The 227,977-nt window shown below is 71.9% G+C and carries 207 protein-coding genes, 1 tRNA gene and 1 riboswitch (1 of these 209 cut by a window edge); of the genes, 102 read left to right on the top strand and 106 right to left on the bottom strand.

The features are described 5' to 3' along the window. A protein-coding gene (locus tag FB382_RS04890; RefSeq protein ID WP_182537281.1) for an ABC transporter substrate-binding protein crosses the window boundary here: on the top strand, positions 1-786 show its 3' portion. 270 nt of this gene lie to the left of the window's left edge; 786 of the gene's 1,056 nt are visible here — the last part of the coding sequence; its start codon lies beyond the left edge, outside the window; it ends in the stop codon at positions 784-786. A gap of 76 nt (positions 787-862) precedes the next feature. Here FB382_RS04890 and glgP read toward each other — a convergent pair whose 3' ends face one another. After that, positions 863-3,442 carry an alpha-glucan family phosphorylase gene (gene glgP, locus FB382_RS04885; protein ID WP_182537279.1) on the bottom strand — a complete coding sequence of 860 codons (2,580 nt, stop codon included), beginning with the start codon at positions 3,440-3,442 and terminating at the stop codon, positions 863-865. A gap of 113 nt (positions 3,443-3,555) precedes the next feature. Here glgP and FB382_RS04880 point away from each other — a divergent pair, with 113 nt between their 5' ends. From FB382_RS04880 to FB382_RS04840, 9 genes are all read left to right on the top strand, one after another. Further along, complete coding sequence (locus FB382_RS04880) at positions 3,556-6,987, top strand: M36 family metallopeptidase (protein ID WP_182537277.1); 3,432 nt, start codon at positions 3,556-3,558, stop codon at positions 6,985-6,987. 197 nt (positions 6,988-7,184) lie between these two features. Then, entirely contained in the window at positions 7,185-9,158 is a 1,974-nt protein-coding gene (locus FB382_RS04875) for an alpha-1,4-glucan--maltose-1-phosphate maltosyltransferase (protein ID WP_182537275.1), read from the top strand. Further along, positions 9,155-10,873 carry a maltose alpha-D-glucosyltransferase gene (gene treS, locus FB382_RS04870; protein WP_125035404.1) on the top strand — a complete coding sequence of 573 codons (1,719 nt, stop codon included), beginning with the start codon at positions 9,155-9,157 and terminating at the stop codon, positions 10,871-10,873. The genes FB382_RS04875 and treS overlap by 4 nt, the downstream gene beginning before the upstream one ends. Further along, positions 10,870-12,282 carry a maltokinase N-terminal cap-like domain-containing protein gene (locus tag FB382_RS04865; RefSeq protein WP_182537273.1) on the top strand — a complete coding sequence of 471 codons (1,413 nt, stop codon included), beginning with the start codon at positions 10,870-10,872 and terminating at the stop codon, positions 12,280-12,282. Before treS ends, FB382_RS04865 begins: the two co-directional genes overlap by 4 nt. Further along, the gene (gene glgB / locus FB382_RS04860; RefSeq protein ID WP_182537271.1) at positions 12,279-14,459 is read left to right on the top strand and encodes a 1,4-alpha-glucan branching protein GlgB; all 2,181 of its coding nucleotides are present in this window, start codon (positions 12,279-12,281) and stop codon (positions 14,457-14,459) included. The genes FB382_RS04865 and glgB overlap by 4 nt, the downstream gene beginning before the upstream one ends. A 232-nt stretch (positions 14,460-14,691) precedes the next feature. Next, a complete protein-coding gene (locus tag FB382_RS04855) occupies positions 14,692-15,633 on the top strand; it encodes a type IV toxin-antitoxin system AbiEi family antitoxin domain-containing protein (RefSeq protein WP_182537269.1) in 942 nt (313 codons plus the stop codon). Between the two features lie 161 nt (positions 15,634-15,794). Continuing rightward, entirely contained in the window at positions 15,795-16,550 is a 756-nt protein-coding gene (locus FB382_RS22025; protein ID WP_182537267.1) for an NUDIX domain-containing protein, read from the top strand. 41 nt (positions 16,551-16,591) lie between these two features. Further along, positions 16,592-19,252 carry a pyruvate, phosphate dikinase gene (ppdK, locus tag FB382_RS04845; RefSeq protein ID WP_182537265.1) on the top strand — a complete coding sequence of 887 codons (2,661 nt, stop codon included), beginning with the start codon at positions 16,592-16,594 and terminating at the stop codon, positions 19,250-19,252. An 8-nt stretch (positions 19,253-19,260) separates the two neighbouring features. After that, positions 19,261-20,259, top strand: coding sequence for an SAM-dependent methyltransferase (locus tag FB382_RS04840; RefSeq protein WP_182537263.1), 999 nt, complete (start codon positions 19,261-19,263; stop codon positions 20,257-20,259). A 9-nt stretch (positions 20,260-20,268) separates the two neighbouring features. Here the strand turns inward: FB382_RS04840 and FB382_RS04835 are convergent, their stop codons facing one another. The 6 genes from FB382_RS04835 to FB382_RS04805 all read right to left on the bottom strand — a co-directional run bounded on the left by FB382_RS04835 (position 20,269) and on the right by FB382_RS04805 (position 24,463). Then, entirely contained in the window at positions 20,269-21,216 is a 948-nt protein-coding gene (locus tag FB382_RS04835; protein WP_182537261.1) for a co-chaperone YbbN, read from the bottom strand. A 25-nt stretch (positions 21,217-21,241) separates the two neighbouring features. Continuing rightward, the gene (locus FB382_RS22020) at positions 21,242-21,790 is read right to left on the bottom strand and encodes an MmcQ/YjbR family DNA-binding protein (RefSeq protein WP_246377088.1); all 549 of its coding nucleotides are present in this window, start codon (positions 21,788-21,790) and stop codon (positions 21,242-21,244) included. A 10-nt stretch (positions 21,791-21,800) separates the two neighbouring features. Then, positions 21,801-22,289 (bottom strand): MarR family winged helix-turn-helix transcriptional regulator, encoded by a 489-nt coding sequence (locus FB382_RS04820; RefSeq protein WP_182537259.1) that lies wholly within the window; start codon positions 22,287-22,289, stop codon positions 21,801-21,803. An 11-nt stretch (positions 22,290-22,300) separates the two neighbouring features. Continuing rightward, entirely contained in the window at positions 22,301-22,822 is a 522-nt protein-coding gene (locus FB382_RS04815) for a PH domain-containing protein (protein ID WP_182537257.1), read from the bottom strand. Between the two features lie 26 nt (positions 22,823-22,848). Further along, complete coding sequence (locus FB382_RS04810) at positions 22,849-23,016, bottom strand: hypothetical protein (RefSeq protein ID WP_182537255.1); 168 nt, start codon at positions 23,014-23,016, stop codon at positions 22,849-22,851. Positions 23,017-23,134: 118 nt separating this feature from the next. Then, entirely contained in the window at positions 23,135-24,463 is a 1,329-nt protein-coding gene (locus FB382_RS04805) for a UDP-glucose dehydrogenase family protein (RefSeq protein ID WP_182537253.1), read from the bottom strand. Between the two features lie 157 nt (positions 24,464-24,620). Between FB382_RS04805 and mptB the strand changes: the two genes are divergently transcribed. Beyond that, entirely contained in the window at positions 24,621-26,045 is a 1,425-nt protein-coding gene (mptB, locus tag FB382_RS04800) for a polyprenol phosphomannose-dependent alpha 1,6 mannosyltransferase MptB (RefSeq protein WP_182537250.1), read from the top strand. Here the strand turns inward: mptB and FB382_RS04795 are convergent. Genes FB382_RS04795 through FB382_RS04780 form a run of 4 tightly spaced genes read right to left on the bottom strand, consistent with a single transcriptional unit; the run spans position 25,987 to position 30,460 of the window. Further along, positions 25,987-27,135, bottom strand: coding sequence for a glycosyltransferase (locus FB382_RS04795; RefSeq protein ID WP_343055488.1), 1,149 nt, complete (start codon positions 27,133-27,135; stop codon positions 25,987-25,989). The genes mptB and FB382_RS04795 overlap by 59 nt on opposite strands. A gap of 3 nt (positions 27,136-27,138) precedes the next feature. Next, positions 27,139-28,260 (bottom strand): glycosyltransferase family 4 protein, encoded by a 1,122-nt coding sequence (locus FB382_RS04790; RefSeq protein ID WP_182537248.1) that lies wholly within the window; start codon positions 28,258-28,260, stop codon positions 27,139-27,141. Positions 28,261-28,320: 60 nt separating this feature from the next. Beyond that, positions 28,321-29,286 (bottom strand): methylmalonyl Co-A mutase-associated GTPase MeaB, encoded by a 966-nt coding sequence (gene meaB, locus FB382_RS04785; RefSeq protein WP_182537246.1) that lies wholly within the window; start codon positions 29,284-29,286, stop codon positions 28,321-28,323. Then, complete coding sequence (locus FB382_RS04780; RefSeq protein WP_182537244.1) at positions 29,270-30,460, bottom strand: acetyl-CoA C-acetyltransferase; 1,191 nt, start codon at positions 30,458-30,460, stop codon at positions 29,270-29,272. The genes meaB and FB382_RS04780 overlap by 17 nt, the downstream gene beginning before the upstream one ends. A gap of 168 nt (positions 30,461-30,628) precedes the next feature. On the opposite strand from FB382_RS04780, the gene mce reads away from it, so the two are divergent. The 4 genes from mce to FB382_RS04760 all read left to right on the top strand — a co-directional run bounded on the left by mce (position 30,629) and on the right by FB382_RS04760 (position 35,133). Beyond that, positions 30,629-31,084, top strand: a complete 456-nt coding sequence (mce, locus tag FB382_RS04775) for a methylmalonyl-CoA epimerase (RefSeq protein WP_182537242.1) — start codon at positions 30,629-30,631, stop codon at positions 31,082-31,084. Positions 31,085-31,156: 72 nt separating this feature from the next. Next, on the top strand, positions 31,157-32,497 hold the full coding sequence (gene ccrA, locus FB382_RS04770; protein ID WP_182537240.1) for a crotonyl-CoA carboxylase/reductase: 1,341 nt from the start codon (positions 31,157-31,159) through the stop codon (positions 32,495-32,497). 126 nt (positions 32,498-32,623) lie between these two features. Continuing rightward, positions 32,624-33,904 carry a DivIVA domain-containing protein gene (locus FB382_RS04765; RefSeq protein WP_182537238.1) on the top strand — a complete coding sequence of 427 codons (1,281 nt, stop codon included), beginning with the start codon at positions 32,624-32,626 and terminating at the stop codon, positions 33,902-33,904. Then, the gene (locus FB382_RS04760; protein WP_343055487.1) at positions 33,901-35,133 is read left to right on the top strand and encodes an AI-2E family transporter; all 1,233 of its coding nucleotides are present in this window, start codon (positions 33,901-33,903) and stop codon (positions 35,131-35,133) included. The genes FB382_RS04765 and FB382_RS04760 overlap by 4 nt, the downstream gene beginning before the upstream one ends. 7 nt (positions 35,134-35,140) lie before the next feature. On the opposite strand, the gene FB382_RS04755 is transcribed toward FB382_RS04760, so the two are convergent. Continuing rightward, positions 35,141-36,121, bottom strand: coding sequence for a hypothetical protein (locus FB382_RS04755; protein WP_182537236.1), 981 nt, complete (start codon positions 36,119-36,121; stop codon positions 35,141-35,143). A gap of 8 nt (positions 36,122-36,129) precedes the next feature. Then, positions 36,130-37,095, bottom strand: coding sequence for an EamA family transporter (locus tag FB382_RS04750; RefSeq protein ID WP_182537234.1), 966 nt, complete (start codon positions 37,093-37,095; stop codon positions 36,130-36,132). Positions 37,096-37,223: 128 nt separating this feature from the next. Here FB382_RS04750 and FB382_RS04745 point away from each other — a divergent pair, with 128 nt between their 5' ends. Both FB382_RS04745 and FB382_RS04740 read left to right on the top strand, forming a co-directional pair. Then, a complete protein-coding gene (locus FB382_RS04745) occupies positions 37,224-39,449 on the top strand; it encodes an MMPL family transporter (protein WP_182537232.1) in 2,226 nt (741 codons plus the stop codon). A 72-nt stretch (positions 39,450-39,521) separates the two neighbouring features. Next, positions 39,522-39,935 carry a hypothetical protein gene (locus tag FB382_RS04740; RefSeq protein ID WP_182537230.1) on the top strand — a complete coding sequence of 138 codons (414 nt, stop codon included), beginning with the start codon at positions 39,522-39,524 and terminating at the stop codon, positions 39,933-39,935. Between the two features lie 3 nt (positions 39,936-39,938). On the opposite strand, the gene FB382_RS22785 is transcribed toward FB382_RS04740, so the two are convergent. The 3 genes from FB382_RS22785 to FB382_RS04725 are packed head-to-tail and all read right to left on the bottom strand — an operon-like array spanning position 39,939 to position 44,155. Then, a complete protein-coding gene (locus FB382_RS22785; protein WP_182537228.1) occupies positions 39,939-42,701 on the bottom strand; it encodes an AAA family ATPase in 2,763 nt (920 codons plus the stop codon). Between the two features lie 33 nt (positions 42,702-42,734). Continuing rightward, on the bottom strand, positions 42,735-43,460 hold the full coding sequence (locus FB382_RS04730; protein ID WP_182537226.1) for an ABC transporter permease: 726 nt from the start codon (positions 43,458-43,460) through the stop codon (positions 42,735-42,737). Next, positions 43,457-44,155, bottom strand: coding sequence for an ABC transporter ATP-binding protein (locus FB382_RS04725; RefSeq protein ID WP_343055486.1), 699 nt, complete (start codon positions 44,153-44,155; stop codon positions 43,457-43,459). The genes FB382_RS04730 and FB382_RS04725 overlap by 4 nt, the downstream gene beginning before the upstream one ends. Positions 44,156-44,465: 310 nt before the next feature. Between FB382_RS04725 and FB382_RS04720 the strand changes: the two genes are divergently transcribed. Then, positions 44,466-45,767 carry an HNH endonuclease signature motif containing protein gene (locus tag FB382_RS04720; RefSeq protein WP_182537222.1) on the top strand — a complete coding sequence of 434 codons (1,302 nt, stop codon included), beginning with the start codon at positions 44,466-44,468 and terminating at the stop codon, positions 45,765-45,767. 349 nt (positions 45,768-46,116) lie between these two features. Here FB382_RS04720 and FB382_RS04715 read toward each other — a convergent pair whose 3' ends face one another. Both FB382_RS04715 and FB382_RS04710 read right to left on the bottom strand, forming a co-directional pair. Further along, complete coding sequence (locus FB382_RS04715) at positions 46,117-46,959, bottom strand: alpha/beta fold hydrolase (RefSeq protein ID WP_182537220.1); 843 nt, start codon at positions 46,957-46,959, stop codon at positions 46,117-46,119. Then, positions 46,956-47,747 carry an alpha/beta fold hydrolase gene (locus tag FB382_RS04710; protein ID WP_182537218.1) on the bottom strand — a complete coding sequence of 264 codons (792 nt, stop codon included), beginning with the start codon at positions 47,745-47,747 and terminating at the stop codon, positions 46,956-46,958. The genes FB382_RS04715 and FB382_RS04710 overlap by 4 nt, the downstream gene beginning before the upstream one ends. Positions 47,748-47,832: 85 nt before the next feature. On the opposite strand from FB382_RS04710, the gene FB382_RS04705 reads away from it, so the two are divergent. Then, entirely contained in the window at positions 47,833-49,689 is a 1,857-nt protein-coding gene (locus FB382_RS04705) for a S8 family peptidase (protein WP_182537216.1), read from the top strand. Between the two features lie 5 nt (positions 49,690-49,694). Here FB382_RS04705 and FB382_RS04700 read toward each other — a convergent pair whose 3' ends face one another. From FB382_RS04700 to FB382_RS04685, 4 genes are all read right to left on the bottom strand, one after another. After that, positions 49,695-50,468: a hypothetical protein gene (locus FB382_RS04700; protein ID WP_182537214.1), complete on the bottom strand. Its 774-nt coding sequence runs from the start codon at positions 50,466-50,468 to the stop codon at positions 49,695-49,697. 52 nt (positions 50,469-50,520) lie between these two features. Further along, complete coding sequence (locus tag FB382_RS04695; RefSeq protein WP_182537212.1) at positions 50,521-51,999, bottom strand: MFS transporter; 1,479 nt, start codon at positions 51,997-51,999, stop codon at positions 50,521-50,523. Between the two features lie 92 nt (positions 52,000-52,091). Continuing rightward, on the bottom strand, positions 52,092-53,909 hold the full coding sequence (locus FB382_RS04690; RefSeq protein ID WP_246377087.1) for a 3-hydroxyacyl-CoA dehydrogenase family protein: 1,818 nt from the start codon (positions 53,907-53,909) through the stop codon (positions 52,092-52,094). Between the two features lie 60 nt (positions 53,910-53,969). Next, positions 53,970-54,521, bottom strand: coding sequence for a GNAT family N-acetyltransferase (locus tag FB382_RS04685; protein ID WP_182537210.1), 552 nt, complete (start codon positions 54,519-54,521; stop codon positions 53,970-53,972). Between the two features lie 25 nt (positions 54,522-54,546). Here FB382_RS04685 and nucS point away from each other — a divergent pair, with 25 nt between their 5' ends. Together nucS and FB382_RS04675 are read left to right on the top strand one after the other, a co-directional pair. Continuing rightward, a complete protein-coding gene (nucS, locus tag FB382_RS04680) occupies positions 54,547-55,230 on the top strand; it encodes an endonuclease NucS (protein ID WP_182537208.1) in 684 nt (227 codons plus the stop codon). After that, positions 55,230-55,553 carry a DUF952 domain-containing protein gene (locus FB382_RS04675; protein ID WP_182537206.1) on the top strand — a complete coding sequence of 108 codons (324 nt, stop codon included), beginning with the start codon at positions 55,230-55,232 and terminating at the stop codon, positions 55,551-55,553. Before nucS ends, FB382_RS04675 begins: the two co-directional genes overlap by 1 nt. Here FB382_RS04675 and FB382_RS04670 read toward each other — a convergent pair. Continuing rightward, positions 55,496-56,131: a TetR/AcrR family transcriptional regulator gene (locus FB382_RS04670; RefSeq protein WP_220481258.1), complete on the bottom strand. Its 636-nt coding sequence runs from the start codon at positions 56,129-56,131 to the stop codon at positions 55,496-55,498. The genes FB382_RS04675 and FB382_RS04670 overlap by 58 nt on opposite strands. 91 nt (positions 56,132-56,222) lie before the next feature. Here FB382_RS04670 and FB382_RS04665 point away from each other — a divergent pair, with 91 nt between their 5' ends. After that, positions 56,223-56,738 carry a cupin domain-containing protein gene (locus tag FB382_RS04665; protein ID WP_182537202.1) on the top strand — a complete coding sequence of 172 codons (516 nt, stop codon included), beginning with the start codon at positions 56,223-56,225 and terminating at the stop codon, positions 56,736-56,738. Positions 56,739-56,814: 76 nt separating this feature from the next. Then, a complete protein-coding gene (locus FB382_RS04660) occupies positions 56,815-56,970 on the top strand; it encodes a hypothetical protein (protein ID WP_182537200.1) in 156 nt (51 codons plus the stop codon). A 12-nt stretch (positions 56,971-56,982) separates the two neighbouring features. Here FB382_RS04660 and FB382_RS04655 read toward each other — a convergent pair whose 3' ends face one another. Beyond that, the gene (locus FB382_RS04655; RefSeq protein WP_343055485.1) at positions 56,983-57,237 is read right to left on the bottom strand and encodes a hypothetical protein; all 255 of its coding nucleotides are present in this window, start codon (positions 57,235-57,237) and stop codon (positions 56,983-56,985) included. Positions 57,238-57,467: 230 nt separating this feature from the next. Between FB382_RS04655 and FB382_RS04650 the strand changes: the two genes are divergently transcribed. After that, positions 57,468-58,361, top strand: a complete 894-nt coding sequence (locus FB382_RS04650; protein ID WP_182537197.1) for a hypothetical protein — start codon at positions 57,468-57,470, stop codon at positions 58,359-58,361. 23 nt (positions 58,362-58,384) lie between these two features. Here FB382_RS04650 and FB382_RS04645 read toward each other — a convergent pair whose 3' ends face one another. Beyond that, positions 58,385-59,302: an FAD-dependent oxidoreductase gene (locus FB382_RS04645; protein ID WP_182537195.1), complete on the bottom strand. Its 918-nt coding sequence runs from the start codon at positions 59,300-59,302 to the stop codon at positions 58,385-58,387. Between the two features lie 74 nt (positions 59,303-59,376). On the opposite strand from FB382_RS04645, the gene FB382_RS04640 reads away from it, so the two are divergent. From FB382_RS04640 to FB382_RS04630, 3 genes are all read left to right on the top strand, one after another. Beyond that, complete coding sequence (locus FB382_RS04640) at positions 59,377-61,218, top strand: right-handed parallel beta-helix repeat-containing protein (protein ID WP_182537193.1); 1,842 nt, start codon at positions 59,377-59,379, stop codon at positions 61,216-61,218. Beyond that, positions 61,208-61,762 carry a hypothetical protein gene (locus FB382_RS04635; protein ID WP_182537191.1) on the top strand — a complete coding sequence of 185 codons (555 nt, stop codon included), beginning with the start codon at positions 61,208-61,210 and terminating at the stop codon, positions 61,760-61,762. The genes FB382_RS04640 and FB382_RS04635 overlap by 11 nt, the downstream gene beginning before the upstream one ends. Positions 61,763-61,869: 107 nt before the next feature. Further along, positions 61,870-62,919: an alpha/beta hydrolase gene (locus tag FB382_RS04630; protein WP_182537189.1), complete on the top strand. Its 1,050-nt coding sequence runs from the start codon at positions 61,870-61,872 to the stop codon at positions 62,917-62,919. On the opposite strand, the gene FB382_RS04625 is transcribed toward FB382_RS04630, so the two are convergent. From FB382_RS04625 to FB382_RS04615, 3 genes are read right to left on the bottom strand one after another with little or no spacing between them, the layout of a single operon-like run. After that, positions 62,888-63,502, bottom strand: coding sequence for a histidine phosphatase family protein (locus FB382_RS04625; RefSeq protein WP_182537187.1), 615 nt, complete (start codon positions 63,500-63,502; stop codon positions 62,888-62,890). The genes FB382_RS04630 and FB382_RS04625 overlap by 32 nt on opposite strands. Positions 63,503-63,512: 10 nt before the next feature. Continuing rightward, positions 63,513-65,579 carry a protein meaA gene (locus FB382_RS04620; RefSeq protein WP_343055484.1) on the bottom strand — a complete coding sequence of 689 codons (2,067 nt, stop codon included), beginning with the start codon at positions 65,577-65,579 and terminating at the stop codon, positions 63,513-63,515. A 19-nt stretch (positions 65,580-65,598) separates the two neighbouring features. Continuing rightward, complete coding sequence (locus FB382_RS04615; protein ID WP_125035367.1) at positions 65,599-65,907, bottom strand: STAS domain-containing protein; 309 nt, start codon at positions 65,905-65,907, stop codon at positions 65,599-65,601. A gap of 178 nt (positions 65,908-66,085) precedes the next feature. Here FB382_RS04615 and FB382_RS04610 point away from each other — a divergent pair, with 178 nt between their 5' ends. After that, complete coding sequence (locus FB382_RS04610; RefSeq protein WP_182537183.1) at positions 66,086-66,670, top strand: cob(I)yrinic acid a,c-diamide adenosyltransferase; 585 nt, start codon at positions 66,086-66,088, stop codon at positions 66,668-66,670. Here FB382_RS04610 and FB382_RS04605 read toward each other — a convergent pair. The 27 genes from FB382_RS04605 to argS all read right to left on the bottom strand — a co-directional run bounded on the left by FB382_RS04605 (position 66,591) and on the right by argS (position 93,682). Further along, complete coding sequence (locus FB382_RS04605; RefSeq protein WP_343055483.1) at positions 66,591-67,808, bottom strand: MFS transporter; 1,218 nt, start codon at positions 67,806-67,808, stop codon at positions 66,591-66,593. The two genes, FB382_RS04610 and FB382_RS04605, sit on opposite strands and share 80 nt — an antisense overlap. Beyond that, on the bottom strand, positions 67,784-68,239 hold the full coding sequence (locus FB382_RS04600; protein WP_125035364.1) for a DUF2550 domain-containing protein: 456 nt from the start codon (positions 68,237-68,239) through the stop codon (positions 67,784-67,786). Before FB382_RS04600 ends, FB382_RS04605 begins: the two co-directional genes overlap by 25 nt. Before the next feature lie 97 nt (positions 68,240-68,336). Further along, on the bottom strand, positions 68,337-68,735 hold the full coding sequence (locus FB382_RS04595) for a F0F1 ATP synthase subunit epsilon (RefSeq protein WP_125035363.1): 399 nt from the start codon (positions 68,733-68,735) through the stop codon (positions 68,337-68,339). Further along, entirely contained in the window at positions 68,735-70,189 is a 1,455-nt protein-coding gene (gene atpD, locus FB382_RS04590) for a F0F1 ATP synthase subunit beta (RefSeq protein ID WP_125035362.1), read from the bottom strand. The genes FB382_RS04595 and atpD overlap by 1 nt, the downstream gene beginning before the upstream one ends. A 5-nt stretch (positions 70,190-70,194) precedes the next feature. Next, entirely contained in the window at positions 70,195-71,109 is a 915-nt protein-coding gene (locus tag FB382_RS04585) for a F0F1 ATP synthase subunit gamma (RefSeq protein WP_182537181.1), read from the bottom strand. Between the two features lie 3 nt (positions 71,110-71,112). Then, positions 71,113-72,750 carry a F0F1 ATP synthase subunit alpha gene (gene atpA / locus FB382_RS04580; RefSeq protein WP_125035360.1) on the bottom strand — a complete coding sequence of 546 codons (1,638 nt, stop codon included), beginning with the start codon at positions 72,748-72,750 and terminating at the stop codon, positions 71,113-71,115. 73 nt (positions 72,751-72,823) lie between these two features. Beyond that, positions 72,824-73,633, bottom strand: a complete 810-nt coding sequence (locus tag FB382_RS04575) for a F0F1 ATP synthase subunit delta (RefSeq protein ID WP_182537179.1) — start codon at positions 73,631-73,633, stop codon at positions 72,824-72,826. Then, positions 73,633-74,163 (bottom strand): F0F1 ATP synthase subunit B, encoded by a 531-nt coding sequence (locus tag FB382_RS04570; RefSeq protein ID WP_125035358.1) that lies wholly within the window; start codon positions 74,161-74,163, stop codon positions 73,633-73,635. The genes FB382_RS04575 and FB382_RS04570 overlap by 1 nt, the downstream gene beginning before the upstream one ends. A gap of 68 nt (positions 74,164-74,231) precedes the next feature. Beyond that, a complete protein-coding gene (locus FB382_RS04565; protein ID WP_373994680.1) occupies positions 74,232-74,492 on the bottom strand; it encodes a F0F1 ATP synthase subunit C in 261 nt (86 codons plus the stop codon). A gap of 73 nt (positions 74,493-74,565) precedes the next feature. Beyond that, positions 74,566-75,348 (bottom strand): F0F1 ATP synthase subunit A, encoded by a 783-nt coding sequence (gene atpB, locus FB382_RS04560; RefSeq protein ID WP_182537177.1) that lies wholly within the window; start codon positions 75,346-75,348, stop codon positions 74,566-74,568. Then, positions 75,345-75,806 carry an ATP synthase subunit I gene (locus FB382_RS04555; RefSeq protein WP_182537175.1) on the bottom strand — a complete coding sequence of 154 codons (462 nt, stop codon included), beginning with the start codon at positions 75,804-75,806 and terminating at the stop codon, positions 75,345-75,347. Before FB382_RS04555 ends, atpB begins: the two co-directional genes overlap by 4 nt. Positions 75,807-75,815: 9 nt before the next feature. Further along, complete coding sequence (locus tag FB382_RS04550; protein WP_182537173.1) at positions 75,816-76,034, bottom strand: AtpZ/AtpI family protein; 219 nt, start codon at positions 76,032-76,034, stop codon at positions 75,816-75,818. A gap of 284 nt (positions 76,035-76,318) precedes the next feature. Continuing rightward, entirely contained in the window at positions 76,319-77,479 is a 1,161-nt protein-coding gene (locus tag FB382_RS04545; RefSeq protein WP_182537171.1) for a glycosyltransferase family 4 protein, read from the bottom strand. 4 nt (positions 77,480-77,483) lie between these two features. Beyond that, positions 77,484-78,143 (bottom strand): L-threonylcarbamoyladenylate synthase, encoded by a 660-nt coding sequence (locus FB382_RS04540; protein ID WP_125035353.1) that lies wholly within the window; start codon positions 78,141-78,143, stop codon positions 77,484-77,486. A 36-nt stretch (positions 78,144-78,179) separates the two neighbouring features. Then, complete coding sequence (gene prmC, locus FB382_RS04535) at positions 78,180-79,037, bottom strand: peptide chain release factor N(5)-glutamine methyltransferase (protein WP_182537169.1); 858 nt, start codon at positions 79,035-79,037, stop codon at positions 78,180-78,182. Beyond that, positions 79,034-80,107, bottom strand: coding sequence for a peptide chain release factor 1 (gene prfA / locus FB382_RS04530; protein ID WP_182537167.1), 1,074 nt, complete (start codon positions 80,105-80,107; stop codon positions 79,034-79,036). The genes prmC and prfA overlap by 4 nt, the downstream gene beginning before the upstream one ends. Positions 80,108-80,198: 91 nt before the next feature. Continuing rightward, positions 80,199-80,414 carry a 50S ribosomal protein L31 gene (gene rpmE, locus FB382_RS04525; RefSeq protein WP_125035350.1) on the bottom strand — a complete coding sequence of 72 codons (216 nt, stop codon included), beginning with the start codon at positions 80,412-80,414 and terminating at the stop codon, positions 80,199-80,201. 103 nt (positions 80,415-80,517) lie between these two features. After that, positions 80,518-82,086, bottom strand: coding sequence for a sensor histidine kinase (locus tag FB382_RS04520; protein ID WP_182537165.1), 1,569 nt, complete (start codon positions 82,084-82,086; stop codon positions 80,518-80,520). Further along, on the bottom strand, positions 82,083-83,561 hold the full coding sequence (locus FB382_RS04515; protein WP_182537163.1) for a glycosyltransferase family 2 protein: 1,479 nt from the start codon (positions 83,559-83,561) through the stop codon (positions 82,083-82,085). The genes FB382_RS04520 and FB382_RS04515 overlap by 4 nt, the downstream gene beginning before the upstream one ends. Then, positions 83,558-84,625, bottom strand: coding sequence for a HEAT repeat domain-containing protein (locus tag FB382_RS04510; RefSeq protein ID WP_182537161.1), 1,068 nt, complete (start codon positions 84,623-84,625; stop codon positions 83,558-83,560). Before FB382_RS04510 ends, FB382_RS04515 begins: the two co-directional genes overlap by 4 nt. A gap of 14 nt (positions 84,626-84,639) precedes the next feature. Then, on the bottom strand, positions 84,640-85,011 hold the full coding sequence (locus FB382_RS04505; RefSeq protein WP_182537160.1) for a response regulator: 372 nt from the start codon (positions 85,009-85,011) through the stop codon (positions 84,640-84,642). A gap of 132 nt (positions 85,012-85,143) precedes the next feature. Beyond that, the gene (gene rho / locus FB382_RS04500) at positions 85,144-86,985 is read right to left on the bottom strand and encodes a transcription termination factor Rho (protein WP_343055482.1); all 1,842 of its coding nucleotides are present in this window, start codon (positions 86,983-86,985) and stop codon (positions 85,144-85,146) included. Positions 86,986-87,276: 291 nt separating this feature from the next. Continuing rightward, a complete protein-coding gene (gene thrB / locus FB382_RS04495; RefSeq protein ID WP_182537158.1) occupies positions 87,277-88,188 on the bottom strand; it encodes a homoserine kinase in 912 nt (303 codons plus the stop codon). A gap of 4 nt (positions 88,189-88,192) precedes the next feature. Beyond that, positions 88,193-89,275 carry a threonine synthase gene (gene thrC, locus FB382_RS04490; RefSeq protein ID WP_343055481.1) on the bottom strand — a complete coding sequence of 361 codons (1,083 nt, stop codon included), beginning with the start codon at positions 89,273-89,275 and terminating at the stop codon, positions 88,193-88,195. Positions 89,276-89,325: 50 nt separating this feature from the next. Beyond that, entirely contained in the window at positions 89,326-90,621 is a 1,296-nt protein-coding gene (locus FB382_RS04485; protein ID WP_125035343.1) for a homoserine dehydrogenase, read from the bottom strand. After that, a complete protein-coding gene (gene lysA / locus FB382_RS04480) occupies positions 90,618-92,018 on the bottom strand; it encodes a diaminopimelate decarboxylase (protein WP_182537154.1) in 1,401 nt (466 codons plus the stop codon). The genes FB382_RS04485 and lysA overlap by 4 nt, the downstream gene beginning before the upstream one ends. Beyond that, positions 92,015-93,682, bottom strand: coding sequence for an arginine--tRNA ligase (gene argS, locus FB382_RS04475; RefSeq protein ID WP_182537152.1), 1,668 nt, complete (start codon positions 93,680-93,682; stop codon positions 92,015-92,017). The genes lysA and argS overlap by 4 nt, the downstream gene beginning before the upstream one ends. A 149-nt stretch (positions 93,683-93,831) precedes the next feature. Between argS and FB382_RS04470 the strand changes: the two genes are divergently transcribed. The 3 genes from FB382_RS04470 to FB382_RS04460 all read left to right on the top strand — a co-directional run bounded on the left by FB382_RS04470 (position 93,832) and on the right by FB382_RS04460 (position 97,076). Next, positions 93,832-93,904: transfer RNA gene (locus FB382_RS04470), tRNA-Arg, on the top strand. Positions 93,905-94,053: 149 nt separating this feature from the next. Then, entirely contained in the window at positions 94,054-95,433 is a 1,380-nt protein-coding gene (locus FB382_RS22780) for a choice-of-anchor P family protein (protein ID WP_182537150.1), read from the top strand. A 248-nt stretch (positions 95,434-95,681) separates the two neighbouring features. After that, positions 95,682-97,076 carry a hypothetical protein gene (locus FB382_RS04460; RefSeq protein WP_182537148.1) on the top strand — a complete coding sequence of 465 codons (1,395 nt, stop codon included), beginning with the start codon at positions 95,682-95,684 and terminating at the stop codon, positions 97,074-97,076. 81 nt (positions 97,077-97,157) lie between these two features. Here the strand turns inward: FB382_RS04460 and FB382_RS04455 are convergent, their stop codons facing one another. Then, positions 97,158-98,075 (bottom strand): LCP family protein, encoded by a 918-nt coding sequence (locus FB382_RS04455; RefSeq protein WP_182537146.1) that lies wholly within the window; start codon positions 98,073-98,075, stop codon positions 97,158-97,160. Continuing rightward, entirely contained in the window at positions 98,072-98,668 is a 597-nt protein-coding gene (locus FB382_RS04450; protein ID WP_182537144.1) for a hypothetical protein, read from the bottom strand. The genes FB382_RS04455 and FB382_RS04450 overlap by 4 nt, the downstream gene beginning before the upstream one ends. Before the next feature lie 146 nt (positions 98,669-98,814). Between FB382_RS04450 and FB382_RS04445 the strand changes: the two genes are divergently transcribed. The 3 genes from FB382_RS04445 to FB382_RS04435 are packed head-to-tail and all read left to right on the top strand — an operon-like array spanning position 98,815 to position 103,350. Beyond that, positions 98,815-102,558 carry a multifunctional oxoglutarate decarboxylase/oxoglutarate dehydrogenase thiamine pyrophosphate-binding subunit/dihydrolipoyllysine-residue succinyltransferase subunit gene (locus FB382_RS04445; protein ID WP_182537142.1) on the top strand — a complete coding sequence of 1,248 codons (3,744 nt, stop codon included), beginning with the start codon at positions 98,815-98,817 and terminating at the stop codon, positions 102,556-102,558. Between the two features lie 4 nt (positions 102,559-102,562). After that, complete coding sequence (locus FB382_RS04440) at positions 102,563-102,739, top strand: DUF6104 family protein (RefSeq protein ID WP_181407740.1); 177 nt, start codon at positions 102,563-102,565, stop codon at positions 102,737-102,739. 2 nt (positions 102,740-102,741) lie between these two features. Next, positions 102,742-103,350, top strand: coding sequence for an acetoacetate decarboxylase family protein (locus tag FB382_RS04435; RefSeq protein ID WP_182537140.1), 609 nt, complete (start codon positions 102,742-102,744; stop codon positions 103,348-103,350). 9 nt (positions 103,351-103,359) lie between these two features. On the opposite strand, the gene FB382_RS04430 is transcribed toward FB382_RS04435, so the two are convergent. The 4 genes from FB382_RS04430 to FB382_RS04415 all read right to left on the bottom strand — a co-directional run bounded on the left by FB382_RS04430 (position 103,360) and on the right by FB382_RS04415 (position 106,186). Continuing rightward, complete coding sequence (locus FB382_RS04430) at positions 103,360-103,617, bottom strand: hypothetical protein (RefSeq protein WP_182537137.1); 258 nt, start codon at positions 103,615-103,617, stop codon at positions 103,360-103,362. Between the two features lie 100 nt (positions 103,618-103,717). Next, positions 103,718-103,933 carry a hypothetical protein gene (locus tag FB382_RS04425; protein WP_125035334.1) on the bottom strand — a complete coding sequence of 72 codons (216 nt, stop codon included), beginning with the start codon at positions 103,931-103,933 and terminating at the stop codon, positions 103,718-103,720. A gap of 10 nt (positions 103,934-103,943) precedes the next feature. Next, on the bottom strand, positions 103,944-105,092 hold the full coding sequence (locus FB382_RS04420; RefSeq protein ID WP_182537135.1) for a fatty acid desaturase family protein: 1,149 nt from the start codon (positions 105,090-105,092) through the stop codon (positions 103,944-103,946). An 11-nt stretch (positions 105,093-105,103) separates the two neighbouring features. Further along, positions 105,104-106,186 carry a ferredoxin reductase gene (locus tag FB382_RS04415; RefSeq protein WP_182537133.1) on the bottom strand — a complete coding sequence of 361 codons (1,083 nt, stop codon included), beginning with the start codon at positions 106,184-106,186 and terminating at the stop codon, positions 105,104-105,106. A 147-nt stretch (positions 106,187-106,333) separates the two neighbouring features. Between FB382_RS04415 and FB382_RS04410 the strand changes: the two genes are divergently transcribed. Together FB382_RS04410 and FB382_RS04405 are read left to right on the top strand one after the other, a co-directional pair. Then, complete coding sequence (locus FB382_RS04410) at positions 106,334-106,954, top strand: TetR family transcriptional regulator (protein ID WP_182537131.1); 621 nt, start codon at positions 106,334-106,336, stop codon at positions 106,952-106,954. Between the two features lie 27 nt (positions 106,955-106,981). Continuing rightward, positions 106,982-107,509: a nitroreductase family deazaflavin-dependent oxidoreductase gene (locus FB382_RS04405; protein ID WP_182537129.1), complete on the top strand. Its 528-nt coding sequence runs from the start codon at positions 106,982-106,984 to the stop codon at positions 107,507-107,509. On the opposite strand, the gene FB382_RS04400 is transcribed toward FB382_RS04405, so the two are convergent. The 4 genes from FB382_RS04400 to FB382_RS04385 form a co-directional block, all read right to left on the bottom strand. After that, positions 107,496-108,173 (bottom strand): SDR family oxidoreductase, encoded by a 678-nt coding sequence (locus tag FB382_RS04400; RefSeq protein WP_182537127.1) that lies wholly within the window; start codon positions 108,171-108,173, stop codon positions 107,496-107,498. The genes FB382_RS04405 and FB382_RS04400 overlap by 14 nt on opposite strands. Further along, complete coding sequence (locus FB382_RS04395) at positions 108,170-109,138, bottom strand: zinc-binding dehydrogenase (RefSeq protein WP_182537125.1); 969 nt, start codon at positions 109,136-109,138, stop codon at positions 108,170-108,172. Before FB382_RS04395 ends, FB382_RS04400 begins: the two co-directional genes overlap by 4 nt. 31 nt (positions 109,139-109,169) lie before the next feature. Beyond that, entirely contained in the window at positions 109,170-110,390 is a 1,221-nt protein-coding gene (locus FB382_RS04390) for an NAD(P)-dependent malic enzyme (RefSeq protein ID WP_182537124.1), read from the bottom strand. A gap of 107 nt (positions 110,391-110,497) precedes the next feature. After that, positions 110,498-110,893 (bottom strand): S24 family peptidase, encoded by a 396-nt coding sequence (locus FB382_RS04385; RefSeq protein ID WP_182537122.1) that lies wholly within the window; start codon positions 110,891-110,893, stop codon positions 110,498-110,500. Between the two features lie 52 nt (positions 110,894-110,945). Between FB382_RS04385 and sodN the strand changes: the two genes are divergently transcribed. From sodN to FB382_RS04370, 3 genes are all read left to right on the top strand, one after another. Further along, a complete protein-coding gene (sodN, locus tag FB382_RS04380) occupies positions 110,946-111,347 on the top strand; it encodes a superoxide dismutase, Ni (protein ID WP_125035326.1) in 402 nt (133 codons plus the stop codon). Positions 111,348-111,579: 232 nt separating this feature from the next. Next, entirely contained in the window at positions 111,580-111,981 is a 402-nt protein-coding gene (locus FB382_RS04375; RefSeq protein WP_125035325.1) for an ATP-binding protein, read from the top strand. Between the two features lie 12 nt (positions 111,982-111,993). Continuing rightward, positions 111,994-112,821, top strand: a complete 828-nt coding sequence (locus tag FB382_RS04370; RefSeq protein ID WP_182537119.1) for an RNA polymerase sigma factor SigF — start codon at positions 111,994-111,996, stop codon at positions 112,819-112,821. On the opposite strand, the gene FB382_RS04365 is transcribed toward FB382_RS04370, so the two are convergent. Next, positions 112,818-113,195 (bottom strand): hypothetical protein, encoded by a 378-nt coding sequence (locus FB382_RS04365; RefSeq protein WP_182537117.1) that lies wholly within the window; start codon positions 113,193-113,195, stop codon positions 112,818-112,820. The two genes, FB382_RS04370 and FB382_RS04365, sit on opposite strands and share 4 nt — an antisense overlap. Positions 113,196-113,430: 235 nt before the next feature. On the opposite strand from FB382_RS04365, the gene FB382_RS04360 reads away from it, so the two are divergent. Next, entirely contained in the window at positions 113,431-113,682 is a 252-nt protein-coding gene (locus FB382_RS04360) for a WhiB family transcriptional regulator (RefSeq protein WP_011755173.1), read from the top strand. A gap of 19 nt (positions 113,683-113,701) precedes the next feature. On the opposite strand, the gene FB382_RS04355 is transcribed toward FB382_RS04360, so the two are convergent. Further along, positions 113,702-115,189, bottom strand: coding sequence for a histidine kinase N-terminal domain-containing protein (locus FB382_RS04355; protein ID WP_182537115.1), 1,488 nt, complete (start codon positions 115,187-115,189; stop codon positions 113,702-113,704). 66 nt (positions 115,190-115,255) lie between these two features. Here FB382_RS04355 and FB382_RS04350 point away from each other — a divergent pair, with 66 nt between their 5' ends. The 5 genes from FB382_RS04350 to FB382_RS23065 all read left to right on the top strand — a co-directional run bounded on the left by FB382_RS04350 (position 115,256) and on the right by FB382_RS23065 (position 118,851). After that, a complete protein-coding gene (locus FB382_RS04350) occupies positions 115,256-116,107 on the top strand; it encodes a DUF2785 domain-containing protein (protein ID WP_182537113.1) in 852 nt (283 codons plus the stop codon). Positions 116,108-116,149: 42 nt separating this feature from the next. Continuing rightward, complete coding sequence (locus FB382_RS04345; protein ID WP_182537111.1) at positions 116,150-117,805, top strand: acetolactate synthase; 1,656 nt, start codon at positions 116,150-116,152, stop codon at positions 117,803-117,805. Between the two features lie 7 nt (positions 117,806-117,812). Beyond that, positions 117,813-118,325 (top strand): GNAT family N-acetyltransferase, encoded by a 513-nt coding sequence (locus FB382_RS04340; RefSeq protein WP_182537109.1) that lies wholly within the window; start codon positions 117,813-117,815, stop codon positions 118,323-118,325. Next, the gene (locus FB382_RS04335) at positions 118,325-118,693 is read left to right on the top strand and encodes a thioesterase family protein (protein WP_182537107.1); all 369 of its coding nucleotides are present in this window, start codon (positions 118,325-118,327) and stop codon (positions 118,691-118,693) included. Before FB382_RS04340 ends, FB382_RS04335 begins: the two co-directional genes overlap by 1 nt. An 83-nt stretch (positions 118,694-118,776) precedes the next feature. Further along, the gene (locus tag FB382_RS23065) at positions 118,777-118,851 is read left to right on the top strand and encodes a 50S ribosomal protein bL37 (RefSeq protein ID WP_369759046.1); all 75 of its coding nucleotides are present in this window, start codon (positions 118,777-118,779) and stop codon (positions 118,849-118,851) included. A 95-nt stretch (positions 118,852-118,946) separates the two neighbouring features. Here the strand turns inward: FB382_RS23065 and rsrA are convergent, their stop codons facing one another. The 5 genes from rsrA to FB382_RS04310 all read right to left on the bottom strand — a co-directional run bounded on the left by rsrA (position 118,947) and on the right by FB382_RS04310 (position 122,024). Next, positions 118,947-119,228, bottom strand: a complete 282-nt coding sequence (gene rsrA, locus FB382_RS04330; protein ID WP_182537105.1) for a mycothiol system anti-sigma-R factor — start codon at positions 119,226-119,228, stop codon at positions 118,947-118,949. Continuing rightward, positions 119,225-119,869 (bottom strand): sigma-70 family RNA polymerase sigma factor, encoded by a 645-nt coding sequence (locus tag FB382_RS04325; protein WP_125035316.1) that lies wholly within the window; start codon positions 119,867-119,869, stop codon positions 119,225-119,227. Before FB382_RS04325 ends, rsrA begins: the two co-directional genes overlap by 4 nt. 90 nt (positions 119,870-119,959) lie before the next feature. Further along, a complete protein-coding gene (locus FB382_RS04320; RefSeq protein WP_182537103.1) occupies positions 119,960-120,622 on the bottom strand; it encodes an alpha/beta family hydrolase in 663 nt (220 codons plus the stop codon). Continuing rightward, the gene (locus FB382_RS04315) at positions 120,619-121,383 is read right to left on the bottom strand and encodes an SOS response-associated peptidase (protein WP_182537101.1); all 765 of its coding nucleotides are present in this window, start codon (positions 121,381-121,383) and stop codon (positions 120,619-120,621) included. The genes FB382_RS04320 and FB382_RS04315 overlap by 4 nt, the downstream gene beginning before the upstream one ends. A 50-nt stretch (positions 121,384-121,433) precedes the next feature. After that, complete coding sequence (locus tag FB382_RS04310) at positions 121,434-122,024, bottom strand: nucleotidyl cyclase domain-containing protein (protein ID WP_182537099.1); 591 nt, start codon at positions 122,022-122,024, stop codon at positions 121,434-121,436. Positions 122,025-122,314: 290 nt separating this feature from the next. Between FB382_RS04310 and FB382_RS04305 the strand changes: the two genes are divergently transcribed. From FB382_RS04305 to rsgA, 4 genes are read left to right on the top strand one after another with little or no spacing between them, the layout of a single operon-like run. Continuing rightward, entirely contained in the window at positions 122,315-123,997 is a 1,683-nt protein-coding gene (locus tag FB382_RS04305; RefSeq protein ID WP_182537098.1) for a sigma-70 family RNA polymerase sigma factor, read from the top strand. A 39-nt stretch (positions 123,998-124,036) separates the two neighbouring features. Further along, positions 124,037-124,567 carry a DoxX family membrane protein gene (locus FB382_RS04300; RefSeq protein WP_182537096.1) on the top strand — a complete coding sequence of 177 codons (531 nt, stop codon included), beginning with the start codon at positions 124,037-124,039 and terminating at the stop codon, positions 124,565-124,567. A 36-nt stretch (positions 124,568-124,603) separates the two neighbouring features. Then, the gene (aroA, locus tag FB382_RS04295; RefSeq protein ID WP_182537094.1) at positions 124,604-125,893 is read left to right on the top strand and encodes a 3-phosphoshikimate 1-carboxyvinyltransferase; all 1,290 of its coding nucleotides are present in this window, start codon (positions 124,604-124,606) and stop codon (positions 125,891-125,893) included. A 16-nt stretch (positions 125,894-125,909) separates the two neighbouring features. Next, positions 125,910-126,911 carry a ribosome small subunit-dependent GTPase A gene (gene rsgA, locus FB382_RS04290; protein WP_182537092.1) on the top strand — a complete coding sequence of 334 codons (1,002 nt, stop codon included), beginning with the start codon at positions 125,910-125,912 and terminating at the stop codon, positions 126,909-126,911. Between the two features lie 3 nt (positions 126,912-126,914). Here the strand turns inward: rsgA and FB382_RS04285 are convergent, their stop codons facing one another. Continuing rightward, positions 126,915-127,352 (bottom strand): DUF2231 domain-containing protein, encoded by a 438-nt coding sequence (locus FB382_RS04285; protein ID WP_182537090.1) that lies wholly within the window; start codon positions 127,350-127,352, stop codon positions 126,915-126,917. Between the two features lie 41 nt (positions 127,353-127,393). On the opposite strand from FB382_RS04285, the gene hisN reads away from it, so the two are divergent. Beyond that, on the top strand, positions 127,394-128,284 hold the full coding sequence (gene hisN / locus FB382_RS04280) for a histidinol-phosphatase (protein ID WP_182537089.1): 891 nt from the start codon (positions 127,394-127,396) through the stop codon (positions 128,282-128,284). Between the two features lie 99 nt (positions 128,285-128,383). Further along, entirely contained in the window at positions 128,384-128,815 is a 432-nt protein-coding gene (locus tag FB382_RS04275) for a CBS domain-containing protein (protein ID WP_182537087.1), read from the top strand. Between the two features lie 6 nt (positions 128,816-128,821). Here FB382_RS04275 and FB382_RS22775 read toward each other — a convergent pair whose 3' ends face one another. Further along, positions 128,822-129,874: a SpoIIE family protein phosphatase gene (locus tag FB382_RS22775; protein ID WP_182537085.1), complete on the bottom strand. Its 1,053-nt coding sequence runs from the start codon at positions 129,872-129,874 to the stop codon at positions 128,822-128,824. Between the two features lie 73 nt (positions 129,875-129,947). Here FB382_RS22775 and FB382_RS04265 point away from each other — a divergent pair, with 73 nt between their 5' ends. Then, positions 129,948-130,316: an FKBP-type peptidyl-prolyl cis-trans isomerase gene (locus tag FB382_RS04265; protein ID WP_125035304.1), complete on the top strand. Its 369-nt coding sequence runs from the start codon at positions 129,948-129,950 to the stop codon at positions 130,314-130,316. 9 nt (positions 130,317-130,325) lie between these two features. Here FB382_RS04265 and FB382_RS04260 read toward each other — a convergent pair whose 3' ends face one another. Continuing rightward, positions 130,326-130,586 (bottom strand): RNA-binding S4 domain-containing protein, encoded by a 261-nt coding sequence (locus FB382_RS04260; RefSeq protein ID WP_281379830.1) that lies wholly within the window; start codon positions 130,584-130,586, stop codon positions 130,326-130,328. Continuing rightward, on the bottom strand, positions 130,586-131,869 hold the full coding sequence (locus FB382_RS04255; protein ID WP_182537083.1) for a DUF445 domain-containing protein: 1,284 nt from the start codon (positions 131,867-131,869) through the stop codon (positions 130,586-130,588). Before FB382_RS04255 ends, FB382_RS04260 begins: the two co-directional genes overlap by 1 nt. A gap of 84 nt (positions 131,870-131,953) precedes the next feature. Here FB382_RS04255 and FB382_RS04250 point away from each other — a divergent pair, with 84 nt between their 5' ends. The 3 genes from FB382_RS04250 (at position 131,954) to FB382_RS04240 (ending at position 135,407) form a co-directional block, all read left to right on the top strand. After that, entirely contained in the window at positions 131,954-132,352 is a 399-nt protein-coding gene (locus tag FB382_RS04250; RefSeq protein ID WP_125035301.1) for an FAD synthase family protein, read from the top strand. Between the two features lie 128 nt (positions 132,353-132,480). Further along, complete coding sequence (locus FB382_RS04245) at positions 132,481-134,031, top strand: MXAN_6640 family putative metalloprotease (protein WP_182537081.1); 1,551 nt, start codon at positions 132,481-132,483, stop codon at positions 134,029-134,031. A gap of 80 nt (positions 134,032-134,111) precedes the next feature. Further along, positions 134,112-135,407: an amino acid permease gene (locus FB382_RS04240; RefSeq protein WP_182537079.1), complete on the top strand. Its 1,296-nt coding sequence runs from the start codon at positions 134,112-134,114 to the stop codon at positions 135,405-135,407. On the opposite strand, the gene FB382_RS04235 is transcribed toward FB382_RS04240, so the two are convergent. Beyond that, positions 135,343-136,203 carry a sterol desaturase family protein gene (locus tag FB382_RS04235; protein WP_182537077.1) on the bottom strand — a complete coding sequence of 287 codons (861 nt, stop codon included), beginning with the start codon at positions 136,201-136,203 and terminating at the stop codon, positions 135,343-135,345. The genes FB382_RS04240 and FB382_RS04235 overlap by 65 nt on opposite strands. 35 nt (positions 136,204-136,238) lie before the next feature. Continuing rightward, positions 136,239-137,657: a MocR-like pyridoxine biosynthesis transcription factor PdxR gene (gene pdxR, locus FB382_RS04230; RefSeq protein WP_182537076.1), complete on the bottom strand. Its 1,419-nt coding sequence runs from the start codon at positions 137,655-137,657 to the stop codon at positions 136,239-136,241. A 70-nt stretch (positions 137,658-137,727) separates the two neighbouring features. Between pdxR and FB382_RS04225 the strand changes: the two genes are divergently transcribed. After that, positions 137,728-137,988 (top strand): hypothetical protein, encoded by a 261-nt coding sequence (locus FB382_RS04225; RefSeq protein ID WP_182537073.1) that lies wholly within the window; start codon positions 137,728-137,730, stop codon positions 137,986-137,988. A 48-nt stretch (positions 137,989-138,036) separates the two neighbouring features. Beyond that, positions 138,037-138,921 (top strand): ZIP family metal transporter, encoded by an 885-nt coding sequence (locus tag FB382_RS22770; RefSeq protein ID WP_182537071.1) that lies wholly within the window; start codon positions 138,037-138,039, stop codon positions 138,919-138,921. A 28-nt stretch (positions 138,922-138,949) separates the two neighbouring features. Here the strand turns inward: FB382_RS22770 and FB382_RS04215 are convergent, their stop codons facing one another. After that, complete coding sequence (locus FB382_RS04215) at positions 138,950-139,984, bottom strand: phosphatase PAP2 family protein (RefSeq protein WP_182537068.1); 1,035 nt, start codon at positions 139,982-139,984, stop codon at positions 138,950-138,952. Positions 139,985-140,105: 121 nt separating this feature from the next. Between FB382_RS04215 and FB382_RS04210 the strand changes: the two genes are divergently transcribed. The 4 genes from FB382_RS04210 (at position 140,106) to FB382_RS04195 (ending at position 147,487) form a co-directional block, all read left to right on the top strand. Continuing rightward, positions 140,106-141,950, top strand: a complete 1,845-nt coding sequence (locus tag FB382_RS04210; RefSeq protein ID WP_220481257.1) for an MFS transporter — start codon at positions 140,106-140,108, stop codon at positions 141,948-141,950. Between the two features lie 67 nt (positions 141,951-142,017). Then, a complete protein-coding gene (locus tag FB382_RS04205) occupies positions 142,018-143,634 on the top strand; it encodes a DUF1254 domain-containing protein (protein WP_182537066.1) in 1,617 nt (538 codons plus the stop codon). A gap of 59 nt (positions 143,635-143,693) precedes the next feature. Then, a riboswitch (cobalamin riboswitch) is annotated at positions 143,694-143,923 on the top strand. 130 nt (positions 143,924-144,053) lie between these two features. Next, on the top strand, positions 144,054-146,438 hold the full coding sequence (locus tag FB382_RS04200) for a ribonucleoside-diphosphate reductase subunit alpha (RefSeq protein ID WP_182537064.1): 2,385 nt from the start codon (positions 144,054-144,056) through the stop codon (positions 146,436-146,438). After that, positions 146,435-147,487 carry a ribonucleotide-diphosphate reductase subunit beta gene (locus FB382_RS04195; RefSeq protein ID WP_220481256.1) on the top strand — a complete coding sequence of 351 codons (1,053 nt, stop codon included), beginning with the start codon at positions 146,435-146,437 and terminating at the stop codon, positions 147,485-147,487. The genes FB382_RS04200 and FB382_RS04195 overlap by 4 nt, the downstream gene beginning before the upstream one ends. Positions 147,488-147,512: 25 nt before the next feature. Here FB382_RS04195 and FB382_RS04190 read toward each other — a convergent pair whose 3' ends face one another. From FB382_RS04190 to FB382_RS04175, 4 genes are read right to left on the bottom strand one after another with little or no spacing between them, the layout of a single operon-like run. Then, entirely contained in the window at positions 147,513-147,965 is a 453-nt protein-coding gene (locus tag FB382_RS04190; RefSeq protein WP_182537062.1) for a Rieske (2Fe-2S) protein, read from the bottom strand. Between the two features lie 49 nt (positions 147,966-148,014). Further along, positions 148,015-148,701: an anti-sigma factor family protein gene (locus FB382_RS04185; RefSeq protein ID WP_182537060.1), complete on the bottom strand. Its 687-nt coding sequence runs from the start codon at positions 148,699-148,701 to the stop codon at positions 148,015-148,017. Further along, on the bottom strand, positions 148,698-149,207 hold the full coding sequence (locus tag FB382_RS04180) for a sigma-70 family RNA polymerase sigma factor (RefSeq protein WP_281379826.1): 510 nt from the start codon (positions 149,205-149,207) through the stop codon (positions 148,698-148,700). Before FB382_RS04180 ends, FB382_RS04185 begins: the two co-directional genes overlap by 4 nt. A 33-nt stretch (positions 149,208-149,240) precedes the next feature. Then, a complete protein-coding gene (locus tag FB382_RS04175; protein ID WP_182537056.1) occupies positions 149,241-149,693 on the bottom strand; it encodes a CHRD domain-containing protein in 453 nt (150 codons plus the stop codon). 112 nt (positions 149,694-149,805) lie between these two features. Between FB382_RS04175 and FB382_RS04170 the strand changes: the two genes are divergently transcribed. Continuing rightward, the gene (locus FB382_RS04170; RefSeq protein ID WP_182537054.1) at positions 149,806-150,039 is read left to right on the top strand and encodes a three-helix bundle dimerization domain-containing protein; all 234 of its coding nucleotides are present in this window, start codon (positions 149,806-149,808) and stop codon (positions 150,037-150,039) included. A gap of 19 nt (positions 150,040-150,058) precedes the next feature. Here FB382_RS04170 and FB382_RS04165 read toward each other — a convergent pair whose 3' ends face one another. From FB382_RS04165 to FB382_RS04130, 8 genes are all read right to left on the bottom strand, one after another. Continuing rightward, entirely contained in the window at positions 150,059-150,346 is a 288-nt protein-coding gene (locus tag FB382_RS04165; RefSeq protein ID WP_182537053.1) for a hypothetical protein, read from the bottom strand. Positions 150,347-150,426: 80 nt separating this feature from the next. Continuing rightward, the gene (locus FB382_RS04160) at positions 150,427-150,930 is read right to left on the bottom strand and encodes a VOC family protein (RefSeq protein WP_182537051.1); all 504 of its coding nucleotides are present in this window, start codon (positions 150,928-150,930) and stop codon (positions 150,427-150,429) included. A 74-nt stretch (positions 150,931-151,004) separates the two neighbouring features. Next, positions 151,005-151,832: a slipin family protein gene (locus FB382_RS04155; protein WP_246377086.1), complete on the bottom strand. Its 828-nt coding sequence runs from the start codon at positions 151,830-151,832 to the stop codon at positions 151,005-151,007. Between the two features lie 32 nt (positions 151,833-151,864). Next, positions 151,865-152,512, bottom strand: coding sequence for a histone deacetylase (locus tag FB382_RS04150; RefSeq protein ID WP_182537049.1), 648 nt, complete (start codon positions 152,510-152,512; stop codon positions 151,865-151,867). Further along, entirely contained in the window at positions 152,509-154,098 is a 1,590-nt protein-coding gene (locus tag FB382_RS22765; protein WP_220481255.1) for a peptide ligase PGM1-related protein, read from the bottom strand. The genes FB382_RS04150 and FB382_RS22765 overlap by 4 nt, the downstream gene beginning before the upstream one ends. After that, a complete protein-coding gene (locus FB382_RS04140) occupies positions 154,095-155,228 on the bottom strand; it encodes a response regulator (RefSeq protein WP_182537047.1) in 1,134 nt (377 codons plus the stop codon). The genes FB382_RS22765 and FB382_RS04140 overlap by 4 nt, the downstream gene beginning before the upstream one ends. Beyond that, positions 155,225-155,608 carry a response regulator gene (locus FB382_RS04135; protein ID WP_182537045.1) on the bottom strand — a complete coding sequence of 128 codons (384 nt, stop codon included), beginning with the start codon at positions 155,606-155,608 and terminating at the stop codon, positions 155,225-155,227. Before FB382_RS04135 ends, FB382_RS04140 begins: the two co-directional genes overlap by 4 nt. Continuing rightward, positions 155,605-157,851 carry a GAF domain-containing protein gene (locus FB382_RS04130; RefSeq protein ID WP_182537043.1) on the bottom strand — a complete coding sequence of 749 codons (2,247 nt, stop codon included), beginning with the start codon at positions 157,849-157,851 and terminating at the stop codon, positions 155,605-155,607. The genes FB382_RS04135 and FB382_RS04130 overlap by 4 nt, the downstream gene beginning before the upstream one ends. A 182-nt stretch (positions 157,852-158,033) precedes the next feature. Between FB382_RS04130 and FB382_RS04125 the strand changes: the two genes are divergently transcribed. From FB382_RS04125 to FB382_RS22480, 4 genes are all read left to right on the top strand, one after another. After that, positions 158,034-159,779: a S8 family serine peptidase gene (locus FB382_RS04125; RefSeq protein ID WP_182537041.1), complete on the top strand. Its 1,746-nt coding sequence runs from the start codon at positions 158,034-158,036 to the stop codon at positions 159,777-159,779. A 4-nt stretch (positions 159,780-159,783) separates the two neighbouring features. Beyond that, positions 159,784-160,392, top strand: coding sequence for a hypothetical protein (locus FB382_RS04120; RefSeq protein ID WP_182537039.1), 609 nt, complete (start codon positions 159,784-159,786; stop codon positions 160,390-160,392). 64 nt (positions 160,393-160,456) lie between these two features. After that, positions 160,457-161,179, top strand: coding sequence for a response regulator transcription factor (locus tag FB382_RS04115; protein WP_182537037.1), 723 nt, complete (start codon positions 160,457-160,459; stop codon positions 161,177-161,179). After that, on the top strand, positions 161,176-163,716 hold the full coding sequence (locus tag FB382_RS22480) for a DUF4153 domain-containing protein (protein ID WP_182537035.1): 2,541 nt from the start codon (positions 161,176-161,178) through the stop codon (positions 163,714-163,716). The genes FB382_RS04115 and FB382_RS22480 overlap by 4 nt, the downstream gene beginning before the upstream one ends. Here the strand turns inward: FB382_RS22480 and FB382_RS04105 are convergent. Next, positions 163,686-165,833: an MMPL family transporter gene (locus tag FB382_RS04105; RefSeq protein ID WP_182537033.1), complete on the bottom strand. Its 2,148-nt coding sequence runs from the start codon at positions 165,831-165,833 to the stop codon at positions 163,686-163,688. The two genes, FB382_RS22480 and FB382_RS04105, sit on opposite strands and share 31 nt — an antisense overlap. A 380-nt stretch (positions 165,834-166,213) precedes the next feature. Between FB382_RS04105 and FB382_RS04100 the strand changes: the two genes are divergently transcribed. From FB382_RS04100 to FB382_RS22760, 6 genes are all read left to right on the top strand, one after another. Beyond that, entirely contained in the window at positions 166,214-167,383 is a 1,170-nt protein-coding gene (locus FB382_RS04100) for a globin domain-containing protein (protein WP_182537031.1), read from the top strand. A 2-nt stretch (positions 167,384-167,385) separates the two neighbouring features. Beyond that, positions 167,386-168,027, top strand: coding sequence for a DivIVA domain-containing protein (locus tag FB382_RS04095; protein WP_182537029.1), 642 nt, complete (start codon positions 167,386-167,388; stop codon positions 168,025-168,027). After that, entirely contained in the window at positions 168,024-169,418 is a 1,395-nt protein-coding gene (locus FB382_RS04090; RefSeq protein WP_343055480.1) for a multicopper oxidase domain-containing protein, read from the top strand. The genes FB382_RS04095 and FB382_RS04090 overlap by 4 nt, the downstream gene beginning before the upstream one ends. 165 nt (positions 169,419-169,583) lie before the next feature. Further along, positions 169,584-171,905 carry an ATP-binding protein gene (locus FB382_RS04085; RefSeq protein ID WP_182537027.1) on the top strand — a complete coding sequence of 774 codons (2,322 nt, stop codon included), beginning with the start codon at positions 169,584-169,586 and terminating at the stop codon, positions 171,903-171,905. Between the two features lie 118 nt (positions 171,906-172,023). Then, a complete protein-coding gene (locus FB382_RS04080; protein ID WP_220481253.1) occupies positions 172,024-173,025 on the top strand; it encodes a DUF5995 family protein in 1,002 nt (333 codons plus the stop codon). A 17-nt stretch (positions 173,026-173,042) separates the two neighbouring features. Next, positions 173,043-175,283 carry a LuxR C-terminal-related transcriptional regulator gene (locus tag FB382_RS22760; RefSeq protein WP_182537025.1) on the top strand — a complete coding sequence of 747 codons (2,241 nt, stop codon included), beginning with the start codon at positions 173,043-173,045 and terminating at the stop codon, positions 175,281-175,283. Positions 175,284-175,289: 6 nt separating this feature from the next. On the opposite strand, the gene FB382_RS04070 is transcribed toward FB382_RS22760, so the two are convergent. After that, a complete protein-coding gene (locus FB382_RS04070) occupies positions 175,290-175,520 on the bottom strand; it encodes a hypothetical protein (protein WP_182537023.1) in 231 nt (76 codons plus the stop codon). Positions 175,521-175,542: 22 nt separating this feature from the next. Further along, positions 175,543-175,893 carry an STAS domain-containing protein gene (locus tag FB382_RS04065; RefSeq protein WP_182537021.1) on the bottom strand — a complete coding sequence of 117 codons (351 nt, stop codon included), beginning with the start codon at positions 175,891-175,893 and terminating at the stop codon, positions 175,543-175,545. Positions 175,894-176,066: 173 nt separating this feature from the next. On the opposite strand from FB382_RS04065, the gene FB382_RS04060 reads away from it, so the two are divergent. The 6 genes from FB382_RS04060 to FB382_RS04035 all read left to right on the top strand — a co-directional run bounded on the left by FB382_RS04060 (position 176,067) and on the right by FB382_RS04035 (position 180,667). Then, the gene (locus tag FB382_RS04060; protein ID WP_182537020.1) at positions 176,067-176,819 is read left to right on the top strand and encodes an SDR family oxidoreductase; all 753 of its coding nucleotides are present in this window, start codon (positions 176,067-176,069) and stop codon (positions 176,817-176,819) included. Between the two features lie 98 nt (positions 176,820-176,917). Next, complete coding sequence (locus FB382_RS04055; protein ID WP_182537018.1) at positions 176,918-177,280, top strand: hypothetical protein; 363 nt, start codon at positions 176,918-176,920, stop codon at positions 177,278-177,280. Positions 177,281-177,411: 131 nt separating this feature from the next. Continuing rightward, positions 177,412-178,008 (top strand): hypothetical protein, encoded by a 597-nt coding sequence (locus FB382_RS04050; protein WP_182537016.1) that lies wholly within the window; start codon positions 177,412-177,414, stop codon positions 178,006-178,008. Between the two features lie 110 nt (positions 178,009-178,118). Beyond that, the gene (locus FB382_RS04045) at positions 178,119-179,684 is read left to right on the top strand and encodes a peptide chain release factor 3 (RefSeq protein ID WP_182537014.1); all 1,566 of its coding nucleotides are present in this window, start codon (positions 178,119-178,121) and stop codon (positions 179,682-179,684) included. 87 nt (positions 179,685-179,771) lie between these two features. Next, complete coding sequence (locus tag FB382_RS04040; protein ID WP_182537012.1) at positions 179,772-180,062, top strand: DUF1876 domain-containing protein; 291 nt, start codon at positions 179,772-179,774, stop codon at positions 180,060-180,062. A 104-nt stretch (positions 180,063-180,166) separates the two neighbouring features. Further along, on the top strand, positions 180,167-180,667 hold the full coding sequence (locus FB382_RS04035) for a hemerythrin domain-containing protein (RefSeq protein WP_125035266.1): 501 nt from the start codon (positions 180,167-180,169) through the stop codon (positions 180,665-180,667). Positions 180,668-180,726: 59 nt separating this feature from the next. Here FB382_RS04035 and FB382_RS04030 read toward each other — a convergent pair whose 3' ends face one another. The 3 genes from FB382_RS04030 to FB382_RS04020 form a co-directional block, all read right to left on the bottom strand. Beyond that, positions 180,727-182,898, bottom strand: a complete 2,172-nt coding sequence (locus tag FB382_RS04030; protein WP_182537010.1) for an MMPL family transporter — start codon at positions 182,896-182,898, stop codon at positions 180,727-180,729. A 125-nt stretch (positions 182,899-183,023) separates the two neighbouring features. After that, positions 183,024-183,257, bottom strand: coding sequence for a putative antibiotic biosynthesis monooxygenase (locus FB382_RS04025; protein WP_182537008.1), 234 nt, complete (start codon positions 183,255-183,257; stop codon positions 183,024-183,026). A gap of 68 nt (positions 183,258-183,325) precedes the next feature. Next, positions 183,326-184,285, bottom strand: a complete 960-nt coding sequence (locus FB382_RS04020) for an NAD(P)/FAD-dependent oxidoreductase (RefSeq protein ID WP_182537005.1) — start codon at positions 184,283-184,285, stop codon at positions 183,326-183,328. Positions 184,286-184,362: 77 nt separating this feature from the next. On the opposite strand from FB382_RS04020, the gene FB382_RS04015 reads away from it, so the two are divergent. The 3 genes from FB382_RS04015 (at position 184,363) to FB382_RS04005 (ending at position 188,086) form a co-directional block, all read left to right on the top strand. Next, a complete protein-coding gene (locus FB382_RS04015; protein WP_182537003.1) occupies positions 184,363-184,965 on the top strand; it encodes a helix-turn-helix domain-containing protein in 603 nt (200 codons plus the stop codon). Positions 184,966-185,023: 58 nt separating this feature from the next. Beyond that, on the top strand, positions 185,024-187,738 hold the full coding sequence (locus tag FB382_RS04010) for a winged helix-turn-helix domain-containing protein (RefSeq protein ID WP_182537001.1): 2,715 nt from the start codon (positions 185,024-185,026) through the stop codon (positions 187,736-187,738). A gap of 90 nt (positions 187,739-187,828) precedes the next feature. After that, entirely contained in the window at positions 187,829-188,086 is a 258-nt protein-coding gene (locus tag FB382_RS04005; protein WP_182537000.1) for a hypothetical protein, read from the top strand. A gap of 6 nt (positions 188,087-188,092) precedes the next feature. On the opposite strand, the gene FB382_RS04000 is transcribed toward FB382_RS04005, so the two are convergent. Next, positions 188,093-188,590: a MarR family winged helix-turn-helix transcriptional regulator gene (locus tag FB382_RS04000; RefSeq protein WP_182536998.1), complete on the bottom strand. Its 498-nt coding sequence runs from the start codon at positions 188,588-188,590 to the stop codon at positions 188,093-188,095. A 95-nt stretch (positions 188,591-188,685) separates the two neighbouring features. Here FB382_RS04000 and FB382_RS03995 point away from each other — a divergent pair, with 95 nt between their 5' ends. The 8 genes from FB382_RS03995 (at position 188,686) to FB382_RS03960 (ending at position 195,583) form a co-directional block, all read left to right on the top strand. Continuing rightward, positions 188,686-189,261: an NADPH-dependent F420 reductase gene (locus FB382_RS03995; RefSeq protein WP_182536996.1), complete on the top strand. Its 576-nt coding sequence runs from the start codon at positions 188,686-188,688 to the stop codon at positions 189,259-189,261. Positions 189,262-189,296: 35 nt separating this feature from the next. Beyond that, complete coding sequence (locus FB382_RS03990) at positions 189,297-189,806, top strand: VOC family protein (protein ID WP_182536995.1); 510 nt, start codon at positions 189,297-189,299, stop codon at positions 189,804-189,806. Beyond that, positions 189,803-190,963, top strand: coding sequence for a luciferase domain-containing protein (locus FB382_RS03985; RefSeq protein ID WP_182536993.1), 1,161 nt, complete (start codon positions 189,803-189,805; stop codon positions 190,961-190,963). Before FB382_RS03990 ends, FB382_RS03985 begins: the two co-directional genes overlap by 4 nt. A gap of 50 nt (positions 190,964-191,013) precedes the next feature. After that, on the top strand, positions 191,014-192,156 hold the full coding sequence (locus FB382_RS03980; RefSeq protein WP_182536991.1) for a CDP-glycerol glycerophosphotransferase family protein: 1,143 nt from the start codon (positions 191,014-191,016) through the stop codon (positions 192,154-192,156). Between the two features lie 200 nt (positions 192,157-192,356). Further along, a complete protein-coding gene (locus FB382_RS03975; RefSeq protein WP_125035259.1) occupies positions 192,357-192,992 on the top strand; it encodes a helix-turn-helix transcriptional regulator in 636 nt (211 codons plus the stop codon). Positions 192,993-193,075: 83 nt separating this feature from the next. After that, the gene (locus tag FB382_RS03970) at positions 193,076-193,456 is read left to right on the top strand and encodes a cupin domain-containing protein (protein ID WP_182536989.1); all 381 of its coding nucleotides are present in this window, start codon (positions 193,076-193,078) and stop codon (positions 193,454-193,456) included. Next, the gene (locus FB382_RS03965; RefSeq protein WP_373994679.1) at positions 193,453-193,884 is read left to right on the top strand and encodes a hypothetical protein; all 432 of its coding nucleotides are present in this window, start codon (positions 193,453-193,455) and stop codon (positions 193,882-193,884) included. The genes FB382_RS03970 and FB382_RS03965 overlap by 4 nt, the downstream gene beginning before the upstream one ends. Positions 193,885-193,900: 16 nt before the next feature. Then, on the top strand, positions 193,901-195,583 hold the full coding sequence (locus tag FB382_RS03960) for a hypothetical protein (protein ID WP_182536987.1): 1,683 nt from the start codon (positions 193,901-193,903) through the stop codon (positions 195,581-195,583). A gap of 379 nt (positions 195,584-195,962) precedes the next feature. On the opposite strand, the gene FB382_RS03955 is transcribed toward FB382_RS03960, so the two are convergent. The 3 genes from FB382_RS03955 to FB382_RS03945 all read right to left on the bottom strand — a co-directional run bounded on the left by FB382_RS03955 (position 195,963) and on the right by FB382_RS03945 (position 201,601). Then, a complete protein-coding gene (locus tag FB382_RS03955) occupies positions 195,963-197,417 on the bottom strand; it encodes an MFS transporter (RefSeq protein ID WP_182536985.1) in 1,455 nt (484 codons plus the stop codon). A 75-nt stretch (positions 197,418-197,492) separates the two neighbouring features. Then, positions 197,493-198,824, bottom strand: coding sequence for an alpha/beta fold hydrolase (locus FB382_RS03950; RefSeq protein WP_182536984.1), 1,332 nt, complete (start codon positions 198,822-198,824; stop codon positions 197,493-197,495). Positions 198,825-198,883: 59 nt separating this feature from the next. Beyond that, the gene (locus FB382_RS03945) at positions 198,884-201,601 is read right to left on the bottom strand and encodes a helix-turn-helix transcriptional regulator (protein WP_182541340.1); all 2,718 of its coding nucleotides are present in this window, start codon (positions 201,599-201,601) and stop codon (positions 198,884-198,886) included. Positions 201,602-201,701: 100 nt separating this feature from the next. Between FB382_RS03945 and FB382_RS03940 the strand changes: the two genes are divergently transcribed. From FB382_RS03940 to FB382_RS03930, 3 genes are all read left to right on the top strand, one after another. Continuing rightward, positions 201,702-202,337 carry a DJ-1/PfpI family protein gene (locus tag FB382_RS03940; protein ID WP_182536982.1) on the top strand — a complete coding sequence of 212 codons (636 nt, stop codon included), beginning with the start codon at positions 201,702-201,704 and terminating at the stop codon, positions 202,335-202,337. 12 nt (positions 202,338-202,349) lie between these two features. Continuing rightward, complete coding sequence (locus tag FB382_RS03935; protein ID WP_246377085.1) at positions 202,350-203,345, top strand: NAD(P)-dependent alcohol dehydrogenase; 996 nt, start codon at positions 202,350-202,352, stop codon at positions 203,343-203,345. Positions 203,346-203,415: 70 nt separating this feature from the next. Continuing rightward, the gene (locus FB382_RS03930) at positions 203,416-204,432 is read left to right on the top strand and encodes a rod shape-determining protein (protein WP_182536980.1); all 1,017 of its coding nucleotides are present in this window, start codon (positions 203,416-203,418) and stop codon (positions 204,430-204,432) included. Here the strand turns inward: FB382_RS03930 and FB382_RS03925 are convergent. The 3 genes from FB382_RS03925 to FB382_RS03915 all read right to left on the bottom strand — a co-directional run bounded on the left by FB382_RS03925 (position 204,416) and on the right by FB382_RS03915 (position 210,657). Continuing rightward, positions 204,416-207,277: an FtsW/RodA/SpoVE family cell cycle protein gene (locus FB382_RS03925; protein ID WP_182536978.1), complete on the bottom strand. Its 2,862-nt coding sequence runs from the start codon at positions 207,275-207,277 to the stop codon at positions 204,416-204,418. The two genes, FB382_RS03930 and FB382_RS03925, sit on opposite strands and share 17 nt — an antisense overlap. A gap of 70 nt (positions 207,278-207,347) precedes the next feature. After that, the gene (locus FB382_RS03920) at positions 207,348-208,409 is read right to left on the bottom strand and encodes a hypothetical protein (RefSeq protein WP_182536976.1); all 1,062 of its coding nucleotides are present in this window, start codon (positions 208,407-208,409) and stop codon (positions 207,348-207,350) included. Between the two features lie 298 nt (positions 208,410-208,707). Next, positions 208,708-210,657: an APC family permease gene (locus FB382_RS03915; RefSeq protein WP_343055479.1), complete on the bottom strand. Its 1,950-nt coding sequence runs from the start codon at positions 210,655-210,657 to the stop codon at positions 208,708-208,710. Between the two features lie 166 nt (positions 210,658-210,823). Between FB382_RS03915 and FB382_RS03910 the strand changes: the two genes are divergently transcribed. From FB382_RS03910 to FB382_RS03865, 10 genes are all read left to right on the top strand, one after another. Then, positions 210,824-211,201 (top strand): hypothetical protein, encoded by a 378-nt coding sequence (locus FB382_RS03910; protein ID WP_182536974.1) that lies wholly within the window; start codon positions 210,824-210,826, stop codon positions 211,199-211,201. A gap of 72 nt (positions 211,202-211,273) precedes the next feature. Next, complete coding sequence (gene kdpF, locus FB382_RS03905; RefSeq protein WP_182536972.1) at positions 211,274-211,363, top strand: K(+)-transporting ATPase subunit F; 90 nt, start codon at positions 211,274-211,276, stop codon at positions 211,361-211,363. Position 211,364: 1 nt separating this feature from the next. After that, complete coding sequence (kdpA, locus tag FB382_RS03900) at positions 211,365-213,023, top strand: potassium-transporting ATPase subunit KdpA (RefSeq protein ID WP_182536970.1); 1,659 nt, start codon at positions 211,365-211,367, stop codon at positions 213,021-213,023. Beyond that, positions 213,023-215,095, top strand: coding sequence for a potassium-transporting ATPase subunit KdpB (kdpB, locus tag FB382_RS03895; RefSeq protein WP_182536968.1), 2,073 nt, complete (start codon positions 213,023-213,025; stop codon positions 215,093-215,095). The genes kdpA and kdpB overlap by 1 nt, the downstream gene beginning before the upstream one ends. An 11-nt stretch (positions 215,096-215,106) precedes the next feature. Then, entirely contained in the window at positions 215,107-215,715 is a 609-nt protein-coding gene (gene kdpC, locus FB382_RS03890) for a potassium-transporting ATPase subunit KdpC (protein WP_343055478.1), read from the top strand. A 4-nt stretch (positions 215,716-215,719) separates the two neighbouring features. Continuing rightward, complete coding sequence (locus FB382_RS03885) at positions 215,720-218,263, top strand: sensor histidine kinase (protein WP_182536966.1); 2,544 nt, start codon at positions 215,720-215,722, stop codon at positions 218,261-218,263. After that, positions 218,260-218,934 (top strand): response regulator, encoded by a 675-nt coding sequence (locus tag FB382_RS03880; RefSeq protein ID WP_182536964.1) that lies wholly within the window; start codon positions 218,260-218,262, stop codon positions 218,932-218,934. The genes FB382_RS03885 and FB382_RS03880 overlap by 4 nt, the downstream gene beginning before the upstream one ends. A gap of 143 nt (positions 218,935-219,077) precedes the next feature. After that, positions 219,078-219,650: a hypothetical protein gene (locus tag FB382_RS03875; RefSeq protein ID WP_182536962.1), complete on the top strand. Its 573-nt coding sequence runs from the start codon at positions 219,078-219,080 to the stop codon at positions 219,648-219,650. Positions 219,651-219,779: 129 nt separating this feature from the next. Then, positions 219,780-220,976, top strand: coding sequence for a hypothetical protein (locus FB382_RS03870; RefSeq protein WP_182536960.1), 1,197 nt, complete (start codon positions 219,780-219,782; stop codon positions 220,974-220,976). Between the two features lie 723 nt (positions 220,977-221,699). Next, on the top strand, positions 221,700-225,965 hold the full coding sequence (locus FB382_RS03865) for a YobI family P-loop NTPase (RefSeq protein ID WP_182536958.1): 4,266 nt from the start codon (positions 221,700-221,702) through the stop codon (positions 225,963-225,965). A gap of 443 nt (positions 225,966-226,408) precedes the next feature. Here the strand turns inward: FB382_RS03865 and FB382_RS03860 are convergent, their stop codons facing one another. Both FB382_RS03860 and FB382_RS03855 read right to left on the bottom strand, forming a co-directional pair. Further along, positions 226,409-226,960, bottom strand: coding sequence for a VapC50 family PIN domain-containing toxin (locus FB382_RS03860; RefSeq protein ID WP_182536956.1), 552 nt, complete (start codon positions 226,958-226,960; stop codon positions 226,409-226,411). 1 nt (position 226,961) lies between these two features. Beyond that, positions 226,962-227,417 (bottom strand): helix-turn-helix domain-containing protein, encoded by a 456-nt coding sequence (locus FB382_RS03855; RefSeq protein ID WP_182536954.1) that lies wholly within the window; start codon positions 227,415-227,417, stop codon positions 226,962-226,964. Positions 227,418-227,977 lie beyond the last annotated feature (560 nt).

The raw sequence follows: 227,977 nt of genomic DNA, 5'->3' as shown, positions 1-227,977 counted from the left end.
GTGGCCGGCAAGGTCCAGGGCGTGGTCGGCTTCTACGACCACACGATCACCCTGCAGGCGCAGGGCAAGTGCATCGAGAGCGTGGTCCAGCTCGCGAAGGTCCCCGGCGAGGCCGAGGTGGTCTCGACGTCGGCCGCCTCCTCGCTCGGCGGGGCAGCGGACTTCTCGGGCAAGAAGCTCGGCGTCACGTCCCCGGGATCCTCGACCGACTACCTGACGCAGTACCTCTCCACCAAGAACGGCATCGACACCTCCGACTACACCACCGTCACGGCCGGTGCCGGCTCGACGTTCCTCGCCGCCCTGTCGAACGGTGGCATCGACGCCGGCATGACCACCGACCCGACGATCGCGACCGTGGTGTCCAAGGGCCTGGGCAAGGTGCTGATCGACATGCGCACCGAGGAGGGCACCAAGGCCGCGCTCGGTGGCCTCTACCCGGCCGCGTCGATGTACATGGACTGCGCGTACGTGGACGAGAACCCCAAGACCGTGCAGAAGCTGGTCAACGCGTTCGCGCACACGATGCAGTGGATCGGCTCGCACACCGCAGCCGACATCGCGGCCGAGATGCCCACCGACTACAACGGCGGCGACCCGGCCCTCTACGAGAAGGCGATCGGGGACTCCTCGCCGATGTTCACCGCCGACGGCCGGATGCCCGAGGGCGGTCCCGAGACCGTGCTCGACGTGCTCGGCACCTTCTCCGACGTGGTGAAGGCCAAGAAGGACGACATCGACCTGTCGAAGACCTACACCACCGAGTTCGTCGACAACGTCAGCTGACCCGTCGTACGGCGAAGGCCGGTCCGCACCAGGAGTGGTGCGGACCGGCCTTCGTGTCGTGCGAGCGGGCGTCGGGTCAGGGCAGCGCGACGATCCCGAGCTCGGCCGACGAGGTCAGCAGGTCGTTGTGGGGCACGACCCGGACGGTGTAGCCGAACGCACCGGAGTGGTCCAGGACGACGCTGCCGTCGAAGCGGTGACGGCCGCCCTCGTAGGACTCGGCCACCGCGAGCGTCTCGATCCGGGTGTCGACCAGGTCGTCCTCGGAGTTGATCACGCCGTGGACCAGCTGGACATCCACGTCGGCAGGCGACAGGTCGCCCAGGCCGATGAAGGCGCGCGCCGACAGCACGTCACCCACCTCGGGGGCGTCGGTGACCCCGCTGCTCTCGACGTGCTCGACCCGCACGGCCGGCCAGCCGGCGCGGACGCGCTTCTTCCACGCAGCGAGCTCGGCGGCGCCGGCGTAGTCGGAGTTGAGCAGGCGGGCGTTGCCGGCGGCCGGGCTGTAGAGCTGGCGCACGTAGTCGCGGACCATGCGGGTGGCCAGCACCTTCGGGCCGAGCGACTTCAGCGTGTGCCGCAGCATCTCGACCCAGCGGGTCGGGACACCGTCGGCGTCGAGGTCGTAGAAGCGCGGCGCGACCTCGTGCTCGATCAGGTCGTAGAGCGCGGTGGCCTCGAGGTCGTCGCGGTGGTCGATGTCGTCGACACCGTCGGCGGTCGGGATGGCCCAGCCGTTGCTGCCGTCGTACCACTCGTCCCACCAGCCGTCGAGGACGGAGAGGTTCAGGCCGCCGTTGAGCGCGGCCTTCATCCCGGACGTGCCGCAGGCCTCGTAGGGACGCAGCGGGTTGTTGAGCCACACGTCGCAGCCGGGGTAGAGCGGCTGCGCCATCGCGATGTCGTAGTTGGGCAGGAAGACGATGCGGTGCCGGATCTCGGGGTCGTCGGAGAGCCGGACGATGTCCTGGATCAGCTTCTTGCCGCCGTCGTCGGCCGGGTGCGCCTTGCCGGCGATGACCAGCTGGACCGGGCGGTCGGGGTGCAGCAGCAGGCGCTTGAGCCGCGCGGGGTCGCGCATCATCAGCGTCAGCCGCTTGTACGACGCCGCACGGCGCGCGAAGCCGATCGTCAGCACGCCGGGGTCCAGCGCAGTGTCGATCCAGCCCAGCTCGGCCCGGGCCGCGCCGCGCTTCTCCCACGACTTGGCGAGCCGCTTGCGCGCGTCGACGACGAGCCGCTGGCGCAGCTCGCGCTTGGTCGACCAGATCGCCGCGCCGGACACCTTGTCGGCCGCGGCCCAGAAGGCGTCGGCGTCGTCGGAGTCACGGTCGGCACCCTCGGCGGCCGCGAGGTCGAACATCTCGCGCGCCACCCACGTGGGCGCGTGCACGCCGTTGGTGATGGAGCTGATCGGGACCTCGGCCTCGTCGAAGGCCGGCCAGAGGCCGTTGAACATCCCGCGGCTGACGTGGCCGTGCAGCTGGGAGACGCCGTTGGCGCGCTGGGCGAGGCGGAAGCCCATCACGGCCATGTTGAACACGGCCGCGTCGCCGCCCTCGTAGTCCTCGGTGCCGAGGGTCAGGATCCGCTCGATCGGCACGCCCGGGAGCGGGCCGGCGTCGGAGAAGTACTGCTCGACGAGGGTCTTGGGGAAACGGTCGATGCCGGCGGGCACCGGGGTGTGGGTGGTGAAGACCGTGGACGCGCGGCTGACCTCGAGCGCGGTGTCGAAGTCCAGGCGCGGGCCGGTCTCGGCGACGGTGAGCTCGCGGATCCGCTCGAGGCCGAGGAAGCCGGCGTGGCCCTCGTTGGTGTGGAAGACCTCGGGCGCCGGGTGACCGGTGATCCGGGAGTAGGCGCGCAGCGCCCGCACGCCGCCGATGCCGAGCAGCATCTCCTGGCGCAGCCGGTGCTCGGAGTTGCCGCCGTAGAGGCGGTCGGTCACGTCGCGGTAGTGGTCGGGGTTGCCCTCGACGTCGGTGTCGAGCAGCAGCAGCGGCACCCGGCCGACGTTGGCCACGAAGATCCGGGCCAACAGGTCTGGTCCACCGGGCAGTGCGATGGTGATGAGCGCGCGGTCGCCGTTCTCCTCGCGGAGCAGCGAGATCGGCAGCCCGTCGGGGTCCAGGACCGGGTAGGTCTCCTGCTGCCAGCCCTCGCGGGAGAGCGCCTGCTTGAAGTAGCCGTGGCGGTAGAGCAGCCCGACGCCGACGATCGGCACGCCGAGGTCGCTGGCGGCCTTGAGGTGGTCACCGGCGAGGATGCCGAGCCCGCCGGAGTACTGCGGCAGCACCGCGGTGATGCCGAACTCCGGGGAGAAGTAGCCGATGGCGCGGGGACCGGACCCGGCCTCCTTGCGCTGGAACCAGCGGTCCCCGGTGAGGTACGCCTCCAGGTCGGCACGGGCGACGCGCAGCATCTCCAGGAAGGTGGCGTCGGCGGCCAGCTCGTCGAGCCGGGCACGGCCGACGGCGCCGAGAAGCTTGACCGGGTCGCGCCCGGTGGACTCCCACAGGTCGGGGTCCACGGCCTCGAAGACGTCCTGCGTCTCCGGGTGCCAGGACCACCTCAGGTTGCCGGCCAGGTCGCCGAGGGCGGACAGCGCCTCGGGCAGGACGGGTCGGACGGTGAATCGTCGAATCGCTCGCACCCGCCGACGGTAGCGCCTTTCTTGGAACGATCCAAGACGTTCGGGCTTCGTGAACATCACGTTTCGCCCCGTCGTACGCATAACGATCACCGGGGGTCGCCGTTGTGATCGGCATGACCCGACACCCCCTGCGTCCCACCGTGCGACGCAGCCGTCGTACGACGGCCGCCCTGGCCCTGCTGACCGCCACCCTGGTCCCCGGGCTCACGCAGCTGCCCGCCCTCGCCGCCGGGGGCACCCCCTCGAGCGCCGACCGCTCCCACGTCGATCCCGACTCCGTCGTGACGCTCGGCGACTCGGTCCCGACCCTGGCCGACGTCGACACCCGTGGGACCGCCCTCCCCTCCCTCGCCCAGAAGCAGGCGGCCGCCGGCCTCGGCGCGATCGACCTCCGGTGGAACCAGTTCGGCACGCCGAGCTCGATCCTGCCGGCCGACGGCTCGCTCGGTGCGGCCCCCGGCAGTCCCGTCCAGGGCGCCCGCGCGTGGCTGCGCGCGCACGCCGCGGTGTTCGGCCTGACCGCCTCCCAGGTCGACGCCCTCGACCTGGTCAACGACCAGAAGCTCGCCCTCGACGGTGGTGACGCGGTCCTCTTCCGCCAGCGCTTCGGCAGCCTCACCCCGGCGCTGGACAGCATGGTGACCGTGGGCATCGCCCGCCACGACGTCGCCTACGTCTCCTCCTCGATCACCAAGACCACCGCGACTCCCCTGCCCGCCACGCTGACGCCCCTGCAGGGCTGGGTGAAGGCGGCCGCGGGTGTCGGCCGCACCCTCTCCGCCGCCGACCTCGCCGGCGTCACCCGGACCGTCTCGGCGGGCTGGACCCGGCTGAGCGTCCCCGGCTTCGCCCAGCAGCAGCAGGTCCGCCTGCGCGCGCTGGCCCTCGCCGACGGCACGGTCCGCCCGGTCTTCGAGGCCAACGTCGTGGACGTCAAGGGCGGCTCCGCCTTCGCCTACACCTCGATGGTCGACGCCCGCACCGGCCGGATCCTGCACCAGCAGAGCCAGGTCGACAACAGCAGCGACGCCTTCCAGTTCAACGGCGAGTACACCGCCACCGACTGCGGCCCCAAGCACCCCTTCGAGATCACCGACAACGCGACCAAGCAGATCGCGGTCGTGGCCTCGGCGGTCGTGGAGTCCGACGACATCGTCGTGAAGATCTTCGACCCGGCTGGCAACGTGCTCGCCAGCGGCGACACGGGCACCAGCCCGGAGGCCGCGACGTACTCCGCCGACGTCATCCCCGCGGGCATCTACTCCGCGCAGGTCTGCCCCTTCCAGGACTCCACCGTCCCGGTCACCGTCGGTGGCCCGTACGCCGGCTTCGTCACCACCAGCGACCAGGAGGCCCCGGCCCCCGGCGACGCGCAGTTCAAGCCGCGCTGGCGCTTCTTCCCGGCCAACCCGAAGCTGAACTGGTCCGCCTCGGACAACGGCCTGAGCAACTCGGTCATCGGCTGCTGGTTCGTCGGCACCGGCTGCACCCTGTCGACCGGCCCGATGCGCAACGTCCAGGCCCCCGGCCCGTGGGACACGATCGGCACCGAGGGCATCAGCTCCAACACGACCTACGGCAACAACGCCAACACCCACGAGGCGTGGCTGAACCCGCTCGCCCCGGGCGGCACCGAGCAGGCCCCGGTCAGCCCGATGCGTGACTACACGATGCCGTTCACCGACGCGTGGAACAACTCCAAGTGCGACCCGACCAACCTGCACCCCGGCGGCAACGACATCGAGGCCGTGGTCACCAACCTGTTCGCGGTGCACAACCGGATGCACGACTTCGCCTACTACCTCGGCTTCAACGAGCGCAACTACAACCTGCAGCTCGACAACCGCGGCAAGGGCGGCACCGGCGGCGACCAGGAGACCGGCAACGCGCAGGCGGGCGCCCTCAGCGGCGGCCAGCCGTCGGCGCTCGGCCGCGACAACGCCAACCAGATCGCGCTCCAGGACGGCGTCCCGGGCATCACCAACCAGTACCTCTTCCAGCCCATCGCCGGTGCGTTCTACTCCCCCTGCACCGACGGCGACCTCGACATGAGCGTCGTGGGCCACGAGTACACCCACGCGATCTCCAACCGCATGGTCGGCGGCCCGGACCAGGGCCTCACCTCCGACCAGGGCGGCGCCATGGGTGAGTCGTGGAGCGACCTGGACGCCATGGAGTACATGTACGAGCACCACTACTCCACCGGCACCAGCCCCTACGTCATCGGCGCCTACGCGACCGGAAACAAGAAGGCCGGCATCCGCGACTACGCGCTGGACAAGAACCCGCTCAACTACAGCGACATCGCGTTCGACGGTCCGGGCGAGGAGGTGCACGCCGACGGCGAGGTCTGGAACGGCACGCAGTTCGAGGTGCGCCAGGCGCTGGTCAAGAAGTACAACGCGCTCGGCTACTCCAGCACCAACCGCGAGCTCAACCTCAAGTGCGCCCAGGGCGGCGTCAACAAAGGCGTCGTGCGCCCCAACAAGTGCCCCGGCAACCGCCGCTGGCTGCAGCTGATCTTCGACTCGTTCCTGCTGCAGCAGGGCTCGACGTCGATGCTGGACGCCCGCGACGCCATGCTGGCCGCCGACAAGATGCGCTTCTACGGCAAGGACCTCAAGGTCATGTGGGACGCCTTCGCCAAGCGCGGCATGGGCAAGGGCGCGGTGTCGACCCCCGACTCCGACCAGCCCAAGCCCAGCTTCGCCTCGCCGAAGTCGGCCAACGGCACCGTCACGTTCAAGACCCCGTCCGCGGGCAAGCTCTTCGTCGGTGACTACGAGGCTCGGGTCACCCCCGTCGCCGACTCGTTCGGCAAGAGCAAGCTCGACAACAAGGTCTCGTTCGTCCCCGGCACCTACCGGATGGTCTTCGCCTCGAAGACCTCGGGCTTCAAGCGCTTCACGCTGACGGTCCGGCCCGGCACCTCGACGTACGTCGTCAAGGCGCCGCGCAACCTCGCCGGCAGCGGCGCGAAGGTGATCGGCTCCACCGACGGCTCGCTCAACCCGGGCGCGCTGATCGACGGCACCGAGGGCACCAACTGGGCCGGCATCACCAGTGACAACGTCGACGTCTCGCACCCCTTCGTCGCCGTCGACCTCGCCGGTGGTGTCCACCAGGTCCGCCGTGTCCAGGTCAGCGCCCTGCTGAACCCGGCCCCGGCCGCCGCGACCGACATCCCGCTCGCGGCCGACCCCGACTCGGGCTCGCGCTTCACCGCGGTGCGGCAGTTCGCGCTCGAGGCGTGCGTGGCCGACTGTGCCTCGGACAACGCCACCTGGAAGCGGTTCTTCACCTCCTCCAAGGACGCGTTCCCGGCCCTCGTGCCGCGGCCCGTCGCGCCCGACCTGACGCTGCGGTCCTTCGACGTGCCGCCGACCAAGGCGGCCGCGATCCGGTTCGTGGTCCTGGAGAACCAGTGCACGGGCTACGCCGGCTACGCCGGGGAGCAGGACAACGACCCGGCCAACGCGACCGACTGCGCCACCGGGTCGGACCGCGGCACCATCGCCCACGCGGCGGAGCTGCAGGTGTACTGACCAGCGGCGCGCGAGGGACGAAGTCGCGCGAGCGCGTCGAAACCCAGTGAGACGAGCAGGGCGGTGACCACGACGGTCGCCGCCCTGCTTCGGCTCCGAGGTTTCGAGGCTCGTCGCTGGCGCTCCTCGCACCTCAACCAGCGGTCTGCCGCGGACTCCGGCTTGCGTGGGGTCCGCTTTCTCGGAAGTGTGGCGACATGGTCGGACGCATCCCAGTCATGAACGTCATGCCCGTGGTGGACCTCGGGCGGCAGTCCGCCAAGGCCACCGTGGGCGAGCCCTTCCCCGTGACCGCGACGGTCTTCCGCGAGGGACACGACAAGCTGGGCGCCGAGGTGGTGCTGACCGGGCCCGACGGGCAGCGGCGCGCCCCGGTGCGGATGGAGAAGGACCCCGAGGTCCCCGACCTCTACAGCGCGTGGGTGACCCCGGACTCCCCCGGCACCTGGACCTTCGAGGTGCAGGCGTGGTCGGACCCGATCGCGACGTGGGAGCACGCCGCCGGGCTGAAGATCCCGGCCGGCGTCGACGTCGACCTGATGTTCACCGAGGGCCGGCTGCTGCTGGAGCGGGTGAAGGCGGGGCTCGATCCCGCGGAGACGCACGCGGCCTCGGTCGTCGAGGGCGGCCTGGCCGCCGCCGGCGACACCTCGCGCCCGGTCGAGGCGCGGCTCGCCGCCCTCCAGGACCCCGAGCTCGTGGCCGTCCTGCACGACCACCCGGTGCGCGACCTGGTCACCGTCGAGGGCCCCTACCCGGCGTACGCCGACCGCAACAAGGCGCTGTTCTCCGCCTGGTACGAGTTCTTCCCGCGCTCCGAGGGCGCCACCAAGGACGCGGTCACCGGCAAGGTCACCAGCGGCAACTTCCGGACCGCGGCGAAGCGGCTCGACGCCGTGGCCGCGATGGGCTTCGACGTGATCTACCTGCCGCCGATCCACCCGATCGGCGAGGTCAACCGCAAGGGACCCAACAACACCCTGACCCCCGGCCCGGACGACACGGGCTCCCCGTGGGCGATCGGCTCGAAGGACGGCGGCCACGACGCCATCCACCCGGCGCTCGGCACGCTCGAGGACTTCGACGCGTTCGTCGCCCGGGCCGCCGACCTGGGTCTCGAGGTCGCGCTGGACCTGGCCCTCCAGGCGGCGCCGGACCACCCCTGGGTGACCACCAACCCCGAGTGGTTCACCACCCGCGCCGACGGCACCATCGCCTACGCGGAGAACCCGCCCAAGAAGTACCAGGACATCTACCCGGTCAACTTCGACAACGACCCGACCGGCATCTGCCGCGAGGTGCTCCGCATCGTGCGCCACTGGATGTCCCACGGCGTCCGGATCTTCCGCGTCGACAACCCGCACACCAAGCCGGTGGCGTTCTGGGAGTGGCTGCTCAAGGAGATCCGCCGCACCGACCCCGACGTGCTGTTCCTCGCCGAGGCGTTCACCCGCCCGGCGATGATGCGCGGCCTCGGCGCCGTCGGCTTCCAGCAGAGCTACACGTACTTCACCTGGCGCACCGCCAAGTGGGAGATCGAGGACTACCTCCGCGAGCTCTCCGCCGAGACCGCCCACCTGATGCGGCCCAACTTCTTCGTCAACACCCCCGACATCCTCCACGCGTTCCTGCAGTACGGCGGGCCGCCGGCGTTCAAGATCCGCGCCGCGCTCGCGGCGACCGGGTCGCCGAGCTGGGGGGTGTACGCCGGCTACGAGCTCTACGAGCACGTCGCGGTCAAGCCGGGCAGCGAGGAGTACCTCGACTCCGAGAAGTACCAGATCCGGATCCGCGACTGGGACAAGGCGGAGGCCGAGGGCCGCACCCTGTCGCCGTACCTCACCCGCCTCAACGAGATCCGCCGCGCGCACCCGGCCCTGCGCCTGCTGCGCAACGTCACGATCCACTCCAGCGACGACGAGAACGTCCTGGTGTTCTCCAAGAAGGACGGCGACGACACCGTCATCGTCGTCATCAACCTCGACCCGCACGGCACCAGAGAGACGATGGTCCACCTCGACCTGCCCGCGCTCGGCATGGCGTGGGGCGACTCCTTCGTCGTCCACGACGAGATCACCGGCGCCGACTGGGGCTGGAGCCAGCACAACTACGTCCGGCTCGACCCCGCCCACGAGCCCGCCCACATCCTGAGCGTGAGGAGCCCCCGTTGACCGAGGCCGCCGCCCCCTTCCCCGACTCCGTCGGGGACACCCCCGACTGGTTCAAGACGGCCGTCTTCTACGAGGTGCTGGTCAGGTCGTTCCGTGACTCCAACGGCGACGGCACCGGCGACTTCAAGGGCCTGACCGAGAAGCTGGACTACCTCCAGTGGCTCGGCGTCGACTGCCTGTGGGTGCCGCCCTTCTTCACCTCGCCGCTGCGCGACGGCGGCTACGACGTCGCCGACTACACCAACATCCTCCCCGAGTGCGGGTCGGTGGAGGACTTCCACCACTTCCTCGACGAGGCGCACAAGCGCGGCATCCGCGTGATCATCGACTTCGTCATGAACCACACGAGCGACCAGCACCCGTGGTTCCAGGCCAGCCGCGAGGACCCCGAGGGTCCCTACGGTGACTTCTACGTCTGGTCCGACACCGACGAGCTCTACCAGGACGCGCGGATCATCTTCGTCGACACCGAGCCGTCCAACTGGACCTGGGACCCGGTCCGCCAGCAGTACTTCTGGCACCGGTTCTTCTCGCACCAGCCCGACCTCAACTTCGACAACCCGAAGGTCCACGAGGCGATGCTGGAGGCGATGTCGTTCTGGCTGGACATGGGCCTGGACGGCTTCCGCCTCGACGCCGTGCCCTACCTCTACGAGCGGCCCGGCACCAACGGCGAGAACCTCCCCGAGACCCACGAGTTCCTGCGGATGTGCCGCAAGTTCGTCGACGACAACTACCCCGGCCGGGTGCTGCTCTGCGAGGCCAACCAGTGGCCCGCCGACGTGGTCGAGTACTTCGGCGACCCGTCGGTCGGCGGCGACGAGTGCCAGATGGCCTTCCACTTCCCGGTGATGCCGCGCATCTTCATGGCGGTGCGCCGCGAGTCGCGCTTCCCGATCTCGGAGATCCTCGAGCAGACGCCGCCGATCCCCGACGGCTGCCAGTGGGGCATCTTCCTGCGCAACCACGACGAGCTGACCCTCGAGATGGTCACCGACGAGGACCGCGACTACATGTGGGGCGAGTACGCCAAGGACCCGCGGATGAAGGCCAACATCGGCATCCGCCGCCGGCTGGCCCCGCTGCTCGACAACGACATCAACCAGATCGAGCTGTTCACCGCGCTCCTGCTCTCCCTGCCCGGCTCCCCCGTCCTCTACTACGGCGACGAGATCGGGATGGGCGACAACATCTGGCTGGGTGACCGCGACGGGGTCCGCACCCCGATGCAGTGGACGCCGGACCGCAACGCGGGCTTCTCCTCGGCCACGCCCGGCAAGCTGCACCTGCCGGCCATCCAGGACCCGGTCTACGGCTACCAGAGCGTCAACGTCGAGGCCCAGCTGGAGAACTCCTCCTCCCTGCTGCACTGGACCCGCCGGATGATCCAGGCCCGCCGCCAGCACGAGGCGTTCGGGCTCGGCTCGTTCACCGACCTCGGCGGCTCCAACTCGACGGTGCTGTCCTACGTCCGCGAGCACGAGGCGTCCAACGGCTCGCGCGACATCATCGTGTGCGTCAACAACCTCTCCCGCTTCCCGCAGCCGGTCGAGCTCGACCTGCGCCGCTGGGAGGGGATGGTCCCCGTGGAGCTGCTCGGCGGGGTGCCGTTCCCGGCGATCGGCGAGCTGCCGTATCTCCTGACGCTCGGTGGGTACGGCTTCTACTGGTTCCGCCTGACCGCGCCCGACAACGACGAGGGGATGTCCCAGTGACGACCACCGACCAGCCGCAGGACCTGCTCACGACCTTCGTGGCGCAGGCCCGGTGGTTCGGCGGCAAGGGTCGCGACTTCTCCATCACCGGCGGCCGGCGCCTGGGTGAGGTGCCCGGGCACGTCGCCGACGGGCCGCACGTCGCGATCGACCTCGTCACGCTGTCCTTCGAGGACGGCGGGGCGGACGAGTACTACCAGCTCCCGCTCGCCTTCTACGCCGAGCCGCAGGAGCGGATCGCCCACGCCCACCTCGGGCAGTGGCACGACGAGGACTTCGGCACGTGTCACGTGTACGACGCGGTGCACGACCGCGAGGCGATGGCCTGCTGGCTGCGCTCCTTCGCCGATCCCCCGGAGTCCGGGCCGCTCGCGTTCCACCGGCTGCCCGGCCACGAGCTGGACCTCGAGACCCACTCGACGCTGTTCGCCGGCGAGCAGTCCAACTCCTCGGTCGCCTTCGGCGACGACTCGCTGATGAAGGTGTTCCGCAAGATCACCCCCGGCGCCAACCCGGACATCTCCATCCACGAGGTGCTCACCACGGCGGGCTCCGACCACGTGGCCGCCCTCTACGGCTGGCTCGACACGCCCTCGCTCACGACCGAGGGCGAGCCCACGGACCAGGTCCTGCAGCTGGCGATGCTCCAGCAGTTCCTCAAGACCGCCACCGACGGCTGGGACCTGGCCCTGGCCAGCGTCCGCAACCTCTTCGCCGAGGCCGACCTGCACGCCGACGAGGTCGGCGGCGACTTCGCCGGCGAGTCGGCACGGCTCGGCGAGGCCCTGGCCGAGGTGCACGCCAGCCTCGCCCACCACTTCCCCACCGAGGAGCGCTCGGCCGCCCAGGTCGGCGCCCTCGCCGCCGCCATGCGGGACCGGCTCGAGGCCGCCCTGCTGGTCGTCCCCGGCCTGGCGCCGCACGCCGACCGTCTGCGCGCGGCGTACGACGACCTCGCGGCCCTCGAGAGCGTGCGCGTCCAGCGCATCCACGGCGACCTGCACCTGGGCCAGACCCTGCGCACCGTGCGCGGCTGGAAGATCGTCGACTTCGAGGGCGAGCCGGCAAAGCCGCTGTCCGAGCGGGTGCTGCCCGACTCGCCCTGGCGTGACGTGGCCGGCATGCTGCGCTCGTTCGACTACGCGCCGCGCGTCGTCGAGCGCACGTGGGGCAACACCGACGACGACAACGCCCCGCAGCGCGCCTACCGGGCCGCGGAGTGGGCCGAGCGCAACCGCACGACCTTCCTCGAGGCCTACGCCGGCCGCGAGCTGACCGCCGACGAGCACGTCCTGCTCGCGGCGTACGTCGCCGACAAGGCGGTCTACGAGACCGTCTACGAAGTACGCAACCGTCCCTCCTGGGTGGCGATCCCACTCGAGGCCGTCGCAAGGATCGGAGTGTCATGACCACCTCTGTGAAGCCCGTCGACACCGGCGAGCTCGACCTCCTGGTCCAGGGCGGACACGGGCACCCGCACACCGTCCTGGGCGCCCACCCGCACGAGGGCGGCGTGACCGTCCGGGTCTACAAGCCGCTGGCGACCTCGGTCGTGGTCCGGCACGGCGGCACCGAGACCGAGCTCGCCCACGAGCACGACGGCATCTGGGTCGGCACGCTCGACGTGGCCGACGTCCCGGACTACCGGGTGGCGGTGTCCTACGGCGACAGCCCGATCGAGGTCGACGACCCCTACCGGTTCCTGCCGACGCTCGGCGAGGTCGACCTGCACCTGATCAACGAGGGTCGCCACGAGCAGCTGTGGACGGTCCTCGGCGCCCGGGTGCACCACTACGACGTGCCGGGCGGCGGCCGGATCAGCGGCACGGCGTTCGCCGTGTGGGCGCCGTCGGCACGCGGCGTACGCCTCAAGGGGTCGTTCAACAACTGGGACGGTCGCGAGCACCCGATGCGCCAGCTCGGGACCTCGGGCGTGTGGGAGCTGTTCGTGCCCGGCGTCGGCGCCGGCGCCGGCTACAAGTTCCTGATCCTCGGCACCGACGGGCAGTGGCGCGAGAAGGCCGACCCGATGGCGTCCTGGGCCGAGGTGCCGCCGGCGACCTCGTCGGTCGTCTACGAGTCGCACTACACGTGGGGCGACGACGCGTGGATGCGCGAGCGGGCCGGCAAGCAGCCGGTGACCGAGGCGATGAGCGTCTACGAGATGCACCTCGCGTCGTGGCGCCGCGGCAAGTCGTGGGCCGAGCTGGCCGAGGAGCTGCCGGCGTACCTCGCCGACCTGGGGTTCACCCACGTCGAGCTGATGCCGGTCATGCAGCACCCCTTCGGCGGGTCGTGGGGCTACCACGTCACGTCGTACTTCGCGCCCGACTCCCGCTTCGGCGACCCCGACGGCTTCCGCCTGCTCGTCGACCGGCTCCACCAGGCCGGCATCGGCGTGATCCTGGACTGGGTGCCGGGCCACTTCGCCACCGACGAGTGGGCGCTGGCCCGCTTCGACGGGACGCCCCTCTACGAGGACCCCAACCCGCAGCGCGGCTGGCACAAGGAGTGGGGCTCCCACATCTTCAACTTCGGGCGCCCCGAGGTCCGCAACTTCCTCTACGCCAACGCGCTCTACTGGCTGGAGGAGTTCCACGCCGACGGGCTGCGCGTCGACGGCGTGGCCTCGATGCTCTACCTCGACTACTCCCGCGAGGAGGGTGAGTGGTCGCCGAACATCCACGGCGGCCGCGAGAACCTCGAGGCGGTGCAGTTCCTCCAGGAGATGAACGCCACCGTCTACAAGCGGGTGCCGGGGGCGACCACGATCGCCGAGGAGTCGACCTCCTGGCCCGGCGTCACGCGGCCCACGGACGCGGACGGCCTCGGCTTCGGCTTCAAGTGGAACATGGGCTGGATGCACGACTCGCTGGGCTACATGGAACACCAGCCCGTGCACCGCTCCTACCACCACGGCGAGATGACGTTCTCCCTCGTCTACGCCTGGTCGGAGAACTTCGTGCTCCCGATCAGCCACGACGAGGTCGTGCACGGCAAGGGCTCCCTGCTGCGCAAGATGCCCGGCGACCGCTGGCAGCAGCTGGCCAACCTGCGCGCCTACCTGGCCTTCATGTGGGCGCACCCCGGCAAGCAGCTGCTCTTCATGGGCGCCGAGATGGGCCAGGAGTCGGAGTGGGCCGAGGCCCGCGAGCTCGACTGGTGGCTGCTCGACCACCCCGAGCACCGGGGCGTGCAGTCCCTCGTGCGCGACCTCAACGCCGCCTACCGCTCCTCCCCCGCGCTCTGGGCGCGCGACCACGAGCCGTCGGCGTTCCAGTGGATCGACGCCAACGACGCCGGCCGCAACACCTTCTCCTTCGTACGTCGCGGACGCGACGGCGACGCCGACCTGGTCTGCATCGCCAACTTCGCGGCCGTGCCGCACGAGGGCTACCGGCTCGGCCTGCCCGCCGCCGGCCGCTGGGACGAGGTCGTCAACACCGACGCCGAGACCTACACCGGCTCCGGGGTCGGCAACATGGGCGCCGTCACGGCCGTCGCCGGCGACTGGTCGGGCCAGCCGGCGTACGCCGACGTCGTCGTGCCTCCCCTCGCGACGGTGTGGTTGCGGCGGGCCGACTGAGGCTGGCACCGCCGCCGGCAGCTTCACCATGAGAAGTGGTCGCAGCGTCACTTCTCATGGTGAATTCACCGTGTGAAGTGCAGACTCATCCACTTCTCATGGTGAAGCGGCGTGCCCTCCGGCGAGAGCAACGCAGCCGGCAGTCGTCCACACCGCAGGCTCATGACCGGCCCCTCCCCAGGTCGACGAAGGGCACCTGTCTGTCCGGCGCCGGTCGTGAGGCACTCGGGGCATGGACATGCTCGACACCCTGGTCACGGCACGAGGATTCTTCACGCGGTCGGACGCGCGCGACTGCGGCTACAGCGAGAAGGCGATGGCGGAGGCGGCCCGGTGCGGCGTGTGGCACCGGATCCGGCGCGGCTACTACACGTTCAGCGTGCTGTGGTCGGCGATGGACGACGTGGCGCGACACCGGGTTCGGTCCGCCGCAGCCCAGCACTCCCTGGGTGACGCGGTCGTCCTCAGCCACGTGTCGGCCTCGGTCGTGCACGGTCTCGACATCTGGGGTATCCCGCTCCAACGGGTGCACGTGACTCGGCTCGACGGAGGGGCGGGCCGCATCGAGGGCGACGTCGTGCACCATGTCGGCTCGGTCAGCGACGAGGATGTCGTCGAGGTCGACGGACGTCGCGTGATGCGGCCGGCGCGGGCCGCCATCGAGGCCGTGGGCCGCAGCACCGGTGAGGTTGCGCTCGCGCACTTCGATGCCCTGCTGCGCGCGACCGGGCTCACGCAGGAGGACCTCATGGCCCAGTTCATGTCCATGGAGGCCTGGCCCTTCACCCAGCACCTCCACGTGCCGGTGCGGTTGGCGAGCCCGCTCCACCAGAGCATCGGCGAGTCCCGAGGCATCTCCTTCTTCTTCCGGCACGGGGTTCCTGCTCCGGTGTGCCAGTACGAGGTTCGGGACACGGACGGCACCCTGCTCGGCACCTGCGACTGGGCCTGGCCCGAGCGCCGTCAGCTCGGCGAGTTCGACGGATTCGTGAAGTTGGGTCGTCTGCTCCGCCCCGGACAGACACCGGGTGACGTGGTGTTCGCCGAGAAGCGGCGCGAGGACGCCCTCCGCGAGGCGACCGGGTGGTCGATGATCCGGATCATCTGGTCCGACTACGACCGGCCCCGCGTGCTGCAGGCCCGGCTCCAGCGTGCCCTCCGGACAGCCGGGTGAGGCCCAGCCGACGCCGCTTCATCATGTGAAGGTGGCGAAGCGGCACTTCTCACGGTGAATTCAACATGAGAAGTGCAGACTCACCCACTTCTCATGGTGAAGCTGCGCGCAGCAGCCAGCCCGCAGCACCGGCCACGGCACCCACGGCTAGGGTTGGCCCCGTGACCGAGCAGCCCACCGTGAGCACCGTCGCGGACGGCATCGCCCGGATCAGCTGGGAGCCCGGGCTGCCCGTCGACGTCGTCCGGCACGAGGTGGCGACGGCGCTGGTGACCCACCACCGGGTCGAGGCGCTGGTCGACCCCGCCGACGAGGAGGCCCAGCGGGTCGCGACCTGGTCGGGGATGCGACGCGAGGGCGTGATGCGCGGGGTGGTCGTCGGGGGCGAGCCGGTCGACCGGATCGTCTACGCCCGGATCGTCAGCGACGTGCCCGTCCATGAGCCGGAGGGCTTCCGGGCCCTGCTCAACTCGTTCCTGCCCCGCAAGCGGGCGATCAGCCAGATGCTCATCCGCGACCACGACGCCCGGGTCCTGCTGTGCCAGCTGACCTACAAGCAGGACTGGGACCTGCCCGGCGGCGTCGTCGAGGTCGGTGAGTCCCCGCAGCTCGCCGTCGTCCGCGAGGTCGAGGAGGAGCTCGGCCTCGAGCTGCCCGCCGGCCCGCTCCTGGTCACCGACTGGCTGCCGCCCTGGGGTGGCTGGGACGACGCGCTCTGCCTGGTCTTCGACGGCGGCGTCCACGACGCGGAGATCGAGGAGTCCATCGTCAAGCAGGCCCGCGAGATCCGCTCGGCCCGCTTCTGCACCCTCGACGAGGTCCGCGAGCGGGCCGCCGACTTCACCGCCCGTCGGGTCGAGGCGGCACTGGCCGGCCTCTCCGGCCCCCCGGGCTACACGGAGTCCGGCCGCTCCTGAAACCCTCGCGCGTCGGCTCGCCGCAGAGCATGATGCGAGGCGTGACCACCTATGTGCACGACTTCTCGGACGGCGACAAGGACCAGAAGGACCTCCTGGGAGGCAAGGGTGCCAACCTCGCCGAGATGACCAACCTCGGCCTGCCGGTGCCACCGGGGTTCACGATCACCACCGAGGCGTGCCGTGCCTACCTCGCCGCGGGCCACGAGCCCGACGGCCTGGCCGACGAGGTCAGCGCCCACCTCGCGACCCTCGAGGCCGCCATGGGACGCCGGCTCGGCGACCCCGCCGACCCACTGCTGGTCAGCGTCAGGTCCGGCGCGAAGTTCTCCATGCCCGGGATGATGGAGACCGTCCTCAACATCGGTCTCAACGACGAGTCCGTCGTCGGGCTGGCCGCCCAGAGCGACGACGAGCGCTTCGCCACCGACTCCTACCGTCGCCTGTTGCAGATGTTCGGGTCGACGGTGCTCGGCATCGAGTCGGAGGTCTTCGCCGAGGCCCACGACGCGCTCAAGAAGGAGCGTGGCACGGTCGAGGACCTCGACCTCGGCGTGGACGACCTGCGCGCGCTCGTCGCGACGTACAAGAAGGCGATCCTCGAGCACGCCGGTCGCGAGTTCCCCCAGGACCCCCGCGAGCAGATGGACCTCGCCGTCCGGGCCGTCTTCGACTCCTGGAACACCGACCGGGCCGTTCTCTACCGCCGCCAGGAGCAGATCCCCGAGGACCTCGGCACGGCCGTGAACATCCAGGCGATGGTCTTCGGCAACCGCGGCATGTCGTCCGGTTCGGGCGTCTGCTTCACCCGCGACCCGGCCTCCGGCGCCCAGGGCGTGTACGGCGACTACCTGCAGAACGCCCAGGGCGAGGACGTCGTCGCGGGCATCCGCAACACCGTCTCGCTGGCCGACCTCGCCGACCTCGACCGGACCTCGCACGACGAGCTGCTCGCGATCATGGCGACACTCGAGAAGCACTACCGCGACATGTGCGACATCGAGTTCACCATCGAGCGCGGCAAGCTCTGGATGCTCCAGACCCGCGTCGGCAAGCGCACGCCCGAGGCGGCCTTCCGGATCGCGGTGCACATGGTCGACGAGGGCCTGATCGACCTCGACGAGGCCCTCCGCCGGGTCTCGGGGGCGCAGCTCGCCCAGCTGATGTTCCCGCGCTTCGACCCCGGGGCCGAGCGGACCCTGCTGGCCACCGGCATGAACGCCTCTCCGGGTGCCGCCGTCGGGAAGGCGGTCTTCGACTGGGGTACGGCGGTCGAGTGGGCCGAGCGCGGCGAGGACGTCATCCTGGTGCGCAAGGAGACCAGCCCCGACGACCTGCACGGCATGGTGGTCGCGAAGGGCATCCTGACCAGCCGCGGCGGCAAGACCTCGCACGCCGCCGTGGTCGCGCGCGGCATGGGCCGCACCTGCGTGTGCGGTGCCGAGGCGCTGGACGTGGACACCAAGGAGGGCCGCTTCACCGTCCGCGGTGGCAAGACCGTCCACGAGGGCGACCTGATCTCGATCGACGGCTCGACCGGCGAGATCTTCGACGGCGCCGTCCCGGTCGTCGACTCCCACGTGGTGCGTTACTTCGAGGGCGACGACGTCGACGACCCGGTCGTCTCGGCCGTCACCCGCCTCGTCGAGCACGCCGACTCGACCCGGCGCCTCCGCGTGCGCACCAACGCCGACACCGCCCCCGACGCCGCCCGGGCCCGGCGCTTCGGCGCGCAGGGCATCGGCCTGTGCCGCACCGAGCACATGTTCCTCGGCGACCGGCGCCAGCTCGTCGAGGACCTCATCGTGGCCGACGACGACGCCGGCCAGGAGGCGGCCCTCCAGGCGCTGCTGCCCCTCCAGCGCGCCGACTTCACCGAGATCCTCGAGGCCATGGACGGGCTGCCCGTCACGATCCGCCTGATCGACCCGCCGCTGCACGAGTTCCTGCCCGACCTGACCGAGCTGTCGGTGGCCATGGCGGTGGCCGACGTCCGCGGGCACCGCAAGAAGCGGCAGCGCAAGCTGCTGGAGGCGGTCACCCGCCTCCACGAGCAGAACCCCATGCTCGGGCTGCGCGGGGTGCGGCTCGGCATCGTCATCCCCGGCCTGTTCACCATGCAGGCCCGGGCGATCCTCGAGGCCACCGCCGCCCGGGTCCGGGCCGGCGGGGCCCCCCAGCCGGAGATCATGATCCCGCTGGTCGCCAGCGTCCGCGAGCTCGACCTGGTCCGGCACCGGATCGCCGACGTGGCCCGCGACGTCGCCGAGGAGACCGGCATCGACCTCGCCTTCAAGGTCGGCACCATGATCGAGCTTCCGCGCGCCGCGCTGACCGCCGGCCAGATCGCCGGGTCCGCGGAGTTCTTCTCCTTCGGCACCAACGACCTCACCCAGATGACCTGGGGTTTCTCGCGCGACGACGTCGAGGCGTCGTTCTTCGGCACCTACCTCGAGCAGGGCGTCTTCCCGGTGTCCCCCTTCGAGTCCCTCGACACCGAGGGCGTCGGGTCGCTGGTCCGCACCGCCGTACGGCTCGGCCGCGAGGCGCGCCCGGACCTGCACCTCGGCGTCTGCGGCGAGCACGGCGGCGACCCGGCCTCGATCCACTTCTTCGACGAGGTGGGGCTCGACTACGTCTCCTGCTCGCCCTTCCGCGTCCCGGTCGCCCGCCTGGAGGCGGGCCGCTCGGCCGTGCGGTGACCTCGGGCATGGACTGGTTCGAGGCGTACGACGCCGCCCTGGCGCCGGTGCTCTCGGCCAACGGCTTCCTGGCCGTGGTCGCGGGCGCGGAGGAGTCCGGCCTCCTGGCGCGGCTGGTGGATCCGCACGACGTCCCGACGCTCGCCAGGGCGACCGGGCTGCCCGAGCCGACCGTGACCGCGCTGTGCCGGTCGTTGCTCCTCCACGACGTCGTGCAGGACGGCGACGGCACGTTCACGCTGACGGCCGTGTGGCGCGAGCTGCTCGCCAGCACGGCGTTCGCCACCTTGGGCGACACGATCCTCAGCGCGCAGGTCGAGGCCAGGGCCCTGCGCGCCGTCGGCGCCGGGGAGGACTACTGGACGATGCCGCTGGAGGACCGCCTCGTGCTGGCCCGGGCGGTCTCCCCCAACCCCTACAACGACGGGCTGGTCGAGGGCTTCCGGTCGATGTCGCTCGCCGACCCCGACCAGGAGGTGCTGCGCGCCGGCGGGACCGCACTCGAGCTCGGCTGCGGCGTGGCCGGCCGGATCCTGACGATGCTCCGGGCCGTCCCCGGGATGACGGCCGTCGGCGTCGAGCTCGACCCCGCCCTGGCCGCCGAGGCACGGCGTCGCGCCGAGGAGCTCGGCGTCGCGGACCGGTTCGAGGTGGTGGTCGGCGATGCCGCCGACTTCGACCGCCCGGCGTCCTTCGACCGCGCCCAGTGGAGCCAGTTCTTCTTCCCCGCGCCCGCTCGCGCCGGCGCGCTCGCCGCGCTGCACCGGGCCCTCCGACCCGGTGGGGTGGCCGTCGCGCCGGTCTTCGGGGACGCCGACGCGATCGCCGCAGAACCCCGCGGGGTGGAGGCGCGCTACGCCGCCACCTTCGGGATCCTGCTGGCGTCCTGGGGCGTGCCGGTGCGGACCGGTGAGGAGCTCGTCGCGGAGTTCGAGGCGGCAGGGTTCACCGACGTGGGCGTCGTGCCTGCTCCCGGCATCCAGCGCGTGCGGGCCGTCCGCCCCTGAGGCCTCGCGTCAGAAGAGCGCCGACGCGAGGTTCTGACGGCCCCGCAGCACGCGCGGGTCGTCGTTGCCGACCGCACCGAACAGGCCGATCAGGTGCTCCCGCGCCGCGTTGCGCTCGTCGCCCGCCGACCGGCGGACCAGCTCGACGAGGCGGTTGAACGCGTCCTCGACGTGGCCGCCGAGCATGTCGAGGTCGGCGACCATCGTCTGCGCGTCGACGTCGTCGGGGTTGGCGGCCGCGGCCTCGCGGGCGGCGGCAAGGTCGACTCCCTGTGTGCGCTGCAGGACCTTGGCCATCGCCAGCCCGGCGACCGCCTCGGGGTCGGCGGGGTTGGCGTCGACGAGCTTCTGGTACTCCGCGACGGCCAGGTCGATGTTGCCCTCGCCGAGCGCGTCCTGGGCGGCCGCGTAGCGCGGGTCGACCTGCTCCTCGTCGCCCTCCTCGCCCTCGACGGGCGCGGTGGCGGTGCGTGGCTGGTGGCGGCCGGTGATGCCCTGCGTGGTCAGCTGCTGCAGCACCTGCGTGAGCGCGGTGCGCAGCTCGTCGATCGGGACGACGTCCTGGAGCAGCGGCATCGGGCGGCCGTCGATGACCACGACGACGAGCGGGATCGAGGGGATCTGCATGGCCTGGGCGATCTGCGGCACGGCGTCGATGTCGACGAGACCCGCCAGGAAGCGCCCCTCGAACTCGCCGGCCAGCGTCTCCACGTCGTCGGCGAGGTCGCCGCTCTCGGGCATCCGGGTCCGCGAGTAGAACACCAGCAGCACCGGCGCCTGCATCGAGGCCTCGATGGTCGACTGGAAGTTCTCCTCCGTCATCGTGATGGAGTACGCCGATCCCGCGGCGCCACCTGCGGCCGCCCCCGAGGCGGCCGGCGACGGCGTCGGCTGCGCGTGGCGCTTGAGGGCGGAGAGGTCGATCGCACCGGGACGGGAGAACGGCTGCTGCGTCATGGGGCAATCCTAGGGAGCGGCCGGGTCACCGCACCCAGCGGTACACCTGCCCGTCACGCACCTCGACCTCGCGGGGTGGCCGGGGCGTCGGGTGGCCCTGCAGGTGGGCCAGCACGGCCGACCGGCCCCGCAGCGACACGGTCCGGTCGGTCCAGTGCAGGGAGGGGTGCAGCAGGGGGCGCACCTCGCCCCACTCCTGCCGCTCGATCGCGGCCCACAACGCTGCCGCCGGTGCGGGCTGCTCGGGCAGCTCGTGCAGCATCTTCGGCACGCACATCCGCCAGGCGTCGGTGACCAGCTCTCGCATCTCGTCCTGCTCGAGCCGCACCAGGTGGGCGCACACCCACTGGTAGCGCAGGTCGGCGGTCGGCGGCAGGAAGAACGTCTCGGGGTCGGAGTCGACCAGCCCGTCGCGCTCGGCCCGGGGGAAGCCGAAGCCCATCGACTGCTCGTCGCGCGAGAACGCGACGTAGACGATCTGCCCGACCCGGAGCTTCCACCGCCCCCGCACCATCCGCTTGTGGGTGCGGGGCAGGGCCAGACCCACGCGGCGTACGTCGTCGGAGCTGACCACGGCGATCGGCCTAGAAGTCTCCGGCGGCGTGGCGCACGGGGGTGAGCAGCTCCGAGAGCGTGGCCAGCTGGTCGTCGGAGAGCGCCCCGAGGGCGAAGTCGGCCCCGATGAGGTCCTTGGTGGCGGCCTCGACGACGGCGCGCCCGGCCTCGGTGATCTCGGCGAGCACGGCCCGGCCGTCCTCGGGGTGCGGCCGCCGGGTCACCAGGCCTGCCGACTCGAGCCGGCGCACGATCGAGGTGACCGAGGTGGGGTGCACCTGCAGGCGCTCGCCCATCTTGCCCAGCGGCAGCGAGCCCCGCGAGGAGAAGACGAGCAGCACCAGCGCCTCGTAGCGGGCGAAGGTGAGGCCGTGCGGCCTGAGCAGCGCGTCGAGCCGGCCGATGACGAGCTGCTGGACCCGCATCAGGGAGGTGACGGCGTGCATCGCGGGCACGCCGTCCCAGTGGTTGCCCCACTGGCGCGCGGCCTCGTCGATGGGATCGAAGGGAAGCGACATCGAGGGGGAATCTAGTTCACGCGCGGGCCGCGGAGACCCGAACGCTGCACGACCCGCTGGATGGCGAGGTCCCGCTGGTCGGGCTTGCCCACGTAGCGGATGTCGCGCAGCCCCTGCTCCTGCGCTGCGGACTCGAAGCAGAAGTGCCCGAAGCCGAGGATCCGGCCGTGCAGCGGCTTGACGACGGTGATGTCGAGGATCCGGCTCAGCGGCATGGTCGCGAGGTTCTGCGACAGCACGCCGTGGACCCGGAAGACGCGCATGTTGGTGACCACGAACCGGTCGCGGTGCTCGCCCAGCCCGGCCCAGGCCGCGTGCAGCAGCACCAGCCCGGCCAGCACGATCGGCACCCACGCGATGCCCATCGCGATGAACGGCGTGATCGCCAGCAGCGCGAGCGCGATGACTGCCTCCAGGACCGGCCGCACGTAGGCCACCCAGTGGTGCTTGACCTCGTCGACGATGACCTCGCCCTCGTCGCGCAGCAGGTGCTTGGCGATGTTGGGGTCGCTCATCGAGGCGATCAGGCCCATCCCCCGCCCCCGATCCCGCTCATGCGCTAGAGCTGGTCGAAGAAGCGGATCAGGCCCGTGAAGAGCTGCGTCAGGGCATCCCAGGAACCGGAGCCCAGCGACTTCGCCGCGACGGCGAAGCCGTGCGGGTCGTGGAACATCCAGAAGCCCAGGAACACCACCAGCAGGGTCAGCAGGACCTTCTTGGTGTTCATGTCCGAGATCTCCGTCCGAGATGGGGAAGGCGCAGGTCTAGACCTGTCTAGCAGGGTCGCTCCCCCACGCGCCGGAGGCGCGCGCGACCTCGGGTGTGACGTGCGGCTCAGGCCTGAGTCACGCCACCCCGAGCGCGCGGTAGGTCCAGCCCGCTGCCCGCCAGGTCGCGCCGTCGAGGGCGTTGCGGGCGTCGACGACCGACCGGCCGGCCACGACCTCGCCCAGCCGGACCGGGTCCAGCCCGCGGAATTGGTCCCACTCGGTCAGCAGCGCGACGACCGCGGCGCCCGCGGCGGCCTCGAGCGCGCCGTCGGCGAACTCCAGCTCCGGGTGCGTGCGCCGGGCGTTGTCCATGGCCTGCGGGTCGTGCACGACCACGCTCGCGCCCTCCTCGTGCAGCCGGCGGGCCACGTCGAGGGCGGGGGCGTCGCGGACGTCGTCGGAGTGCGGCTTGAAGGCGGCGCCCAGCACGCACACGCGTACGCCGGCCAGGTCACCGCCGGCCTGCTCGCGGACCAGGTCGACGGTGCGCGAGCGGCGGCGCTGGTTGATGGCGTCGACCTCGCGCAGGAACGACACGCTCTCCCCCGTGCCGAGCTCCTCGGCCCGGTGGATGAAGGCGCGGATGTCCTTGGGCAGGCAGCCGCCCCCGAAGCCCAGCCCGGGCTTGAGGAAGCGCCCACCGATACGGTCGTCGTACGCGAGTGCGGTCGAGAGCTCGTGCACGTCGGCGCCGGTCGACTCGCAGATCTCGGCCATCGCGTTGATGAAGGAGATCTTGGTGGCGAGGAAGGAGTTGGCCGCGACCTTGACCAGCTCGGCGGTGGCGAGGTCGGTGACCACGCACGGCACGCCGGCGGTCAGCAGCGGCCGGAACGCCGCCTCGAGCCACTCGCGGGCGGTCTCGGAGGCGACGCCGAAGACGAGGCGGGAGGGCTGCAGGGTGTCCTCGATGGCGTGGCCCTCGCGGAGGAACTCCGGGTTCCACGCCAGCTCGGCCGCCGCGCCGACCGGGGCGAGCCCGGCGAGCAGCTCGGCGAGCCGGGCGGCCGTGCCCACGGGGACCGTGGACTTCCCGACCACCAGGCAGGGCCGGGTGAGGTGCGGGGCGAGGCCGCGGACGACGCCCTCGACCTGGGAGAGGTCGGCGGCCATGGAGCCGGCGACCTGCGGGGTGCCGGTGCAGACGAAGTGGACGTCGCCGAAGGCACCGGCCTCGGCGAGGTCGGTGGTGAAGCGGAGGCGTCCGGAGTCCAGCGCCTTGCGCAGCATCTCGGGCAGGCCCGGCTCGTGGAAGGGCACGGTGCCCGCGGCGAGCGCGTCCACCTTGGCCCGGTCGCAGTCCACGGCGAGCACGTCGTAGCCCAGCACGGCCATGCAGATCGCGTGGGTGGCACCGAGGTAGCCGGTGCCGATCACGGTGAGTCTCGGCTTCAGTCGTCGCATGATGACACCGTCCGAGCCGCAGCCGACGCGTTCGCCCCCTCGTCCTGAAGGTCGGGTGAACGCGCGCCGAACGTCGCAGTGCCCACGACGACGGCCGTTGCCGCAGCGTTCATCCGGTGGTGACCGACCGGTCCCCGAGCACCCCTAGGTTCAGCCCGTGACAGCCGAGGGGACCCTGCTCGTGACCGCCAGACGCGCGCCCGCGCGCGTCGTGAACCCCGGCCTCCTGGGCGCCACCCTGGTGCTCCTCGGGGGCCTCGTCATCTCGGCCGTGCCCGAGAGCTCGTGGGTCTCCCACATCCCGCTGCGGCACACGATGCCGGGCCGGATGACCGGCCTGACCGTGGTCGTGACCGGCCTCGCCCTGATGTCGGTGGCCTGGGTCCGGCTGTGGCGCGCCGCCGGCCGGCACCAGGTCGACCTCGGCGCCGTACGCCGGGCCACGCTGATCTGGTGCGCCCCCCTGCTGCTGGCGCCGCCGCTGTTCAGCCGCGACGGGTGGAGCTACGCGGCGCAGGGCGAGCTGACCCACATCGGCCTGTCACCCTACGTCTGGGGGCCCGGCATCCTGCGCGGCCCGATCGTCGAGGCCGTCGACCCGCGCTGGATGCTCACGCCCACGCCCTACGGCCCACTCCCCCTGCTGTGGGGCTCCTCCGCGCTCCACTTCGTGCAGTCGCCGTGGGCGCTGGTCGTCGCGCACCGGCTCCTCGCGTTGATCGGCCTGGCCCTGCTGGCCTGGGCGCTCCCCCGGCTCGCCGCCTGGACGAGGTACGACGCGGCGTTCGTCTCCGCGCTGGTCCTCCCGTGCCCGCTGCTGCTCGCCCACGGCGTCGGCGGCCTGCACAACGACCTCCTCATGGTGGGGCTCGCGGGCGTCGCGCTGGTGCTCGCCGCCGAGCGCGGCTGGCTCCTGGGGGCGGTCGTGGGCGGGCTCGCGGCCAGCGTGAAGGTGCCCGGCGGACTGGTCTGCGTGGGCGTCGCCCTGCTCTCCCTGCCGGTCGCCGCGACGACGTGGCAACGGCTCGTGCGGCTCGGTCAGGTCGGGGCCGTCAGCGTGGCGACACTGGTGGGCGTGGGCGAGTGGGCCGGCGTCGGGATCGGCTGGGTGCACGCGCTCGGCGTGCCCGGCACGGTGCGCACGCCCCTGTCCATCACCACGACGATCGGCTACGTCGTGCCCGGCGCCCACGTGGCCGGCGAGCTGGCAGCCCTCGGCGTGGTCGCCTGGGTGGCACTGCGCTGGCCGACCGGCTCGGCCGAGGCCGGCCTGCGGGCGGCCGCGCTGATCATGACGGTCACGGTGGTGCTCAGCCCCGTCGTGCACCCGTGGTACCCGCTCTGGTGCCTGCCGCTGGTCGCCGCCTGCCACCTGCGCGGCCGCTGGCTGGCGGTGCTGGTGTGGTTCTCGTTCGCGCTCGGCATCACCGCACCGCTCGACTCCGAGCTGCGCGGCCTCTACGTGGCGATCGCCCTGACGATCACGCTGGTGGTCGGCGTGGCGATCGGGCTCACCTGGGCGGTCAGGCCGTCCGCTCTTCCCGTCCCGCGAGCACCAGCCCCGCGGTCGGTCCGGGCGTGAGCCCGGCGTGCAGGGCGAGCATGTCCCGCACGGTGTGACTCCAGCAGAACTGCTCGGCGCGCTCGCGGGCCGCCTCACGGGTGGCCTCGGCCGGCCGTGACGCGAGGTCCAGGACCGCGTCGGCCAGGCTGTCCGGGTCGGGCTCGCCCCAGGCGCCGGAGAGGTCGTCGACCAGCTCGAGCGCTCCGCCGTACGCCGCGGTGACGACCGGCGTGCCGCAGGCCAGGGCCTCCAGCACGGCCAGCCCGAACGTCTCACCGGGGCACACCGACAGCGCGATGTCGGCCTCGCCGAGGCGGCGGGCCAGCGCCCGGCGGCCGGCGACGTGGCCGTGGAACGTCACCGGCGCGGTGCCGGCGATCTCCTCGAGCTCGTCGCGGTGGGGGCCGGTGCCGTAGACGTCGAGGTGCACCGGGACGCCCCGCTCGTGCAGGGCGACTGCCGTGGCCACCGCCAGGTGCGGGCTCTTCTCCCGCGAGAGCCGTCCCGCGTGCACCAGCCGGAGCACGTCACCCCGCGGCTCGCGGGTCGGCGTCGGGGCGAAGGTCGCGAGGTCCACGCCCAGCGAGATCCGGTGCAGCGCGGTGCCGGCGGAGGCCGCCAGGTGCTGGAACTCCCGCATCGCGAACCGCGAGGTCACCACGACCTCGTCGAAGCTGCGCACGAGCATCCGGTTGAGCACCGACACGGGAGCCGCGATGCCGGTCTCCCACCCGGTGCGCAGCGACAGCATCGCGTCGAGGCGTTCGTGGGAGAACAGCAGCGACCGCACGCCGCGGCGTCTGGCCCAGTGGGCGACCGGCATCAGGGTGGCCTTGTCGGAGATCTCGATCGACGTCGGGCCGAACTGCTCCAGCACCTCGGTGACCCGCCAGGGTTCGACGATCAGCCGGTAGCCGCCGCCGACGCGCGGCGCGCGCAGCTGCACGACGTCACCGTGCTCGGTCTGGGTGCGGGCGTCACGGGGTCCGGGCACCACCAGCAGGCGCGGCACGCCGGCCTCGGTGTAGCCCTCCCCGAGGGTCTGCACGGCGGTCTTCATGCCGCCGGACGCGGGGCCGATGAAGTTGGCCAGCTGGGCGATGCGCACCCGTCAGGCCGCCGCGGAGGACGCGCGCGGGCGGCGCAGGACCGCCGGGTAGTGCACGTCGACGAGCTGGTCGACCACGGTGGTCCAGGTCCGCTGGGCGACCTCGGTGAGGGCCCGGGCGGCCATCGTCTGTCGCAGGTCGAGGTCGTCGACCAGGGTGGCGACGACCTGGGTGAGCGCGCCGGCGGCGCGCGGGTCGTAGAGCATGCCGGTGCGGCCGTGGTCGACGAGGTCGAGCGGTCCGCCCGCGGCGACGGCCACGACCGGGACGCCGCTGGCCTGGGCCTCCTGCACGGTCTGGCAGAAGGTCTCGGACTCCCCCGGGTGCACGAACAGGTCGAGCGTCGCGAACGCCGTCGCGAGCTCCTCCCCGCCCAGCATCCCGGTGAACACGGCGTCGGGGATCATCCGCTGGAGCGCGGCGCGATCCGGCCCGTCGCCGACGACCACCACCTTCACGCCGGGCAGCCTGGCGACCTCCGCGAGCCGGCGTACCTGCTTCTCCGGTGCCAGCCGGCCGACGTAGCCGACGACGGTTTCGCCCTCGGGCGCCCACGCGTGGTGCAGCTCCTCGCTGCGGCGGCCGGGCCCGAAGAGGTCGAGGGACACGCCGCGCCGCCACAGGTGGAGGTTCTCCACGCCCATCGCCTCGAGCTGGGCGTACGACGTGCGCGAGGGCACGAGCGTCCGGTCGACGCGGCGGTGGAGGCGGCCGACCCACGCGGAGGTCAGCAGGTCGGCGCGGATCTTGTAGTGGCGGGCGAAGCCGGCGATGTCGGTCTGGTAGATCGCGACGGTCGGCAGGCCGAGGCGGCGCGCGGCCCTCAGTCCGACGGCACCGAGCGCGATCGGCGAGGCGAGGTGCACCACGTCGGGGTCGAAGTCGGCCAGCGCGCGCTCGACGGAGGCGTCGGGGAGACCGATCGGGAAGGAGCGGTAGCCGGGCATCCCCACCGAGCGGACGCGTACGACGGGGACGCCCTCGTAGTCGGCGGGCCCCGGGCCCGGCGCGATGATCAGGGCCTGGTGGCCGGTGCGGCGGAGGTGGTCCACCACCTTGCGGACGGTGTTCGTGACCCCGTTCACCTGGGGCAGGAAGGACTCGGTGACGACGGCGACGCGCATGGGTCCACCGTGTCGAGGGGGGTTGAACGGGCAGGAACAGGCGCGTGGACGCGCGGGTGATCAGTCGGTGAACGCGGCGAGCAGCTCGTCGGCCGCCCCGTAGGGGTCGGCGTCGCCTGCGGCCACGGCCGCGGCGAGCGTGTCGAGCTCCGAGCGTCCGTGCACGTCGCCCCACTTCTCCCGGAGCGCGGTCACGGCGATCGCCTCGATCTCGCCGCGGGCGCGGCGGGTGCGTCGTCGCTCGAGCTCGCCGCTGGAGGCGAGCCACGCGTGGTGCTCCGCGAGCTTGTCGACGACCTCGTCGACGCCCTCCCCCGTCTGGGCGACGGTCTTGATGATCGGCGGCTTCCAGGCGCCGTCACGCCCCGTGGCCAGCGCGAGCATCGAGCGCAGGTCCCGGCGGACCTGGTCGGCGCCGTCGCGGTCGGCCTTGTTGACGACGTAGAGGTCGCCGATCTCGAGGATGCCGGCCTTGGCGGCCTGGATGCCGTCGCCCATGCCGGGCGCCAGCAGCACCATCGTGGTGTCGGCCAGGCCGGCGATCTCGACCTCGCTCTGCCCGACGCCGACGGTCTCCACGAGGATCACGTCGCAGCCGGCCGCGTCGAGGACGCGCAGCGCCTGAGGGGTGCTCCACGCCAGGCCCCCGAGGTGCCCCCGCGAGGCCATGGACCGGATGTAGACGCCCGCGTCGAGGGCGTGGTCCTGCATCCGGACCCGGTCGCCGAGCAGGGCCCCGCCGGAGAACGGTGAGGACGGGTCGACGGCCAGCACGCCGACGCGCTTGCCGGCCCGGCGCAGCTGGGTGACCAGGGCGTTGGTCGACGTGGACTTGCCGACGCCCGGGGAGCCGGTGATGCCGACGACCTGGGCGTTGCCGGTGTGCGGCGCCAGCGCGGCCATCACCTCGCGCAGCAGTGGCGAGGCGTCCTCGACCAGGGAGATCAGGCGGGCGACCGCCCGGGCCTCGCCGGCGCGGGCGCGCTCGACGAGGTCCCGGACGTCATGCTCAGCTCTTCGGGACACGCACGATCAGGGCGTCACCCTGGCCGCCGCCGCCGCACAGGGCCGCGGCACCGATGCCGCCACCGCGGCGCTGCAGCTCGAGCGCGAGGTGCAGCACGACGCGGGTGCCGGACATCCCGACGGGGTGGCCCAGCGCGATCGCGCCGCCGTTGACGTTGACCTTGTCCTCCGCGACGCCCAGCTCGCGGGCCGACTCGATGCCGACGGCGGCGAACGCCTCGTTGAGCTCGAAGAGGTCGAGGTCGGAGACGGCGACGCCCTCCTTCTCGGCGGCCTTCTTGATCGCGTTGGCCGGCTGCATCTGCAGCGAGGAGTCGGGGCCGGCGACCTGGCCGTGCGCACCGATCTCGGCGAGCCAGGTCAGGCCCAGTTCCTCGGCCTTGGCCTTGCTCATCACGACCACCGCGGCGGCGCCGTCGGAGATCTGCGAGGCAGATCCGGCGGTGATGGTGCCGTCCTTGGAGAAGGCCGGGCGGAGCTTGCCGAGCGACTCGGCGGTGGTGTCGCCGCGGACGCCCTCGTCGGTGCTGATGACGATCGGGTCGCCCTTGCGCTGCGGGATCTCGACCGGGACGACCTCGTCGTCGAAGACGCCGTTCTTCCACGCCTCGGCCGCACGCTGGTGCGAGCGGGCGGAGAACTCGTCCTGCTCCTCGCGGGTGAGCTTGGTGCCGGCCGCGTTGTACTCCTCGGTCAGACCGCCCATGGCCTGCTGGGTGAGCTGGTCGTAGAGCGCGTCGTAGGCCATCGAGTCAACGAGGGTGGTGTCGCCGTACTTGAAGCCCTCGCGGGACTTCGGCAGCAGGTGGGGAGCGTTGGTCATCGACTCCATGCCACCGGCCACGACGATCTCGGCCTCGCCGGCGCGGATCATCTGGTCGGCCATGGCGATGGCGTTCAGGCCCGAGAGGCAGACCTTGTTGATGGTGATCGAGGGGACGCTCATCGGCAGTCCGGCGGCCACACCGGCGGTGCGGGCGGGGTTCTGGCCCGCGCCGGCCAGGATGACCTGGCCCATGATCAGGTAGTCGACCTGGTCGGCGGCCACGCCGGCCTTCTCGAGCGCACCCTTGATGGCCACGCCACCGAGGTCCGCGGCCGACAGGGTCTTCAGGCCGCCGAGCAGCCGTCCGATGGGGGTGCGTGCCCCGGCGACGATCACGTTTCCGGACATGTTGGTGCCTCCACAAAGCTGGTTCGAGGTCGAACTGGGTCGATTTGATCCGCTCTCGTGACGATACCCACCGGTCCATTCCACCGGCAGGGGTGTCCGTCGGGACCCGATGAGGAACATCTCACAAGGCGATGCGGGTGCAACGTGGGTCGTACGACGATGTGCCGCATGAGTGAGTCCCTGAGCATTCCCGAACACCTGTTCACCGCGATCGACCACGTCGGGATCGCCGTCCGCGACCTCGATGCGGCCATCGAGTTCTACGAGAAGACCTTCGGCATGCGCCTGGCCCACCAGGAGACCAACGAGGAGCAGGGCGTCCGCGAGGCGATGATCGCCGTGGGCGACTCCGGCTCCTGCATCCAGCTGCTCGCGCCCCTCAACGAGGAGTCCACGATCGCCAAGTTCCTGGACCGCTCCGGCCCGGGCGTGCAGCAGATGGCGTACCGCGTCACGGACGTCGAGGCGGTCAGCGCGATCCTGCGCGAGCGCGGCGTCCGCCTGCTGTACGACGCCCCTCGCCGCGGCACCTCGGACTCGCGGATCAACTTCGTGCACCCCAAGGACGCCGGCGGCGTGCTGGTGGAGCTCGTCGAGCCGGCCGCGTCCTCGGCTGCGCATTAGGTCACACGCGGTTCCCCCACGGGTTACCGATCAGTAATCTTCGGCGCAACGCCCCCGACCCCAGGAGCAGAAGTGCAGAACATCCTCGACGCGATCGCCTCCGACGACGCCACGTCGGCCGACTTCGCGAACCTCGAGATCCCCGACCACTACCGCGCCGCCTTCGTCTCCAAGGACGAGGTGGACATGTTCGAGGGCCAGACCACCAGGGAGAAGGACCCGCGCAAGTCGCTGCACGTCGACGACGTCGCGCTGCCCGAGCTCGGCCCCGGTGAGGCCTTCGTCGCGGTGATGGCCTCGGCGATCAACTACAACACCGTGTGGACCTCGATCTTCGAGCCGGTCTCGACCTTCGGCTTCCTCGAGCGCTACGGCCGCGAGTCCGACCTGGGTGCCCGACACAACCTGCCCTACCACGTGGTCGGCTCCGACCTGTCGGGCGTCGTGCTCAAGACCGGCCCCGGCGTCACCAAGTGGAAGCCCGGCGACCGGGTCGTCGCGCACTGCCTCTCGGTCGAGCTCGAGGCCCCCGACGGCCACAACGACACGATGCTCGACCCCTCGCAGCGGATCTGGGGCTTCGAGACCAACTTCGGCGGCCTCGCCGACGTCGCGATGGTCAAGGCCAACCAGCTGATGCCCAAGCCGGAGCACCTCACCTGGGAGGAGGCCGCCTCGCCGGGCCTGGTCAACTGCACCGCCTACCGCCAGCTGGTCTCCACCAACGCCGGCAACATGAAGCAGGGCGACAACGTCCTGATCTGGGGCGCCTCGGGCGGCCTGGGCGGCTTCGCGACGCAGTACGCCCTCAACGGCGGCGCCAACCCGGTCTGCGTGGTCTCCAACGAGGAGAAGGCCAACATCGCCCGCTCCATGGGCGCGGAGATGATCATCAACCGCTCCGAGGAGGACTACAAGTTCTGGAACGAGGACGGCACCCAGCAGGACCCCCGGGAGTGGAAGCGCTTCGGCGCCCGGATCCGTGAGCTCACCGGCGGCGAGGACATCGACATCGTCTTCGAGCACCCGGGCCGTGAGACCTTCGGCGCCTCGGTCTTCGTCACCCGCAAGGGCGGCACCATCACCACCTGCGCCTCGACCTCGGGCTACATGCACGAGTACGACAACCGCTACCTGTGGATGAACCTCAAGCGGATCATCTCCAGCCACTTCGCCAACTACCGCGAGTCGTGGGAGGCCAACCGCCTCATCGCCAAGGGCAAGATCCACCCGACCCTGTCGAAGACCTACACGCTCGAGGAGGTCGGCCAGGCCACCCTGGACGTCCACAAGAACGCCCACCAGGGCAAGGTCGGCGTGCTCTGCCTGGCGCCCGAGGAGGGCCTCGGCGTCCGGGATGCGGAGATGCGCGCCCGGCACGAGACCGCGATCAACCGCTTCCGCGGGGTCTGAGACAACCCTCACCCCGCCCACCACCCCGGTTCACGGATTCGTCCGCGAGCCGGGGTGGGTTGTTTGCGGGCGATCGGGGAGACTGGCCCCGACGTCCACCAATATCCGGGAAGAGGTAGCGCTGCCATGAGCGACCAGGGTCTGTCCATCTTCGACAACGAGCCGGAGGCTCCCGCGTCCGACGATGGCGGGACGGCCGACAGCGACGCCACGCAGGTCATCCCCACCGTGTCCAGGAACTCCGACGCCGACAACGAGCGCACCCAGCAGGTGCCGGTGGTCCAGTCCGCCCCCGCCCAGCGGATGGCGGCGCCCAAGCCGGTCATCCCGCCCGCACGTCCGGCCACCGCAGCCGCCTCGGCCGCCTCGGCGCCGCGGCCCACCACGACCAGCGCCCCCACCGCCCCGGCGACCAGCCAGGCCGGCTTCCCCGTCGTACGCCGCGGCGGCTACGACCGCGACGCCGTCGACGCGCACCTGCGCAGCATCGCCAGCGAGAGGTCCGGCCTGGGCGACCGCCTGGGCGAGGCCGAGAAGCGCGTCGCCGCGCTCGAGGCCGAGCTCGAGCAGGCGCGCACCGAGCTCGCCGAGAACGCCAGCCCCTCCTACGCCGGGCTCGGCGGCCGCGCCAGCGCGATGCTGCGCCTGGCCGAGGAAGAGGCCGACGAGGTCCGCACCAACGCCCAGCGTGACGCCGCGGAGATCCGCGAGCAGGCCTCCCGCGACGCCAAGGCCATCAGGGCCGACGCGCTCCGCGAGGCCGACGACATGAAGGTCGTCCAGCTCAAGGAGCTCGACGAGAGCCGCTCGCGCCTCGTGGCCGACGCCGAGCAGGAGCTCGCCCTGGCCAAGGCCGAGGCCGCCGACACGCTCGCCTCCGCCAAGCGCCAGGCCGACCAGATCCGGCTGGCCGCCCAGCAGGAGACCAACGAGCTGCGCACGTCGGCCAAGCGCGAGTCCGAGCAGGCCCGGGCCGCCGCCGACCGCGAGGTCCAGGAGGCCCGCCGCGCGCTGGCCGTGGAGAAGGAGCGCCTCGCCCGCGAGGCCACCGACCACCACACCAGCGCCACCGCCGAGACCAAGCGACTCGTCGAGGAGGCCGAGCAGCGCGCCGACGCCGCCGAGGAGCGCTCCCGCGAGGCCACGGCCAGTGCCGCCAAGGTCCGTCAGCAGTCGCAGGCCGAGTCCGAGTCGCTGCTGACCCGGGCCCGCCGCGAGGCCGAGCAGATCGTCGCCTCGGCCCGCACCCAGGCCGACTCGATCACCTCGTCGGGCGACGCCGAGGCCGAGCGCCACCTGGCCGCCATCAAGGCCGAGGTCGACCGGATGACCAAGCGCCGCGACGCGATCGCGGCGCAGCTCGCCTCCCTCCGCGACGTGGTGGCGGGCTTCGGGGACGACGAGTGACAGACCGCCCCGACCCGGCCGCCGCCGACAAGGCGGTCGGGGAGGCCGAGGAGGCGGCCCAGCACGCCGAGCAGTCGGCTGATCGGGCCGAGGACGCCGCCGACCGTGCGGAGTCCGCCGCCGAGGAGGTCATCGAGGTCCTCGACGTCGAGGACTTCCTCCTGGAGGAGGAGATCGAGGACGTCGAGCCCGGCGACCCGCTCCCCCGGCACTCACCGTTCTACATCGGCTTCTTCGGTGCCCTCGGGGCGATCCTGGCCATCTGGCTCGGCCACCAGATCCTCGCGGTCGGCAACACCCTCATCCTCGTGGTGGTCGCCTTCTTCCTGGCGGTGGGGCTGAACCCCGTCGTGGAGTTCTTCATGCGCCGGGGGCTCAAGCGAGCCTGGTCAGTGGCCGCCGTGACGGCGCTGGTGATCGTGGCGCTGGCGCTGTTCCTCGTCGCCATCGTGCCGGTCATCAGCGACCAGGTGAGCCAGCTGGTGGCGAACGCCCCGGACTGGCTCGACCGGCTCGAGCACAACCACCAGGTCCAGAAGCTCGACGATCAGTACGACATCATCACCAAGGCCAAGGACTACCTGGCCCACGGGAAGTTCGCCTCGACGGCCTTCGGTGGCGTGCTCGGCATCGGCATCGCCGTCCTGTCGGCCCTGGCCAACATCTTCATCATCACCGTCCTCACGCTCTACTTCCTGGCCTCCCTCCCGGCGACCAAGAGCGCGCTCTACCACCTCGCCCCGGCCTCGCGCCGGCCGCGGGTGAGCAGCCTCGGGGACCAGATCCTGAGCAACGTCGGCTCCTACGTGTCGGGGGCGTTCGTCGTCGCCGTCGCGGCCGGCGTGTCCACGCTGGTGTTCCTGTTCGCCATCGGGCTCGGCCAGTACGCCGTGGCGCTGGCCTTCGTGGTCGCCCTGCTCGACGTGATCCCGATGATCGGCGCCACCATCGGCGCCGTGATCGTGACCGCGATCGCCTTCGCGACCGACCCCACGATGGGCCTGGCCTGCCTGGTCTTCTACGTGGTCTACCAACAGCTCGAGAACTACGTGATCTACCCGCGGGTGATGTCGCGCTCGGTCGACATCCCGGGGGCCGTCATCGTGATCGCCGCGCTGATCGGCGCCGGACTGCTCGGCGTCGTGGGGGCGCTCCTCGCCATCCCCACGGCCGCCGCGATCCTGCTGCTCGTGCGTGAGGTCCTGATGCCCCGGCAGGACGCGCGCTAGTCGCAGCTCACCCCTGCACGCCGACGAACCACGGCGCGAGCCGTGGGTCGCCCAGGAACGGACCGGTCAGCACGACCGGGAGTCCGCCGGTGGCCCACGGCTCCGTCGTCGCCGGCGTCAGGGCGCGGTAGTCCCCCGGCGCCACCTCGATCCGCGGGCAGCCCGTGTCGACGACCCGGACCGATCCGTCGGCCGCGGTCAGCACGACGAACTCCTGCCCGGGACGCTCGCACGACGCCGCCTCCCCTGCCCGGCCCGCGGCCGCGTCGAAGGCCGGCTCGCCGGTGAACTCCGCGGCGTACACGAGGTCGAAGCGGTCGAGGCTCTCGACCGTGCGGTAGGCGCAGACCGTGCCGGGCTGCTGGTGGTCCTCGCCGTCGACGGCCGGCATCGCGTCGAGCTCGCTGAAGCAGTTCTCGCTCCCCCGCGCCGAGTCCAGGATCCGCTCGCGCAGGGCGGCGTCCCGGGTCGCGACCGTCACCGTGCTGCCGTTGACCTCGCGGGTCTCGCGCACCCAGCCGCCGCCCAGGTCGGTGCGGCCGGGCTCCAGCGGCACCCCGATCCAGAGGTACGGCGCCTGCGGCGTCGCGTCCGCGATCCCGCCCTGGCACATGTCGGACTGCCCCAGGGGCCGCCCGACGTAGGGCATGGTCGGGTCCGCCTCCTGCAGTCGCGTGCCGTCGCTGGTCACGAGAGCGCCGGGCTCGCCGCACCAGAAGAGGCCGTCGTCCGCTCCTTCGACCGGGCCGGACTCCGGGGCGCTGCCCCACCCCCACTCGGCCGGCACGTCGACCTGGGCATCGCGCCAGTACTCCGTGCGCACCTCCCCCGGCGAGGCACCGCCGTGGACGCGTCGGTCGTCGGGGCCGGTCAGCCAGCCGACCGTGACGCCGACCGCCGTGACGGCCAGGACGGCGAGGGCCGCGAGCAGCGGGAAGAGGTGGCGCCGGAGATCGACCATGGAGGACAGACGCGCGCGACGGGCCATGCGTTCCCTCAGACCAGCGGCTCGACGGGCGGGGCCGGAGCCACCTCCCGCTCGCCGAGCTTCACCACGACCACGCCGGTCAGGACGAGCGCGCCGCCGAGGAACTGGATACCGCGCGGCAGCTCGTCGAGCAGGAGCCACGCGAAGACCAACGCGAACAGCACCTCCAGCAGCGCCGCGAACGACGCCAGCCGCGATCCGAGGCGCCGCGACGCGGCGATGCCGGTGACGTAGGCCAGCGCCGCCGTCACCACGCCCAGGCCCAGCACCGGGACCCACCAGGCCACCTCGGTGCCGGCGTACTCCACCCGGGCCGCGGAGACGTGCATGGGCACGACACCGACCGCACCCGCCACGAGCAGCGCGGTCGCGCCGAGCACCAGACCGGCGGCCGCCAGCACGATCGGCGGCAGCCCGTTGCCCTCGTGCGCGGAGAGCACGAAGTACGTCGCGGCGCCGACCATCGCCCCGAGCGCCCACAGGACGCCGAGGGCGCTGAGGTCCGCGCCGGACACCAGGTCCAGCACCAGCACCAGGCCGGCGGCGGCGACGGCACCGCCCACGACGGTCAGCGGGCCGGGACGCTGGCCGTGCCTGAGCCACAGCCAGCCGACCACCGCGACCGGGGCGGTGTACTCGATGAGGAGCGCCACGCCGACCTGCATGTGCTCGACCGCGTTGAAGTAGGCCAGCTGGCACCCCGCCACGGCGACGAGGCCGTAGGCCAGCACCAGGCCGGCGTTGGGACGCAGCAGCCCCCACCGGCCGCGCAGCGCCAGCGCCGCCGGCACCACGAGCACGGCGGCCGCCACGAGGATGCGCACGGCGACGGCTGCCCCCGGCGTCCATCCGGCGTCGAGCAGGCCCTTGGCCAGGGCTCCCGACAGCCCGAAGGACATCGCCGACAGCGCCGCGAACCCGAGGCCGGACGCGGACCTGCTCCCCGTCGCCATCGCCTGCTGCGTCGTCGCCATGGCCGGAGCGTATGCCGCGGCGTCCACCGGGGCCTGCACCGGTGATGTCACGGATGCCGCGGGGTCCTCGCCTCGCCGAAGGTGAGGGCTGGCACAGAGCCACACCCCATCTCAAGGAGAGACCCACCATGTCATCCCCCACCCACGGGTCAGCGCGACCCGACGGCGTGCCGACACGAGGCGCGCTGACGGCGGTGGCCCGGGCCGGGGCCACGCACCCGGTCCGGACCATCGTCATCTGGGCGACCGCGCTCCTCGCGATCGTCATGGCCTCCAGCACCTTCGGAGGCGCCCTCGTCAACGAGTTCGTGATCCCCGGCTCGGAGACCCAGCAGGCCGTCGACCTGCTCCAGGAGAAGTTCCCCGAGCGGGCCGGCGACGCGGCGCAGATCGTGTTCCACAGCGAGCAGGGCCACCTCGGCGACGACGCCGCCCGGGCCGACGTCAAGGCCGCCCGCGCGGCCGCAGCCGACGTCCCCGGCGTGATCAGCGTCGGCGACCCGTACGCCGGCAAGGGCGGCGGCATCTCCGAGGACGGCACCATTGGCTTCGCCGACGTCCAGTTCGACAAGCCGTCGGCCGAGATCGACGACGCCGACGTGCAGCAGCTCGAGGACGACGTCCGGGCGGCGACGGACGGCACCGACCTCCAGATCGAGTTCGGCGGCTCGGTCATGGACAGCGTGCAGCCCGAGAGCCACACCAGCGAGATCCTCGGCATGGCCGCGGCGATGCTCGTGCTGCTCGTCGTCCTCGGCTCGGCCATGGCGATGGCGATCCCCATCACCACCGCGCTGGTCTCGGTCGGGCTCGGCATGACCCTGCTGACGCTGGCCGCCGGCTTCACCGACTTCAACGAGGTCACCCCCACGCTGGCGGTGATGATCGGGCTCGGCGTCGGCATCGACTACGCGCTGTTCATCGTGACGCGATTCCGCCAGGCGCTGGCGGACGGCCACACCTCGAGGGACGCCGCGATCATCGCGACCTCGACCGCCGGCCGGGCCGTGATCTTCGCGGGCGCGACCGTGGCGGTGTCGATCTCGGGCCTCGCGGTCGTCGGCATCCCCTTCGTCGCCAAGCTCGGCATCGGCGCGGCCATGACGGTCGTGGGAGCGGTGCTCACCGCCATCACGTTGCTCCCGGCCGTCCTGGCCCTCGTCGGGCACCGCATCGACTGGGGCCGGCTGCCGGCCCGCCGCCGCAGGACGCCGAATCCCGACCGCGGCCCGTTCGCCCGGTGGGCGGGGCTGGTCACCCGGCACCCGAAGTCGATGGCGACCGCGGCGCTGGCCATCGTCTGCCTGCTCGCGATCCCGGCCACCGACCAGCGGCTGGGGACGGCCGACGCGGGGACCAACCCGTCGGACACGACCACCCGCAAGGCCTACGACCTGCTGGCCGAGGGCTTCGGCCCGGGCATCAACGGCCCGCTCTTCGTCGCGGTCGACCAGACCGGCGACCCGCACGCGACCGAGGAGTTGGCCGCCGCGATCGCCCAGGACCCCGGGGTCGCTGCCGTCGCCGAGCCGCTCGTCAACGAGGCCGGGGACACCGCGCAGCTGCCGGTCATCCTCACGACCTCGCCGCAGTCGGAGGAGACGGCCGCGACCTTGCACCGGCTGCGCGACGACGTGATCCCTGCGGCCCTCGAGGGCTCACCGGCCCACGCGTACGTCGGCGGCGCGACGGCATCGTACGAGGACATCGCGAGCAAGATCGACAGCCGGATGCCGCTCTTCCTGCTCTACATCGTCGGCATCACGTTCCTGATCCTGTCGATGGCGTTCCGGTCGGTCGTGGTGGCGGCCAAGGCGGCGCTGACCACGATGCTGTCGGCCTTCGCAGCCTTCGGCGCCCTGACCGCGGTCTTCGAGTGGGGCTGGTTCGGCAACGCGATCGGGCTCGACGTGACCGGACCGACCGAGTCGTTCATCCCGATGGTCGTGCTCTCGATCCTGTTCGGTCTGTCGATGGACTACGAGGTCTTCCTGGTCAGCCGGATCCGCGAGGAGTACGTCCGGACCGGTGACGCCCGCGGGGCGGTCCGCACCGGCGTCGCCGCCATCGGCAAGGTGATCGTCGCCGCCGGCATCATCATGGGCGTCGTCTTCTGGGCATTCGTCCTCGGCGACGACCGCACGGTCAAGGCGTTCGGTGTCGGCCTCGGTGTCGCGATCCTCGTGGACGCGCTGGTCGTCCGGATGGTGCTGGTCCCGGCGCTGATGCACCTGCTGGGCCGCCGGGCCTGGTACATCCCGCGCTGGCTGGACCGGGTGCTGCCCCCGCTCACGATCGAGGCCTCGGAGCACCCCGAGCCGGAGCCCGAGCCGACTCCCGTCGGCGCGGCCTGACCCACTCTCGGCCCGCGCGGCGCACCCCCGCGCCGCGCGGGCCCCTTCCCTTCCCACCCACCGGGAGTCGTCATGCATCCCCGCACCACCACTCGCCGTACCTTCGCCCAGACCCTGGCCCGTGCCGTCCTCACGCCGGTCCTGGTCGTCGGTGGCGCCGCAGCCGGGTACGCCGGCGGGGCGGCCGCCGTCGCCGCCGGGCTCCTGCCGGGCGCCGGCATCCTGGACAGCCAGGTCCAGGACGGCCCCGACGCCGGCTCCCCGGACACGCTGTTCGCCGCCCACGACTGCTGGACGGGTGAGGCGGACCTGCCGCCCGACCTGCGCGGCCGGCGCCCCGGTCACGTCATCGTCACGCCCGCCCCGACGCGGCGCACGCCGCACCCGCGGCCGACGTACTCCGCCGGCCTCGTGGACGAGGCCCTGGACCACGTCTTCGGCACCGACCGGCACCCCGGCATGACGGTGCACGCGTTCTGCCGGTGACTCTCACCCGCTGGTGGCCAGCACCGGCTCGGCCGGGAAGGCGCCGATCAGCTGGGTGCGCGAGGAGACGCCGAGCTTCGGGTAGGCCTTGTAGAGGTGGTACTCCACCGTCCGTGGGCTAATGAAGAGCTGGGCGGCGATGGTGCGGTTGGAGGAGCCCTGGCTGACGTAGCGCACGATCTGGAGCTCCTGCGGGGTCAGCGTCTCGAGACCGTTGGTCTCGGGGGCCGGCGCCGACTCGCCGCTCGCGCGCAGCTCGGCGGCCGCCCTGTCGGCCCAGGGCCGCGCCCCCAGCTGCCGGAGCCCCTCGACGGCGGCCCGGAGGTGCTCGCGGGCCAGGCGCGGCTGCCGGTCGCGGCGGAGCAGCTCCCCCAGCGCGAGCCGCGCCCGGGCCTCGGCCAGCGGCAACGGGGCCAGCCGGAACACCTCGATCGCCATCGTGAGCCGCTCGACGGCCTCCGGCCCACCGAGCATCCCCTGGCACCACGCGGCCGCGGCGGCCGCGCCGGACCTCCCGGTGGCCTCAGCGAGCTGCACCAGCCGGTCGACCCCCGCCAGCACCTCGTCCTGCCGGCCGGCCCGGACCGCCGCCTCGACCAGGTCCGGCGTGGTCCACGTCGTCACCATCGGGTGGCCGACCTCCGGGCTAGCACCGGCCAGCGTCAGCAGGCGGTCGACGGCGGCGTCGTAGCGGCCGGCCGTGAGGTCGAGTCGGGCCGTGGCCCACAACGCCATCGCCGTGGGCAGGCCGAGGCCCAGCGGGGCTGCGATCGCGCGGGCGTCCTCGGCGTACCGCGTGCCCTCCTCCTCGTCCCCGGTCGTGGCGGCGAGGAAGGCCAGGATCGCGAGCAGCATGCTCGCCGAGCGCTGCTGCTCGGTCTCGACCGCGAGCCGCAGCCCCTCCTCGGCGGCCGCCCGCGCGGAGGCGTAGGAGCCGGCGAGGGCCTGGCTCATCGACGCGTGCTCCAGGGCGTAGGGCAGGCTCGCGACCGCCCCGTCGGCCCGGGCCACGTCGAGCGCCCTGCGGTAGAACCCCTGCATCGCGGGCACGTCCCCGAGGTTCAGCGCGGAGATCCCGGCCCACACGAGCAGCCGTGGGTCCTCAAGCCGCTCCCCCAGCGCCAGGACCCGCTCCAGCAGTGCCGCGTCGCTGGCCAGGCGGCCGCGCAGACCGGCGTTGCCCACCGCCAGCCAGCTCACGAGGAACTCCTCGCGCGTCGTCGTGCCCGGCCCCAGGCCCACCGCGGCCTCCGACACCGCGGCCACACGATCGAGGTCCCCGGCGTAGGCCGCACCCTCGACCGCCTCGGCGTACATCTCCATCGCCGCCCCCGGCTGGTCCTCGCGCAGCAGCGCCGCGGCCTTGAGCAGCAGGTCGTGCGCCACGCGGACCTCGCCCCGCCGGGAGGCCGCCCGCGCGCGGAGGTGCAGCAGCCGCGCTCGACTGCCGGCTCGGGCCGCTCCGGCCTCCGCCCGGTCGCCCAACGTGCGCGCCCGAGCGGGGTCACCGGACTGCCAGGCCGCCTCGGCCGCGTCGAGCAGTCGCCGGGTGCGCACCTCCGAGGTGGTGGACAGCGCGGCCGCACGCTCGTACGCCGCCGATGCGGCGCCCTGTCCGCTGCGTGCGCCGGACCGTCGGGCCAGGTCCTCGAGGGCGTCCGCGAGCTCCTCGTCGGGCCCCAACGCGGCCGCGGCCCGGTGCCAGAGGGCCCGGTCGTGCTCGCCGCGCGAGGCCAGCGCGTCGGCCAGCCGACGGTGCGCGTCGACGCGGCGGACCGTCGTGGCGGCGCCCAGGACGGCCGACCGGGCCAGCGGGTGCGTGAAGGTCAGCCGGTCCGCACGCAGCGAGACCAGGCCGGTCGCCTCGAGCTCGGCGACCGCCGCGGCCGGGTCTGCGGGCTCGGCGGCCCGCACCAGCAGGTCGACCTCGCCGACCTCGGCCGCGGCCGCCAGCAGCAGCAGGTCGTCCGCGGCCGGGGACAGCCCCGCGGACCGGTCGAGGAACGTGCGGCCCAGCCGGTCACCCACCGGGAGCGTGTCGGGCAGCGGACGCTTGCCGGTGAGCTGCTCGATCCCGAGGTCGCCGGCGAGCTCCAGCAGCGCCAACGGGTTGCCGTGCGTGCGCCCGGCCAGCAGGGACGCCACCTCGTCCGACGGCCGGGCCACGGCCGCACCGGCCACGAGGTCGGCGACCTCCGCGTCCTCGAGTCCACCCAGCACCAGCTCCGGGAACCCCGGTGCGACGACGACATCGCCCGCGCCGGCTCCGGGCTCGTCACGCACCGCGAGCAGCATCGCGACCGGCTCGGCCGTCAGCCGCCGTCCGAGGAAGAGGACGGCGTCGACCGAGGCCCGGTCGCACCACTGCAGGTCGTCGAGCACCAACAGGAGCGGCCGCTCGCGCGCGGCCTCGCTCACGAGGGACAAGAAGCCCAGCGCGACGAGGAAGCGGTCCGGCGTACGCCCTGCCGCGTCCATGCCGAGTGCCACCCGCACCGCGTCGGCCTGCGGCGCAGGGACCTGCTCCAGCAGCGGCAGCAACGGGTGGAACAGCTGGTGGACCGTGGCGTAGGCCAGCTCCGACTCGGCCTCGACTCCCGTGGCCTGCAGCACGCGGAAGCCCTCCACCTGCGCGGCCCGAGCCAGGAGCGTGCTCTTGCCCGCTCCGGCCTCGCCCCGCAGGAGGAGGACTCCCCCGTCAGAATCGCCGGCCCGTGTGAGCAACCCCTCGATGGCGGCCCGCTCGGCGGCGCGCCCGATGAGCACCCCATCACGGTAACCGAGCCTGGTCGGCCCTGCCTAGGACGTACGCCGACGCAGCGTGAGCGCCCCGCAGGCCAACGCCAGCGCGGTGCAGGCGAGCACCACGGAGGTGGGTGCGGCTGCGCCCCCGGCGTCGCGGGTGACCCGGTCGAGGGCGTCGTACGCGTAGGTCATCGGGAGGGCACGGGAGACCGCCTCCAATGCCGGCGCCATGGCGTCACGCGGCGTCAGCAGCCCGCACAGCAGCAGCTGCGGGAGCAGGAACGCCGGCAGGAACTGCACGGCCTGGAACTCCGTGCGTGCGAAGGCGGACACGAAGAGGCCGAGCGCCATCCCCAGCAGCGCGTTCGCGATGCCCAGGAGGAGAACAGCCCAGGTCGGGCCTTGGACGTCGAGGCCGAGCAGACCCATCGAGACCGTTGCGACGAGCGCTGCCTGGACGACCGCGACCGCCGCGAAGGCCGCGGCGTACCCGACGAGGATGTCGATCTTGCCGACCGGCATCGTCAGCAGCCGTTCGAGGGTGCCGCTGGTCCGCTCGCGCAGCATCGCGATCGAGGTGACCAGGAACATCGACAGCAGCGGGAAGACACCGAGCAGCGGCCCGCCGATGCGGTCGAAGGTGCCGCCGTCGTCGAAGACGAACCGGATGATCGTGACCAGGACGCACGGGACGACCAGGAGCAGCGCCAGCGTGCGGTGGTCGTGTCGCAGCTGGAGCGCGACCCGACGGGCGGTCGCGGCGGTGGCGCGCAGGCTCATGACGATGCCTCCGTCGCCAGCTGCAGGAACGCCGCTTCCAGGTCCTGCTCCCCCGTCCGGGCCCGCAGCTCGTCCGGTGGTCCGGAGGAGAGCAGTGTGCCGTCCCGCATCAGGAGCAGGTCGTCGCAGCGCGCCGCTTCGTCCATGACGTGGCTGGAGACGAGCAGCGAGGTGCCCGCCTCGGCCAGGCCGCGGAACGTGTGCCAGAGCTCCTGCCGCAGCACCGGGTCCAGGCCGACCGTGGGCTCGTCGAGCACCAAGACCTCGGGCTGGCCGAGGAGGGCGCTGGCCAGGGACACCCGCGCCCGCTGGCCGCCGGACAGGTCGCTCGTCCGCTGGTCCTGGACCCGGCCCAGGTCGACGAGGGCAAGCGCCTCGTCGATGCGGTCTCTGGGCGCGCCCGTCAGCCTGGCGAAGTAGGCGAGGTTCTGGCGCACCGTCAGGTCGTCGTACAGCGCGGGACGCTGGGTCACGTAGCCGACCCGCGACCGGGGCGACGGCGACCCGGCGGGCTGGCCGAGCACCGAGACCCGGCCGGACTCGACCACCTGGATGCCCATGATCGCGCGGATCAGGGTCGACTTGCCGCAGCCGCTCGGCCCGAGCAGGCCGGTCACGGACCCGCGGCCGATGCCGAGCGAGATGCCGTCGAGCACGAGGCGTCCGCCGCGGCGGACGACCAGGTCGTGCACCACGACGGCGGGGTGCCGGTGGGTGGGTCCTCCCGGGCGTGGGCGAGTGGTTGTTGCGTGGGACAGCATGGGGATTCCTTTCGTGAGGGTGCTGTGTGCCCCCACGGTCCGGCGGCGACGTCTTCCTGGGCATCCGTGTCGTCACGGGTCCCCCCGCTGGTTGAGGTGCGAGGTTGCGCAGCAACCGAGCCTCGAAACCCGGTGAGCCGGGAGTCGACCGTGTGGGAAAAGAATTTCGAAAAGTGTCTCGCATGATGGGACAACCGCAGGTCAGCGGGTCGGTACTGTCGGCGGTCGCTGCTGGAATGGACCCATGCTGGTGGAGACGATGCAGGGCGGGTGGGGGATCCAGGTCGATGACCTGGATGCCGACTGGCTGGTGTCGTTGATGGAGGACGCCGAGGTCCAGTCCCGCCAGGCCGAGCGGCGCAAGCTGCGCTACGCCGGCCAGTGGTGCGTGCTGCACCCCGCCACCGCAGATACCGGGGTCGCGACCTGGGCCGAGACGGGTCCCGAGGCGCTGCGGTGTGACGAGGCGATCGGTGGGGAGGGCACCCCGCTGGTCGCTGCGTTCGCCGCCGAGGGACTCGGGGCGGCGTTCCAGATCTCCACCGGCGCAGCGGTCCAGCTGATGGCCGACGCGCTCAACCTGCAGCACCGCCACCCCCGGATCTGGGCCAAGGTCGAAGCCCTCGAGGTCCCCGCCTGGCGGGCCCGCCGGGTCGCGCAAATGTGCGCCGCCCAGTCCGCCGCGGTCGCAGCCCACGTCGACGCCGCCCTGGCGGACCGGATGGGTGCCTGGGGAGTGACCACGATCGAGAACGCCATCGCGACCGCGGTCGCTGACCTCGACCCCGAGACCGTCGCCGACGCCGAGGACGAGGCCAAGGCCGCCTGGGGTGTGCGACTCACCCACGGCTCACCCCGACGGATCGGGGTGTGGGCGGGCACCTCGACGTTGGAGATCACCGGCGACACCGCGGACGTGACCGCGTTGCACGACCTGATCTGTGCCACCGCCCACCAGCTCCTCACCGACGACAGTCCCTGGAGCGGGGAGTCGTTGGAGGTCCGCAAGGCCCGTGCGGTCGGTGTCATCGCCACACAGACCGGTGCTGGTGGCGCGACGCCGGTGACCCGGATGTACCTCCACATCGACGCCGACGACCTCGCCGACCCGACCGCGACCGGGTGGGCCGAGCGCCTCGGCCCGGCGACGGTGACCAAGATCCGCGACTGGCTGGCCGGCACCCGGGCCACGATCCTCCCCGTGCTGGACATGCGCCGCACTGACGCGGTGGACCGGCACGACCCGCCGGCCTGGATGGCCGAACAGGTCAGGCTCCGCGACCCCCACTGCGTCTTCCCCTGGTGCCAGAAGGACTCCCGGGGCTGCGACCTCGACCACATCGAGCCCTACGTGCCGATGGACGAGGGCGGGCCACCCGGTCAGACCCGACCAGAGAGTCTCGGCCCACTTTGCAGGCGGCATCACCGCTGCAAGACCAGCCGACGATGGCACTACGCCAGGAATCCCGACGGCACCTACACCTGGACCGGACCCCACGGCCGGACCTACCTCGTCACGCCTACCGACACACGCCTGCTCGCCTAGGCTGGGGAGATGGGCGATCGTTGGGGCACCGAGGGACCGCCCGACGAGGCCTACTCGCGCGTGACGCGCGACCTGCGAGCGGTGATGCGGAGTTCGCCGCCTACGCCGTCGTGCCGGCAGATCCAGGCTCTGCCACCTTGCTCGTCCGCCGCTACAGCTTCGACGGGGCGAGTTCGGTGCATCTCGCCGTTGGCATCGGAGTCGAGCACAAGGCTCCCTGGTGTTAGCGCCCCGTCGACGAGGGGTTGGTTGGAGCAGGGCTACGAGTGGAGCGGTGGACGGAGCATCGGCAGCAGCGCCGAGATCTCCGGGACCCCGTACTCCGCGACGTGGAGTGCCTGGGGCTGACTCAGCTGAGCCCGGACACGAACGCCCGCAGGTGTGCCCGGAACTCCTCCGGCCGCTCTCGCCAGGGGTCGTGGCCGGCGCCGGGGATCACGACGAGCTCGGCGTCCGGCACGAGGTCGGCCACCTCGGCGGCACTCCAGGTCGGACGGGGGTCGCCGTCGCCGTGGATGACGAGGGTGGGGCACCGGACCGCGCGGCAGCGGTCGCGCTGGAGGGACTCGGGCTCGCCGTCGACCTCGGCGTTGAGGGCGCGGTTGGCGTCCCAGTTGATCGTGAGGTGCACCCGGGCGTCCTCGTGCGCCCAGGCGCTGGCGCGGTCGGGATCGGCGAAGTCCGGGAGCCAGGACAGCGCCCGCCACTCGACCTCCTCGGCCCAGGTGCGGTGCTCGAGCTGCCCGAGCAGGTCGCGGCGCATCCGCTGCCAGGCGGTGAGCCGTGCGGCGGAGGCGGCGCGGTGGTCGGTCTTCCAGGAGGTGCCCGGACCGACCCCGCTGCAGTGCACGAGCCCCTGGACGGAGTCGGGGAAGCGGGCGGCGTAGGCGAGGCCGACGGTGGCACCGAAGGAGTGGCCGAGGACGATCCACCGCTCGTGGCCCCAGTGCACGCGCAGCGCCTCGAGGTCGTCCAGCAGGTCCGTCATCGAGGGGACCGGGCCCGAGGAGTGGCCACAGCCACGCTGGTCGAAGCGGTGGGTGACGACCAGGTCGTCGGCCAAGCCGGCGACGGGCGCGAGGTAGTCCCACAGCCCCGGACCGCCGTGGACCAGCACCATCGCGGCGCCGGACGCGGCCGGCGGACCCGAGGAGGTCCACAGGTCGACGCCCTCCGCGACGGTGACCGTCATCCGAGGAAGCGCTTCACTACCTCGCCGAAGACCTCCGGCTGCTCGGAGTGGACCCAGTGCCCGGCGCCCTTGATCGTCACGCGACGGTTCCTCGGGAACCACCGGTCCATCGCGGCGGCGTAGTCGTCGGTCACGTAGTCCGACTTCTGACCGGCGATCCACAGCACCGGACCGTCGTACGTCGTTCCGGGCTCGAGCCGGTCCTCGGGCCAGCCGCCGAGCCGCTCGAGGTCGCGCCCGAGCAGGTCCAGGTTGGGCTGCCAGGACCAGCCGTCGTGGTGCCGGAGGTTCTGGAGCAGGAAGCTCCGCACGACCGGGTTCGGTACGGCGTCCGCCAGGGCCGCGTCCGCCTCGCTCCGGCGCTCGAGCGCGTCCAGGTCGAGGGCCTGCATCGCCTCGATGTAGCCGGCGAACTCGGAGGTGTGGTGATAGGCCACGGGCGAGACGTCGACGACGCACAACCGCTCCACCAGCTCGGGGTGGCGCAGGGCGACGAGCATCGCGATCTTGCCGCCCATCGAGTGCCCGACGAGGGCCACCGGGTCGTCGGCGGAGAAGAGCTCGGCGACCCGGTCCGCGGCGGCGAGGTAGTCGAACTCCTCGCTCCACGCCGACTTCCCGTGGTCGGGCATGTCGACCAGCAGCACGCGGTGGTCGGCGGCGAGCTCCTTGCCGATCCGGGTCCAGTTCTTGCCCTGCCCGAACAACCCGTGGCAGAAGACGACCCGCTGGCCGGACTCTCCCAGCGAGGTCGTGTGCAGGCCGGACGCGCGGGCTGGGGCGGACATGTCCCGAGGTTATCGGGGGCGTCACCGTAACCAGCGATCGGCGTACGACGTTGTGGTGTCACGACCGAGAAGGGACCCACCACCCATGTCGCACCTCCGCACCCGGCTCCTGGCGCTCACCTGCGCCGCCGCTGCCGTCCTGTCGACCACTGGCGTCACCAGCGCCGAGTCGGCCTCTGCCCAGGCCCTCGCCGGCACCCACCCCGGCCTCGCCCGGCTGCTGGCGGGCGGCACGCCGACCGGCCGCGCGATCGTCGAGCTCCCCTCGGTCCCCACCGCCGCGCAGGTCAGCGCGCTCCGCGGCCTCGGCCTGACCGTGCAGCCGATGCACCGCCTGCCGATGGCCCTCGTCCAGGGCTCGGTCGCCCAGATCACCTCCGCGGTCACGTCCGGGATCGGCACCGACGTCTACCCCGACGAGCAGCTGCAGTACACCGACACCGCGTCCTCGGACGCGATGTCCTCGACCGTGGGCGCCGCCAAGGCCCTGCGGGCGAAGGGCTTCACGGGCAAGGGCGAGACGGTCGGCATCATCGACTCGGGCTGCGACGGCACCCACCCGGACCTCGCGGACCACATCACGCACAACGTCACGCTCTACAGCCCGGAGTACGCCAACCAGGGCACCGACCCGACCCTCGTCGTCCCGATCGACCAGGGCCCCTTCAACAACACCGACCTCGGCAGCGGGCACGGCACCCACGTCGCTGGCATCATCGCCGCCGACGGCACGACGAGCCCCGACCACCTCGGTGTCGCCCCCGACGCCGACCTGGCCTGCTTCGCCATCGGCGCGGTCATCACCACGACGGCGGTCGTGACGGCCTTCGACTACATCCTCGACCAGCCCGACCTGTTCTCCATCGACGTCATCAACAACTCGTGGGGCAACAGCTTCCGGCAGTACGACCCGCAGGACCCGGTCAACGTCGCCACCAAGGCCGTCTCCGACAAGGGCGTCGTGGTCGTCTTCGCCGCCGGCAACTCCGGGTCCGACAGCGGCGAGGCCAGCGTGAGCCCCTTCAACCAGGCGCCGTGGGTCATCTCCGTCGCGGCCGGCTCGCTCAAGCGCGAGCGTGCGGACTTCTCCTCCAACGGCCTCGAGGTCGACAACGGCAAGGCGGTGCCGATCGGTGCCGACGGCCACACCGTCCTCACGGGCGACCGGATCGGCAACACCCAGCCCGACGTCATGGCGCCGGGATCGGACATCTCCTCCTCCTGCGACACCACCGGCACCGTCATCGGCCCGTGCCCTCCGGGCGAGAACGCCTCCGCCTCCGGCACCTCGATGGCCTCCCCGCACATCGCCGGCGCCGCCGCCGTGCTGCTCCAGGCCAACAGGCACCTGTCGGTCGGCCAGGTCCAGGACGCCATCAAGGCCACCGCGTCGCCGGTCAAGGCCGGCGACAAGACGCTCGGCTCGTGGCAGGTCGGCTACGGCCACATCAACCTCGACAAGGCCGTCGCGCTGGTCCGCGGCAGCGACTGGCGCGCCGACCTGCGGGCCGCGAAGCAGCGGGCCGACCACCGGCTCGCCGGCCAGGACGCGTGGGCGGTCACCCGCGCCGACCTGTGGCAGGAGGACGCTCCCCCGGCCTCCGTTGGCGGCTCCTACACCGCCACCCACACGGTCACCGTGGCGTCGGGCGTCTCGGCGCTCAAGGTCGCGCTCGTCTACCCGACGCCCGGCACGGCCTTCAACGCCGCGAGCTTCACCGCGACGGTCACCGACGCAGCCGGCAAGGAGGTCGGCGTGACCACCACCGACCTGCTCTACACCACCGGCATCGCCCACGTGCTGGTCAAGGGCGTCAAGCCCGGCGCCTACACGATCACCGTCACCGGCGACTACGCCGCCTCCGACCCCGACACCCTCGACTCCGACTCGGTCAACGGCCGGGTGGTGTTCCTCCAGGCGGCCCAGCTGCGCCGGCGCTGAGGGGGTCAGAAGTCGAACATGTCCCCGATGTCGCCGAACATGTCGCCGACGCCGTCCCCGATCGCCCCGATGCCGTCGCCGATCCCCTCGCCGATGGCACCGAGCCCGTCACCGAGGCCGTCGAAGCCGCCGCCGAACAGCATGCCCATGAACATCATGTCCATGACGCCGAAGTGCCCGAAGTAGCCGCTCGCGTAGGGCTGGTAGGCCCGACCGCCCTGCCAGTAGGGCACCCGTCGGGACCCGACCATGACCATGCGTGAGTCGGGCTCGGCGCCGGCCCGGACGCGCTCGGCGTCGAGCGCGCAGGCGGGTACGTCGCGCACGGCACCGCCCGGCGGGGCGTAGGGGACGTCCTCGGTCGAGAGACCGTGGCGGGGGTCGAAGAAGCACGGCGGCCGGCGGGTCGGCAGCGGCCGGCCGTCGACGCGGGCCCGCACGCACGCCATCGCGTAGCGGCCGTCCTCGAGGATCTCGGTCACGTGCTTGACGTCGTCGGGCCGCTGGATCGCGTCGCCGGCCGACTTGGCCGCCTCGTAGGCGTCCAGCGCTCGTTGGTAGTCGGCGTTCTCGCCCGGCCCGAGCTCGCGGCCCGCCAGGTCGAGGTCGAGCGACTGGAGCTCCACGCCGAGGGCGGTGATGTCCTCGAAGGCCAGCTTGCGGACCGGCTCGAGCTCGGCCTCCCGCTGCGCGGCCAGGCGCTTCTCGTTGTTCCGCCGGGCGGCCACGACCGCGAACCCGAGGCCCACCAGCAGGAGGAGTACGACGACGCCCATCATGCGTTCAGGATACGGATGACCGGGTGAGCCGCCTCCGGGCGGGCCGGGCCGGTCAGGCCCCGGCCGCAGCCGGACTGAGGTCGGCCCCCTCCGCGTCCTCGGCGGTGAGCGGCTGGGCGATGCTCTCGAGCGACTGGCCCTCGGCCTTCACCCCGAGGAACGCCGCCACGACCCCGCCGGCGACCATCAGGACGGCGCCGAGGTAGTAGCCGGGCGCGATGCCGGTGATGTCGCCGCTGGCCGACGCGTCGTCGATCAGCTTGCCGAAGAGCAGCGGACCGGTGATGCCGCCGACAGCGGTGCCGATCGCGTAGAAGAACGCGATGCACAGCGCCCGGGTCTCCATCGGGAACACCTCGCTCGCCGTGAGGTAGGCGGCGCTCGCGCCGGCCGAGGCGAAGAAGAAGATCAGCGACCCGATCAACGTGAGGGTCACGGCGGTGACGCTGCCGAGGAAGAAGCCGGTGATGCCCAGGACCACGCCGGAGAAGATGTAGGTGAACGTGATCATCCGGACCCGGCCGATGGTGTCGAAGAGCCGGCTCAGCAGCAGCGCGCCGGCGAAGTTGCTGACGGCGAACACCGCGATGTACCAGCCGGTCTGCTTCACGCCGAGGAACGTGGTCAGGCTGTCGCCGTAGGTGAAGAAGAAGGCGTTGTAGAGGAACGCCTGGCCCACGAAGAGCGAGAAGCACAGGACGGTGCGCTTGGGGTAGAGCGTGAAGACGGTCCGCGCGATCAGGGCGATGCTGATCGTCTTGCGCTGCCGGATGGTGATCGAGTCCGAGACGGGCTCCAGCCGGCTGCCGGTCTCGTCGGTGACGGTCTTCTCGATGCTGGTGACGATCCGCTCGGCCTCGTCCTCGCGGCCGTGGATGAACAACCAGCGGGGGCTCTCGGGCACGTTGCGGCGGACGACGAGGATGCCGACGGCCAGGATCGCGCCGAGGCCGAACGCCGCGCGCCATCCCCAGCTCTGGTCGACCAGGGTCGGGTCCAGCAGCGGGATCGTCAGCAGGGCGCCGCCCGCGGCACCGACCCAGAACGAGCCGTTGATCGCGACGTCGATGCGGCCGCGGTACTTCGCGGGGATCAGCTCGTCGATCGCGGAGTTGATGGCGGCGTACTCACCACCGATGCCGGCGCCGGTCAGGAAGCGGGCGCCGAGGTACCAGGTGGGGTTCATGGAGAACGCCGTGAGCACGGTGGCGAGGGTGTAGACCGCCAGCGTGATGAGGAACAGCTTCTTGCGGCCGAGCCGGTCGGTGAGCTGTCCGAAGAACAGCGCGCCCAGGCAGGCGCCAGCGACGTACACCGCGCCGGCGAGGCCCACCTGGTAGCTGCTCATGCCCAGGCCGGTCTTGGGGTCGGCCAGCGCGGTCGACATCGAGCCGACGATGGTGACCTCGAGGCCGTCGAGGATCCACACCGTGCCGAGCCCGATCACCACCAGCCAGTGCCACTTCGCCCACGGCAGCCGGTCGAGCCGGGCGGGGATGTCGGTCGTGATACGTCCTGTCTCTGCTCCCATGCACAGAGGCGTACCCACTGGATCGCAGACGTAACCCTCGTCACCCAACCCGCTGGTCGAGGTGCCCATCGCACCCCGACCAGCGGGGTCGATCAGCGGGCGCTGTAGTCGCGGAAGCCGCGCTTGGTCTTGCGGCCGAGGTAGCCGGCCGTGACCAGGTGCTCCAGCAGCGGCGCCGGCGCGAAGCCGGGCTCGCGGAACTCCAGGTAGAGCTCGCGCTGGATGGCCAGCGACACGTCGTTGCCGACCACGTCGAGGAGCTCGAAGGGGCCCATCGGCAGCGCACAGCCCTGCTTCATCGCGACGTCGATGTCGTCGGCCGTGGCGTAGTGCGCCTCGAGCATCTTGACCGCGTCGTTGAGGTAGGGGAACAGCAGCGCGTTGACGATGAAGCCGGCCCGGTCACCGCACGAGACCGCGACCTTGCCGACCTGGTCGCACAGCGCGCGCGTGGTCTCGGTGACGTCCTCGTCCGTGGTGACGGTCGAGACGACCTCGACCAGCTTCATGATCGTGGCGGGGTTGAAGAAGTGCATGCCGATGACGTCCTGGGGACGCTTGGTCACCTTGGCCATCGAGATGATCGGCAGGCTCGAGGTCGTGGTCGCCAGGATGGCGCCGGGCTTGCAGATCTCGTCGAGGTTCTCGAAGAGGGTCGTCTTGATCTTGAGGTCCTCGGCGATCGCCTCGACGACGATGTCGACGGACTTCAGGTCGTCCAGCGAGGTCGACCCGGTCAGGCGGGCCAGCACCTCGGCCTTGCCCTCCTCGGTCGCGCGGCCGCGCTGGATCTGCTTGTCGAAGTTCCTGGTGACCGTGGCCAGGACGCCGTCGACCTTGTCCTGCGAGCGACCGACGAAGAGCACGTCGAAGCCGGCCTTGGCGAAGACCTCGGCGATGCCCGCGGCCATCGTGCCGGTCCCGACGACGCCGACCTGCTTGATGTCGTGCTTGAGCTGGGGCTTGTCGTCCGCGCTGGGGGTGTGCGCGTCGTCGACGACGATCGGGCTGTCGGGCGCCTCGTAGGTGTAGAAGCCGCGGCCGGACTTGCGGCCGAGCAGCCCGGCGGTGACGTACTGCTTGAGCAGCGGGGCCGGCGCGTGGAGGCGGTCGCGGCCCTGCTTGTACATCGTGTCCAGGATCTCGTACGCCGTGTCGAGGCCGATCAGGTCGAGCAGCGCCAGCGGGCCCATCGGGTAGCCGCAGCCGAAGCGCATGGCGGCGTCGATGTCCTCGCGCGAGGCGTACTTGCCCTCGTACATCGCGACGGCGTGGTTGAGGTAGCCGAACAGCAGGGTGTTGGCGATGAAGCCGGCCTTGTCGCCGCAGACGACGGGGTTCTTGCCGAGCTTCTCGACGAGCGCCTTCACGTCGTCGAGCACGGTCTGCTCGGTGACGACGGTGCGGATGATCTCGACGAGGTTCTGGACCGGGGCCGGGTTGAAGAAGTGGACGCCGATGACCCGACCGGGGCGCGAGTTGGCCGTCGAGATCTCGGTGACCGAGAGCGAGGAGGTGTTGGTGGCGAGCACGGTGTCGGGGCCGACGATGTCGTCGAGCTCCCGGAAGATGCCCTTCTTGATCTCCAGCGACTCCACGACCGCCTCGACGACGAAGTCGGCGTCGGTGAGGTCCTTCATCGAGGTGGTGAGCTGGATCCGCCCCAGGATCTCGGCCTGCTCGGCCTCGGTGATCTTGCCGCGCTTCACGGCGCGCGCGGTCGAGTGCTCCAGGTGCTGGCGACCGCGGGCCACCGCGTCGTCGTTGAGCTCGACACCCACGACGGAGAAGCCGTTGCGGGCGAAGACCTCGGCGATGCCGGCACCCATGGTGCCGAGTCCGATCACGCCGATGGTGCCGAAGTCGCGGCCGGCTGCGGGCGCGGTCGATTCAGGGGAAGTGCTCGTCATGGGGCGCATCATGGCACGGCTCACGGAGGCTCACCGTGGCGCACTTCACTCGCCGGTAACTTAACGATCCAAACGCCCACGGACCGGACGGGTCATGACGATCCGGGCCCCGTTGTGCTCCAGGCCGAGCGCGATCTCGTGCTCGTGGAGGCGCCGCTGCCAGGGCTCGAGCTCGGCCACCTCGACGAAGCCGAGGCCCGCGTAGAAGGGCCCGTTCCAGGGCAGGTCACGGTAGGTGCACAGCGACATCTCGTCGTACCCCTGCCACCGCGCCTCCTCCAGCACCGCCGCCACCAGCGCCGATCCGATCCCGCGCCGGCCCTGCTCGGGGACCACCGAGATCTGCTCGAGGTGGGCGTGCCCCTCGACGTCCAGCACGTGGGCGAAGCCCACGACCTCGCGGTCGACGCCGGCCACCACGATGAAGCCCGGCAGCAGCGCCCGGTCGAAGCCCGACCCGGCCGGCGACAGCAGCACGGGGGCGATGTCCTCACCGAACGCCTCGGCGAACATCGGCCCGCCCGAGTCCTCCACCGCGGCCAGGTGACGCAGGTCCGAGGGCCGCGCGAGGCGGAGGGTGATGCCGGGGGTGACGCGGGCCGGTGGAGTCATGACGGCCACTGTAGATTCGTCGCCCGTGAGACTCGTCGTTGCGCGCTGCCAGGTCGACTACGCGGGACGCCTGACGGCGCACCTCCCGATGGCCACCAGGGTCCTGATGATCAAGGCGGACGGCTCGGTCCTCGTGCACTCCGACGGCGGCTCCTACAAGCCGCTCAACTGGATGTCGCCGCCCTGCACCCTCCGCGAGGGCACCACCGACGACGGCCAGGTCGAGTGGACCGTCACCAGCAAGACGGCCGACACGCTCCGGATCCTGATCGAGGAGGTCGTCCACGAGTCGTCCCACGACCTCGGCATCGACCCCGGCCTGCAGAAGGACGGCGTCGAGAAGCACCTCCAGGAGCTGCTCGCCGAGCACCCGGCGTCCCTCTCCCCCGGCCTCACGCTCGTACGCCGGGAGTTCCCGACGGCGATCGGCCCGGTCGACCTGATGTGCCGCGACGGCGAGGGGCTCAGCGTCGCCGTCGAGATCAAGCGCCGCGGCGAGATCGACGGCGTCGAGCAGCTGACCCGCTACCTCGAGCTGCTCAACCGCGAGCCGCTCCTGACCAGCAAGGGGCCCGTCCGGGGCATCTTCGCCGCTCAGGAGATCAAGCCGCAGGCACGTGTGCTCGCGACCGACCGCGGCATCGCCTGCGCGGTCGTGGACTACGACGCCCTGCGCGGCATCGACGACTCCGAGCACCGGCTGTTCTGATGCGGATCTACCACGTCGCCACCCTCGCCGACTGGGAGGCCGCGCAGACCTCGGGCGCCTACACGACCTCGACCCGCGGAGTCACCCTCGAGCAGGAGGGCTACATCCACGCCAGCCGGGAGGACCAGTGGCGCGGCGTATACGAGCGGTACTACGCCGACGTCACCGAGCCGCTCGTGCTGCTCGTGGTCGACACCGACCTGCTCTCCTCCCCCGTCGTCGAGGAGGTGCCGGCGCCGGGCATGACCGAGACCTACCCGCACGTCTACGGCCCGATCGACCCGGCCGCGGTCGTGGAGGTCCGCCCGGCCGACCCCGCCTGACCGGCCACCATCGTCACCATCAGGTCGACGGCAGCGCGGTTGGAGAGTCCCTGGGCGAGGCAGAGCGACTGCCAGGTCGTGAACGATGCCGCGTGCGCGGTCGCGGCGCGCAGGATCTTGCCGGCTCGTCCGGGCCAGGGCTGGAGCAGGCAGGCGAGCCACTGCTCCTCAGCCGCGCGGCGACGCTCGACGAGGCGGGTGGGGACCACCTCGGCGTCCCGATGGATGTGGGCCAGCATCTGGTGGCCGTCACGGTAGTAGCGGTAGAGGTCCGTCAGTCCGGCCCGCAGCCGCAGCACGGGGTCCGCGTGCCGACTCCAGACCTCGGGGTCGGGGAGCCGCTGCCGGGCCAGCCACTGCCCCGAGCAGGCCAGGAAGAGCGTCTCCTCGTCGGGGAAGTGTCGATAGACCGTCGCCCGGGTCACGCCTGCGGTCGCGGCGATGGCCGCGATGGTCGTCCGCGACGGGCCGAGCGTGCCGTGCAGGGTCTCGGCCGCATCGACGATGCGCGCCGCGGTCCTCGCCTCGTCCTCGCTGCGCTTCGTCTTGCGGTAGACACGCCTTTCGGTCGAACGCAAATGTTCGCTCAAATCGTTGACACCGTCCTCGCCCGGGTGAATCTTTGAGAGAACACCACTGTACTTCCAACTTCCGACAGGAGTCGTCACCATGACCACCTCCCCAGCCCCGGAGCTCACCATCCTGCAGCCGGGAGAAGGTGAGGAGCGCGACCTCGGCACCATCGGCGTCGTGTTCAAGCTGTTCGGCGAGCAGACCAACGGGCAGGTCTCGATCGTCGAGCACCCCTTCCCTGTCGGCGCGTGCGTGCCGCCCCACATCCACACCCTCGAGGACGAGTACTCCATCGTGACCGCAGGGGAGATCGGGTTCCGGTCCGGCGACCGCGAGGTCGTGCTCGGGGCCGGTGGCTACATCACCAAGCCCCGGGGCGAGGCACACACCATGTGGAACGCCGGCTCCGAACCGGCGCGGATGATCGAGGTGATCAGCCCCGCCGGCTTCGAGCACTTCTTCTGGGCGGTCGGCGGCCTGGTGGCGTCCGGACCGCCCGACCCCCAGGAGCTCGGCGCGCTGGCCGAGAAGTACGGGCTGGTCCTCGCTCGGGTCCCCTGGCTGGACGACATCATCGAGCGCTTCCACCTCACCCGTCCCCCGGGCGCCTGAGGCAGGGCTGACCGGGTCATGGACGCCCCGTCGAGGTCGTGCCACCGTGGGATGACGTCCTGCTGGAGGTGAGCACATGGAAGCGTCCGCACAGCCGATGGCCTGCCCCGACTGCCACGCCCTGACCGACGACCTGGCCACGCACGAGCGGTGGCACTCGCGCCTGGTCCACGACATCGCCGTCGCCGTCGACAAGGAGAACAAGCGCCGCGAGGCGGCCGGAGCGCGCTGAAGTCCGGCTCGCTCAGCCGTCGGCACCGCCCTGCGCCTGCCGCCGCTCGTGCAGGCGCTGCTGCGCCGCGGGCAGGAACGCCAGGCACGGAGCCTCCGCGTCCGGGTGCTTCTCGGTGAGGTGGAAGGTCCACCGGTCCATCGCGGCCATGAAGCCGTTGTCGCCGCCGGGGCGGTAGGCCGACCACTTCCGGTGGCCCTTCGCGCGGCACGTCGTGCAGCTGATCTTGTAGACGAACTGCTGGTCGCCGTCCAGGTCGATCGACACCGACGCCAGCGGACCGGCCTCGGCGGCCGCCTTCCGCTCACGAGCAGATCTGCTCGCCACCATGTCGCACCCCACGTCCGTTCGAGTCCGACGAGCCTAGCCCCCACGTCACGGCACCCGGCACATACCCGGTTCCGGGGATGCCGCTCCGGACCAGCACTCCTAGCGTCACACGGAGGGGACCAGCTCGGCGGCCCCTTGCGGGGTCGCCCTCCCAGAAGGGTGTCCCGATGATCCGCAAGATCCTCAGCGTCATCAGCGTGTGCGCGCTCGCGGTCGGTCTGTCGTTGACCGCCGCCGTCGCCGCGCCGCCGCTCGTCCAGCTCTCCGGTGCCATCTTCACCAGCGACGCCTCCGGCGTCCCGGTCAACCTCAACCACTACGCCGACAAGCGCGACGTCTACCTCAACGGCGGACCCGGCATCAACGCCCCCGCCGACGCCGCCGGCCTGCCGCCGGGCGTCTACGCCTTCCAGGTCACCAGCCCGTCGGGCAAGACCCTGCTCTCCAACGACCCCGTCGGGTGCCGTCGCGTCACCATCGGCGACAACGGCCTCTTCCAGGACGTCCTCCCGAGCGGAGGCTGCGGCCACGTCACCGGGATCGACGGCGAGCACGGCGGCATCACCGTGCAGCTCTACCCCTACGACGACACCCCCAACCCGGGCGGCGTCTACAAGGTCTGGCTCACGCCGTACGACGCCCTCGACTGCAACGCAGCGGGCAACAAGCACTGCTTCGTGCCGGGCGACAGCAAGACCGACAACTACAAGGTGAAGGCGACCGCCATCGTCGAGATCGACACCCGGTTCCACCGCAACGGCGACCTGGTCGACGGCCTCGCCGCCACCTGGACCGACACGCTCGGCGCCTCCAACGTGAAGTACTCGGAGTACGCCCCGAGCCGGCTGGCGTTCCACGAGGCGCACGTCGAGGCGGTCGAGGAAGGCACGCACAAGATCACCGTGGTCGACCAGGCCGGGTGCACCATCGGCAGGGTCCTGACGCCGAACGGCAACTGGGTCAAGCCCAACAAGGGCCGCGTGTCCGTGTCCGTGTCCGTGGCGTCGTACAGCAGTGGAGCCGACGTGACCTACTTCGTCGACGTCTACTGCATCAACTGACACCCTGAGGAGGCGGGGCGCCGTCAGACGAGGCCGACGACCTCGTCGGCGGCGCCCCAGCTCAGCGTCACCCCGGCCCCGCCGTGCCCGTAGCAGTGGATGACCCGTCCGGCACGCTCGAGCCGCACGGCCGGCCGGACCGGCCGCAGGCCCACCTTGTGCCGCAGCACCTTCGCCTCGCGCAGGGCCGGCACCAGCCGGGAGGCACGCTGGAGGATGTCGGCGGCGGCCTCGGGCGAGGGGGTCCTGCTCCAGTCGCCCTGCTCGTCGGTGCCGCCGACCACGACGTCGTGCTCGCGCGGGACGACGTAGGTCGGGCCCTCCCCGTCGAGCCACCAGCGGTCGAGACCGACCTGCTCGACGTAGACGACCTGGCCCCGGACCGGCACGACCGTCCGGTCCGCACCCAGCAGCCGGGCCCCCAGGCCCGAGCAGTTGACGACGAGGTCGGCGCCCTCGGGCAGCGCCCTCAGGTTGAGCCGGGTGACGGTGCCGCCGAGCGACTCCACCTGGCCCGTCAGCCAGTCGAGGTAGACCGGCATCTCGACCACGGGCGTCGCGAACGTCCACCCGTCGACGTAGCCCGCGGGCAGGTCGGTGACCCGATCCAGGCGCGGCACGGCGGTGCGCCACCAGGGGTCGGGCTGGCGGGCGGTGAAGACCTCGGTCCCGTGCACCATCCGCACGCCGGCCTCCGGCGAGCCGGCGTACTCGACGGGCGCGGCGAGCGCGTCGAACACGGCGTACGACGTCGCCGCCCAGCGCGTCACCCGGTCCTGCGGGAGCGCGCGGTAGGGGTACCAGAGGGCCGCCGCGACCGCCGAGGTCGTCTCCCGTGGCAGGTCGCGGGCGACCACGTCGACGCGGTGCCCGGCCTCGAGCAGGCGGACGGCGCAGGACAGCCCGACGACGCCCGCGCCCACCACGATGATCCGTGCCACGGGGGAAGTCTGTCCTACTGATGCGTAACCCGGGTCACAACGGCTTCGTTGGGCCGAGGACGAAAGGACCTCCGATGCCCCGATCGGCCCGCCTGGCCCGCCTCGCCCCCGCCCTGCTCCTCCTGCTGCTCGCGGTGCTGTCCGGGGGCCTCGGCGCTCCCGCGTCGGCGCACGAGGAGCGGCCCGCCGAGTTCCCCGACGGCTCCGGGCACCGCCCGACGTTCCTCGGCTACGACAACCCGCGGTCCCGCGTCGTGTGCAAGCCGGGGAGCGCCGACGCGATCGCTGCGATGCCCGACGGCGCGGTCAAGCAGCGCAACGAGCGGCTGCTGGGGCAGTGCCGGTTCTCCTCGATCCAGACCGCGATCGACTCGATCCGCCAGCGACGCACGTCGGTCTACGTGCTGCCGGGCACCTACCACGAGCAGCAGTACGCCGGGGACGAGCGCAGCTACTACTGCTCCCACCTGGAGACCTCGTCCACCGCGCCGCTGCTGTCCTCGGAGTACATCGGCAGCCTCTCCTCCCCCGACACGGGCGCCAAGGAGGGCACCAACGGCGAGTCCAACCCGATCGCGCTGTCCTACGCCGACCAGCGGGCCTGCCCGCACAACCTCAACCTGATCGCGATCTTCGGCGACAAGACGCCCAAGAACGACTCGATCGCCTGCGACAGCCGCTTCTGCGGCACCCAGGTCATCGGCACCGGCGCCCGGGTCACCGACGTCACCGTCGACAACCGGTTCTCCAAGCTCAACGGCATCCGGGCCGACCGGGCCGGCGGCCTCTACCTCAAGGACATCACCTTCGAGCAGGCGGAGTTCAACTCGATCTACGTCCTGGAGACCGACGGGTTCGTCCTCGACCACGTGCTCGCGCGCGGCAACGACGAGTACGGCATCCTCGCCTTCGCCAGCGACCACGGCCTGATCGAGAACTCCGAGGCCTACTACAACGGCGACTCCGGCTTCTACCCCGGCTCCGGCTCGGACCTCAACGCCGACAACCCGGACTTCAAGGCCACCCGCTACGCGATCGAGATCCGCGGCAACTCCAGCCACGACAACACGCTGGGCTACTCCGGCACGGCGGGCAACTCGATCTGGGCCCACGACAACGAGTTCTTCCACAACGCCACCGGCATCGCGACCGACTCGCTGTTCCCCGGTCACCCCGGCCTGCCGCAGGACCACGCCCGGTGGAACCACAACGACGTCCACTCCAACAACATGAACTGGTACACCCGGTTCGTCGACACCGGCATCTGCGACAAGCCGATGCCGCAGCGCGGCTACATCGACGGCACGGTCTGCCCGGTGGTGCCGGTGCCCGTCGGCACCGGCGTGCTCATCGCCGGGGGCAACTTCGACTCCACCGACCACAACTGGATCTACGACAACTGGCGCAACGGCACCATGCAGTTCTGGGTGCCGGCGGCGCTGCGCGACGACTACGACCCCTCCCACCAGTACGACACCTCCAACCACAACCACACGTTCGCCAACCACATGGGCATCGCGCCCGACGGCAGCGAGCAGCCCAACGGCCTCGACCACTGGTGGGACGACCAGGGCACCGGCAACTGCTGGGAGGACAACCAGTACGCCGGCGGCACCGGCACCGACAACTTCACCGTCCCGCCGCCCTCGTGCGCCGACGGCGGCTCGGTGTTCGTGCCGGGCGCGTTCGTGAAGGACGCGGGCTTCCTGTCGTGCAGCCAGTACGACCGCAGCGACCCGACCTGGCAGCACCCGCCGCAGTGCGAGTGGTTCGACAGCCCGTCGAAGCCGGGCTCCTCGAGCGGCGCGGTCGACCAGGACCACTCCGAGCTGGTCGCCGCTCCCCTCCTCACCGCGACGGGCGGGCTGCTGCTCGCCCTCGGCCTGCGGAAGCGTCGTACCTCCCGTGTTGCGTAGGTCCGCACTCCTGCTCGCCGTCCTCGCCCTCCTGCTGGTGGGCGGGGGCGTCGCGGTGGCGCGGTCGGCGCCGTCGCTGGAGACCGGCGGTCCCACGGCGGTCTCCGGGACCGAGGCCACCTCGGTCTTCACGATCGCCGGCCGCACCATCCGGCAGATCCGGTACGCCGACGGCGGCACCCTGCGCTACACGTTCGGGCTGACCAACACCGGTCACCTGCCGCTGACCGTGCGCGGGTTGGCCGACGACCAGCCCTCGACCCGGCTGTTCACCTACACCGGCCTCACCGGACCGGACGGCGCAGGGGACGTGCACCTGGGGCCGGGAGAGACGGCCCGGCTCACCCTCGCGCTGCGGATGGGCGGCTGCGAGTCGCTCTCGGCCCGGGCCGGGGCGTTCGTGACCGAGGTGGTCCTCCGCACCGAGCAGGCCGGAGTCTTCGACGACGAGGTGCGGGTGACGCTGCCCGAGGAGGTCCACACCGGATCGCCGCGCGAGGCGTTCTGCCCCCGCTCCACCGCGACGTCGCGTCCCCCGGGCTGAGGCTGAGACCCTCCCCACACCGGCGCCAACTTCCATACCGTTGGTATGGAGTGCCATGCTGGCACGGCACGCCTTATTGACATCTTTTCAACAAGGAGCCGTTCCCGATGCGCCGTCCCCTGCTCGCCACCCTCGCCGCCGTCCTGGCCCTCCCCCTGCTCGCGGGGCTCACGGTCGCGCCGGCCCACGCCGGGGCGGGCGACGACGTGATCACGCGCGCGGTCACCTTCTCGGTCGACAACACCAACGGCACCCGCGTCGCCTGCACCGCGGACGGCCAGGTCCACACGGTGCACGCCACGCTCGTCGGCCCTCGCAGCGAGGTCCTCGGGGCCAGCGTCGACCGCATCAACGTGCTCGTGCACGACACCACCACGGGCGGCTGGTTCTGGCAGCTGCCGGGCCACCCGGCGTACGACTGGGCGAGCCGCCTGGCCGACGCCGGCGAGACCTCGCTGGTCCTGGACCGACTCGGCTACGACGCCAGCCCGCTCGCGGACGGCAACGCCACCTGCATCGGGGCCCAGGCCGACATGCTCCACCAGGTCGTCGAGCACCTCCGCTCGGGCCACTACGTGTACGCCGACCAGCCGCGGGCCGTGCCGTCGGCCCAGCACGTCGTGCTCCAGGGGCACTCGGTCGGGGCGGCGATCGCCCAGCTGGAGGCGGCGACCTTCGACGACGTCGACGGGCTCGTGCTGATGTCGTGGTCCGACTCGGGTGCGACGCAGGCGGCCATCGACGGCGTGCAGCGCCAGTCACAGGCCTGCCTGCAGGGCGCCGACTACGCGGCCTTCGCCACCTCGGGCAAGCAGTTCCGCCGCCTCGCCTTCGCCAGCGCCCCCGCGGGCGTGCAGCGGGTCGCCGCCCGGCTGCGCAACCAGGACCCGTGCGGCGACGTGCTGAGCCTCGGCTCGGCCTACGCCACCTCCAACGCGCTGACCCACCAGATCGAGGCGCCGACCCTGCTGCTCTACGGCAGCAAGGACCGGCTCAACGACCCGTCCTCCAAGGACCGCCAGCGCGACGCCTACAAGTCGGGGACGCCCGTGACCACCAAGGTCTTCGCCGGCGCGGGCAACGCCCTGCCGCTGGAGCGCACCGCGCCGCAGACGCGGGCGCGCGTCATCCGCTGGCTGGCGGCCACCCTGGGCTGACGAGCCGCCAGCCGTCCGCGTCGACCTCCAGCTCGAGCACCCCGCAGTTCGCGAGCGAGACGCCCAGGCCGGCGGTGCGGGGCATCCCGACCAGCTGCGGCACGGTCGCGAGGATCGCGCCGCCGTGGCTGACCACCAGCACGGTCTCGCCCCGGTGCTCGTCGGCGATCGCCTCGAGCACCCCCTGGACGCGGGCGACGGTGTCGCCGATCCGGTCGCCGCCCTCGATCGCGGCGCTGTCGTCGCCCTCGGCCCACTGCCGGAAGACCTCGGCGAAGTACGCCGACTCGTGCTCCCCCGAGCCGGCCAGCGACCCCACGGCGTACTCGCGCAGGCCCTCACTCACCACCACGTCGGTGCCGAGCACGGACGCCGCGATCTCAGCGGTCTGCACGGCTCGCGAGAGCGAGCTCGTCCAGACCCGGGCGACCCGCTCATCCGCCAGCCGCTCCCCCAGCGCCCGCGCCTGCGTGCGGCCGAGCGCGGTGAGGCTGCCCCCGTCGTCGCTGATCAGGTCGGTCTCGTACTCGGCCTCGCCGTGGCGGGCGACGAGGATGCGGGCGGGACACTGGAGGGAGCTCACCCGCGGGAGGCTAGTCCAGGTCGTTGGCCTTGCGGATCACCTCGACGATGCCGGCCATGATCTCGGTGAGCCCGAAGTCCTTGGGGGTGTAGACCGCGGCCACGCCCAGCTCCTGGAGCCGGCGCCCGTCGGAGTCGGGGATGATCCCGCCCACGATCACCGGCAGGTCGCCGAGGCCGGCCTCGCGCAGCCCGTCGAGGACCGCGGGGACCAGCTCCATGTGCGAGCCGGACAGGATCGAGAGGCCGACGCAGTGCACGTCCTCGGCGACGGCAGCGGCGACGATCTGCTCGGGCGTCAGCCTGATGCCCTGGTAGATCACCTCGAAGCCCGCGTCGCGGGCCCGCACGGCGACCTGCTCGGCGCCGTTGGAGTGGCCGTCGAGCCCGGGCTTCCCGACCAGCAGCCGCAGGCGGCCGCCCAGCTCCTCGCCGGTCTGCCGGACCCGGTCACGCACGGCCGTGAGCTCGGCGCCGGCCTCGGCGACGACGGCACCGCTCACGCCCGTGGGGCCGCGGTACTCGCCGAACACCTCGCGCAGCGTGCCGGCCCACTCGCCCGTCGTGGCGCCCGCCCGGGCGGCCGCCAGGGTGGCTTCCATGAGGTTGGCGTCGGTCTTCGCCGCGGCGGCCAGCGCCGCCAGCGCCTCGGCGACGGCGTCGCCGTCGCGCTGGGCCTTCCACTCCTCGACGCTGGCGAGCGCGGTCCGCTCGGCCTCGGGGTCGGCGGCCATGATCGCGCCGTCGAGGTCGGCGGTCAGCGGCGACGGCTCGGTCGTCTCGAACTTGTTGACGCCGACGATGACCTCGTCGCCGGACTCGATCCGCGCCCGCCGGGCGGCGTGCGAGGAGACGAGCTCGGACTTCATGTACTCCACGGCGGCGATCGCGCCGCCCATGGCCTGGACGCGGTCGATCTCCTGCTTCGCGCCCTCGACCAGCTCGGCGACCTTGGCCTCGATGACGTGCGAGCCGTCGAAGATGTCGCCGTACTCCAGGAGGTCGGACTCGAAGGCCAGCACCTGCTGGAGGCGCAGCGACCACTGCTGGTCCCACGGCCGGGGCAGGCCGAGGGCCTCGTTCCACGCGGGCAGCTGGAGCGCCCGGGCACGGGCGTTCTTGGACAGCGTGACACCCAGCATCTCGAGCACGATGCGCTGCACGTTGTTCTCGGGCTGGGCCTCGGTCAGGCCGAGGGAGTTGACCTGCACGCCGTAGCGGAAGCGGCGCATCTTCGGGTCGGTGACGCCGTAGCGCTCGCGGGTGATCTCGTCCCACAGCTGGACGAAGGCCCGCATCTTGCAGGTCTCCTCGACGAACCGGACGCCGGCGTTGACGAAGAAGGAGATCCGGCCGACGACCTTCTCGAAGTCGTCCTCGGAGACCTGGCCGGCGTTCTTGACCTGGTCGAGGACGGCGATGGCGGTGCACAGCGCGTAGGCGAGCTCCTGCGTGGGCGTCGCGCCGGCCTCCTGCAGGTGGTAGCTGCAGATGTTGATCGGGTTCCACTTGGGGATCTGGTGGACGGTGTAGGCGATCATGTCGGCGATCAGCCGCATCGAGGCCTCGGGCGGGAACGCGTAGGTCCCGCGGGAGAGGTACTCCTTGATGATGTCGTTCTGGGTGGTGCCGGCCAGCTGGGCGGCGACCTCCTCGGGCGACAGGTCGGGGCACTGCTCCTCCGCGACGACCTGGTACATCGCGAGCATCCACATCGCGACGGCGTTGATCGTCATCGAGGTGTTCATCTCGGTGAGCGGGATGTCCTCGAAGAGCCGGCGCATCTCGCCGAGGTGCGGCACGGGCACGCCCACCTTGCCGACCTCGCCGCGCGAGAGCGGGGAGTCCGGGTCGTAGCCGGTCTGCGTGGGCAGGTCGAACGCCACGGAGAGGCCGGTCTGGCCCTTGGCCAGGTTGGTGCGGTAGAGCGCGTTCGACGCGGCGGCCGTGGAGTGGCCGGCGTACGTGCGCATCACCCAGGGGCGGTCCTTCTGGGGACGGTCCATCTCGGTCATGGGTCCGAGCGTAGAACGTGACCTACCGCTTGGTAACTCGTCTCGGTGTGGGTAATCCGACACCTGACCAGCGCGGATCCGCTCAGGCGCTGGCCGCCGCCCGCTCGACCTCCACGACGCGGATCAGCCGCGAGAGGTGGAGCATCCGGCGCACCGCGGGTCCGCAACCCCGCAGGGTGAGGTGGTGCCCGGACCGGGAGGCCTGCCGGGTCGCCACGGCGAGCACCTTGAGGGCGGTCAGGTCGACCACGTCGACGCCCGTCAGGTCCACGACCACGTCCTCGTCGTGTCCCTCGAGGTGGTCGTAGATCGCGGCCCGGACCTGCATGGTGCTCCGCACGTCGAAGTCGCCCACGAGCACGAGTGTCGGGCCGTCGGTGATGATGTCCATCGCTGCTCCATCCCCCCGGAGCCCAGAGAAACCCCGGTGTTCGCCGCTGTCGATGTCGCCTCTGTACCCACTATGACGCCGCCCACACCGATCGGGTTGCGTCGGAAACCGCGTGTCTCGCGTCCCGAGACCACGGGCCCCGGCCGGGAGGCGGGCCGCGGGAACTACGCTCGCGTGCATGGTCAACCTCACGCGGATCTACACGCGCACCGGCGATGCCGGCCAGACGCGGCTCGGCGACATGAGCACCACGTCCAAGAACGACCCGCGGCTGCACGCCTACGCCGACGTCGACGAGGCCAACGCCCAGCTCGGGGTCGCGATCGCGCTGGGCGACCTCGACGAGGACGTCGTGGCCGTCCTCACGCACGTCCAGAACGACCTGTTCGACGTCGGCGCCGACTTCTGCACCCCGGTGGTCGAGAGCCCGGAGTTCCCGCCGCTGCGCATCGAGCAGGCCTACGTGGACCGGCTCGAGGCGTGGTGCGACCACTACAACGAGCACCTGGCCAACCTGCGCTCGTTCATCCTCAGCGGCGGCACCCCCGGCGGCGCCCTGCTGCACGTGGCGCGCACCGTCGTACGCCGGGCGGAGCGGTCGGCCTGGGCGGCGCACGCCGAGCACGCGGAGACCATGAACGTCCTCGCGATCACCTACCTGAACCGGCTCTCCGACCTGTTGTTCATCCTCGCCCGTCACGCCAACCGGGAGCAGGGGGACGTCCTGTGGGTGCCGGGTGGCGAGCGGGGCGAGCAGCACTGACGCTGATCGCGGCCGGCACCATCAACACGGCGATCGCGAGCAGCGAGTCCAGGGTCCCGACCCGGTCACCGAGCTGGCCGAGCAGGGGTGGCCCGGCGAGGAACGCCGCGTAGCCGATCGTCGAGACGACGCTGACCCGCGCCGCGGCCCGCGTCGTCTCGTCGGCCGCCGCACTCATGCCGACCGGGAAGCCGAGGGACGCACCGAGGCCCCAGACCAGGATCCCGAGGCCGACGAGCAGGACGTGGCCGCCCCACACCACGAGCAGGATGCCGGTCGCGGCGGTCGCAGCCGTGGCCCACAGCACCGGGGCCCGGCCCCAACGGTCCAGGGCGAAGGGGCCGAGGAGCCTCCCCGCCGTCATCGCGGTGACGAACGCCGAGAACCCGGCGACGCCGACCCAGTGCGCCACGCCGTAGCCGTCGATGAGCGCGAGCGAGAGCCAGTCGTTGGCCGAACCCTCCACGGTCGCGAAGGCGAGCACCATCACGCCGATGGCGAGGGTGCGCGGCTCGAGCCAGGCCGAGCCCGAGGAACCCTGCTCGTCGTGGTGGACCGTCGGCTCAGGGAAGGCCCGGGCGACCACGCCGACCAGGACCGCGGCGACCACGCCGCCCACCCCCACGTGCCACGGCAGGGCAACCCCGGCGGCGGCCATCGGGATCCCGACGGCGGCCCCGGCGATGCTGCCCAGGCTCCAGCCCGCGTGGAAGCGCGGCATGATGGTGCGACCGATCCTGCGCTCCACCTCGGCGCCCTCGACGTTCATGGCGACGTCCCACGTCCCGGTGCCGATGCCGTAGGCGAAGAAGCCCACGGCCGTCACCGGCACCGAGGACAGCTCGCCCGCCCCGGTGCCCGCGAGCACCATGCCGACCGCGGTGAGGGCGCCCCCCGCCCGGACCACCCGGGCCGCGCCGAGGCGCTCGATCAGTCGTCCGCTGGAGGGCAGGGCCAGCACCGACCCGGCGGCGATCGCGAGCAGCAGCAGGCCCAGCGGGCCGTTGGCCAGGTCGAGGTCGGCACGCAGGTCGGGCAGCCTCGAGACGAGCGTGGCGAAGCAGAAGCCGTTCAGGGCGAACGTCAGGGCGACAGCGTTGCGGGCGCGCAGGATCATCGGCGCGCGGGACGCTCCCACGACGCGCCGGGCGGGCCGGACTCGAGCCAGGCCTGGAAGCCCATCAGCGAGGAGGGGCCCATCGCGAGCTCGACGTCGGCGCCGTCGTCGGTGCGGCAGCAGATCACGACGTGGTCGGGGTAGAGCGACATCTGCTCGACGCCCTCGGGTGCCCGGCGGCCGGAGTAGCGCAGGTGCGAGCGCTCCCATGAGCGCTTGGGCCGCGGGGAGAGCGAGAAGATCCGGAACCACTCCAGGGACTCACCGGAGTAGCGGCCGAGCCCGAGAAGCCAACCGCGCCCGGCCCTCTCGGGACGGACGCGGAAGGAGAGCTCGAAGGTGCCACCGTTGCGGGACAGCACGCGGCGACGCACGATCAGGGCGACGCCGTAACACAGGACGAGCAGGAGCAGGCCACCGGCTGCGTCGAGCAGCCACTGCCAGACCGGCATCGGTCCCTCCCGTCCCCCTCGCGGCCGCGCGGATGAGCACGCGAGGTGCTCACCCTAGCGGGCGACCGGAGGGGACGGACGGGTGGGTCGGCTGGTGTCAGCGCGCCCGTTCGAACGTGCGGATACGCGCCTCGGCGGCACGGATCCGGGCCTGCTGCTTCTGGTCCTCGGGGTCGGCCTCGGCAGCCTCGAGCTGGGCCCGAGCCTCGTCGAGGTCGATCTCGTGGGACATCTCGGCGTGCTCGGCCAGGATCGAGACCCGGTTGTGGGCGACCGAGATGAACCCGTCGTCGACGGCCACGAAGTGCTGGTGGCTGTCCGGCTCGGTGATCTCGACGACCCCGCTGACGAGCAGCGAGAGGATCGGCGTGTGGTTGCGCAGGATCCCCACGTCACCCTCGGCCGTCCGGGCGATGACCATGGTGGCGGGACCGGACCACACGGTCCGGTCCGCCGCCACGAGCTCCACCTGGAGGTGGCTGTCGGTGTCGGCCATCAGAGGCTCTTCTGGATCTCTGCCCACTTCTTCTCGACGTCGTCCAGACCGCCGCACATGAAGAAGGCCTGCTCGGCCACGTGGTCGTACTCACCGTCGGCGATCTTGTTGAACGCCTCGATCGTGTCGGCCACCGGGACCGTCGAACCCTCGATGCCGGTGAACTGCTTGGCGACGTAGGTGTTCTGGGACAGGAAGCGCTGGATACGGCGAGCGCGGGACACGATGATCTTGTCCTCTTCGGAGAGCTCGTCGACACCGAGGATCGCGATGATGTCCTGGAGCTCCTTGTTGCGCTGCAGGATCTGCTTGATCCGGATGGCGCAGTCGTAGTGGGCCTGCCCGATGTACTGGGCGTCCAGGATCCGCGAGGTCGACGTCAGCGGGTCCACCGCGGGGTAGATACCGAGCGAGGCGATCTCTCGCGAGAGCTCGGTGGTCGCGTCGAGGTGGGCGAAGGTCGTCGCCGGGGCGGGGTCGGTGTAGTCGTCCGCCGGCACGTAGATCGCCTGCATCGAGGTGATCGAGTGACCGCGGGTCGAGGTGATCCGCTCCTGAAGCGTGCCCATCTCGTCGGCGAGGTTCGGCTGGTAGCCCACGGCGGACGGCATGCGGCCGAGCAGCGTGGACACCTCGGAACCGGCCTGCGTGAACCGGAAGATGTTGTCGATGAACAGCAGCACGTCCTGGCCCTGCACGTCGCGGAAGTACTCCGCCATCGTCAGTGCCGAGAGGGCCACGCGCAGGCGGGTGCCCGGCGGCTCGTCCATCTGGCCGAAGACGAGGGCGGTCTGGCCGATGACGCCGGCCTCCTCCATCTCGACGATCAGGTCGTTGCCCTCACGGGTGCGCTCGCCGACACCGGCGAACACCGACACACCACCGTGGTCCTTGGCGACACGCGCGATCATCTCCTGGATGAGCACGGTCTTGCCCACGCCGGCGCCGCCGAACAGGCCGATCTTGCCGCCCTGCACGTAGGGGGTCAGCAGGTCGATGACCTTGATGCCGGTCTCGAACATCTGGGTCTTGGACTCGAGCTGGTCGAAGGCCGGGGCCTTGCGGTGGATGCCCCAGCGCTCCTTGACCTCGAGCTGCTCGTCGCCCTCGAGGTTCAGGCACTCGCCCAGGGTGTTGAACACCCGGCCGAGCGTCGCGTCGCCCACGGGAACCGTGATCGGGCCGCCGGTGTCCTGCACCTGCGCGCCGCGGACCAGGCCGTCGGTCGGCTGCAGCGAGATCGCGCGGACCATGCCGTCACCGATGTGCTGGGCGACCTCGAGCGAGAGCACCTTGGCCTCGCCGCCGAGCTCCAGCTTGGTCTCGAGCTTGTTGTACATCTCGGGCATCGAGTCGATGGGGAACTCGATGTCGACGACCGGACCGATGACGCGGGCGATCCTGCCGACGCCGCCAGCAGCCTTGGCCGTGGTCTCTTCAACAGTGGCAGTCATGTCTCTCACTCATTCCCGGCGTTGGCGTCGGCCAGCGCGTTGACGCCACCGACGATCTCGCTGATTTCCTGGGTAATGCCGGCCTGGCGGGCCTGGTTGGCGATCCGGCGGTACTTCTTGATGAGCTCGTCGGCGTTGTCCGTCGCGGACTTCATCGCCTTCTGTCGCGCGGCCAGCTCGGAAGCGGCCGCCTGCAGCATGGCGAAGAAGATCCGGCTCTGGACGTACTGCGGAAGCAGTCCGTCCAGGACGTGCTCGGCCGAGGGCTCGAACTCGTAGAGCGGCAGGACCTCGTCGGGCGCGGGCTTCTCCTCGCCCTCGACGACCTCCAGCGGGAGCAGGCGGATGGCCGTCGGCTCCTGGACCAGCATCGAGCGGAAGCGCGTGTAGACCACGTGCACCTCGTCGACGTTCCCCTCATCGCCCTCGTCCTTCAGGAAGGCCTCGATGAGGGTCTTCCCGACGTCGTGGGCGATGTCGTTGGACGGCTGGTCGGAGAACCCGGTCCACGACCGCACGATCGGACGGGCGCGGAACTTGAAGTACGCCTCGCCCTTGCGGCCGCAGATGTAGGTGTCGATCTCCTTGCCCTCCCCGCGGAGCTTCTCCGCGAGGCGCTCGGCCTCCTTGAGCACGCTCGAGGAGTAGGCGCCGGCCAGGCCACGGTCGCTGGTCACGATGAGCACGGCGGCCCGCTTGGGGTCCTCCGGCTCACGCGTGAGCGGGTGGTCGACGTTGGCGTAGGTCGCCACCGCCGACACCGCGCGGGTCAGCTCCCGGGCGTAGGGCGCGGCCGACTGGGCCCGCTGCTGCGCCTTGATGATGCGGGACGCAGCAATGAGCTCCATGGCGCGCGTGATCTTCTTCATCGACTCCGTCGACTTGATCCGCGCTCGGTACTCACGCAGCGATACGGCCATGCGTCAGCCCCGCTTCTGCTTGACGATCTGCTCCTGGTCCTCGTCCTCCAGCGCCTCGGCCTGGGGCTCGTGGCCGACCTTGATCGAGCCACCGTCGGAGGTCTCGAACTGGTCCAGGAAGGAGGTGTAGGCCTTGTCCAGCGACTGCTCCGTGCCGTCCTCGAACTTCTGGGTCTCACGGATGGTCGAGAGCACGCCGTCGTTGCTGCGGCGCAGGTAGTCGAGGAACTCCTGCTCGAAGCGCAGCACGTCGGGGGTGGGGACCTTGTCCAGGCGGCCGGTGGTGCCGAGCCACAGCGAGACGGTCATCTCCTCGAGCGGGTACGGCGAGTAGGCCGGCTGCTTGAGCAGCGCCATCAGGCGCTGGCCGCGGTCGAGCTGCTGGCGCGAGGCCGCGTCGAGGTCGGAGGCGAACATCGCGAACGCCTCCATGGCGCGGAACTGGGCCAGGTCGACCTTCAGCGAGCCGGTGACGGCCTTCATCGCCTTGGTCATGGCCGAGCCACCCACGCGCGAGACCGAGACGCCGACGTCGATGGCCGGGCGCTGGTTGGACGCGAACAGGTCCGACTGCAGGAAGATCTGGCCGTCGGTGATCGAGATGACGTTGGTCGGGATGAACGCCGAGACGTCGTTGGCCTTGGTCTCGATGATCGGCAGGCCGGTCATCGAGCCCTTGCCCTTGGCGTCGGAGAGCTTGGCGCAACGCTCGAGCAGGCGGCTGTGCAGGTAGAAGACGTCACCCGGGTAGGCCTCACGGCCCGGCGGGCGGCGCAGCAGCAGCGACACGGCGCGGTAGGCCTCGGCCTGCTTGGTCAGGTCGTCGAACACGATGAGGACGTGCTTGCCGTCGTACATCCAGTGCTGGCCGATGGCCGAGCCGGTGTAGGGAGCGAGGTACTTGAAGCCCGCGCTGTCCGAGGCCGGGGACGCCACGATCGTGGTGTACTCCAGCGCACCCGCCTCCTCGAGGGCGCCACGCACGGAGGCGATGGTCGAGCCCTTCTGGCCGATGGCGACGTAGATGCAGCGCACCTGCTTGTCCGGGTCACCGGACTCCCAGTTCTGCTTCTGGTTGATGATCGTGTCGATCGCGATGGTGGTCTTGCCGGTCGCGCGGTCACCGATGATCAGCTGGCGCTGGCCACGGCCGATCGGGGTCATGGCGTCGATCGCCTTGATGCCGGTCGCGAGCGGCTCGTGCACCGACTTGCGGTCCATGACGGTCGGGGCCTGGAGCTCGAGCGCGCGGCGCTCGTCGCTCTGGATCTCGCCGAGGCCGTCGATCGGGGTGCCGAGCGGGTCGACGACGCGGCCCATGAAGCCGTCTCCGACGGGGACCGAGAGGATCTCGCCGGTCCGGCGGACCGTCTGGCCTTCCTCGATCTTGTCGAAGTCACCCAGGACGACGACACCGATCTCGCGGGTGTCGAGGTTCAGGGCGATGCCCAGCGTGCCGTCCTCGAACTCGAGCAGCTCGTTGGCCATGGCCGACGGAAGACCGGTGACCCGGGCGATGCCGTCGGCGGCCTGGGCGACCGTGCCGACCTCTTCCTTGCTCGCTGCGTCGGGCTGGTAGTCCGCGACGTACTTCTGGAGCGCGTCGCGGATCTCCTCCGGACGGATCGTGAGCTCCGTCATCTTCGTCCCTACTCTCTTGTCTCTACTGAAGTCTCTGCGTGGCGGTGGTGCTGGGGTGGTGGGGCGGTCGGGCTCAGCCGACCAGGCGCCGGCGCGCGTCGTCGAGGCGGCTCGCGATGGTGCCGTCGATGACCTGGTCACCGATCTGGAGGCGGAGGCCGCCGACCACGCTCTGGTCGACCACCACGTTGAGGTGCACCGGGCGGGAGTACTGGCGGGCCAGCACGTCCGCGAGGCGCTGCTGCTCCCCCGCCTCGAGGGGGCGAGCGGTGCGGACCAGCGCGACGAGGCGGTTGCGCGTCTCCGCGGCCACCTTGCCGTACTCGTCGAGGGCCCGGGCCACCGTGAGGTGGACGCCGGAGACGGAGCGCTCGGCCAGGCGGATCGCTCCGCCCGCGGCCTTGCCCTCCAGGAGGGAGCGCACCAGGGCCCGCTTGTCGCCCGCGGACCGCGCCGGGTCCGAGAGGGCGTCGCGCAGCTCGGGGTTGTCGACGACCGCGCGGCCGAAGCGGAACAGGTCGTCCTCGAGGCGGTCCGCCTCGCCCGCGGCGTCGGCGGCCTTGACCAGCGCCACGACACCGAGCTGCTCGAGGGCCCGGGCGAGGTCTCCGCTGGATGCCCAGCGGAGCCCGGCGGCCGTGCCCACGATCTCGGTGGCGGTGCTGTCCAGGTGGCTGCCGAAGATGCCGCTCACCAGGGCGCGCTTGGCCTCGGCCGGGCTGGACGGGTCGGTCGCCGCACGACGGAGCGCCGGCTGGTCGCGCAGCACGTCGGCTGCGGCGAACAGGCCGTCACCCACGGTGGCGCCGTCGGCGCCCCCGTCGATGGCCGTGCCCAGCGCGTCGGACAGACGCGCGAGGGACTCTCCGGACGAACCCTGCATCAGTTGCTCCGCGCCTGGTCGAGGTCGGTGAGGAAGCGCTCGACGACCCGGCTCTGGCGAGCCTCGTCGTCCAGCGACTCACCGACGATGCGACCCGCCAGCGTGGTGGCGAGCGTGCCCACCTCGTTGCGCAGCGACGCGACGGCCGCCTTGCGGTCGGCCTCGATCTGGGTGTGGGCGTGCTCGACGATGCGCTGAGCCTCGGCCTGGGCCTGCTCCCGCATCTCCGCGATGATCCCCGCACCCTGCTCGCGCGCCTCCTCGCGGATGCGAGCGGCCTCGTGACGGGCGTCCGCGATCTGCGCGCGGAACTCCTCCTCGGCCTGGTGGGCCTCGGACTTGGCCTGGTCGAGGTCCGCGAACTGCTGGCGAATGGCCTCCTGGCGCGCCGTCATCGCCTTGTTGATCGGCGGGACGACGTACTTGCCCAGGATGAACACCATGATCGCGAAGGCGAACAGCTCGACGAAGAACGTGCCGTTGGGAACGAGGAAGTTGCTCTCCATCGGGACGATCGCAACGCTTGCCATCAATTGATCCTTTGGTCGTGGCGGTGTGGCACGGGCGCCGGAAGCGCCCAGGTTTCAGATCCTCGGGGTCACTTACCGAGGACGAAGACGAACAGCGCCATGAACGCGAGGTTGATGAAGAACATCGCCTCGACCAGACCGACCGTCAGGAAGAAGATCGTCTGGAGGCGACCCTGCGCCTCGGGCTGGCGGGCAACGCCCTGGATGTACGACGAACCGGCGAGGCCGTCACCGACACCAGCGCCGATCGCGCCGCCGGCGAGGGCCAGTCCGCCACCGACGAAGGCGCCAGCGGTCTTGATGGCCGATTCCATAGTGTCTGCTGCCACTGTTTCTCCTTGGTTGGGCACCGGGTGACGGTGCTCGTTTCTTACAACTGGGGGGTTGCGGCCGACCGGGAGGTCAGGCCGCGGGGGTGGACTCGAGGTCCTCGTGGTGCTCGTCGTGCTCGCCGTGACCGGCCCCGGCCATGCCGAAGTAGAGGATCACCAGCAGCGCGAAGATGAAGGCCTGGATGCCGCCGATCGCCATGTCGAAGAGCTTCCAGAGCAGGTTGGGCGCCCACGACGCGTAGAACGGGATGAGCCCGATCAGCGCGAGCATGATGCCGCCGGCGAAGATGTTGCCGAAGAGCCGCAGCGCGAGGGTGATCGGCTTGGTGAGCTCCTCGAGGATGTTCAGCGGGAGCAGCACGGGGAACGGCTCGAGGAAGTGCTTGAGGTAGCCGCCCAGGCCCTTCTCGCGGATGCCGTAGATCCACACGCCGACCATCGCCATGATCGCCATCGCGTAGGTCAGGTTGGTGTCGGCCGTGGGGGCCGGCAGCAGGTGGAGCTTGTCGTTGATCTCCGTGGGGAGCAGCTCGAGCCAGTTGGCGAAGAGGATGAAGAAGAACAGCGCCACGGCCAGCGGGACGACGAACGCCGGGACCTTGCCCAGGTTGTCCTCCACCTGCGTGGTGACCTCCTTGACGATGGTCTCCCAGAGCAGCTGGATCTTGGTCGGCACGTGGTCCGTGGTGTTCTTCGTCAGCGCCGAGCGGGCCCAGAAGCCGAGGACCAGGACGATCGCGCCGGCGACCAGGGTGGTCCAGATCGTGTCCATGTTGAACGTGAGGCCCAGGAAGTGGCGCTCGACGTGATGGCCGATCTCGATGTTCGTCTCGAGTGGCAGCAGGCCGGTCATGCCTTGTTCAACTCCTTCAGCAGGGGGATCCCGGTCATCACGAGCGCGATGAGGCGGAAGATGGCCAGACCGAGCAGGAGCCCGATGCCGTCCGGCCAGAACATCACGGCGATCGCCACCGCGACAACGGACAGGGCAGCCAGGCGGATGAAGGTCGAGACCGCGATCTTGCTGCGGGTCGGCTCCTCCCCCGAGCTGATGAGCTTGAGCAGCCAGAACTCCGTGACCAGGTGGTTGAGGAGTCCCAGGCCGATGCCGGCGGCGATGCAGGCGGCCAGGCGCCACTCGCCGAGCTGGCCGGCGATCCAGTAGGTCGCGACGACGAGGACGAGCGCCACGACGACGGTCTTCTTCTGGTCGCGCACGACGCGCACCACGGAGGGGCGCGGGGGCGTCTGGGGGGTCTCGGGGGAAGTCATGGTGGTGTCCGTCTCGCGGTCGGTCGTCTGGTTGCTCATCGGGTCAGCTCACCCCCGGAGGGCGGCACGGACACGAAGCCAGAAGCCGACACCCCCGCAGACGATGCCGAGTGCGATGCCGACCAGCGTGAACGCGGGAGACGTGCCCGCGCTGTGGTCGAGGAGGAGCCCGAGGACCATGCCCACGATGACCGAACCGGCGAGGAGTCCCCCGAGCCCGGCGAGGTCACGGCCTCGCAGGCTGTTGTCGGAGAGCTCATCGACCATCCCAAGTCGCTTTCATCGGCAGGCTTGAAGACGTCGGCTCCGGGACCGCTCAGGAGGGGGTCCGGGTGTGCGTCCGACGACGGCGTGAAACTACCACAGCGGGACGGGGCTCTGAACCCGGGGACCGGGGTGGTCCCGGAGAGCGTCCGGGTGGTCCCGGAGAGGCTCGAGCCAAGGGCGGTCGTCATGGGTGGCGGCCGTTCTTTTCGTCGGTGCTGGGTGCTTGTGAAAACTAGCACAAAGTCCTCGGGGCCCTCCAACCGGGTCCCCCGCAGCCCTCCGGCTCAGCCCTCCGGAAGGGGCTGCTCGGGCACCGTGGGGTGGGGCGGGTGCGGCCGCCGGATGGCCGGGAGCAGGAACGTCATGCCGACGGTCACCGTCGCCATGATGCCGAGCGAGACCCACATCCAGGTGCCGGTGTAGAGACTGATCAGGACCGTGCCGAACGCCACCAGGCCGGCCCAGAGCCACATGATGAAGACCGCACGCCGCTGGCTGTGCCCGATCTCCAGCAGCCGGTGGTGCAGGTGCTGCTTGTCGGGTGCGAACGGCGAGCGCCCGGCGCGCGTGCGGCGTACGACGGCGAGGGTCAGGTCCACCATCGGCACGATCAGGATCGAGACCGGCAGCAGCAGCGGCAGCAGGGTCGGGACCAGGCTCGCCCGGGACCCGTCGGCGCCCTGGCTGAGCTCGGGCCCGGAGAACTGGCCGGTCAGGGTCAGCGCGCTGGCGGACAGGACCAGCCCGATCAGCATCGAGCCGCTGTCGCCCATGAAGAGGCGGGCCGGGTGGAAGTTGTGCGGCAGGAACCCGGCGCAGGCGCCGGCCAGCGAGGCGCTCAGCAGGGCGCCGGTGATCGCCAGGCTCACGCCGTTCAGGTTGGCCAGCTGGTAGCAGAAGACGAAGAACGCGACCGCGCCGATGCCCACGACCCCGGCGGCGAGCCCGTCGAGGCCGTCGACGAAGTTGACGGCGTTGACGGTCGCGACCACCACGAGCACGGTCAGGATCGCGCCCTGCGCGCTGTCGAGGGAGAACTGGCTGCCGTCCGGCACGGGGAAGAAGACGTACTGGATGCCGAAGACGATGAGGAAGCCCGCGGCCAGCACCTGGCCACCGAGCTTGGTCAGCGCGTCGAGCTCGAAGAGGTCGTCGAGGACGCCCACGGCGCAGATCAGGGCGCCGGCGATGAGCACGATGCCCGCGTCGCGGAAGACGAAGTCGCTGCTGGTGGAGAGGAACGGCAGCTCACGGGCCACGACGTACGCCGCCACGAGCCCGCCGAGCATCGCGAGCCCGCCGAGGTAGGGGATCGGCTCGGCGTGGACGTCGCGGTCGCGGACCTCGGCCACCGCCCCGGTGCGCAGCGCGATCTCGCGAGCCACCACCGTCAGCAGGTAGGTGACCGAGGCGGCGACGAGGAAGACGAGGGCATACTCGCGCAAGCGCTCAGCCTTCGTCCGTGAGGGTGGCGCCGAGCGGCTCGAGGACGGCGTTGAGCTCCTCCAGCGACAGCGCACCACGGCGCAGCACCCGGCCCTGGGACCCGGTGACGTCGATGATCGTGGAGGCCTCTCCCCCGGTCGACTCGCCCCCGTCGACGATCACCGCGACGTCCTCGCCCAGCATCTGCTCGGCCTGGTCGGCGTCGGTGGCGGCCGGCATGCCGGTCTTGTTGGCCGAGCTGACGGCCAGCGGGCCGGTGCGCTCGAGGATCTCGCGGGCGATGGGGTCGGCGGGCATGCGCACGGCCACCGTCCCGCGGGTGTCGCCGAGGTCCCACTGCAGCGAGGACTGCTGGTGGCAGACCAGGGTCAGCGGGCCCGGCCAGAAGGCGTCGATCAGCGCCCGGGCGTAGCCGGGGATGCTCACCGCGAGGGCGTCGATGGTCGTGGCGGCGCTGATCAGGACCGGCGGCGGCATCTCGCGGCCGCGGCCCTTGGCTGCCAGCAGCCCGCGGACGGCGGCCGGGTCGAAGGCGTCGGCGCCGATGCCGTAGACGGTGTCGGTGGGCAGGACCACGAGGTGGCCGCGCTGGATGGCCATGCTGGCCGCCTCGATCGCGGCCTCGCGCTCGTCCTCCGTGCCGGTGGGGTAGCGCTCGCTCATGCCGTCATCACCTTGGTCGCTGCGTCGTCCACCCGGTCATCGTGCCAGTCGCGCGGTCAGGAAGCGCGGACGCCCTGCCAGGTCGCGGTGGTCGCGTACCTCGGTCCAGCGACCGGTGGCGGCGAAGACCCCCGGGGCCGAGGCGCCCTGCCGGTCGGCGTGCTCGGCCCCGACCACTCCCCCGGGCCTCAGCAGCAGCGCGGCCCGGGCCTCCAGGACGCGGATCGCGTCGAGCCCGTCGTCGCCCGAGAAGAGCGCCAGGTGCGGGTCGTGGTCGCGGGCCTCGGGGGCCACGGACTCCCACGCGTCCAGGGGGATGTACGGCGGGTTGCAGCTGATCACGTCGACGGTGCCGGCCAGGTCGTCGAAGGCCGAGGCCATGTCGCCGTGGCGCAGGTCGACGCCGGTGCCGGCCAGGTTGCGGGCGGCCCAGCCGTGGGCGGACTCGTCCAGCTCGACCGCGTAGACCGTGGCGTGCGGGACCTCGTCGGCGATCGCCTTGGCGACCGCTCCCGAGCCGGTGCACAGGTCGACCACGACCGGGGCTCGCCCGGTGGCCGAGCCTGCCGAGACCGCCTGCTCGATCGCCCAGCCGGCCAGCAGCTCGGTCTCGGGCCGCGGCACGAACACCCCCGGCCCGACGAGGAGCTCGACGTGCCGGAAGTGCGCCACGCCGGTCAGGTGCTGCAGCGGCTCGCGGGCCGCACGGCGGTCCAGGAGGGCGACGTACTGCTCGAGGGCCGGGGCCGGGACGTCGTCGAGGAGGACGAGGCGCGACCGGTCGGTGCCGAGCACGTGGGCCAGGAGCTCGGCGGCGTCGTGCTCCGGGCTCGCCACGCCGGCCTCGGCCAGCCGGCGGACCGCGTCGGCGAGCACGGTGCGGCGGGTGGTCACTGGTCGAGTGCCTCGAGGCGGGCGGCGAGGTCGGCCTCGGTGCAGGAGTCGAGGACGGGCTGGAGGTCGCCGTCGAGCACCTGGTCGAGGTTGTAGGACTTGTAGCCGGTGCGGTGGTCGGAGATCCGGTTCTCCGGGTAGTTGTAGGTGCGGATCCGCTCGGAGCGGTCGACGGTGCGGACCTGGCTGCGCCGGGCCTCACCGGCCTCGGCGTCGGCCTTCTCCTGCGCGGCCGCGAGGAGCCGGGCACGCAGGATCCGCATCGCCTGCTCGCGGTTCTGGAGCTGGCTCTTCTCGTTCTGGCAGCTCGCGACGATGCCGGTCGGCACGTGCGTGATCCGCACCGCGGAGTCGGTGGTGTTGACGCTCTGGCCACCGGGACCGCTGCTGCGGTAGACGTCGATGCGCAGGTCGTTCTCGTCGATGGTGACGTCGACCTGCTCGGCCTCCGGGAAGACCAGGACGCCGGCGGCGCTGGTGTGCACCCGCCCCTGCGACTCGGTGACGGGCACCCGCTGGACGCGGTGGACGCCGCCCTCGAACTTCAGCAGGGCGTACGGCGCCTCGCCGGGCTCGGGCGTGCCCTTGGCCTTCACGGCGACGGTCACGGACTTGTAGCCGCCCAGGTCGGACTCGTTGGCATCGATCAGCTCGACCTTCCAGCCCCGCCCCTCGGCGTACCGGGTGTACATGCGGAGCAGGTCGCCGGCGAACAGCGCAGACTCCTCGCCACCCTCGCCGGACTTCACCTCGAGGATGACGTCCTTGTCGTCGGCCTCCTCGCGCGGCACGAGCAGCCGGCGCAGCCGCTCCTCGGCGACGGCGCGTCGCTCGACCAGCGTCTCCGCCTCCTCGGCGAACGCGGGGTCCTCGCCGGCGAGCTCGCGGGCGGCTCCGAGGTCGTCGTCGATCTGCTGGAGGTCGCGCCAGGCGCCGATCGTCGCCGAGAGCGCGGCGTAGCGCTGGTTGAGGCGCTTGGCGAGCCGGGCGTCGGCGTGCGTCTCGGGCTCGGCGAGCCGGGCCTCGAGCTGCTCGTGCTCGGCGACGAGTCCTTCGACGGCCTCGAACATGGGTGCCCCTCGGTGGTGCGCTCGGAGATCGGTCGGACAAATCACGAGCGCCGGCCCCCGCACGATGGCGGGGACCGGCGCTCGGACGAAGCTACTTCTTGGCAGCCTTGGCGTAGCGGGCCTCGAAGCGGGCGACGCGGCCGCCGGTGTCGAGGATCTTCTGCTTGCCGGTGTAGAACGGGTGGCACTGCGAGCAGACGTCGGCGTGGATCGAGCCGGAGGTCGCGGTGCTGCGGGTGGTGAACTGCGCGCCGCAGGTGCAGGTGACCTGGGTGTCCACGTAGTCCGGGTGGATGTCCTTCTTCATGTCCGGTGTCCTTTCGAGGCCGCCGGGTCGTCTCCGCCGAGTGCGGACGACGTGAACCGGGACCGACCCCCAAGTGTGCCACCCGGCACAACCCAACCGGAAATCAGTGCGAGGTCATCTCGGGGTCGGCCCCTATTCGCGGCTCGGGCGCGGCCGGCTGGGTGGTGACCGCGGGCTCGGACTGCAGGGGCAGGTGCACCACGACGGTGGTCCCCCGGCCCTCCTGCGACTCGATCAGGACGTCGCCGGCGTGCTTGTCCACGATCGTCTGCACGATGCGGAGGCCCAGGCCGGTGCCGGCGATCTCGTTGAAGACCGCGTTGGACGCACGGAAGAAGCGCGTGCCGAGCCGCTCGACCTCGGCGGCCGGGATGCCGATGCCGTGGTCGCGGATCTGCACGGCCAGCCGGTCGTCGTCGCTCCACAGCTCCACCTCGACCTGGCCACCGTCGCGGCTGAACTTCACCGCGTTGCTGAGCACGTTGAGGAAGGCCCGGTGCAGCATCGCCCGGTCGGCCAGCACCAGCAGCGGGTCCTCGGGGGCGCTCACGGCGATCTTGATCCCCCGGTTGGCGGCGGTGATACGCACGTCGGTGACGGCGTCACGGGTCAGGCCTGTGATGTCCACGGCCTCGAGGTCGGTCGCCCGGGCCTCGGCCCGCGACAGCGTGAGCAGGTCGTCGATGAGCAGCTTCAGGCGGGAGACGTTGCGTCGGGTGGCCTCCAGCATCCGCTCGTGCCGCGGCGCGAGGCTGCCCTCGAACTCCTCGGCCACCATCTCGAGGTAGCCGCTGATCGTGGTCAGCGGCGTGCGCAGCTCGTGGGAGACGTTGGAGACGAAGTCGTCGCGCGCCGTGTCGAGGATGCGCAGCTCGTCCTGGATGCGGTGCTCCACCGCCCGCGCACGAGCCTGCGCGTCGGCGAGGTCGTTGAGGGCGGCCGCGACCGCGCGGACCTCCCGGGGGCCGGCATTCTCGGCACGGGCTCCGGGCTCGTTGCGGGCCAGCGCGTGCACCACCCCCTCGAGGTCGAGCAGTGGCGTGGAGAGCTCGTCGAGCAGGCGCTTGCGGGCCCGGGACGTGACCCACCAGGCGACGACGGCCACGACGACGACGCAGATGACGGTGCCCTTGAGCAGGCGCGAGGCGTCGGTGTCTGCCCGCTCGACACGTCGGTCGAAAGCCTCCGAGGTCAGCTGCTGGGCGGCCCGGAAGTCGGTGAACGTGCGGGCGCCGATGCGGAAGCGCTGGGGCTGGTAGGTGTCCGGTCCGCCCGGGTCGGAGATGCGGGGCTCGGCGTAGCGGTCGAGCCACACCTGTGCCGCCTTCTCCTGCTCCGCGACCAGCGCGGCGAGCTCGGGGTCGTCCGCGGCGAACCGGGCGACGGCCCGCATGTCCACGGGGAGCCGCGACAGGGCCTGCCGGTAAGCGTCCTTGTACGTCGGCTGGCCACTGCGCGCCCAGTCACCCACCGCACCCTTGACGTCGGTGAGGTCCTGGAGGATGTCCTGGTTGGCGGCGGCGGCCGGCTGGAGGTCGTCGCCGAGGTGGCCCACGGCCGCGGTGGAGAGCACGACGCCGGTGACCGCGATGATGGCCATGAGTCCCACGCTGACGACGAAACGCACCACGATGGGCGCCACGAGGCGCGCAACCGGACGTCCGTTGCTCATGTCGATCCGAACCCCTTGCGCTGCATGTCGCCCCAGTCGTGGCGCGACTTGCGGATGACCTCGATGATTCCCCCGAGACGCCACCAGGCGTTGACCTGGCGGTAGACGAAGTTCTCCTCGACCGCCGCGCGCACCGCCCGGAAGAGATCCGGTAGGCCACGGTAGCGCCGAAAGGACATCTCTTCGGCCAGAAGCGCGACCAGGGTCACGAAGATCGCGAAGAGGATCGAGGCCGTCAGGAGCACCACCACGATGGGCAGGTTCACGACGTTCCACGAGGGGAAGAACGTGTGCTCGAGGCCCAGTCCGACCATGAGGACGGTGAAGTAGAGCAGCCCGAACACCTCCACGACCGGCGCCAGCAGCTCGAAGAGCAGGAACCACGGCATGGTCAGCATGCCGATCACGCCGTACTTCGGGCGGAGGAACATCGCCTTGTGGCGGACCATGATCTCGGTCAGGCCGCGGTGCCACCGGCGGCGCTGCTTGCGCAGCACCTGACGGTCCTCGGGGACCTCGGTCCAGGCGACCGGCTCGGGCACGAAGACGACGGTGGCGTCGCGCCGCGCGTCGCCGAGCAGGCGGTGGATGCGCACGACGAGCTCGGCGTCCTCGCCGATGCAGTCGGTGGACAGCCCGTCGACCTGGAGCAGTACGTCCTTGCGGAACAGGCCGAACGCGCCGGAGATGATCAGCAGCCCACCCGCCCGCGACCAGCCGGCCCGGCCGATCAGGAACGCGCGGAGGTACTCCACGACCTGGATCCGCGCCCACCAGCCGCGCGGCATCCGGAGGTCGGTCACGCGGCCGCGCTCGACCCGGGACCCGTTGGCGACCCGGACCACTCCCCCGGCGGCGACGACGCGTCCGGGGTCGTCGGCGAAGGGGCGCGAGACGTCGAGCAGCGCCTGCGGGTCGAGCAGCGAGTCCGCGTCGACCATGCAGACCAGCTCCTTGCGGGAGTAGTTGATCCCCGCGTTGAGCGCGTCGGCCTTGCCACCGTTGGTCTTCGCGACGAGGGCGAGGTTGTGCGAGCCGCGCCGGCTGACCCAGGTGCCGAGCACCGCGCCCTTCGTCTCGATGTGACCACCCGGCACCAACGGCACCTCGACCATGTCGAACTCGCGGATCATCTTCTCGACCGTGTCGTCCTTGGACCCGTCGTCGATGACCACGACCTCGAAGTCGGGGTAGCGCAGCGCCGTCATGGCCTGGACGGACTGCACGATCGTGGCCGACTCGTTGTACGCCGGCATCAGCACCGAGACGCCCCGGGTGAGCGGGTCGAGGAACCACTCGTCGTACCCGGCGAACTCGAGGCGGCGGCGGTAGGCGAGCAGGTCGGCCATGGCGAAGCCGGTCAGCACCAGGAAGCTGCCGTTGATCAGCACGGAGTAGACGGCACACCCGATGCCGACGACGAGGATGGCGTGGTGCAGCCCCGCGACGAAGCCGCTGAGCACGAGCGGGGTCATGCCTCGGCCCCCAGTCCCGCGAGCGCGACGACCTCGAGTGCCACCGGCGCACGGGAGTCGTCGAGGACCTCACGCCCGCGCGGCCCACAGCGGCGCAGCGCGTTGGCGGCGGCGCGCGCGACCTCGACGTTGTCGTCGTGGAGGGTGGTGGCCAGGGCGGGCACCGCCCAGTCACCGCCGACGAGCCCGAGCGCGCGGGCCGCGGCCATCCGGACGTCGGGGCTGCGGTGTCCCAACGGGCCGCTCAGCGCGATGACCGACGAGCCCGCCCCGAGCTCGCCGAGAGCGTAGATGCAGGCCACCTTCAGGGTGTCGGAGCCGTGGTCGAGGGCCGCCTCGAGGTCCGGCACGGCCTGGATGGCCCCGACCAGCCCGAGCGCTGCCGCGGCGAGGTAGCCGCGGCGGTCGAGCTCGACGTTGTCGTCGGGATCGTCGGTGACCTCGGACAGCGCCCCCCGCAGCACCGGGACGGCGGCCGACCCGATCCGGTCGATGCTGCCGAGGAACTCGCGGCGCAGCCGCGGCTCGGCCGCAGCAGTGGTCAGCAGGTGCTCGACGACGACGTCGTCGGGGAAGGCGGCTGCGGCCAGGACCGCCATGCGGCGTACGGCGAAGTCCCGGTCCGCGAGCGCGTCGAGGACGGCCTGCCGTCCGGAGGGGTCGCGCAGCACCCCGAGCCGGTAGATCCCCCGGCAGCGGCGGACCTGGGAGCGGCTCGCCGCGTTGGCGAGCGCCGCGTCCAGCGAACCCCACACGCGGAGCACGTCACGCAGACGCTCCCGGGCGTCGCCCCGCAGCTTGGGGACCAGGGCGAAGGCGTCGGCCAGCACCGCCTCGCGCTCGGCCGGCGTCGCCGCGGCCAGGCGGGCCTGCGCATCCTCGACCTCCTCGGCCTCGCCGGTGCTGAGCGTCAGTACGTGCCTCCACACCGGCGCCCGCAGGGTCAGCCGTCGGCGCTCGGCGCGGTCCTTGAGCAGCCGGATCGCGACCAGGGCCGCGACGACGAAGAGACAGGCGAGGGTGAGGACGAGCGCGCCGACGTACCCGAGATGTGCGACGGTCATCGAGACCGGGACCCCTAGCGCACCCTGGAGAGCAGGGCCTGGACGCGGGAGGCGAGCTCCCGGGGACTGAAGGGCTTGGTGATGTAGTCGTCGGCCCCGGAGTCGAAGCCGGTCTCGACGTCGCTCTCCTGGGCCCGCGCGGTCAGCAGGATGACCGGGAGGTCGGCCAGGGCCGGGTCGGCACGGATGGCACGGATGGCGTCGAGGCCGGAGACGCCCGGCATCATCACGTCGAGGACGGCGAGGTCGGGTCGCTGGGCCTGGCAGGCGTCGATCGCGGCGGCACCGTCGGAGACCGCGACGACGTCGTGACCCAGGGTGGACAGCTTGAACTCGACGAGCTCGCGGATGTCGACGTCGTCGTCAGCTACCACAATCCGAGCCACGTGTGTCCCCTTCGCTCACCGAGTGCTGTCCCCGCATCTCGTGTGCGTGAAGCCTAGGGCATGGTCACGCACAACGGGCCGAGCCGCTCCCGAAGGAACGGCCCGGCCCGGTGGCCCTGCGGGAGGGACGACTCAGTCGTCGCCACCGCCCGTGGTGGGCGTCGTCTTCTGCACCTGCATCAGGAACTCGATGTTGGTGTGCGACTTCTTCAGGCGCTCCAGCAGCAGCTCGAGCGCCTGCTGGCCGTCGAGCCCGGAGAGCACCCGGCGGAGCTTCCAGACGATGGCGAGCTCCTCCTTGCTCATCAGGAGCTCCTCGCGACGCGTGCCCGACTGGACGGCGTCGATGGCCGGGAAGAGGCGCTTGTCCGCGAAGTCGCGACGCAGGCGGATCTCCATGTTGCCGGTGCCCTTGAACTCCTCGAAGATCACCTCGTCCATCTTCGAGCCGCTCTCGATGAGCGCGGTGGCCAGGATCGTCAGCGAGCCGCCGTTCTCGATGTTGCGGGCGGCACCGAAGAACCGCTTCGGCGGGTAGAGCGCCGCCGAGTCGACGCCACCGGACAGGATCCGGCCGCTGGCCGGGGCGGCCAGGTTGTAGGCGCGGCCCAGGCGGGTGATGCCGTCGAGGAGCACGACCACGTCGTGCCCCAGCTCGACGAGCCGCTTGGCGCGCTCGATCGCGAGCTCGGCGACCATCGTGTGGTCGGCGGCCGGCCGGTCGAACGTCGAGGAGATGACCTCACCCTTGACCGAGCGCTCGAAGTCGGTGACCTCCTCGGGGCGCTCGTCGACGAGCACGACCATGAGGTGGCACTCGGGGTTGTTGGTGGTGATCGAGTTGGCGATCGACTGCATGATCATCGTCTTGCCGGCCTTGGCCGGGGACACGATCAGGCCACGCTGCCCCTTGCCGATCGGGGCGGCGATGTCGATGACCCGGCCGATCAGGTTGGTCGGCTCGGTCTCGAGGCGCAGCCGCTCCGAGGGGTAGAGCGGGGTCAGCTTGGCGAACTCCACGCGGCCCTTGCTGGCCTCGGGGTCGGCGCCGTTGACGCTGTCGATCTGCACCATCGGGTTGAACTTGGCCCGGCTCTCACCCTCGCGGGGCTGGCGCACCTGGCCGACGATGGCGTCACCGCGGCGGAGGCCGAGCTTGCGCACCATCGAGAGCGACACGTAGACGTCGTCGGCACCGGGGAGGTAGCCGCTGGTCCGCACGAACGCGTAGTTGTCCAGCACGTCGAGGATGCCCGCGGCCGGCACGAGGACGTCGTCCTCGAGGATCGTGGTGTCGGGCTCGCTGCGCTGGCCGGGGGCGCCGCCGGGGCGGTTGCCGCCGCCGGTGCGGTCCCGGTCGCGGCCTCGGCGACGCCGGTTGCGACGGCCCTCGCCCTCCTCGCCCTGCGGCTGGCCGCCCTGCTGCTGGCCACCGGGCTGGTTGCCCTGCTGGCGGTCCTGCTGCTGGCGGTCCTGCTGCCGGTCCTGGTTGCGGACCTGGCGGTCCTGCTGCTGGCCGCCCTGCTGACGGTCCTGCCGGTCCTGCTGCTGGCGGTCCTGCTGCCGGTCACCGCGAGCGCGGCCACCCTGCTGGTCGTCCTGGTTCTGCTGGCGGCGCTCCTGGCGCTCCTGGCGCTGCTCGGCGGGCTTCTCTGCCGGCTGCTCAGCCGCCTTCTCGGGTGCCTCCGGCGCCTTCTCGGGCGCCTTCTCGGGCGCCTTCTCGGGCGCCTTGTCGTTGGGCTTGTCGTTGGGCTTGTCGGCCGCCTTCTCGCGGGCCGGGCGCGCCGCGCCGCCACCCTGGGCGGCCTTGATCGCCTCGACGAGCTGCGCCTTCTTCATGGCGCCCGCACCGGGGATCCCCATGCTGCCGGCCATCGACTTCAGGTCGGCGATGAGCATGGAGTTGAGTCCGCCACCGCGCTTCTTCGGGGCGTCCCCGGAGGCTGCGGTGGTGGATTCGATGGTTTCCGTCACGTGAGGTCCTTCCCACGTATCACTGCCGAGCCGGTCCCGGTCGGGACCGCCGGCGTCTGGTCATTGCTTCCTCGACCGCCGTGGCTCACCACAGGGGAGGGCGATGGCGGAGGTGTGGGGCGAGGCCCACACATGAATGAGGAAGGAGTCGCACCCGGGTGCTGCCACCGGTTGAGGGAGGGGTCACCGAGAGTGCTACGTCGAGATGTCTGACGCATTTCCACCGTAGCATCCGGCTCGCCAAATGTGTGCCGGGGCACGTTATTCGGCCCCGCCGGGTCAACGGGTCGGTCACGGGCCGACGCGGACCCCGTCCCGGTCGACGGTCAGGTGGTGCACCGCCCAGCCCTCGGGGCACCGGGCGACCAGGTCCGCCGCGGCGCCGGACTCCTGCCCCTCGGTGAAGACCAGCACAGTCGGGCCGGCGCCGGAGACGATGGCGGCGTGCCCCTCCCCGCGGAGCAGGTCGACGAGGGCGAGCGACTCGGGCATGGCCGGCCGCCGGTAGTCCTGGTGAAGGTAGTCCCGCGTGGCCCGGTGGAGGTGCTCGGGCTGACCGGCGAGCGCCGCGACCAGCAGGGCGGTCCTGCCCGCGTCGGCTGCGGCGTCGGCGTGCGGCACCTCCGCCGGGAGCAGTCCGCGCGCCACCTCGGTCGAGACCGGGGTGGGCGGCACGAACACGACGGCCGCCACGCGCGGGTCGACCGACGACGCCACGGCGTAGAACTCACCGTCCTCCTGTCCCGAGATCACGAAGCCGCCGTGGAAGGCGGGTGCCACGTTGTCCGGGTGCCCCTCGATCCGCGCTGCCAGCCGGAAGACCGCGTCGTCGTCCATGAGGAGCGTGCCGCCGGCGACCAGGGCCCGTGCCAGGCACACCCCGGCCACGATGGCGGCCGAGGACGACCCCAGCCCACGGGCGTGCGGGATCACGTTGGTGCAGGCCAGCCGCAGGCCGGCAGGCTCGGCGCCCATCTCGGCGAACGCGGCCCGCATCGAGCGGACGACCAGGTGCGACTCGTCCCGGGGCACCTCGTCCGCCCCGACCCCGGAGACCTCGACGGCCAGGCCGCCGGCGGTGACCTCGGCCTCGAGCTCGTCGCGCAGGTCGAGCGCGAGCCCGAGCGAGTCGAAGCCGGGGCCGAGGTTGGCCGAGGTCGCGGGGACCGAGACGCGGACCGGGCCGCTGACGAAGGTCACCATGCGGTCAGGCGAGCCCGGCCGCGCGGGCGGCGGAAGCCACGTCGGCGTCGCACACGGTGTCGACGATGCGCTGGCCGCTGCCGGCGAGGCCCTCGAGCGCGGTGGCGGTGTCCTTCAGCCCGTGCCCGGTGACCGTGATGACCACCGAGGTGCCGGCGTAGGACTCCCCGTGGGCGAGCTCCTGCAGCAGCCCCGCGACGCCGGCCGCGGAGGCCGGCTCGACGAAGACGCCGTCGTGGGAGGCGAGGTCACGCTGGGCCGCGAGGATCTGGTCGTCGGTCACGGCCGCGAACCGACCGCCCGACTCGTCGCGCGCCGCCTCGGCGAGCTTCCACGACGCCGGGTTGCCGATCCGGATCGCGGTGGCCTTGGTCTCGGGGTCCGGAAAGGGCTCTCCCGTGACCAGCGGCGAGGCGCCCTCGGCCTGGAAGCCGCGCATCACCGGCCGCCGGGTCGCGAGCCCGAGGTCGGCGTACTGCTGGTAGCCGAGCCAGTACGCCGAGATGTTGCCGGCGTTGCCCACGGGCAGCAGGTGGAAGTCGGGGGCGTCGCCGAGGAAGTCGACGATCTCGAAGGCGGCCGTCTTCTGGCCCTGGAGCCGGACCGGGTTGACGGAGTTGACCAGGGCGACCGGGTAGTCCCAGGCCAGCCCCTTGGCGATGCCGAGGCAGTCGTCGAAGTTGCCGCGCACCATGATCACCTGGGCGCCGTGCAGGATCGCCTGGGCCATCTTGCCGGCCGCGATCTTGCCCTCGGGCACGAGCACGAGCGGCTTGAGGCCGGCCTTGGCGGCGTAGGCCGCCATCGACGCTGACGTGTTGCCGGTCGAGGCGCACACCACGGCCTCGGCACCGTCGTGCTTGGCCACCGAGATGGCCGCGGTCATGCCGCGGTCCTTGAACGACCCGGTCGGGTTGTCGCCCTCGACCTTGAGCCACACCTCGGCCCCGGTCAGGCCGGAGAGCCACTCGGAGTGGACGAGCGGGGTGCCGCCCTCACGGAGGGTGACGGCGGGCGTGCCCTCGGGGATCTCGAGGAGGTGGCGGTACTCCTCGATGACGCCCCGCCACTGGTGGGTCCGGGTCACCTGTCGGTGATCGAGCTTGGCCTGTCCTGAGCTTGTCGAAGGGTCGAGATTCATTCCTGGTCCCCCTCGACGCGCATCACCGAGGTGACCTCGCGCACCATGTCCATGCCGCGCAGGTGCTCGACCGTGGAGCTGAGCTGGGCGTCGGTGGCCTCGTGGGAGACCACCACCAGCTGGGCCTCGTCGCCCCGGCCCTCCTGGCGCACCGTCTGGATCGACACGCCGTGCTCGGCGAACGCGAGCGCGACGGCAGCCAGCACACCGGCCTTGTCGGCGACGTCGATCGCCACGTGGTAGCGGGTGAGGGTCTCCCCCATCGGCAGCACCGCCCGGTCGGCGTACGCCGACTCACCGGCGCCGCGGGTGTTCGCGAGGCGGTTGCGCGCGACGGTGACCAGGTCACCGAGCACGGCCGAGGCCGTGGGCGAGCCGCCCGCTCCGGGGCCGTAGAACATCAGCTGTCCGGCGGCCTGCGACTCCACGAAGACCGCGTTGTAGGCCTCACGCACCGACGCGAGCGGGTGCGAGCGCGGGATCATCGCGGGGTGCACGCGCACGGCGACGGCGTCGTCCTTGAGCTCGCAGATGGCGAGCAGCTTCACGACCGAGCCCATCTCGCGCGCCGACTGCACGTCGGCGGCGGTGACCTCGGAGATGCCCTCGCGGTAGACGTCGTTGGCCGTCACGCGCGAGTGGAACGCCAGCGACGCGAGGATGGCGGCCTTGGCGGCGGCGTCGAAGCCCTCGACGTCGGCGGTCGGGTCTGCCTCCGCGTAGCCGAGCTCCTGGGCCTCCTCGAGCGCCTCGGTGAAGCCGGCCCCCGAGCTGTCCATCTTGTCGAGGATGAAGTTGGTGGTGCCGTTGACGATGCCGAGCACCCGGGTGACCTTGTCCCCGGCCAGCGACTCGCGCAGCGGCCGCAGGATCGGGATCGCACCGGCGACGGCGGCCTCGTAGTAGAGGTCGCGCCCCGCCTTCTCGGCGGCCTCGAACAGCGTGGGGCCGTCCTCGGCGAGCAGCGCCTTGTTGGCCGTGACCACGCTCGCGCCGTTCTCGAGCGCGGAGAGGATCAGCGAGCGCGCCGGCTCGATGCCGCCGATCACCTCGACGACCAGGTCGACGTCGGCCCGGGCGACCAGCCCGGCCGCGTCGGTCGTCAGCAGGCCCTCGGGCACCTCGACCTCGCGCGCCGCGTCGAGCCGGCGTACGGCGACGCCGACCAGCTCGACCGGAGCACCGACCCGGGCCGCCAGGTCGCCGGACTGCTCACCGAGCAGCCGCACCACCTGCGAACCCACCGAGCCGCACCCGAGCACCGCCACCTTGAGCGGTTTGCCGTCCCTCACTGCTCATCACCCACGTCTGTAGCCAACAGGTCGTCCTCAGTCTCGCGGCGTACGACGACCCGCGTCGCACCGTCCCGCACCGCGATCACCGGGGGCCGGAGCGCGTGGTTGTAGTTGGAGGCCATCGAGCGACAGTAGGCACCCGTGCCCGGGACCGCCAGCAGGTCCCCCGGGGCGACGTCGGCGGGCAGGAACTCGTCCTTGACCACGATGTCGCCGGCCTCGCAGTGCTTGCCGACCACGCGCGCCAGCACCGGCGGCGCCTCCGAGGACCGCGACGCGAGCGTGCAGGAGTAGTCGGCGTCGTACAGCGCGGTGCGGATGTTGTCGCTCATGCCGCCGTCGACCGACACGTAGGTCCGGACCGCGCCGCCGTCGAGGGCGACCGGCTTGACGGTCCCGACCTCGTAGACGGTGCACATGGCGGGTCCGACGATCGCGCGGCCGGGCTCGATGGACAGGTGCGGCTCGGGGATGCCCAGCGCCCGGCACTCGTGCTCGACGATCTTGCTCATCTCCGTGGCGAGCTGCGCGGGGTCCGACGGGTCGTCCTGGGTCGTGTAGGCGATGCCGAAGCCGCCGCCGAGGTCCATCTCCGGCAGCGTGACGCCGAGCTCCTCCGAGACGCGCGCGTGCAGCGCGAGCACCCGGCGGGCGGCGACCTCGAAGCCGGAGGAGTCGAAGATCTGCGAGCCGATGTGCGAGTGCAGGCCGAGCAGCTCGAGGCCCGGCGCGTCCTGGACCTGCCGGACGGCCGCGAACGCGTCGCCCGAGGTGATCGAGAAGCCGAACTTCTGGTCCTCGTGCGCGGTCGCGATGTACTCGTGGGTGTGCGCCTCGACGCCCGCGGTCACGCGGATCATCACGCGGGCGGTGGCCCCGAGCTCGGTGACCACGGCCGCGAGCCGCTCGATCTCGCCGAACGAGTCGACGATGACGCGCCCGACCCCGAGCCGCACGGCGCGCCGGAGCTCGGCCACGGTCTTGTTGTTGCCGTGGAAGCCCACCCGGGACATGTCGAAGCCGGCGCGCTCGGCGACGGTCAGCTCCCCGCCGGAGCACACGTCGAGGCAGAGCCCCTCCTCCGCGACCCAGCGGGCCGTGGTGGTGGAGAGGAACGCCTTGCCCGCGTAGAAGACGTCGTACGCCGCGAACGCGTCACGGAACGCGCCGGCCCGGGCGCGGAAGTCCGCCTCGTCCAGGACGTAGGCGGGCGAGCCGTGCTCGGCGACCAGGTCCGGCAGGGCCACTCCGCCGACCTCGAGGACGCCGTCGACCTTGGTGGCCGTGGTCGACCACAGATGGCTGACGAGCTCGTTGGTGTCGGCGGGGAGCCGGAGCCAGGACGGGCCCTTGGGGCCCTCGGCGTGCGCCCAGCCGGCCTCGTGCGCCCTCACATCCGCTCCGGGGCGGAGACACCGAGCAGGCCGAGGCCGTTGGCGAGCACGGTGCGGGTGGCCTCGATGAGCAGGAGCCGGGCGCGGTGCAGGTCACTGGGCTCCTCGTCGCCCATCGGCAGCACGCGGCAGTTGTCGTAGAAGCGGTGGTAGATCCCGGCCGTGTCCTCGAGGTAGCGGGCAACGCGGTGCGGCTCGCGCAGCTCGGCGGCGCTGGCGACGACCCGCGGGAACTCCGCGAGGGCGCGCAGGAGGTCGCCCTCCTTCTCGTGGGCCAGGAGGCCGGGGTCGAAGTCGTCACCATGGGCGGGCGCCAGGCCCAGGTCGGCGGCGTTGCGCAGGATCGAGGAGACCCGGGCGTGGGCGTACTGGACGTAGTAGACGGGGTTGTCGTTGCTCGCCTTCGCCCAGAGGTCGAGGTCGATGTCGATGTTGGTGTCGCTGGTGTAGCGCGCCAGCACGTAGCGCGAGGCGTCCTTGCCGATGGCGTCGACGAGGTCGTTCATGGAGATGACGGTGCCCGCCCGCTTGGACATCCGCATCGGCTGACCGTCCTTGAGCAGGTTGACCATCTGCCCGATCAGGATCTCCAGGTTGCGGCCCGGCTCGTCACCGAAGGCCGCGCACATGGCGTTCATCCGGCCGACGTAGCCGTGGTGGTCGGCCCCGAGCATGATGAAGCAGCGCTCGAAGCCGCGCTCGCGCTTGTCGAGGTAGTAGGCCAGGTCGCCGGACAGGTAGGCCGGCTGCCCGTTGGAGCGGACGATGACGCGGTCCTTGTCGTCGCCGTACTTCTCGGTGACCAGCCACAGGGCGCCGTCCTGCTCGTAGGTGTTGCCGAGCTCGGTCAGCCGCTGGATCGCCTTGTCGACCGCGCCGCTCCGGTGCAGGTCGTCCTCGTGGAAGTAGACGTCGAAGTCGACGCCGAAGTCGTGGAGGTCCTGCTTGATCTCGGCGAACATCATGGTCACGCCGACCTGGCGGAAGACCTCGTTGGCCTCCTCGTCGGGCAGGTCGACGGCGTCGGGGCGCTGGTCCACGACCGCCTTGGCGATCTCGTGGATGTAGTCACCGCCGTAGCCGTCCTCGGGGACGCCCTCGCCGCGGGCACTGGCCAGCAGCGACCGGGAGAACCGGTCGATCTGGGCGCCGTGGTCGTTGAAGTAGTACTCGCGGGTGACGTCGGCACCGGTGAACTCGAAGATCCGGCCGAGCGCGTCGCCGACCGCGGCCCAGCGGGTCCCGCCGAGGTGGAGCGGGCCGGTCGGGTTGGCCGAGACGAACTCGAGGTTGATCTTCTCGCCCGCGAACACCCCGCTCGAGCCGTACGTCGCCCCCGCGGCCGCGACCTCGGCCGCGACCCGGCCCTGCGACCCGGCCGACACCGAGATGTTGAGGAAGCCCGGCCCGGCGATCTCGACGCCGTCGATGCCGTCGGTCTGCACCAGCCGGTCGTGGACGATCGTGGCGAAGTCGCGCGGCGGCATCCCGGCCTTCTTGGCCAGCTGCAACGCCACGTTGGTGGCGTAGTCGCCGTGACCCTTCTGCCGGGGTCGCTCCACCGTCACCGTCGCCGGCACTCCGTCCGGCAGGCTGATCGCCCCCTCGTCGGAGAGGGTCGTCAGGGCGTCGACGATGGTCGCGGAGAGCTGCTCGGGAGTCACCCAGCCAGCCTATCGGCGCGCCCCGTGCAGCCCCGAACCGCGATCCGTCGTGGGATGCGCGGGCCCATTGCGGCCCGATTGCCGGCCGACCGCGGGTCGGTTGTAGGGTCATCGCAGCCACCGCGGCGCAGCGTCGACGCGGCAGCATTGCCTCCGTAGCTCAGGGGATAGAGCACTGGTTTCCGGTACCAGGAGTCGAAGGTTCGAATCCTTCCGGGGGCGCTTCACCTCATCAAGACCGCCACCCGCCCCTCGGGGCGGGACTGGTCTGGTCCACACCCGGTCACGGGTGAGTTCTCTCCCTCACCTGGGTATCCCCCACCCAACGGGGTTACCTGCGCGTAGCCGACCTGCGGGTGAGGGAGACACACGTGACGACATCGATGAGGCGCGCGGTGGCTGCGTCGGCCGCCCTGGCCGCTGCCCTGGCGGGCGCCCTGGCCGGCGGCACCCCCGCGGAGGCCCACCACGGGAGCGACGGCACGACGGGCAAGCCGATGCCGACCAACTTCGGGTTCAAGGGCGACGTGTTCGGCGTGAAGCTCCTGCTGGAGAACGTCGAGCAGCGCTCGGTCAAGGACGCCTACGCCCAGCAGCGCTGCACGCGCTACGCCGGCCGCGAGGTCGTGAAGAGCTCCACCGCCGCCGTCCCGGACAACCCGCTCATCAACGTCTCGGCCACGACCAGCCGCACGCGGACCTACCGCGACGCCGACACCGGCACGTACGGCGTCCGCGGCTCCAGCGCCATCTCCGACGTGGAGATCGGGGGCGACGTGGGCGGCCAGCAGACCCCCACCATCTCCATCAAGGGCTTCACCACCAGCTCCGACGCCTTCCACTCCGCGAAGGGGTTCGGGCACCGGGAGGCGCTGGACTTCGCCAGCTTCCAGATCGCCCACCTCTCCGACTCCGTCCCCGTCCCGCCGGAGCTCCAGGACCTGCTCGACGCGATCGACAGCACCACCGGCGACGTGGTCGGCCAGGTCATCGACGTGCTCCAGAGCGCCAACACCCCCATCGAGATCCCCGGGCTGGGCAGCATCTCGCTGGGCACCAACAAGGGCAGCACCGGGTCGCACTTCGCCATCTCGGAGAGCTACGCCCTCAAGATCAACGTCGACGCCAACGGCCAGAACCAGACCCTCCAGCTCGGTCGCGCCCGCACCCGCATCGGCAGCCCGACCCCGGGCGGGGTGTTCCGCTCCATCGCGATGGGCATGGACGCCTACGCGCTGAACAACACCCTGCACCTGGGCAACATCCAGCAGCGCTCCATCCCGTGCGAGGGCACCGGCGGCAAGGTCAAGCACCAGCACGTCGACTCGGCCTCGCTGGCCCTGGGCGTGATCGTCAACCTGACCGGCATCGACTACCGGTTCAAGGGCGACCAGAACGCCGACGGCACGGCCAGCGGCTTCACCTCCAGCCACATCGACAAGGTCGAGATCCCGGCGGTCAACCTCGAGCTCGACGACGTCAACGGCAAGGTCGCGGTCGACCACCGGCACCGCACCGGCGCGGTCGGGCGGACGATCACCTTCAGCGTCGGCAAGATCCTGGTCAACGGCGAGGAGCAGCCGGTCCCGGCCCCCGGCAAGTCACTGACCTTCCAGGGCGGCGTGATCGAGACCCGGATCGTGAAGAGCAACTTCTACGGCTCCGAGGTGCACGCCGTGCGCGTGACCCTGACCGACTTCGACTCGGTCCTCGACTTCGGGTGGGCGGCGGCGCACGTCTTCCCCCGGTGATTCGCCGTCCGCGAGGACCCGGCGACGGCGTACCCCAGCACGGAAATGGCCCGAAAGGACTACTTACCTCGCAGTAACCGATCGCATCGGCAGGCAGTTGCCTGACCTGAGGGAATCTGCCCGGAGATTCCCTCGCCGGGAAGGGGTGCGCCTCGCTTCCCGGTGACCTGGATCTCGGCTGGGTCATCCGCCAGTGCCGCAACGACCGTGGAGGGAACGCGGCTCACCCCAGGATGAAGGCAGGAACCATGAAGAAGTCCCTCAGCAGGGCGATCGCGGTCACCGCGGTCTGCGCAGCCGGTGTCTCCGGCGCCCTCGTCACCAACCCCGCGGCCGACGCGGCCCGGGGCCACTCCGCCACCCACGCCAAGCCGGTCCCGACCAACTTCGGCTACAAGGGCGACGTCTACGGCGCGAAGGTGCTCGTCGACGGCGTCGAGCTCCGCACCCTCAAGGACGCCTACGCCCAGCAGCGCTGCACCAGCTACGCCGGCCGCGAGGTCCTGAAGAACTCCGTGGTCTCGGTGCCCGACAACGACTACGTCAAGGTCTCGGGGCTCTCGAGCACCACCAAGACCTACCGCGACCTCGAGTCCGGTCTCAGCGGCATCCGCGGCACCTCCACCGTCGGCGACGTCGAGCTGGGCGCCACCGACGGCTCCACCCCCACCCTGAAGCTCACCGGCCTGACCTCCGTGGCCGACGCGTTCTTCGACTCCGCCACCGGCAAGTTCGGCCACCAGGAGACCTTCAAGGCCCCCGAGCTCAGCATCGGCAACCTCCCCGCCGAGGTGCCCGCCGAGCTCCAGGACCTGCTCGACACGCTCACCCAGACCGGCGGCCAGGTCACCGGCGCGGTCATCGACGTGCTCCAGCAGGCCACCGGCGGCGTCATCGAGATCCCCGGCCTGGGCAGCATCGGCCTCGCCGGCGTGAAGTCGGGCTCGGCCACGGCCGACCACGCGATCTCCGAGACCTACGCGCTGCGCCTGATGACCGACCTGACCGGCCACCCGACGGTGCTCGAGCTCGGCCGGGCCCGCACCCGCGTCGCGCGTCCCGTGCCCGCGGGCGTCTTCCGCTCCACCGCGATGGGCCTGGACATGTTCTCCGGCAACGCCCTGCACATGGGCAACCTCGGCCAGCGCTCCATCCCCTGCGAGGGCACCGGCGGTGTCGTCAAGAAGCAGCACATCGCCGACGCCTCCGTCCTGGGCGGCCTGGCCACCCTCACCGGCATCGACTACGCCTTCATGGGCAAGCAGCACTCCGACGGCTCGGCCCGCGGCATGGTCTCGAGCAAGCTCGGCAAGATCACCCTGGACAGCATCGGCCTGGAGATCGACGGGATCGCCTCGACCGTCCACATGTTCAAGCCGGCCGGCACCAACCGGGTCCGCAAGTCGATCGACACGAGCATCGCCAAGATCCTGGTCAACGGCGAGGAGCTGGCCGTCCCGAAGCCCGGCGAGACCATCGAGCTCGGCGACGGCACCGGCAACTTCCTGCAGTACCGGGTCGTGAAGAACAACTTCTACGGCTCCGAGGTGCACGCCGTCGTGCTGACGCTGGGTGACTCCTTCACCCCCGGCGGCTCGATCATGGACCTGGGCTGGGCGGCCGGGAAGATCTTCCCGCGCTGATCCGGCACCACCCACCGTCCTGACGCGACACCGGGGCGGTCCCTCGCGGGGCCGCCCCGGTGTCGTGCGTACGCCGTCGCGTCAGCAGTGCTCGAGCGTGGCGTCGGCGCGGGCCTCGTCGCCGAACATCCGTGCCTGGCTCGTGAAGGGCAGCACCACGCTGGCGCCGCCGATGTTGCCGATGCCGCCCTGCACGACACAGGTCGTGATCTTGTGCGGGTCGACCTGGGCCATCGCCTGGCCGAGCCGGAAGAGCTCGGCGGGCGGGAGACCGGTGTGCAGGTGCGCCATCACCGACAACACGCCGCGCTCCATGAAGCCCCGCTCGTGGGATCGGGCACGGACCTTGGCCTGGATGCCGCGCAGCACCCGCTGCTGGTTGGCCGAGCGGTCGAAGTCGCCGCGGATCAGGTTGTGCCGGATCCGCGAGAACGCCATGGCGTCGTACCCGCCGAGGTGGATCCGCCCCGCCCTGAAGCCGCGCGGCTTGAGGTAGGTGTCGTCGAAGGCGATGGGGTTGTCCACCTCGATGCCGCCGATGTCGCGCACCATCGCGATGAAGTACTTGAACCGGGTCACGAACACGTAGTCGGGCTGGATGCCCACCAGGTTGCCGACCGTCTGCCCGAGGAGCTCGGGACCGCCGTAGTAGAGCGAGGCGTTGATCTTGTCGTGGCCGTGGCCCGGGATGTCGACCCAGGAGTCACGGGGTACGCCGATCGCCGCGGCCGCACCCGTCCTGGTGTTCATCCCGATCAGCTGGAGCGCGTCGCCGCGCGTGTGGGTCATGTCCTCGCCGGGCCGGGCGTCGGATCCCACGGCGAGGATCCACACCACGTCGGGGCTCAGGTCCACGCCCGAGGCCTGGTGCACCTTCACGAGCTCGATCTCGGTGGACTTCACCGCCGAGTCCGGCACCACCAGCGCGGCGACGGCGAGCACCAGGCCCACGGTGAGCGTGCGCAGCGCGCGGGGGTAGCGCTTGCGGAGCGGGGTCATCGGGCACCTCCCTTGGTCATGTCGTAGCCGAAGACCCGCCACCCGTCGTCGTTGCGGGTCAGGAACAGCCGGCCCTTCACCTCCAGGTGCTTCTCGACCTTGCCGGTGGTCGCGAAGTCGAGGACGACGCGGGCAGTGACGCCGACCGGCTTGCGGCGCACGGCCAGCACGTCGATGCGGACGCGACGCTTGCTGGCCTCGACGGAGTCGATGTGCTTGCCGATGTCGGCGTTGCTCATCAGCTTCCGGTCGTGGACGGCCTCCTGCCTGGCACCGGTGGTGAACCCGGGGAAGGCGTCGTGGAAGTCGCCGCGGGGATAGTCGCCCGCGGTGAAGGCGGCGTCGAACCAGGCGTCGACGACCGACCCGATCGCCTCCTTGAGGTGCGCGCCCTCCTTCTTGGGCAGCTTGCCCGTGACCTTCCCGAGGGTCGCCTTGGTGACGACCTCGGGGGCGGCGCTCTCGCTGGCCTTCGCGGAGGACGAGGTGGCGCTCGCAGGGGGGTTGTCGTCGGTGCTGTCGCCGCTGCAGGCAGTGGCCGTGAGGGCCACCGCCAGGGCCGCGGCGGCGACCGGTCGGACGGGGTTTCGCATGGTGGGGGATCTCCCTGTCGTGTGGCTTCCGTGACACCCTGCCCGAAAGGCGACCCTTCCACGAGCATTTGCTGGCGTGTGGGTCTAGCCTTGACGACTGAATCATCGATCCCCGCGCGCGATCTCTGGAAGAGGCGAACCCACCCGTGCCGCAGTCCTCAGGCAATCAGTCTGACAGCCAGTCTCCCGAACAGCCCTCCGCCGACTTCGGCGCCAACGAGTGGCTCGTGGAGGAGATGTACGACCAGTACGTCAAGGATCCCTCGAGCGTCGATGCGACGTGGGTGAAGTACTTCCAGGCCAACGGCGGTGGCGCCAACGGCCAGGCCGCGAACGGCGCGGTCTCGGTGAAGCAGGCCGAGAAGCCGGCCGCCCCGGCCGCCAAGGCGCCCGAGAAGGCCCCGGAGGCCAAGGCCGAGGACAAGACCGAGACCCCCGCTCCCGTGGCGAAGCCGCGTCCGGCCAACAAGGCCGCCGAGGTCGCCCAGGGCACGAGCAACCCCGTGCCCAAGGAGTCCAAGCCGGCGGCCCCCGCCGCGGCGAGCGACGAGCCGACCTACACCGTGCTCCGCGGCGCCCCGGCCCGCACCGCCCAGAACATGGACGTGTCGCTGACCGTCCCCACCGCGACCTCGGTCCGCAGCGTGCCGGTCAAGCTGCTGTGGGACAACCGCACCGTCATCAACAACCACCTCGCCCGGGCCCGCGGCGGCAAGGTCTCCTTCACGCACCTGATCGGCTACGCGCTGGTCAAGGCCCTGAAGTCGATGCCCGAGATGAACGTCGGCTTCGACGTCGTCGACGGCAAGCCCAACCTGATCACGCCGGCGCACATCAACCTCGGCCTCGCGATCGACGTCCCGAAGCCCGACGGCTCGCGCCAGCTGCTCGTGCCGAGCATCAAGGCCGCCGAGACGATGGACTTCGCGGGCTTCTGGACCGCCTACGAGGAGATCGTCCGCAAGGCCCGCGACAACAAGCTCGGCGTCGTGGACTTCCAGGGCACGTCGATCTCGCTGACCAACCCGGGCGGCATCGGCACCAGCCACTCCGTCCCGCGCCTGATGAAGGGCCAGGGCGCCATCATCGGCGTCGGCGCCATGGAGTACCCGCCCGAGTGGCAGGGCGCCTCGGACGAGGCGATCGCCCGCAACGCGATCAGCAAGGTCATGACGCTGACCTCGACCTACGACCACCGCGTCATCCAGGGCGCACAGTCGGGCGAGTTCCTCAAGCGCATGCACCAGCTGCTGCTCGGCCAGGACGACTTCTACGACGAGATCTTCCGCTCGCTGCGCATCCCTTACGAGCCGATCCGCTGGTCCAGCGACATCGCGACCACCCACGACGACGACATCAGCAAGCAGGCGCGCATCCTCGAGCTGATCCACGCCTACCGCGTGCGCGGCCACATGATGGCCGACACCGACCCGCTCGAGTACCGCCAGCGCAGCCACCCCGACCTCGAGGTGGAGTCGCACGGCCTGACCCTGTGGGACCTCGACCGCGAGTTCGCCACCGGCTCGTTCGGCGGCGAGGGCCGGCGCTTCATGAAGCTGCGCCAGATCCTCGGCATCCTGCGCGACTCCTACTGCCGCACCACCGGCATCGAGTACATGCACATCATGGATCCCGAGCAGCGCCGCTGGATCCAGGAGCGCGTCGAGCAGCCGCACACCAAGCCGCCCCGCGAGGAGCAGCTGCGGATCCTGCTGAAGCTCAACCAGGCCGAGGCCTTCGAGACCTTCCTGCAGACCAAGTTCGTCGGCCAGAAGCGCTTCAGCCTCGAGGGCGGCGAGACCACGGTCCCCGTGATCGACGAGATCTGCGAGGCCGCAGCCGAGTCGGGCCTCGACGAGGTCGCGATCGGCATGGCCCACCGCGGCCGCCTCAACGTGCTGGCCAACATCGTCGGCAAGAAGTACTCCCAGATCTTCCGCGAGTTCGAGGGCAACATCGACCCGCGCACGGTCCAGGGCTCCGGCGACGTGAAGTACCACCTCGGCGCCGAGGGCGAGTTCGAGGCCGGGTCCTCGGACAAGATCAAGGTCTCGGTCGCCGCGAACCCCTCGCACCTCGAGGCCGTCGACCCGGTTCTGGAGGGCATCGCCCGCGCCAAGCAGGACGTGCTCGACCGCGGTGCCGACTACCCCGTCCTCCCGCTGCTCGTCCATGGTGACGCCGCGTTCGCGGGCCAGGGCGTGGTCGCCGAGACGCTGAACCTCAGCCAGCTCCGCGGCTACCGCACCGGCGGCACGATCCACCTGGTGGTCAACAACCAGGTCGGCTTCACCACCTCGCCGGGCTCCTCGCGCTCCTCGCTCTACTGCACCGACGTGGCGCGGATGGTGCAGGCGCCGATCTTCCACGTCAACGGCGACGACCCGGAGGCGTGCATCCGCGTCGCCCGGCTCGCGTTCGAGTACCGCCAGGCGTTCAAGAAGGACGTCGTCATCGACCTCGTCTGCTACCGCCGCCGCGGTCACAACGAGGGTGACGACCCGTCGTACACCCAGCCGCTGATGTACGACCTGATCGAGCAGAAGCGCTCGGTGCGCAAGCTCTACACCGAGTCCCTCATCGGTCGTGGCGACATCACGATCGAGGAGGCCGAGCAGGTCCTCCGCGACTACCAGCAGCAGCTGGAGCGGGTCTTCACCGAGGTGCGCGAGGCGAGCAGCCAGCCCTCGGAGTGGACCACCGTCCCGGACTACCCCGAGAAGTCGGCCGGCGACACCGCCACGGCCGTCTCCCGCGACGTGCTCAAGCGGATCTCCGACGCCTACGTCACCCCGCCGGAGGGCTTCACCGTCCACCCGAAGGTGATGCCGCAGCTGCAGCGCCGTGCCGCCGCGATCACCGACGGCCCGATCGACTGGGGCACCGGCGAGATCCTCGCGTTCGGCTCGCTGCTCATGGAGGGCCGCCCGGTCCGCCTGGCCGGGCAGGACTCGCGCCGCGGCACGTTCGTGCAGCGCTTCGCGACGATCATCGACCGCGTCAACGCCGACGAGTGGACCCCGCTGACCTCGCTCACCGAGGACCAGGCGAAGTTCCACGTCTACGACTCGCTGCTCTCCGAGTACGCCGCCCTCGGCTTCGAGTACGGCTACTCCGTGGCGCGTCCAGACGCACTGGTGCTGTGGGAGGCCCAGTTCGGTGACTTCGTCAACGGCGCGCAGACCGTCATCGACGAGTTCATCTCCTCGGGCGAGACCAAGTGGCGCCAGCAGTCCGGTGTCGTGCTCCTCCTGCCGCACGGCTACGAGGGCCAGGGCCCCGACCACTCCTCGGCCCGCATCGAGCGGTTCCTGACGATGGCGGCCGACGAGGCGTTCGTGGTGGCCCAGCCGTCCACGCCCGCGTCGTACTTCCACCTGCTGCGCCAGCACTCGCTCGGCGAGGAGCACCGCCCGCTGGTGGTCTTCACGCCGAAGTCGATGCTCAAGCGCAAGGAGGCGGCCTCGGCGCCCGACGACTTCACGTCCGGCACCTTCCGTCCGCTCATCGGCGACGACCAGGCCGACCCCGAGAAGGTCGACACGCTGCTGCTGTGCTCGGGCCGCGTGACCTGGGACCTGATGGTCGACCGGGCCAAGCGTGAGAACGGCGAGCGGTTCGCCATCGCCCGCGTGGAGCAGCTCTACCCGCGCCCGCTGGACGACATCAAGGCCGAGATCGCGAAATTCCCCAAGCTCAAGGTCGTGCGCTGGGTGCAGGACGAGCCCGCCAACATGGGCCCGTGGCCGCACTACGCGCTCAACGTGTGGCCGGAGGTCGACGCCCGCGTCGAGCCGGTCACCCGCGAGCAGTCGTCCTCGCCCTCGGTCGGCACGGTCAAGCGGCACATGGCCGAGCAGAAGGACCTGCTCGACCGGGCCTTCAGCTAAACGCATGTACTTCACCGATCGCGGGATCGAGGAGCTCCAGAAGCGCCGGGGTGACGAAGAGGTCACCCTGGCCTGGCTGGGCGAACGGCTCCAGGAGTTCACCGACACCCACCCGGAGTTCGAGACGGCCGTGGAGCGCTTCGCCACCTGGCTGGCGCGCCTCGACGACCCCGAGGACTGAGGGTGGAGGTCGACTACCCCGACGCGCCGTGGGCGATGGTCGGGCAGCTCTGGTGCTCGCTGTTCCGGGTGACCGAGGACGTCGACGCGCTGCGTCCGGCCGGCCTCTACGGCGCCGCGTTCGTCAGCTACGACGACGGCAGTCCGCTCACCTACTCCGAGCTGCTCGTCGCCCGTCCGGTCCGGACGGGACCCGGCCGGCGGGTGTCCATCACCGACATCTGGGTGGACTCCCCCGCGTCGATGGCCGGCGGTCGCGAGCTCTGGGCGATCCCGAAGGACCTGTGCGACTTCACCCTCGACAGCAGCCGCACCGGTCCACTGTCCCGCACCGACTGGTCGGCGTCGGTCGCCCGGCGGCCGATCGCCTCGGCCTGGTTCACCGACGTCTCGCGGGCCGGCGTACGCCTGCCGTTCCGTGGTGGCACCTGGCAGCCGGGCATCGAGGACACCGACGGCGAGGACCGGCTGGCCGGCATCAGCGGCTCGGCCCGGACCCTCCCCTGCCGCGGCCACTGGGACTTCGCCGCGGACGGGCCGCTCGCCTGGCTGCGCGGCCGGCGGACCGTGGCCTCCTTCCGGATGGCCGACTTCCGCCTGTCGTTCGGCTGAGCGCGTGGATCAGGCGGCGGTCCGCATCGCCGTCGCCCGGACGATGGTGCCCGGGTAGCAGCAGTTGCAGAGGTGGACGAGATGGCCGAGGGAGCGAGCCGGGATGCCGGCCGCCCGGGTCAGGTCGATGGTGAGCCGGCAGGCCGTGCGCCGGAAGGCCCGGTCGATCTCCTCGTGGATCGACGCCCAGGCGTCGCTGTCGAAGGTGCCGGTGAGCTCGAGCGTGCTGGTGTTCGCGTCGTAGTGCGAGGCGAAGGTCGTGTCCATGAATCCCTCGGTTCGTAGGTTTCGACTTTCATGAATCCCCGTTTCCCCGAGGTCCGTCATGTACCCCCGGCGACGTGAACCGAACCACTGGTCTAGACCATCATTGCTCGCCCTGCTCCTCGTGGTCCTCCGCCGCCTTGCGCGCGGCGTCCCGGATCTCGAAGATCTCGGTCGCGAAGCCGCCCAGGACGCCGGCCACGTCCCGCACGGCACCGGTGATGATCGAGGTCACCTGCCCCACCGTCCCGGCGGCAGCCTGGACGGCGTCCTGGATCGCGTCCTTGCGGATCTCGGCCTTGCTCAGGTGGTCGTCCATGACCCCATCCTCACGCGGCCAGCGACGAGCCGACAACGTCTTCCGACGGGCGGGACCGCGCCGCCCGGCGCCCGAGCCGGTCCGGGAGCGCGAGCCGGCAGATCTTGCGCGCCACGGACCCGAGCTGCCTGCCGAGCGGGCCGGAGTTGTAGGCGATCCCGTAGCGCTCGCAGATCTCCCGGACCTCGACGGCGATCTCGGGGTAGCGACGCGCGGGGATGTCGGGGAACAGGTGGTGCTCGATCTGGTGGCTGAGGTTGCCGGTCATCACGTGGAAGAGCTTGCTGCCCGTGATGTTGGCCGAGCCGAGCAGCTGCCGGTAGTACCAGTGACCGCGCGACTCGTCCTCGCACTCCTCCTGGGAGAACGTCGAGACGCCGGCCGGGAAGTGGCCGCAGAAGATGATGTTGAACGTCCAGATGTTGCGGATCAGGTTGGCCAGGGCGTTGCCCGCCAGCGTCGCGGGGAACAGCGGGCCGGTCAGCGCCGGGAAGAGCACGTAGTCCTTCAGCGTCTGGTTGCGGATCTTGCGCAGCAGGCCGCGGTGCAGGTGCTTGGTCTCGGCCCAGGTCTTCTCGCCGGCCATGATCCGGTCGAACTCCAGGTCGTGCAGCGCGACACCCCACTCGAAGCCGAGCATGAGCAGCGTCGCGTAGAGCGGGTTGCCCAGGTAGTAGGGCCGCCACTCCTGGTCCTCGTCCATCCGCAGGATGCCGTAGCCGATGTCGCGGTCCTTGCCGAGGATGTTGGTGTAGGTGTGGTGGATGTAGTTGTGCGAGAACTTCCACTGCTCGCTGGGGCACATCGTGTCCCACTCGTACATCCGGGAGTTCAGGCCCGGGTCGCCCATCCAGTCGTACTGCCCGTGCATGACGTTGTGGCCGATCTCCATGTTGTCCAGGATCTTGGAGACGCTCAGGGCAGCCACGGCCAGCGGCCAGGCGGGCGGCAGGTAGAACAGCGCACGCCCGGCCACCTCGAAGCCGCGCTGGGTCTTCACGACCGTGCGGATGTAGGCCGCGTCCTCCTCGCCGAGGTCGGCGATGACGCGCTGGCGGATGGCGTCCAGCTCGGCGCCGAACGCGTCGAGGTCGATCTCGCTGGTCGAGCCTGCCGAGACCTGGTGGGTCGTGTCAGTGCTGGTCGTCTGGGTGGTCATGGTGGTTCCTCTCAGAGTGCGACGGCGCAGTCGCCGACGGGAGCGGAGACGCAGATACGGATGTCCTCGTCCGGCAGCGAGCTCTCCTCGCCGGTCAGGACGTTGCGGACGGTGCCCTCGGTCTTGCGTGAGGTGCAGGAGAAGCAGATGCCCATGCGGCAGCCGAACTCGGGCCGCAGTCCCAGGGCCTCGGCCTGCTCGAGCAGCGAGGCGCCGGTGTTGGGCGCGGCCTTGCCGGATCGGCTGAAGGCGACCTCGCCGGTCGAGCCGTCCTCGCTCGCTCGGACCCGGGGTGGCTTGAAGTACTCCACCCGGAGGGCCTCGGAGCCGTCGTACGCCGCCTGCACGGCCTCGATGAGCGGCGCGGGCCCGCAGGCCCAGGTGGGCACGTCCCGGTAGCCCGGCACGAGCCGCCCGAGCCAGGCCGGCGACAGGGCCGGGTCGCCGAGCTCCGGGTGCAGCAGGTGCACGTCGATGCCGTGGCCGCTGCGACGGATCTCCTCGAGCTCGGCGGCGAAGATCTGGTGGTCGGGGCTCTGGGCGTAGTGGACGAACGTGACCCGACCGCGGTGGGTGCGACGCTGCAGGGAGCGCAGCATCGACATCACCGGCGTGATGCCGCTCCCGCCGGAGATGAACAGGACGTGGTCGGGCACGTGGTCGGGCAGCACGAACTCGCCCTGCGCCTGCGAGAGGTGGACCATCGTGCCGGGCGTTGCCCGCTCGACGAGGTACCGCGACACCACCCCCTCGGGGTTCGCCCGCAGGGTGATCGTGAAGCGGTCGCCGTGGCGCGAGTCCGGGCTCGAGACGGTGAAGACGCGCGTCGTGCGCCGGGCACCGTCGAACTCGACGCCGAGCTGGACGTGCTGGCCGGCGCGGTGCCCGCGCCACGTCGAGGTGGGCTGGAGCGTGATCGTCGCGACCGGCGGGTGCCCCGGGACGTCCACCTCGCGGTGCACGTCGACGATGCGGGCACGCACCTCGTGCGCGGCCCACATCGGGTTCACCTGCTCGAGGTAGCGGTCCACCCCGTGGGGCGAGGTCAGGGCCGCGAGGGCCCTCGAGCGGAGCAGCGTTCCCGTGATGCTCATGCCTGCCTCCTTCCAAGTTTGAGTGAACATGCGTTCACTCAAACTATCTCCGCGTACCAGCGGTACGGTCAAGGAAAGGGCGCGTGACCCTGCGCACTCGTCCGTGAGACGCGGTACACACGTTCACCCGGGTCTAACATCGGACACATGGCCGAGACCCGGGGTGAACGCAAGGAGCGCACGCGCCGCGCGATCCTCGACGCCGCGCTCGGCCTCTGCGAGGACAGCAGCCTGGTCGCCCTCTCGCTGCGTCAGGTCGCCAAGGAGGTCGGCATCGTGCCGACCGCGTTCTACCGGCACTTCGACTCCATCGAGGCGCTCGGGCTCGCGCTCGTCGACGAGTCCTTCGTGTCGCTGCGCGCGATGCTGCGCGACATCCGCCGGGGCGATCCGTCGTACGCCGACATCGTCGACCTGTCGATCGACATCCTCGTCCAGCACGTGCACCAGCAGCGCGCGCACTTCCTGTTCATCGCCCGCGAGCGCGGCGCCGGCCCCCCGGCCGTGCGCGAGGCGATCCGCCACGAGATCGAGCTCTGCGAGCGCGAGCTCGCCACCGACCTGGCCCGGCTGCCCGGCACGACGGCCTGGTCGGCGGAGGACCTGCGCATCCTGTCCAACCTGATCGTGATGGCCATGGTCGCCACGGCCGAGGCCATCCTCAGCGCACCCCAGCGGGCCGACACCCAGCGGCAGATCGTGGAGACGGCCCGCACCCAGCTGCGGATGGTGCTCGTCGGCGCCCTGCACTGGAAGTCGCGGACGTAGTCGCTCCGCCGGGGCTAGCCTCCGCACATGGGACTCGCCGCGGACCTCGACTACCGCCACACCTCCGGGAACCCCGTCCACCGCGCGATGCGCTGGGTCGGCGGCACGCGCGCCGGGGGCTGGTTCTTCTCGCGTACCCTGCGCCACATGGACAACGCGATCGAGCGCGTCACCCACGGCCGCCAGAGCGCGCCGTGGCTGCTCTCCGGACTGGCTGTCCTCGACCTCACGACCACCGGCCGCAAGTCGGGCCAGCGCCGGACCAGCCACCTCATCGCGACGCCCTACGACGGCACCCTGGCGCTGCTGGGCACCAACTTCGGCCAGGAGTCGACGCCGGCCTGGGCGCTCAACCTCGAGGCCGAGCCCAGGGCGACCGTCAGCTACCGCGGGACCAGCCGGGACGTCATCGCGCGGCCCGCGACGGCGGCGGAGGCCGACGAGATCTTCGCGCTGGCCGGGGAGTTCTACATGGGCTACCGCAACTACCGGGAGCGGATCGGCAACCTGCGCCGGATCCGGGTCTTCGTCCTCGAGCCCCTCACCGCGGCCTGATCGTCAGGTCCGGCACCGTCGCGTCCGGACCCAGGTCCAGCACGCCGAGGATCGCCTCGGCCACCGTCTCCGGGCGGATCCACGCCCCGGGGTCGTAGTCCTTGCCCTCCTGGGCGTGCACCTGCTCCTGCATGGGCGTCGCCGTCCGACCGGGGTAGACCGAGGTGACCCGCACGCCGCACTCGGCCTCCTCGCCGCGCAGGGCGTCGGCCAGGGCGCGCAGGCCGTGCTTGGAGGCGGCGTACGCCGCCCACTGCGGGTGGGCGGCCAGCCCGGCGCCGGAGTTGACGAAGACCACCGTGCCGCGGGCGGCCCGGAGTGCGGACAGCGCGACCCGGGTCAGCGCCGCCGGCGCCACCAGGTTGACCCTGAGCTGGGTCGTCCAGGACTCGACGTCGAGCTCGGCGACCGGGCCGAGGTCGACCACACCCGCCGCGTGCACGACGGAGTCGAGGGCATGGGGCAGCGACAGCGACTCGACCGACTCCGGGAACGCGAGGTCGGCGACCACGGTCGTGACACCGGGGAGGTCGGCCGCGAGCTCCTGCGCCCGCTCCTCGGAGCGGGCCAACGCGATCACGTCGTCGCCACGCTCGAGCAGCCGCTGGGCGAGGACGGCGCCGATGCCCGAGCCGGCCCCGGTCAGCAGGTGGATCTTCGTCATCGCGTGAAGACGATCTTGCCGAAGACGTCGCCCTCGGCCATCGCCGCGAAGCCGTCGCGGGCCTCGTCCATCGGCAGCGTGCGGTCGACGAGCGGCCGCGCGCCCGACGCGTCGAGCAGGCTGACCAGCGAGGCCAGCTCGCCGCGGGTGCCCATCGTGGAGCCGATGACGCTCAGCTGCAGGAAGAAGATGCGGGTCAGCTCGGCGTCGTCGAGCTGGGGTCCCGAGGTGGTGCCGGAGATGACGATCTTGCCGCCGGGGCGCAGGGCACGAATGGAGTGCGACCAGGTGGCGCGGCCGACGGTCTCCATGACGGCGTCGACCTTCACGGGCAGCCGGGCGCCGGACTCGAAGACCTCGTGGGCACCGATCTCGAGCGCCCTGGCCCGCTTGCCCTCGTCGCGGCTGGTGGCCAGCACCTTCAGGCCGCCGGCGCGGGCCAGGATGATCAGCGCGGTCGCGACGCCGCCGCCCGCGCCCTGGACCAGCACGGTGTCGCCGGCCTTGAGGTCACCCTGGGTGAAGAGCATCCGGTAGGCCGTCAGCCAGGCGGTCGGCAGGCACGCGGCCTCGGCGAAGGACATCGACGCGGGCTTGGGGACCACGTTGCCGCGCGGCACGACGACCTTGTCGGCGAAGGTGCCCTGGTGCCGCTCGGAGAGCAGCGAGCGCTTCGGGTCGAGGGTCTCGTCACCGGTCCACGACGGATCGCTCACGACGGCGTGGACGACGACCTCGTTGCCGTCCTCGTCGTACCCGGCCGCGTCGCAGCCCAGGATCATCGGCAGCGCCTCCTCGCGCAGGCCGACGCCGCGCAGGGACCAGAGGTCGTGGTGGTTCAGCGAGGCGGCCTTGACCGTGACGGTCGTCCACCCGTCGGGGGCGACCGGGTCGGGGCGCTCCCCCACCACGAGGGCGGACAGCGGGTCGTCGGAGGAGAACTTGTCGGCGTAGACGGCGAACATTCCCCGAACCTATCGAGTCCGCAGGCGCTGCTCAGCGCCGGGCGACACCGTCTCGCCGTGCGGCCGCCGCGACGGCGGCGGACACCGCCGGGCCGACCCGGGGGTCGAACGGCGAGGGGATGATGTGGTCCTCGGCCAGGTCGTCACCGACGAGCTGGGCGAGCGCGTCCGCAGCCGCGAGCTTCATGTTCTCGGTGATCGCGGTGGCGTGCACGTCGAAGGCACCGCGGAAGATGCCCGGGAACGCCAGCACGTTGTTGATCTGGTTGGGGAAGTCCGAGCGCCCGGTGGCGACCACCCGTGCGTGCCGGTGGGCGACGTCGGGGTGCACCTCGGGCGTGGGGTTGGCCAGGCCGAAGATGATCGAGTCGGCGGCCATCGTGGCGACGTACTCCTCGGGCACCGTGCCGCCAGAGACGCCGATGTAGACGTCGGCGCCGACGAGCACGTCCGCCAGCGAGCCGGAGCGGCCGAAGTGGTCGGCGGTGTCGACCGCGAGGGCCTTCTTGACGGGTGTGAGGTCGCCGCGCGAGGAGTGGAGCACGCCCTTGCGGTCGGTGACGGCGAGGTCCTTGATGCCGGCCTCGAGCAGGATCCGGGCCACCGCGACGCCCGCGGCCCCGGCACCCGAGATGACCACGCGGGTCGACTCGGGGTTGCGGCCGGTCAGGCGCAGGGCGTTCTGCAGCGCGGCGAGCGCGACCACGGCGGTGCCGTGCTGGTCGTCGTGGAAGACGGGGATGTCGAGGCGCTCCTTGAGGCGCTCCTCGATCTCGAAGCAGCGCGGCGCCGAGATGTCCTCGAGGTTGATGCCGCCGAAGCTGGGGGCCAGCCGGGCGACGGTCTCGATGATCTCCTCGGTGTCGGTCGTGTCCAGGCAGATCGGGATGGCGTCGACGCCGCCGAACTGCTTGAACAGCACGGCCTTGCCCTCCATGACCGGCATCGCGGCGGCGGGGCCGATGTCGCCGAGGCCGAGCACGGCCGTCCCGTCCGTGACGACGGCGACCGTGTTGGGCACCCACGTGTAGTGCTGGGTCAGGCTCGGGTCGGCGGCGATCGCCTCGCAGACCTGGGCGACGCCGGGCGTATAGGCCAGCGACAGCTCGTCGGGCCCGTTCAGGGCCACCGTCGAGACGATCTCCATCTTGCCGCCCACGTGCAGGTCGAACACCGGCTCGCCGGCGTGCGGGTGCGGCGCCCTGCCGCCTCCCGCGCCACCCTGCTGGGCATCGGACTCTGCTGCAACCATGACCACTTCTGACTTTCGGCTCAGGCGTACGGGGGATGGTGGTGGCCCAGCTCGACGCGGAACGGGTGGTTCGCGGAACTGCGTGGACCGGGGGGTCTCCCTGCCGATCAGTCTGGCACAGGCCTCGACACCCGCCGGAGGTCCGTCCACGGCCGCGGCCACACCCGCGCGAGCACGACGGCGTGCACGTCGACGTCCGCGACCGGGCCGCGGTGCCGCGAGTCGACGCCCTGCTCGGGGTTGTCCGACTCCAGCCACCAGCCCGGCGCTCCGCTCCGGGTCTCCCGCCGGGAGGCCGCCCGCTTCACCGCGAGGGTGCCGTCGGCGAACGTGGCCAGCACCAGCGCGCCGGGCCGCACGCGCGCGGCGTACCGGACGAGCAGCAGGTCCCCGGGCCGCAGCGTCGGCAGCATCGACTCCCCCCGGACCCGGGCGAGGCCGATCGGCCGCACGGGAGCGGCCGGTCGGGAGCCCGGGGGCACCGGGTGTGGACGGTGTGGCACGCGGAGTAGTGTCGCAGCCGAGCCAGCCAAGACGAGTACGAGAGGACACTGGATGTTCGAGCGACTGTTCGCCCCCACTGTCGAGGTCTCCGCCCACTGCGACCTGCCCTGCGGCGTCTACGACCCCGCCCAGGCCCGCATCGAGGCCGAGTCGATCAAGGCCATCATCGCCAAGGTCGCCGACAACAACGACCCCGACTTCCGCACCCGCGCGGTCCTGATCAAGGAGCAGCGCTCCGAGCTGGTCAAGCACCACCTGTGGGTGCTGTGGACCGACTACTTCAAGCCGCCGCACTTCGAGAAGTACCCCCAGCTGCACACCCTCGTGAACGAGGCCACCAAGCTGGCGGGTGCCTCGGGCACCAAGGGCGAGCTCGACGCGGCCAAGGCCGACGAGCTGCTAGCGAAGATCGACGAGATCGCGGAAATTTTTTGGGAGACCAAGAAGGCTTGAGCGCAGCGAAAGCCTTCGCCGTCTCAAGGTTGTCCGAGCGCAGCGAGGACAACACCGCTCTCGGTGACCACAGGTCACCTGTCGCCGACTGAGCTTGCGAAGTCGGCGAGGAGCCGAGAAACACAAGGCCGTTCGCACCGCGACACATGGCGGGGCCGGTTGCTGGGTACACCACCCAGTGACCGGCCCCGACTAGTGTTCGGGTGTATCCCCCGACGAAGGACGGCGACCAATGTCAGACCCCGGGCAGCGCGCGGACGTGGAGCTCAGGCTCCCCGCCGACGGCGCCTACGTCTCCGTGCTGCGGACGACCACTGCCGGACTCGCGGCACGGCTCGACTTCACGATGGACGACATCGAGGACCTCCGCATCGCCGTCGGCGAGGCCAGCGCCATGGTCCTGCCGGAGGCCGACGAGGCCTCCGACCTGCTGTGCCAGTTCTACATGCGGCCCGGCGAGCTCACGGTGACCGTCGGCGTCAGCTCCTCGCAGGCCGCCGTGGAGCCGGACTACGACAGCTTCGCGTGGCAGGTGCTGACCACGCTGGCGACCAGCGCCGAGGCCGAGGCCGGCTCCGGACGCTTCACCGTGAGCCTGACCATGGAGTCGGGTCACCTCGGGGCCGAACTCTGACGTGACCCTGCGATGACCACCAACGGGGAGACGACCCGGGACGACGGCATCCTCACGGACCCGCCTCCCACGGGCGTCGAGCTCACACGCCGACGCAGCGCGGAGCTCTTCGACGTGTTCCGTGACGAGGGTGCCCCGCAGAGCGCGCGCGACGGCGCCCGCGACGACCTGGTGCACCTGCACCTGCCGCTCGTCGAGCACTGCGCGCGTCGCTTCCGCAACCGCGGCGAACCCTTCGAGGACCTCGTCCAGGTCGGCACGATCGGCCTGATCAAGTCCATCGACCGGTTCGACAGCGACCGCGGCGTGGAGTTCTCGACGTACGCGACCCCGACGATCATCGGCGAGATCAAGCGCTACTTCCGCGACAAGGGCTGGGCGATCCGGGTGCCGCGCCGGCTCCAGGAGCTGCGCATGCAGATCGGCGCGGCCGGCGCGGAGCTGACCCAGTCGCTGGGCCGCTCCCCCACCCCGCGCGAGCTCGCCGAGGCGATCGGCTGCACGGTCGAGGAGATCATCGAGGGCATCGAGTCGAGCAACGCCTACTCGACCCTGTCGCTGGACGCCAGCGACGACAACGAGGACGGGGCGGCCACCATGCTCGACGCGATCGGCATCGACGACGCGGGGCTGGCCCATGTCGAGATCCGTGAGTCGATCAAGCCGCTGCTCGACCGGCTGGACCAGCGCGAGAAGAAGATCCTGCTGCTCCGGTTCTTCAAGAACATGACGCAGTCGCAGATCGCCGAGGAGATCGGCGTCTCGCAGATGCACGTCTCCCGCCTGCTCAACCGGACCCTCGAGCAGCTGCGGGCCTCGCTCGAGGAGGAGTCGGGCTAGCTCTCGTCGGAGAGCGCCTCGATGCTGTCGGGGTGCAGCATGCCGACCACGACGACCAACGCCACGATCGCCAGACCGGCGGCCAGCACAGGCACGTCGCGGTAGTTCCAGGCGAGGCCGAGCATGATCAGCTGGGTCAGCACGATCGGGCTGCGCGCCCAGGACCGGCGCCGGTGCACCGACCACCCGCAGGCGACCAGGAACGCGCCGTACGCGATGAAGAAGAGCGTGGTGGTGACACCCATGACGACGCGGTCCGACGAGAGGCTGAACAGCTCCAGGATCCCGAGCAGGGCGAGGACGATGCCCTCGACGGCCACCAGCGAGGCGGCCACCACGAGGGGGGCGGGGGTGTCGGTGGCCGAGGCATTCACCCCGCTAGCCTAGAGAGCCTGATCCGGGCGTGAACCACGCGGGGAGACCCCGGTGTGACGCTCGTGACCAAAGGAACCGGGCCCCAGGGGTTGTTTAACGGTCCAAAGGTTGCCACGCTAGACGACGCGCTCGTGAACGCTTTCACATCGTTGTGCCCGTCGTACACGCGCGCCCGCAGGGCAGTGAGTGCTCCTGACCTGTACGGACGTAGAAGGAAAGAGGGATCCCCCAGCCATGGATTGGCGCCACCGTTCCGCCTGTCTCGACGAGGACCCGGAGCTGTTCTTCCCGATCGGCAACACCGGTCCGGCCATCCTCCAGATCGAGGAGGCCAAGCAGGTGTGCCGACGCTGCGAGGTGCGCGAACAGTGCCTCGCGTGGGCGCTCGAGGCTGGCCAGGACCACGGTGTCTGGGGCGGCCTGAGCGAGGACGAGCGTCGCGCTCTCAAGCGTCGCAACGCCCGCGCCCGCGTCCGCACCGCCTGACCCTCCCCCTCACCCCCGCTCACTCGAGGGGTACGTCGACCTCCGCGCGCGTGCCGGAGGCCGTCGACCCCAACGACAGCTGACCCCCGAGCTCGGACTCGACCAGGGTCCGCACGATCGAGAGCCCCAGGTTCGTCGACCCGTCCAGGTCGAACCCGGCCGGCAGCCCCCGCCCGTCGTCGTCGACGGTGAGGTGCAGCCGGCCCACGATCCGGCGCACGGTCACGACGATCTCCCCGACCACCGGATCATCGGGGTCGTCGGAGGCGTCGTAGCCGTGCTCGACGGCGTTCTGGAGCACCTCGGTGAGCACCATCGCGAGCGCGGTGGCGACCTCGGAGCGCAGCACGCCGAAGGTGCCGTCGCGGCGCACCCGCACCCGGTCGCCGACCGCGCTGACCTCGGTGACCATGCGCCCCAGCCGGTCGGCGATCTCGTCGAACTCGACCTGCTCCTCGACGGCGGTGCTGAGGGTCTCGTGGACGATCGCGATCGACCCGACCCGGCGCACGGCCTCCTCGAGGGCGGCGCGGCCGGCCTCGGAGTCCATCCGGCGCGCCTGCAGCCGCAGCAGCGCGGCCACGGTCTGCAGGTTGTTCTTCACGCGGTGGTGGATCTCGCGGATCGTGGCGTCCTTGGTGACCAGCTCGCGGTCCCGGCGACGGAGGTCCGTCACGTCGCGCACCAGCACCAGGGCGCCGATGTGGTCGCCGGAGGGCCGCAGCGGGATCGACCGGACGATCAGGGACACCCCGCCGTCGCCGTCGGTCCCGAGCTCGGTGTCGCGGTGGGCGCGCCCGCCCAGGACGGCGCTCAGCGTCTCCTCGTCGGGGCGGCGCCGCGGCGGCACCAGCTCGCGCGTCGTGTCGGCCAGCGAGAGGCCCGCCAGGTCGCCGCCCAGCCCCAGGCGCCGGTAGACCGACAGCGCGTTGGGCGAGGCGTAGACGACCCGGCCTTGCGCATCGACGCGGAGGAAGCCATCGCCCACCCGGGGTGAGTCGGCGTGGTCGCTGCGCTGCCCCGGGGCCGGGAAGTAGCCGTTGGCGATCATCTGGGTCAGGTCGGCCGCGGTCTGCAGGTAGCTCAGCTCGAGGCGGCTCGGCGTCCGGACGCCGAGCAGGTTGGTGTTGCGCGCGACCACCGCGATCACGCGGCCGGCCCGGCGCACCGGGATCGTCTCGACCCGCACCGGCACGTCGTCGCGCCACTCGGGGTCGCCCTCCCGGACCAGGCGGCCCTGGGAGTACGCCGCGTCGAGCAGCGGCCGCCGGCCGATGGGGACGAACGTCCCGACCACGTCGTCGACGTACGCCGTGGGGCCGGTCGTGGGGCGCATCTGGGCGCCCGCCCAGTAGCCCTTGCCCTCGCGGTCGGGCAGCCAGAGCACCAGGTCGGCGAACGAGAGGTCCGCGATGATCTGCCAGTCGGCCTGGAGCAGCTGCACCCAGGCGACGTCCTCGTCGTCGAGGTCCGTGTGGCTGCGGACGAGGTCGGTGAGCGATGGCACGTTGCCGAGTTTGTCACCCCCGGTCCGGTTGGGCGTGTCGGGAGCGCTCTTGGCAGGATGTGCGCCATGTCGGGGTCGTACTGGAAGCAGGTCCACGCCGACGGGCTCGCCGTCCCGTCGGACCGGCCCCTCGACGACCTCACAGCCGAGCTGACCCGGATGCTGGGGTCCACGGACCCCGCCCTGCGCGACGGCACGGCCTACCCCACGCTCGTCACCTGGATCGAGCGCGGCGTCTACGACGACCTGCTCAACGGGCTCGGCGACGGGATGGCCGCGGGCCTGCGGGTCGGGATCGGCGAGAAGGACACCGACACCGTCTTCCGCCGCAGCTTCTCGGCGCTGGTGCTGGCCGAGTGCATCGAGCGCGACAACGGGCGGCCGCTGCTGGCCGGCGGCAAGATCCTCGAGTGGGGCGACCGGATCGCCACCTGGCTGCTGCGAGAGAAGGACACCCGCGGCTTCGTCCCCGGCAAGGGCTGGGCGCACGCCGTGGCCCACGGCGCCGACGCGCTCGGCGTGCTGGCCCGCTCCCCCCACGTCGCGACTCCCGAGCTGACCGTCATCCTCGACGTCATCGCCGACCGGCTCCTGCTGCCCGTGGACGCACTGTTCACCAACGGCGAGGGCGACCGGCTGGCGATGGCCACGATGGCGGTCCTGCGCCGCAACGCGGTCCCCCTGCGCGTCCTCGAGCCGTGGATCGCCCGGATCGCCGCCGCCGCGGGCACCCTCGGCTCCTACGACGACCGCGACCCGCACCTGCTCGGCGGCAACGCCCAGATCTTCCTGCGCGCGCTCTACCTGCAGCTTGCGCTCGCACCGAACCCGCCGGTCGTCCGCTCCGACCTGCTGCTCGTGCTGGTCGACGCACTCAAGGCGAGCAACCCGCACTACCTCGGCCCGGCCGCCGGCTGACCCGCTCCCTCATGGTGGGTACCAGTCGGTAACCTGCGTCACATGAGTGAGGACCTCAGCGGCCACGCCGGCGAGCTCGCGGTGGCGGTGGCCCGCGCCCACGGTGTCGAGACCATGTTCACCCTCTCGGGCGCGCACGTCTTCCCGATGTACGACGGTGCCGTGAAGGCCGACCCGCCGATGCGGCTGCTCGACGTGCGCCACGAGCAGACCGCCGCCTTCGCCGCCGAGGCCACGGGCAAGCTGACCCGGGTGCCGGGGCTGGCCGTCCTCACCGCCGGCCCGGGCGTCACCAACGGGGTCAGCGCGATCGCCCAGGCGCAGTTCGCGGGCTCGCCGATGGTCGTGGTGGGCGGTCGTGCCCCGCAGAACCGCTGGGGCTCCGGAAGCCTCCAGGAGCTCGACCAGCCCCCGATCGTCGCGTCCGTGTCCAAGCTGGCGCGCACGCTGCCGACGGCGGGCGACGTGCTCCCCGGGCTGGACGAGGCGTTCTGCGTCGCCGGCTCCTCGCACCGCGGCCCGGTCTTCGTCGACGTGCCGATGGACGAGCTCTTCAACTCCGCGTCGGGTCCGGCGCCGACGGCCCGTCGGATGCCCGGCACCGAGCCGGACACCGACGCGCTCGACCGGATCGCCGCGCTGCTGGCGGCGGCCGAACGGCCGACCCTGGTGCTCGGCACCGACGTCTGGGCCGACGGCGCCGAGGTCGCCGCCCTGCGCTTCGTCGAGGCCGTGGGGATCCCCGCGATCACCAACGGGATGGGGCGGGGCGTCGTGCCCGGCGGCCACCCGCTGCTCGTCACCAAGGCGCGCGGCCAGGCACTCGGCACCGCCGACCTGGTCGTCGTGGTCGGCACCCCCCTCGACTTCCGGCTCGGCTACGGCGTCTTCGGCGGCAAGGACGGCGCGCAGGCGGCCGCGGTCGTGCACGTCGCCGACTCCCCCGGCCAGGTCGCCGGGCACGCCGAGCTCGCGGCGTCGGTCGCCGGTGACCTGACCTCGGTGTTCGACGGCCTGCTGACGGCGCTCGAGCGCCAACAGCGCCGGCCGGACTGGTCCGCGTGGGTCACGGGGCTCCAGGACACCGTCCGCGCCGCGACCGAGCGCGACCTCGCCCTGCTCCGGGCCGAGGCCGACCCGATCCACCCCGCCCGGATCTACGGCGAGCTGGTGCCACGGCTGGCCGAGGACGCCGTGGTCATCGGCGACGGCGGCGACTTCGTCTCCTTCGCCGGCAAGTTCGTCGAGCCGAAGAGGCCCGGCGGCTGGCTCGACCCCGGGCCCTACGGCTGCCTCGGCGCCGGCCTCGGCTCGGCCATCGCCGCCCGGATCGCCCGCCCCGACGCCCAGGTCGTGCTGCTGCTCGGCGACGGAGCCGCCGGCTTCTCGTTGATGGACGTCGACACGCTGGTCCGCCACGGCCTGCCGGTCGTGATGGTGATGGGCAACAACTCCGCGTGGGGCCTGGAGAAGGGCCCGATGCAGATGCTCTACGGCTACGACGTGGCCGCCGACCTGGCGCCCCGGACCCGCTACGACGAGGTGGTGAAGGCCCTGGGCGGCGCCGGGGAGACCGTCACCGACCCGCGCCACGTCGGGCCCGCGCTCGACCGCGCGTTCGCCTCCGGCGTGCCCTACCTCGTCAACGTCATCACCGACGTCGAGGCGGCCTACCCCCGCGCGACCTTCGGGATCTGAGGCCGGCATGCGGATCAGGAGGGCCACCCCGGCCGACCACGAGCGCGCCGGCGACGTCACCGTCGCGGCGTACGCCCCGTTCACGCTCGGACCCGCCGACCCCTACATCGCCCGGCTGCGCGACGCCGGGACCCGCGACCGCGAGGCCGAGCTCTGGGTCGCCACCGCCGACAGCGACGACGCCGACCTGCTCGGCTGCGTGACGCTCTGTCCCCCGGGCTCGCCCTGGCGCGAGATCTCGACCGAGGACGAGGGCGAGTTCCGGATGCTGGCGGTGGCGCCGCAGGCCCAGGGACAGGGCGTCGGCGAGGCGCTGGTCCGGCTCTGCCTGGACCGGTTCGCCGGCGAGGGCTGCCGCGGCGTCGCGATCTCCAGCCTCCCCCAGATGACCGCCGCCCACCGCCTCTACGACCGCCTCGGCTTCACCCGGCTCCCCGAGCGCGACTTCGACCCGATCCCGGGCGTGCACCTGATCGCCTTCCGGGTCCCCCTCGTCCCGGTCGCGCACGGGAGGCCCTGATGGATCTCGCCGCGACGCTGACGTTCACGGTCACCGACGACGACACGGCCGCCGCCGTCGGCTCGGGCAGCCTGCCCGTGCTCGGCACGCCGCGGCTCCTCGCCTGGTGCGAGGCGGCCACCTGCGCCGCGATCGACCCCACGCTGGCCGACGGATCGACCAGCGTGGGCACCCGCATCCAGCTCGAGCACCTCGCCGCGAGCCCGGTCGGGGCCGAGGTCGAGGTGACCGCGACGGCGTCGTACGCCGACGGCCGGCTGGTGCGCTTCGTGGTGGCGGCGCGGCACGGGCAGGGCGGCAAGGTCGTCGCCTCCGGCGAGGTCACCCGCGTGGTCGTCGACGCCGAGCGATTCCTGGGTCGACTCTGACCCGATTTCGCCTGATCGCCGAACCTTTGAGAGACTGACCCGTGGCCCTCTCGCGGGTCGACACCGATTCGGAGGAGAACACCATGGGCAAGACCGGCCGCAAGCGCCGCGCTCGGAAGAAGAAGGGCGCGAACCACGGCAAGCGCCCCAACGCCTGAGCGCCAGCTGCACCACGCAGCAATGCACTGAGCCCCCACACCGTCACGGTGAGGGGGCTCGTTGCATGTCGGGCCCGGCAGTTGCGCCGAGTCGATCAGCCTTCGCGGGTGATCTGCACCTGCACCTCGCGCAGCCGGAACATCACGCGCTGGCGCAGGTCGTCGGGCGCGGCCTCCGAGCAGGAGCGGGCGACGACGGCCTTGACGGTGCGCTGGAGGTCGTACTTCTCCAGGCACGGGTTGCAGGTGTCGAGGTGGGCCCGGACGACCGAGCAGTCGGCCTCGTCGAGCTCGTTGTCGAGGAAGTAGACGATGCGCTCGAGGTACTCGGCGCACTCGGTGCTGGTGGGCTCGTCGGAGCCGTGGCTGTGGGTCACTTGTCCGCTCCGTCCCGGCCGATGGGGAGGAGGTCGTTGGCGCGGACGTAGTCCGACAGCATGTCGCGCAGCTGGCGTCGCCCGCGGTGCAGGCGACTCATCACGGTGCCGATGGGGGTGTCCATGATCTCGGCGATCTCCTTGTAGGCGAAGCCCTCGACGTCGGCGAGGTAGACGGCCAGGCGGAACTCCTCGGGGAGCCGCTGCAGGGCGTCCTTGACCTGCGAGTCGGGCAGGTGCTCGAGGGCCTCCATCTCGGCGGACTTCAGGCCCGTCGAGGAGTGCGACTCGGCACGAGCCAGCTGCCAGTCCTCGACGTCCTCGGACATCGACTGCTGCGGCTGGCGCTGCTTCTTGCGGTAGGTGTTGATGAAGGTGTTGGTGAGGATCCGGTACAGCCACGCCTTGAGGTTGGTGCCGGGCCGGAACTGGTGGAACGACGAGTAGGCCTTCGCGAAGGTCTCCTGGACCAGGTCCTCGGCGTCGGCGGGGTTGCGGGTCATCCGCATCGCCGCCGAGTAGAGCGGGTCGAGGAAGGGCAGCGCGTCGCGCTCGAAGCGCAGCGAGCGCTCCTCGTCGGTCTCGGTCGCGGGGTCGACGACGGCCTCGTCGTCCGGCGTCGCGTTCAGGGAGTCAGTCATCGCGTCCCAGTCTAGGGCGGGGTCCAGACGCGACGCCGGGACGCTGGCGATCGGGTGTTCGATGACGGCTAGCACGACATCTGGAACACCTCAGGTGGAGCGGCCATTCCCGGCGACCTCGCGCACGATCCACTCCAGCGTCGCCTCGACCACGATCTCCAGCGCCTCGTCCTGGCTGACCGGGCCGCGGGCCGGCACCTTCAGCCCGTGGTCGCCGCCGGGGACGACGGCGAGGTCCAGGCCGTGGCGCAGCGAGGCGGGGAACTCCTCGGGGCGGCCCATCGTGTCGCGCTCCCCCTGGATGACCAGGATCGGCACGCCGGCGCCCTCGAGCTCGGCCAGCCGCGACTTCTCCGGCCTGCCGGGCGGGTGCAGCGGAAAGGCGAGTGCGAGGCAGCCGACGGCACCGAGGCCCTTGGCACAGCGGGCCGCGGAGCGTGCGCCGGCGGAGCGCCCTCCCACCACGAGGGGGGTGCGGACGCGGAGCTGGTCGGACGCCGCGACCAGCGCCGCGTCGAGGGTGGCCGGCGGGGTGGCGACCTTGCGGCCGGAGACCTTCCACGGCTGCTCGAGCCGCACCACGGTCACGCCGTTGCGCGGCAGGTGGTGGGCGAGCGCCTCGAGGTCGCGGGTGTCGATGCCGTTGCCGGCACCGTGGCTGAGCAGCAGCGTCGCCACGGGGCTGCGGGCCCGGTCGGTGACGAGCCGGGCGTCGCCGTGCGGGGTGGCCACGACCCGCTCGACGCGGGTCACCGGAGCTGCTCCGGGACGTCGTCGAGCGGCAGCGGCTCGACGAGCTCCGGCCCGTTGTTGCGCACGTTGCTGACCAGGGTCGAGACGGGGTAGGCCTCGAGCTGGCCCGGGGCCGCCGGCACCAGCAGGTCGAGCAGGTTGCCCTGTCCCTCGACGGTCGGGTCCAGCCACTCGTGCCAGCGGTCGCGCTCGACCATCAGCGGCATCCGGTCGTGGATGTGGCCCACGGAGTCCTCGGCGTCGGTCGTGATCACCGTGCAGGTCCAGCGGAACCGGTCGGGGTCGTCGTCGGCCTTCGACGGGTCGCGCCAGATCTCGTAGAGCCCTGCCATCGCCAGGACGCCGTGGTCCTTCGGGCGGATGAAGAAGGGCTGCTTGCGGGGCTTGCCCGCCTGGGTCAGCTGCGAGGTGGGGTACCACTCGAAGTAGCCGTCGGCGGGGAGCAGGCAGCGCCGTCGGGCGAAGGCGCGCTTGTAGGCCGGCTTCTCGGCCACGGTCTCCATGCGGGCGTTGATCATCCGGTTGCCGATCGAGGGATCCTTGGCCCACGACGGGACCAGACCCCACGTCAGCACGCGGAGCTGGCGCTCGGGAGGCTCCTCGCTCTCCTTCGACGGCGGCCGTTCGACGACGGCGTACACCTCCTTGGTGGGGGCGACGTTGTAGTCGGGCTCGAGCGGGGTCGGGACCCGCGACTCGACGACCTCGAACTCCTCGATGAGGTCCTCGGGGCGCCTGCTGGAGGCGTAGCGGCCGCACATGGGGCCAGCCTACGGACCGCCGCCCCCGGTGAGGGCTGGTCAGTGCCGGGTCAGTGGCGGGTGAGCTCGTCGAGCAGCAGCGCGGCCGCGTCGTCGTCGCCCGGCAGTCCCTCGATCCAGACCCGGACGCCGTCCCCGACGCCGGCGGAGCCGACGAGCAGGCGCTTGAGCAGCCCGACCCGCTGGCCGAGGTGCCCGTCACGGGAGGCGAGCGTAACGACCCGGCTCGACCCGAGACGGGCCACCGTCTCGCCGCCGGCGAAGACGGTGCGGGCGGCCACGCCGAGACGGTGGGCCCGGAAGGCGTGCGTGAGCACGTCCCCGGGACCACCGTCCGGCCCCCATGGCGCGTCGAGCATGACCAGCGCGTGCGTGTCGCGGACCTCGGGATGGCCGTGGCTGCGGGCGCGGTAGACCTCCGTCAGCCGGCTGCGCAGGTGCGCGTGGCTGGCGAGCCCGGTCATCGGGTCCTCGCAGGAGAGCGTGTGCAGGTAGCCGAGCGTCGCCTCGCTCCAGGCCACGGCGACGGCCTGCGTGGCGACGTAGTCCGGGTCCCCTCTCCTGAACCGGCGGTACGTCGCACGCAGGCCGTCCAGGGCCTCCGCGAGCGAGATCCCGTCCTGGGCCAGTCCCTGGCCCACGACCGTGCATGCGTCGACAGGGGACGAGCCCGAAGCAAGGGCATCCCCGACCGCTTCGAAACGAAGCGACATCTCCCTTGCTTCGGTGCCGCCCGGGTCACCCGGACGCGTGCGCGTCGCGAAGATCCCCATCGGCTGCTCCTCCACTGGTCCCGTCGACACATGAGGGACGGACCTCCCCGTCGTCCATGACGCGGTTTTTCTTGTCTTGGTGAAGGTCTGGACCAGTGGTAGGACAGAGAGGTGATCCCACAGGCGTGATCTTTCGCCGACTCGACCGTTGGACCTGCATGAGCCACCTGCTCCCGTTGCTCGACGAGCCCGGGGACGCCGAGCTGATCTCGGCCGTCCGCGGGGGCGACGTCGACGCCTACGGGATGCTGTGGTCCCGCCACGTCGAGGCCGCGCGCCGACTGGCCCGGCAGATCGTCAGCGCCGGCGAGGTCGACGACCTCGTCTCGGACGCCTTCGCCAAGGTGCTCGGCGTCCTGCAGCGCGGCGGCGGGCCCGACCTCGCGTTCCGCGCCTACCTGCTCACCGCCGTACGCCGCCTGCACGTCGACCGGATCCGGGCCACCTCCCGGCTGCACAGCACCGACGACCTGACGCCCTTCGACCCGGGCGTACCCTTCCGCGACACGGCGGTCGAGGGCTTCGAGAACGCCACCGCGGCCAGGGCCTTCGCGTCGCTGCCCGAGCGGTGGCAGACCGTGCTGTGGCACACCGAGGTCGAGGGCTCGAAGCCGGCGGAGATCGCCCTCCTGCTCGGCATGAGCCCCAACTCCGTCTCCGCGCTCGCCTACCGGGCCCGTGAGGGCCTGCGGCAGGCCTTCTTGTCGATGCACGTCCAGGAGACCGAGGACGGCACCTGCACCTGGACCCACGAGCACCTCGGCGCCTACATCCGCGGCGGCGTCTCGCGCCGCGACGCCACGAAGGTCGAGGGCCACCTCGAGGACTGCCGCCGGTGCATGGCGATCTACCTCGAGCTCACCGAGGTCAACTCCAACCTCGCCGGCATCCTCGGCCCGCTGGTCCTCGGCGGTGCCGCAGCGGCGTACGTCGGCTCGGCCGGCACCGTGGCCGCGAAGGGCGCGGTGGCGGTGCTGCTCGGCCGGGTCCGCCACACCGTGGCCGGCAACGGTGCCGCGACCGCGGTGGCCGGCGTGGCCGCGACCGTGGTCATCGGGGGTGCCGCCTTCGTGACGCTGCAGCACGGCACCGGACCGGCGAGCCTGCAGGCCGGCGACGTGGTCACGACAGGCCCGGGTGCGTCCGCGAGCGCGGGCGCCGGGAGCCCGGCCGGGAAGACCGCTGCCGCGCCGTCTGGCGGGCCGTCCGGTTCGTCGAGCGGGTCGCCGGTCGGGGTCGTGGGCGGCGTGCCCGTCCTGCCCCCGGTCACCCTGCCCACGCCCGGCGTGCCACCGGGCACCGTGCCGGGCGTCCCGCCCATGACCCCGCCCTCGGGTGGGCCGTCGGGCGGTCCTTCGGGCGGTCCTTCGGGAGGTCCGTCGGGCCAGCCGTCCAACCCGCCGTCGCACCCGCCCTCCTCTCCCCCGTCGCACCCGCCCTCGTCGCCGCCCTCGTCGCCACCCACCAGCCCGCCGACCAGCCCGCCGCCCAGCGAGCCGGGTCCGCCGTCGATGGACCTGTCGGTGCAGGCGTCGGTGAAGTCGGGTGGCGCCGCCTTCCACGTGTACGTCGACGTGGCGGGCCTGCCGTCCGACCACACCGCCACCCTGCGGCTCACCTCGGACGGCGCGGCCGTCACGCTGGTGCTGGACCACGGGTGCTCGCCGCTCGAGCTGGGCGAGGCCACCTGCGCGGTGACGCCGGGTTCGACGTCGTACAAGTTCCACGTCGTGCCGTTGCAGCTGTCGTCGGTGGCGCTCACGTTCACGGTCGTGCCCGACGGGGACGCCGTCGAGAGCGACCCGTCGGACAACACCGCGACCGTCGTCCTCACCCGCTGAGGCGAGCAGGCCTTCCGACGCATCGTGTAGGAAGGGGGCATGACCGTCACGCGACTGATCGCACGCCCGCTCCTCGCCTCCGCCTTCTTCGTCGGCGCGGTGAGCGCCCTCAAGAACGCCCAGGCTCTCGGCCCCAAGGCCGCCCCGGTCACCGAGAAGATCGTGCCGCTCGCCCACAAGGCCTTGCCCCAGCTGCCGATCCCGGAGGACCCGGTGACGCTGGTCCGGATCAACGCCGCGATCCAGCTCGGCGCCGCCGCCGCACTCGCCACCGGCAAGGCCCCGCGGACCGCCTCGACCGTCCTGCTGGCCTCGCTGGCCCCGACCACGTTCGCGGGCCACCCCTTCTGGAAGGAGAAGGACAAGGCCGCCCGCAAGGCCCAGGAGCTGCACTTCTTCAAGAACCTCTCCATGGTCGGCGGCCTGATCCTCGCCGGCGTCGACACCGAGGGGAAGCCGGGCGTCGCGTGGCGCACCCGTCGGGCCGCCAAGGACGCACGCCGCGAGGCGAAGCATCTCGCCGCCACCGCACGCCGTGAGGCGAAGCTCGTGGCCGCACAGGTGCACTGAACCTCACCGTTCATCCCGCGTCGATAGGGTGCGGGGGTGACGACCGCCCCTGCCGACCCCTGGCCCGCGCCGCGTGCCTCCGCACCCGTCGACGCCGTCGTCTCCCTGCCCGGCAGCAAGTCGCTCACCAACCGCGCACTCGTGCTGGCCGCCCTCGCCGAGGGTCCCTCGGTCGTCCGCCGGGCCCTGCGCTCGCGTGACACCACACTGATGGCGGCCGCTCTGACAGCGCTGGGGTCACACGTCGACACCTCCGGGGCGGACTGGGCGGTCACGCCCGGACCGTTCGGCGGTGACGTGAAGGTCGACTGCGGCCTGGCCGGCACGGTGATGCGCTTCGTCCCGCCGGTGGCGGGGCTCAGCACCGGCTCGGTCGCCTTCGACGGCGACCCCCACATGCGCACCCGCCCCATCGGCGAGGTCCTCGGAGCCCTGCGCCACCTCGGCGTGGCCGTCGAGGACGAGGACCGCGGTGCCCTGCCCTTCACCGTGCACGGCACGGGCGCGGTCCCCGGCGGCACGGTCGTGGTCGACGCGTCGGCGTCCTCGCAGTTCATCTCGGCGCTGCTGCTGGCGGGGGCGCGCTACGACCGCGGGGTCGACGTGCGCCACGACGGGCAGGGTCCGAATTCTGGGGCCGTCCCCTCGCTCCCCCACATCGACATGACCGTCGCGATGCTGCGCGAGCACGGCGTCGAGGTCGACGACTCCGACGCGAACCGCTGGGCCGTCGCCCCGGGTCCGATCCGCGCTGTCGACCACGTCATCGAGCCTGATCTGTCCAATGCCGCGCCGTTCCTGGCCCTGGCCGCCGTCTCCGGCGGCTCGGTGACGGTGCGGGACTGGCCCCGGGAGACCACCCAGGCCGGCGACGCGCTCCGCGAGATCCTGGCGCGGATGGGCTGCGACGTGGCCCGCGTCGACGAGGGCCTGCGGGTCACCGGCACCGGCACGCTCGAGGGCATCGACGTGGACCTGCACGACGTCGGCGAGCTGGCCCCCGCCGTGGCCGCTCTCTGCGCACTGGCCGGCTCCCCCTCGCACCTGCGCGGGATCGCGCACATCCGCGGGCACGAGACCGACCGGCTCGCGGCCCTGGCCACCGAGCTCGGCGCCCTGGGCTCCGACGTCACCGAGCACCCCGACGGGCTGGAGATCCGGCCGGCGGCCCTGCACGGCGGCGTCTTCCACACCTACGCCGACCACCGGATGGCCCACGCCGGCGTCATCGTCGGTGCCGCGGTCGACGGTGTCCTGGTCGAGAACGTCGCCACCACGGCCAAGACGTTCCCCGACTTCGCCGCCTTCTGGTCGGGCCTGCTGTGAGAGCGGAGCACGCAGCGTGAGCGGTCGCTACTCGGAGCACGACCACGAGCACTACGAGCGGCCGCGGCGCCACACCCGGCCGCGCACCAAGGACCGGCCGACCTACGACGACGCCGTCGACGGCGTGGTCGTCACCGTCGACCGCGGCCGCTTCACCCTGCTGATCGACGGCACCACCGTGATGGCCATGAAGGCCCGGCCGCTGGGCCGCAAGGGCGTGGTCGTCGGGGACCGGGTCCGGGTCGTGGGCGACACGTCGGGCGCCGAGGGCTCCCTGGCGCGGATCGTCGAGGTCACTCCCCGCACGACCACCCTGCGGCGTACGGCGGACGACGACGACCCGGTCGAGCGGGTGATCGTCTCCAACGCCGAGCAGCTGGTCGTCGTGACCGCCCTGGCCGACCCGGATCCCCAGCCGCGGCTGATCGACCGGGCGCTGGTGGCGGCGTACGTCGCGGGCATGCAGCCGCTGCTGTGCCTGACCAAGTCCGACCTGGCCGATCCCGAGACCCTGCTCTCGACCTACCGCTCCCTGGGCGTGCCGTGGGTCGTCACCCGACGCGGCGGCGACCTGTCCGAGGTGCGCGAGCTGCTCCGGGGCCGCACCAGCGTGCTCGTGGGGTCCAGCGGCGTCGGCAAGTCGACGCTGGTCAACGCGCTCGTGCCCACCGCGCACCGCGACGTCGGCATCGTCAACGCCGTGACCGGTCGTGGCCGGCACACGTCGACGTCGGCGTTCATGCTCGCGCTGCCGGGCCCGAGCTCGAGCCCGGACGGCTGGATCATCGACACCCCCGGCATCCGCTCCTTCGGCCTGGCGCACGTGCAGCCCGAGGACCTGATCGGGGCGTTCCCCGACCTCGACGAGATGACCGAGGAGTGCCCGCGCGGCTGCACGCACGGCACCGACGAGCCGGAGTGCGGGCTCGACGACGCCATCGAGGCCGGGCACGCCGACCCCGAGCGGGTCGCGTCGTTCCGGCGGCTGCTCGCCGCGCGGAGCGAGCCGGCGTACTGAGGCCTACTTGCCCCAGACCGAGCGCGCCCCCGCGTCACCGGTCAGCACGACGAGGACCAGCACCGTGCCGGCGGCGACGAGGAGCAGGCCGTGGAGCAGCAGTCGCAGGGCACCCGTGCGCGCGTGCAGCCAACCCGTCACGATGGCGAGGACGCCGAACGGCAGGGTGACGTAGAACAGCACGGTGGCCCGGGTCTTGTGCGTCTGGAGGCTGGGCAGCTGATGGAGGTCGGGCCTGCTGTTGTAGAAGCTCAGGCCGGTGACGTAGGCGGCCACGACCGAGCCGGTCGCCACCGCGGCGAGCACGATCATCGGCCAGCGGAGCTGGTCGCGCCGGGCCGGCAGCACGACGTACGCGAGAGCGGCGAGCGCTCCCAGCGGACCGAACACCACAGCCGCATGCACCACGAGTGGGTGCAGCGGAAGACCGGCGATCTCCATGGTTGAACGTTAACGCAGAACCCGGGGCATAGCCTGTGCCCATGCCGACCCCGGGTGCCACCGACTTCACCGACGACCTGCGCCTCGCGCACGTCCTGGCCGACGACGCCGACTCCATCACCACCGACCGCTTCAAGGCGCTCGACCTGCACGTGATGAGCAAGCCCGACCTGACGCCGGTCACCGATGCCGACCAGGCCGTCGAGGAGAGCATCCGGCGCACGCTGTCACGGGTCCGCTCCCGCGACGCCGTGACCGGCGAGGAGCAGGGCACGACCGGCAACAGCCAGCGCCGCTGGGTGGTCGACCCGATCGACGGCACCAAGAACTTCGTCCGCGGCGTCCCGGTGTGGGCGACGCTCATCTCGCTGGTCGTCGACGACGAGGTCGTCCTCGGCGTGGTCTCCGCGCCGCAGCTGCAGCGACGCTGGTGGGCGTCCCGCGGCAACGGGGCCTGGACCGGCCGGTCCCTGCTCAAGGCGACCCGCTGCCAGGTGAGCGACGTACGCCGCCTCGAGGACGCGTCGCTGTCCTACGCCTCCCTGCACGGCTGGGACGAGCGCGGCCGCCTCGACGACTTCCTCTCCCTGACCCGGCGCTGCTGGCGCACCCGCGCCTACGGCGACTTCTGGTCCTACATGCTGCTCGCCGAGGGTGCGGTGGACATCGCCGCCGAGCCCGAGCTCGAGGTCTACGACATGGCGGCGCTCGACGTGATCGTGCGCGAGGCCGGCGGCCGGTTCACCTCGCTGCAGGGCACCGACGGGCCCTTCGGCGGCAACGCGCTGGCCACCAACGGACACCTGCACGAGGCGGCGCTGTCCTTCCTCGGCTCGATGCCCGACGACACCGACGACCCCGACTGGCGGCGCAGCGGACCGGGCTCGGTCAGCGAGCTGCGGGCCCGCCGGCCGCGGACGGACGAGGAGTGATCACAGCGGATCCCATCGGACCCGCGTGTATCTGTACGGAGCCGCCGCGACGCGGGTAACTTCGAAGGTGGAACGATCGGACCCTCGAAAGGTGCAGCCATGCGCATCGCGGACGTACTCAAGGCCAAGTCCTCCCAGGACGTCGTCACGATCACTCCGGAGGCGGGGGTGCGCGAGCTCATCGCGCTGCTCGCCGAGCACAACGTGGGCGCCCTGATCGTCAGCTCCGACGGCACGACCGTCCACGGCATCGTCAGCGAGCGCGACGTGGTCCGCCAGCTCCACCAGAACGGCACCGTCCTCAACGACAGCGTCGCGACGATCATGACCGCGGACGTCGAGACCTGCGACGAGACCACCCACGTCGACGACCTGATGAAGATCATGACCGAGCGTCGGATCCGTCACGTGCCCGTCGTCAGTGGCGACCGCCTGGTCGGGATCATCTCGATCGGCGACGTCGTCAAGCACCGCATCGACCAGCTCGAGTTCGAGCGCGACCAGCTCGACCACTACGTGCACCAGAGCTGAGCAAGGCTAGTCGCGGGGCTCGCTCTCGGCGAGGACGAGGGCCAGGTCGTCACCCATGACCCGGCCGCCGAAGTCGAGCAGGTGCTCCACCAGGCGGTCCAGTGCCTCCTCGACGGTGCCCTCGGCCAGCTCGGCCGAGAAGTCGTCGAGCGGGAAGAAGGTCCCGCGCTTGTCGCGCGCCTCGATGAGGCCGTCGGTGTAGAAGAGGATCCGGGCCCCCACCGGCCAGGCGTGGTGCGACAGCTCCGGCTCGGAGCCGAGCCCCAGCGGCAGGGTCGGCTCTCCGGTGTCGACGGTGCTGACCGTGGCGGTGGGGTCGGGCAGCACCAGCAGCGGCGGGTGGTGGCCGCAGTTGGCCAGGCTCACCATGTCCCCGTGGAACTCCCCCACGATGGCGGTCACGAACTCCTCGTCGCCCACCATCCGCGCCAGGGTCACGTCGATGGCACGGGCCAGCGTGGCCGGATCGGGCTCGGTGAACTCAGCGGCCCGGAAGGCACCGAGGACCGCCGCCGCCGTCTGCACGGCCTCCAGTCCCTTGCCGCGCACGTCGCCCACGATCACGCGGACGCCGAACGGGGTGGCCGCTACCTCGTAGAGGTCACCCCCCACCAGGGCCTCGGCCGAGGCCGAGACGTAGCGCGCGGCCAGGCCCACGGAGCCGATCGCGGTCGGCATCGCCCGGAGCACCGCCCGCTGGGCGGTCTCGGCGATGATCGTCATCCGCTGGAGCCGGGACTCGCGACGGTCGCGGAGCACGGCGGCCTGGACGGCCACGCCTCCCGTGATCAGCGTGACCCCGCACCGAAGGCTCCAGTCCAGCGTCCCGAACGTGTCGAAGCGGAAGCCGCTCACGAAGGCCGCGACGAGGGCCAGGACCGCGACGAGCCCGGTCCGCCGGACCGTGGTCAGGAGGCTGGCGACGATCGCCGTCCCGCCGAACCCCGCCGAGAGCTGGATCCCGGAGAGGAAGGACACCGCGACCGTTGCCGCGAGTGCACCGAGCCCGATCACGAGCCCCATGTCCAGGGGCGCCCGACCGGCGCGGCGAGTGGTCACCGGCCCATGGTGGCACCCGCGGGCGCCGTACCGCGGTCGAATCGCGCGGCACCGGCTCGTTAGGGTGAGGGCCATGGACAAGCCTGAGATCGACTTCTTCGACCCCGAGCCGCCGACCGACCTGGTGGTCACCGACATCACCGAGGGCGACGGCGCCGAGGCCAGCGCCGGACAGACCGTCTCGGTGCACTACGTGGGCGTGGCCCACTCCACCGGCGAGGAGTTCGACGCGTCGTACAACCGCGGCACCCCGCTGCAGTTCCGCCTCGGCATCGGCCAGGTCATCTCGGGCTGGGACCAGGGTGTGCAGGGCATGAAGGTCGGCGGCCGCCGCCAGCTCGTGATCCCGCCGCACCTGGGCTACGGCGACCGCGGAGCCGGTGGCGTCATCAAGCCCGGGGAGACGCTGATCTTCGTGGTGGACCTGCTCGGCGTCAGCTGACCCGGGGCCTCACCAGGGCAGGTCGTCGCCCGCGTCCTCGTCGGAGACGCGGGCCGACTGCCCGCCCAGGGTGACCACGTCACCCACGACCAACTGGCGGCCGCGGCGGGTCTCGACCTCGCCGTTGACCTGGACCGCGCCGTCCTGGATGACCGGCTTGGCCTCGGCCCCGCTCTCCACGAGGTTGGCCAGCTTGAGGAACTGCCCCAGCCGGATCGACTCGTCGCGGATCGGCACGTCCATGACATTCGGGGGTTCGCTCACGGGCATCAGTGAATCACCACGCTGGCGGCGTGGATCACCACACCCACCAGGCCGCCGACGATGGTGCCGTTGATCCGGATGAACTGCAGGTCACGGCCCACGTGCAGCTCGATGCGCTGGGCGGCCTCCTTGCCGTCCCACCGCTCGATCGTGTGGGTGATGACGGCGGTCAGCTCCTTGCCGTAGCGCTCGACGGCGAACACCGCGGCGTCGGCGGCCAGGCCGTCGAGGCGCGCGCGCAGCTCGGGCTCGGCGCCCAGCCGCTCGGCGAAGCGGCAGACCTCGGTCAGCATCCGGCGGCGCACGGCGCCCCCGGGGTCGGTGAGCGAGCCCTGGAGGGCCCGGCGCAGCGCGTTCCACAGCGAGATCGCGGACGCGATGACGCTCGGGTGCTCGAGCAGGCGGTCCTTCAGCGCCTCGGCGCGGCCCTGGGTCTCGGGGTCGTGGAGCAGGTCATCGGCGAGCTGGTGCACATAGGTGTCCAGTGCGTGCCGGGCGCGGTGGTGCGGGTCGTCGCGGATGTCGGAGACCCAGCGCAGCAGCTCGACGTGGATGCGCGAGGTGACGACGTCGTTGAGGCGGGGCGGGGTCCACCACGGGGCCCGCTCCCCCAGCACGTCGGCGACGGTGTCGGGATTCTCGATCAGCCAGTCGTGCAGCTCGGCGAGCGCGAGGTCGACGACCCCGTGGTGCAGGTCGTCGCGGACGATCTCGGTCAGCAGCCCACCCAGCAACGGCGCGATCGGCTCCTCCCGGAAGCGCGGCACCAGCGCCTCGGTGACCAGGTCGGCGACGTGCTCGTCGCGCACCTTGCCGAGCGCGATCGAGGCCACGTCGGAGACCTCGTCGACCACCCGGCGGGCGTTGGCGGGGTCCTCCAGCCAGGTCCCGAGCCGGCGGGCGATCGTGGCAGCGGCGATCCGGTCGCGGATGATCGCCTCCTGGAGGAAGTTCTCCCCCACGAAGTCCTGCAGGCCGCGGCCGAGCTCGTCCTTGCGCCGCGGGATCAGCGCGGTGTGCGGGATCGGCAGCCCGAGCGGGTGCTTGAACAGGGCCGTCACCGCGAACCAGTCGGCGATCGCACCGACCATCGACGCCTCCGCGCCGGAGTTCACGTAGCCCAGGAAGCCGTCCTGCCCGAGGGTGGCGACGTACACGACCGCGGCGAAGCCGAGCAGCGAGACCGCGAGCGTGCGCATCCGGCGCAGGCCGCGCCGACGCGCCTCGTCGGCCTCCGGTGCGGGCGTGATCAGGGGGGTGCTGCTCGTGGGTGCCGTCTGGGTGCTCATCGCGGCCATCCTCGCGCATGCGTGGTCGGCCGCTGCTGAGCGCGGGCTCGGGTGAACAGCGGGTGACGTGCCAGAATCTCCCGCATGTCGCGCACCGTCATCACCTTCGGCACGTTCGACGTCTTCCACGTCGGCCACCTCCGGGTGATCGAGCGTGCCGCCGCCCTGGGCGACCGGCTCGTCGTCGGCGTCTCGGCCGACGAGCTCAACCTGCGCAAGAAGGGCCGCGAGCCGGTCTTCAGCCAGGGCGAGCGACTGGCCATCGTGGCCGCCCTCAAGGCCGTCGACGAGGTCTTCGTCGAGGAGAGCCTGGAGCTCAAGCGCGACTACATCCAGAAGTACGCCGCCGACGTGCTCGTCATGGGCGACGACTGGAAGGGCCGCTTCGACGAGTTCGGCGACATCTGTGAGGTCGTCTACCTGACCCGCACGCCCGCGATCTCCACGACCGCGCTGATCGAGAAGATCTCCGCCACCAGCTGACCCGCCGGCGGGAGGCGCGGAAACCCCTGTCCCTGCAGCGGTTTAGGGTGAACGACGATCCGGGAAGTCTGGATCCCAGCGGCGCCGTCGGGTGTCGCCCCAACGACTCGGAACTCAGGGGGAAACACATGCGCCGTTCGATCGCCGCCGCCGTGGTGGCCATGGCCACGGCTCTGACCGTGCTGCCGGCGACCACGTCGTCCGCCATCGACGGGAAGCCGACGCCCGGCGCGCCGGCCGCGCCGTCGGCCCGCGTGCTCGCGGAGCAGCAGGCGACCCGGGCGCTCACGACGGCCCACGCCGTCCTCGCCGGCACGGCCGGTGCGAGCGCCGGCAAGCGTCCCGAGGGGACGCTGGCGATGCGCGACCTGTTCACCGCACTGCCCGACCTCGACGCCTCGCAGCAGAAGCAGGCGCACGCGGTGCTGGCACGTCCCACCGACGGAGCCGGTGACCCCTACGGCGACGGCTACACCGTGCCGGCCAAGCGCAAGTGCCAGGGCAACTTCTGCATCCACTGGGTGCCGACCACCAGTGACGCGCCGCCGAGTCAGGCCTGGGTCACCAGGAACCTCGCCATCATGAACAAGGTCTGGCACCACCACGTCACGAAGATGGGCTACCGCGCCCCGGTCCAGGACGGCAGCCGCGGCGGCAACAAGAAGTTCGACGTCTACCTCAAGGACGTCGGCGCCAAGTCGCTCTACGGCTACTGCGCCCCCGAGAAGCGCAAGCCCGGCACCAAGTGGCTCGCCTCCGGCTTCTGCGTCCTCGACAACGACTTCTCGCAGAGCCAGTTCGGCGCCCCGCCGATCAACAGCCTCAAGGTGACCGCCGCCCACGAGTTCTTCCACGCGGTCCAGTTCGCCTACGACTACGGCGAGGACTCCTGGTTCATGGAGGCGACCGCCACCTGGATGGAGGAGCGCTTCGCGGACGACGTCAACGACAACCGCCAGTACCTCCCCTACGGCCAGGTCAAGCTCGCCGGCTCGCAGCTGGACTTCTTCAACCAGGACGGCTTCAACCAGTACGGCAACTGGCCGTTCTTCGAGTACCTCTCGACCCACTACGGCAACGGCGTGGTCCGCACGATCTGGAACCGGGCCGGCGCCTTCAAGGGTGCTCCCGACCTCTACTCCACCAAGGCGATCCGCTCGGTCCTGGGCAGCCACGGCGGCTTCCCGAAGGTGTTCCGCAGCTACGCGGCCGGCAACACCGTGCCGGCGCGCACCTACCCCGAGGGCAAGGCCTGGCCGCACGCGGTCATCGCCCAGCGCTGGAAGCTGTCCAAGGACAGCCGCAACCGCCACCACGCCTTCACGGTGGACCACATGGCCTCGGCCAACGCGCTCCTCAAGCCCGACGCCAGCCTGTCGGGCCCGCGCTGGATGGCTCGGATCACGATCGACGCGCCCGGTCACAAGAGCTCGCCGGGGATCGTCGTGATCATCAAGAAGAAGAGCGGGACCATCAAGAGGTCGGTTCACCTGACCCGCGGCGGCTACGGCAAGGTCAAGGTCCCGTTCAGCAGCGGCGGGGTGCGGAGCGTGACGGTCACGATGGCCAACGCCTCGACCCGCTTCCAGTGCTGGCACCGCACCGCCTACTCCTGCCAGGGCAAGCCGGTCGACAACAACAAGCAGTTCACCCTCAAGGTCTCCGCCTTCAAGCGCTGACCCGCCGGAGGCATTGGCCCAACGAATCGGCGCCCGATTGGCACTTCAAGAGTGCCGATCGGGCGCCGTACGTTTGCCCGGTGACGATCAGCCAGGCTCCCCCAGCGGGGCTCAACGTGCCGCAGGGCGCGGCCCTCACCGTCGGCGCAGTGCTCGGCACCGGCGTCATCTCGTTGCCCGCCCTGGCCGCGCGCGAGGCCGGCCCGGCCTCGCTCCTGGCGTGGCTCGCCCTCGTGCTCCTCTCCGTCCCGCTGGCCGCCACGTTCGCCGCGCTCGGCGCCCGGCACCCCGACGGCGGCGGCGTCTCGACCTACGCCCGGCGCGCCTTCGGCACCCGGGCCGCAACGGTCGTCGGCTGGTGCTTCTACTTCGCGATCCCGATCGGGGCTCCGCCCGCGGCCGGCTTCGCCGGCGCCTACGTGGCGGACACCGTCGGGGGCGGCCGCCACACCCAGCTGCTCACGGCCGGCCTGCTCATCGTGGTCGTCGCCGCCATGAACTGGTACGGCGTGCGCGTGTCCGGCCGGGCCCAGCTCGCGATTGCCGCCGTGCTGGGCGCACTCCTGCTCGTGGCCACCGCCGTCTCGCTCCCCCACGCCACGCTCGCCCACCTGACGCCGTTCGCGCCGCACGGCTGGCTCGCCGTCGGGTCGGCGGCAGCCCTGCTCGTGTGGGCGTTCGCCGGCTGGGAGGCCGTGACGTCGCTGTCCGCGGACTACCGCGACCCCGCGCGGGACATCACCCGCGCCACCGGCGTCGCCGTCACGGTCGTGGCGGTGATGTACCTCGGGATCGCCGTCGCGACCGTGGCCGTCCTCGGCGACGGCGCCAGCAAGGCCCCGCTGTCGGACCTGCTCGTCCTCGGCTTCGGCGAGATCGCCCGTCCGGTCACGACCCTGGTGGCCGTCCTGCTGTCGGTGGGCGCGATGAACGCCTACTTCGCCGGCGGTGCGCGTCTCGGCGCAGCCCTGGGCCGCGACGGCGCCCTGCCGCTGTGGTTCGCCCGCGGCTCGCTCGCCGGCGAGGTCCCGCGCCGCTCCCTGATGGTGGTGACCGGATACTCCCTGGGCTGCCTGCTCGTGGTGGCCGCCACCGGCCTCCCGCTGGAGTCCTCGCTGCTGCTCGTCACCGGCGCGTTCACGCTGGTCTACGTCGTCGGCACGGCCGCCGCGATCCGGCTGCTCCCGCGGGGCACGTGGGTGTGGCGCGGCGCCGTGGTGTCGTTCGTCTCCACGCTGGGGCTGCTCGCCCTCACCGGGACCCACCTCCTCGCGGCCGGCCTGATCTCGCTGGGCGCGCTGGCGTGGACGGTCAGGACACGAGGTCGCTCATCGGGTCGCGTGGTGACTCCGCCGGCGACCATCCCGGGTGCCTGACGACGTAGCCCCACCGGTCCCGCCACCGGGTCGCGCGACGGACGTCGCGAGCGATGGCGGCGAACTCGTGGAAGGCCACCCGGGCCGGGTTGAAGGTGCGGATGTTGGTGGTCAGGCCGTAGACGACGCGCTCGCCCTCGGGCTCGAAGGTGCCGAAGACCCGGTCCCAGACGATCAGGATGCCGCCGTAGTTGCGGTCCAGGTAGGCCGCCTGCGAGCCGTGGTGGACCCGGTGGTGCGACGGGGTGTTGAGCACCAGCTCGAGCGGCGCCCACAGCCGGTGCACACGCTCGGTGTGCAGGAAGAACTGGTAGAGGAGGCTGACCGACTGCTGGAGCAGGATCATCCAGGGCGCGAAGCCGGCCAGCGCCAGCGGCAGCCAGAAGACCACCGAGGAGAAGGGCGTCCACGGCTGTCGCAGGGCCGTGGAGAGGTTGTAGAACTCGCTCGAGTGGTGCACCACGTGGCTGGCCCAGAAGACGCGGATCGTGTGGTGGGTGCGGTGGTACCAGTAGTAGGCGAGGTCGTCGGCCAGGAACAGCGCCACCCAGGTGAGCGGGTTGTCGGCAGGCAGGTGGACGGGGGCGAGGAGGTACGTCGCGGCGTACGCCGCCAGGACGACGAGCTTCCATCCCGCGTTGACCACCACGTTGCCCAGCCCCATCGACAGGCTGGTCATCGAGTCGCGGCGCTCGTAGCCGATGCCGTCGTCGTCGGGCAGGAAGTGGAACGACAGCGCCTCGAGCACCAGGCAGACCACGAAGACCGGGATGGCGTGCAGGATCAGGTCGAACACGGCGGCGTCCTCACGAGTGGCGTCGACGGATGGGCTCAGCGGGCGCCCATCAGCCTAGCCAGCGCCAGCAGCCCCGGGGTGACCGTCCGCGTCTCGGCCGCGCCGTAGCCCAGCACCAGCCCGGAGGGACCACACCCGTCGTGACCGTAGGCCGAGAGCGCCTCGACCGCGACCCCCTCCGCCGCCGCCTCGGCGACGAGCGCGACGTCGTCGACGGTCGGGTCGCGGAACAGCGCGGCGACGTGCAGGCCCGCTGCGGAGGGGACCACCTCGAGGTGGTCGGCGAGGTGCGTCGCCAGCCCCTCGAGGACGAGGTCGCGGCGCTCGGCGTACACCGCCCGGGCCCGCCGGAGGTGGCGGGCCAGCATGCCGTCGGAGATGAATCGGGCGAGGGCGGCCTGCTCGGGCAGCGAGCCGTAGCCGTCCGCGAGCTGACGGGCACCGCGCAGCGCCTCCCGCAGGGTCGGCGGAGCGACCAGGTAGCCCGCCCTCAGGGCCGGGACGAGCGACTTGGAGAACGTGCCCACGTAGATCACGTGCCCCGACTGGTCCAGGGCGTGCAGCGTCTCCATCGGCCGCTCGGTGAAGCGGAACTCGCTGTCGTAGTCGTCCTCGACGACCGCCGTGCGGTGCCGGGCCGCGAACTCCAGCAGCGCCTGCCTCCGCTCCTGCGCGAGCGGTGAGCCCAGCGGGAACTGGTGGGACGGCGTCGTGAACACCAGCCGCACCCGACCGGGGAGCTCGTCGACGACCAGGCCGTGCGCATCGACCGGCACCGGGACGACACGCGCACCGTGGGAGGCGAACAGGTCGCGCGCGAAGGGGTAGCCGGGGTCCTCGACCGCGACCACGTCCCCGGGCTCGACGAGCACCCGCGCGACCAGATCGAGCGCCTGCTGGGTGCCGTGGGTGACCAGGACGTCCTCCGGGTCGGCCGCGACGCCGCGCGAGATCGCGAGGTAGCGGCTGATGGCGGCCCGGAGCGCGGGGTGCCCCGCGGGCTCGGCGTAGGTGCCGGGATGGTGGGCGCCGGCCCGCAGCTCGCCGGCGACCAGCTTGCGCCAGGTGTCGAAGGGGAACAGCGAGGCGTCGGGGATGCCGACCCGGAAGTCGTGCGGGGGCCGGGGGGCCTGCCCGCTGACGGCGTACGGCGTGAAGGTCCACCCGCGTCGCGGGGCGAGCGCCGCACCCTTGGGGTTGCTCGGGACCGCCGCCGCCAGGGCGGTCACGTAGGTGCCGTCGCCGACGTGGGAGGAGAGGAACCCCTCGGCCACGAGCGACTCGTAGGCCGCCGCGACGGTGTTGCGGGAGACGCCGAGGTCGCGCGCGAGCGTGCGGGTGGGCGGCAACCGGTCGCCGGCGCCCAGCCGGCCGCTCCGGATCGCGTCGAGCAGGGCCCGGTAGATGGCCGTCGCCCGGTCACCTCGCGCGCTCAGGTCGACCGCGAGATCCATGTCCCCAATGTCCCACGCCCACACCGTCGGTGGGATGCCCGATGTCGGTGGAGCCTGACACCCTCACCGCATGCGAGGTGGGTACGGCAGCAGCGGTCACGGGTCCCTCCACGACCGCATCCACGGGCCCACCCCCGCCACACCACCCACGACACCACCGTCGCCCGCGCGGCACTGCCTCGTGGACGGGGCGCCCTCCCTGCTCGTCGAGTGGCGACAGGGCGAGCGGGCCTGGGAGGGCCGGGTGGTCTCGGTGCTGTGGCTCGACGGCCAGGGCTGGGCGACCGTCGAGCGCTGGCTGCCCGCGTCGGCGATCACCCGCCCGGGGTGACCGGCCCCACCTTGGCACGTGAGGTTAGGCGAGCCTAAACTAACTGCCGTGAGCCTTTCCTCGACGCTGCTGCTCGGCTTCCTCGCCGGCGCGACCATCCTCCTCGGCCTGCCCGTGGGTCGCCTCCGCAAGCCCGCACCCTCGCTGCGACTGCTGCTCAACGCGGCCGCGGTGGGCGTCCTGCTCTTCCTCGTCTGGGACGTCCTCTCCGCCGCCTGGGAGCCGATCGACGTCGCCCTGGGCTCGTTCCACGAGGGGGACGGTGGCCTCGCCTCCGCGTTCGGCTACGGCGCCCTCTTCGTCGGCGGCCTCGCCGTCGGCCTCGTGTCGCTGGTCTTCTACGAGTCGTGGATGGCCCGCCAGGTCCGGGCCACGCCGGCCGGCGCGCCCCGCCACGAGGGTCCCGGCGCCATGTCGCTGGGCGAGGTGAGCCCGCCGCGCGGCATCGCCTCGTGGTCGGCCGCGCGCCGCCTGTCCCTGCTGATCGCCGTCGGCATCGGCCTGCACAACTTCGCCGAGGGCCTGGCCATCGGCCAGTCCGCGGCGTCCGGCGAGATCGGCCTCGCCGTGATGCTGGTGATCGGCTTCGGCCTCCACAACGCCACCGAGGGCTTCGGCATCGTCGCGCCGCTCGCCGCCGACGTCGACCACGACGGCACCACCCGCCGCCCCAGCTGGGGCTTCCTGCTCGCACTCGGCGCGATCGGCGGCGGCCCGACCTTCATCGGCACGTTGATCGGGCACGGCTTCACCAACGAGCCGGTCAGCGTCGCGTTCCTGACCCTGGCCGCCGGGTCGCTGATCTACGTGATCACCCAGCTGATCGGCGTCGCCGCCCGGTCCAAGCGCAGCGACCTGCTGGCCTACGGCCTGCTCCTCGGCCTGGTCGCCGGCTTCCTCACCGACGCGATCGTCACCGCCGCGGGCGTCTGACCCTTCAGTCGGGCCCTCAGTCGGGCCCTCAGTCGGGTCGCCCGGTCGGGTAGACCATCAGCCGGCCCAGCCCGACCGCCGTCGCGGCGATCACCAGCCCGGCGACGTCGTCGACGAAGTAGTGCCACCCGAGGTAGACCGTGGCGACCATGACCAGCACGAGGTAGACGCCCATCACGCGTGTGAGCCGCGCGAAGCCGTAGTGGCGCACCATCAGGAAGACCAGGCACGTGAAGGCGACGTGCAGGCTCGCGAAGGCGCCCAGGCTCACGAACGCGTCCGACGCCTGTGGGTGGGCCAGCATGTGGGCCCGCTCGGTGAGGTACTCCGCCTGGGTCGAGGTGATCGCCGTGTGCGGGAGCCCCGCGAAGTCGGGGGCGTCGGAGACGTAGGGACCCAGCGACGGCGCGAGGTAGTAGGACGCGACGCCGAGGATCCACACCCACATCGCCGCGACGAGGAAGACGTAGCCGTCGCGGAGCCGGTCGAGGAAGACCAGCGACGCGACCACGCTGAGCGGCACGAGGTAGGTGAAGGCCTTGTAGAAGACCATCAGGGCGTACGCCGCCCAGTGCTGGCCCAGCACGCTGTGCAGCAGCGCCCCGGGGTCGTGCCCGCCGAACAGGGCCCGGTCCAGCCGCAGGAGCTCGGTGTCCTTGAGGTCGCGGAAGGCGTTCCAGCTCTTCATGTTGCGGTAGCAGAGGTAGACCACGTGGTAGGCGACCAGGCCGCCCAGCGCGACCACCAGCCGCTCGCGCGGCCACCGCGCCCGCAGGGTCGCCAGGGTGTCGCGGAAGCGCTGGCCGGCGGGTGCGCGCAGGGCTGCGTCGGCGACGGCGAGCAGCCCGAAGAGCACCACCGCGCTCGGCAGCCGGCGCAGGAACATCGCGCCGCCGGGGTCGCGCACCGGGACGCCGACGTGGTGCGACCAGTAGGCCGTGACCAGCGCGAAGACCACGACGACGGCACCGACGCCGATCAGCCAGCGACCGCGCCCCGCGTCGGCGGGCACTCCCGTCGGGGTCCGTCTGCGCGTGACCGGCGGTGGCGCCGTGAGCTCCATGTTCGCGTCCTCGTGTTCCCTCCGCACGGCCGTTGTGGCCCGGCGGAGGGATGCTATCAACGCGCGCAGTGGGTGTTGGGCTCCTCCGGGTGACAGCATGGGGTGGACAAAGGGGTGCACAGTGAGCGTGACCGACCGCGTGAGGGTCGAGCAGCCGGCCGTGCCGCGTCGGCCGACGCGGTTCACGCCGGGCGACCTGTCGCGCCACCCTGTCGCCGTCGCCACCGCCTTCGCCGCGCTCCTGCACGTCCTCTGGTGGTGGCTGCTCGCCTCCAGCGGCGGCGACATCGCCGCCCAGGACGCCTGGGCGGAGTTCGCCAGGGCGCACCCGGGGAGCGCCTACAACCTCGCGTGGTACGGCGGCATGCACCCGGTCAACTACAGCATCCTGGCCCCCTACGTCATGGGTGCACTGGGCGTGCGCACCACGATGATGCTCGCCGGCACCGTCTCGGCCGGGCTGCTCGCCCTCGTGCTGACCCGCAGCAAGGCGCTCGACAAGCCGCTCTGGCCCGCGCTCTACGGCGCGCTCGCGCTCGCCGGCAACGCGGTGTCGGGGCGGGTGACCTTCGGGCTCGGCATGATGTTCGCACTGGCGGCGGTCTCGGTGATCTACGGCTGGCCCACCCACTGGCGCTCCCCCGAGCGGCGGCACCGCTGGCCGCGCGCCATCCTGGCCGCGGTGTTCTCCGCCGCCGCCACCGCCTCGAGCCCCGTGGCCGGCCTCTTCCTCGGCGTCATCGCGGCCGCGCTCTGGCTGCAGCGGCGGCGCAACGCCGCCTACGCCGTGGGTCTGCCTCCGGTCGTCGTCGTGGCGCTCTCGGCCTGGCTCTTCCCCTTCTCGGGTCACCAGCCGATGCCCCTCGCTTCGGTGATCCTGCCCGTCGTGACGGCGGTCGCCGTCGTCGTGCTCGCGCCGCGCACGTGGCGGTCCATCCGGGTCGGAGCCGTCCTGTACGTCGCCGGCGTGCTCGCCGCCTGGGTGATCCCCTCCCAGGTCGGCACCAACGTCACCCGGCTCGGGCTGCTGTTCGGCGGCGTCGTGCTGGTGGCCATCGCCGCGCGCGCCGCCTCGGCGGGACCGCTCGGCCACGGCTGGGGCCCGGTGGGCAACCGGCGCGCGGTCGTCGCCCTGGTCCTCGCGATCGTGACGGCCTCCATCTGGCAGGTCGCCACGGCCGCCCGCGACGTCGTCGGCGGCCGCCCCGATGCCGCGTGGTCGGTCGACCTGCGGCCGCTGGTCCACCAGCTCCAGGCCCGCGGGGCCAACGAGGCGCGGGTCGAGGTCGTCCCGGCCAAGAGCCACCGCGAGGCGTCGGCCCTGGCGCCCTACGTCAACCTGGCCCGCGGCTGGAACCGGCAGGCCGACGCCGAGCGCAACCCGATCTTCTACGACGACGAGCTGCTCACGCCGGCGTCGTACCGCGCCTGGCTCGACCGCTGGGCGGTCAGCTACGTGGTGCTCTCCAAGAGCACGCCGGACGCGGCCGCCCGGGCCGAGAACGACCTCGTGGCGGGCGGGCTCGGCTACCTGCACGCCGTCTGGTCCGACACCAACTGGACCCTCTTCGAGGTCGAGGCCCCGCGCCCACTGGCCGACGCGCCGGCCGTGGTGACCAGCTTCGACGCCACCGAGCTGGTGCTCAACATGCCGACGCCGGGGCGGGTGCTCGTCCGCATCCCCGCGTCGCCGTGGCTGAGCCTGCTCGACGCCGAGGGCGACCCGATCCCGCCCCCGTCGAGCGACCCCGACTCCCCCGACGCGGCGCCGGTCAACGTCGAGGGATGCCTCAGCCACGAGGTGCAGCCGGTCACCGTCGAGGGCCAGACGCCCGACGACTGGACCGTGCTCTACGCCCCGCACGCGGGCACCTACCGGATCGCCGCGCCCTACCAGCTGCACCGCGGCACGGCCTGCCCGGACGAGATCACCGGCGAGGGTGGGACGGACTCCGACCAGGGGTAGTGGCTCCGTGACCCACCTCTCGCTCAATCCCTAGTAACTTGGTAGGGAATTGGCCGTTGGGTCGGGCATGACCTCCGCAGACCGACGCCCCCGCCACGTCCGCACCCGCCTGGGCGCCGCCCTCGTGGTGCTCACCGGATCACTGGCCTCGACGCTGGCCTCGGCCGTGGTGGCCGGCCAGCCCGGCGCGGTCGCGGCCGGGGCGACACGTCCCGACCTGCTCCCCGACTGCGTGTACGGCGCCTCGGCTCCCGGCCTCAGCGGTCTCGAGCCACGGGTCCAGCGCGACGCCTGGGCGTACGCCGACCGGCTGGCCGGCACCTCGTCGGCGGAGCGTCTCGCGGCCGCCCGCACCTTCGCCGCGGCCGAGGCCGGCTACGTCTACGGCCTGCCGCTGGTCGACCTGCACGACACGGTCCGCCAGTTCCGCTTCCGCAACACACTGGTCAGTGTCGCGTCGCTGAGCACCCCGGAGACCCGCAGCGTGGTCTCCCCCAACGTCGACACCGCCTACACGGTGGGCTGGCTGAGCCTGACCCAGGGGCCGCTGGTCATCGACGTGCCCGACACGGACGGTCGCTTCTACACGTTCCAGTTCATGGACGCCTGGACGAACTCGTTCACCTACGTCGGGTCGGGCGCCACCGGCACGAAGGCCGGCTCCTACCTCTTCGTGCCGCCCGGGTGGTCCGGCGACGTGCCGGAGGGCGTGCACCTGGTGCACAGCCCGACCAACACGATGTGGCTGCTCGGCCGGACGCTGGTCGACGACACCGCCGACATGGAGCGCGTCAAGCCGCTGCTCGAGAAGTACACCGCCACCCCGCTGGAGGCCTGGCGGCAGGGCGCTCGCGGCAAGTCCGTCGTCTTCGACAACCCGCCCCCGCGGCCCCCGAAGCCCGCGACCCCGCAGGGCACCGACTTCGTCGCCGCGCTCAACCAGGAGACGACGATCGACCCGCCGCCGTCCTCGCAGCGTTGCGTCCTCGAGGCGCTGGGCCCGGCCGGGGTCGAGCAGCCCGACACCACGCCGGGAGCGGTGCTGGCCGCCGACTCGGCCAACGCGGTGGGCAACCCGCCCGGCTCGGACGAGGACACCCCGCAGAACCGCGCGATCGGTGCGGGCACCAGGGCCGCCGTACGACTCATCGCGGGCGCCGCGGACCGCTACCGCGCCACCACCTCGGCGGGCAACCGCGGGTGGAGCGTGATGACCGACCCGTGGATCGGCGACTTCGGCCGGCAGTACCTCGGGCGCGCCGTCATCGCCACCGACCTGCTCGGCGCCAACGTGCCGCGGATCGCGACCTACCCCACGAGCTACTCCGACGGTCGCGGGCGCGCGCTCACCGGAGAGCACCGCTACACGATCACGTTCCCGCAGGGCCACCTGCCGCCGGTCCGCGCGTTCTGGTCGCTGACGATGTACCGCCAGGACAACTTCCTCTACGACAACGAGATCGACCGCTACTCCGTCGGCGACCGCGACCGGGGACTGCGGCGCAACGCGGACGGCTCGCTGACGATCTTCGTGCAGCACGCGGAGCCGCGCGGGGCGAAGGCCCGGGCCAACTGGTTGCCCGCGCCGGCCGGGGCGTTCCACCTGATCCTGCGGCTCTACCTGCCCGAGAAGGCGGCGCTGGACGGCACCTACCGGATCCCGCCGTTCGTACGGGCGGACTGAGGACGACCGCAACACGCCGACACAACATCTAGTCCCGGAGATTTCCGTCGACCCCACATATGGTGGCGCACGCAGCTGGTTCGGCGCTCCCTCCAGGATCGTCGAGGCAACAGGGAACCCGGTGAGAGACCGGGACTGCCCCGCAGCGGTGAGTGGGAACGAACGACGTCACCCAGCACTGGGTCGCCATCACGGGACCTGGGAAGCGACGTCCAGTAGGGGTCGAGTCCGAGCGATCGGTCGCGGCGAGCCCATGAGTCCGAAGACCTGCCAGCGCACTGCACCCGCCGGGTGCGGTGGTCCGATGCCGCGTGGGACGGCTGACGGCTCCACGGTGCGCTCGTCGGACGACGCGCCGGCGTCGTCGTCACCCCCTCGCACATCTGGCCGGTCCCGGACCGAGCTCGCGAGGAGAGAGAATGACGGTCACCGAAACAGCACCACCAGTCCCCGCCCACGAAGCACGCCGTACGACGATGCAGGTGCGCAAGCGCAACGGGGACAGTGAGTCCGTCGACGTCAACAAGATCGTGCGCGCCGTCGAGCGCGTGGCCGACGACCTGGCCGACGTGGACCCGATGCGGGTCGCCACCAAGACCATCTCGGGCCTCTACGACGGCGCCACCACCGCCGAGCTGGATCGCCTGTCGATCCAGACGGCCGCCGAGATGATCAGCGAGGAGCCGCAGTACTCCCGGCTGGCCGGGCGGCTGCTGGCCGGCTACATCGAGAAGGAGGTCCGCAACCAGGGCATCGCCTCCTTCAGCCAGTCGGTCGGGCTCGGGCACGCCGAGGGACTGATCGGCGACGAGACCGCACGGTTCGTCAAGGACAACGCCCGCAAGCTCGACTTCGCGATCGACGAGGACGCCGACCGCCGCTTCGAGTACTTCGGGCTGCGCACGGTCTACGACCGCTACCTGTTGCGGCACCCCCGGACGCGCCAGGTGGTCGAGACGCCGCAGTACTTCCTGCTGCGCGTGGCCTGCGGCCTGTCGGAGTCGCCGGCCGAGGCGATCGGCTTCTACCGGCTGATGTCGAGCCTGGCCTACCTGCCGAGCAGCCCGACCCTCTTCAACTCCGGCACCCGGCACACCCAGATGTCGTCGTGCTACCTCGTGGACTCGCCCCGCGACGACCTCGACTCGATCTACTCGCGCTACGGCCAGGTCGCCAAGCTGTCGAAGTTCGCCGGCGGGATCGGCATCGGCTTCTCCCGGGTCCGCGGCCGCGGAGCACTGATCCGCGGCACCAACGGGCAGTCCAACGGCATCGTGCCGTTCCTGCGGACGCTCGACGCGTCGGTGGCCGCGGTCAACCAGGGCGGCCGTCGCAAGGGCGCCGCGTGCGTCTACCTCGAGCCGTGGCACCCCGACGTCGAGGAGTTCCTGGAGCTGCGCGACAACACGGGCGAGGACGCGCGACGCACGCACAACCTCAACCTCGCGAACTGGATCCCCGACGAGTTCATGCGGCGCGTCGAGGCCGACGAGGACTGGTCGCTCGTCGACCCCGACCAGGTGCCCGAGCTCGTGGACCTGTGGGGCGACGCCTTCGACGCGGCGTACCGGCGTGCCGAGGCGGAGGGCAACGTCGTGCGCACCCTGAAGGCGCGCGACCTCTACGCCAAGATGATGCGCACGCTGGCGCAGACCGGCAACGGCTGGATGACGTTCAAGGACGCCGCCAACCGCACGTGCAACCAGACCTCGGACGACCAGGCCCCCGGCAAGCCCGTCGTGCACCTGTCCAACCTGTGCACCGAGATCATCGAGGTGTCCTCGGACTCCGAGACGGCGGTCTGCAACCTGGGCTCGATCAACCTGGGCCAACACCTGCTCCCGACGGGCGTCGACTGGGACAAGCTCCGCGCCACGGTGCGTACGGCGGTGCCGCTGCTCGACCGCGTCATCGACGTGAACTACTACCCCAGCGCCGAGGCGGCGGCCTCCAACCCGCAGTGGCGGCCGATCGGGCTCGGTCTGATGGGGCTGCAGGACGTCTTCTTCGCCCTGCGGCTGCCCTTCGACTCGGCGGAGGCGCTGGAGCTGTCGACGCGGATCCAGGAGGAGGTCTACCTGACCGCGCTGGAGGTCTCCTCGGAGCTGGCCGAGCGCCAGGGTCCGCACCCGACCTTCGACCGGACCCGCGCCGCGCAGGGGAGGCTGCAGCCGGACTTCTGGGACGCGACGCCGACCCAGACCGAGCGGTGGGACGTCGTGCGGGCGCGGATCGCGAAGCACGGCCTGCGCAACTCCCTGCTGATCGCGATCGCACCGACCGCCACGATCGCCTCGATCGCCGGGTGCTACGAGTGCATCGAGCCCCAGGTGTCCAACCTGTTCAAGCGCGAGACGCTCTCGGGAGAGTTCCTCCAGGTCAACTCCGCCCTCGTGCACGAGCTCAAGGCCCACGGCTTGTGGACCCCCGAGAACCGCGAGGCGATCAAGCGCGCCGAGGGCTCGGTGCAGGGCATCGCGTCCCTGCCCGAGGACGTCCGGGTGCTGTTCCGCACGGCGTGGGAGCTCCCCCAGCGCGCGCTGATCGACATGGCGGCCGCGCGGTCGGCGTACATCGACCAGAGCCAGTCGCTCAACCTCTTCCTGGCGTCGCCGACGATCGGGAAGCTCTCCTCGATGTACAACCACGCCTGGAAGTCCGGGCTGAAGACGACGTACTACCTGCGGTCGCGACCGGCCACCCGGATCCAGCAGGCGACCGTGTCCGTCACCGAACCCGTCCGGGACGAGGCGGCGGTCGCCTGCTCCCTGGAGAACCCCGAGAGCTGCGAGGCCTGCCAGTGACCACCGACCAGAACACCCAGCCCAGCACCGCGACCGACTCGCGACCGACCCGGATGCTGCTCGACCCGGGGATGAACCTCACCCTCCGGCCGATGCGCTATCCCCACTTCTACGAGCGCTACCGCGACGGCATCAAGAACAACTGGACCGTCGAGGAGGTCGACCTGCACACCGACCTCAAGGACCTGGCGAAGCTGTCCGCGGCCGAGCGGCACCTGGTCTCGCGCCTCGTGGCGTTCTTCGCGACCGGCGACACGATCGTGGCGAACAACCTGGTGCTCAACCTCTACCAGCACATCAACTCGCCCGAGGCGCGGCTCTACCTGAGCCGGCAGCTCTTCGAGGAGGCGGTGCACGTGCAGTTCTACCTGACGCTGCTCGACACCTACGTGCCCGACGAGGCCGAGCGGCACGAGGCCTTCGCCGCCGTCGACAACATCCCCTCGATCCGGAACAAGGCCGACTTCTGCTTCACGTGGATCGACAAGGTCTTCGAGCTCGACGCCCTGACCACCAGGGAGCACCGTCGCGCGTTCCTGCTGAACGTGATCTGCTTCGCGGCCTGCATCGAGGGGTTGTTCTTCTACGGCGCCTTCGCCTACGTCTACTTCCTGCGCTCGCGGGGCCTGCTCAACGGGCTCGCGTCCGGCACCAACTGGGTCTTCCGCGACGAGTCGATGCACATGGCGTTCGCCTTCGACGTGGTCGACACCGTGCGTCAGGAGGAGCCGGACCTGTTCGACGAGCAGCTGGCCGCGGACGTCCGGCAGATGCTGGTCGAGGCGGTCGACGCCGAGGCGCAGTTCGCCGAGGACCTCCTCGGGCAGGGCGTGGCGGGGCTGTCGGTGGCGGACATGCGGGAGTACCTCCAGTTCGTCGCCGACCGGCGGATGGAGCGGCTCGGCCTCCCGCAGATCTACGGCTCGCGCAACCCGCTGGCCTTCATGGAGCTGCAGGACGTCCAGGAGCTCTCGAACTTCTTCGAGCGCCGGGTCTCGGCCTACCAGATGGGCGTGACCGGGCAGGTCGCCTTCGACGACGACTTCTAGCGCGGCGCGGGTCGGGGTGGGGAGGTCAGGCCTGGACGACCTCCCCGCCCTTGACCAGTACGTCGATCTTCGCCAGCGGCGACGGCGCCGGGCCGCCGGTGTTGTCGCCGGTGGCCAAGTCGTAGGTCGACCCGTGGCAGGGGCACTTGAGGATGTCGCCCTGCGGGGCGACCGTGCAGCCCATGTGGGTGCAGATCGCGGAGAAGGCCACGATGTCGCCGGCCTTCGGCTGGGCGACGATGACCGGCTTGCCGTCGGCGGTCTGGGCCGAGACCGCACCGCCGACCGGCACGTCGCTGACCTTGGCCAGGCCGGTGCTCCCTCCGCCGGACGGCGTGGGGGTGTCCGTCGCGGTGCCGGATCCACCGCCGCCGCAGCCGGCCACCACCGTGACGCCCAGGGCCGTGCCGGCGCCGGCGACCAGGAGGGTGCGGCGCGAGGGACCGCTGGTGGGTTCGGTGCTGTCCTGGGGGCTCATCGCCCACCTCCTGGGGTCGTGTCGGGTCGGGGGGACGTGTCGGGGCGGGTCACAGGACCAGCCTCAGGACCGGGGCACCGGACCTGGTGCGCATCTCGACCGACACGATCTGGTCCGGCGTCGCGGCCGTGGCCCCGGTCAGGTGCATGGTCCGGCCGGGCAGGGCCCGCCACGTGGCGACCTGCTCGACGTGGCCGTCGCGCGTGCGGACCACGAGCACGTAGCTCCCCGGCCGGGTCTCCGGGTCCGGGAGCGACTCGTAGGTGCACTCCAGGTCGAGGCGGGTGCCCCACGCGACCCCGGTCAGCCCGACCGAGGCGTGCACCGGCTCGTAGCCGATCGGCGTCATGGTCCGGGCCACGGCCGCCGAGGGACCTCCGGTCGGCCCGGCCTCGGGGGCACCCCGGTCCCCCACCGCACCACCCACGACGAGCACGACGGCCACCAGGGCCGCGGCGGCCGCGCCGAGCAGGGCGACGATCGCCGTACGCCGGCGCTGGGCGCTGCGCGCGGCCGCGACCAGCGCGGGCAGCAGGGTCTCGGGCAGCGGGGGCGGCGGGCGCTCGAGGACGTCGGAGTCGACGAGGGAGAGCAGTGCGGGGAGGCCGGCGAGCTCATTGACGGCGGCGGTGCACGCAGCGCAGCCGGCGAGGTGTGCCTCGAACTCCCGGGCCTCGGCGGGGTCGAGGGCGCCGAGGACGTAGGAACCGTCCAGGCCGGTGAATCCACAGCTCATGTCTCCACCCCCATCTCCTCCAGTGCGAGCCTCAGTGCCTTGAGCGCGTAGTGCGTGCGTGACTTGACCGTGCCGGGTGGCACGCCGAGCCGATGTGCGGCCTCGGCCACCGGCAGGCCGCGGAAGTAGCACTCGAGGATCACCGCCCGGTGCTCCGGCGAGAGCCGGTCCAGCGCGTCGGCGACCATCCACGAGACCAGCAGCCGGTCAGTGTCGTCGACCGGGTCCCCCGGCTCGGGGGGCTCGGCGACGACGGTCTCGGTCCGGGTCCGGCGAGTGCGCCACTCGTCGATGACGATGTTGCGCGCCACCGTGAACAGCCACGCCCGGACCGAGCCCTGCTTGGCGTCGAGCGCCCCGAAGCTGCGCCACGCCCGGAGCAGGGTCTCCTGGGCGACGTCCTCGGCGCGGGTCCGGTCACCGGTCAGGCGCACGCAGTAGCCCCACAGCGCGGCTGCGTGCTCGTCGTGCAGCTGCTGCATCAGCTCGACCTGGTTCGCGGCCAACCGACCTCCTGCCGTCATCACCATTGTCGCGGGTCAGTGGTGGAGCGGCCCCCGGATCGCCCCGGCGGGGTACGTCGCGTTGTGCACGTTGAAGTAGTAGCGGCGCGGGTGGTCCAGCAGCCGGGTGATCAGCGCCTTCGACGCGTGGGCGCAGTGCTTGCCGCCGGTGACCGAGCCGGTGAGGTCCACGACGATGCTGCCGTCCTTGACCTTGTGGATGTGCGCGGCGTCGGGGGTGCCGATGTTGCTCCACTCGACGTTCGCGCAGACCCTCGTGGTGGCCTGGATCAGCCGGAAGTGCGCCTCCCCCGAGCCGTCGGGGTCGCCGCCCGGGCCGAGCTGGGCCTCCAGGGTCTTCACGGTCACGAGCCGGGCCGGGGCGGGGTCAGCGGCCGAGCTCGTGACCGCAGCACCGGACCCGGCGAGCAGGAGCGCCGTCGTGAAGGCGACGGCCAGGGACGGGGTGGTCAGTGATTTCGTGGTCATGGTGGAACCTCCTCACCTGTCCTACGGGGCAGGGCGAGGATCGGTTCAACCACCCGCTGATGGCCGAGACGGGGTCTGGTGGAGTCGGGGCCGGCGGTGTTCACTGCTGGGCATGGACAGCATGGCCACCCCCGAGGCCACGACCCCCGAGGAGACTGCCGTCGCGCAGGTCTCCGCGCGCCTGCGGACGCGCTTCCCCGACACGACACCCGAGACGATCGACCGGGTCGTCCGCGGTGCCCTGCACGAGTTCGACGGCCACCGGATCCGCGACTTCGTCCCGATCCTGGTCGAGCGCCACGCGATCGACCTGCTGCGCGGGTCGCCGACGAGCCTGACCGGCTGAGTCCGACGCCGGGCTGCTGCTAGGGCAGCAGCTTGTAGAGGTCGACCGCCGTCTCCTCGGGCGGGCTGGCGAACCCGCCCTCGATGCCGGCCTGCATCCTCGGCATCAGGATGCTGTCGCGGAACCGCTCCCAGCTCTCCTGGGTCTCGTGGACCGCCACGATCGTCCAGCCGCCCGGCGCCGGGCCGGCGGCGTGGAAGATCTGTCCGTCCGGGAGGGTGTCGGGACCCGGGTGGACGGCGGCGATCGACGCGTCGTACTGCTCCTGGGTGCCCCCAGGGAAGTGGTGGACGATGGCGTAGGGCATGGCTGCCTCCTCCCTGCGGACGCTAGGCCCGCCGGGAGGTCCGGCCATCCCTCATGCTGGTGAAGTCACGGCGGGGGTCGCTACAGGACGTGGTGGCCGTACATCTCGCCGAGCGGGTCGGCGATCAGCTCGATCCGCGCGCCGTCGGGGTCGCGGAAGTAGACCGAGACCCCGCTGTGCACCTCGTGCTCCACCCCGGCTGCGTCGAGCCGGGAGACGAGCTGTGCCCAGCGCTCGGGGTCCACCGAGATGGCCAGGTGGTGGAGGCCGCCCAGCACCTCGGCGTACGGACCGACGTCGAGGCCCGGGAAGTCGAAGAAGGCCAGGAGGTTCTGGTTGCCGATGTCGAAGAAGAAGTGCGAGGAGCCGGGGTAGTCGCGGTTCTCGATCAGCTCGGTCAGCGGGAAGCCGAGCACGTCCTGGTAGAAGCGGATCGTCGTCTCGACGTCGCTGCTGACGAGGGCGGTGTGGTGCAGGCCGCGGGCCGTCGAGGCGGGGCGGTCGTCCACGGGGACGAGGTGGGCGGCACGCAGCTCGGCGCGGCGCCGGGCCAGGGCGTCCTGGTCGGGTGTGGCCTCGCTCATGGGTCGCTCCTCCGTGTCGGCTCCCTGTCAGCTGAGTGGTGGGGAGAGCGTGCCACGCCGGTGGCCACCCTGCATCACCCGGGTTCGTGGGCGACGCCGTCGACCCGCTGGGCGGCGGGCACGCCGGTCGCGACGGCCTCGAAGTAGCGCAGCATCTCGACGGGGAAGGGCAGCACCAGCGTGGAGTTCTTCTCGGCCGCCACCTCCACCATGGTCTGGAGCAGCCGCAGCTGGAGCGCGGCGGGTGTGGACTCCATCGCCGCGGCGGCCTCGGAGAGCCGCTGCGAGGCCTGGAACTCGCCGTCGGCGGTGATGATCCGGGCCCGGCGCTCCCGCTCGGCCTCGGCCTGGCGGGACATCGACCGCTTCATCGTCTCGGGCAGGGCGACGTCCTTGATCTCCACCCGGTCGATCTCGATCCCCCAGGAGGCAGCGGGGTTGTCGAGCATCACCTCGAGGCCCTGGTTGAGCCGCTCCCGGTTGGACAGCAGGTCGTCGAGCTCGCTCTTGCCGATGATGGAGCGCAGCGAGGTCTGCGCGACCTGCGAGATGGCGAAGACGTAGTCCTGGACCTGGATCACCGCCCGCATCGGGTCGACCACCCGGAAGTAGACGACGGCGTCGACGCGCACCGTCACGTTGTCGCGGGTGATGCCGTCCTGGGCGGGGACCGGCATGGTCACGACCTGCATGTTGACCCGCTTCATCCGGTCCACGACCGGCACCAGGAACGTGAGGCCAGGGCGGCGTACGTCGTCCTGGGCGCGGCCCAGCCGGAACACCACACCGCGCTCGATCTGCTGGACGACGCGCACGCTGGTCGCCCAGCCCACACCCGCCAGCACCCCCAGCGAACCGAGCGTCAACAGCAGCGCATCCATGGCGACCTCCGCGGGCTCCATGGGCCCGGAGCCTCACTCCGAGCGTACGCCGGTCACCGTGGCGCGCCCTCGCCTGCGAGCGCCGTCAGCTCCTCCCGGCTCCAGCCGGCAGCGATCCCCGGGGCGGGCTCCAGATAGGCGGCGATCCGCGCCGCGTCCCAGCCGTGGGCCTCGCGCAGACCCGCCGCGATGCTGCGCAGGTAGGCCACGCTCGGCGCCGCGGGATCCAGTCCCCCGGCGTCGTGGTGGGTCACGGTGAACATCGGCGCCCCGGCCCGCTCCCCCAGCCGGGTGATCGTCTCGTAGCGCCCCGGCCCCATCGTGTGCACGGACTCGACGTCCGCGAGGATCCCCGACAGGTCGCGCGCGAAGTCGCCGCCCGGGGGCCGCCGCATCTCCTGCGCCGCGACGTCCGCGAGCTGTTCGGCGGTGACCAGGTAGGCCCGGCAGGCGACCCGGCCCGGTGCGTGCGGGTCGTAGAAGGCCATCGCGCCGCCCCACACGCCGGACTCCCCCGCGAACACGAGCCCGCCGGGCACCTCCAGGGCTGCCACCTCGGCGGGATCGGCGGGGTCCCGGCAGCCGGCGTAGACCCGGGAGCCACCGTGCGGCCGGCCGCCCGCGAGGTAGCAGCGGAACCGGGCGAACCCGAGGTTGGACCCGTAGGCGACGTACCAGACCCGGAGCACCTCGGACCTCACCCGGGGAGCGCCGGCTCCCGGAGGGACAGGCGCGCCTCCTCCAGCAGGATCCGCTGTGCGTCGCGGTAGCGGCGGTCCGCCTCGGCCGCGGTGTCGCCGACGGCGGTGAGGCCGATCCGGCCGTGCTCGGTCAGGCAGCTGATCATGTGGAAGACGATCCCGACCTGGCGCGAGGGGTCGAAGTGCAGCCCGTGGCGGGCGACGATGTCGAACAGGTCGGCCGGCACGAGGCCGCACAGCTGCTCGGACTCGAGGTGGTCGGTGGCGACGAGGTGCTTCTCGTGGCCGCGCGGGGTGAGGAACAGCGCGGTCCCCGGGTCGTAGCGCCCGTCGGTGAGGAACTGCAGCGTCAGGAACGGGTGGGTGGTGCCGCCCTTGCGCAGGTTCAGCTCGATCGCGTACGCCGTCCACTCGCCGGTCACGCTGCGCACGACCACGAAGTCGACCGCGAACCGGCCGAGCGCACCGCTCCGGGCGAGGCGGTGCCCGATCGTCTCGGCGTGCCGCGTGATCGTCCGGGCATACTCCGGCGCCGCCGGGAAGACGCAGCCCAGGTAGCTCTGTCCGCTGGCGCCGCCGAGCAGCTGGTCGTGCGTCGAGAGCAGCTCGACATCACCGCCGGGCAGCACCCGCAGCTGCACGCTGGGACTGCGCAGCTCGGCCCCGACGATCCGCTCCTCCACGATCCCGGCGCCCTCGGCCAGCTTGGCCAGGTAGACGTCGAGCGGCGTGTCCGGCGACTCCAGCTCCATCGCGTGCAGCCGCTGCACCACCTCCGCGCGCTCCTCCGCAGACCCGGGCGGGGGCAGGCCACCCAGGCGGACGACCGCGTTGCCCGCGCCCGAGACCCCCTCGTTGAGCTTGACGATCACGCTGTCCATCGCGGGCCGCTCGGCGCGCAGGGTGACGACGGCGTCGGCCAGGTCGTCGAGGGTGCGCAGGTCCTCCACGCCCAGCGGATGGGGTACGCCGATCTCCGCGAACATCCGCCGGCAGCCGCTCTTGCTGCCCAGCGGGGCCAGGCGGGGGTCGGCGCCGTACATCGGGATGCCGAGCGAGAGCGCCACGTCGCGCTCGAGCTCGGTGGTGTTGTAGGGCAGCAGGTGCGACCGGGCCGGGTTGGGCACCAGGGCCGCAATCCGCGCGAGCAGCCGGGGCCTCTGGAGCAGCTTCTCGCTCAGCGACCGCGGCGACGCGTCGTTGACGCTCACCAGCGTCAACCGGGCCCGGGCGTGGCTGGGGATCACCCCGGGCAGCAGCGCGAGGTAGTACTCGATGATCTCGGGGGCGATCGGCATCGAGGTCACGTAGACCATCCGGAGCCGCGGCTGGCGCAGCAGCACGAGCAGGAACAGGAAGCGCTCCTCGTAGGCCTGCGTCAGGCTGCCGCTCGCGGCGACCGCCCGGTCCAGCGTGATCGAGGGGACCACGACCACCGACTCGTCGTCGTGGTTGAGACGCATCGCCTCCCAGACCCCGGCCATCCTGGCCTGCAGCTCGTCGAAGCGGCGGTAGCGCTCCTCCTCGGACAGGTCGGAGAGCACAGCCGGAGCGGCGACCGGCGCGGTCCACAGGTCGCCGGTCACGACACGGTCCGTGAGTTGTCGACGCCCCGGACACTGAACGTGGTGACCCGCCGGCTGAAGCCGCGCAGCTCGCGGGCGCCGGCGTCCTCCCCGACCACGAGCGGCCCGGCCGCGGAGAAGACGCGCTCGGAGACCAGGACCTGCCAGGGCTCGGCGGCGTCACACAGCCGCGAGGCCAGGTTGGTGACGCTGCCGATCGCGGCGTAGTCGAGCCGGCCGTCGAAGCCGATCTTGCCGAGCGTCGCGTAGCCCTGCGCGATGCCGATCCCCAGGGCGAGGTCGTGCCCCTGCCGCGCCCACGCCTCGGCCAGGCCCCGCACCCGGGTCCGCATCGCCAGCGCCATCCGGATGGCGCGCAGCGGGCCGTCGTCGCAACGCACCGGGTCGTTGAAGAAGACCATCAACCCGTCGCCGGCGAACCGCTCGAGGGTGCCCTCGAACCGGAAGATCAGGTCGCCGAGGGCCTCGTGGTAGTCCTTCAGGACACCCATCACCTCCTCCGGCTCGCTCGCCTCGGCGAAGGTCGTGAAGCCGCGCAGGTCGCAGAAGACCACGACGATCTCGCGCCGGTGGCTCTCGAGGAACGACTCGTCGCCGGAGTCCACGATCAGCTCGGCCAGCTGCGGGGAGAGGAAGCGCCGCAGCCGGCCCATCCGCTCGAGCTCCGCGACCTGGGTCTCCACCCGGGACTCCAGCTCGCGGTTCCACGCGGCCAGCTCCGCGGCCTGGCGCCTGATCGTGTCCTGGTAGCGCTTGATCCGCGCCAGCGAGGCGACCCGGGCCAGCAGCTCGCTCTGGTTGACCGGCTTGCCCAGGAAGTCGTCGGCGCCCGCCTCGAGCGCCCGCACCTTCTGCTCGTCGCCGCTGGCCGTGACCATCACGACCGGCAGGTAGGCCGTGTCCGCCTGCTCGCGGATCCTCCGGCACACCTCGTAGCCGTCCAGGCCCGGCATCACGATGTCCAGCAGCACCAGGTCGACGTCGGAGGTGGCGATGACCTCGAGCGCCTCCTCGCCGGACACCGCCGTCAACACCGTGTAGCCCCGCGGCACGAGGATCGCCTCGAGCAGCCGGATGTTGGCCGGCTGGTCGTCGACCACCAGCACCCGGGCCCCGCCCTCGCCGGTCACGGCGCCCGCCCCAGCCGGAGGTAGTCGCTGACCTGCTGGGGCAGGGACCGCACGCTGATCGGCTTCTCGACGTAGCCGTTGAAGCCCGACTCGAAGGCCCGGTCACGGTCGTCGTTCATCGCGAACGCCGTCACCGCCACGACCGGGACGTCCTGGTTGTCCGCGCCGGCGCGGATCCTCCGCAGCGCCTCGGTGCCGTCGATGCCCGGGAGCTGGAGGTCCATCAGCACCAGGTCGGGCGTGGCCTCCACCGCCAGGCGCACGCCGTCCTCGCCGGTCGTCGCCTCGATGACCTCGTAGCCGAAGTGCTCCAGGACGTCGCGGACCAGCTTGAGGTTCTTCGGGTTGTCCTCGACGACGAGGATCCGCGGCGCACTCACGACGGCTCCCCCACCGGCGCGCCCACCGAGGCCAGGGCGGACAGCAGGTCGTCGCGGCGCACCGGCTTGACGAGGTACGCCGCGGCGCCCATCGCGACGCCCCTCGACCGCTCGTCGACGATCGAGACCACGATGACGGGGATGTCCCGGGTCTCCGGCTCGGACTTGAGGGCCTCGAGCACCGACCAGCCGTCGATGCCGGGCAGCCGGATGTCCAGCAGCACCGCGGCAGGGTGCACCCGCCGGACCGCCTCGAGGCCGGACTGCCCGTCGCGGGCCGCCGTGACCTGGAGGTCCGCGCCGGAGAGGTAGGCCGTGAGCAGGTCCAGGGAGGGCCGGTCGTCCTCGATGACCACGACGTCCCCCGCGAGCCCGGCCGGATCACGTCCCCCCACGGCCCCGACGGCCCCGCCGGTGCGATCGGGGAGCGAGAAGCCGAAGGTGCTCCCGACGCCGACCTCGGTGACCAGCCACATCCGGCCGCCCAGCAGCTCCACGAGGCGCCGCGAGAGCGTCAGGCCCAGCCCGGTGCCCTCCTCCCGCGAGCTGCCGCGCCCACCCTGCTGGAAGGACTCGAAGATCCGCTCACGGTCCTCCTCGGGGACCCCGATGCCGGTGTCGGTCACGGAGATGTCGACCTCGGCGGGGCCGCGCACCGCGCGCACGGTCACCGAGCCCCCGTCGCCGGTGAACTTCACGGCGTTGGTCATCAGGTTGAGCACGACCTGCTTGAGCCGCAGCCCGTCGGTGAAGAGCGGGTCGACGTCGTCGGCGACGTCGACGGTGAGCGTGATCGCGTGTCCGGCGGCCCGCTCGCGCAACATGGCCGCGGCGTCCTCCAGCAGCGGCCGCAGCTCGAGGGCCGAGTACTCCAGCTCCATCCGCCCGGCCTCGACCTTGGACAGGTCGAGGATCTCGTTGAGCAGCTCGAGGAGGTGCCGGCCCGAGCCGTGGATGTCGCGGAGGTACTCCTCCTGACGCTCGTTGATGTCGCCGAACATCCGCTCGAGGAGCACCTCGGAGAAGCCGAGGACGGCGTTGAGCGGCGTCCGCAGCTCGTGGGACATGCTCGCGAGGAACTCCGACTTGTGACGGCTCGCCAGCTCCAGCTCGGCGCTCTGCTGCTTCAGCTCGCGGTAGAGCTGGGCGTTGACGAGAGCCAGGCTGGACTGGTCGGCAAAGGTCTCCAGCAGGTCGAGGACCTCCTCGGTGAAGTCGCCGGGGCGCTTGCGTCGCACGATCAGCGAGCCCACGACCTGCCCCTCGCGCAGCATCGGGACCGCGACGAGCGACCGCCAGCCGTCGTCGAAGAGGATCTGCAGGTGCGGGTCGAGGTCGACCCGGGCCAGGTCGGTCACCGCCAGCGGTCGCCGCTCGCGGGCGGCGCGACCGACGAGCGTCTCGTCGAGGCCGATGCGGATGGAGCGGAGCCGCTCGACCACGGCCGGCTCGGTCCGGTAGACGCTGCGCACCACGAAGCAGCGGTCCCGGTCGGCGTACTCCATGATCGAGCCGCCGTCGGTGCCGGAGAGCTCGACCGCGTGCATGGCGATCGTGGCGAGCACGTTCTCGACGTCCAGGCTCGAGTTGACGGCCTCGCCCACCTGGCGCAGCGCCTCGAGCTCCTCCACCTTGCGCGCCAGCTCGGCGCTCCGTGCCTCGAGCTGCTGCACCAGCTGCACGCCGTTGACCGCCAGCGCGGCCTGCGCCGCGAACGCGGAGACGATGGCCATCTCCCGCTCGTCGAAGGGGTTCACGACGTCGCGCCACACGGTGAGCGCCCCCACCACCCGCTCGTCGAGCAGCATCGGCGCACCCATGGTGGTGCGGAAGCCGGCCACGCGCTGGAGGTCGTGGGCGCCGTAGTCGGGGTCGGCCAGCACGTCGGCGATCTGCTGGGTGGTGCGGTCCAGCCCCACCCGCCCGATCAGGGTCTCCCGGTCCACCGCCATCGGGTGCTCGGCGATGTAGGCGATCGACTCCTCGCTGAGCCCGACGGCCTTGATCAGCCGGTAGACCCCGTCCTCCAGCACGTAGAGGTGGGCCGCCTGTGCCGAGCACAACCGGCGGGCGCTCTCGACGAGGGTGGTCAGGACGGCGTCGGGGTCGCCGGCCCAGCGCCCCATGGCCGAGAGGACCTCGTTGGCCGCCTCGAACTGGTCCAGGAGGGCGGCGTGGTCTTGCAGGAGGCGCTCGTGGTCCGCGGCGCTGACGGCACCCGGGGCCGTGGCTGGCTCGACCATCGCTTCCTCCCCACCGTCGACCTCGGTCACCGGTGACGCCGTGTCGACGACCCTTCGAGTTTCCTCAGGTTCGCCGGAGGGGGCAATCGCCCAGGTGGCTCAAATGCGCGTCGGCGGGCGTCGGTCCGAGGCACCCCAATTGAGGCGATGGAGAGGCCCCACTCCGGTGCTCTGATGTGCGCATGCGCAGATTCCTCCTGGCCTCGGCCATCGCCGTCGCCGCGATCGGGATGCCGGCCGCCGCCACCACCGTGGCCCAGGCCCAGCCCACGTCGTCGACGAACCCCTGGAACGTCACCGTGGTCCGGTTCGCCCCGGGCACCACGCGTGACCAGATGTACGCCGCCGTGAAGGCGAGCGGCGGCGTCGTCACGACCGACCTCAGCAAGATCGGCGCGCTCGCGGTGGTCTCCACCAACGGGGCGTTCCGCTCGGACGTGAAGGGCAACTCGAAGGTCAAGAGCGTCTGGCTCGACAAGTGGATCAGCGTCGGTGAGCCCGACTCGTCGGGTGCGGCGGCCACCACGGGGAGCCCCCAGCTGGGCAGCCCCGGCACCGACCCGGTCCCCGACCCGTGGCACAACCTGTCGTCGTTCGCGGGCGAGACCAACCCCGAGGGCATCCTCCAGTGGGACGACAACCGGATGAACGTGCCGGCCGCCTGGGCCACCACCCTGGGCGACCGCACGGTGCGGGTGGCGGTGGTCGACAGCGGCCTGGACGGCTCGCACAAGGAGCTTGCCGCCAACTACGACGGCCAGGACTCGGCCAACACGATCCCCTGCAACGTGCTGACGCGACAGTTCGGACCCGGCCTCGGTGAGAAGGACTGCTCGAGCGGGGACACCGAGGGCCACGGCACGTGGGTCGGCAGCCGGATCGCCGGCGCCGTCAACGGCTTCGCCTCCAACGGCGTCGCGCCGAACGTGACGGTGATGGGCTTCAAGACGCTGTCGACGACGCTCGGTGGTGGGCTGACCACCTGGATCGTCGACGGCATGATCCGCGCCTGCGACGCCGACGCCGACGTGATCAACATGTCGATCGGCGGCTACGACGACCCGGTCCTCGACACCGGCGACTACCAGCTCTGGGTGGACGCCACGAACTACTGCCGTGCCAACGGCACGGCGATCTTCGCCTCCGCCGGCAACGAGCACGTCCGGGTCAACCGGGTCACCTGGAACGGCCTGGCCGGGGTCGGCCGGGTCGACAGCGGACCCGAGGGGATCGCGGACATCATCCCCGGGACCTCGGTCGCCGAGAACGACTACCGCGGCCTCCTCGAGGTGCCGGCCGGCGTGCCCGGGGTCGTCATGGTCTCGGCCACGAACAACGCGATCGCCCCGCAACCGGCCTCGGTCGACCCGGCGATCAAGTGGCCGGCCTCGGCGGTCGGCGCACGCGACCAGCTGACCTACTACTCCAGCTACGGGTCGCGCGTGGACATCGCCGCCCCGGGCGGCGCGCGGAAGTTCAACATCCCGCGCTACGACGGTGGCGCCGGTGACATCCTCTACGGCGGGTGGGGCACCCTCGGCGCGCTGACCGCCAACGGGGAGATCTGCCAGGATCCGTCGCTCGCGAGCTTCCTGACCTTCGCCTGCTTCAAGGTCAACGGCTCGGCGTTCGGGTGGCTGCAGGGCACCTCGATGTCCTCGCCCAACGCGACGGGCGTCGCCGCGCTGACCCTGGCGGCCCACCCCGAGCTCCAGGGCAACCCGAACGGGCTGCTCGCCAAGCTCCGGGCCACCGCCCGGACCGACATGGTGAACCTGACGGGCCCGAACGACCCGGCGAACAAGACCGACTCGACGACCGCCGGGCCGTGCCCGACGGGCTGGTGCCACCTCGACTTCCGGCACCCGATCCGCTTCGCCGACGCCTACGGCGCGGGCATGGTCAACGCCGGAGCCGCCGTACGGTGACATCGTGCAGACCACCCGGTTGTCGCTCCACGCCGTCGCCGAGCTGCTGCTCGCCGGACCGCAGCACGTCGTGAGCGGGACGATCAGGTTGCGCGTCACCCCCGGAGGGTTCGGCACGGTCGCCGAGCCCTCCGTGCGGGTGGAGGGCACGTCCCTGGTCGTCGGCGGCTGGGCGGTCCCCCTCGACGGGCGCACCATCGCCGAGGTCGGGGCCGGGGCCGGGGTGGTCCCGCACTCCCTGGACGACGTCTACTCCGGAGGCTGGGGCCTGACGGCGGAGCACCCGCTCCGGCTCGACCCGGCGGCGGCCGCCGAGATCGCGGAGGGGTTCAGGGCCGGGGCGGAGGCCATGACCGCGTTCGCCCCGGACCTCGACCGGGTGCTCTGGCCCGAGCACTTCGACCTGGGCATCACCCGCGACGAGGTGAACTACGGCGTCTCCCCCGGCGACGACTTCCTCGGCGTCCCCTACGCCTACGTCGGTCCGTGGAGGCCGGACCAGCACACCGGGCCGTTCTGGAACGCCCCTTTCGGGGCGGCCCACCCCCTGTCGGAGATCCCGGACCTGGCGGCGTTCTTCGCCGAAGGAGCGGCGCTGGCCGCGCAGGGGTAGACCTGCACAGAACCTTCACGAGTCGTCCCCCACTCACCCCCTCCTCGACTCCTACGCTCGCTGCATGCCAGTCACCGGGACCGCCGTCGCCGCGCCGCGCATCCTCGTGGTGGAGGACGAGCCGGTCATCAACCAGGCCGTCACCGACCGGCTCCGTTCGTCGGGCTACGAGGTCGTCCAGGCCTTCGACGGCCCCGGCGCCGTGCGGCTCTGCGCGGAGACGGCGCCGGACCTGGTGCTGTTGGACGTGATGCTCCCCGGCTTCGACGGCCACGAGGTCTGCCGCCGGATCCAGGCCGACCGGCCGGTCCCGGTGCTGATGCTCACCGCCCGCGACGACGAGGCGGACATCTTGGTCGGCCTGGGCGTGGGCGCCGACGACTACCTCACCAAGCCCTTCCGGATGCGTGAGCTCGTGGCCCGGGTCGCGGCCCTGCTCCGCCGTGTCGAGCGGGCCGCCGAGCTCGCCACCCGCTCGGCCGGTTCCCTGGACCGGCTCGGCGACCTGCGGGTCGACGCGGCCGCCCGCCGCGTCTGGGTCACCGGGGACGAGGTGCACCTGACCCCGACCGAGTTCGACCTGCTGCTCTGCCTGGCCGCCAGCCCGGGCACCGTGCTGACGCGCGAGCACCTGTACGCCGAGGTCTGGGGCTGGCAGGGCGCGACGGGGACCCGCACGGTGGACAGCCACGTGAAGGCGCTGCGCGGCAAGATCGGCGCCGACCGGGTGCGCACCGTGCACGGCGTCGGCTACGCCCTCGAGACCCCGTCCGCGGACAGCCGATGAGCACGCCCGTGCTCGACCGCGTCAGCTCGGTCAAGGTCAAGCTCGGCGTCCTCGTCGCGGTCAGCGTCACGGTCGCGTCGGTGGTCGGCGCGATCGGCTCCGGCGGCGGCGTACCCATCTGGTTGGCCGTCCCGGTCACCGTGGCGCTGGCCCTGGGCGTGACCCAGCTGCTGGCCGTCGGCATGACCTCACCGCTGCGCGAGATGACCGCGGCCGCCGGCCGGATGGCCCGCGGCGACCACGACGTACGCGTCACCGCCACCTCGAGTGACGAGGTCGGCGAGCTGGCCCGCGCCTTCAACCGGATGGCCGCCGACCTCGCACAGGTCGACCGCCAGCGGCGCGAGCTGGTGGCCAACGTCAGCCACGAGCTCCGGACCCCGCTCGCGGCGCTCTGTGCGGTGCTGGAGAACCTCGTCGACGGGGTCGCCGAGCCGGACCCCGTCGCGCTCCGCACCGCGCTCGACCAGGCCGAGCGGCTCTCGGCCCTCGCCTCGGACCTGCTCGACCTGGCCCGCGTGGACGCGGGGCAGACCGACCTCTCCCCCACCGACGTCTCTGTCGGAGACCTCCTGGACCGGGCCGTGGCCGAGGCCCGGGCGACCGGCCGCGAGGTGACCTACGACGTGCGCGTCACCCCGCCCGCGCTCAGCGTCCCGGCCGACCCGGCGCGGCTCCACCAGCTCGTCGCCAACCTCCTGGACAACGCCTCGCGGCACAGCTCCACGGGCGGCGTCGTCCGGGTCACCGCGGCAGGGACGGACGGTGGCTGGCGGCTCGAGGTCCACGACGACGGGCCCGGGATCGCGGCCGCCGACCGGGACCGGGTGTTCGAGCGGTTCGGCACGCTCTCCGACGCCGAGGGTGGCGGCGGCACCGGCCTCGGGCTGGCCATCGCCCGCTGGGTCACCGACCTGCACGGCGGCACCATCCACGTCGTCGACCCCGAGCCGGGCCGCACCGGCGCCCGCGTGCGCGCCGAGCTGCCCGCCGTCCTGACCCCCACCACCACCCGGACAACCGAGACCGAGGAGCCGGCCATGTCGATCCCCGCCCCGACACCGCCCGCCGTCCGGGTCCCCGAGCCGACGTTGGACGCGCTCTTCGGCCGCTTCTGGCCCGACGCCGGCGTCCCCGGCAGCCGGCGCACGCTGCTCGCGAGCGCGGGCGTCGGCCTGCTCGCCAGCGTGGTCCTGCCCTTCCGCAGCTTCGGGCTGGGCACCTTCCTGGTCCTGCTGGCCGCCGGGGCTGTCCTGCTCGCCTCGAGCGTGCACCGCCGCTCGCCGTTCACGCTGACCTGCGCCGGGCTCTGCCTGCTCCTGGCCGGCACCGTGGTCGTCCGGGACGCCCAGTGGATCGTGGCGCTCTGCCTGTTCGCCGGCGGTGCCGTGTGCATGGCCGGGCTGGTCGACGGCCGGACCTTGCGGGGCTTCGTGCTCGCCGGCATCGCCTGGCCGCTCGCCGGGCTGCGCGGCCTGCCCTGGCTCGGCCGGTCACTGCGCGGCACCGGTGGTCCCGGGCGGTCCACGGCGGCCGTCCGGACGGTCGCGCTGTCGGTCCTCGCCGTGCTCGTCTTCGGACTGCTCTTCGCCTCCGCGGACGCGCTCTTCGCCTCGTGGGTCGACGTGCTCGTCCCCAACTTCCACCACGACACGCTCGTCTTCCGGGCGTTCCTGGCGGTGGCCGTCGGCGGCATGGTGCTCGCCGCGGCGTACCTCGCCGTCAACCCGCCCTCGGTCGACACGAGCAGCGGCCCGGCGCGACCGGTCGCCCAGCGCTACGAGTGGCTCGCGCCGGTGCTGCTGGTCGACGCGGTCTTCCTCCTCTTCCTCGCCGCGCAGGCGACGGTCATCTTCGGCGGCCACGGCTACCTCGAGCGCACGACCGGCCTGACCTACGCCGAGTACGTCCACCAGGGCTTCGGCCAGCTCACCGTCGCCACCGCACTGACCCTGCTGGTGGTCGGCGCCGCCGCCCGCAAGGCACCTCGTGCGACCCCGTCCGACGTGGCCTGGCTGCGTGGCTCGCTCGGCCTGCTGTGCGTGCTGACGCTCGTCGTCGTGGCCTCGGCGGTGCACCGGATGCACCTCTACCAGGAGGCCTACGGCTTCACCCGGCTGCGCCTGCTCGTCGACGTGTTCGAGGGCTGGCTGGGCCTGCTCGTGGTCGGGCTGCTCGCCGCCGGGATCACCCTGAGGGCCGCCTGGCTGCCGCGTGCCGCGCTGCTCAGCGGCGCCGGCCTGCTGCTGGCCCTGGCCGCCGTCAACCCGGACGCGTGGATCGCGCAGCACAACATCGACCGGTACGCCGCGACCGGCAAGGTCGACTGGTCCTACCTCGAGGGCCTGTCCGCGGACGCCGTGCCGGTGCTCGCGACGCTGCCGCGCGACGCCGTGCCGTGCGCCCTCGCCGGCCACGGGACCGGCTCCGACGACGACTGGCTGGCGTGGAACCTGGGCCGGCACCGCGCGGACCCGATCCTCCGGGCCCACCTGGAGGACAACCGCTACTTCCCCACCTGCGAGAACGTGGACTGATCCGGCCGCTCGGTGTGGGCGTGCGACGGCTCGACCCGCAGGAGGCGGGCGACGCCGTCGGGGAGGTACCAGTTCCACCGGCCGAAGAGGGACACCAGCGACGGCACCAGGAGGGACCGGACGACGGTCGCGTCGAGCAGGATGCCGAAGCCGAGGCCGGTCGCCATCACCTTCAGGTCGGTGCCCGGGCCCGACGCGAGGGCCGCGAACGCCAGGAACAGGATCAGCGCGGCGCTCGTGACGAGCCGGCCGGTGCGCCCGATGCCCTCGATGACGGCGGAGTCGGTGGGGTGCCCCGCGTCGTACTCCTCCCGGATCCGGGCCAGGATGAAGACCTCGTAGTCCATCGACAGCCCGAAGAGGAACGCGAAGACCATCAGCGGCACCCAGAACGTCACCGCGCCGGTCTCGGAGATGCCGAAGAGCGCGTCGGAGCCGTGGCCGTCCTGCCAGAACAGCACCATCGCGCCGTAGACGGCGGTGAGCGAGACCAGGTTGAGGATCACCGCCTTGAGCGGCAGCAGCAGCGATCGGAACGCCCGAACGAGCAGCACGTAGGTCAGCAGCGCGATCAGCGAGAGCATCAGCGGGAAGTTGCCGTAGACCGCGTGCAGGAAGTCGACCTGGGCGGTGCCGAGGCCGGCCACCCCGAGCACGCCCGGCATGCCGTCGGCGGCGTCCTTGACGCGCCGCACCACCTCGACGCTGCGCGAGTTGACGGTCTCGCCGTCGGGGATCAGCACCACCACGGTCCGGCCGTCGGCGGTGCTCGTCGCGCCGGTCGACACCAGCGCGGCGTCGATGCCCTGGATCTTGCCGAGCTCCGCCGCGACCGACGACGCCTGGTCGCTCTCGGTCAGCACCTCGATGGGCGTGAGCGCCCCGGTCGTGATGCCGCCGTCCTCGAGGGTGTGGAGCGCGGTCACCGCCGGGCCGCTCTGGGCCAGGGAGTCGGAGGAGGCGGCGCCGATCTTGATGCCGAGGAACGCCACGAACAGCAGGCCGAGCGCCAGCAGGGCCACGAGGAGGGCGGCCACGCGACGGCGTACGACGAGGCGGGCCCACTTCGTCCAGCCCTTGCTCGCCTTGTTCTCGTGGCGGATCTTGGGCCAGTCCACGCGCGGCCCGATGCCACCGAGGATCGCGGGGGTCAGCGAGAGCGTCACCATCACGCTGGCGAAGGGGATCAGCGCGCCGCCCATGCCGATGCTGCGCATGAAGGGCACCGGCAGCACGATCAGCGCCAGGAGACCGATCGCCACGGTCAGGCCGCTGAAGAGCACGGCCTGCCCGGCGGTCTCCATCGCCGCGACGACCGCCTCGTGGTTGTTCTTGCCGTGGTCGCGTTCCTCCCGCCACCGGGTGACCAGGATCAGCGAGTAGTCGATCGCGACGCCCAGCCCGACCAGCGCGACCAGGAACTGCACGATGAACGACACGTCGGTCAGGTAGGTCAGGGGCAGCAGCATCAGGAACGTCGCCAGGATCGACACCGCCGCGACCGCCAGGGGCAGCAGCGCCAGCATCGAGGCGAAGACGAACGCCAGCACGAGGAGCGCACCCAGTCCGCCGAGGAGGGTCTCGGTCAGCACCCCGGGACCGCCGGAGTCGTCGCCGATCGCGAGCGCGTCGATGCCGGTGACCCCCACCACGGCCCCGGACGGCACGGCCCCCTCGACCGCCGTACGGATCGGCTCCGTGGGCGGCTTGGCGTCGAACGTCTGCGGGAAGGGGTAGAAGACCATGGCGTACGCCGTGCGGTCGTCGTCGGTCCGGAACGCCGTGTCCCCGGTGTTGGCCTCGTCGACGACCCGCGTGTCCGGCACGCCCTGCTCGATGGCCGCGAACGCCTGCGCGACCGCGTCCTCGTTGCCGGTGATCGTCTGGCCCTCGGGCATCGTGACCGTCGCCAGCATCGGCGTGGTGTTGCCGCCGTTGTGCACGGCCTGCACGATCAGGCTCGTCGCCTCGGTGCCCGGCTGCCCCGGCAGCGAGAAGTCGACGGTCAGGCGGTCACTCGTCCGGCTCGCCGACGCGCCGCCGGCCACCAGGACGAGCAGCCAGAACACCCCGACCCACCTGCGGTGCCGCAGCACGAACTCGGCCCAGCGACGCATCGAACGGCTCCTGTCGTGCGGGGACGCATCAGCACGACGCTAGTGACCCCGGCCGCCTCCCGCGTCCTCGATCGCAATGATCTTGGGGGCGGTCCAGACCTGGGTCGCGTCGGCGCGACTGCCCGCTGAGCGACGCAGATCGGGCGCGCGCGTCCGCTCCGGAGGACACCTCGTCACGTTTCGGGAAGACCAGGTTTGAGCCCCGGGCCCGCGGGTATCAGGGCCGCGGGAGACGGGGGTCTAACAAGTGGGAGGGAAACCCTTGTCCATGTATTTCGCGACGGCCGACGCCGTCCATCGCAGGGAGCACGCACGGTCCACCTGGGGGCCGCCCGTCGGCATCGAGGGGCCCACCGGACACGACCGATAGGGCCCCGGTCATGGACACAGTTGCCCTGCAGCGCAGCTGGGACCAGGTGACGAAGCACGGGCACGCCGTGCCGTTGTACTTCTACTCGCACCTGTTCCTGGCGCACCCTGAGGTGCGGTCGATGTTCCCGCTGTCGATGGCCAACCAGCGGGACAAGCTCGTCAGCGCGCTCGGTCGGGTCGTCAGCCACGTCGACCAGCTCGAGACCGACGAGGCGTTCCTCCAGCACCTGGCGCGGGACCACCGCAAGTACGGCGTGATCACCGAGCACTACAACGCCGTCGGCGCCTCGCTGTGCGCGACCCTGGCGCACTTCCTGGGCGACGAGTGGGACGAGGACCTCGCGGCCGACTGGGCGATGGCCTACCAGGTGATCGCCCGGATCATGGTCGAGGCGGCCGACATGTCGCAGGAGACCACCCCGGACTTCTGGGACGCCGACGTGGTCAAGGTCGAGCGACGGATGATGGACCTCACCCTGGTCCGGCTCCAGCCGAAGCGTGAGCTGAAGTTCCTGCCCGGCCAGTCGCTGTCGATGGAGATCCCGCAACGGCCCCGGCTGTGGCGCTACTTCAGCCCGGCCAACGCGCCGCGCCAGGACTGGTCGATCGACCTGCACGTGCAGCAGATCGACGGCGGCCAGGTCAGCACCGCGTTGACCCGGTCCCTGAAGGCCGGTGACACGGTCAAGCTCGGCGCCCCCGTCGGTGAGCGGCTGACCCGTACCGAGAACGACCCGACCGACCTCCTGATGGTCGCGGGCGGCACCGGCCTGGCGCCCCTGCGCGGCGTCCTGGAGCAGATCGACCGCGAGTGGCAGCGCCTCGGTGCGGCCCCGCGGGTGCACCTGCTCCACGGCGTACGCATGCCCTGGCACCTCTACGACCGCAAGGTCCTGCGCGAGCTCGCCAAGGACCGGCCGTGGTTCGAGTACACCGAGGTCGTCTCCGACGACCCGTCCTTCCCGGGCACCCGGGGCAAGGTCGGCTCGATCGCGTCCCGCCAGCACCTCGGCGGACGTACGGCGATGGTGTGCGGCGGGCCGCAGATGGTCGCCCACACCCTCGAGCAGCTGACCGCTGCGGGGATGCCGACCGAGCAGATCAAGTACGAACACTTCTACTACGCGGCCGCGAGCGAGCAGAACGCCGACGCAGCCCTCAACGAGCAGGTGAGTTAGCAGTGAAGACCAACACCGAGCAGGCCTGGCAGCGCCACCAGACGCCCACCGCCATCCGCAACGAGGGTTTCTCGCGCCGGCTGCGCGGCCTCGACGAGGACGAGGTCCGCGACTACCTCGACCTGCTGGCCGACCAGGTGCAGGGCACCGAGCGCCACATGCAGGAGCTCCAGGCCGACAACGACCGGCTCCGCGCCGAGCTCGACCGGCTCCAGGCCGAGATCGGGCCCCTGCGTGAGCTCGCCGACCGGACCCCGGCCGAGGAGCGCGTGAACGACCAGGTCGTGGAGCTCTTCAGCCAGGCCCAGCTGGTCGCCGAGGAGATGGTCGAGGACGTCAGCCGGGAGGCCCGGCAGCGGCTGGGCCAGGCCCGCGAGCAGGAGCGCAAGATCATCGAGGAGGCGATGCAGACCGCGCAGCGGACGCTGCGCGACGCCCAGGCGATGGTGATGCGGACCGGCCCGGGCCCCTCGGCCGGCTACGCCCAGCTGGAGGCGCCGCTGGGCGGCGACGTCGACCAGGTGCGGTCCTTCGCCCAGGCGGCGACGGCACAGATGCAGTCGATCATGGAGGCCTTCGCCGCGCAGGTGGCGCGGCTCGAGCCGCGTCCGAGCGCCGGGTTGGACCCCTGGGGCTCCGTGTGATCGGTCGGCTCCTCCGCGTTCGCTGCGCGGTCGCGAAGCGGCTGGGCACGAAGGGGGCGGCGGTCGCCCTCGCCCTCTTCCTGGTGGTCGTCGTCGTGGCCGCCGGCACCGCCATGGGCCTCACCGGCAAGGCCGGCACCGGCGAGACGACGTACGTCGACGTGTCGATGCAGCACATGCGCTACTCCCTGCCGACCATCGAGGTGCCCGCCGGCAACCGGCTGGTCATCAACCTCCGCAACGACGACGAGGACATGGTCCACGACCTGGTCCTGGACAACGGCGCCCACAGCGAGCGGCTGGCCCCGGGTCAGTCGGCGCAGGTGGACGTCGGGGTCGTCGACCACACCCTGCACGGCTGGTGCTCCATCAGCGGGCACCGCCAGATGGGGATGGAGCTGGAGGTCGTGCCGCGGGGCGCCTCCTCCGACGACGGCGCGATGTCGGGCCACGACATGGCCGCGATGTCCGGCCACGACGGGTCGGCCGCGGACGACATGGACCTGATGGCCGATCCCGGCCCGGACTTCACGCCGTACGACGCGGTGCTGCCGCCCCTCAAGCCCCTGTCCGGCGGCGAGGTCCGCAAGTCGACGATCACCATCGAGGAGTCGACGAAGGAGGTGGCGCCCGGGGTCGAGCAGAAGGTGTGGACCTTCGGCGGCACCATGCCCGGGCCGGTGCTGCACGGGCAGGTCGGCGACACCTTCGAGGTCACCCTGGTCAACCACGGCACCGAGGCACACGGCATCGACTTCCACGCCGGGTCCTTGGCCCCCGACACCGTCATGAAGCCCATCCCGCCCGGCGGGTCCGTGGTCTACCGCTTCACCGCCGAGCGGGCCGGGATCTGGATGTACCACTGCTCCTCGATGCCGATGTCGGTGCACATCGCCAACGGCATGTTCGGCGCCGTGGTCATCGAGCCGCCCGACCTGCCCAAGGTGGACCGGAGCTACGTCGTGGTCCAGTCCGAGCAGTACTTCGGCCCGCAGGGCGGCAGCGCCGATCCCGACAAGGTGATGGCCGGGGTCCCCGACACCGTGGACTTCAACGGCTATCCCCGCCAGTACGACCACTTCCCGCTGCCCGCCAAGGTCGGCGAGCGCGTCCGGGTGTGGGTGCTGGACGCCGGCCCGAGTCGTGGGACCGCCTTCCACGTCGTGGGCACGCAGTTCGACACGGTCTACTCCGAGGGGGCCTACCTGCTCGGCGGTGGCGGTGACAGTGGGGCCACCGGGAGCGGGGGAAGCCAGGCGCTCGGCCTGATGCCGGCCCAGGGCGGCTTCGTGGAGATGACGTTCCCCGAGCCGGGCCACTACCCCTTCGTCTCGCACGTGATGACCGACGCCGAGCGTGGGGCGCACGGGCTCTTCGAGGTGACGAACTAGGAGCCCGACCCCTCGACTGCCTGGTCGTCCCGGGCCCCCCACCCTCCCGGGACGACCAGGCCGCACATGCCGCGCAGTCGTGCTGCCCAGAGTGCGCCCGGGCGCTCCCTGAGCAGCACGCCCCGACCCGGGGAAGCCGTCTCGCGCCGCTACGCTGGACGCGGGATGGGCGCCACCGCCGCGGAACGTCGGAGCAACCTGCCCGCGGAGCTGTCGAGCTTCGTGGGACGGCGGCACGAGCTCGCCTCGGTGCGCAGCGGACTGGCCTCGCACCGGCTGGTGACCCTGTTCGGGCCCGGCGGGATGGGCAAGACGCGGCTGGCCTACCGCGCCGCGGCTGACCAGGAGCGCCGGTTGGCCGACGGGGCCTGGGTGGTCGAGCTGGCCCCGGTGCCCCTGCCCGAGCTGGTGCCGGACACCGTGGTGGCGGCGCTCGGGCTCCGGTCCGCCTCCGGCAGCCCGACCGAGCGGCTCGTCGCGCACCTGCGCGAGCGGCACCTGCTGCTGGTCCTCGACAACTGTGAGCACGTGCAGGACGCGGCCCGGGCGCTGGCGGCCGAGCTGCTGGACGCCTGCCCCGCCCTCCGGATCCTCGCGACCAGCCGGGAGGCGTTGGCGCTGCCCGGCGAGCTGGTGCTGCCGGTGCCGCCGCTGCCGATGCCCGGGCGCGGTGTCGCGTCGCCCGAGGCCCTGATGCACTTCGACGCGGTCCGGCTCTTCGTCGACCGGGCCGCCGCCAGCTGGTCGTCGTTCCAGGTCACCGCGGACAACCAGGACGCGCTCGCCGAGCTCGTGCGCCGCCTCGACGGGATGCCCCTCGCCATCGAGCTGGCGGCGGTGCGGGTCCGGTCGCTGACGGTCGAGCAGATCCTCGAACGGCTCAACGACCGCTTCGCCCTGCTCACCCGGGGCAGCCGGGCGGCGTCGCCGCGGCAGCAGACCCTGCAGGCGCTGCTCGACTGGAGCCACGACCAGCTCGAGCCGCGCGAGCGGATGGCGTGGGCCCGCACGTCGGTCTTCAGCGGCGGCTTCGACCTCGCCGCACTGGAGGCCGTGGCGTGCGACGACGACCTGCCGGTCGAGGCGCTGCCCGACGTCGTCGACCGGCTGGTCGCCAAGTCGGTGCTCGTGCGCGAGCCGTCCGACGTGGGCGGCGCGGCCCGCTTCCACATGCTCGACTCACTGCGTGAGTACGGCGCCGCGCGGCTGGCGGAGGCCGGCGGCACGGCCCAGCACGCCGAGCGCCACCGCCACTGGTACGCCGAGCGGGCGGCACGGGCCGCCCGGGAGCTCTTCGGGCCGGCGCAGGTCGACTGGTTCGACCGGATGCGCGCCGACCACGACAACCTGCGGTCCGCCCTCGAGCGCCTCGCCCACGACCCGGCCGACGCGGCCGAGGGCCTGCGGATGGCCTGCGCGATGCAGCACCACTGGGTGATGGTCGGCCGCTTCGGCGAGGGACGGGCCTGGGTGGAGCGGCTGCTGGCCCAGCTCGGCGAGCAGGACGCGGCCGGCACGACACGGGCGGCCGGGCTCGAGGTGGCCGGCCGGCTGGCGGTCCTGCAGGGACAGATCGAGGTGGGCCGGCCGTTGCTGGAGGAGGCGCTGGCCACCGCGACGGCGGCCGGCGACGCGACCTGGCGCGCACACTCGCTGCACGGCCTCGCCCTGGCCTCGGCCTTCTGGGGCGAGCCGGCCGCCGCCCTGCCGCTCCTCGAGCAGGCGCTCGACCTGCACCGCGAGGGCACCGACCCCTTCGGCGTCCCGCTGGCGCTCGTCCAGGTCGCCACGGTGCACGCGGCCCTCGACGACCCGGACCGGGCCATGGCCCGCGCGGAGGAGTGCATCGCCCTGAGCGAGGCGGCCTCCGAGCGCTGGTGCGCCGCGATGGCCCGCTGGGTCCAGGCGCTCGTGCAGTGGCGGCTCGGTCGCGGCACCCGCGCGCGGACCTACGCACGCGACGTGCTCCGTCTCAAGGAGCCCTTCGGCGACCGGATGGGGATGGCGATGTCGCTCGCCGTCGTCGCGTGGGCGGAGTCCGAGGCCGGGCACGCCGCCGAGGCCGCGCGGCTGCTGGGCGCGGTGGAGTCGGCCCTCGACTCGATCGGCGCGACCCTCTTCGGCCACCTCCACGAGGACCACGACCGGTGCCTGGCCCGGACCCGCGAGGCGCTCGGCGAGCTCGCCTTCGCGCGGGCCTTCGAGGAGGGGGCGGCGCTGCGCTTCGACGAGGCGGTCGCGCTCGCCGTCGGACGCCGTACGCCGGCTGCCGCCGACCCCGAGGCCGACGGGGTCCGGCTCACCCGTCGGGAGGCCGAGATCGCGACGCTGGTTGCCGAGGGGCTGACCAACCGAGAGATCGCCGAGCGGCTGGTGATGGCACGCCGCACCGCGGAGGGCCACGTCGCGCACATCCTCGGCAAGCTCAGCCTCACCTCGCGGTCCCAGGTCGCCGCGTGGGTGGCCGCCCAGCACCCCGCGGAATGAGGGTGGACTAGACCATTGCAGGTTGGCGTGTAGCGCACGTCACGTGCTGCGGCGCCGGGTCCCTCTCCCTGCGCATGATCGAAGGCGCACAACGCTGCCTGGGGAGGGAGCCACGTTGTTGAGCAAGCACATGCTCGAGAAGTCCATGCACCGCACGACCCGCTGGATCGGGACGGTCCTGACGGGAGCGCTGGTCGCCGCGCTCGCGGCCACCGGCCCGCCCGCGTCTGCGGGCACCACACAGCCCAACGTCCCGTGGTCGGCGTACCTCTCCGGGTGGACCGACCAGTACATCCCGACCAGCGACAACGACTGCGTGGCGGGTCGCGACAAGTGCCTCAAGGCGACGCTCAGGGAGCTGGCCCGGGTCGCGGACGACACCGCGACGAGCTGCTCCCACAACGCGATCTTCGCGCGCGCCTACCTGCGGATGACGCAGACCTACGGCTGGAGCCGCGCGATCCCGGGCTACTACGCGGACGTGCCGTTCGCCAACCACCAGGACGCGGTCTTCGCGAAGTACTTCACCGACTCCTACTACAACTACCAGTCCGGCAACCGCGCCGCCGTGCCGGAGGCCTGGCAGATCGCCCTGGACGCCTCGCGCGACGAGCGCGTCACCGGCACCGGCAGCCTGCTGCTCGGCATGAACGCCCACATCAACCGCGACCTGCCGTTCGTGCTCGCCGCGGTCGGGCTGGTCGCCCCGGACGGGTCCTCCCGCAAGCCCGACTACGACGCGGTCGAGCGGTGGCTCTACACCGCCACCGAGCCGCTGATCGCCGAGTTCGCAGCGCGCTTCGACCCCACGGTCGACGACGGCGACGACCCCTACGGCATCAGCAACCTCGCGCTCTTCCAGCTGGTCTCGCAGTGGCGCGAGACCGCCTGGCGCAACGCGGAGGCCCTGGTCTCGGCGCCGACGGCGGACGCGCGCGCCCAGGTCGCGGCCTCCATCGAGGCGGCGGCCACCCAGGCGGCGAAGGGCATCCTGGCCACTCAGTCCTACGTCCCGGGCCTCAGCTCACCTGTCGCCCGCGACCGGTTCTGCCGCGCGCACTACGCCGACGCTCCCCCGGAGGCCTACGACTTCGGGTGGGCCAAGCCCTTCGGCTACTAGGAGGTGCCCGGACGTTGGTGACCTCGCGTCACGGAGACCTGGTCGGACGCCGCCAGGAGCTGGCCGACCTGCGGAGCACCCTCGGCTCCGCACGGTTGGTCACCCTGACGGGTCCGGGCGGGATCGGGAAGACCACGCTCGCCCGCGCCGCCGCCGCCGACCACGGCCGGGCGCGCCGGGAGGAGACGTGGGTGCTCGACCTGGCCGACCTGGTCGACGCCGACCTGCTCGGGCACTCGGTCGCCGGGGTGATCGGCGTCCAGGCCCGGGGTGCGTCGGCCGACGAGGTCGCCGCCGCGGTGGCCGACCGCGCCGGCCTGCTCGTCCTGGACGGCTGCGAGGCAATGCTCGATGCCGCCGTGTCACTGGTCGCGGCGCTGCTCGCCGCGGCCCCCAGGCTGCGCGTCCTGGCCACCTCGCACCAGCAGCTCGGCGTGACCGGCGAGGTCGTCGTCCCCGTCGGACCGCTCCCGGCCGAGGACGCCCAGGCACTGTTCGCGACCCGGGCGGCGACCGCCCTGCCGTCCTTCCGGCTCACCGACGACAACGCCGTCGCGATCGCGCGACTCTGCGAGGCGCTCGACGGGGTGCCGCTGGCGGTCGAGCTGGCCGCCGCCCGGATCCTGGTGCTCTCCCCGCAGGGCATCCTCGAGCGCCTCGACGACCGGCAGCGACTGCTGGTGAAGGGCGCCCGCGACGCCCCGGCCCGGCAGCGCTCGCTCCGGGCCTCGCTCGAGGCCAGCCACGAGCTGTGCACCCCGGACGAGCAGCTGCTGTGGGCGCGGCTGTCGGTGTTCACCGGCGGCTTCCCCCTCGAGGCGGCCGAGGAGGTCTGCGCCGGCGACGGCCTCGACGCCGGCGACGTGCTCGACCTCGTCGACGGGCTGCTCGACAAGTCGGTGCTGACCCGCGAGGACGACGGGGCGTCCTACGTCCGGTTCCGGATGCTCGACTCGCTCCGGGAGTACGCCCGCGAGACGCTCACCGAGGACCAGGTGCAGGCGGCCCGCGCCCGGCACCTGGCCTGGTACGCCGACCTCGTCGGCACCGCGGCCGCCGGCTTCTTCGGTCCCGGACAGGCCACGTCCTACCGCACCCTGCGACGCGAGCACGCCAACCTCCGCGAGGCGCTGCGGTACGCCGTCGCCGACCCACGGCATGCGGCGCAGGCCCTGGAGATCGTGGCCGCGCTCGAGCCCTGGTGGGCGGTGACCGGGCGCGTGAGCGAGGCCCGGCACTGGCTGGCCCGGGCCTGCGACGCCGCCGACGCCCGGCCGGACACGCGGGTCCGCGCCCTGGCCCTCGCCGGCTGGACCGCGACCCTGCAGGGCGACCCGGACGCGGGTCGGTCACTGCTCGAGAAGGCCGACGCGGTGGTCGCGGAGCACCCCGTTGACGACGCCACGCGCGGCCGGTTGCTGGTGGCCCGCTCGCTCGAGGCGAGCTGGCGGGGCGCCCCCGACGAGGCGCTGGTGTCGCTGGAGCAGGCGGTGGCCGCGGCCCACGCGTCCGGCGACCGGATGCTCGAGGTGACGGCCGTGCTCGTGCTCGGTCTGTCCCACGCCTTCGTGGGCGACCTGGACCGGGCCGGGGTGACCCTCCAGGCCTGCGTGGACCTCACCGAGCCGGTCGGCGAGGTGCACGTCCGCTCCTACGCCCTGTCCGCGCTGGGGATGCTCGCGCTGCTGCGGGCCGACGCGGACACGGCCGCCGACCTGGAGCGGCGGGCGCTCGTGATGAGCGCCGAGCTCGGCGACCGCTCGGCCACGGCGTTCGTGCTGGAGGTGCTCGCGTGGGTGGCGGCCGCGGAGCGGCGCACCGAGCGTGCTGCGACGTTGCTGGGCGCGGCGGACGCGCACTGGCGCCACCTCGGGGTGGACCCGGACGCCGTGCCCTACCTGTCGGCCAACCGCCGGCTGAGCGAGGAGCGCGCGGGGATCGACCGAGGCACTCCCGCCTTCCGCACCGCGTTCGCCCGCGGCGCCGCCCTGCCCGAGGACGAGGTGCTGGCGCTGGCCCTGGACCGGACGGTCGAGGCGACCACCCCGGCGGAGGAGCAGGTCCCGCTGACCCGGCGCGAGCTCGAGGTGGCCCAGCTCGTCGGACGCGGACTGTCCAACCGGGAGGTCGCCGAGGAGCTGTTCATCTCGCAGCGCACCGTGGAGACCCACGTCGACAACATCCTGCGCAAGCTCGGCTTCGGGTCGCGCACGCAGGTCGCCGCCTGGGTGGTCGAGCTGGCGGCCCGGCGCCCCTGACGGGCCTCAGGCCCGGGTGTGGTGGCTGCGGTCGACGGCGCGCGCCAGCTCGATGAGCACCGCGTGCCAGTGCGTGTGCGCGTCCCGGTGGGCGCGCTTCACCTGGGCGAAGCAGCGGTCACACGTGTAGGTGCCGCGGGCCGCGGCGCCGAGGCGCTGGCTCGCCGTCAGGTCACCGTGCCACTGCCGGTGCTGCACTTCGTCGGTCGGGGTCAGGCCGCACAGGTCGCAGGTCATGACGATTCTCCGCGCCACGTGCTCAGACTGCCGTGTCCAGCTGGGGCGCGAACTCCAGCCGCTCGGTGAGCCCGCAGATCCGCATCAGCCGCCACACGAGCGGGCTGGCCCGGACCACGGAGACGGTCCGGCCGAGCTCCTCCTGCGCACGCTGGAAGGACAGCAGCGTCCGGAGTCCGGTCGCGTCGCAGAACGTGAGCTCGCCCAGGTCGACCAGGACCGTCGTGATGTCCCGGCGCTCGGCGTACGCGTGCATCGGCACCTCTCCCACTCCACTCAGGTCGAGCTCTCCCCCCAGGTCGAGAAACAGGTACGGCGCGTCGGGGACCAGCGAGATCTTCAACAGCGTGGGCAGTGGTGACGGTTCGTGCATCGGGGCATCCCTCCCAAGAGCTCCAGTACGACTGCGATGTCGTACCTCGATCGTGACGTCTCCGGCGCGTCGGGGCCTCCGAGGGACTACGGAGGCGACTACGTATCTCCCGTGCAGGTAGTCCGGGAGGCGTGCGAGTGTTCGGAGAACCACACTCGCGATCGGGGGCTGGCATGAGCGCTGACCAGGGCGTCGTCGTCATCACGGGCGGCACGCGCGGGATCGGCGCGGCCACCGCCCGCCGGCTCGCGGCCGCCGGGCAGGCGCTCTGCCTGGGCTACCGGTCGCAGCACGACACCGCCCACGCGCTCGCGGCCGAGCTGGCCGGCGCCGGCACGGAGGTGCGCGTGGTGAGCTGCGACGTCGCGATTCCCGACGACGTCCGGGCCCTGTTCGCCGCAGCCGACGAGATGGGCCGCGTCGTCGCCCTCGTCAACGCCGCGGCGGTCCTCGAGCAGCAGTGCCGGATGGACGCCGTCGACCGGGCGCGCTGGGAGCGCGTCTTCGCCGTCAACGTGTTCGGGGCGGCGGCCAGCTGCGCCGAGGCGGTCGCCCGGATGTCGACCGCCCGCGGCGGCGCCGGCGGCGCGATCGTCAACGTCTCCTCCCGCGCGTCCGAGCTCGGCTCCCCGAACGAGTACGTCGACTACGCGGCGAGCAAGGCGGCCCTGGACACCCTGTCCCGCGGGCTGGCCCTCGAGGTGGCCGCGGAGGGCATCCGGGTCAACGTCGTGCGGCCCGGCATCATCGACACCGACATGCACGCCAGCGGCGGCGACCCCGGGCGGGCCGCCCGCCTCGGGCCGACCCAGCCGATGGGCCGCGCGGGCCGGCCGGCCGAGGTCGCCGAGGCGATCGCCTGGCTCCTGGGCCCGGCCGCGTCCTTCACCACCGGCGCCTTCCTCGACGTCTCGGGCGGCCGCTGAGGCGGGACCAACGCCTGCCCGCCCGGGACCTTCGAGGGCGGCGCACCGGGCTCCGGGCACCTAGGTTCGAGGTGAGACCCCAGGTCAGGAGGCCACCGATGTCGGCCCAGCAGCACGCGTCTCGACCCCGGTCACCGGCCGACACGGCCGCCCGGCGCGCCTGGTGGTCGCTCGCGTTCTACCCCGTCTCCTCGATCGTCGCCTTCGTGATCGGCGAGGGCCTCTACGCGGCGCTCACCGACGACCCCGCCGACCCCGCCCTGTGGCAGGTGCTGGTCGCCGGCGTACCCGCGCTCGTCGTCTTCGCCGTCCCCGGGATCCTCGCGGTCACCCAGGGACGCCGGGCGATGCGGCTCGGCCGTCCGGACGGACGGGTCCCGGCCGTGATCGGCGCCGTGATCGCCCTGTCCTTCATCGGGGTGAACCTGCTCTCGTACGTCGCCACCCTCGTCCTCGGCTGACGGACGTCCCGCCGCGACGGGACCTACGGCCCCGCGAGTGCGGTCGCTGTGCCCTGTGGCGCACCCTGCCCGCGTCCCTAGCGTCGTCCTCGGGTGGACAGCCCACCCGGACTGACGTGAGGAAGATCAACATGCGCTCGGTACTCGACAAGCTCGTCTCGTGGATCGGCCTGGCCCTGGCCTGCTTCCTGCTGATCGCGGGAGGGCTGCTGACCTGGGCCAACGGCTTCATCGGCGACCAGGTACACACCCAGCTGGTCATGCAGGACATCACGATGCCCGGCGGCGACGCCCTGACCGGTCTCCCGTCCGCCGACGCCTCGGCGCTGAAGAAGTACTCCGGCAGCAAGCTGGACACCGGCCCGGAGGCCAAGGCCTTCGCCGACCACTACATCCTCGTGCACATGAACGAGGCGAGCGGCAACCGGACCTACGAGGACGTCAGCGGTGAGTACATCGGGCTGTCCGACGCCGACAAGGCCTCCGCCGACGGCCAGGCCCTCGGCCAGCTGCGCCAGACGCTCTTCATGGGCAACACCCTGCGCGGCCTGCTGCTCTACGGCTACGCGTTCGCGACGGTCGGGACGATCGCCGGCATCGCCGCCATCGCGTCCTTCGCCGGAGGGGCCATCCTGCTGTTGCTCGTCGCGCTCGGCCTGTGGCACGCCCGCCGCACTGCGGTCGCCGCGGACCAGGGCGCCACGCAGCCGGTGGCGCAGCCGGTCTGACCCGGCACCACTCAGCACAGCGACGCCGCCCGAGGCCACCCGGCTCCGGGCGGCGTTCGTGTGCTCCGGCGGATGCCCGGGTCCGGGCGTCCGGCGGGTAGATTCGCTCGGTGCCCGACACCCGCCCCCGCCGTACCTTCGCCGTCATCAGCCACCCCGACGCCGGCAAGTCGACCCTGACCGAGGCGCTCGCGCTGCACGCGCGCGTGATCACCGAGGCGGGCGCCGTCCACGGCAAGGGCGACCGGCGCGCCACGGTGTCGGACTGGATGGCGATGGAGAAGGCGCGCGGCATCTCGATCACCTCCGCGGCGCTGCAGTTCGTCTACCGCGACCACGTCATCAACCTGGTCGACACCCCGGGCCACAGCGACTTCTCCGAGGACACCTACCGGGTGCTGTCCGCGGTCGACTCGGCCGTGATGCTGGTCGACGCCGGCAAGGGGCTCGAGCCGCAGACCCTCAAGCTGTTCAAGGTCTGCGCGCTGCGCGGCATCCCGGTGATCACCGTGATCAACAAGTGGGACCGGCCCGGCCTGTCAGCCCTGGAGCTGATGGACCTGATCCAGGAGAAGATCAAGCTCCGCCCCACTCCCCTGACCTGGCCCGTCGGCGAGGCCGGCGACTTCCGCGGGGTCCTGGACCGACGTACGGGCGAGTTCGTGAAGTACACCCGCACCGCCGGTGGAGCCACGCGGGCCCCCGAGCGGCGGATGACGGCCGACGAGGTCGAGGAGAACGACGCGCAGGTGTGGGCGGCCGCGGTCGAGGAGCACGACCTGCTCGGCCTCGACGAGGCCGACCACGACCAGGAGCGCTTCCTGGCCGGCGAGACGACGCCGGTCATGTTCGCCTCGGCGCTCCAGAACTTCGGCGTCGCGCAGCTGCTGGACCTGCTGCTCGACCTGGCCCCGGAGCCCGGCGCGACGGCGGGCGTCGACGGCTCGCTCCGCCAGGTCGACGACGAGTTCAGTGCCTTCGTGTTCAAGGTCCAGTCCGGCATGAACAACGCCCACCGCGACCGGCTCGCCTACGCGCGGGTCGTCTCCGGCACGTTCGAGCGCGGCATGGTCGTCACCCACGCCTCCACCGGTCGCCCCTTCGCGACGAAGTTCGCCCAGGCGGTCTTCGGCCGCGAGACGACCTCGGTCGAGAACGCCGAGCCCGGCGACATCATCGGCTTCGTCAACGCGCAGGCGCTGCGCGTCGGGGACACGGTGTACGTCGGCGACGCCATCGAGTACCCGCCCGTCCCGACCTTCGCCCCCGAGCACTTCGTGACCGCCAGCGCCGGCGACATCGGCCGCTACAAGCAGTTCCGCAAGGGCATCGAGCAGCTCGACCAGGAGGGCGTGGTGCAGGTGCTGCGCTCCGACCTGCGCGGCGACCAGACCCCGGTGCTCGCGGCGGTCGGTCCGATGCAGTTCGAGGTCGTCGAGGACCGGATGACCAACGAGTTCAACGCCCCGATCCGCTTCTCCCGGCTCGACTACCAGGTCGCCCGGATCACCGACGCCGCCGGCGCCGCGAAGCTGTCCGGGATGCGCGGCATCGAGGTCCTCCAGCGCAGCGACGGCACGCGGCTGGCGCTGTTCGTCGACCAGTGGCGCGCCATGGTCACCGCCCGGGACAACCCCGACATCCTGCTCGAGGCCCTGCCCGCCGGCGGGAGCTGACCGGCCCCGCACCGGCGGACCTTGGCCCCTGTCGGCCGCGCCCCGCAACGACGAGAGTCGGAGCACGGAGCGACGGAAGGACCAGCCATGCACACGGCGAAGTGGACCATCGACCTCTTCCTGTTCGAGGACGGGCCGCGCACCAGGGCGGAGGCCGTCCTGCGGACCGGTCTCGGCACCGAGCTGCGCAACGTCGGAGCCGCCCGACGGAACCCGAGCGACCCCGAGGTACCCGAGATCGGCGACGAGCTCGCGGTCTGCCGCGCCCTCAACGGCCTGGTCCACGACCTGATGGAGTCGACGATCGCCGACATCGAGGCCAACAGCCCCGGCCGGCGTCCGACCATCGACGTGGACGAGCCGGTGCGTCCGGGCTGACGGCGTGCGTCGGCTTCACCCGGAGGGGCGAGGTCACCTTCGCCGCTGCGGGGTACGGGACTCCCGGAGCACCCGCTCCCCCGCAGCCGATCCAGGGAGACCCCATGTCCACCGATGCCATCGTCCTGCTCAAGGACGAGCACCAGCTGATCCGCAAGGCCTTCACCGACTTCGAGGAGGCCGGTGACAAGGCGTACGCCGCGAAGGGCGCCGCCGTCGACCGGATCATCGAGCTGCTGACGGTCCACACCTACCTCGAGAACGAGGTGATGTATCCCCGCGTCCGCGAGCTGCTCCCCGAGGTCGAGGACGACGTCCTGGAGTCCTACGAGGAGCACCACGTCGCCGATGTTCTCGTGGTCGAGCTGGCCGCCATGAAGCCCGACAGCGAGCGCTTCGTCGCCAAGACCACCGTGCTCATCGAGAACGTCCGGCACCACATGGACGAGGAGGAGCAGGAGTGGTTCCCGAAGGTCCGGGAGGGCCTGGGGCGGACGGTGCTGCAGGAGATCGGGGCCGAGATGATCGAGGCCCGCAAGACGGCCCCGAAGCGTCCCTCCCAGCCCAGCGCGCTCAAGAAGACGATCGACGCGATCATCTCCTGACCCCTGCGTCACCAGAGGCCCCCACCGTCCACCCGGTGGGGGCCTCTGCCACGCGGTCGTCAGCGGCCGACCAGCTCCTCCTCGGTGGTGCCGGCGAGCTCGTCGTACGCCGCCTCGACAGCGGAGCCCTCGACGGTGACGTGCGGCAGGATCCGGTCGAGCCAGCCGGGGAGCCACCAGTTCCGGTCGCCGAGGAGCGCCATCGCGGCGGGCACCAGCACCAGCCGGACGATCGTGGCGTCGACGAGGATCGCGACCGCGAGCCCCAGCCCGACCATCTTCAGCGACGGGATCGGGCTGGCCACGAAGCTGAGGAAGATCACGACCATGATCAGCGCCGCGGACGTGACCACCCGTCCCGTCCCGGCCAGGCCGCGGGCGACCGACTCGGTGTTGTCACCGGTGCGGACGTACTCCTCGCGGATCCGGGACAGCAGGAACACCTCGTAGTCCATCGAGAGCCCGAACAGGATCGGGAACATGATGACCACGATGATCGAGGTGATCGGGGTCGGTCCCTCCATGCCGATCAGGCTGCTGCCCCAGCCCCACTGGAAGACCGCGACCAGGACGCCGTAGGCGGCACCGATCGACAGCAGGTTCATCGCGGCGGCCTTCAGCGGGACCGCGACGGAGCGGAAGACCATCATCAGCAGGAGGAAGGACACCGCGATCACGGCACCGATGAAGATCGGCAGCGTCCGGGAGAGCTGGGCGTTGAGGTCGTCGGTGCTCGCGGTGATGCCGGAGACGTAGACGTTGCCCGGGATCGCCTCGCGGACCAGGGTGATGGTCGAGGACGTGGCGAGGTCGGCGGGACCGGTGGTGGGGATGGCCGTGAAGACCGCCGTGCTCCCGTCGGCCGACGTCTGGGGCTCGCCGACGGACGCGATGCCGGGGACGGCGGCGATCTCACGGGTGAGGGTGGCCAGACCGGGGGCGTCCGTGCCCGCCGCGTCGAGGTCGACCACGACGAGGAGCGGTGCGTTGATGCCGACGCCGAATCCCTCGGTGAGCAGGTCGTAGGCCTGGCGGTGGGTCGTCCCGGCGGGAGCGTCACCGGCGGCCGGGAAGCTCGTCTGCATCCAGAACGCCGGGGCCGCGATGGCCACGAGCACGCCGATCGAGGCGAGCAGGTAGGGCCACGGCCGGGCGGAGACGCGGTGGCCGAAGCGCCACCAGGCGGTGTCCTCGGCCGCCTTGACGGGGCGGTGCCGGCGCACGAGGCGGCCGCGGTCGATGCGGTTCCCCAGCAGGGCCAGCAGGGCCGGGAGGAGGGTGATGGCCGCGGCGACGGCGAAGAACACCATGATCGCGGTCGCGAGGCCGATCGAGGTCAGCACGCCCAGGCCGGTGATGGCCAGGGCTGCGGTGGCGATGACGACGGTGCCTCCGGCGAAGACCACGGCGGCGCCGGAGGATCCCATCGCACCAGCCAGGGCCTGGGAGTTCTCCTGCCCGGCGGAGCGGTTCTCCCGGTAGCGGGCCAGGACGAACAGGGCGTAGTCGACGCCGACCCCGAGCCCGACCAGCCCGGCGACCGAGATGGCCGAGACCGACACGTCCATCGCCCCGGCCATCAGGGTGATGCCACCGATGCTGGCGCCGACCGCGACGATGGACAGCCCGATCGGGAGGATCGCCGAGACGAGGGTGCCGAAGACGACGAGCAGCACGAGGAGCGCGACGAGGAGCCCGATGGCGACGTGGCCGCCGGCGCTGTCCTCGGAGTTCAGGAACACCGCGGCGCCGCCGAGCTCGACGCGCAGGCCCTGGACGTCGGTGCCCGAGACCGCGTCGGACAGCACGGTGAACGCCGGCTTGCCCATCTCCCGCTCGGGGACGTCGAGGGTCAGCACGGCATAGCCGATCCGGCCGTCGGCGGAGATCGTGCCCGCCGCGAACGGGTCCGTGACCGAGGCGACGTGGTCGAGGGCGTCCACGCCGCCGAGGACCGTCGCCACCTGGCCGCGCTGGTCGGCGAGCGTCGTACCGTCCTGGGCCTCGAGGACGACCATGGCCGAGCCCTTGGCGGCGTCCGGGAAGTTCTGGTTGAGCAGCTCCATGGCGCGGGCGCTCTGGCTGCCGGGTGCGGAGAAGTCGTCGGTGAAGGTCCCGCCGCCGGCGGCGGCGAGGAAGAAGACGGCGCCCAGGACGAGGACCCAGCTCGTGATGGTGCGCCATGGGTGCCTCGCGCTGGCGGTGGCGATGCCGCGGGTGAACCTGTCCATGGTCGTGCCTTTCGGGAAGATGGGGGTGGTGCTCCTGGTCCGCGAAGCTAGGCAGCGACGTGGTGAGGGGTCGTCACCACAGGTGGTGAGCGGCGGGGTGATTCGTGCCCCGGGGGCGGCAGTCCTCAGGCGACCCGGCGGAGGAGGAGGCGCGCCCGGACCCGGTGCAGGCGCGGCATCAGGCCGTAGATGACGATCGGGACCGCGAGGGTGGCCAGCACGAACGTGCGGAGCACGCCGGGCAGGTCGGCCAGGGTGTCACCGAGCACCAGGTTCAGGACCGTGAGGGTCGGGAAGACCGCGACCCAGATCATCAGGGCGAGCTGGTGCTGGGTGGGCGGCGGGACGGGTGCGGGCATGGCGGAGCTCCTGGCGTGGGGGGTGGGTAGGTGCGTGGTGAGGGGTGGGGTCGTCCCGGGAGGACCGGTCAGAGGGGCAGGCCGAGCCGGTAGTTCGCGACGGCGATCGGCAGGTCCTCCTCGACGAGGTCGGCGTTGATCGCGATCGCGGCCGCGGAGCCCTCGCCTGCGGCAGTGATGACCTGGGCGCGCGGGTTGACGGCGTTTCCCGCCGCCCAGACGCCGGGCACGCTGGTGAGGCCCGTCGGGTCGGTGACCACCCACCCGTCGTCGCGGGACGCGCAGCCGAGGCCCACGAGCAGGTCGTCCTGCGGCACGAGCTGCGGGCGGACGAACACGGCGGCGCGCGGGACGACGTGGCCGGACCCGAGCTCGACCCCGGTCAGCCGGTCGTCCTCGACCACGAGGCGGGTGACGGGCTCGTCGACGACGCCGATGGCGCGGGCCACGAGCTGCTCGCGCTGGTCGGCGGTCAGCCGGCTGCCGTGCGTGAAGAGCACGACGTCGGAGGTCCACTCGCGCACCAGGTGGGCGTGGGCGACGGCCTCCGCGGTGCCGCCGAGCACCCCGAGAGGCTGGTCGCGCACCTCCCAGCCGTGGCAGTAGGGGCAGTGCAGCAGGTCGCGGCCCCAGCGCTCCCGGACGCCGGGGACGTCCGGGACCTCGTCGCGCAGCCCGGTGGTGACCAGGACGCGGCGGGCGCGCAGCGTGCTCCCGTCCTCGAGCCGCAGGTCGAACCAGCGCCGGTGTCCACGCCCGGGGGGCGTCGATCCGACCGTGGTGATGGCGGTGACCCGGCCCGCGACGAGCTCGCCGCCGTAGCCGGCGACCTCCTCACGCCCGGCCCGCAGCAGGTCGGCGGGCGGGAGCCCGTCGGAGCCGAGGTAGCCGTGCATGTGCGCGGCGGGGGCGTTGCGCGGCTCGCCCGCATCCACGACGGCGACGCGGCGGCGGGCACGGGTGAGGACCAGGGCTGCCGAGAGGCCGGCGGCGCCTCCGCCGACCACCACCACGTCGTATTCGTTCATGGCACGAGAGTGACCGCGTCCGGTCCCCACGACAACGGTTGTTGCCGTTTCCGGGAACGGCACGCTCCAATGAGCCCATGCCTGAGTCGCCGTCGCCCTCGAGCACCGCCGCCGCCCTCGACCAGGTCGGGCCCCGGCTGCGCCGGGTCCGGGAGCAACGCGGCCTCACCCTCACCGAGGTGGCCCGACTGACCGGCATCTCCAAGAGCACCCTGTCGCGGCTGGAGAACGGCCAGCGGCGACCGAGCCTGGAGCTGCTCCTCCCCCTCGCCCAGACCTACCGGGTGCCCCTCGACGACCTCGTCGGCGCCCCGGAGATCGGCGACCCGCGGATCCGCCTGAAGCCGCGACGGGTCAACGGGCGCACGGTCCTCCCCCTGACCCGTCCCGGCGGGATCCAGGCGTGGAAGATCGTCATCCCGACCTCCCAGTCCGAGCCGAACCCGCGCACCCACGACGGGTTCGAGTGGCTCTACGTGCTGTCCGGGCAGATGCGGTTGGTGATGGGCGACCAGGACCTCGTCCTGGGAGTGGGCGAGGCCGCCGAGTTCGACACCCGGGTGCCGCACTGGTTCGGCAGCACCGGCGAGGGTCCGGCCGAGGTGCTCAGCATCTTCGGACGCCCGGGCGAGCGGGCGCCCACGCACGCACCGCACTCCGCCCCGCAGCCGGCGCACTGACGCCCTTCCTGCCCTAGGCTCGGGTACGTCGAGTCCGACGCCGTGGAGGGGAGCGCCGATGGCCGACCCGCTGGTGGAGACCAAGCTGCTCGCGCCCCGGCCGCGCCGCGCCCTCGTCCCCCGCCCGCGCCTGGACGACCTCCTGCGCCGCGCGTCGGACTCCCCCGTCACCGTCGTGTCGGCACCCGCCGGCTTCGGGAAGACCACCCTGGTCACCCAGTGGCTGACGGGAGCGGGTGACGGCCCCGTCGCCTGGGTGGCCCTCGACGAGCGCGACCGCGACGCCACCTCGTTCTGGACCTACGTCCTGCAGGCCCTCGACCGCGCCGTCCCCGGCTCGGCCGCCGCGGCGCTCACCCTCCTGCGGTCCGGGCAGGCGCCCGTCGAGGCGGTGCTCGCCGGGCTCGTCAACGAGCTGAGCGTGCACTTCGGGGAGGTCACCCTCGTCCTCGACGACTACCACCTCGCCGACGGCGTCGACGTCGCGTCGGGGATGACGTTCCTCGTCGACCACCTGCCGCCGCAGCTGCGACTCGTCCTCGCCACGCGCGCCGACCCGGCCCTGCCCCTGTCGCGACTGCGGGCGCGCGGCGAGCTCGTGGAGGTCCGCGCCGCCGACCTGCGCTTCACCCGCGAGGAGGTCGCCGACTACCTCAACGACCTCCACGGCTTCGACCTCGCGTCCGCCGACATCACGGCCCTCGAGAGCCGCACCGAGGGCTGGGTCGCGGCCCTGCAGCTGGCCGCGCTGTCCCTGCGCGACCGCGACGACCCCTCCGCCTTCATCGCCGGGTTCGCCGGCGACGACCGGTTCGTCGTCGACTACCTCGCCGACGAGGTGCTGGCCCGCCAGCCCGACGACGTACGCCGCTTCCTGCTCGACACCTCGATCCTGGACCGGCTCACCGGTCCGCTGTGCGACGCGGTCAGCCCGCCCTCGGGGCGCACCTCCGGCGGGAGCGGCAGGTCGATGCTCGACACGCTGGAGCGGGCCGGCCTGTTCCTCGTCGCCCTCGACGACCGCCGAGGGTGGTTCCGCTACCACCACCTCTTCGGCGACGTGCTCCACGCGCACCTGCTCGAGGAGCGACCCGACGAGGTCCGGGACCTGCATCGGCGGGCCGCCGGGTGGTGGGCTGAGGAGGGCGACACCGTGGCCGCCGTCCGCCACGCGCTGGCCGCGGGTGACGCCGACCGGGCCGCCGGCCTGGCCGAGCTCGCCATCCCCCACCTGAGGCGCGACCGCCGCGAGGACGTGATCCGCCGCTGGGCCGACGACCTCCCGGCGGACGTCGTGGGTCGTCGTCCCGTGCTCGCGATCGGGCTCGTCGGCGGGCTGATGGCCAGCAACGACTTCGACGGCGTCGACGGGCGGCTGCGCGACGTCGAGCGGATGCTGGCCGGCCCCGCGACGGACCTCGTCGTCGAGGACGCCGGCGAGCTCGCGCGCGTGCCGGCCGCCGTCGCGATGTACGGCGCCGCCCTCACGCTGATCGGTGGCGACCCGGCCGGCACGGTCGCCCGGGCACACCGGGCCCTCGAGCTGGCCGCCGGTGACGACCTCGTGACCGGGGCGGCGGCCGCGCTGTCCGGGCTGGCGTCCTGGACCACCGGGGACATCGAGGCCGCCCACCGCAGCTATGCGACCTCGATGCGGAGCCTCACCCGGGCCGGCCATGTCGCGGACGTGCTGGGCTGCCCGATCGCGATGGCGGACATGGAGCTCCGGCTGGGCCGGCTGCGCGACGCCGACCGCACCCTCGTCGACGCCCTCGAGCTCGCCCGGACCGGTCCCGGAGACACCGTCGTCCGTGGCACGGCCGACATGCTCGTGGGGCTGAGCCGGACGGCGTGGTACCGCAACGACCTCGCCGGCTCGGCCGAGCACCTGCGCCACGCCGACGAGCTCGGCGAGGCCGCCTCACTGGCTCAGAACCCCTACCGGTGGCGGGTCGGGATGGCCCGGCTCCGCGCGGCCGAGGGCGACCTGGCGGCCGCGCTCGAGCTGCTCGACGAGGCCGAGCGCGTGTACGTCGGCGACTACTCACCCAACGTGCAACCCGTCCACGCGAGCCGGGCCCGCGTGCTCGCGGCGCGCGGCGACCTGGCCGCGGCCCTGGCGTGGGCGAGCCGGCACCGGGTCGCGGCGGACGACGACCTGACCTACCTGCGGGAGTACGAGCACATCACCCTCGCCCGGATCCTGCTCGCCGAGCACGCAGCGACCGGCTCCGCCCCGTCCCTGCGCGACGCCGCGACACTGCTCGACCGCCTGCTGGCGGCGGCCGCGGCCGGCGGACGGTTCGGCACGGTGATCGAGCTGGAGGTGCTCCGCTGTCAGGCCCTCCGAGCGACCGGCGGGCCGGACCCGGCGCTGGCCGCGCTGCGGCACGCCGTCGAGCTCGCCGAACCGGACGGCTGGATCCGTGTCTTCGTCGACGCCTCGCCTGCTGTCACGGACCTGCTGCGGACGCTCGCGGAGAAGCACCCGCGCTCGGGCTTCCTGCGGGAGCTCGTCGCGGCCGCGGCCCCGGCTCCTGTCCGGACGGCGCGGGTGGACCTGGTCGACCCGCTCAGCGACCGCGAGCTCGACGTCCTGCGGCTGCTGCGCTCCGACCTCGACGGCCCCGCCATCGCCCGCGAGCTCGTCGTGTCCCTCAACACCGTCCGCACCCACACCAAGCACATCTACGCCAAGCTCGGCGTCAACAACCGGCGCGCGGCCATCAGCCGGGCCCACCAGCTCGGGCTGCTCGGCGGCAGTGCGCGCTGAGGATCACCCCGGCGCTCACCCGATGATGTGACGCCCACTCACCCGCTCCGCTCCTAGCCTGCAGGCACCAGGACCAGCAGAGGAGCACCCGTGGAACCCCATCGCGTCGGCACGGACGAGCCGGGCTGCTACGAGATCTGCCTCGAGGGGCGGCTCGACGAGCGGTGGTCGACGTGGTTCGACGGCATGACCCTGACGACCGTGGTCGTCCCCGAGGGTGCCGCGCACACGGTCCTCCGGGGCCGGGTGGTCGACCAGGCCGCGCTGCACGGTCTGCTCGCCCGGCTGCGTGACGTCGGGCTGCCGCTCGTCTCGGTCACCCGCGTCGACGACGGCCCGCCGGGATGATGTCAGTCAGACGCCGCTCCGGTCGGGGTCGTAGAGCCCGCTCAGCCGCCCGTCCGGGTCAAGCCGCGTCAGGAGGGCCGCGCCGATCTCCCGCAACTGCTCCACCTGGGCCGGCGTGAGCGGGTCGAGCACGTGGCGGCGTACGTTGTCGACGTGCCCGGGGGCGGCCGCCACCACGGCGTCCCACCCGGTGGAGGTGAGCCGTGCGTTCGTGGCCCGCCCGTCCTCGGGGCAGGGGAAGCGCTCCACCATGCCCCGCTCCTCCAGACGGCGCACGACGTGCGAGAGCCGCGGCAGCGTGGCGTTGGTGCGTTGCGCGAGGGAGGTCATCCGCAGGGTCCGCTCCGGCTCCTCGGAGAGCATCGCGAGCACGAAGTACTCGAAGTGCGTCAGTCCCGAGCTCTCCCGCAGCTGGGAGTCCAGCACCCCGGGGAGCAGCTCGACGACCGCCACCAGCCGCAGCCACGCGGCCCTCTCGTCCTCGGTCAACCATCGGGTCTCCATGGGCACAGCCTAGCCCTTTAGTTGACGGAACAACCAAACCGTGTAGAGTGTTAGTTGAAGCAACAACCAATCACTCTTTCCCCCAGGAGCACCTCATGGCACACCTCTCCATCCTCGGGACCGGCAACATGGGCCAGGCCATCGCCGCGGTCGCCGGCCGGGGCGGCCACCCCGTCCAGCTGCTCGGACAGTCCGACGCCGGCACGGCGATCACCGGCGACATCGTCGTCCTCGCGGTCCCCTACCCCGCCGTGGCCGACGTCATCGCCCAGCGCGGAGAGAGCCTCGCCGGCAAGGTCGTCGTCGACATCACCAACCCGCTGAACTTCGAGACCTTCGACGCGCTCGTCGTCCCCGCTGACAGCTCCGCTGCCGCCCAGATCGCCGCCGCGCTCCCCCAGTCGCGCGTGCTGAAGGCCTTCAACACGACCTTCGCCGGCACCCTCGCGGCCGGCACCGTCGGCCCGATCCCGACCACCGTCCTGATCGCCGGCGACGACGCCGACGCCAAGTCGGAGCTCGCCGGGGTCATCACCTCCGGTGGCCTGAAGGCCGTCGACGCCGGCGCCCTGTCTCGGGCCCGCGAGCTCGAGGCGCTCGGCTTCCTGCAGCTCACCCTCGCCGTCGGCGAGAAGGTGTCCTGGACCGGCGGCCTCGGCGTCGTCGCCTGACCTCCCACCCACTCCCCCAGAAAGGTCCCGCCCCCATGACCGTCAACGCCGTACGCCTCAACCACGCCGTGCTGTTCGTCTCCGACCTGGAGCGCAGCATCGCCTTCTACCAGCAGGCCTTCGACATGGTGATCATGGCGCGGGAGCCCCGGGCCAACGCGGCCTTCCTGCGCCTGCCCCGGTCCGGCAACCACCACGACCTCGGCCTGTTCGGCGTCGGGGCCCAGCCGCCCCGTCCGCACGGGTCCCTCGGCCTCTACCACCTGGCGTGGCAGGTCGACACGATCGAGGAGCTCGAGGAGGCCCGGCTGACGCTGGCCAACCTCGGCGCCTTCACCGGCGAGTCCAGCCACGGCGCGACCAAGAGCGTCTATGCCCACGACCCGGACGGCAACGAGTTCGAGGTGATGTGGATGCTGCCCCGCGCCAGCTGGGGCGACTTCCAGAACGCCGCTCCCGTCGACCGGCTCGACCTCCCCGGCGAGGTACGCCGGTGGGCCGGCGTCCGGACGGCCGCCGAGCTCGTCCCGGTGGACCCGTCATGAGTGCCGCCACGTTCGCGCCGCCGGTCGTCGCGACCCACGGCAGCACCGACCCGACGGCTCCCCTGGTCGTCCTGCTCCACGGCCGCGGGTCCAACGAGAACGACATCGTCGGACTGGCCGCGCACCTGCCGGTCGGACCGGCCTACGCAGCAGTCCGGGCCCCGATCGCCGAGGCCGGTGGCTTCGCGTGGTTCGCCAACCGCGGCATCGGCCGCCCGGTGGCCGACTCCCTGCGCTCCACCATGGACTGGTTCCGGTCCTGGCTCGACCTCGTCGCCCCGGCCGGCCGCCCGGTCGTCCTGGTCGGCTTCAGCGGCGGCGCCGCCTTCGCCGGCGGCCTCGTCCTCGACGACCCCGCACGGTACGCCGGCGCGGCGATCCTCTACGGCACGTTGCCCTTCGACGCGGGCCTGGCCACCGAGCCCGGCCGGCTGGCGAACCTGCCGGTCTTCGTCGCGCAGGGCGACGGCGACCATGTCATTCCGCGCGAGCTCCTCGACCGGACCTGGTCCTACCTGCTGTCCGAGTCGGGCGCTCCCACGGTGGCGCTGCGGCAGCCGGGCGGCCACCAGCTGACCGCCGAGGCGGTCCACCAGCTCGGCGACTGGCTCCTGCACCGGATCGCGTTCGTCGACCACGGCACCGCGACCCCGGCCGGACCGCCCACCGACGTGGCCTGGCCGACCCTGCCCGGCGGCGTACTTCCCGAGCGGCGCGGTGACCGGCCGGAGGTGTCCTGGACGATCCCGCAGCAGCAGGAGACCCAGAACGCTCCGGCGGAGCTCCAGGAGCGCCTCTTCGACCAGGTCCGGCAGCTGGCCGGCGTGGAGGTCGGCCCGTCGCGCATCTCGGTGCCCGGCGCGCGGGGCTTCACCCTGCGCGAGGGCTCACCGGACGAGCAGGCCTTCCTCGTGCCCCAGGTGGGCGAGTTCGCCCACCTGCACCCGGCGTACGACGGATCACTGCACGTCGTGCTGCCGACCGATCTGGCAGCCGACGTCTCGATCCGGGGCTGGGGACGACCCCACATGTGGGCCGGCACCCGCCTCTCCCCCGGGTTCATGCTGATCCACGGCCCCCGGGACGACGACGAGCTGGCCGTCGTCCTCGGCATCGTCGCGGCCAGCCACGCCTACGCCACCGGCACCCCCGCCTGAACCAGGGGACCGTCGGTCCCACGCATGGACAGGCCGACTAGGCTCGTGGAGTGAATGAGGTCTCCGTCATTGCCTACTTCGCGGACGACCCCACTCGGACCTACCAGCTGACGCAGTGGCTCCCCGTCCTCGAGCTCCTGCACGTCCAGCACCCGGTCGGCATCGTCGTCCGGGATCCGGAGTCCGCGACCGTGCTGCGGGCCAGGACCGCCCTGCCGGTCTTCTGCACGCCCTCGTTCCCCGAGCTGACGGACCTCTACGCCGAGCTCGATGCGCAGGTCGTCCTCTACTGCAACAACTCCATGCTCAACTTCCAGTCGCTCATCAACGGCCGGTCGCTGCACGCCCACATCAACCACGGCGAGAGCGACAAGCAGAGCATGGCGAGCAACAACGCCAAGGCCTACGACCGCGTCTTCGTCGCGGGCGAGGCCGCCGTACGCCGTCACGCGGCCGGGCTGATGGAGTTCGACGAGCGCCGGCTGGTGCGCACGGGGCGGCCCCAGCTCGACCTGCGTCCCGAGCCGCTGCTGGCCCCCAGCGATCGTCGGACCGTCCTCTACGCGCCGACGTGGGAGGGCGACGCGGAGTACAACGACTACACCTCGCTCGACACCGTCGGCACCGAGGTCGTCCGCGCGATCCTGGCGCTGCCGGACGTGCGGCTGGTCTACAAGCCGCACCCCAAGGTGGCCAGCAGCGTGACGCCGGCCGTGCGTCAGGCGCACCGGGCGATCCTGGACCTGGTGGCCGAGGCCACCCTCCGCGAGCCCGGCGCCGGGCACGAGGCGATCGTCGTGGGCGACATCCTCGCGGTGATGCCCGACTGCGACGCCATCGTCACCGACGTCTCCTCCGTCGGCCTCGACTGGCTCTACCTGCGCACCGAGAAGCCGATCTTCCTCACCGACCGGCACCACGACCCGGAGCGCCTCCGCACCGAGGTGCCGGTGAGCCGCTGCGCCGACGTCGTCGACACGGTCGACGTGGCCGAGCTGACCGCCCTCGTCGCGGATCGGCTGGAGCACGACGTCCACCACCTGGCCCGCGTCGCCATGCGCCACCACTACTTCGACGACCTCCAGGTCGGCGACAGCACGACCCGGTTCCTCGAGGCGGTCTCCGGGCTGGTGGCGCTGCGCGACCGGCTGCTGGACGCCGAGCCGTCCGAGGCCGAGGCCGACACCGCCTGACCAGCGGCGAACGCACCGGGGGGCAAACGCAGCCGACATCGCGGCTCTCCGGCGGAATCCGCGCTGTTCGCCCCCTAGTGCGTTGCGCCCCGGGCCGTCTCGTGGGGACTACGTCACTCACCGGTTTGGAGTTGAACTGCAGTGGGGAAAAAGGACGGCGAGAGGTCTCGGGCAACCCCACACCGAGGAGGACGAGCTCCATGTCCGTCAGTCCCGCCAGACTGGCCGTCATCGGAACCAACGACATCACCCGTCACGGCATCGCCGCCCTGGTCGCTGAGCACCCGGGGCGTGCCGTCCTGGTTCCCTTCCCCACCGGGCCCGGCGACCCCGAGCCCGAGGTCATCGTGTACGACGCCATCGGCCTGCTCGAGGGCGACACCGGCGAGCTCGACCGGCTCGTCAAGGAGACCCTCGCGGCGGTGGTCGTCCTGGCCCGTGACCTGCGACCCGACCTCGCCGCCCGGGCGCTCGCCCGCGGGGCTGACGGGTGCGTCTCGCTGGAGGCGGACGCCGCCCACTTCCTGGCCGTCGTCGAGGCGGCTGCCGCCGGTCAGCTGGAGGGTGACTTCATCCCCAGCGGGGAGCTGGGCGGCACCTACGCACGCCTGGGTGACCACAGCACCCTCACCGGGCGGGAGGTCGAGATGCTGGGTCTCATCACCCTCGGGCTCAGCAACGCCGAGATCGCCGAGCGCTGCTACCTCAGCATCAACTCGGTGAAGACCTACATCCGGGGCGCCTACCGCAAGATCGGGGCAGCAGACCGGTCGCAGGCGGTCCAGTGGGCACTCCGGCACGGCTTCGCACCGCGGGGCGGGACGAGTCCCAACTGAGCGGTGTTCCGCCGCCCGGTCACGATGTGACCCGGGAAGTCACGCCTCCAGGGTGACAGCACCAACGCACCCAGGAGGACACCATGCCCAGTGCCAGCAAGCTGACGACCCCGGTGGCCGTCGACCTCCCCCAGATCGAGGGCCGGTACGCCGACCTCGGCGGCTACACCGTCGGTTTCGAGACCTTCCCGCAGGACGTCGACCCGGCGCCGCTCTTCGCCGGGCTGCCGGACGACCGCTGCCCGTGCCCGCACTGGGGCGTCGTGCAGTCCGGCCAGGTCACGTTCCGGTGGACCGACCACGAGGAGACCTACGGGGCCGGGGACGCCTACTACGCCGGGCCGGGGCACGTGCCGCTCCTCTCGGGCGGCACCAGCATCGTCGAGTTCAGCCCGACCGACCTCCTCGGCGAGACGATGGCGGCCGTCGAGCGGAACCTCGCTACCGCAGGATCCGGTGCGTGATGACGACCTCGACGATGCCCTCACCCGCGGCCATCCGGACCAGCGTCGACAAGTTCGTCGCGTTCCTCGAGAGCGGGGGCGAGGCCCCCGAGGGCCTCTTCGCGCCCACCGTCTTCGGCGACCTGACCTTCCCGCACTGGCGCGTCCAGACCGACGGGGCCGACGAGCTGATCGCCGGCCGGCGGCGGCTGCACCCCCAGCCGGGACGCGTCCGGCTCGAGCGCGTCACGCCGACCGAGACCGGCTACCTCGTCAAGCTCGAGGAGCGCTGGGAGGACGGCGGCCAGGAGTGGTACTGCCGGGAGGGATTCGTGATGGACCTCGACGAGAGCGGGGCGGTCTGCGACTTCACGCTCTACTGCACCGGCGACTGGGACGAGGCCCGTCAGCGCGAGCACGCGAACACGGTGACCCTGCTGCGCCCCTGATGCCACCATGGAGCCTGTGGGACCCACCGCGGGGGAGTTCCCGGAGCCGGTGCGCCAGGCACTCCGCCTGGCCGACAGCTATGTCTTCGGCACCGAGCCCGGCCGGATCCCCGCGGTCCTCCACGAGGCCTTCGAGGCGTCCACCGACGACCGCGTCCGCGCCCGGCTCGGCGCCACCCTCGCCCGGTGCTGGGCCTACGCCGGGGCCCACACCCGCGCCGTCCCCTTCGCCGACGCCGCCCTCGGCCACGCGACCGCGACCGGCGACGGCGTGCTCCTCGCGGATGCCCTGGACGCCGCGCTCGCCACGCACTGGGGGCCCGACGAGCTGCCCGCCCGCAGGGAGCTGGCGCGACAGCTGGACGACGTGACGGCCCACCTCAGCGACCCGGAGGCACGGACCCGGGCCCACCTGTGGCTGCTCACGGTCGCCCTCGAGCTGCTCGACCTGCCGGCGATGAACCGGCAGATGCGCGCCCTGGAGCTGCTGGGCGAGGAGTCCCCGCGAGCCCTGTTCTTTGCCGCGTCACGACGGCTCACCCTCGACCTGATGCGGGGCAGGACGGACACCGCCGCCGAGCTCGTCGCGGTCGCCGACCGGGCGTCGGAGCAGGCCGGTCTGGCCGACGGGTGGCTGGTCGTCGCCAGCATGCGCGCCTACGCCGCGGTCCACAGCGGGGACCCGACCACGGCCGCCGAGCTGGCGCGCCTGGCGGAGGACTTCGCGGTCGCCGAGGGCGTCCGGGAGCTCTACGCCGAGGCGGCCTGGATGTGGCTCGGTGCCGGCGATGTCGGACGCGCCGGCGCACTGGCGGCCACCTTCGATGCAGGAGTGCTGGCCGCGCTGCCCCGCGACTTCAGCTACCTGCCGACCCTCCAGCTCGTGCTGGACGTCGCACTGCACGCCGGCGACACCGAGCTGATCGGCCGGGTCGAGCCCCTGCTCGCGCCGTACGCCGGCAGGCCGGTCGTCGCCTCGGGAGGGGTGATGTTCCACGGGGTCACCGACGACACGCTGTCGCGGGCCGCGGACGTGCGCGGCGACCATGCCGGGGCCGCACGGCTGCGGGCGGACGCGCTGGCGACGTACGCGCGCATCGGCGCGACGTGGTGGCGCGAGCAGCTCGAGGCGTCGGCGCCCGGACTGCCCGTCGACGGTGACCCGCGCATGACGCTGCGCCCCGGTGCACCCGGCACCTGGCTGGTCGGCCACGCCGGCACCACGACGCCGGTGCCGACCCGCAAGGGGTTGGCCCACCTGCACGCCCTGCTCTCCCGGCCGGGTGACGGCATCGACGCGCTGTCGCTCGCAGGCGGCGCGGTGGTCGAGGACGACCTCGGCCCCCGCGCCGACGGGACCGCACTGGCCGCCTACCGCCGCCGCCTCCACGAGCTCGACGACGCGCTCGACGCGGCCGACGTCAGCGGCGACGCGACGGGCGCGGAGGCGTTGGTCGCGGAGCGGGCCGCCTTGCTCGCCGAGGTCTCGGCGGCCACCGGGCTCGGCGGGCGCGCCCGTCACACCGGCGGGACCAACGAACGCGCCCGGGTGACCGTGCGCAAGGCGATCGCCACCGCCATCGACACGATCACGGCCGCCGATCCGGTCGTGGGCCGCCACCTGGCCACCCACGTCCGGACCGGCTTCACCTGCCGCTACGAGCCGGACCACGACCACCCGGCGACCTGGGAGCTGTGAGCCCCCGGGCGGGCCACGGACCGCGGGGCAAACGCAGCCGGAAACCGACGGTTGTGACCAAATCCGCCGCGTTTGCCCCGTGGTGCGTTGTCCCGGGGAGCTACGGCGACTGACTACCCGCACCGGTAGACGTTCACGACCCCCACCGCGAGACGGACCGGCCGCAGCGCGGGCAGTGGCTGCGCTCGACGTACTGGAGGTCCTGCCCGCACCAGCACCCCGGGCGGGGCCCGCGGACGTGACGGCGTCCCTGTGCAGAGGTGTCCAGGATCGTGGGGGTCGTGTTCATCGTCGTCACCGCCTTCGGTGGTCGTCGGGTTCCTGATGGCTCCACCTTCCGGCGCGAGGCGGGTGCCTCGCGCCGGTCGAATGGCCGGGGTCAGTGCAGGTGCATGCCGGCACCGGCGGCGGCGCGGGTGGCGGGCATCCGGACCAGGGCGAAGACGGCGACCACGCCGGCGATGACGGCGGCGCCCACGAGACCGCGGGAGAACCCGTGCACCGCGCCGTCGTGCGTGGCCAGGGAGCCGGCGGTGCTGGCCACCGCGGAGAGGACGGCGACGCCGAGGGCGGCACCGATCTCGTGGCCGGTCATCAGGAACCCGGACGCCACACCCGCGTGCGAGTCGGGGATGCCCGCCATGGAGGTCACCGACACGGGGACGAAGACCATGCCGACGCCCAGGCCGAGCCCCATCAGGCCGGGGAGCAGGTCGGCGGCGTAGTGCGCGTCGGCGGGGGCCGTCGAGAGCAGGACCGCAGCCCCGGCCACGAGCAGCAGCCCGGCGGCGGCGATCACCCGCGGGGTGACGTGGGCCAGGAGGTGCCGGGCCACGACCGTGCCGACCGTGATCGCCAGGGCGAAGGGCAGGAACGCCACGCCGGTCCGCATGGCCGAGAAGCCCAGCACGGTCTGCATGAAGATCGAGGCGAGGAAGACGGTCCCGACCAGGATCCCGGTGACGCCGAGCATCACCGCGGTGCCGGAGACCAGGGAGCGCAGCTTCCACACGTGCGGCGGGAAGAGGGGTCTTGCGGCGCGCTGCTCGACCGTCAGGAAGGCGGCCAGCAGCACCGCCGAGACACTCATCCCGACCAGGGTCCGGACCGACCACCAGCCGTGCGTGGCGGTGTCGCCCAGCGTGTAGACGAGCGTCGCGAGCCCGGCGATCACGGTGACCGCACCCGGGATGTCGAAGGCCGAGCGGGCAGGGCGGGTCGACGTCTCCCGTGCGATGACGCGGCGCCCGACGACCAGGGCGACGAGCCCGACGGGGCCGTTGACCCAGAAGATGAACTGCCAGCTCGACCAGGTCGTGATGGCGCCGCCGACGAGGACACCCGCGGCGACACCGAGGCTGCCGACGGCGCCCCAGAGCGCGAGGGCGGCACGGCGCTGCGCACCGGCGTACGTCGTGGTGATCAGCGACAGCGCCGACGGGGTCAGCAGGGCCGCACTGAGGCCCTGGATGGCGCGGGCCACGACCAGCTGGGTGCCGGTCTCGGCGAACCCGCTGACCAGCGAGGCCGCGGTGAACAGGCCCAGGCCGGTGAGGAAGACGCCGCGCCGGGACAGCAGGTCGCTGATGCGACCGCCCAGCAGGAGGCCGCCTCCCGACATCATCAGGTAGGCCGTGACCAGCCACTGCAGGTCGCCGCCGGCCAGGTGCAGCGACCGGCCGATCGTCGGGAGGGCGGTGTTGACGACGGAGATGTCGAGGACGACGAGGATCTGGGCGGCGAGCGCGACGCCGAGGAGGGCCCAGGACGTGCGGGGACCTTCGTCCTCCTGGTGCTCGACCGGCTGGCCGTGGTGGGCGGGTGCGTGGGACATCGGGTGCTCCTGTGCGGGTGAGTGGGTGGGTGGGTGGGTGGGGTTGCAGAGATCAGGCGGAGATCAGGGCGGAGATCAGGGCAGCGACACGGCTGAGCCGGTGCGGACGGACCGGGCGACGGCGGTGATGGCGGCGGTGGCGGCGTCCCAGCCGTTCGGGTCGCCGACCATGCCGGCGTGGGAGGCGTCGACACCGCGGTGGACGCTGTCGCTCGAGAGGGCGGCCAGCCGGTCCTGGGCGGCGGACCACCCCTCGTCGCCGAGGCTCCCGGAGGCGGTGAGCACGACCAGCGGGCGGTCGCCCAGCGTGGTGAGCGCCTGCGACTGCTCGAAGACGCGCGGGATCACCGACAGCTCGTCGCGGCCGTTGCGCTCGGCGCGGACGGTCGAGCCCATGGCCTCCACCACGTCGCCCTCGGCTCCGGGCAGGTGTGAGCTGGGGCCGATCACCGGTCCCAGGCCGACCCGGGCGAGGGTGGGCAGGAGGGACAGGCCCCGCTTCATCAGCGCGTACTGCATCGGGTACGCCGGCATGTCGGCGAACTGGCGCGGGCTGGAGCTGTCGAGGAGCACCATGCCGGCGACGTCCTGGGGGTACTGCGCGGCGTAGGTCAGGGCGTAGGGGCCGCCGATGGAGTGCCCGACGAGCACGTAGGGCCCGTGCTCGCCGGCCGCGGCGAGCAGGGCGTGCAGGTCGGCCGCGGCGGTGACGCCGTCCTGGGGCTCGTCGACGTCGTCGCTCCAGCCCTGGCCGGCGCGGTCGTAGGCGCAGACCCGGGTGGTGGTGCCGGCCTGGTCGGCGATCCGGGCCCAGGAGGCGGAGAATTCGCCCAGCCCGTTGAAGAGGACGACGGTCGGTCCGCCGGCTCCACGGCAGTCGATGTGCAGGTGGTGGTCGCCGACCGTCAGGACCCGGCCGGGAGCCGGGTGGGTGTGCAGGACCCGAGGCGCGCTGACGTCCTGGACCAGGGCACCGACCGAGACGGCGGCCAGTGCCGCGAACACGGGGACCAGCAGTCGCCGCGGCCCGGCGGGCAGGGCGCGACGGGCCTGGACGAACATCCACGCCACCAGGGCCAGCATCAGCGGGGGCCACACCCAGCTGACGACGGACAGGGCTGCGTCGTCCGGGGAGAAGGCGACCAGCCCGGCGCCGGTGGCCGCCATGGCGACCGCGGGGACCCGCGCCCAGCGCTGGGGCCGGCCGGCCCGGCGGCCCGAGGCGACGGCGAGCGTGCCCCAGCCGGCACCGAAGCCGACCAGCAGCGAGCCGGTGACCACCGACTCCGTGGCTCCGGGAAAGGCCACCAGGGCCAGGATCAGGGCGCTCGCGGCGCCGACGACGAGCGAGCCGAGGACCACGCGGGTGACGGGCTCGAGGTGACGGAGGTGCAGTGGGAAGGACATGCGTCCGAGCGTGGACTCGATCCCGACTGCTCACCCCGGTCAGATGGCCGGGTTCCCCGTCAGCCCAGGTCGAGCCGGGCGAGCTCGCCGCGGGAGGTGATCCCGGCCTTGGCGAAGACGTTGCGGAGGTGGAAGGCGACCGTCCTGGGCGAGATCCAGCACTGGGCCGCAACGTCCTTGTTGGACAGGCCGGAGCTCACCAGCCGGGCGATCTGCAGCTCGGTCGGGGTGAGCTGGACCAGCGTCGAGGGGTCGCGCTTGCGGGCGGTCTCCCCGGAGGCACGCAGCTCCTGGTTGGCCCGCTCGGCCAGGGACTCGGCGCGCAGGTCCTGGAAGGTCTCGACGGCCTGGCGCAGGTGCTGGCGGGCGTCGACGCGCCGCTGGCCGCGCCGCAGCCACTCCCCGTAGGCCAGCTCGGCGCGCGCCGCGTCGAGCGGCCGACCGGCGCCCGCGTGGTGCGCCAAGGACTCCTCGAACAGCGCGTCGGCGTCGGCCTGGTCCGCTGCCAGCGCGCGACCGAAGGCCACCGTGGCCAGCGCCCACGGCCGGCCGGTGGCGTCCGCGAACGTGGACAGCTCGTCGGTCCAGCGGCGGGCGGCCTCCGTGTCCCCGGCGCGCACCGCCGCCTCGATCCGCTCCGCGGCGGACATCCGCGCCAGGACCGGCAGCCGGAACCGCCCGAGGTGGTGCAGCGCGCCGACGCTGTCGCCGGCCACCGCTGCCCGGAGTCCCCGGGCCCAGCGGGTCAGGTCGTGGACGGGATCGGCGAGGATCCCGAGCGGGTACGCCGCCACCAGCTCCTCGACGCGGGCGAGGTGGTCGTCGTGGTCGTCCCGGTCCTGCAGCGCCGCGAGCACCGCCAGCCAGGCGACGGGCGGGGCCGTCATCGCCGGCTGGCCGATGCTCCGGCCCAGCGAGATGGCCTCCTCGGCGCTGTTGCGCACCGCGACCAGGTCGCCGGCGAGGTAGTGGCCGAAGCAGAGCCGCTGCAGGCAGTAGACGACCGCCGTCACCGCCCCGGCCTCCCGCGCCCGCGACAGCGCGTGGCCGTAGAAGTGCTGCTGCGCCCGGTCGTCGCCCAGCTGGAGCGCTGCATTGGCGAGGTTCCACAGCACGTCGCGGTCGTCGACCAGGTCACCGAGCTCCAGGGCCCGGTCGAGGGCCAGGGTGGCCGCGTGCCAGTCCCCCTCGGCCACCTGGGTCATCGCGACCAGCATGTGGCGCAGGCACAGCGTCCGCGGTGGGTCGCCGGCGACCGGCACGACGAGGGCATCGGTCACCGGGAGCGACGTACCGCTGTCCGCGCCGAAGGTGCGCATCACGGCGGCGGCCACGCCGATGTCGAGGGCCCGGGCCGGATCGGTCGGGTGGACCGCCTGGGCGGCCTGCACGAAGATCCGGTGCGCCTCGGGGGCCGAGCCCAGGTTGACCTCGATGTGCCCACGGAGGCGGGCGACGTCGGCCAGGAGCAGGGGGTCGTTCGTGGCCTCGCGGGCCTTCGCGAGCAGCGCCTGCGCCTGGCCGGCCCGGCCACAGGCCCAGGCGCTGCGGGCCGCGGCGAAGGTGAGACCGGTGCGCCGGTCCGGGTCGTCGCACAGCGCCGCCGCCCGTTCGTACGCCGCGAGGGCCGCGGCGTGCCCGCCCCGGCGCTGGGCCCGGGTCCCGGCGACCTCCAGCGCGGCCACGACCTCCGGGTCGGGCCCCTCGGCAGCCGCGGCCCGGTGCCAGGCCTCGCGGTCGGGGTCGCCGTGGCCGGACAGCGCCGCGGCCAGGGCACGGTGCACCTCGCGCCGGTCGGCCCCGGTCGCGGCCTGGTAGACCGCCGACCGGACCAGGGGGTGACGCAGCGACAGTGACGTGGCGCCCTCGACGAGGAGGCCAGAGTCCACCGCTCCTTGCAGGTCGGCGTCGCCGAGGCCCAGGGTGGCCGCGGCCCGCCGTGCGACGTCGGGGTCGCCGCTGTCGTCGGCCGCGGCGAGCAGCAGCATCGTCTGCACCGGGGGCGGCAGGCGGCGGCTCCGGTCGAGGAAGAGCTGCTCGACGCGGGCGGTCAGGTGCAGCTGCGAGGGCAGCGGCTCGACGCCGCTGAGCTGGTCCGGGGTCAGCTCGGCGGGAAGCTCCAGCAGGGCAAGGGGGTTGCCGCCCGTCTCGGCGACGATCCGGTCGAGGACGTCGGGTCCGCTCGCGACGCCGAGGCGGGCCCGGAGCAGGTCGCGGGACGCCTCGGGGTCGAGGCCGGTCACGACGAGCTCGCGGAGGCCCTGCGGGTCGAAGCTCCCCCACGCGCCGTCCCGGGCCGCGAAGACCAGGGCCACCCGGTCCGCGCCGAGCCGGTGGGCGCAGAAGAGCAGGGCTCCGGCCGTGGCGGCGTCCAGCCAGTGCGCGTCGTCGACGACGCAGAGCACCGGACCCTCCTCGGCCGCGGTGGTGAGGATCGACAGCGTGGCCACCCCCACCAGGAACGGCTCGACCGCGGCGCCCTCCTCCTCGCCGAAGGCGACCCGCAGGGCCCGCGCCTGGGGTGCGGGCAGTCCGTCGCGGAGCCGGGTGACCGGTCGAAGCAGCCGGTGCAGGGCCGCGAACGCCAGCGGCGCCTCGACCTCCAGCCCCTGCGTGCGCAGCACGGTCGCGTCGTCGGCACCCGCCACGAGCTCGTCGAGCAGCGCCGACTTGCCGACGCCGGGCTCGCCGCGGAGGACGAGCGTGCCCGCAGACCCGTCGCGCGCTCCCTCGACCAGCGCTCCCAGGACCTGCCGCTCCGGATCGCGACCGACCATCACGCGACGAAACGTACACCGCACCCGCCGCGCGGGTGCACGATCGAACCCGGCCCTTTGACCGGGGCGACGGGCACCTGATCGCGTGAGGCTTCAGTCCATGAACGACACCCACGACCACGCTCCCCCGGCATCCGGCGACCCGCGACGACACCAGATCGGGATCCTCCTCTTCGACGGGGTCGAGGAGCTCGACGCCGTCGGCCCGTGGGAGGTCCTGTCCGCCTGGACCCAGCAGCACCCCGACGACGGCTGGGACGCCTTCTGCCTCTCCCCCGACGGCCGCCCCGTCCGCAGCGCCAAGACCCTGGTGCTGGGCGCCCACCACTCGATCGACGACGCGCCGGCGCTCGACCTCCTGGTGCATCCCGGCGGCCCGGGCACCCGGCCGATGCTGCGCGACGAGCGCCACCTCGACTGGGTACGCCGGCAGCGCGCCACGGTCCCGCTGATGACCTCGGTCTGCACCGGCAGCCTCGTCTACGCGGCCGCCGGCCTGCTGGTCGGCCGCCGCGCGACCACCCACTGGGCCTCGCTCAACCTGCTCTCCGAGCTCGACCCCACGGTGGTCACCGACGTCAGCTCGCGCTTCGTCGACGACGGCGACCTGGTCACGAGCGCCGGTGTGAGCGCCGGCATCGACATGGCGCTGCACCTCGTGGCCCGGCTCGCGGGCGTCGAGCGCGCCCGGGAGGTGCGTCGCGAGATCCAGTACAACCCCCTGCCCCCGATCTGAGGAGAACCCACCATGAACACCCCTCCCGACAGCTCGATGCGCGCGGTCCTGCAGGACCGCTACGGCACCTCCGAGGTCCTCCGCATCGGCCGCGCACCCCGCCCCGCGGTCGGCGACCACGACGTCCTCGTCGAGGTCCGCGCGGCCGGGCTGGACCGCGGCACCGAGCACCTGCTCACGGGCAAACCGTATGCCGCTCGGCTCGCGTTCGGCCTGCGGCGACCGAGGAACCCGGTCCCGGGCCGCGACGTCGCCGGCACCGTCGTCGAGGTCGGGGCCGCCGTCACGCGGTTCGCCGTCGGCGACGAGGTCTACGGCGTGGCGCCCGGATCCTTCGCCGAGTACGCCGTCGCCAGCGAGTCCCGCCTGGCCCGCAAGCCGGCCAACCTCTCGTTCACGGAGGCTGCCGTCGTACCCGTCTCGGCGGCGACCGCGCTGCGGGCGCTCGTCGACGTCGGCCGCGTCCGGGCCGGCCAGTCGGTCCTCGTGGTCGGTGCGTCCGGTGGCGTCGGGACCTACGCCGTCCAGCTCGCGAAGGCGTTCGGCGCCGAGGTCACCGGCGTCTGCAGCACCGCGAAGGCGGACCTCGTCACCTCGCTCGGGGCTGACCACGTCCTCGACTACTCCCGCGACGACTTCGCCGACGGGTCCCGCCGCTACGACCTCGTCCTCGACATCGCCGGCAACCCGTCGCTGACCCGGCTCCGGCGAGCCCTCACGCCCCGCGGGACCGCCGTGTTCGTGGGCGGCGAGGACGCCGGCGCCGTCCTCGGCATGGGCAGGCAGATGCGGGGCGTCCTGCTCTCCGCCGTCCTCCGGCAGCGCCTCGCGCTGCTGGTCACGGCGGAGCGCGGCAGCGACTACGAGCGGCTCACCGAGCTGATCGAGGCGGGCCGGGTCGTCCCGAGCATCGACCGGACCTACCCCCTCGAGGACGCACCGCTCGCCCTGCGCCACCTGGAGGAGGGACGCGTCCGCGGCAAGGTCGCCATCACGGTCGACCGATGACCCAGCCGGGCCAGTGACCGCGGGCCCGGGCCGCCGTACCGTGGAAGCACCTTGTCCGCAGGGGGCACCCATGACCGGTTTCGGCATCGACCTCGGCACCGCCAACACGGTCGTGTGCCACCGGCGCCGCGGGGTGGTGCTGGACGAGCCGTCGGTGATGGTGGTGCGCACGTCGGAGGCTCGCGCCCGGCGCGTGCGACCCCTGCTGGTGGGCCGGGAGGCCCGCGACCTGGTGGGCCGCTGCCCCGTCGGGCTGACCGCGGTGCGGCCGCTGCACGACGGCGTGATCGTCGACCTCGAGGCGGCGCGGGGCTTCGTGGTGGGGATGCTGGGCAAGGTGGCCACCCCCGCCTGGCAGCGGTGGCGCCCACGGGCAGTGATCGGCGTGCCGGCGGGCGCCACGGCCCTGGAGCGACGAGCGCTGCTCGAGGTGGCCGACGAGGCCGGCATCCGTCGGCCGGAGCTGATCCCCGAGCCGATCGCCGGCGCCGTCGGGTGCGGCCTCAAGCCGCTCCAGCCCCGGGCGCACATGGTGATGGACGTCGGTGGGGGCACCTCGGAGATCACCGCGTTCTGCTACGGCGGCGTGCTGTCCCACCGCTCGTCGCCGATCGCGGGCGACGAGCTGACCCTGGCCCTGTACCGCTACCTCCGGTCCGAGCACCAGCTGCTGGTCGGCGAGCTGACGGTGGAGGCGCTGAAGTGCCGGACGTACGTCGACGAAGGCCCGTCCTCGGTCGTGCAGGGCGTCGACCTGGGCACGGGGCGGCCGCGCCTCATGACGCTGGAGACCGACGAGGTCCTCGAGGCGCTGCGGCCGACGGTCGACACGATCATCGGTGCGCTCGCCGGCGCCCTCGACGACCTGCCGCCGCAGGCGGCCGACGACATCCTCACCGACGGCGTCACGGTGTTCGGCGGCTCGACCCTGCTGTGCGGCTTCGCCAAGCTCGTCGAGGCCGCGTTCGCGTTCCCGGTGCGGATGGCCGAGCGGCCCCTGACCTGCGTGGCGGAGGGCGCCGCGCTCTGCCTCTCCGAGCCCGACGTCGTGCGCGCCTACGAGGGCACCTTCATCGACGCGGTCTGAGGGGCCCGATCCGCAGGATCTCCCGCTCGTGCGCGAAGAAGTACTGCATCACCGGCAGCACCACGGCTCCGGACGTGCTGACGCCGTGGCCACCGCCCCGGACGAACGACGTCGCCACTATCCGCGGCCGCTCGAACGGCGCGGCCGCGGTGAACCACGAGTCGGGCGCTCCGTTGGGTGCCGACGGGTCCTGGGCGGAGCCGGTCTTGGCGCCGGAGGTGACGGGCAGCGCCGTCAGGATGCTGGCCGTGCCGGACGTCGCGGCCAGCGCCATCCCGGCCCGGACCGGCCCCAGCGTGCGGGCGTAGGCGAGCCGCCGCGGCCGCGGCCAGTGCAGCGGGGTGGCGCGGTCCCGGCGATCGACGTACGCGAGGCCGAGGTGGGGGGTCGCGACGGCGCCGGTGGCCACGCCCGCCGTCCAGAGCGCGTCCTGCAACGGCGTCACCGTGAGGTAGCCCTGGCCGATGCCGAGGATCACGGTGGAGCCGGGGTACCACGTGCCACCGGCCCGGGCGACCGACCTCGGGGTGCCGAGGTAGCCGCCGCTCTCGCCGGGGAGGTCGATGCCGGTCGGCCGGCCGACACCGAGGGTGTGCGCCGTGTGGATGATCGGCCACGGACCCATGGCCCAGGCCAGCTGGTAGAAGTACACGTCGTTGGACCAGGCGATGGCCTCCGGCAGGTTCTGCGCCGGCAGGGACATCCAGTTGTGGAAGGTGTGGTCCCCGAGCGTCCAGGCACCGCCGCCGGGCAGCACCTGGCCTGCCGGCACCACGCCACGTCGCATGTCCGCCGCGGCGACGACGAGCTTGAACGTCGACCCGGGCGGGGCGGTCACCTGCGTCACGTGCTGGAGCATCGGGTTGGCCGGGAGGTGCTCCAGCCGCGCGAGCCGACGGTTGTGCACGGGCGGGCCGAAGACGCTGCTGTCGTACGCCGGGAGGCTGGCCATGGCGAGCACCTGACCGTTCCGCGGGTCCATCACCACGGCTCCTCCGACGTCGCCGCGTGGCTGGCCCGGGACGCCGAGCAGCACGGTCGCCAGCTGCCGGGTGAGCGTGCGCTGAAGCCCGTCGTCGAGGGTGAGCCGCAGGGTGCTCCCGCGGCGGGGTGCGGTGTAGGGGCCCAGGGCCACCGGGGTCCCGGCCGGGGTGACGTACACGCACTGCCGGCCGTCGGTGCCGCGCAGGATCGGGTCGTACATCTGCTCCAGCCCGGTCCTCCCGACGAGCGCGCCGAGCGGCAGGTCGGGCCAGCGCTCCATCTCGACGGGCGTGGCCACGCCGGTCCAGCCCAGGATCGGCCCGAGCGAGGCCCCGCGGGCATAGCGCCGGTGGGTGTCGGGGACGACGAAGACCCCGGACAGCTTCGCCGCGCGGACCCGCCGGCCGGCAGCGGTCGGGAGCGAGGCGATGGTCAGGTCGAGGCTCGTGCGGTTCCGGGCGAGCAGCCGGCGTACGCCGCCGACGGGCCGGGCGGTGAGGGCCGCCAGGGTGCGCACCTCGTCGGGCCGGACCAGCGCCGGCACCGCCGCCACCCGGTCGCGGCGTACGTCGACCGCGAGCGGACTGCCATGGCGATCGGTGATCTCCCCGCGGGCAGCCTCGACGCGGGTGCACCGCAACATCTGGCTCAGCGCGGTCGCGCGGAGCCCGTCGCCGGCGGCGCCCTGGAGCTGCCAGGCGAAGCCGGTCAGGGCGACCAGGGTGCCGGTGACCGCGACCGCGGTGGTGCGCAACAGCCGGGGGCGCAGACGGTCCAGCCCCATGCGGCTCCAGAGGTGGTGGCTGTCGCCGTCGGCGCGCAACGCGAGCACCAGCCCCAACGAGGCGATGTGCACGGCGGCCGCCGTACCTCCGTAGCTGACGAGCGGGAACGGGACACCCGCGGTGGGGACCAGGCCGAGGTTGCCCGCCACCGAGACGGCGACCTCGACGCCGACCAGCGCCGCGAAGCCCGCCCCGGTGAGTGCGGCGGAGCGGCTCCAGGCGCGGCGGCTGGCCCCGACGACCCGCCACACGAGCGCGGCCGCGGCGAGGACGGCCAGGGTTCCGGCCAGGATGCCGCGTTGCTCCACCAGGCTGGCGAAGGCGAGGTCGGTCTCCCGCTCGGGCAGGTAGAGGGCGACCAGCCGGTGCAACGGGTGGTCCGCGCCGCCGGTCAGGCCGCCCCAGGCCACCGCGACGTGCATCTGCAGGATCGCCCAGCCGGAGCCGTTGGCGTCGGTGGAGCCGCTCAGGAAGGCGTTCAACCGCTCCCGCTGGTAGTCGTGCAGCAGGTGCTCGCCGAAGGGCAGCACCAGGGCGGCAGCGGCGAGGAGGAGGATCAGCACCCGCAGCGGGATCCGGCCGAGCACGAGCATCGTGGCGGTCACGGCGCACAGCACCGCGGCCGTCGAGAGGTCCGGCTCGGTGACGACGAGCGAGATCGGCGCGGCCGCCACCGCGAGGGCCGTCACCAGGCGGCGCGGCCAGGCGTGGTCGCTGCCGAGCACCTGCGCGAGCACCAGCAGCAGGCCGAGCTTGGCCAGCTCCGAGGGCTGCATGGTGAAGGTGCCGAGATCGAGCCACCGGCGGGCTCCGTTGACGGTGGCGCCACGCAGGTCGACCGTGACCAGCATCAGCAGGCTCGCGACGTAGCAGCCCCACCCCAGCCAGCGCAGGCCGTCGGAGCGCCAGCGCAGCAGGACCACGAACAGCACGACCCCGGCAGCATCGACGAGGAGCTGGTGCCGCATCACCGACGAGTCGCCGAGGGCGGCGAGGTTGGCCAGCCCGAGACCCGCCAGGATCAGCACCGCCGTGAGCGCGAGCGGATCCCAGAGCGGCGCAGGGGGGACCTGCACCGGCCGGCCCGGCGGGGCGCCGGATCGGTGGGTGCCCAGCAGTCCTCGTTCGACGCTGAGCACGGTCGTGCTAGCAGTGCAGTGAGCCGGTGACCGGCACCGGACGTGACTGGGCCCGAGCCGGGGCGCTGGTCAGGGCGACGAGCGCGAGCGAGTGCCCCGGGGGGATCCGCACCGCCGAGCTGGCGTAGACGGTGGTCCACCCGGCCAGGGCGGTCACGGTGGTGGGCGCCGACCAGGCGATGCCGCTCCGGCACAACCGCGCAGCCCCGACCCTCCACGTGATCGGTCGTGTGGTCGAGGCGGCCTGCATGTGGACGGTCACCGTGACCGGGCACAGCCCACCCGGCGAGCAGCTGCCGGTCTTCTCCAGCACCACACCGGTGATCGCGCCGGCCCGGCGGCCGGCGAGTGACGCCACCACCTCCGCGCGGTCCGGGGGTTGCTGCTTGTCCGGGCCTGTCGACGGGTGGTCCGGGGCTGTCGTGTCCGGGGCGGTCGGGACGCGGTCGTCGCCGCCGAAGGACCCGACGATCCCGGGGACCGGGCCGCCGCCGAGGGCGTAGCCGCTGCCGGCCAACACGGCCGCCGCGACGAGGACGAGGACCGCCACCCGCCTGCCCCGCGTGCGGGAGTGGATGAGGGCCTTGCTGCGGCCGGGAGGGCGGCCAGCAGCCGCGGACACCGGGCGGCTGGGGGAAGCCGACCTCTCGTCCGGCTCGGGGGCGCTCGGCGTGATCCGGACGAACGCCTCGACCAGCGCCGCGACCTCACCGGCGAGGCGCTGCGTGGCGCTTGGGCCGAGGGTGTCTGCCAGCGCTGCCTCGAGCTCCCGGGCCCGCGCAGCGGGCTCGAGCTGCGGGGCCCTGACCGCGTCCTCGAGACGTCGCAGCAGCACGACCTGCGCCTGCGTCGGGTGGGACGGGAGCCGCCGGGCGTTCTGGAGCAGCTGCTCGAGGAGCTCGGCGACGCAGGTGGTCCCGTCCACGCCGGGTGGATCCACGACGACGTCGCCCGACAGGGTGAAGGTCACGGCTCCGACCCCCGACCCGGCGTCGAGCAGCCGCACGGCCACGAGCGAGGCCTGGGCGGGGGTGAGCGCCACGACGGAGAGCAGCCGGTCGAACGGCACCCGCCTGACCGGCCCCTCTGGGGGACCCCCCGTTGCCTGTTCCGTGGCGGCGCGCCGCTCCGGCGCACGGTTCGCGATCCCCGACGGCGCTGCTTCCTGGAGCATGCGATCACCAGCTTCTGCGTGCCGACGTCCCCCGTGGCCCCGTGTGACCCACCCGCGCCAGCTGGATCCAGTGTCTCGCCCGGGCCGACCCCCTGACCATGGTCGACTGGGACTAGTGCCCTTGTCCGGTCGAGGAGGTCAGGGACACGGCGCGGGGCGCGTTCCCAGCTCCTCGGCACCACGACCGGAGGACTCAGCCGGCGTGCACATGGGGACGGCGGTGCGGATCGGGCTCGGCCCGCCGGAGCACCTCGCGCGTCACGGGTCCCACCTCCCCGACGCCGAACAGCAGGAAGCGCAGGAAGTTCAGTGCGGGATTGCCCTCGGTCCACTCGAGGTAGATGTGCGGCCGCACGCCGGTCGAGTCCCGGATGTCGAGGAGCAGGGCGGCCAGGGCGTTCGGCACGCTCGGGGACTCCATCGACAGCACGCGGTACTCCCCGTGCAGCACCTCCCCGTGCACGTCGAGCACCGAGGCGAAGTCGGACGGGTCTGTGACCGTGACCTCGACGAAGATGACGTCGCTGGCGTCCGGGAGGTCGTTGTCGTCCACGATCTGGCGCATCTTCTGGCGGTACTCCTCGTGGTCCCGGGCGTCGGGCTCGTTGGCGACCAGCCGGATGCTGCGGCGCGCGCAGTCGCGCAAGAACATCCGCGCGGTCGCGTCAAGGCGCACCTCGGTGGTCCGCAGCTCGAACGCCCGCACCAGCCGCGAGACGACCGAGACCGCAACGATGGCGGCGATGAAGAGGCCGCCGATCTTCACGCCGTCGGGGCGCTCGGTGACGTTGTCGAGGGTCGTGTAGACGAAGATCAGCGCGATCACCGCGAAGGCGACCGTACGCCGCCGCTGGCCGGCCCGGCGGGCCGAGAGCGTCACCGCGACCGCTGCCGAGGTGATCAGCACCAGGACCCCCGTCGCGTAGGCCCCGCCCTGGGCGTTGACGTCGGCGTGGAAGATCCACGTGACGACGAAGGCGATGCCGGTCAGGACGAGGACGAGGGGCCGCACGGCCGCCGACCACTCGGGAGCCATGCCGTAGCGCGGCAGGTAGCGCGGGATCAGGTTGAGCAGTCCGGCCATCGCCGACGCCCCGGCGAACCACAGGATCGCGATCGTCGACACGTCGTACGCTGTCCCGAAGACGTTGCCCAGGTACTCGTGGGCCAAGAAGGCCAGGGCCCGGCCGGACGCCGCTCCCCCGTCCTCGAACTCCCGGGCCGGGATCAACCAGGTGGTCACGAGGCTGCTCGCGATCAGGTAGACGCTCATGATCACGGCGGCCGCGGCCAGCAGCTTCTTGGTGTTCCGGATCCGGCCGACCGGGCGCGCGTCGCTCTCGTCCGGGTCGCCCTCGACGTGCGTGGTGACCGCGACGCCGGTCTCGAAGCCGGAGAGTCCCAGCGCCAGCTTGGGGAACACGATCAGGGCCATCGCCACCATCGCCAACGGGCTGCCGTGCTCCTGGGTCAGGGTCGACGTCCAGTCACCGATGACGTGCGGGTGCTCGGCCACGTGCCACAGCGCCGCCGCGATGACGACGAGGTTGAGCGCGAGGTACACGATCACCAGGACGACGGCCATCCCGATCGCCTCGGTGAAGCCGCGCAGGAACACCGCTCCGAGCAGCGCCACCAGCGCGATCGTGATCGCCAGCTCCTGGCCGTGCAGGACGTCGGGCACGTTCGGATTCTCGACCAGGTGTGCCGAGGCGTCCGCCGCCGACAGGGTGATCGTGATCATGAAGTCGGTGGCCGCGAAGCCCAGCAGCACCAGCACGAACAACTTGCCCCGCCAGAAGGGCAGGAGTCGCTCCAGCATGGCGATCGAGCCCTGGCCGTGCGGGCTCTCCGCGGCGACCCGGCGGTAGACCGGCAGCGCGCCGAACAGGGTCAGGAGCACCAGCACGATGGTGGCGATCGGGGCCAGCGCTCCCGCCGCGAGCGCTGCGATGCCGGGCTGGTAGCCGAGGGTCGAGAAGTAGTCGACGCCGGTGAGGCACATGACCTTCCACCACGGGTGCCTCTTCTCGAGACGGCGCTCGTCGGCGTAGGGGCCCAGGTGGTCCGCCTCGGCAGGCGCGGCACCGGGGGCGAAGAGCCAGGTCCGCACGCTCCTCGGCCTGACGGGGGCGAGAGTCATAGCGCCATGGAAGCATCGCGACAAGCGTCCCTAACGACTCCCTAACGACTCCCTAACACGTGACCCCCCACACACCGAGTGAGGAGGGAGTTAGGGAATCGAGCGCCCGCGTTAGGGGCCTGTTAGCACGTGGCGCAACGGCTCCGTGCGGGCGTTGCATGGGGGCATGACCACCATGACCGACTCACCGCGGACCACGTCGCGCATGACGACCGAGCCCGGCGTCCGCTTCGGCATCGCCAACGGGCTCCTGGTCGCGACGCTGATCACCGCCTCGGTCGCGCGACTCGAGGTGCCCGCGATGGAGCTCGTCGCCGTTGCGGCGGCCGGGCTGGTCGCCGTAGGCCTCTCGCACGCCATGACGGCCGGACTGGGAGTCATCGCCTGGGCGTGGTTCACCGGCTTCGTCGAGAACGACTTCGGCCAGCTGACCCTGGCTCCCGACGACCTCCGCCGGCTGGTCGTCTTCGTGGTCGCCACCCTGGCGGTCGCTGTTGTCGCGCGTCACATCCACCACTCGATCAAGGAGAACGCACGTGTCTGACGTGCTCTACCTCGGGCTCACCGCCCTGTTCTTCCTCACCGCCGTCGCGGTCATCAAAGGGGTCGATCGGCTGTGAGCGTGGGCAACCTGATCGGCCTCGTCGTGAGCTCGCTGCTCCTCGGCTACCTCATCGCTGCCCTTCTCTTCCCGGAGCGTTTCTGACATGTCCGACACCACGGCCGGTCTGCTCCAGATCGGCGCCCTGCTGGCTGCCCTTGCCCTCTGCTACCGACCCCTCGGCGACCACATGGCTCGCGTGTTCACCACGGAGAGGGACCTGGGTGTCGAGCGCCTCGTCTACCGCACCGTGGGTGTCGACCCGCGCGCCGACCAGCGCTGGCCGGTGTATGCGGCCTCGGTCATGGCCTTCTCCCTGGTCGGCGTCATGCTGCTCTACGGCCTCCAGCGGCTACAGCCCGAGCTCCCCCTGTCCCTGGGGTCCGCCGCCGTCGACCCGGCCCTGGAGTTCAACACCGCGGCCTCGTTCGTCACCAACACCAACTGGCAGGCCTACTCGGGCGAGGCCACGATGGGCCATCTCACGCAGATGGCCGGGCTCGCCGTGCAGAACTTCGTGTCTGCAGCAGTGGGGATCTCGGTCGCCATCGCGCTGATCCGGGGCTTCACGCGCTCGCGAACGGACCGCATCGGCAACTTCTGGGTCGACCTCGTGCGCACCAACGTCCGGATCCTGCTCCCGCTCGCCGTGGTCGCGGCGGTGGCCCTGATCGCCATCGGCGCCGTCCAGAACTTCTCGTCGGGCACCGACGTCACCACGATCACCGGCGCCCACCAGACGATCACCGGCGGCCCGGTCGCCTCGCAGGAGGCCATCAAGGAGCTCGGCACCAACGGCGGCGGCTTCTACAACGCCAACTCGGCGCACCCGTTCGAGAACCCGACCCCGCTGAGCAACCTCGTCGAGATCTTCCTGCTCCTGCTCATCCCGGTCTGCCTGACCCGGACGTTCGGCGTGATGGTGGGCGACCGGCGCCAGGGCTACGCGCTCCTGGCCACGATGGGGGTCCTGTGGGGCTCGCTGGTCGCCGCCGTCACCGCCCTCGAGGTGCACCGGCAAGGTGCGGCGCTGCAGGCGGCCGGGGCCGCCATGGAGGGCAAGGAGACCCGCTTCGGCGAATGGGCCTCGGCCCTGTTCGCCGTCTCCACCACGGGTACGTCGACCGGCGCGGTCGACTCGTTCCACTCGTCGTACTCCGGGGTCGGCGGCGGCCTGCTGATCCTCAACATGGGCCTGGGCGAGGTGGCGCCCGGCGGCGTCGGCTCGGGGCTCTACGGCATGTTGGTGCTGGCGATCATGACGGTCTTCGTCGCCGGGCTGATGGTCGGACGGACGCCGGAGTACCTGCGCAAGAAGATCACGGCCCGCGAGATCAAGCTGGTCTCGCTCTACATCCTGACGATGCCGCTCATCGTCCTCATCGGGACCGGCATCGCCATGTCCTTCGCGACACCCCGGGCCTCGATGCTGAGCTCCGGCCCGCACGGACTGTCCGAGGTGCTCTACGGCTTCATGTCGGCGGCCAACAACAACGGGTCCGCCTTCGCCGGCCTCAGTGCGAACACGCCGTTCTACAACATCGCCCTCGGCTTCGCGATGCTGCTCGGCAGGTTCCTCCCCCTGCTGTTCGTCCTGGGCCTGGCTGGCTCGGTCGCCCGCCAGCCGCAGGTCCCCCGGACCGAGGGCACGCTCCCCACGCACGGTCCGCTGTTCGTCGGGATGCTCACCGGCGTCGCGGTCATCGTGGCCGGCCTGACGTTCTTCCCCGTTCTCGCTCTCGGTCCTCTCGCGGAAGGCTTGTGATGACCACCCTCACCCGAACCCCAGCCACCCCCACCAGGGTCGCGGGCGGGTTGCTCGACCCTCGCATGATGCTCACGTCCTTGCCCGATGCCCTGCGCAAGCTCGACCCCCGCGTCATGCTCCGCAACCCGGTGATGTTCGTCGTCGAGGTCGGCGCGGTGTTCTCCACCGTGTCCGCCGTGACCGACCCCGGCGTCTTCGCCTTGACCGTCGTGGCGTGGCTGTGGCTGACCGTGGCCTTCGCCAACCTCGCGGAGGCCGTGGCCGAGGGGCGTGGCAAGGCCCAGGCAGCCACGCTCCGACGGGCGAAGACCGAGACGACCGCCCATCGCCTCCTCGACGCCGAGCAGCACGAGGACGTGCCCGCCACGCAGCTGCGCCTCGGTGACCGGGTGGTCGTGACGGCCGGCGAGGTGATCCCGGGTGACGGCGACGTGGTCGAGGGGATCGCCAGCGTCGACGAGTCCGCCATCACCGGCGAGTCGGCCCCGGTCATCCGTGAGTCGGGCGGGGACCGCAGCTCGGTCACGGGTGGCACCCGGGTGCTCTCGGACCGGATCGTCGTGCAGATCACCGCGAGGCCGGGCGAGAGCTTCATCGACCGGATGATCGCGCTGGTCGAGGGCGCGAGCCGCCAGAAAACCCCCAACGAGATCGCCCTGAACATCCTGCTGGCCAGCCTGACGATCGTCTTCCTCGCCGCCACGGCCACCCTGCAGCCCTTCGCCGTCTACTCGGGTGCCGAGCAGCCCGTCGTCGTCCTCGTCGCACTCCTGGTCTGCCTGATCCCGACCACGATCGGAGCCCTGCTGTCGGCGATCGGCATCGCCGGCATGGACCGGTTGGTCCAGCACAACGTGCTGGCCATGTCCGGCCGTGCGGTCGAAGCGGCCGGCGACGTGAACACCCTGCTCCTGGACAAGACCGGCACCATCACCCTCGGCAACAGGCAGGCCGCCGAGTTCATCCCGGTCGACGGCGTCAACGGGCCGCTCCTCGCCGACGCCGCGCAGCTGTCCAGTCTCGCCGACGAGACCCCGGAGGGACGGTCCATCGTCGTGCTCGCCAAGACAGAGCACGGCCTGCGCGAACGGTCCGCCGGCGAGCTCACCCGGGCGACGTTCGTGCCGTTCACGGCCCAGACCCGCATGTCGGGTGTCGACCTCGACGGTGGCCGCCAGATCCGCAAGGGAGCCGCGGCCGCGGTCATGAAGTGGGTCCGCGACAACGGCGGCCACCCGACGGCCGAGGTGGGCGCCATCGTCGACGCCGTCTCCACCAGCGGCGGCACGCCCCTGGTGGTGGCTGAGCGCCCCCAGGGCCAACCGGCCCGGGCACTCGGCGTGATCCACCTCAAGGACGTGGTCAAGGAGGGCATGCGGGAGCGCTTCGAGGAGATGCGGCGCATGGGCATCCGCACCGTGATGATCACCGGCGACAACCCCCTGACCGCCCGGGCCATCGCCCAGGAAGCAGGCGTCGACGACTTCCTCGCCGAGGCAACGCCCGAGGACAAGATGGCGCTGATCAAGAAGGAGCAGGAAGGCGGCCGCCTCGTCGCGATGACCGGCGACGGCACCAACGACGCCCCGGCACTGGCCCAGGCCGACGTCGGCGTCGCGATGAACAGCGGCACCTCCTCGGCGAAGGAGGCCGGCAACATGGTCGACCTCGACTCCAACCCGACGAAGCTCATCGAGATCGTCGAGATCGGCAAGCAGCTGCTCATCACCCGAGGGTCGCTGACAACCTTCTCCATCGCCAACGATGTGGCGAAGTACTTCGCGATCATTCCGGCGATGTTCGCCGGGGTCTACGGCGGCCTCGACAAGCTCGACGTCATGCACCTGGCGACTCCCGAGTCGGCCATCCTCTCGGCGGTCATCTTCAACGCGCTCATCATCATCGCGCTGATCCCCCTGGCCCTGCGTGGAGTGCGCTACACGCCCTCGTCCGCGGCAGCGATGCTGCGCCGCAACCTCGCGCTCTACGGCGTCGGTGGCATCGTCGCCCCCTTCGTCGGCATCAAGCTCCTCGATCTGCTGGTGTCCCGGATCCCCGGCATCAGCTGAAAGGCCCACCCGTGTCCGTTTCCTTCGCCCGGCCCGCGGCCCGCCAACTGTGGGCGGCGCTCAAGATGATGGTCGTGATGACCCTCCTGCTCGGCCTCGCCTACCCCCTGGCCATGACGGGCTTCGCCCAGGTCGTCTTCCCCGGCCGGGCCGACGGCTCCCTGGTCCGCCAGGGAGACGTGGTGGTCGGCTCAGAGCTGATCGGGCAGTCGTTCGACGGCAAGCCCCAGTACTTCCAGAGCCGGCCGTCGGCCGCGGGCGACGGCTACGACCCGCTCGCGTCGTCAGCCTCCAACCTCGGGCCGGAGAGCCCGCACCTGCTCCAGGCGATCGCGGACCGCCGTGCCGCCGCGGCGACGCTGGACGGCACGGCCCCGGCCGACGTCGCACCGGACGCCCTGCAGGCCAGCGGCTCGGGACTCGACCCGCACATCAGCCCCGCCTACGCGAGGCAGCAGGTCGCTCGCGTCGCCACGGCGCGCGGCATGACCACCGCACAGGTCAGCGCCCTCGTCGACCAGTACACCGAGGGCCGAACCCTCGGCTTCCTCGGTGAACCGCGGGTCAACGTGCTCATGCTCAACCTTGCCCTCGACGACGCGGCCGGCACGGCAGACTAGAAGCATGGGTACTCGCGGCAGGCTCAGGGTCTACCTCGGCGCGGCGCCGGGGGTGGGCAAGACCTACGCGATGCTCGGCGAGGGGCACCGCCGGGCCCAGCGCGGGACCGACGTGGTCGTCGGGTACGTCGAGACCCACGGACGCCGGCACACCGCGGAGATGGTCGACGGGCTCGAGGTCGTCCCGCGCCTCACCCTCCACTACCGCGGCACCACCTTCACCGAGATGGACGTCGACGCGGTCCTCGCCCGTCGACCGCGGGTGGCGCTGGTCGACGAGCTCGCCCACACCAACGTGCCCGGCTCGCGTCACGGCAAGCGGTGGCAGGACATCGAGGAGCTGCTGGCCGCCGGCATCGACGTCATCACGACCGTCAACATCCAGCACCTCGAGTCGGTCAACGACGTGGTCGAGAAGATCACCGGCGTGCCGCAGCGGGAGACCGTGCCCGATGCGGTGGTGCGGGCCGCGGACCAGATCGAGCTCGAGGACATGACCGCGGAGGCGCTCCAGCGACGCCTCGCGCACGGCAACGTCTACGCCCCCGAGAAGATCGACGCCGCCCTGTCCAACTACTTCCGGGCGGGCAACCTCAACGCCCTACGCGAGCTGGCTCTCCTGTGGACCGCCGACCGGGTCGACGACGCCCTGCAGCAGTACCGCGAGCAGCACGCCATCACCGGCACCTGGGAGGCCCGCGAGCGGGTCGTCGTCGCCCTGACCGGCGGGCCCGAGGGCGAGACGCTCGTACGCCGTGCGGCGCGCATCGCCGCCCGGTCCAGCGGCGGCGACCTCCTCGCCGTCCACGTGGCCCGCTCCGACGGGCTGTCCGGCGCCAGCCAGGGTGCGCTCGCTGCACAACGCCTGCTCGTGGAGTCCCTCGGCGGCACCTACCACCAGGTGCTCGGCGACGACGTGCCCGAGGCGCTGCTCGCCTTCGCCCGCGCCGAGAACGCGACGCAACTGGTGCTGGGCGACAGTCGCCGGCACACCCTGGCCAGGCTGCTCAGTCCGGGCACCGCCACCCACACGGTGCGCGCCTCCGGCGACATCGACGTGCACATCGTCACCCACTCCCACACCGGCAAGGGCCTGTCGCTGCCGCACGGGCGGGGCAGTCTCAGCACGCGTCGGCGGATCCGGGGCTTCGCCCTCGCGGTGCTGCTGCCGCCCCTGCTGGCGGTGGCGCTCACGCCGTTCCGCGGGCACGTCAACCTGGTCAGCGACGTGCTGCTGTTCCTCCTGGCAACTGTCGTCGTGTCGCTGGTCGGCGGACTCGCTCCGGCGCTGATCGCGGCCGTCGCTGGCTCGGCGCTCCTGAACTACTTCTTCACCCCACCCCTGCACACGCTGACGATCAGCGAGACCAACAATGCCCTCGCGCTCCTCGTCTTCGTGCTGGTCGCGGCCCTGGTCAGCTCGACCGTCGACGCCGCGGCGCGGCGCACCCGCCAAGCGGCCCGTGCCGCCGCCGAGTCGCGCACCCTCGCCAACCTCGCCGGCAGCGTGCTCGGTGGCCCGGACGCGCTGACCGAGATGCTGCAGCGAGTCCGGGAGACCTTCGCCCTCACCTCCGTCACGCTGCTGGAGCGGGGCGACGACGGCTGGACGCCGGTTGCCAGCGCGGGATCCGCGGTGTCCCGCCCGTCCGAGGCGGACACGGAGGTGCCGGCCGGCGACCGCCTCGTCCTGGCCCTCCGCGGGCGGCTGCTGGAGGCCGAGGACCAGCGCCTGGTCGGTGCGTTCGCGGCGCAGGCCGCGGTCGTGCTCGACCACCTCCGGCTCAGCCGGGCCGCCGCCGAGGCGGCTCCTCTCGCGGAGGCCAACAAGGTCCGCACGGCCCTCCTGGCCGCCGTCGGCCACGACTTCCGCACGCCGCTCGCCGCGGCCAAAGCGGCGGTCTCGACGCTGCTCAGCCTCGACATCCACCTGTCCGGCGACGACCGCCACGAGCTCCTCCAGGCCGCCGACACCTCGCTGGATCGGCTGGCGGCTCTCGTCGACAACCTGCTCGACATGAGCCGCCTGCAGGTCGGCGCCATGTCGATCGACCTGCAGCCGACAGCCGTCGACGAGGTCGTGGCCCGGGCCCTCGACGACCTCGGTCCGGACGGGCGGCGGATCGTGATCGACACGGGCGACGACGTGCCGCTCGTCCAGGCCGACCCCGGCCTGCTGGAGCGGGTGCTGGCCAACCTCGGCGCCAACGCACTGCGCTACTCCCCCGCCGCGACGCCACCCCACCTGACCTGCAGCCGTCTCGGTGACCGGGTCGAGGTGCGGGTCATCGACCGGGGCCCCGGGATCCCACCCGACGACTGGGACCGGATCTTCCTGCCCTTCCAGCGCCTCGGCGACACCGACAACACCACCGGTATCGGTCTCGGCCTCGCTCTCTCCCGGGGGCTGACCGAGGCCATGGGCGGCTCTCTCGACCCCGAGGAGACGCCCGGCGGTGGCCTCACCATGGTCGTCTCCCTGCCGGCCACCACCGAGGTCGCGCCCGCAGCCCCGGGGCGTCGCGAGCGGGACGAGGCGACGCGATGACCCGCGTCCTGGTCGTCGACGACGAGCCCCAGCTGCTGCGTGCCCTGAGCATCAACCTGCGCGCCCGCCACTACGAGGTGTGCCAGGCAGCCACCGGCGCGGAGGCGCTCCGCACGGCCGCCGCCCACCCCCCGGACGTGGTCATCCTCGACCTGGGCCTGCCCGACATGGACGGCACCGAGGTGATCGCCGGCCTCCGCGGCTGGACCGAGGTCCCGATCCTCGTGCTGTCTGGCCGCACCGACAGCATCGACAAGGTCGAGGCCCTCGACGCCGGCGCGGACGACTACGTGACCAAGCCCTTCGGCATGGACGAGCTGCTCGCCCGCCTCCGCGCCATGACGCGCCGGGCGGGCGACAAGGACGAGCAGCCGGTCGTCCAGGTCGGCGGGGCCACGGTCGACCTCGCGGCGCGGCGCGTGACGCTGGACGGGAGCGACGTACGGCTGACGCCCACGGAGTGGCACCTGCTCGAGGTCCTGCTGCGCCACCCGGGCAAGCTGCTCAGCCAGCGCCAGCTGCTCACCGAGGTCTGGGGCCCGGGCTACGAGACCGCGCAGGGCAACCTGCGTCTCTACATGGCCCAGCTCCGCCGCAAGCTGGAACCCGATCCGTCCCGCCCGCGCCACCTGCTCAACGAGCCCGGCATGGGCTACCGCTTCGAGCCCTGATCCGGTCCCGAGCGACAGCAGGGGCCTTCCGGCCCTGACCCGACGACCGAAGTCCCTGTCTCCTGCCCGGAGGTCGAGCGGACTCTTGCCTCATGCAGACGTCCCCGACCGCGAGCGGCCCAGATCTGAGGGCCTACCGTCTCGTGTGGAGGTGGACTGCGGCCGGCACCGCGGTTCTCACCGGGATCCTCACGCTGCTGACTCTCGGCCTCGTCCGGTCCGTGGTGGTCGTGGCGATCACGGCCGGCTTCGGGGCGATGTACGGACTGGCGCTCGGCCAGCTCCTGGGCGGGCTAAGGCGGCCGGTGTCGACCACCGCGGGGGTGTTCGCCGGGGCCACCGTCGTCCTGGTCGGATGCGCCGCCGCCGGGCGGGGGACGGGGGTTGCGGCGCTCGCGGCACTCGCCCTCACCTCACCCCCGCTCGTTTCTCGGCTCGCCACCAGGGTCGCCGCCCCCGACGCGGGACCGCTGCCGTCACCGGTGCCGTCCGCCACCGGCCTGGCGGGCGTCGACCTGCTGCTCAGCGCCTGGGACCTGAGCGAGCTGAAGAAGGCGTGGGTCGAGTCCGGGACCGTCCTGCGCAGCGCGACGACGGTGGAAGCCCGCGCCCGGATCGTGGGTGTGCGTCAGGCGTATCTCGACGAGCTCGAGCGGCGAACACCCGAGACCTTCGGGGGCTGGCTGTCGACGCAGTCCCTGGACTCGTCGGCGTGACGAGCTGCCCCGGGTGGTGGGCAGCGTCGAGGACTTACCCACTCTTGGTGGTTCCTCGCGCGAGCGAGCCGTGGCCGGGCACGCCTCGCCAGACTGAGCCCTTCGGCCGTCTACCCCCAGGGGGCTCCGATGAGCACACGTGCGAGGGCGTTCCGCAGCCTGGCGGTCGTGGCGACCGCGGTGGCCCTGGCGATGTCCAGCCCGGCGGCGTACTCCTCACGTGACAGGGCGACGCCACCGCCGATCTCGCGGCTCGGCACCGCCCCCAGCGGCTACACCATGGGCGACCCCCAGGTCCTGCGCACGAGGGACGGGGTCACGCTGGTGGCCTGGGACGAGTACTACCAGTCCCCCAACCACCTCCGTCTCGCCCGCAAGGTCGGCGCCAACGCGTGGCAGCGCGTGCCCGTGCCCGTCGGTGACCTGACGTCGATCAGCCCGCCGTACCTGATCGAGGACACCGTCGGCGATCGCGTCATCATGGCGGCCAACGGCCAGGGCGAGACGGACGGAAGCCTGGGGACCTACGTCTGGACCTCGGCCAACAACGGCCGCACCTGGAGCGACCCGCAGATGGTGTGGGACAGCTTCGGCTCCGGCAACCTCACACCGGACGGCTCCGGGGGCTTCTACGCCGTCAGCGACCTGACGGGCGTCAGCGTCGTCCATGTGCCCTCCGCGCTCACGATGCAACACTGGCCCGACGACGACCTCGTCCTCAGCGACCGCATCGCCAGCCGCGGCGCCCTCGACCTCGCCACCATCGGGCGCCACAACACGCTGCTGTTCGGTTTCGCCGACGGGCACAACCAGGCGTGGGTGCACGTCACCGCCACTCCGGGCAACGACAGAGACGTGCGGGTGATGCGAGGCCTGTACGCCGACGGCGCCCTCAAGCTCGCCGCCGACCGCACCGGCGGCGTGGCCGTGGCGATCCGCGAGGTCCACACGCCGGCCGGCAACGTGAACCGGCTCTTCGCCGTCGCCTTCCAGATCGACGGCAATGCCCTGGTGCTGCGCACGCTGCGACCGATCAGCAGCCTCGGCGAGGACGTCGTCAACTTCGGCGTCACCACGCTGAAGACGGCGACGGGCGGTTCGACCGGACGCTTCCGCATCGCCTGGCGCAACGACGCCGACCGGCTGCGGACCCGACAGTCGTCACAACCCAGTGACCCCGTGTGGGGCACGACGAGAACGATCGTCACCTTCCCGGCCCGCGGCTACGTCTATCCGGCCACTCCGGCGCTCGACGGTGCGTGGACCTCGCTGCACGCCTACACGAAGGACCTGCACGAGGTGGAGATCGCGGTCCCGCTCGGGTGAGCCGCCAACCCGGCCCCCGGCGCGTATGCCTGACGACGCGCTCAGGCGCGTCCTGGGGCACACGCGGCTCGTGAACGTCTCCGAAATGCCGTCAGGCCCGGCGATTGCCGGGCCTGACGATTTGTAGCGGGGGCAGGATTTGAACCTGCGACCTCTGGGCGGAATCAGCGCCCTTCGGAGTGCTACGGGCTAGGTCCGAAAATCACGGGATTCCCCTTGTTTGTGGGGAAACACCACTCTGACGAACCTCAGGATACCCGACGCCTGCCGAGATGCACCGGGGGTTTCTGGACACTAAATGGACCCGATCTGAATCCGTCGGAGCCGTCGTCGCGTCGGAGCCGTCGTCGAGAGGTGCGGAACCAGTCCGTATCTCCATCCGCAGACGCGTCCTCCCGCCCACGATGACGCGCGCTTGACCGACACCTTCTTGGCCCGTGGTAAGGGTCAAGAGAAGGACGGCCGAAGCACCCAGAGAGACACTCTGCGGGATCCAAGGTGCGTCGGGTCAGGTGCACTGAACCCGAGGGGGCTGCGGGAAAGCCGGTTCGGCGTCGGTTCCCGGGACTACTGTGGCGGCCCCGAGCGGACGCTCGGGTGCTCTTCGCGGCTGTTCGTCGGCTGTCGGGGGTGCGGGAATGCGCGACGGCGAGCCATGAGTGCCGGACGCGGCGAGTTGAGCACGGTCTCGGGGACGACGAGACGCATACGAAGGGGAAGACGGTGGTGAACGCACCGCAGGGCACCGACCACGAGACCGACCAGGAGCCAGACCGGCAGGATCACGAGGTTGGCTCAGTTGACGCGCCTGAAAGCGCTGAGATGCAGAATCCGGACGCTCAATCGGACCCGACGGTGGACTCGAACATCGTGCCGGCTACGTCCGCGAAGGACTCCGTGGCGACCGCCGCGCGGGCCGACGACGTACCCACCGAGAAGAAGTCTGCCGACAAGCCCCTGCAGTCGCTGACCCCAAAGTACGAGGAGAGGCACCACGGCACCTACCTGAAGCGCCTGGAGCAGGCGGTCAAGGACCCGAGCAACCTCAACATCGCGCTGACCGGCCGCTACGGTGCGGGCAAGTCCAGCGTGCTGAATGAGTTCGAGGAGAAGAACCGGAAAGCCGTCCTGCGGCTCGCGATCTCGACTCTCGCTCCGGGCGAAGAGGACGAGAGCACGACCAACCGGATCCAGAAGGAGATCGTCAAGCAGCTGCTCTACGGCGCTTCGGAGAAGGTTGGGAAGAACTCGCGGTTCAACAAGATCGCTGTCCTGAGCCGCCGCAAGGCGTTCCTGCAATCCGCGGCGGTCGTCCTTCCGTTTGTGGGTCTCGCGTACGTGTTCGGCATGCTGCCGCACCTGAAGTGGCCCACGGCGCAGGATCCGACGTGGCTGCGGGCGATCACCTGGGTCGTGGCTGTTGGCCTGGTGACGGTGCTGGGGATGGTGGTGCGGCTGCTCACCCACGGCCGCTACGACGTGAAGGACGTCTCGGCCGGCGGTGCGGCGCTCACGTTGTCGGAGAAGCCGCAGACGTTCTTCGACAAGTACATCGACGAGATCGTGCACTACTTCGCGCAGGAGCCGAAGGACATCGTCATCTTCGAGGACCTCGACCGGTTCGAGGACCCGAACATCTTCGAGGCGCTGCGCGAGCTGAACGTGCTGCTCAACGACACCCCCGAACGGCGCAAGAAGCGCAAGGGGAACCTGGCCGGGCGGGCGTTCGCTCGCGTGCTCGAGCGGATCAACGACACCTGGCTCCCCCGTCTCGAGACGGAGCTCCCGTACCCGTGGGCTGGACGTGTGCTGGGACTGGGTGAGCCGCTGCGGTTCATCTACGCGGTCCGTGACAGCGTCTTCAGCCAGATCGAGGCCACGCCTACCCGAAGCTCCACCAGGGACGCCGCAGCTGGACCCGTGCCCGCAGCGCAGGGTTCGGACCAGAACCCCGCACCGGCGCCTGCGCCGGAAGCTGAGCTCGACGAGGCTGCCGCAGAGACGCTGCGTGCGAACCGGACGAAGTTCTTCGACATCGTCATCCCACTGGTGCCGTTCATCTCGCACCGGAACGCACGCGACCTGTTGGTCAAGCTCCTCAAGGAGCGTGACATCACTGGCATCGACCCGCGGCTGGTGAACACGGTCGCGCAGCACTGCACCGACATGCGGCTGATGCGCAACATGTGCAACGAGTACCTGGTCTTCGCCGAGCGTCTCCTGGAGCCAGCTGATGACCTCACGCCTGCACCTGGGCTCGATGCGACCCACCTGTTCGCGCTGGTGGTGTACAAGAACTTCCACCTCGAGGACTTCGAGGACATCACGCGTCGCGACAGCGACCTGGACAAGGTCTACGACTTCGCGCAACGGCTCACACGCGAGACCATCAGCGCACACGAGAGGCGCATCCGTGTTCTGCTAGCCCGTCCGGAGCGGTTTCAGGAGCGTGCACCGCGCGCCAAGCAGCTCGGCGAGCGTCTTGCCCTGTTTGCATCGAACGTGAGGGCCGCGCAGTCCTCGCCCTACAACAACCAGTGGAAGCTCTACCGGTTCAAGGTCGGCGACCGCGGATTCGGCGCCGATCGGGTCAGCGACTACGAGTTCTGGGCCGCCGTCGCGAAGACGCGCACCCTCGAGGTCGTTCTGGCGCACCAGGAGTCCGGTGGGTCGAGTACCGTCGGACACACCTTCGACGACACCGGGCTCAGGATGTTCGTCCCCGAGGCCCTCGACGCCGACCGGTGGGCCGACTTCGATCAAGACGCCATCGACACCGAAATCGTGATTATGGAAGGCGACATCGAGACGCTTCACCGCGCCGACTTCGCCGAGCTCGTCACCACCGACTTCACCCTGTCGCTGCGCGACGGCGAGGCCGCCTCCAAGAGGCTGACGCGCCTGAAGAACCCCAAGGGCCCGCACACGTTCGCGGACCTGCTGGACGCGACGTTGAAGTCCGAGCTCGCGCGCGACCTGGTCCGGCGCGGCTACATCGACCGGAACTTCTCGCTGTACGCCGCCCAGTTCTACGGCAACTTCACCGGCGTCGACGTCGCGAACTTCATGGTCCAGCACGTCCAGCCGAACGTCATGAACATCGACTACGACCTTAGCCGCCCGAAGGAGGGCGAGCGCGAAGGTGCTGCCGCGAACCTTCTTCTCGAAGCCGAAGACGCAGGCGAGGACCTGCTTAACACGGTCGCCGCGTACAACATTGACCTGGTTAACCACCTCCTCGAGACCCGTCACTCCGGCGCCGACACCGTCGCGCGGCACCTCATCGCAACCTGGCCCGGGGAGAAAGCGCGCGATTTCCTCGCGGCGTACTTCACCTCCAAGAAGGCACGTCGTGAACACCTCGCCGCGCTTCTGACTCGATGCCGCTGGCGAGAGGTGTTCACCTACCTGACCTCGAACGTCGACGTACCAGCTGACGCGCGCGTGATGCTGACTAACGCCGCCCTGGCTGCGTTCGACGTGGACGCGACCTACGACCTCGGGGCGGGAGTCTGCGACTTCGTCACCGACAAGTACCACAGCATGTCCGTGTTCACCGGAAGGCCCGCGGCCGAGAACCCGCAGCACGCGTCGGAGGACGCCGAGCAGCGTGCGGCTGAGCGGGTGTCTGAGAGGTTGGCTGAGCGCCTCGATGTCATGTTGAGCCGCGGCAACGTCGTCCTCACCTCGCTCGCGCCGTTGAGTGGGGACATCCGCGACCTCGTCGTCGAGGGGAGCCGCTACGACCTGAGCGCCGACAACCTGCGCATCGCGCTGGGCCTGGCGGACTCCGACCCGGTGTCCCTAGACGCGCTCACCGACGCGGAGACCGGAAACGAGACGGTCTACTCCTACGTCCTCGCGGACCTGCCCGGCTACCTCGCCGCCGTCGACGGCGACGGCAAGACCCCCGCCGCCGTCACCGCGCCGAGAACCCTTGCCAAGGTCCTCTCCGACATCGTGGAGAACCGGACCGCGGACCAGGAGTCCGGCGAAAAGGAAGGCACCCCTTCCGGCGACCTCGCCGATCTCCTCAGCCGGACCGCGCCGAGCGCCCGGCTACGTTACGTGCGCAATGCCCCGCTGGTCACATGGAAGGCCCTCGCAGAAGCGAAGCGGTTCCGTTCATCGCTCGCCAACATCGAGTCCTACCGAGGCGAGATCGGTTTCATGGACAGCCACCTCGCGCAGCTGCTCGAGGACGACGGGACCGTCCACATCGACGAGAAGGGCGACACCACCGACCCCAACGGCGACGAGTACGACCGTCAGGCCGCAGCCCTTGCCATCCTCAACACGAGCGAGCTCACGACGCAGGTGCGCGTCGATCTCGTCACCTCCTTGGAGCCCGAGCTCCCGTTGCCGGCGCTGAGCATCACCCCGGAAGGCAGCGACCTGTTCGCACGCATGCTCAACGCCGAGCTCGTTAGCGACGACGAGGAAACGTTCTCGCACCTGCGCGCCGGCGGCTGGGCCGCACTAGGCCCCGCCATTGCGGCCTCCCAGGGCGTGACGTCCTTCCTGAGTGCTGCGCTCTTGGAAGGCATGGTCGCCGACGCACTCACCGACGACAGCACGGCCGAGAAGGTCGAGAACCAAGTCCTCGCGGACGTCAACACGTACGTGCCGGAGGACGATTGGGCAGAGCTCCGGGCAGTCGCCACCTACGCAGACCAGCACCGAGTCGCACTCGACCCCGCAGTCGTGGCCCGCATCGCCCGCGTAGGCGACGGGCGGGACGGACGCGTCGGGCCCATGATGCTCCGGCTCTTGGACCGGAGCTCGCCAGGTGCGTCCGCCGACCACGTCGTGGAGACGTTCCTGCACCTGGGGGGGCCATACAACCGCATCACCAACCCACAGGACTCGTTCGACCTCGACTTCACCGAGGTCCACGACCGGCTCCTGAAGATCCTGCACTCCGAGAACCGCATCAGCAGGGGCTACCCGCGCATCCCCACGCGCAGGTACAGCGTCACCGTCTCCTAACGTGGCGGGACTCGCCGCGCAGAAGCCAGGCCAGGTCGGCGTGGACCGCGCTCGACATCCAAAGCTCCCTCAGCGCCGAAACGGCGCAGCCGGTTGGCGTCGCGTACGGAGCATGGCGCCCGTTGGCCCCCCGGTCCGATCGTTTTTCAGGTGCGTCTATCCGCCGCCTACGACTGTCACCGCATGCGTCCTTTGCCGCCGGTGGTGCGCGATCGCACCGATGTCCGCCTTATGGTGGCCCAACCATGCTGGTCGAGCCATCGACGGTGTGACCGAGGACAGCGCCACAGCCACTCCTCCCTTCTGGGCGACTGTCCGTCCGCAACTCCTGAGCCAGAGTCAGCCAACGTGCCCGCGAGGTCCGGATCTCCATCCCCAGATGCAGGGTCAGGGCAGAGGAGTGCCTGACCGCTCAGGAGCCCCGGGGCGGACCGCCCCGAGCTTCAGGGGCGTAGGGCGGCAGCCGACTCAACCAGGCCGTCGCGCTCGAGCATGGCGAGGACGTTGGAGAACGTCGCCGGCGGGTTCTCACGAGAGTCGGCAATCCGTTGAACAGCGCTGTAGACCGCCTCGCGGCTGAGGTCGATCTGGTCGAGGATGAAGTCGTCGGGTGACTTCGCCTCCATGTCCCACGGCTCGAGCGTCGAGGGCGGGAAGTCCTTGAGGTTGTTGGTCACGATCACCTGGGCGCGGGCCTTGATCGCGGCTGCGAGCACGTGCCGGTCGTCGGGATCTGGCAGGTCGATCGCCTCGATGAGCGGTTCGTAGCCGGTAACCAGGCAGTCGCGCACGGCCCGGTTCATGAGGTCGCGGGTGCGGGCCAACTTCGCCGGGTCCAGGTCGGGTCGGTCCGCGGTGAGGTTGTCGAAGACCTCGTCGAGGATCTGGTCGGTCCACTTGGCCTGGACGAGCCCGGCTTGCGCGACGCGGATCAGGAGGTCGCGGAGCGTGCTCGGGTAGAGCACGTTGGCGTCGTAGAGGACGACGAAGGGCACCTCAGAGCAGGCCCATCTCGTGGTTCAGCCGGGTCAGCTCGTCAGCGGCCTCGCGGCGCTCCTGGTCGTCACGTGCCAGGTGGGCCAGCAGCGACTGGGCCTTGATCCGGCGGTGCTTGCCGACCTTGCGGTACTCGATCTGGCCGGCGTCAAGCAGGCCGATGAGGAACGGCCGGCTGACGTTGAGGAGTTCGGCTGCCTGCTGGGTGGTGAGCTCGGCGTGGGCGGGCACGACCGAGACACCCTGGCCCGCCGCCATGTGCGCGAGCACGCGGGCGAGGAGCTCGACGGCGCCCCGCGGGACGACCAGCGTCTCCTCGGGGTCGTCAGAGACGACGAGGCGGATCACGCTGTCGTGATGGGTGGCCAGGTAGTCCTTGATGTGCGGCAGCGCCTCGACGGCGGTGCTGATGTCGGACTCATCGGGCTGGATGGGGGCGAGCGCCAACGCGGTCATGGTGTCTCCTCTCTCCGGCTCGATTATTCGCAATATTCGAAGCAAACGCAATAGTTCAACTCAAGGTGTCAATCTTTCCCCCGTGCAACTCACCTCCGTGCCGCCGCTGCGGCGCACCACCCTGCAGACCTGGATCACCGACACGCTCGAGGCCGGTCGGTCACCCAGCACCGCACGGATCCGCCAGCAGGCCGTGCGCCGCTACGCCGCCTGCCGATGTCGCCGCGCCGCGGTGGGTTGTGGAGCACCTCCCAAGCCCGGCCGTCGATCACCAGCGGATGTCTGAGTACCACGCCTGGGTGAGACACCACTGCGATCCCGAGGCCGTGGGTGGATGCCTGGGGCGGGCTCCAAGACCTACCGGCGCCCCTGGTCCTCGGGCGTCCGGGTCGACACCCGGTCGACCGACCGTGCCAGCTCGATCAGGATGGTGTGCCACCAGGCGTGCCCCGTTCTCGAGGACTCCCGAACCTCGAGGAAGCACCGCTTGCAGGTGAACTTGCCCTCGGCCAGGTCCAGCGGCCGAAGGACTCGGTCGGCTCGCTCGTGCCATCGTCGGT

Source organism: Nocardioides ginsengisegetis, assembly GCF_014138045.1.
GTDB lineage: Bacteria > Actinomycetota > Actinomycetes > Propionibacteriales > Nocardioidaceae > Nocardioides > Nocardioides ginsengisegetis.
The sequence above is the reverse complement of the archived record's forward strand: the minus strand, read 5'-3'. Positions and strand labels throughout refer to the sequence as shown.

What these genes read in the sequence shown, in the direction of transcription:
- FB382_RS04880 (WP_182537277.1), top strand. Translation starts at nt 3,556, where the DNA reads ATGACCCGACACCCCCTGCGTCCCACCGTGCGACGCAGCCGTCGTACG.
- FB382_RS04875 (WP_182537275.1), top strand. Translation starts at nt 7,185, where the DNA reads ATGGTCGGACGCATCCCAGTCATGAACGTCATGCCCGTGGTGGACCTC.
- glgB (WP_182537271.1), top strand. Translation starts at nt 12,279, where the DNA reads ATGACCACCTCTGTGAAGCCCGTCGACACCGGCGAGCTCGACCTCCTG.
- FB382_RS04855 (WP_182537269.1), top strand. Translation starts at nt 14,692, where the DNA reads ATGGACATGCTCGACACCCTGGTCACGGCACGAGGATTCTTCACGCGG.
- FB382_RS04840 (WP_182537263.1), top strand. Translation starts at nt 19,261, where the DNA reads ATGGACTGGTTCGAGGCGTACGACGCCGCCCTGGCGCCGGTGCTCTCG.
- FB382_RS04835 (WP_182537261.1), bottom strand. Translation starts at nt 21,216, where the DNA reads ATGACGCAGCAGCCGTTCTCCCGTCCCGGTGCGATCGACCTCTCCGCC.
- FB382_RS04820 (WP_182537259.1), bottom strand. Translation starts at nt 22,289, where the DNA reads ATGTCGCTTCCCTTCGATCCCATCGACGAGGCCGCGCGCCAGTGGGGC.
- FB382_RS04815 (WP_182537257.1), bottom strand. Translation starts at nt 22,822, where the DNA reads ATGGGCCTGATCGCCTCGATGAGCGACCCCAACATCGCCAAGCACCTG.
- FB382_RS04810 (WP_182537255.1), bottom strand. Translation starts at nt 23,016, where the DNA reads ATGAACACCAAGAAGGTCCTGCTGACCCTGCTGGTGGTGTTCCTGGGC.
- FB382_RS04805 (WP_182537253.1), bottom strand. Translation starts at nt 24,463, where the DNA reads ATGCGACGACTGAAGCCGAGACTCACCGTGATCGGCACCGGCTACCTC.
- FB382_RS04790 (WP_182537248.1), bottom strand. Translation starts at nt 28,260, where the DNA reads ATGCGCGTCGCCGTCGTCACCGAGTCCTTCCTGCCCCAGGTGAACGGG.
- FB382_RS04780 (WP_182537244.1), bottom strand. Translation starts at nt 30,460, where the DNA reads ATGTCCGGAAACGTGATCGTCGCCGGGGCACGCACCCCCATCGGACGG.
- mce (WP_182537242.1), top strand. Translation starts at nt 30,629, where the DNA reads ATGAGTGAGTCCCTGAGCATTCCCGAACACCTGTTCACCGCGATCGAC.
- FB382_RS04765 (WP_182537238.1), top strand. Translation starts at nt 32,624, where the DNA reads ATGAGCGACCAGGGTCTGTCCATCTTCGACAACGAGCCGGAGGCTCCC.
- FB382_RS04755 (WP_182537236.1), bottom strand. Translation starts at nt 36,121, where the DNA reads ATGGCCCGTCGCGCGCGTCTGTCCTCCATGGTCGATCTCCGGCGCCAC.
- FB382_RS04750 (WP_182537234.1), bottom strand. Translation starts at nt 37,095, where the DNA reads ATGGCGACGACGCAGCAGGCGATGGCGACGGGGAGCAGGTCCGCGTCC.
- FB382_RS04745 (WP_182537232.1), top strand. Translation starts at nt 37,224, where the DNA reads ATGTCATCCCCCACCCACGGGTCAGCGCGACCCGACGGCGTGCCGACA.
- FB382_RS04740 (WP_182537230.1), top strand. Translation starts at nt 39,522, where the DNA reads ATGCATCCCCGCACCACCACTCGCCGTACCTTCGCCCAGACCCTGGCC.
- FB382_RS04730 (WP_182537226.1), bottom strand. Translation starts at nt 43,460, where the DNA reads ATGAGCCTGCGCGCCACCGCCGCGACCGCCCGTCGGGTCGCGCTCCAG.
- FB382_RS04720 (WP_182537222.1), top strand. Translation starts at nt 44,466, where the DNA reads ATGCTGGTGGAGACGATGCAGGGCGGGTGGGGGATCCAGGTCGATGAC.
- FB382_RS04715 (WP_182537220.1), bottom strand. Translation starts at nt 46,959, where the DNA reads ATGACGGTCACCGTCGCGGAGGGCGTCGACCTGTGGACCTCCTCGGGT.
- FB382_RS04710 (WP_182537218.1), bottom strand. Translation starts at nt 47,747, where the DNA reads ATGTCCGCCCCAGCCCGCGCGTCCGGCCTGCACACGACCTCGCTGGGA.
- FB382_RS04705 (WP_182537216.1), top strand. Translation starts at nt 47,833, where the DNA reads ATGTCGCACCTCCGCACCCGGCTCCTGGCGCTCACCTGCGCCGCCGCT.
- FB382_RS04700 (WP_182537214.1), bottom strand. Translation starts at nt 50,468, where the DNA reads ATGATGGGCGTCGTCGTACTCCTCCTGCTGGTGGGCCTCGGGTTCGCG.
- FB382_RS04695 (WP_182537212.1), bottom strand. Translation starts at nt 51,999, where the DNA reads ATGGGAGCAGAGACAGGACGTATCACGACCGACATCCCCGCCCGGCTC.
- FB382_RS04690 (WP_246377087.1), bottom strand. Translation starts at nt 53,909, where the DNA reads ATGACGAGCACTTCCCCTGAATCGACCGCGCCCGCAGCCGGCCGCGAC.
- FB382_RS04685 (WP_182537210.1), bottom strand. Translation starts at nt 54,521, where the DNA reads ATGACTCCACCGGCCCGCGTCACCCCCGGCATCACCCTCCGCCTCGCG.
- FB382_RS04675 (WP_182537206.1), top strand. Translation starts at nt 55,230, where the DNA reads ATGCGGATCTACCACGTCGCCACCCTCGCCGACTGGGAGGCCGCGCAG.
- FB382_RS04665 (WP_182537202.1), top strand. Translation starts at nt 56,223, where the DNA reads ATGACCACCTCCCCAGCCCCGGAGCTCACCATCCTGCAGCCGGGAGAA.
- FB382_RS04660 (WP_182537200.1), top strand. Translation starts at nt 56,815, where the DNA reads ATGGAAGCGTCCGCACAGCCGATGGCCTGCCCCGACTGCCACGCCCTG.
- FB382_RS04650 (WP_182537197.1), top strand. Translation starts at nt 57,468, where the DNA reads ATGATCCGCAAGATCCTCAGCGTCATCAGCGTGTGCGCGCTCGCGGTC.
- FB382_RS04640 (WP_182537193.1), top strand. Translation starts at nt 59,377, where the DNA reads ATGCCCCGATCGGCCCGCCTGGCCCGCCTCGCCCCCGCCCTGCTCCTC.
- FB382_RS04630 (WP_182537189.1), top strand. Translation starts at nt 61,870, where the DNA reads ATGCGCCGTCCCCTGCTCGCCACCCTCGCCGCCGTCCTGGCCCTCCCC.
- FB382_RS04615 (WP_125035367.1), bottom strand. Translation starts at nt 65,907, where the DNA reads ATGGACATCATCACCGACGGCCCGACACTCGTGCTCGTGGGCGACTTC.
- FB382_RS04610 (WP_182537183.1), top strand. Translation starts at nt 66,086, where the DNA reads ATGGTCAACCTCACGCGGATCTACACGCGCACCGGCGATGCCGGCCAG.
- FB382_RS04600 (WP_125035364.1), bottom strand. Translation starts at nt 68,239, where the DNA reads ATGCCGGTCTGGCAGTGGCTGCTCGACGCAGCCGGTGGCCTGCTCCTG.
- FB382_RS04595 (WP_125035363.1), bottom strand. Translation starts at nt 68,735, where the DNA reads ATGGCCGACACCGACAGCCACCTCCAGGTGGAGCTCGTGGCGGCGGAC.
- atpD (WP_125035362.1), bottom strand. Translation starts at nt 70,189, where the DNA reads ATGACTGCCACTGTTGAAGAGACCACGGCCAAGGCTGCTGGCGGCGTC.
- FB382_RS04585 (WP_182537181.1), bottom strand. Translation starts at nt 71,109, where the DNA reads ATGGCCGTATCGCTGCGTGAGTACCGAGCGCGGATCAAGTCGACGGAG.
- atpA (WP_125035360.1), bottom strand. Translation starts at nt 72,750, where the DNA reads ATGACGGAGCTCACGATCCGTCCGGAGGAGATCCGCGACGCGCTCCAG.
- FB382_RS04575 (WP_182537179.1), bottom strand. Translation starts at nt 73,633, where the DNA reads ATGCAGGGTTCGTCCGGAGAGTCCCTCGCGCGTCTGTCCGACGCGCTG.
- FB382_RS04570 (WP_125035358.1), bottom strand. Translation starts at nt 74,163, where the DNA reads ATGGCAAGCGTTGCGATCGTCCCGATGGAGAGCAACTTCCTCGTTCCC.
- atpB (WP_182537177.1), bottom strand. Translation starts at nt 75,348, where the DNA reads ATGACCGGCCTGCTGCCACTCGAGACGAACATCGAGATCGGCCATCAC.
- FB382_RS04555 (WP_182537175.1), bottom strand. Translation starts at nt 75,806, where the DNA reads ATGAGCAACCAGACGACCGACCGCGAGACGGACACCACCATGACTTCC.
- FB382_RS04550 (WP_182537173.1), bottom strand. Translation starts at nt 76,034, where the DNA reads ATGGTCGATGAGCTCTCCGACAACAGCCTGCGAGGCCGTGACCTCGCC.
- FB382_RS04540 (WP_125035353.1), bottom strand. Translation starts at nt 78,143, where the DNA reads ATGAGCGAGCGCTACCCCACCGGCACGGAGGACGAGCGCGAGGCCGCG.
- prfA (WP_182537167.1), bottom strand. Translation starts at nt 80,107, where the DNA reads ATGTTCGAGGCCGTCGAAGGACTCGTCGCCGAGCACGAGCAGCTCGAG.
- rpmE (WP_125035350.1), bottom strand. Translation starts at nt 80,414, where the DNA reads ATGAAGAAGGACATCCACCCGGACTACGTGGACACCCAGGTCACCTGC.
- FB382_RS04520 (WP_182537165.1), bottom strand. Translation starts at nt 82,086, where the DNA reads ATGAGCAACGGACGTCCGGTTGCGCGCCTCGTGGCGCCCATCGTGGTG.
- FB382_RS04515 (WP_182537163.1), bottom strand. Translation starts at nt 83,561, where the DNA reads ATGACCCCGCTCGTGCTCAGCGGCTTCGTCGCGGGGCTGCACCACGCC.
- FB382_RS04510 (WP_182537161.1), bottom strand. Translation starts at nt 84,625, where the DNA reads ATGACCGTCGCACATCTCGGGTACGTCGGCGCGCTCGTCCTCACCCTC.
- thrB (WP_182537158.1), bottom strand. Translation starts at nt 88,188, where the DNA reads ATGGTGACCTTCGTCAGCGGCCCGGTCCGCGTCTCGGTCCCCGCGACC.
- FB382_RS04460 (WP_182537148.1), top strand. Translation starts at nt 95,682, where the DNA reads ATGAAGAAGTCCCTCAGCAGGGCGATCGCGGTCACCGCGGTCTGCGCA.
- FB382_RS04455 (WP_182537146.1), bottom strand. Translation starts at nt 98,075, where the DNA reads ATGACCCCGCTCCGCAAGCGCTACCCCCGCGCGCTGCGCACGCTCACC.
- FB382_RS04450 (WP_182537144.1), bottom strand. Translation starts at nt 98,668, where the DNA reads ATGCGAAACCCCGTCCGACCGGTCGCCGCCGCGGCCCTGGCGGTGGCC.
- FB382_RS04440 (WP_181407740.1), top strand. Translation starts at nt 102,563, where the DNA reads ATGTACTTCACCGATCGCGGGATCGAGGAGCTCCAGAAGCGCCGGGGT.
- FB382_RS04430 (WP_182537137.1), bottom strand. Translation starts at nt 103,617, where the DNA reads ATGGACACGACCTTCGCCTCGCACTACGACGCGAACACCAGCACGCTC.
- FB382_RS04425 (WP_125035334.1), bottom strand. Translation starts at nt 103,933, where the DNA reads ATGGACGACCACCTGAGCAAGGCCGAGATCCGCAAGGACGCGATCCAG.
- FB382_RS04420 (WP_182537135.1), bottom strand. Translation starts at nt 105,092, where the DNA reads ATGACCACCCAGACGACCAGCACTGACACGACCCACCAGGTCTCGGCA.
- FB382_RS04415 (WP_182537133.1), bottom strand. Translation starts at nt 106,186, where the DNA reads ATGAGCATCACGGGAACGCTGCTCCGCTCGAGGGCCCTCGCGGCCCTG.
- FB382_RS04410 (WP_182537131.1), top strand. Translation starts at nt 106,334, where the DNA reads ATGGCCGAGACCCGGGGTGAACGCAAGGAGCGCACGCGCCGCGCGATC.
- FB382_RS04405 (WP_182537129.1), top strand. Translation starts at nt 106,982, where the DNA reads ATGGGACTCGCCGCGGACCTCGACTACCGCCACACCTCCGGGAACCCC.
- FB382_RS04400 (WP_182537127.1), bottom strand. Translation starts at nt 108,173, where the DNA reads ATGACGAAGATCCACCTGCTGACCGGGGCCGGCTCGGGCATCGGCGCC.
- FB382_RS04395 (WP_182537125.1), bottom strand. Translation starts at nt 109,138, where the DNA reads ATGTTCGCCGTCTACGCCGACAAGTTCTCCTCCGACGACCCGCTGTCC.
- FB382_RS04390 (WP_182537124.1), bottom strand. Translation starts at nt 110,390, where the DNA reads ATGGTTGCAGCAGAGTCCGATGCCCAGCAGGGTGGCGCGGGAGGCGGC.
- sodN (WP_125035326.1), top strand. Translation starts at nt 110,946, where the DNA reads ATGTTCGAGCGACTGTTCGCCCCCACTGTCGAGGTCTCCGCCCACTGC.
- FB382_RS04375 (WP_125035325.1), top strand. Translation starts at nt 111,580, where the DNA reads ATGTCAGACCCCGGGCAGCGCGCGGACGTGGAGCTCAGGCTCCCCGCC.
- FB382_RS04370 (WP_182537119.1), top strand. Translation starts at nt 111,994, where the DNA reads ATGACCACCAACGGGGAGACGACCCGGGACGACGGCATCCTCACGGAC.
- FB382_RS04360 (WP_011755173.1), top strand. Translation starts at nt 113,431, where the DNA reads ATGGATTGGCGCCACCGTTCCGCCTGTCTCGACGAGGACCCGGAGCTG.
- FB382_RS04350 (WP_182537113.1), top strand. Translation starts at nt 115,256, where the DNA reads ATGTCGGGGTCGTACTGGAAGCAGGTCCACGCCGACGGGCTCGCCGTC.
- FB382_RS04345 (WP_182537111.1), top strand. Translation starts at nt 116,150, where the DNA reads ATGAGTGAGGACCTCAGCGGCCACGCCGGCGAGCTCGCGGTGGCGGTG.
- FB382_RS04340 (WP_182537109.1), top strand. Translation starts at nt 117,813, where the DNA reads ATGCGGATCAGGAGGGCCACCCCGGCCGACCACGAGCGCGCCGGCGAC.
- FB382_RS04335 (WP_182537107.1), top strand. Translation starts at nt 118,325, where the DNA reads ATGGATCTCGCCGCGACGCTGACGTTCACGGTCACCGACGACGACACG.
- FB382_RS04325 (WP_125035316.1), bottom strand. Translation starts at nt 119,869, where the DNA reads ATGACTGACTCCCTGAACGCGACGCCGGACGACGAGGCCGTCGTCGAC.
- FB382_RS04315 (WP_182537101.1), bottom strand. Translation starts at nt 121,383, where the DNA reads ATGTGCGGCCGCTACGCCTCCAGCAGGCGCCCCGAGGACCTCATCGAG.
- FB382_RS04305 (WP_182537098.1), top strand. Translation starts at nt 122,315, where the DNA reads ATGAGCCACCTGCTCCCGTTGCTCGACGAGCCCGGGGACGCCGAGCTG.
- FB382_RS04300 (WP_182537096.1), top strand. Translation starts at nt 124,037, where the DNA reads ATGACCGTCACGCGACTGATCGCACGCCCGCTCCTCGCCTCCGCCTTC.
- FB382_RS04285 (WP_182537090.1), bottom strand. Translation starts at nt 127,352, where the DNA reads ATGGAGATCGCCGGTCTTCCGCTGCACCCACTCGTGGTGCATGCGGCT.
- hisN (WP_182537089.1), top strand. Translation starts at nt 127,394, where the DNA reads ATGCCGACCCCGGGTGCCACCGACTTCACCGACGACCTGCGCCTCGCG.
- FB382_RS04275 (WP_182537087.1), top strand. Translation starts at nt 128,384, where the DNA reads ATGCGCATCGCGGACGTACTCAAGGCCAAGTCCTCCCAGGACGTCGTC.
- FB382_RS04265 (WP_125035304.1), top strand. Translation starts at nt 129,948, where the DNA reads ATGGACAAGCCTGAGATCGACTTCTTCGACCCCGAGCCGCCGACCGAC.
- FB382_RS04260 (WP_281379830.1), bottom strand. Translation starts at nt 130,586, where the DNA reads ATGCCCGTGAGCGAACCCCCGAATGTCATGGACGTGCCGATCCGCGAC.
- FB382_RS04255 (WP_182537083.1), bottom strand. Translation starts at nt 131,869, where the DNA reads ATGAGCACCCAGACGGCACCCACGAGCAGCACCCCCCTGATCACGCCC.
- FB382_RS04250 (WP_125035301.1), top strand. Translation starts at nt 131,954, where the DNA reads ATGTCGCGCACCGTCATCACCTTCGGCACGTTCGACGTCTTCCACGTC.
- FB382_RS04245 (WP_182537081.1), top strand. Translation starts at nt 132,481, where the DNA reads ATGCGCCGTTCGATCGCCGCCGCCGTGGTGGCCATGGCCACGGCTCTG.
- pdxR (WP_182537076.1), bottom strand. Translation starts at nt 137,657, where the DNA reads ATGGATCTCGCGGTCGACCTGAGCGCGCGAGGTGACCGGGCGACGGCC.
- FB382_RS04225 (WP_182537073.1), top strand. Translation starts at nt 137,728, where the DNA reads ATGCGAGGTGGGTACGGCAGCAGCGGTCACGGGTCCCTCCACGACCGC.
- FB382_RS04215 (WP_182537068.1), bottom strand. Translation starts at nt 139,984, where the DNA reads ATGGAGCTCACGGCGCCACCGCCGGTCACGCGCAGACGGACCCCGACG.
- FB382_RS04205 (WP_182537066.1), top strand. Translation starts at nt 142,018, where the DNA reads ATGACCTCCGCAGACCGACGCCCCCGCCACGTCCGCACCCGCCTGGGC.
- FB382_RS04200 (WP_182537064.1), top strand. Translation starts at nt 144,054, where the DNA reads ATGACGGTCACCGAAACAGCACCACCAGTCCCCGCCCACGAAGCACGC.
- FB382_RS04190 (WP_182537062.1), bottom strand. Translation starts at nt 147,965, where the DNA reads ATGAGCCCCCAGGACAGCACCGAACCCACCAGCGGTCCCTCGCGCCGC.
- FB382_RS04185 (WP_182537060.1), bottom strand. Translation starts at nt 148,701, where the DNA reads ATGAGCTGTGGATTCACCGGCCTGGACGGTTCCTACGTCCTCGGCGCC.
- FB382_RS04175 (WP_182537056.1), bottom strand. Translation starts at nt 149,693, where the DNA reads ATGACCACGAAATCACTGACCACCCCGTCCCTGGCCGTCGCCTTCACG.
- FB382_RS04170 (WP_182537054.1), top strand. Translation starts at nt 149,806, where the DNA reads ATGGACAGCATGGCCACCCCCGAGGCCACGACCCCCGAGGAGACTGCC.
- FB382_RS04165 (WP_182537053.1), bottom strand. Translation starts at nt 150,346, where the DNA reads ATGCCCTACGCCATCGTCCACCACTTCCCTGGGGGCACCCAGGAGCAG.
- FB382_RS04160 (WP_182537051.1), bottom strand. Translation starts at nt 150,930, where the DNA reads ATGAGCGAGGCCACACCCGACCAGGACGCCCTGGCCCGGCGCCGCGCC.
- FB382_RS04155 (WP_246377086.1), bottom strand. Translation starts at nt 151,832, where the DNA reads ATGGAGCCCGCGGAGGTCGCCATGGATGCGCTGCTGTTGACGCTCGGT.
- FB382_RS04130 (WP_182537043.1), bottom strand. Translation starts at nt 157,851, where the DNA reads ATGGTCGAGCCAGCCACGGCCCCGGGTGCCGTCAGCGCCGCGGACCAC.
- FB382_RS04125 (WP_182537041.1), top strand. Translation starts at nt 158,034, where the DNA reads ATGCGCAGATTCCTCCTGGCCTCGGCCATCGCCGTCGCCGCGATCGGG.
- FB382_RS04115 (WP_182537037.1), top strand. Translation starts at nt 160,457, where the DNA reads ATGCCAGTCACCGGGACCGCCGTCGCCGCGCCGCGCATCCTCGTGGTG.
- FB382_RS22480 (WP_182537035.1), top strand. Translation starts at nt 161,176, where the DNA reads ATGAGCACGCCCGTGCTCGACCGCGTCAGCTCGGTCAAGGTCAAGCTC.
- FB382_RS04105 (WP_182537033.1), bottom strand. Translation starts at nt 165,833, where the DNA reads ATGCGTCGCTGGGCCGAGTTCGTGCTGCGGCACCGCAGGTGGGTCGGG.
- FB382_RS04100 (WP_182537031.1), top strand. Translation starts at nt 166,214, where the DNA reads ATGGACACAGTTGCCCTGCAGCGCAGCTGGGACCAGGTGACGAAGCAC.
- FB382_RS04085 (WP_182537027.1), top strand. Translation starts at nt 169,584, where the DNA reads ATGGGCGCCACCGCCGCGGAACGTCGGAGCAACCTGCCCGCGGAGCTG.
- FB382_RS04070 (WP_182537023.1), bottom strand. Translation starts at nt 175,520, where the DNA reads ATGACCTGCGACCTGTGCGGCCTGACCCCGACCGACGAAGTGCAGCAC.
- FB382_RS04065 (WP_182537021.1), bottom strand. Translation starts at nt 175,893, where the DNA reads ATGCACGAACCGTCACCACTGCCCACGCTGTTGAAGATCTCGCTGGTC.
- FB382_RS04060 (WP_182537020.1), top strand. Translation starts at nt 176,067, where the DNA reads ATGAGCGCTGACCAGGGCGTCGTCGTCATCACGGGCGGCACGCGCGGG.
- FB382_RS04055 (WP_182537018.1), top strand. Translation starts at nt 176,918, where the DNA reads ATGTCGGCCCAGCAGCACGCGTCTCGACCCCGGTCACCGGCCGACACG.
- FB382_RS04050 (WP_182537016.1), top strand. Translation starts at nt 177,412, where the DNA reads ATGCGCTCGGTACTCGACAAGCTCGTCTCGTGGATCGGCCTGGCCCTG.
- FB382_RS04040 (WP_182537012.1), top strand. Translation starts at nt 179,772, where the DNA reads ATGCACACGGCGAAGTGGACCATCGACCTCTTCCTGTTCGAGGACGGG.
- FB382_RS04035 (WP_125035266.1), top strand. Translation starts at nt 180,167, where the DNA reads ATGTCCACCGATGCCATCGTCCTGCTCAAGGACGAGCACCAGCTGATC.
- FB382_RS04030 (WP_182537010.1), bottom strand. Translation starts at nt 182,898, where the DNA reads ATGGACAGGTTCACCCGCGGCATCGCCACCGCCAGCGCGAGGCACCCA.
- FB382_RS04025 (WP_182537008.1), bottom strand. Translation starts at nt 183,257, where the DNA reads ATGCCCGCACCCGTCCCGCCGCCCACCCAGCACCAGCTCGCCCTGATG.
- FB382_RS04020 (WP_182537005.1), bottom strand. Translation starts at nt 184,285, where the DNA reads ATGAACGAATACGACGTGGTGGTGGTCGGCGGAGGCGCCGCCGGCCTC.
- FB382_RS04015 (WP_182537003.1), top strand. Translation starts at nt 184,363, where the DNA reads ATGCCTGAGTCGCCGTCGCCCTCGAGCACCGCCGCCGCCCTCGACCAG.
- FB382_RS04010 (WP_182537001.1), top strand. Translation starts at nt 185,024, where the DNA reads ATGGCCGACCCGCTGGTGGAGACCAAGCTGCTCGCGCCCCGGCCGCGC.
- FB382_RS04000 (WP_182536998.1), bottom strand. Translation starts at nt 188,590, where the DNA reads ATGGAGACCCGATGGTTGACCGAGGACGAGAGGGCCGCGTGGCTGCGG.
- FB382_RS03995 (WP_182536996.1), top strand. Translation starts at nt 188,686, where the DNA reads ATGGCACACCTCTCCATCCTCGGGACCGGCAACATGGGCCAGGCCATC.
- FB382_RS03990 (WP_182536995.1), top strand. Translation starts at nt 189,297, where the DNA reads ATGACCGTCAACGCCGTACGCCTCAACCACGCCGTGCTGTTCGTCTCC.
- FB382_RS03985 (WP_182536993.1), top strand. Translation starts at nt 189,803, where the DNA reads ATGAGTGCCGCCACGTTCGCGCCGCCGGTCGTCGCGACCCACGGCAGC.
- FB382_RS03975 (WP_125035259.1), top strand. Translation starts at nt 192,357, where the DNA reads ATGTCCGTCAGTCCCGCCAGACTGGCCGTCATCGGAACCAACGACATC.
- FB382_RS03970 (WP_182536989.1), top strand. Translation starts at nt 193,076, where the DNA reads ATGCCCAGTGCCAGCAAGCTGACGACCCCGGTGGCCGTCGACCTCCCC.
- FB382_RS03955 (WP_182536985.1), bottom strand. Translation starts at nt 197,417, where the DNA reads ATGTCCCACGCACCCGCCCACCACGGCCAGCCGGTCGAGCACCAGGAG.
- FB382_RS03950 (WP_182536984.1), bottom strand. Translation starts at nt 198,824, where the DNA reads ATGTCCTTCCCACTGCACCTCCGTCACCTCGAGCCCGTCACCCGCGTG.
- FB382_RS03945 (WP_182541340.1), bottom strand. Translation starts at nt 201,601, where the DNA reads ATGGTCGGTCGCGATCCGGAGCGGCAGGTCCTGGGAGCGCTGGTCGAG.
- FB382_RS03940 (WP_182536982.1), top strand. Translation starts at nt 201,702, where the DNA reads ATGAACGACACCCACGACCACGCTCCCCCGGCATCCGGCGACCCGCGA.
- FB382_RS03935 (WP_246377085.1), top strand. Translation starts at nt 202,350, where the DNA reads ATGAACACCCCTCCCGACAGCTCGATGCGCGCGGTCCTGCAGGACCGC.
- FB382_RS03930 (WP_182536980.1), top strand. Translation starts at nt 203,416, where the DNA reads ATGACCGGTTTCGGCATCGACCTCGGCACCGCCAACACGGTCGTGTGC.
- FB382_RS03915 (WP_343055479.1), bottom strand. Translation starts at nt 210,657, where the DNA reads ATGACTCTCGCCCCCGTCAGGCCGAGGAGCGTGCGGACCTGGCTCTTC.
- FB382_RS03910 (WP_182536974.1), top strand. Translation starts at nt 210,824, where the DNA reads ATGACCACCATGACCGACTCACCGCGGACCACGTCGCGCATGACGACC.
- kdpA (WP_182536970.1), top strand. Translation starts at nt 211,365, where the DNA reads ATGTCCGACACCACGGCCGGTCTGCTCCAGATCGGCGCCCTGCTGGCT.
- kdpB (WP_182536968.1), top strand. Translation starts at nt 213,023, where the DNA reads ATGACCACCCTCACCCGAACCCCAGCCACCCCCACCAGGGTCGCGGGC.
- FB382_RS03885 (WP_182536966.1), top strand. Translation starts at nt 215,720, where the DNA reads ATGGGTACTCGCGGCAGGCTCAGGGTCTACCTCGGCGCGGCGCCGGGG.
- FB382_RS03880 (WP_182536964.1), top strand. Translation starts at nt 218,260, where the DNA reads ATGACCCGCGTCCTGGTCGTCGACGACGAGCCCCAGCTGCTGCGTGCC.
- FB382_RS03870 (WP_182536960.1), top strand. Translation starts at nt 219,780, where the DNA reads ATGAGCACACGTGCGAGGGCGTTCCGCAGCCTGGCGGTCGTGGCGACC.
- FB382_RS03855 (WP_182536954.1), bottom strand. Translation starts at nt 227,417, where the DNA reads ATGACCGCGTTGGCGCTCGCCCCCATCCAGCCCGATGAGTCCGACATC.